Origin of the sequence: Rhodococcus sp. Eu-32, assembly GCF_003336925.1 — a bacterium.
GTDB classification, from domain to species: Bacteria; Actinomycetota; Actinomycetes; order Mycobacteriales; family Mycobacteriaceae; genus Rhodococcoides; species Rhodococcoides kyotonensis_B.
The window spans coordinates 115344-295485 of record NZ_QGNK01000004.1 but is presented as its reverse complement, the minus strand read 5'-3'; the positions used below and the strand labels follow the sequence as shown (position 1 = coordinate 295485).

The following is a 180142-nucleotide window of genomic DNA, read 5'->3' as shown; positions in this document are numbered from 1 at the left end:
CGAGCAGCGCGAGGATGCGCTCGCGGGCGGTCAGCTTGCCTTTGGCGTGCACCTTCTCGATCGCGGCTTCGCCGGACGGTGCCATCGCTGCTTCGCGGCGGCTACGCAGGTCGGCGAGCTTGCCCGCGGTGGTGTGTATGTCGGGCTTGGACAGGCGGGACGGGTGCGTGGTCACTGTGTGTCAATCCTTTTGTATAAGAGCTGCTCTCGATCTCCGAGATAGTGCTGTGCTGATATCGGCGGGTTCACGACGTCGGACGCCAAAAAGGGTAGTTACGCCGCACTGCATCCGTGAGCGCGGATCTACGGTGCTGCGGATCGATCTGGTTCAGAATGTGGCCCAAACGGTCGTAGAATTCATCGATGCGGATTCCGAATTCGGGAAAGATGAATTCGTGTCCGCCGCCGAACGGCGCCCAGCGCTCGGCGAATTCGAGGATCGCGGCGTCGACGGTGTTCAGCGGGGTCCGGGGCGCTCGTCGCTCATCGGCGGTCATGATGCTTCGTGTTTCACGTGAGATCCGCTGCTGTGTAGCCTTTTTCCAGGCGGTCTTTGACGTCCCTGAGGTATCGGGCGGCATCCGCTCCATCGACTATCCGGTGGTCGTAGGACAGCGATAGATGCACGGTGGGTACGACTGCGATCGTCAGATTTCCGGCTGCGTCGTACGCGGGCTTGAGGCGTTCGACGACTGCTCCGGTCCCGAGGATCGCTGATTGGGGCTGATTGATGATCGGTGTGTCGAACAACGCCCCGCGGCTGCCGGTGTTGGTGATGGTGAACGTGCCGCCGGTGAGGTCGTCGGCTCCTACTTTTCCGGCCCGCACCGATTCTGCGGCCGCCGCGATAGCGTGGGCGAGTTCGGTGATCGTCATGTTCTGGGCATTGCGAATGACGGGAACCATCAATCCCTTTTCGCTGTCCACGGCCATCCCGAGATGCACGGCTTGGTAGTAGGTGACCTCCGTGACGTCGGGATTCAGCGAGGAATTGACGACCGGGTTGTCGGCTAGCGCCTCGATGGCTGCCTTGGTCAAGAAGGGCAGGTATGACAGCTTGTGACCGGTCCGTTGCTGGAAATCGTCCTTGTTCTCGCGGCGCAATCCGGCAATTCGCGAGGTGTCGACCTCGACGACGGTGGTCAGTTGCGCAGCCGTCTGCAGAGATTCGACCATTCGTGCAGCAATCGTGCGCCGGATGCGTGGAAGTTTCTCCACGCGATCGGAGCCTGGATCGGCGGGGTTCACCACTGGCTTGGGTGTAGCGGGAGCGGACGCCGTTGGATGCACCGCGGGGTGCGCAGGAGGGGGCGTTGTCGCGGGTGTTGCTTCGACCACAGCGGCGGGCGCGGGATCGGGCTCCGAAACTGCTGCGTCGGCACCACTCGCGGCGATGACGGCGAGCGCAGCTCCGATCTCGATGACGTCGTCTTCACTGGCGATGATCTCGGTCAAGACTCCGGCGACGGGGGAGGGGATCTCGGTGTCGACTTTGTCGGTGGCGACTTCGAGCAACGGCTCGTCGAGGTCGACGGTGTCGCCGATCTGCTTGAGCCATCGCGTCACCGTCCCTTCGGTGACGTTCTCACCGAGACTGGGCATAGGGACGGTGGTCGTCGTTTCTTGCGTGGTCGTCATGGTTCGCTTTCCTGTGGTCTTCGTCAGTGCCCGACGACGTCGAGGGCAGCGCCGACGATGGAGTCGGTGTCGATCCGGTGGTACTTGTAGACCTCGTCGAGGGATCCGACCTGCCCGAAGTTGCTGACTCCCAACGAGGTCGACGCGACTCGGTTGACTGTGGCGAGAAATGCCAGGGTGTGTGGGTGACCGTCGAGGACCGTGACCAACGGGGTGGCGCGGTCGGCCGGTAGCAGTTGGTCGAGAATCCAGGATTCCGCGGTGCCGTGCCCGCGGCGGGCTTGGAGGGCTTTGTACAGCTCGCCGGGACTGGTGATGCACAGAACGTCGGCGACGATGCCGATCTGTTCGAGACGCTGCGCTGCTTCGAGGGCTTCGGTCATCATCGCGCCCATCGCAGCGATGGTCACCACTGCGCCCTCGCGGCGGATCAATGGATAGCCGCCTGCGACGACCTGGCGACGACGCCGCTCGCGGGCCGCCGGATCGGCGGGCACGTCGGCGAGCTTCTGGTCGACGGGGCGGGTCGACAGGCGCAGATACGCCGATGTTCCGTCGGGCCGCCCGAGTCGGTTGATGCTGGCCAGTAGTGTCCATTCGACGTCGATGGCGAATGCCGGTTCGTAGGTGATGCAGCCGGGCTGTTCGAGTCCGATGGACGGTGTCTTGATCGACTGGTGTGCCCCACCTTCGGCTGCGAGCGTCACCCCGGACGGTGTGCCGACAAGAATGGATTGTCCACCTGCATAGATGCCGTACGACCAGGGTTCGAGTGCGCGTTCGACGAACGGGTCGTACATGACGCCGATCGGAAACAGAGGCTGACCCCACCGGCTCCAGGTCGCTCCGAGCTCGCCCATGAGGCCGACGAGGTTTGTTTCGGCGATGCCGAGTTCCATGTGCTGGCCGGTGGGCTTTTCGCGCCAGTGCATGATGGTTTCGGCGTCGTCCGCGAACCAGTTGTGGCGCTCGGCGGTGGACCAGACGCCGACCTTGTTGACCCAGCCACCGAGATTGGTGGTGGAGCTGACGTCGGGGCTGACGGTGATGACGCGCTTGGCTGCTTCCGGTGCTTCGCGGGTCAAGTCGATCAACACCCGACCCAACGCCGCCTGCGTCGTAGCCGTTCCCTTGGGAGTGCGTCCGATGTCGTGGGGGACCGGGGGAGGTGTCGACGCCGGAACAGGCTCACGGCGCAACCGGTCAGCGGTGCTGCGGCACAGTGCGCCTGGGGTGGTGTCGTCTGCGAAACGTCCCCACGGGCTTTCGGGGTCGGTACCGAGCGAGCGCGCAAGCTCGGCATATTCCTCTACGGAGAGCAGTGACGAGTGATTCTGCGGGTGCCCTTGGGTGGGCAGACCGAAGCCCTTGACCGTGTAAGCGATGATGACGGTGGGGCGGGTGTCGTCGATACGGGAGTACGCCTCGCGGAGTGCGTCGAGATCGTGCCCGCCGAGGTTGCGGATCGACTCGACCAACGTGGCGTCGTCGACGCCGGCGATGACCTCGGTAATGGCGGCCGCGTCGGGACCGCCACCGGGAAGACGGTCACGGACTTGGTCCGCGGTGCAGCGCAGGAGCCGCTGGTACTCGGGATTGGGCATGTCCAGGATCCTGCGGCGCAATGCTTCGCCTCCGGAGCGGGCGAAGAGGTCTTCGAGCAAGCGGCCGAATTTGACGGTGATGACTTGCCAGCCGGCGGCGTCGAACATCTTCTCAAGCCTGCGGGCGGCGATATTGGGCACGACACGGTCCAGGGATTGGCGGTTCAGGTCGACGATCCACACGATCTCACCGAGCTCGGCGACACCGGGGTCGATGATGGCCTCCCACACGGCGCCCTCGTCGAGCTCGGCGTCGCCGACCAACGAGTACTGACGGCCCGTACCCGCTCCGCCGAAGCTGGTGTCGACGTAGCGGCGCGACATGGCGCCCCATATCGGTGCTGTCGCACCGATACCGACCGAGCCGGTCGAGTAGTCCACGGTGTCAGGGTCTTTGGATCGGGAGGGGTAGGACTGCAGACCCCCGAAGGAGCGCAGTGTCGTCAAATATTTTTCGTCGAGTTCGCCGAGGAGGTAATTGATCGCGTGCAGTACCGGGGACGCGTGCGGTTTGACCGACACGCGGTCCCCGGGCTGCAGTTGGTCGAACCACAGTGATGTCATGATCGCGACCATCGACGCGCAGGAAGCTTGATGGCCCCCGACTTTGAGCCCGGTTGTGTTGGGTCGGACTCGGTTGGCGTGGTGAATGATCGACGTCGAGAGCCACAGCACCTTCCCGGCGATCTCCTGCACATCGTTCGAGGTATCCCGACCCGAATTGTGTTCGGCGGAAATAGTGCTGGTCATGACATGTTCTCCTGAATCGATGACGTCCGGTGGGTAAGTGTTTGGCTGTACCGAGCCGCAATGATGGGCAGAGGGTATGCCAGGGGCGCCGACGAGAGGGTGTGTGCGGCTACACGGTCCGCGTCCGGGTCGCGGAGCGCGTCGAGTTGCGTCCTGTCAGCAACGAGCATCAGTGCATCAGAGTGAATTCCTCTGCACAAGTGGTGATTCTGCGATTGGGCATTCTGCGTAGTTCATCGCCGCGAAAGGTGTTCGAGGTTGTGTTGCTGCGCAGCGCGGGCGACCGCCGCGCGTGTGGACGCAGTACTGAATCTGATTCGAAAATCCTCCGAGACAGTGTATTCGGCTTCGAAAGGTAAGCGCCTACGGCGCCGTCTCACATGGAGGCAGTGGGTGGTCAGCGGCTCGGAGTCGAACGTGTCATCCTTTGATCCTGATGTCCGATGACGCCCATTCCGCCTCGCGCAGTTCGTTTTTGCGAATCTTTCCGGTCGATGTGCGAGGCAGGCTGGCGACGAACTCGACCGAACTGGGCGCCTTGTAGGATGCAATCTGCGTTTTGACGTGAGCGATGACGGAGGCTTCGTTCAACCCCGCGCCCGCGTAGCTGATGACGAACGCTTTCGGTCGCTCACCCCACTTGTTGTCCGGTGTTCCCACAACAGCCGCATCCTGCACCCCTGGGTGGGAAAGGATTGCTTGCTCGACTTCGATGGTCGAGATGTTTTCGCCGCCGGAGATGATGACGTCTTTGGCGCGGTCGAGCAACTGCACGTAGCCGTCTGGGTGCATCACACCTAAGTCTCCTGAATGGAACCATCCGCCAGCAGTAGCTGCCTGGGTCGCCGCATCATCGTTGTAGTAGCCCTTCGTGACCGTGTTTCCTCGCATCACGATCTCGCCCATCTCCGTGCCGTCCGCGGCGACGTCGATCAACTCTTCGTCGGGGGAGGTCGTCGTTCGAACCACTCTCAGCCGTTCGGAGGTCAACATGCCGACCCCCTGGCGTGCCATCAGCGTCGCCTGGGTATCCGAATCCAGCGCTGCCCATTCGCTTTTCGGTTCGGACAGCGAGTACGGACCGTAGGTCTCGGTAAGCCCGTAGATGTGCACGAGCGTGGCACCCAGTGCCCGGATACGCGCAATAATCGTCGGGCTCGGTGGCGCACCGCCATTACTGATCGTCAGCGGCTTTGAGAGCTGGTGGGCTCGATCGGCGTTGGCGAACAAAGTCAACACCGTGGGCGCCCCGTTCATGTGAGTGATTTCGTGATCGTCGATGAGCGTCCACATGGTGTCCGCGCGCACGGCCCGGTAGCAGATGTGCGTGCCCAATGCCGCGGTCACTGCCCAGGTGGTGCACCATCCGTTGCAATGGAACATCGGAAGCGTCCATAGATATCGGGTGTCACCGTCGAAGCCCGAGTGGTGGATGTTGCCCAGCGAGTTGAGATACGCACCGCGATGGGAGTACATCACCCCCTTCGGGCGACCTGTGGTGCCTGACGTGTAATTGATTGCTATGGTTCGGTTTTCGTCGTCGACGTCCCATGGTAGGTCCTCACCACGTGCATGGGCGAGCGCAGAATCGTAGCGGACCGGCACCCCTTGTTCTTCGTAGCGCCCGGAGGCGTCCGGCAGCTGGACCCAGCGGTCCACTGTCGAGAACGAAAGGCCTGATGCGATCACAGGTCGTAGAAGGTCTGCATCACCGAAAACGGTGCGCGCACCGGAGTGTTCCAAGATGTAGTGGATTTCCTTGGCGGACAGCCGGGTGTTGATAGCGACGAGCACCCCACGCGTCAACGGTACGGCGTAGTGCGCCATCAGTAGTTCCGCTGAGTTGGTCGCGAGGTAGGCGACTCGCTGGCCATCCGAGATTCCCTGCGCACGTAGTGATTTTGCGAGTTTCTGCACCGCTGCTGCAAACTCTTCGTACGTCCATTTGCGGTCACCGTCGATGATGGCCGTCTTGGTGGGCATGACCTCGGCGGCGCGTTCGAGAAATCGAAGCGGCGTCAAGGGAACATCGAGACCGGACACAGTTTCTCCAAGCTGTAGAGCGCTCGAGTCAGAGCGCTGCGGTCAAAGACTGATCGGATCGTTCGAGATTGTGCTGTGGGCAACTACCGGGGCGCCGGCTGCGGAGCACGGGATGCGCCGTTCGTCGTTTGTCGGTTGCGTTCCTCTGCTTGCGTGCGGCGGAGGTTCGCGACGATGGCCGCGGCAGCTCCTTGCATCAGCGCGTCCTGCGACACTGCCCACCGGCGGCGGAGCCACGAGTAGGAGCGCAGGTAGACCACAGTGCCGCCCTCTTCGGCGATCCGTGATATCTGTTGTTCGAAGTCTTGTTGGCTGGGAGCGGCGGAGACGAACGGGTCGTGGTGTGACGATTCGATGATGACGTGCACCGGGTGGGTAGCTGTTGTACCTACGCCGACGCAGGCGAAGTGCGACGCTCCGGTCAGCTCGTCGAGGTAGTCAACGACGTGCACCGTTCCCTCGGGTACATCCACGGTGCGGGTGGACACTGGACGCACTCGTTCGCGGTGGCCGTCGCCGCGGTGTAGACGGTGGTGCGCGACGTCGCGAACGTCGATGATCGGGACGTCGTGTGCGTAGGCGAAGGAGGTTCGCGCGGAAGCGGCGATTTCGGCTCCGTCGTCGTCGAGCAGGGCTGCGGTCAGCGCCACCGGTTCGAGTCGGCCGAGTCGGCACAGATCCACTGCCGCTTCGAATTTCGAGCTCCGTGCGAGTGTTCCGCCGTCGGTCGTTCTGACCGTCAGGACGTGTCCGGGTCGCGTCAGGTCTGTGGGTCGACTGCCGGGACATGCGAGCGTGCGTGCGGTGCGGGCTCGATCGGTGGCGCTGATGCCCGTTCCGACACCCTCGGCTGCATCGACGGCAACACCGAAGGTGGTGGTCTGGGCACGGTACCGAGCATCAGCGGACATCGCCGGCACGTCGAGTTCGTCGGCGCGGGACGCAGGCAGGGCGGCGCATAGCAGGCCCGAGGTGTGCCGGATAGCCCAGGCCGTCCAGTGGGTGTCGGCGAGCTGAGCGGACAGCACCACCTCGGCCCCGTCGTCGTCGATGATGATTACCGGACGGCCGGCTGCGAGGGACTGCAGTGCCGCATCGAGTCGTGTGGTCGTGATCATCGGGGACGTTCCGTGGCTGCGAGAGAGCGAAAGATACTGCCATGGAACACCAATGGCTCGGCCGAGTCGTCGACTGCGGAGTGGTGCACTTCGAGTAGGACCACGTCGTGGTCGCCGGCGGTAACGCTGGTCGAGATGGTGCATTCGAGCCACGCGGCTGCTCCGGTGAGGAACACAGCATCGGAGTCGTCGGTGAACCAGGAGATTCCTGCGAACCTGTCCACATTCTTCGCTGCCAGCTGGCGGCTGGCCGCTTCCTGGTCGGTGGCCAAGACCGACACTCCGAGTGCGGAAGTACCCGCCAGCCGCGGCCACGTCGTAGAGGTGTGCTGGATGCAGATGGACACCAATGCCGGTTGCATCGAAACCGGTGTGAACGAGGTGGCCACGATGCCGACTGGAGAACCGTCTTCGTCGAGTGCGCAGATGGCAGCGACGCCGGTCGGATAGCGTCCGTACAGTCGGCGCAGCCGTGTCAAATCAGTATCCGTGTCGCCGGAGTCGATGGGGGACAAGCGTGTCGAGGGTGCGTGGAGCCCGTTTGTGGTCGTTCGATAGTTCATGTGAGCCGCCTCGAAGGGTTTGTGGATGTCAGGCGCCGTGATGTCGCGCGTATTGGACGATCAGCGAGGTCACGGCATTCAGGCAAGCGACGCCGATGGCGTTCGATGCCCCGTGTGGGTCTCCGAGAATGCCGGAGGGGGACATCGATTCGATGCCGTCTCGGAAGGTGCGCTCGAGAAATTCCGTGTCCACCGTTCCTGTGAATCCGCGGGCATAGCGCTTCGCTCGCACCTTCTCGGGGTGAAGGGCCAGCATCACCGACGTTTCCGCGACGTCGGCATGACCTCCGACGGATGCGCCCAGGGAGGCTATTTCGTCCGCGGTGCGGCGCCAGGCGTCGATGATCGCCTCGCCGTCGTCGAAGACGACGAGCGATAGCGGCGCTAACTTGGCAGCGAGCCGACCGCTGAATTCGCGCATGACCGGATAGTTTCCGATGTGCCCGGAGAACACGATCAGTCGCTCGAATCCGCTGTCGGTCAGGTGCGCCCCGTAGTCCTCGCACAGCGCTTCGAGGGTAGACGCCCGAATTGTCAGTGTTCCTGGAAAGCCCAGGTGATGAGGGGAGTAGCCGACCCGAATGGTGGGTAGCACCAGTGCGTTGCCGAGTTCGTGGGCGATGCGGACCGCCAACGCATCAGCGTGGTCTGCATCCATCGACAAGGGTAGATGAGATCCGTGTTGTTCTGTTGCGCCCAGGGGGAGAATGGCCGTACGGATGCCTCCCGAGATTGCCTCTCGGACTTCTTCGGTTGTCAGGTTTTCGATCCGCAGCTCGGTCACGATGTCACCTACTTGCGGCCCGTCGGCGCATAACGCGCTTGGCGGGCAATCTCGTTCTGCTCGTCACCGTCGTACAGCTCGTCGATGAGTTCGGCGAAGGATTCGAGAATCGCTGCCCGTCTGATTGTCGCTTTAGCTGTCAGTTCTCCTGCAGCGGCGGACAAGGCGCGCGGCAAGATTTTGAACTTCTTCAGCTGCAGCGGCCGCGACAATTCGGTGTTGACTTCGTCGATCCAGTTCGTCAGCGCGGCGTCACGCTCTCGCGGGGCCATCAATTGTGCTTCGTCGCTGACGCTGAGCAGCACGGTCAGATATTTGCGCCCTTCTCCTACGACTATGGCTTCCTCGATCAGCGAGCTCGCTTTGAGTCGTACCTCGATGGGCTGCGGGCTCACACTCTTGCCGCCGCTGGTCTTGAGAACGTCTTTGAGCCGGCCGATTAATCGAACTTCACCGTGGGCGTCGATGTCGACCAAATCGCCTGTGCGATACCAGCCGTCCTCGAAAGCCGACTCGGTCGCGTCCTGATTGTTCCAGTATCCATCGAACAGACACGGGCTGCGCAGCTCGAGTTCGCCCTCCTCGGACACCCGGACGGCCCATCGCGGATCGGGCAATGCTTTGCCGATGGTGCCGGGGGTGGGGAATGCTCTATCCCATTGGGCGATAACCGACCCGCATGTTTCGGTGGTGCCGAACAGTTCGCGCAGATCGAGCCCCCACATATGCCAGAGGGCAGCTACGTCCGGTGTCATGGTTCCAGAGGCGGTCCAGCTGACCGTGATTCGGTCCATTCCGACTTTGGCGCGCAGGGGCATGAATGCATACTTCACCGCGGCATCGTTCAGCGTGTCGAGGTAGCGGGGTATCGGCCGATCAGCCCAACGGAGCGCACTGACTCGGCGGGCGACTTTCATTGCGGCAGCGTGCCGAAGACGGAAGAGGCGGCCGGATTCGGATAGTGCGTCGAGGGTCTCGCTGGCAAGTTTTTCGTGCATGCGCGGTGGCCACAGAACAGTGTTCGGCCTTACTGCACGTAGGACTTCCAGCCGCTGGTCCATGGTGCAGTACGTCATGACCAGTTTGGTCATGATGGGCGCAAATACGCCGAGCAGAGCAGGCGCAACGTGAGAGAGGCCGAGAAATCCGACCATATCGTGCCGGGTGGATCCGATGTCGGGATACGACGCGGCGAACCCCAACACCGAGTACTGCAGGGTTCGGTGCGTGTGCTTGACAGCTTTGGGTGCACCAGTCGAACCCGAGGTGAAGAACAATGCAGCCAAGTCGTCTACATGACCGGCGGCGACGAGCTGTGAAAACAGGGTGGGCTCGGCCATGCTCGACGATCGGCCGCTGTAGAGGAGTTCCACCCATTCGGTGACCTGCACGCCGCTCGCGAATCCATCGGGTGCATCGTCGAATCCGATCACCGATCGCACATCCGGTGTTTCAGTGGCCACGGCGGCGATCTTGGCGCAGTCGTTCGCGCTCTCGGCGAATATAGCCACGGCACCGGTGCTTTCGAGGGCGTGGGAGACTTCGGCAGCTGAGCTGGTCGGGTACACCCCGACAGGTACGGCGCCTATCGCGAGGATGGCCAGAGCGGCGACGACCCATTCCCCTCTGGTCGAAGACATGATCGCCACCCGGTCTCCGTGCACGATGCCCAGTCGATGCAGGCCGAGAGCTGCGTCGGTGACGGCGTCGAGATACTCTTTCCAACTGGTGGAGCGGACAGCTCCGTTCGTCCAGCTGCGGAACGCAACGCCGTCCGGTTCGCGCTCGGCACGAGTGCACAGCATCTGTGCGAACGTGCGGTCGACCGCCTCGAAGTCCGTGACATTGCGCAGTACCGGAACTGTGTCCTGACCGTCGTCCGGTGAATTCGTTGTCACTCTGTTCTCCGTATTCGTATCAAGTCGATCCGTCGGCGCGGTCGCCGCTGCGGATAGTGAGAAGCGTTCTGTTCATAGGATTGTCCGTCGACGTCCCTGTCGCCGCCACACTGTGAGCACGCTGATCGTCGAGCTGTCGGGGTCGGCCGTCATTGCCGGGCAGGGGTGCGTGGGCGGTCACGATTCCAGCTCTGGCGTAGGCGGGCTGCGGTCGGATCGTCGAAATATTCGGTGGAGGCGACGAGGGTTCGCCGAAGAGAATCGTCGTCGTGGTGTGCGTTCGGGTTGTTCACGCTGCGTTTGAGCGCTGCGTACAGCACGGGAGCTTTTCGACCGGCAGCGCGTGCCGCAGCGACGGCCGCGTCGAGCAGTCCATCGGGATCGATCAGTTCGTCGACGATGCCCATCCGATGTGCACGCTCGGCACTGAACAGATCGCCTGACAACACCATCTGCCTGGTCGCGCGTACTCCGAGCAGGCGGGAGGCGCGCTGGATGCCTTTGTCCGCTGGAAGCAACCCGTGGTTGATCTCAGGAAACCCGAAACGTGCAGTGTGGGCGGCGAAGATGACGTCGGCGAAGAGTGCAAGCTCCAATCCGCCCCCCACACAGTGCCCGTTCACCGCGGCGACGACGGGGCGCGGGTACGACTCGAGTGCGACGAGCATCGCGTGGAAGTTGCGCATCCGGGAGTCCATGTCACCGCACTGCGCATAGTCGAGTTCCTTGATGTCGCCTCCTGCGCAGAAGAACCGCTCGCCGCCTCCGGTGAGAACGACCGGAGGCGGGGTCGGCGTGGCTGCGAGATCGGTGAACAATCGACCGATCGCTTCGATGAGTGCGCCATCGAGGGAGTTTGCGGGCGGGCGGTCCAGAATGAGGACGAGAACTCCGTCGTGATCGTCGAGCACGATGCCGTCCGCGTGCTCGATGGCGAGATCAGTCATGGTCAGTTCGCTACGTTATGGGTCGAGGCGACGAGGACGGAATGACTGTTCCCGTGGGCCGAGGGGTAGCGTGCGGGCCGGTTTTCGCGGAAGGCCTGTCGTGCTTCGATGTAGTCGGCGCTGGCGAATCCGATGGTTTCCAGTGCTGCAGACAGTTCCTGCTGGGGCAGTGCGTTGGTCAGCCATCCGGTGTTGAGGGAGCGTTTGGTCCAGCGGATGGCTTGCTGGGAGCCTTGCGCAAGATCGTCGGCAATGGCCAGCGCCCGTTCCAGGACGTCGTCCTTCGGTACCGCCAAGCTCACCAGTCCCATGCGTTCTGCTTCTGCGCCGGTCAAGCTTGCCGAGGTGAGTTGGTAGTACTTGGCTTTGGCCATGCCGACCAGAAGAGGCCAGATGAGGGAGGAGTGGTCTCCGGCTACGACGCCGATGCGGGTGTGTCCATCGCGGAGCAGCGCATCGTCTGCTGCGACGCTGATGTCGGCGAGCAGTGCCATCGACAGGCCCCATCCCACTGCGGGACCGTTGATGGCCGAGATCAGAGGCTTGTCCATGTTCAGCAGGGTCGAGATCCGTCGGCGTTCGTCTTCCATCAGCTCGATTGCGTCGTCGAGAGTAGGGTCTGGCTGACGAACGTCCATTCCCGTACAGAAGCCGCGGCCGGCCCCGGTGACGACGGCAACCCGTGTCTGTGGGTCTCGGTCGACGTCGGCCCAGATGTCGGCCATGGCCTTGAACATCGGCATGGTGAGCGAGTTGAGTCGATCGGGGCGGTTGATCGTGATGAGCAGAACCCCGTGGGGTTTACGCTCGATCGAAATTTCTTCGGGGTACTTGCTGAAAATATCGTCTGCGGGCAGCGTGGTCATCAGAATTCTCCTACTTCGATGGTGCAACGGGTTGGGGTTTGTGGGCGGCCTCGAACGCTTCGACCTCGGCGTAGTGGGCCGGCCGTGCCGCCCGAATGTCGTCGAGAATTTCCCCGGAACTGCGAACGACCGCGCCGGGGTTCTTGAATTTCGGGATCACGTATTTGCCGAAGAGCTCGATCGACTTCATCAATTCTCGATGCGGAAGCCCGTCGATGCGCATGACGAGGGAGTCGACGCCCAGGTCCGCGAACCGCTGCACCTGCGCGATGCAGTCATCGGGGTCACCGACGATGAATCCCGCCGAATCCTCCAGCATGTACCGCTCGTCGTGGAAGTCGAGATCTTTGACTGCGCCCATGTACTGGTAGTCGCTCGACAGCTTCGACAGCCGCTGATACGCGTCGGTTGACAGGGCGACCGACTCGGTCAGCGTCCGCGCGAGGTTTATCGCTTCGTCGCGAGTTTCGGCGCAGTGCATTCCGCCACTGACTACCGCCAGCTTCTCAGCTTGCAGGGGGTAGGTGTGCGTCGCTCCTGCGAGCGCCTCATCGTAAATGTGCAGCATGTTCTCGAGGAACTCGAACCCAAGGTAGAACCCCCCCATGATGGCTCCGACGCCAAGCTCCGCAGCAGCACGGACCGATTCGGGACTTCCGGTGGCCATATGGATCGGCGGACATGGTGCCTGAATTGCTTTCGGTACCAAACTACGTGGCGGAATCTTGTAGTGCTCTCCGACGAAGGAGAAGATGTCGTTGTGCAGGGCGCGGCGGATCACCTCGAGGCCTTCGAGTTGTTGCGCCTTGTTCTCCGACGGTGACACCTCGAAGGCGCGCAACGCAAGTGTCGTGTTACCACGCCCCACACCCAGTTCCACGCGTCCGTTGGAAAGGATGTCCTCGGTGGCGAGCCTCTCCGCCACACGGAGAGCGTGGTTGATACGCGTGGGCAGAAGGGTCACCAGGTGGATGAACCGAATGCGGCTCGTACGCGCCATGAGATACGGGTAGATCACCTCGGGTGCAGAGGTCGTCGCTGTACCGATGGCAACATGCTGCTCGGAAGTGCCGAAAGCGTCGAAGCCCACCTCCTCTGCCAGCAGAACTTCATCGATGAGTTCTCGGTAGCGGTGCTCGTGCGTGTGGCCCGCGGGCGTCTCGCCCTCACTCATGAAAATGAATCGCATCGTCCTCAACCCTTCCGGTCAGTGATGCAGTGATGTGAATGATGATTAACGTAAGCTCAGTCATCGTCCATGTCAACAGATTCGGCGGATTTTCTCCACAGAACGTTTCAACAGCGCAGACTTGCGCGAAAGCTACGCACCTGATGCGAGGCGCGATGCTCGCTTTTCGCATTGCGACATGTATCTAGTTACTAACTGTTAACATTGAAGCCGTCTGCGGCTGTCGATGCGAGATCGCACAGGTGGGGTGGCTTCAGAACCGACGAACGGTGGTTAACGTATGAGCATGACTGACGCACGGGATGCGAAGATGGAACCGGCAGCGCGCCGTACTCGCCGGGAGGCCCTCTTGCGCGTTGCTGCCGACCTGTTTCTACACAACGCCTACGATTCGGTGACCGTGGAAATGGTGTGTGCCCAGGCCGGCATCTCGGGGCCGGGACTGTACCGCCACTTCCAGAACAAGCAGGCATTGCTCATCGCCGTGGTGGAAAACCCTCTCGAATTTCTCCAGAAATATGCGCGTGAGACAGTCGAATCGGTATCAGAACCGCGCGACGCGTTGGAGGCCTTGGTCGATTTTCATATCCGGTCTGTATTGTCCGCTGCGCCGACGACGCTGATCTTTCTCAAGAACGAGCATGCATTTCCTGAAGTGGACCGTCGTCGTATCCGCCGCGCTATGAACCAATACGCCGAGGAGTGGATTTCGATCGTTGCACCGTTGCGTCCGGACTTGTCCGAGCCCGAGGTTCGACTTCTGACGCATTCGGTGTTCTCGATGCTCAATACGCTTCCTACGCTCAACCGAGGGTTGGATCAAGACGCCACTATCGCGACCATGTCGAACGCCGCGCTCCAGGCGTTGACGGCGCCGCGGCCGACTGTTCGAAGCGTTCGAACAGACTCGACCAGCCCATAGCGCAGTGCAACCGCTGACAGATCGACAGGTCGATGAGTCCTCGGCACCTATTTCGAGCGGGCGACGAACGTGCCACGCGTAAACCAAGCAACCGTCGACAGCAGCACGAGTACCACTCCCACGAGAATTGAGATAGCCGTCGAGAGCGCGACGAAGTGTGTCGTAACCCCTACGCTCAATACCGGCAAGCTCAGGCCCAGATAGGACACGAAGAACAGTCCAGCGAGCGCCTCGCTTCGAGCAGCGGGCACTGCCATCGCTGCCACAGTGGCGACCGAGCTCTTGAACAGAATTCCGGCCCCGGCACCCGCGCTGACACCTCCAACGACGAAGACGACAAAGTGCTGGCCCGCACTGCCCGCCATGATGGCCGCCATGCCGGCCATCATGGCGCCCATTCCCGACCGTGCTTTCACATGGGGCGACAGGCGACGCGTCGATGTTCCCGATAGCGCAGCAGCCCCGAACACCAGGAACAGGATCAGACCGCTGAGCATCCGAGACGTTTGGTGCAGGGTTCCCGCAACGAATCCCGTCGCAACAGAGGTGAACAATCCGATCACGGCGAATGACGCAAAGCCGATCGTCGCGGCGGCGATGTAGCGCGGCCGATCACCCTGACCGACACCGATTCGTTGCGGGCGATATGCGATGCGAACGGACGGCGCAACGGTGGTCTCGGGAACGATGACGACCGCAACGGTTACTGCCGCCAGCGCTACCGCAAACACGACGTAAGGTGCCTGCAGGGGCGCGTCGGTCCACTGCGACAGTGCCCCCGCGATCAGCGGGCCGACCCCGAGACCGCCGATATTGGCAAGGGTCGAAACATTGTCGAAGCGGTGGCTCGGCCGATCGGGACGGTGTCGAGCGTGCAGTTCGTACAAATACGCCGTTGCAGTGGCAGTCAGAATCCCGATGCCCAGACCCGTCACGAACCGGGCAATCAGAAGCACAACCAGTGAGCTGCTCGTCATGAACAGGACTGCCGCACCCAACTCCAGTAGCAGTGCCGGAATCAGGATTTTCTTACGCCCCACCAAGTCGGATACGTGGCCGACCAGTAACAGGCTGAACACCACCCCGAGGGCATACACCGCGAAAACGACAGTCACGGTGAATGTCGAAAGCAAGTTGAGCTGTTGATAAATCGGGTAGAGCGGGCTAGGTGCTGTGGAAAATGCCATTGCAGTCAGAAATGCAAGCGCCACGATCCAGAATCCGACGCCGTGGCGGCGATTTTCGCAGCGGTGTGCATGCCGCGCAAAATCTGAGCTGTTTCTATGCGAGATCAATGAATGACTCCGATGCGAGATGTGGAAGAAGGTTCGACGAGAGAATTCTCTCCGTCGACACAGTTCGCAGTCCAACATGAAAAGCAGCTCGAAACTATCGCGAACGGAGATTCTTGTTCAATGGAGCTACGTCATCTCGAGTACTTCGTCGCAGTTGCCGACGAACGGAATTTCACTCGCGCCGCCGGCCGACTGCACATCGTGCAGTCGGCCGTCTCGGCAGCGATCAAAGCGCTGGAGCGCGAGCTCGGAGCGACCCTGCTCGATCGCAACTCCAAGCGCGTTCTACTGACCGATGCTGGTGCGGCAATGTTGCCGCGGGCACGGGCGGTGCTCGAGGCTGCCCGGTCTGCGCGGGAGGTCGTCGATGAGGTCAACGGCGGGTTACGCGGTTCTCTGCGTATCGGAATCATCGGATCGATCACTCTGTACGATCTTCCCAAACTACTCGGCCACTACCACCGTCGTTACCCACGCGTGCGGCTGTTGACCAGGGCCGCCCCGTCAGGGACACAGGGTCTTCTCGAAGCAGTCGCGGACGGCAGTCTCGACCTGGCATTCGTGTCCCAACCGGAAGAACGTCCAGCGGGTGTCGTCCTACGCAGTCTCGCGTTCTCGGTGTTGGATCTGGTGATACCGCACGAGTATGTACTCGACGGCAGCAACGGAGCTTCGATCGCTGACCTGGCCGGGCTCGACTTCATCGACGCCCCAGTCGGATACGGCACCAGGACGGTGATCGATCGCGCCTTCGATCACGCGGGGATACAGCGTCGTGTCAGCATCGAGATAACCGATCTCGCCACCGGCGTCGACTACGTCCGCCATGGCCTCGGAGTCGCGCTGTTGCCGCGCTACATCCTCGACGCCGTCACCGACCTACCTGTCGTCCCCGTAGTCGACGCCGATCTGACTCTCGCCCTGTCCGTAGCTACATCGGCTGTGCGGCCTACCACCACGGCGGTCGAAGCGTTGCTGGAACTCGTCGAAGACACAGAACGCGCCACCTAGCCCATGCAAGCACGAACACCCAAAGGCAGGGCAAGCTCGGCGCACGTCGACGACTGCGTGGTCGGGCGACCGAGACGATTCGAAGCAGTTAAGGATAATTCACGGTATCGTCCACGACACTCTATCGCTGCTCGTCGGTCACGCAACGCGGCCTGTCGATGGCGGCGCGAAATTATGCACTCCACTGTGGATTTGAATCCGACGCTACCGGTACACGACGCGTACTCCAGGTGTTGACAAGATCACACCACCAGATCTATGTTAATTTTGACTCACATTCAAGGAGTTGTGTGGCATGGTCACCATCGCCCTACGTCGCAGCGCAAGTCGCACGCGCTACGTCAAGCTCGGGTCTGGTGTTGCAGAACTGCCGCCCGACGAACAGAACACGGGTGTACCGCAAACGTCGCCTGCTACAGAGCTTTTCGTCCTCGACGTCGTTACTTGACGTGGCAGGCGGCACGCGTCGCGTGCACGAACTCGGGCGATTGCGCGCCACCGAACAGACTCATGGATTATCTCTTCCCACAGCAAACTCTACCGGCGTCCATTCCGACGGCCAGCGCAACGATGCGCGGTCTGCCATCTCCCTCCTCGAAGGAGCGCTCATGCGCTTGAACAGAACTCGCATGTCACACGCACAGGTACGAACCAACGCCACCGCCGTCCTCGCTACGTCGATTGCCTGTGTGGCAGCCTTCAAAGGACTCAACGAGTCGGTAACACCTCCAGCGCTCCCCGTTCTGCAAGAAGAGTTTCAGGCTCCTGCGTCGACCATTGCGTGGGTGCTGACGGGCGTACTGCTGACCGGAACGATCGCTACCCCCATTGTCAGCAGACTCGGGGAGGTTTGGGACAAACGACGGGCACTTCTCGTCGTGCTGACCATCGTGACGCTCGGCACGTTGACGTCTGCCCTGTCGTCGTCGATCAGCATGCTGATCGCCGGCCAACTCCTGCAAGGTATCGGCCTGAGTACCGTGCCCCTGGCGATCGGCATCATCCGCGACACGCAAACCGAGTCCCGCACCAAATCTGCGAACGGTTTCATGGTTGCAGCAATCTTCGCCAGTACCGCGGCCGGGACGATGATTGCCGGACCGATAGCCGACTACCTTTCTTACCGATGGCTTTTCTGGGTGCCGTTCGTTGCCTTGACGTTGTGCTTCGTAGCCGTGTGGGTCTTCGTACCGCGTTCGCCACGACTACGCAGTGGCGAGCGGCCAAGTCTCGATGTCGTCGGTAGCCTCCTCCTGGCGGCGGGGCTCGCATGTGTGTTGCTCGCCTTGACGTTCGCCCCGCAGTGGGGGTGGCTGTCGCCGAAGTTCGTTCTACTGACCGCCGCTGGGCTACTCGGTCTCCTCCTGTTCATCCGTCGAGAACTCACCGTCGATCAACCCCTCGTCGACATTCGCTTGATGGGAAGCCTCACTGTCGTGGCGGCGTCGGGGATGATGTTCCTCGCCGGGTTCTCGATCAATGCCACCCTGATCAGCGTTCCGTTGCAGATGCAGCTCCCGGACTCGGTGTCTCACGGATTGGGCAGGTCCGCGACGGCCACCTCACTTGTGCTCGTGTCGGCTATGTTGATGGGACTGACCGCCCCCCTGATCTCCTTCCTGGACAGGAAGGTCGGACCACGATTCGCGTCAGCCATCGGACCGATCGCGATCATGTTCGGTGCGGCAATCATGATCGGCCTGGGAGAACGCGGCAGCATCGTCACCATCTTGGCGGCGGCGTTGTTCGTCAATTTCGGGATCAGTGTCTCGATGACTCAGTCGCTGAACCTGGTTGTCAGTGGCGTACCGGCTGAAAAGGTGACCGAATTCAACGGGCTGAACTTCGCCATTCAAGCCGTTGCGGGAACGATCGGCGCCCAGGTATGCGGAGCCGTTCTCACGGGAGGCTCGGGCGACGACGGTGCGACGCTGCCCTGGAGCGCATTTTCGACCTCGTGGGCGGTTCAAGCGGTCATTGCAACTATCGCGCTACTGCTGGTTTTGGCCGCTCGAACCAGGCCACGAACAAGTCAGGGCCCGGCCCCGGTGCTTCCCCGGGAGGCCGCGCGGGACGCAACGTCGATCACCCCGTCCGAAAACTAATGCACGAGAACGAGTCACGCAGATCAGTGCACGCGTACCGGGGTTTCGGTCAGCCGCAATACCCGCCGACACGACCCCTGCGCCACGGAGGACCGCGGCACGGCGTCACGGGCATCTCGTCGATAGCGCTCGACCCGAAGGAGAATAAGTGAAAGCCCTGCAGTACCGCGTCTTCGGGCACGTTCCGGAAGTGGTGGACATTCCGACACCCGATCCGCAACCGGGACAAATTCGCCTGAAAGTGACAGCAGCTGGCCTTTGTCATTCGGACCACGTTGTCATGAACACACCCGAATCGGCTTTCCGCTTCGGCCGACTACCGCTGACGCTCGGCCACGAAGGAGCAGGCGTCGTCGATGCTTTGGGCGAGGGAGTCGGCGGTGTCGGAATAGGCGATGCGGTGGCCGTCTACGGACCGTGGGGCTGTGGTCTTTGCGTGAAATGTGCTGTGGGAAAGGAGAATTACTGTATCCATGCACGATCTTTGTCCATCCGCCCTCCCGGGCTGGGTTCTCCCGGGGCAATCGCCGAGTACATGATCGTCGGCGACGTTCGCCATCTCGTCCCTCTCCACGACCTCGACCCTGTAGCGAACGTGTCGCTGACCGACGCCGGCCTGACTCCCTATCACGCAATCAAGAAATCGATTCCCAAACTCACCGCCGGAAGCACAGCTCTGGTTATCGGGGTGGGGGGTCTGGGCCACGTCGCCGTCCAGATACTGCGGCAGCTGACCGGCTCGACGGTCATCGCCACCGATCTGACCGAAGCGAAACTCGAACTGGCCCTTCGACACGGGGCACACCACGCCATCCAGAGCGATCACGAAGCGATAGCGACCATCCGTACGCTGGCCGGGCCCGCAGGGGTTCAGTCGGTTTTCGACTTCGTCGGGAGCCAATCAACCGTCACCACAGCCGCAGCGGTAGTAGGCGCCGAAGGCGACGTCTCCATCATCGGCATCGGCGGGGGAAAGTTGCCGGTGGGATTTCAGACCACAGCGTTCGACGTCGATGTCAGATCACCGTATTGGGGAAGCCGAAGCGAACTGATCGAAGTCTTCGCCATGGCCAGACGCGGCCAGCTGCAGGTCGAAGTCGAAACATTCACGCTCGACGAAGCCGCCGAAGCGTACGACAAGCTCGCGCGTGGACAGATCAATGGACGCGCGGTCGTGATCCCACACACCTGAAATTCGATAGACCTTAGGGGTCGGCCGCCCAACGTCCGAGCGTATCGATGGCCTCGCGGAGGTCGTGTCCGCGGTCGGTGAGTGCGTAGGCCCGCGTGTTGTGCCGCAGGGGTAGACGGGTGAGGACGCCTGCCGCTTCGAGCTCGCGCAGGCGGGTTGCGAGCATGTTCGTCGGCACGCCGAGGTCTCGCTGCAGGTCGCCGTATCGCTGGGGCCCGTCTAGCAGCCGCTCGACGATCAGCAGCGCCCACCGCGCTCCTACGACGTCGAGGGCGGCGGCGAGGTCGCTCATGCAGTCGTGTCGACGTCCGGCTTCATCCAGAACGGCGAGTAGTGGTAGCCGTCAGGGTCGTCGAACTGGCGTTGGTACATGAAGGGATAGTCGTCGGTGTCGCCGATACGCCCGCCCGCAGCGGCGGCACGTTCGACGAGTGCGTCGACTGCCTCGCGGCTGTCGAGATCGAAGGACACTGTGACTTTCGAGGGTGTGGAGGGTCCGCCGATCAGCTCTTCGGTGCCGCCGACGCTCGCGTACATCTCGCGGCTGCCGAGCATGACGTATTGCTCGGGTGCGATCGCGAAGCAGGACACGTTGTGATCGGACATGTCGGCGTTGAGGGTCCAGCCGAGTGCTGTGTAGAACTCGGTCGCGCGTTGGACGTCGTCGACCGGGCAAGTGATGAACAGGCTCATGCGACGACACTTGCAAAATGCAAGTCCGTAGTCAAGGGCAGCGTTGTGCGCCCAACCCTTCTCCGCCTCGACCCGTCAGCGAACGACGTCGTACACGACTTTGACGACCCCGTTCGAGTAGGCCTCGGATTCGCGGAGTTCGAGGCGCTGCTCGGGCCGGCTCTGATGGCTGAACAGATTCTTGCCTGCACCGAGAACGACCGGAAACACCAACAAGTTGTATCGGTCGATCAAGCCGGCGTCGGCGAGGCTGCGGGCAAGTTCGCCGCTGCCATGGACGAAGATTGCTCCACCATCCTGTTCCTTCACCGCGGCGACCTCCTGGGTCGACCGCAGAACAGTGGTGTCACCCCAGCCGTCGATCAGCGCGGAATCCTCGAGTGAGGTCGACACCACGTACTTGGGAAGCTCCTTGTAGGCGGCGTGGTCCTCCGAGTCGACCCAGATCGGAGCGAATGCCTCATAGCTGTTGCGGCCGAACATCAATGCTGTCGTATCGGCGAGTTCCTCGCCCTTGAGGGAGAACGCTTCGGGAACGAACGGCGTGCGGACGACCCAGCCGCCACTGGGGTGGCCCTCCGATTCACCACCGGGGGAGTCGACGACTCCGTCGATCGACATGAAGCCGGTCCACACCAATTCACGCGCCATCTGCTGTATCTCCGATTCGGAATTCTGAACGATGCCGCATCCTGGACGGCATCGAAGGGTGGGATTGGAACACCGGTAAACCCTAGCGGGGCCTGGCTCGAAATGTCCGGTACGTGACGATTGCTTACTCCTCGGGTCGACGCCAGTCATCTCTAGGTGCATTGTCGGACCACAACGGGAGGCGAGAGACGAACGGTGATGTGCGAAAAGATCGATCCGATAGCGAAGCGGGTCGACCGCTCGCAGGTCGTCGGCGTTCGTATGAAGCGCGTTTTCGACCTGGCGAAAGCGAATGCGCACCTCGACCTGGAGACCGTACGCGATCTGCTGCGGTCGAGGTGGTTCGAATCGAGGATGGTCGCCGTGAGCATTCTCGACGCCCGCGCCCGCAGGAAAGCCCCCAGGCGATCCCGAGTGAAAGCATCTGTACGAAGACCCCGCTGCACGTCTTGTCCCGATCAGCGAATCTCCGCCGAGCGACGCACGCAACACCGTCAATCGACCTCATCCCCGTTGATGTACAACGATTTTCGCAGCCTCGGCCGCGGCTGATGCCGGGGCCCCAGTCCTTCCGGGGTGCACGTGGACCGGCCCGCCCGTCCGTCTTCGACGCTGCTCAGGCCGCCCATCTTCAGAGAGCCTGAGTCGTGCGTGCGCAATACCAGAACCCCGCCGATCGTGCACGCTGTGGCGACACTCCGACATGAGGACCCGGACCTTCGGGACTTCGACTTACTCGACACGTTCTACAGCCAAAGGCGCCGGTAGAAGGCCGAATTCGAATCAGGTATTCGGCAGTCCATGGCCGGCGGATGGGCGATCCAACTGTGAGGTAGATCACAGTTGGATCGCGCCGTTTGTTTTCGGGCGTGAGAACCGACTACTTACTGCAACTTTTGATCACGCTCAACGAGAAGGTGGAAGACATGAGCTTTGTCGACAAGGCCAAGAACGCAGCGGAAGACGCCCTCGGAAAGGCCAAGGAAGTCGTCGGCGACATCACCGACAACAAGGACCTCGAAGCCGAGGGCAAGGCCGATCAGGGCAAGGCGGGAGTGAAGAAGGTCGGCGAGAACATCAAGGACACGTTCAAGTAGAACCGCCCTGCCGCAATCACTGCCTGGCGTGTTCGGGGCCGCCGACCTGGTCGGCGGCCCCGAACACGCAACCATTCACTTCTACCGTGAGGACCGAACATGACTACCGCCGATTCCACTCCCATCGCACCCGCCCGCCCGCGCCGCCGCGGCGGATTCGCAGCCAAGCTGTCACTGATCGTGGCTCTGGTGTTCACGATCGCCCTGGTGATCTTCGTGCTGCAGAACACCGTGCACGAGAACGTCAATTTCCTCGGCTGGAACTTCGGCCTTCCTCAGGGAGTGTGGCTGTTGGGCGCTGCCGCAGTCGGATCGATCATCACCCTCGCCGCCGCAGCCTCGCTACGTGTGCGCCGGGCGGTGCGTTAGACAAGCGAGCCGCGCCCGGAGCAGCTGCTCAGTCCTTCAGGAGCCTCTCGAGATAGTCGAGGTCCTGGCGGAGCATGGCAATCGCTCGCTCCGGGCCCTCGGGCGCCGACGGTTCGCCGTCGTTCTTGGCGACGGTTCGGATGGCCATGTCAGCGAGATGCGTTGCTACCGAACGATCGGCGTCGGCATCGCCGCTTTGATGCCACCAGGCAACCCAGTTCAGCATGCCGATGATGCCCAGGGCCGCGGTGCGAGGGTCGACGGGCCGCATCTCGCCGGTCTTGATGCCACGTTCGATGACGAGGACGAACTCTTTCAACACGTGCCGTCTGCTCTGCTGGTACTTCCGTGAAATCTCTTCTGGCAGGTCGGCTTCCGATCGGATGATCAGTTTGAAGCGATCGGAACTCTGCGCCTGGTTGATCGCGATCGCGGTGGCCATCTTGCGCAATTTCTCGGTGGGGCTGAGATCCGTTCTTTCGTTGATGTCGTGCAACACCGCGGCAGGTGTCTCGGTGCTTTCGCTGACGAGCCTCGCGAGAAGTGCGTCCTTGTTCGCGACGTAGTGATACAAAGCAGGCCGCGTGAGTCCGGTGGCGTCGGCGATGTCCTGCAGCGTGGTGCTGGCGAAGCCCTTCTCCGCGAACAGCCGCGTCGCCTGGTCGAGTATTTGATTCTCGACCAGCTCGCGACGCGGGTTGCGCGCGGATCCCCGGGATGCGTCCTCGCGTGTCATTGTCGAAGGATAACCGTCGCGAAACTCACGACTCCACCGACACGAGGTGCGTGCGCGCGCTGACGAGCCCTGCGACAGCGTCCGACGTGCAGGTCGGCGGGACGGCGACGACGACCAGAGCACCGCTGCCACGCATCATCCGCTCGGCCACGTCGAGGCGCGTGAGGACAGCCGTCCGGTCGGGCGGACCCGTCAACCACACGGTGGAGCAAGCGCTAGCCTCGTCGACGAGCGCCGTGGCTTTCTCGTTCCATGCCGATTCGACGTCGACGGACAGCACGGCCGTGGACGGCTCGTCGCGCAAAGACGCTGGGGCGTATCGGGTGTCGAATGTGCCTCGACGGTGTTCGAGTGGACGGTGCAGAACCCAGTCGGAGATTTCCTCGGGTGGCTCGGCATGGCCACCGATGTTCGCGTAGCTCGCAATACCGTTCCACGCGACGTCGGGTGCGGATTCGAGAAATCGTTCCAGGCCGACCTTTCCCGCGCGAGTCATGTAGGCAACCATCAGTTGCTCGACGGGCAGGTCCATGCGCTGGGGGAACGACTCCCACCAGTGTTCGCTGCGACGCGCGATCTCCTGGAGGTGCCGCACATCCGGGCGACGAACACGCTCGTACTCGGTGAGTGCGTCGTCGATGGAGTTCGCAGAGGTCAGAGCGGCGTCGAGCGCGATGGCGTCTTCCATGGCCAGCTTGGTGCCCGAGCCGATCGAGTAGTGCGCGGTGTGGGCGGCGTCGCCGAGAAGGACGACGTTTCCGACGGACCAGCTGCGGCAGGAGACGGTCCGAAATCGCATCCACCGTGTTCGGTTGCCGATGAGGCTATGTCCCTGCAGCGTCTCGCGAAACGCGGCTTCGAGGTACCGTAACGACGCCTCGTCGCTGTCGCCGGACTCGACGGAATCCGCGGCGTCGAATCCTGCTCGACGCCATGTTTCTTCGTCCGTTTCGACGAGGAACGTGCTGCGATCGGACGCATACGGATAAGCGTGTGCGACGAACGTCCCGTGCTCGGTCGTGACCGGGACGAAGATCGCGCTCGGCAGCGCGAAATCCGTTCCACACCAGAGATAGAGCCCGGAACCGGTGGAGATGTCGGCTCCGAAAGCGGGCTCGCCGGAGCGCGTCGCACTGTTGATTCCGTCGGCCGCAATGACGAGGTCGACGTCGAGTTCCTGGGCATGGCGGCGTTCGCCGAACTCCAGACGTACTCCGGCGTCGCTCGCTTGGTTCTGCAGTACGGCCAGTAGGGTCGTGCGTGCAATCGCGAGGAGATCCCCGTGTGCAAGGCGCGCCGTCCGGTCTCCCACCTGCAACGACATCTCGTGCGAATAGGCCTCGGCGACAATGGCATCGAGCGATGCCGCGTCGGCTGCGCGAAGGTTACGCTGAGTTCGCGATGCGAGACCGACGCCGAACCCGAACGTCGAGTCCGGCGCGCTCTGTTCGTAGACGGTGACGTCTGCATCGGGGTTGGACAGTTTGAGCAGTCGTGCTGCGTAGAGGCCGCCTGGCCCCCCGCCGATGACTGCGACGCGGTCGAGTTTCATGGATACTCCAGTGTTCGAAGGTGATACCCGGTCTACGAGGTGGACCCGGGCGTGGTTTCGGTCTGCACCTTCGCAGCGATGTCCATCCGAAGCCGTTTCTTGTCGATCTTGTTCACGTTGGTTCGGGGCAACGAGTCGAGCCATTCGAGGCGCTCGGGCCACTTGAACTTGGCGACGCCGAGCTGGGTCAGATGGTCCTGGACCTCGGTGAGCGTCAACTCCTGTTCTGCCGCAACGAGATATGCGCACGTCTTCTCGCCGAGACGCGGATCGGGCATCGCGACGACGGCCACACCCACGATGCCGGGGTGTCGAAGCAGGAGAACTTCGAGTTCTTCGGCGTTGATCTTCTCTCCGCCGCGGTTGATCAGGTCCTTGATGCGGCCTTCGATCGTGACGAACCGCTGGCCGTCGATCACGGTGACCGATGCGAGGTCGCCGGTGCGGTAGAACCCGTCGGAAGTGAATGCCGTCCGATTGTGTTCTGGCGCTGCGAAATAACCGGCGATGGTGTACGGACCCCTGCAGCTCAGTTCGCCGACCTCCCCGTCCGCGAGTTCGGTCTCGGTGCCAGGGTCGAGAATGCGCACTTCGTCGTCCGGTGAGACCGGTGTGCCGACGGTTGCGATGCGGGCCTCACGTGGTGCGTCGACCGGCGTGACCGTGAACAAGCCCTCCGACATTCCGAACAGCTGTCCGGCCCAGTGGCTTTCACCGTCGTCGACGCGGTCCATCAACGCATTCGACACCTTGGCCCCGGACAGGATGACATGTTTCAGTGCGCCTCGCACCCTCTCGAAGTCCGGATCGAGCACGGTCTGGTAGTGACCGTGGCCGATCAAGACCTCGGTGGCCCGTGCGGACTCCATGAGGTCGAGTGCGGGTTTCGGATCCGCCGTTGCCAGAACGAGGCATGCGCCGACGGCGTGTGATGCATGCAGCCCGCACGAGATACCGGCGTTGTGCACGATCGGAATCAGGTGCGCGACCCGGCTGTCCATCGTCCATTCGAGTCGTTGTGCGTAGAGCAGTGCGTTGTTCCAGTACTCGGCGTGAATGCGCGGAATGACCTTGGGGACACCCGTCGTTCCGCCGGAGAGCTGAAACGCGACGACGTCCTGGGGGTCGGTGTCCGCTTCGATCGCTTCGACGGCCGCCCTGGCGTCACCCGGGTCGATTCCGTGTCCGAGATCTTCGAGACGCATTTCATCGTCACTGTGGCTCCCCACCGTGATCACGCGTCGCACGGTATCGCTGCCCGACGCGTGCTCACGGGCGAACTGCACCAGGTCGAACGACGGCATTCCTGCCTCGACGATGTGCAGTGCAGCGCCGACGGTCTTGCTGACATGGCCGATCTCGTGCATCCGATGCGCGGCCAGCGTCGCAACGGGCACCAAGCCGGCTTTGATGCACCCGTACCAGGCGAGGACGGTCTCGAGGCGGTTGGTGATCTGGAAGAGCACAGGTTCGAGTCGCGTGAATCCCAACTGCATCAGACCTGCGGCGATCGCGTCGGTGCGACGGTCCAGTTCGGCGTAGGTGAGTGAGCCTTGGGCCGTGACGAGAGCCTGCCTGTCGGGGTACCGCAGTGCAACCTCGTGGAACCGCCTGCCCGTAGGGAGGTCACTCCACGAACCGCTGTCGCGGTAGCGACGTGCGCGCTCTTCCGGATAGGGCACCAAGTGCCCACCCCAGTCGAAGTACGTCGGACTCGCTGCCATCGTCATCGTTCTGCCACCGCGGGAAGAAGCCGGGACATCTCGAGCGAGTGATCGGGATGGTCGGCAGGAACGATGCCGGAGTAGATGGCGGTCCAGCATCCCGGGCAGCAGAGCTGACGGAACACGATCGGAGTGTCGACGTACTCGGAGGCGTCGGACGTCACCTGCGGCCCTGCCTCCGAGGAAGGTCCTTCGTAGCGAGCCAACTCCAGTGTGCCGTCGTTCTTCTCGTCGCCGAGGAGGCGTCCGCAATGGGCACACGCGACGACTCGGACGTCGGCGACGGTGATCTCGGCGAGATTGTCGTCGAGACGGCGCGCGAGCGTCAGATCCATCGTGGGGGCGTCGCCGTGCGTCGTGGAACGGTTTCGACGCTGCGCGAACATCTCCCGGCGCCGCTCGGCCGTGGCCGATTCGTCGACGGCACCGGCGTCGACGACGACACCGTAGACGGCCGACGCACCCTCTTCGGTGACCTTGCCTTCGCGGAGGTCGACGACCACCGCAGCTGGGTCGCGACGCAGCGGGTCGCCGTATCCGCCGCCGCCCTGCCAGTGCATGTACAGGACTTCGCCTGGCGCAACGTAGCTTTCGGCGTAGCAGGGGCCGAATTCCTGGCCTCCCGCGACTTCGTCGAGAGTCGACGGAATCCTGCCTGCCGCAAATTGCTCGTTGATGTCGGTGCCGCGCGCCAGGATCTCGAGACCGGTGTTGCCTGGGTAGCCGCCTGCGAGACCGTTGTTCTGTGCCACGGCCTTGCCTGCGGAGGCCAGGACGAGACCCATGGGCAGCGACGTTCCGTAGGGTGTCACCGCGAGCGACGCGCTGACACCGCCTCGGTGGCGTCCCGGGCCGCCGGAGTCGGGCTCTTCGCGACGCCACAGCGTCAGCAGCGGGTACAGGAACTCGGTCATTTCGGTGTCGGGGATGCGGCCCATCGGGATGCAGAAGAGGCCACCGGTATCCATGCCGTCGGCTGTAGGTTGCGCCCCGTACCCGCCCGCCATGGGCTCCATCATGATGTTCAGGAACGGGACCGGTTGTTCGGCTCGCTCGTCCAGGCCGGCGATCACGGCGGTGTCCCATGTGCCGCAGCATGCGGCCTGCACGCTCTTGCCCAGATCGACGGACCTGTCGAGCATCTGTGACAGGCATTCGGCGATGAGATTGCCGGTCAACCAGGCCGGTCCGATGGGGCCTCGGCTGACCGCAGCGGGGAAGCTCGCGTTGTTGATCGTGCCTTCCTCGGACACCAAGTCGAAGCAACGCATCAGCCCGCCTGCCGACCACGGGATGTCACCGGCCAGGATCGGGAGCAGGGCGAGCATGACGCCGCCGCGCATACCTGCGTAGGTGCAGTTGATGACGCCGGTCTGCTGGTCCGTCCCGGTGAAGTCGAACGTCAGGTGATCGGCGGTCTTGGTCATCGCGACGGTGATCTTGTGGACGTCGCGATCACCCACGCTCGACTGGTCCTGGTAGCCGGTCGCCTTCCACGTTCCGTCGGGAAGCGATGAAAGCTTGTAGCGGAGGCGCGATTCGGCGTCGGTCATCATGCGCTTCATGACGGCTTTGACGGTATCGGCGCCGTACTGTTCGATGACGGCGAGCATACGGTTGCGTCCGACGGTGTTGGCGCCGATCTTCGCCCGCAGATCGAGGCCGACGAGCATGGGCACTCGTGACCGCCTGACCCACAGGTCGGCGATGTCACGCTGAAGTTCGTGTCCGCGAACCACTTTGACAGGTGGGGTCGGAAGTGATTCGGAGAAGACGTCTTTCGCCGACGGGTCGAACGATCCGAGGCCGGAGCCACCGAGGTCGGGCTCGTGGCAGATCGCGCTCGTCCACGCGAACAGCTTGCCGTCGTGGAAGATCGGCTGGTAGACGATGACGTCGCTCTGATGCAGTCCACCGCCGACCCACGGGTCGTTGCAGAGGAACATGTCGCCCTCTTCGATGCCGGGATTGGTGGCTCGGTTCTGCAGCGTCCAATAGATCGCCAAGTCCACGGCCCCGACGAGCATCGTGTTGTACAGACCGACCTGAACCTCTTGTCCCACTTCGTCGCTGATGGCGAAGTCGAAGTCGTTCGCATCGGTGACGATGGGGGAGCCGGACATACGCTTGAGTGCCTCGCCCATCTCGTCCGTCACCGACCACAACCTGTGCCGCACGACCTCGTACGTCAAGGGATCGAGATCGTCGATCTGCTCCTGAGTGACGGTATGGATCGGCAAGCTCGGCGGAAGGGAACGGGACAAAGCATCGGGGTCGACGGGTCGACTCGAGAACACTTCCGAGCCGGGAATCGCTGATGTCATGGGAATGCTCCTGGGTGCTTACTGGGCGACGATGTTCAGGTTGCCGAGGCGATCGACGGTGCCTGTGGTGCCATGCGGAACGACGACAGTCGTGGTGGGGACCTCGACGATCGCGGGACCGTTGATGACATGGCCTGCGGCGAGCTTGCTGTAGTCGTAGATGTCGGTGTCCACGTAGCCGATTCGACCGTCGAGGCACACCTGCCGTGATCCGATGCGTGCGTCGGCCGAGTCGGCCGAGTCGGCGGACTTCAGCTCCGGGAGTGTCGGGGAGAAGGGGAGGACACCGGTGGCGCGTACGCGGTAGGTGATGGCTTGAATTCCTGCCTCGCGGAATCCGCTGTCCTTGCCGTACAGGTCCGCGTACCGCATCTCGAACAGGTCCGACGCGTGAGCGATGCTCGCGGCGTCGAGATTGCCTGCGGGTATCGACGTCGCGACCTCGGCGAGCTGCATCGTGTACCGCATGTCGATCTCGCGCTCGATCTCGATGTCGGCGAACTTCAGGCCTTGTCGACCGAGCGCTTCACGGACTCGTGTCTCGAGGCCGTCGAAATTCTGTTCTGCACGGGCGGGATCGAGTGGCATGGCTGCGGGATCGGACAACTCCGCTGCCAGAACGATGTTCGACGACGCCAGGCCGTAGGCCGAGAAGGCCGACGCGACCTGTCCGAGCGGGACGATAACTTCCTTGACTCCGACCTCGGCTGCGTATCCGGCGCAGTGCGCTGGTCCTGCACCGCCGAAGGCGTAGAGAACGAAATCTCGTGGGTCGTGGCCCGCTTCGACGACGGTCTTGCGGAGGAGGTCGCCCGTTTGAGCGTTCTGAACGGCGTAGATCGCGGCGGCGGCCTCCTCGACAGTCAGCCCGAGCGGTTCGGCGATGCGACGCCGGATGGCCTCGCGTGCCTTTTCCTTGTCGAGAGCCTTTCGGCCCCCGAGCAATCCGCGTTCGGGAAGAATCCCGAGGACGAGGTTGGCGTCGGCGTTGGTGGGTTCGGTTCCGCCCTGGCCGTAACATGCGGGGCCCGGTACCGCCTGTGCGCTGTGTGGTCCGATCTGGAGGTTGCCGCCTGCGTCGACCCACGCGATCGCGCCGCCGCCCGATCCGATGGCGTGCACCTCGAGGGTGGGCACGTTGATCGGATGGTGGTTGATGATGGTGCTGGACGCTCGTACCGGCTCTCCGTCGACGACGAGTCCCACGAGGAAAGTGGTGCCGCCGACGTCGGTGGCGATGATGTTCTCGTGCCCGAGTTGCTTGCCGAGCGAGACCGCCCCGACGACACCACCGGTGAGAACGGAACCGACGGTACTGATGGCATTGTTCGGTGCTTCGGCGGCAGCGACGGCGCCGCCGTTGCTCTGCATGACCAACAGAGGACCGGCCAGTTCGAGCGCGCGCAGCTTCTCTTCGAGCGAACCGAGGTAGTCGCGAAGCCCCGGACCGATCTGGGTGCTCATGATCGTGGTTGCGTTGCGGGCGAACTCGCGAATGCGAGGACTTACTTCGGACGACAGCGAAACGAACATGGTCGGATCGATCTCGTGCACGAGTTCACGAATTCGCTGTTCGTGCACCGGGTTCCGGAACGACCACAGCAAGGATACGGCGATGCCCGATACGCCGTCGTCCACGAGCCGGCGGATCGAATCACGCGCGGAGTCCTCGTCGAGGGCGACGACGATGTTGCCGTCGCGGTCGAGGCGTTCGGTGACCTCGAGGGCATGTTTCTTGGGCACGAGGCCGTGAGACTTGCTCTGGCCGAGCACGTTCTGCAGTTGCTCCGGTGACCGGCCGAGGTACCGGCCCTCGACGTTCATGATGTAGATCGAGTCGCGGTGTCCCTTGGTGGTCAGAAAGCCGACCGGGGGAACGTTGCCCATGACCAGCGCATTGAGCGACGACGTGGTGCCGTGCGCGATGTGGTGGGTGTTCGCGAGCATCTCGGCAACCGGTAGGTCGAGCTGAGCGGCCAGAACTTCCAGCACGTCGATGACGCCCTGGGAGTAGTCGGGCGGGGTCGAGGGTGCCTTGGCTGCGACGACGGTACCGGATCCGTCGTCGAGTACTGCGTCTGTGAACGTGCCGCCGACGTCCACTCCGATCACGTAGGTCATGTCGGTGTGCTCCTTAGGTCCGAGTCGAAGACGCCCGAGAGGTGTGAGTGCGTGCTCCAACACCGCTTACGTCTGCGTCGAGTATTCGACGTTGACGAAAACATGTCAAGTAGTAAACGTGAGCGGGATCACCACCTGCGATCTTGCCTGATTGCCCGCCGGGTCGGGATGGCGCAGCTGGGGCGGGCTTGACTGATCGTCGCTGACGTCGAATACTCGTCATTGGCGTAAATTTCTTCGATTCGAAGGGCACACCATGAGTTTTCACCGCATCGGACTCGTCGTACCGAGTTCCAATGTGACCGTCGAGACCGAGATGCCGGAGCTGTTGGCGCGGCACTCGGATGCGCGCTTTTCGTTCCATTCCAGCCGTATGCGCATGCAGGCCGTGTCACCGGAACAGCTGCGTGCGATGAATGCCCAACGTGAGCGGTGCATTCTCGAACTGGGTGATGCCGACGTCGACGCGATCCTGTACGCATGCCTGGTCGCGCTGATGGCTGCCGGTCCCGGCGAACACCAGCGTGTCGAAGGGCTCGTCGCCGAACAACTGGCGACGGGAGGGTCCGACGCGGCCGTCAGGTCCAGTGCCGGCGCGTTGGTGGAAGCATTGAACGCGCTGAAGGCCACCTCCATCGCACTCGTGACGCCGTACATGAAGCCGCTGGCCGAAAAAGTCGTCGAGTACCTCGAAGCCGAAGGCTTTCACATCGTCGACTGGCGCGCACTCGAGGTGTCCGACAATGCAGAGGTCGGTTGCATCCCCGGCGCGCGGGTGATGGATGCCGCGCGGTCGCTGGAGTTGACGGGTGTCGACGCTCTCGTCATTTCCGCCTGCGTGCAGATGCCGTCGCTGCCGCTCGTTCAGGCAGCCGAAGACGAGTTCGGAATTCCGGTTCTGTCGGCAGCAACCGCAGGCGCATACAGCCTGCTTCGTGCACTCGACCTACCCGTCGATCTGCCCGACGCGGGGTCCCTGCTTCGAGCAGACGCGGCAGTAACTCTCTAGAAAGGAGATCAGATGTCCCTCCCACACAAGGTCAAAGGCGTCGACCACGTCGCCTACCCGACGTTCGACCCGGCCGCGACGGTCGAGTTCTACCGCGACGTCCTGGGTTTCCCCGTCGTGCACTCCATCTGCGCAGCAGGCTGGGGCCCGGAGAAGCACCCGGATTTCATTCATTTCTTCTTCGACATCGGAAACGACGACCGACTCGCCTTCTTCTACTACTTCGGACTCGAACCGTTCGACGGTGGGCCACAGGGGGATTCGTACTCGCGGTTCACCGAGGACGTGCCGATCTTCTTCATCCGATCAAGGCACCTCGCGATCCACGTGGACAGCGAGGACGATCTGCTCGAGTATCGGCGCCGTCTCGACGGCAGCGAATGGCCTGTCGAGATGCAGATCCAGCACGAGACGATCGAGTCGATCTACACGCACGATCCCAACGGATACATGATCGAGATCACGAGGGCGATGCGTCCGGTCACCCCGCAGGAAGATCTCGACGCCAACCTGACGATCGACGCTCTCATCGACGTCGTGCGCGGCCCCGACCCCAGCATGGCGAACCTGTTGACGCGCAAAGCTGAGTTGATCGTCGAACGCGCAGCCGATTGGGTTCCCGAAGAGGTCGGTACTCGATGACTACTTTGTTCGTTCTGGATGTTCCCGAGAACACCGCGATCGCCGCTGTCGCAGGCCAGGATTCGGCGGTGGAGATCGATCGCATCGGACCGTACTTTCGTATTCGATCCGCTGGCGAGATCGTGATAGATCGCCGAGCGACCGGCTGCAGACACGCAGTCTGGTACTCCGGTGTCGCCGGTTTGCATCGGTCCCGAATTCTGCAGTGGGACAAGGACGCGATGCGGGTCGACGCGCTATGACCTCGACCAGTTCGAGGCTGGGCGCAGGCCGCTACATCGATGCCGCGGAGGCGCCGCGCTCGACCGTGACGTCGGTACACGAGTTGCGGACGGCCGACGATGCCCGAGTGAGCGGCGTCCTACGAACCGTCCCGGGCGCGCGCATCGTCGTCACGTTGATGCATCCACGGCAGGACCTGACACACCACGTTCTGGTTCCCGAGCTGCTCGCTCGCGGGTACGCGGTGTGGACTCAGGGCACCCGATCGGTCAACAACGATCTGTCCCTGGTACACGAGCAGGCGCTTCTCGACGTCGCCGCGGGGCAGGTCTTCGTGCAGGAGAAATTCGATCACGTTGTCACGTTGGGTCATTCGGGGGGCGGTACGCTCTTCGCGTTCTATCACGAGCAGGCCGGCCTCGCGCCCTCGCAGCGATTGACGACAACCCCGGCGGGACGGCCGATCGACCTTGCGTCGGCCGACATGCCGACCCCCGACGGCGCGCTGTTCATGGCACCGCATCCCGGCCAGGGCGCTCTGCTGCTGCGGTTGATCGACCCGTCGGTCGTCGACGAGTCGGATCCGATGTCGGTGGATTCGGCGCTCGATCCGTTCGATCCGGCGAACGGTTTCGCCGAGGCGCCCGAGAGTTCCTCGTACTCGGCGGAATTCCTCGAACGGTATCGCGCAGCACAGCGACAGCGAATCGAGCGTCTCGACGCGGTCGCGCGTGACCGCGTCGCCGAGGCGACGGACGCTCGTCGACGGTTCAAGACCAGCGGCAACCCCGTCGACCGCCGAACCGCCCTCGCCCCCAGAATCCTCACCGTTCACCGGACGGACGCCGATCCGAGGTTCATGGATCTGTCGTTGAGTCCGAACGACCGGCCGTACGGGTCGTTGTTCGGCCGTCGGCCGGACCTGACCAATTACGGGCTCGTCGGGTTCGGGCGTCTGTCCACTCCGGACGCCTGGCTGTCCACATGGTCGGGACTGTCTACCAACGCGGATTTCGTTCGATGCGCCCCAGGCGTCGTGGTGCCGTCGTTGTTCGTCGAATTGACCGGCGATCAGGCGTGTTTCCCGGAGGACGCCGAAGTCATGTTCGACGCCTTGGGTTCGGTCGACAAGACCACCGTCGCGGTCGCGGGAACCCATTTCGGGGGACCGATCACCCCGGGCGCACCTACCGGTGCTTCGCTGGCCGCCGCCGACATCGGCGCGTGGCTTACCGAGCGCTTCGACCGATGACAACAAGTTTCATCTCGAAGTGGGAGTATCGATGACGAACCGCAGCCTATTTGCTGTGCCCGTGGTCGGCGGACTATGCATGTTCGCGCTGATCCTCGAAGGCTACGACCTCCTCATGTACGGCACCGTCGTCCCGTCGCTTCTCTCCTACGAACCGTGGGACCTCGACGCAACCCAGGTCGGCGTTCTCGGGTCGCTGTCCGGCGTCGGCATGCTCATCGGAGCTCTGTTGGCCGCGGTCGTCACCGACCGGTGGGGACGGCGGGCGAGCTTGCTCGGCGCGGTCACCACGTTCTCGGTTGCAATGGGCGTCTGTGCTGCCGCTCCGAGTCCCGAAGTATTCGGAATCGGCCGTTTTTTCGTCGGCTTGGGTGCAGGGGTCCTCATGCCGACGGCGGCGGCCGTCCTCATCGAGTTCTCACGCCCCGAGAAACGTGCCCGATCGGTCGCACTGGCGTTCGTCGGAACAAGCGTCGGCGGGATCCTCGCGGCACTGCTGTCGCTGTGGTTGGTCCCCGCCTTCGGGTTCCGCGCCATGTTCGTTGCCGGAATCGTTCCCGCAGTGATCTTCTTGCCCGTCATGACGAGATTCCTCCCGGAGTCTCCCGCATTCCTCGTGTCACGGGGCGAACACGAAGTCGCGGCTTCGATTGCCGCACGTTTCGAGCTCCAGGTCGCAGAGCCGGAGCCCGCGGGCGGAGCCACCCGGAACATGGGGCTGCGGGCACTGTTCGGGCCGGGACGAACCAGAGCCACGCTGCTGTTCTGGGGCATGACCCTGGTGTGTCTGTTGGTGTTGTTCGGAGTAGCCACTTGGCTACCGGCCCTGATGAAGTCGGCCGGTTATCCGCTGGGCGCCGCGCTCTCGTTCCTGCTCGTCCTGAACATCGGCGGGATCGTCGGAGGGCTCGGTGGCGGCATCCTGGCCGATCGGTTCGGCATCAAGCCGGTCACCACCGTGCTGTTTCTGTGTGCCGCAGCGTCTCTCATGACGGTCGCGACCACACCTCCGCTCGCCGTGATCTACCTGTTGGTGCTACTCGCCGGAATCGGCACCACCGGCACACAGATCATGCTGAACGCCTACATCGGTAGCTTCTACCCCGCGTCGACCCGTGCGACGGGACTGGGACTGGCGTTGGGCGTGGGACGCATCGGTGCGATCGCCGGGCCGACCTACGGAGGAGTGTTCATCGCCCTGGGGGCCGGAACGACGGTGCAACTGTTCGCTTTTGCCGGACCGGCAGTAGTCGGCGCCATCCTGACCCTTCTCGTGCCCAGCCGTGCGTACGCGTCCGTCGCGGCTCGGAATGCGGGTGGTAAGAACGCAAAGTACGTTGCCTAACAGAGTCGTGCGAAGGAAAAGGGCGGTCGTCTGTCCACGCCTGGGAAACGACTCACCCGGGCGCGGCTGAGATGCCGCGCCCGGATGTCGTTGTCAGAGAGCAGCTTTGGCCTTGTTCAGCGTGTCGACGGCGATCTGGAGGCCTTCGAGAGGACCGTAGGCTGTGTCCTCGTGTTCGATGTTGACGGCCATGTTCGGGTCGACGGCGTTCAGGGCGCGCAGGAAGCGGGTCCAGAACTCGACGTCGTGTCCTTCGCCGACGGCGACGAAGTCCCAGGCGGAGTCCTCGGGCCACTTGTTGACCACGTGCCTGCCGCCGAGACCGGTGGGGTTCTGATCGGCAGGGATGCGCGTGAAGCGGTCGTCGAGGACGCCGTAGATCTCGCAGTTCGGGTTGATACGGGTGTCCTTGGCGGCGGCGTGGAAGACCAGCGGTCCGAGCCATTCGATGGCCTTGACCGGGTCGATGCCCTGCCAGAACAGGTGCGACGGATCCATTTCGGCGCCGACGTTCGTCAGCCCGCCCTTCTCCGCCAGACGCTTCATCGTCGGCGGGTTGAACACGAGGTTCTGCGGGTGCATCTCGATGGCGACCTTGACGCCGTTCTCGCGGGCGAGGGCGTCGATTTCCTTCCAGAACGGGACCGCGACCTGGTCCCACTGGTAGTCCTGGGAGTCGAGGTAGCCCGAATCCCACGTGTTGACGTGCCATGCCGGCCACGTGCCGCCCTCGTGTGCTGCCGGCAGCCCGGACATGGTGACGACGCGGTCGATGCCGAGCAGTCCGGCGACCTTGATGGACTTGCGCAGGTCCTCGGCGTCCTCGGGGCCGACCTCGGGATCGGGATGCAGGGGATTGCCGTTGCAGTTCAGGCCGGCGATGGAGACGCCGGTGCCCTCGAAGTTCTTCAGGTACTCCTCGGGGCTGATCTTTCCGGCGAGGAGGTCGTCGACGGGAAGGTGGTTCGGGGGCAGGAAGCCGCCGGAGTTGATTTCGATGCCTTCGAGCCCGAGGGAAGCGACCGTCGCGATGGCGTCGGGCAGGGTCTTGTCGTGAAGGATTGCGTTGTAGACGCCGAGCTTCATGTTGTCAGTCCTTGTAAGAGTCTGCGGTGGTGGTCGTTTCGGGGCTGCTGGGGACGGACCCCCCGACTGTCAGATCTTGACGGCGATGCCGTTGCCTGCGGCCGACTCGGTGATGGCGGCGACGATCTGCATGCCGCGTAGGCCGTGCGCGAAGTCGGGGAGCTCGGGCAAACCTTGGATTCCAGCAACCTGGTCCAGAAACGCACGCGCCTGATAGGCGAAGAACTCCGCCTTGCCGTGTCCGACGCCGCCGGCATCCATGGGCAGGCCGCCGCGGATGTAGGGGTGCTGGGGTCCGATGATGACCTGACGACGGCCGTTGACCGTGTCGTCGATGTCGGTGGTGGAGATGTGGAACTCCGAGGCGCGCTCGAGTGCCCAGGACGCGGAGCCCTTCGTGCCGAACACGTCGAACGACAGTCCGTCCGGGTTGCAGTGCGAGACACGGGAAGCGGAGAACGTTCCGACGAACCCACCCTCGAACTGCACGGTGAAGGTGGCGACGTCCTCGTTCTCGACGGCAGCCATCTCGCCGGTGGTTTCGGCTTTGGTGTGTCCGTAGGTGACGCCGACGGGGACTGGGCGTTCGGTGATGACGGTGGAGAACTGTGCGCCGCGGACCGAGGTGATGGGTCCGGCAACAAATTCGGCGAGGTCGATCAGGTGGCTACCGACGTCGGCGAGGGCGCCGGTGCCGAGGCCGCCCCTGTAGCGCCAGGTGATCGGTCCGGTGGGATCGAGGGAGTAGTCGGCGCGGTAACGGCCGTCGAAGTGGACGATGTCGCCGAGGCGGCCGGCTTCGAGTTCGTTGGCGATCGCCTGGACCGCGGGGGAGCGGCGGTAGGTGTAGCCGACGGAGGCGATGCCGGTCGCGGACGCTGCTGCGGCGACCACGGACTGAGCGTCGGCGATGGAACCGGCGAGGGGCTTTTCGCAGAGCACGTTCTTGCCCGCGGCGAGGAGTCCTTCGACGATCTCGCGGTGCAGGTGGTTGGCGACGACGACGCTGACGACCTGGATGTCGTCGGCAGCGGCGATGGCCTGCCAGCTGTACTCCGCACGTTCGTAGCCGTAGCGCTTGGCGGTGTCGTCGGCGATGGCCTCGTTCGTGTCGGCGATCGCGACGAGCCGTACGTCGGGACGGTCGGTGTCGAACAGGGTCGATGCCATGCGGTATCCGGCTGCGTGGGCGCGGCCTGCCATTCCGCCGCCGATGACGGCAACGCCGATGGAGTCCTGTCTCATGAGCGTGATGCTTTCTGTCGTGGGGAGTTGCACATTTAGTCCGATCTATTTGACCGGTCTAATACGGCTACTATGAGACACCGGTCACGGCCATGTCAAGGCGGCGTAGGCGGTGATCGGAACCGTCGAAGCAAGGAGGGCGCATGGGTAACGGGCGTTCGGTGACGATGCAGGACATCGCGGATCGGGTGGGTGTCTCGAAGGCGCTCGTCTCGATGATCTTTCGAGGGGTACCGGGCCCGAGCGCCGAGACCAAAGAGCGGGTTTTCGAGGTGGCCGCCGAGCTCGACTATCGCCCGAATCGCACCGCGGCGTTGCTGTCCCTGCGACGCACGCATCTGATCGGCGTCATGACGAACATTCGCAACCCCTTCCACACCGAGATGGTCGAGCACATGGTGGCTGCGGCCGACACGGTCGGGTACGAGATAGTTCTCGGCGCCGTCACGTCGACGCACCCCGAGTCCAAGGTGATCGAGACACTTCTGGATTTCCGATGCGAGGCTGTCGTTCTCCTCGGACCCGAAGCCCCCGCGGAGTCGCTGACCCAGTGGGCCGAGCGGGTGCCCGTTGTATCCGTCGGACGTCGCGTCACCGGGGCCGGTGTCGATGTCGTGCGCGCCGGAGATTCGCCCGGCATGAGTGACGTCGTCGATCATCTCGTCGACTTCGGGCATCGCCGAATCGCTCACTTGACCGGCGGCTCCGGATCGATCGCGAACGATCGATTGGCTGGGTATCGTCGCGCGATGCGCAGGCATGGCCTCGCCGAGTACGAGCGCGTAGTGGACGGTGACTTCACCGAGAACTGCGCGCCGAGCGCCGTCCACGAGTTGTTCGGTTCCCCGGGGTCACGCCCTACCGCAATCGTGGCAGCAAACGATCTCAGCGCCGTCGGTCTTCTGGATGCTTTGCAGCGCAGTGGATTCGCGGTACCCCGCGACGTGTCGGTTACCGGGTACGACGACAGCACCCTCGCCCGGATGGCGCACATCGATCTCACTACGGTCAGCCAGCGGCCTGAAGAGCAGGCTGTCAGGGCGGTGCGCGCAGCTGTCGAACGGCTCGACGACAACCGCGCCGAGGCGGCGTCGACCGTTCTCAGGCCCCGTCTCGTGGTGCGGGCGACCACTGGTCCGGTGCCTGCGACAACCGACCGAGTCGTCTGACCACCCGAGGGGCCGCGACCGTTACGCTGTCTTGCGCTGCGCCCTCAGGTAGTCCGCCCGCTCCGTCTGCGACATTCCGCCCCACACGCCGTACGGCTCACGGGTTTTGAGCGCATAGGAACGACACTGCTCCAGCACCGGGCATCCTGTGCAGATCGCCTTGGCCTCCTGTTCTCTGCGCACCCGCGCGTGCCCACGCTCGTCGTACGGATGAAAGAACTGGGAAGAACTGTGGCCGCGGCATTTTCCGTGGAGTTGCCAGTCCCACTCTTCTGTCACGGCAGGAGGCAGCCATACGGTCTTCGTCGGAACGTCTCGGACTCTCACTGATGTCATTGCTCCTCCTTCAGGTCCTCGGTGAACCACCCTAGAACGACTTCAACCGTGAAACAACCCCACTTATGTTTTTGAAAGTCGTAAGTATGTTGCTCTTGGCCGGTTCAGTTGGTTCAATGGCCTCATGCGAACACCGCGACCCAGCGCGCCTTCTGCCACCGCGGGTGACGTGTTCGCGCTCGTTCGTGACGGTGTTGCGACGACCCGCGCCGATCTGGCCAAGCACACGGGCTTGTCGCGTTCGGCCGTCGTGTCGCGTGTCAATGCGCTGTGTGCGCTCGGACTCGTCGTCGAGTCCGAGGACGATCGGTCGACCGGCGGTCGACCGCCTGCGCGACTGTCGTTCGATGTCGACGCAGGCATCGTGCTCGCTGCCGCGATCGGGCGCAGTCGCTCGCAGCTCGCAGTGTTCACCGTCGGAGGCGAATTCCTGGCGGGGGACACCGTCGACCAGGAGATCGGCGTCGGGCCCGACGAGTTGATGCCGCAGATCACCACACGGTTCGACGCGCTGATCGACGACGCGGGACGTACCGGCCACCGAATCTTCGGAGTCGGACTGGCCATACCCGGTACCGCGGACACGGTACGTGGGTGCAGTCTCGATTCGCCGATCATGCACGGATGGGACGGCGTTCCACTGGCGCCCTACTTCGGCGAACTGACCTCCGCGCCCGTCTTTCTCGACAACGACGCGAATGCGATGATACTGGGCGAACGACGCGGCACCCGAGAACACTTCCAGAACGTTCTGCTGGTGAAGGCGTCGACCGGACTCGGTGCCGGGATCGTTGCGGGCGGAGTGCTACAACGCGGATCGCTGGGCGCTGCAGGAGAATTCGGGCATACCAAGACGGCCGCAGCTGCGGGAGTGGCATGTCGCTGCGGAGACTCGGGCTGTCTCGAGGCGATAGCGGGCGGTTGGGCTCTGGTTCACGCGCTCCAGGATCAAGGGCGTTCCGTCGGACATATCCGAGACGTCGTCGATCTCGCGGTCGGCGGCGATGCCGAAGCTCGACGGCTCATCCGCGACAGCGGACGCCACATCGGCGAAACATTGGCCGGCGCAGTGAACTTGCTCAACCCGGAAATTCTCGTACTGGGCGGAGACATGGCCAAGTCGTACGACATCTTCGTCGCAGGACTGCGGGAAACGGTGTATGGACGTGCGACGGCGCTGGCCACTCGCAACCTGACCATCAGGGCCACCATGCACAGTGGCCAGTCCGGTGTGATCGGCTGCGCTGCTTTGGTTTCCGACCGCGTGTTGAGTTCGGAGGCCATCGATGCCTCGCTGCGTGCGAGTTCGGCCTCGACCTGACCGGTCGCGCGACAGGCGCGGTCTCAATGGTCCAGTGTCGCAGGAAATCCGAGCGCCAACAGAGCCACATCGTCCTGCAGACCGCTACCGAAACTGTCGAGGAGTTCGGCCAGACGGCCGATGATCGACTGTGCACTGGTGGGCGCGGCCTCGGTCGCGAAAGTCTGCAGTGCACCGTCGTCGTCGTACCGAGCCCGACCGGGCCCTACAACAGCTTCGGTGAGACCGTCGGTGTAGAAGGCCAAGACGTCCCCAGGCCGCAGAACCACAGTCGCCGCAACGAAGTGGGCGGACGCGAACGCTCCGACGAGCTGGCCGCCGCGGGTGTGCACGTACTCCGCCGTGCCATCTGCCTGTAGCCGTAGCGCCGGAGGATGTCCTCCGCTGGCCAGATGGACCACGACACCGTTTTCGCCGAGGGTGATCGTTCCGTACACGACTGTGCAGAATCGGGGATCGTCACCCCGAAACTCTTGATGCAGAACGGATTTGAGATTGTGCAGGACGGCGATCGGGTCGCGGTCGAACACCGCTGCTGCGCGCAGCGTATACCTGGTCAGCGATGTGACGGCAGCCGCCCCTGCGCCCTTGCCGCTGACGTCGCCGAGAAAGAACGCCCAGGTGGCGTCGTCCAACGGGAAGACGTCGTAGAAGTCGCCGCCCACCTCGTCGAGCGACGCGGGGTGATAGAAGCCTGCCACTTCCATGCCGGGTGGTGCCACCAGCACGGGAGGAAGCAGTGTTCGCTGCAAGGTCGAAGCGAGAACCTGGACCTGCGTTCGCTCCGCCTCGGCGACTCTCCTGGCGTCCTCGGACTCGTCGAGCGCGATCCGAGTTCGACCCAGAGCTTCTTCGGCGTCGATCTGCGCCGCGTGCGCTGTGTCGCGGTCCGAGATCAAGGCATTTTCTCGTACGACGTGATCGCCCATGGAGTGAACCGAGATGACCACCGCGGCGTCGCCACTCGCCGATATGCGGTGGTTGGCCATGAGCGACACCGGATTACCGCGAGTCGAGTCGGGTGCGGCCAAATCGGCTGCGGCCCCTGTCGACGCGCCGTCGGAGTGCGACGCGACCGCCAGAAGAACCGATAGCGTCTCGACACTGTCGTCGGTGAACAGCCGGGTGAGAGGCAATCCGATCACATCGCTGCGATCGCGTCTCACGAGGCGAAGCAGCGTCGTGTTGATGTACAGAACGGCCTCCGAGTCCGCGTCGACGACGACGATCCCGCAGGGAGCGTCGTCGACGAACTCCGAGATCCCCTCGGCCGAAAGGCTTTCGGGACCGCCCGGGGCGGTCATGACGACGCGGGTTCCGACAGACTCCAGACGATGGTCACCACCGTGCCGTCGTCGGTGTTGTCGACGTCGAGGTTGTCGCTGACTGCTTCGATGAGTGCGAGACCGTGGCTGCGGTCGGGTGTCGGGGTGGGTGGCTGCCAGGTCCCTGTATCGGAGACGGTCACGGTGAGCACGTGCGATTCGTGGGTGGCCGTCAGCGTCATCCCGCCGTTGCTTTCGGAGCGGGCGTAGGCATGTTCGACGACATTCGCCAGTGCCTCGTACGACGCCAGTTCGATGGCGTCGACGACACTGTCAGCGACCTTCAGTCCTGTTGCCCACTTGCGTACACGACGTCGCAACGTGGTGGCGGCGTCCGGCACGGCGGGGCTGGTGTGTGTCCAGCGGTCGGGGTCCAATCCGGGCTCGTCCATTGCGGTGTCGGTCACGACCGAGCCGCCTGAGCTCTGTCCCGGATGTAGTCGACCGCGGCAGGGATGCTCGCGAACGTCGACATGACTCGATCGATACCACTCAGCTGAATCGGCAGCACAACTTGATTGTTCACTGCAACGAGCGCCATCGTCGCAGCGGCCGGCAGATGCTCGTGGGTACGAACGAGTTCGGTGATCGCGCTCGACGCCAAAAATCGCACGTCGGACAGGTCGACGACCAAGCCGGCCTCTGCCGATTCGGCTACCGGCCGCGCCGTGTCTGCCAGATTGCGCACGGTCGATACGTCGAGTTCGCCGCTGACTGTCAAGATCGTCACATGCCCATCGCGGGTCACCTGCGCATGAAATTGCCTGCCCGAAGGCTCGGTCGTCATGGATCGTTCGCCTTTCGGTCAGAGGTCGACGGTGTCATTGCTTCCCACATCCGGTTTCTCGCCGGTGATGCGGGATTTCGCGTAGGCGATGAGTGTGGAGACTTTCGAACCCGGCGCCGACCAATATTCTGCACCTTCCGCGTGAACCTTGATCAGCACGACCTCGGTGGACTCGGGCCCGTTGTCGAACCAAGCGGCCGCAGCTCGGTTCCACAAATCCTTCTTCTTCGCGACATCGTCGACGACGATCTCCGCGGTGCCGGACAAAGACACCCAGGCAGTCCCGGATTGGAATGCGACGTTCACCGAATCGTCGGCACGAATGTCCTCGACCTTGCGTGAACCGTTGCGGGCGAAGAACCACAAGTCGCCGTCGAACTCCGTCTCCTGCAGCGCCATCGGTCGAGACAGCAGATGCCCGTCGCGGCCGATGGTGGTGAACATGCACAGCTTCGAATCGCTCATCAGCTCGGCAACCTTCGTGATTCCGGCTGCGTGGTCGTCGGTGGAAGTCATGCCGCGACAGGTACCCGTCACGAGCTTGAAGGAAACACCACCACGACACCGTCGAGCTCGATTCTTTCGTCCGTGCAGCGTGTCGATCCGACGCAGATTCTTACGGCAACAGCCGATTCCGACTGAATTGATTCAGGATTTCCGGTCGGTCGAACTCCGTGCGAACAGCTTCGACGCCGGAGTATGTTCCGCTCGTACGTTTCGAGGATGCGACGGCGAGGCGAAATCCGGGGAACCTAGGATGTCCTCGTGTCCTCAGTAGAACTCGCCCGTTGGAATGCCCAGGAAGCGATCGCAGAGTCGATGATCCCGATCATCGGTACATTGCATCGCGCGAAGAATGTGACGATCCTTCTGCACAGCAGGTCGCTGGTGAACAAGTCGGTGATCAGCATTCTTCGAACACACCGCTTCGCTCGGCAGATCAGCGGCGAGGAGCTGTCGGTCGACGAGACGTTCCCGTTCCTGCAGGCACTGGCCGACTTGGATCTGAGGCCGTCGAAGATCGATCTCGCTCTGTTGGTGATGGCCTACCACGCCGACGATCGTGGTCTGTCGGTCCCCGAATTCACGGCGGAACAACTGGCCGAGGTCACCGGCGCTGACCCCGACGAGCCGCACGCCGGGCCGCGTGACGTGGTGCTCTACGGATTCGGCCGGATCGGTCGCCTCGTCGCTCGGTTGCTGATCGAGAAGTCGGGATCGGGCGGAGGGCTGAATCTGCGCGCCGTCGTCGTGCGCAAGGGTGGGGAAGGCGACCTGGCCAAGCGTGCGTCGCTCCTCCGACGCGACTCGGTTCACGGCAAGTTCAACGGCACGATCAAGATCGACGTGGAGAACAACGCGCTGATCGCCAACGGCAACGTCATCAAGTTCATCTACAGCAACGACCCGTCGGGTGTGGACTACACCGAACACGGCATCAACGACGCGATTCTGATCGACAACACCGGTAAGTGGCGCGACCGCGACGGGCTGTCCGCGCACTTGCGTCCCGGCATCGCCAAGGTTCTGCTCACTGCTCCCGGCAAGGGTGACGTCCCGAACATCGTGCACGGGGTCAACCATCTGACCCAGAACCCCGACGAACAGATCTTCTCGTGCGCGTCGTGCACCACGAACGCGATCGTCCCGCCGCTGAAAGCGCTCGACGACGCATTCGGCATCGTGCGCGGACACGTCGAGACCGTCCACTCGTTCACGAACGACCAGAACCTGCTGGACAACTTCCACAACGCGGACCGTCGTGGACGTTCGGCGCCGTTCAACCTCGTGCTGACCGAGACCGGTGCAGCGTCGGCCGTCGCGAAGGCGCTGCCCGAGCTGAAGGCCAAGATCACCGGAAATTCGATCCGCGTTCCCACGCCGGACGTCTCCGTCGCGATCCTCAACCTGCAGTTGAAGCGTGAGAGCACCAAGGGTGAGGTGCTCGATTCGCTCCGGCTCGCGTCGCTGACGGGCCCGTTGAGCCGCAACCTCGACTACACGGCCGCAACCGACGCGGTCTCGAGCGACTTCATCGGTTCGAGGGCCGCGTGCATCGTCGACGCGAATGCTGCGATCGTCGACGGTGACACCGCCATCGTCTATGTCTGGTACGACAACGAATTCGGCTACTCCAGCCAGGTCGTGCGTACGGTGCAGTACCTGTCGGGCATCGAGTACCCGATTTATCCGGCAGTCGCGTCGAACAACTGACAGTGCCCGACGCTCCCCGCACGCCCGAACCGGGCGTGCGGGGAGTTCGTCGTTCCGAGAACGGTTCGACTAGGCCTCGTCGGGACAGTCGCGACGACCGAACGTGAGGATGCCTGCACCCGTCCGTGCGACTACGCGCGACTTTTCACGGTGTCCGATGATTTCCGCGATCCCGCCGAGTCGGATCCGTCGACAAGTTCGATGCAACCCACCAACGACGGGACTTCATCATGACGATCTCGGCTTCGCCCACTCGTTCACTGTCGCTTTCTCGGTGGCAGGCAGTTCTCTTCTCGGTGCTCGCCGCGCTCGCGGCCAACCTCGTGCTGTGGCTGATCGGGCTCGCCGCAGGCGGATCGTTCGAACTGACAGAGGCGGGCGAGACCATGGCCGTCGCGCCCGGAGGTGTAGTGATGTTGACGGTCGTGCCGATGGTCGTCGGCATGGGGCTGGCTGCGCTCGTGTCGCTGCGATGGGTCGGTGTCGTGCGGGTGGCTCAGGTCGTCGGCGTGATCGCGCCGCTGGCCACGATCGCAATGACCATCTCGGCCGACTTCGACGCAGCTTCCACCGTCATGCTGTCACTCATGCACGTCGTCATCGCCGGCGTGGTGTTCGTCGGATTGGAGGCGATGCGTCGGGGCCTTCTGGTTTCGACGCGTTGATCGCGCGATCGGCGCAGAGCGCACTGCCCGAACCCGCCCGTACCGAGCGCTTTTCAGCCATACTGCTTCGGTGAACAAGACCGGGGGGTCCCGCCTTTCGATAGGTCTCGTGCTGCTCGCCGTCGTCGCCTTGCTTGTTTCGGGGCAGGGGATCAGTGGCGCCGAACCGCCCGCCTGGCGATACACGATGGTGGCGTTCAGCAACACGAACGACCGAGACATGGACGTGTACGAGTCCGGAGACGGCACGCAGTTCGCGCCCGTCCAGCTCGGTGCGTTCCGGCCGCAGTCGGGGCTGGTGCGTGACCCGAGTATCTTCCGGCACACCGACGGGTCGTACTACCTGACGTACACCACCGGCAGCGGGGCAACCATCGGTTTCGCGCGCAGCGTCGATCGCGTCAGCTGGACGCCGATGGGGAACTACCCGGTTCCGTTCTGCTGTGCCTTCTTGCCGGGCACAGGGGATGGGACTGGTTCCGCGAGTTTGCCAGGGTTCACGGGATCTGCAGGGTCGTCGGACGGCCCGTCGTTGTCGCCGTTCACCACCAAGGCGTGGGCGCCGGAGTGGTTCGTCGACGGCAGCAGCGTGAATGTCATCGTCTCGTTGTCGACCGGAGGCGGGTTCGTGCCCTACCTGATGACGGCGTTGAATCCGTCGCTCACGGCGTGGAGTTTCCCGGTGCCGCTTGCCGGGATCGGGGCGGACCACATCGACACGACTGTCGTCGAGGTCGGAAACACCTATCACGCGTTCACCAAGAACGAAACGACGAAGGTCGTCGAACACGCAGTCTCGTCGTCCCTGGCCGGGCCCTACACGTTCGTGCCGCCCGGAAACTGGGGGTCGTTCGTCGAAGGGCCTGCGGTGGTTCAGCTGCCCAACAGGGATTGGCGGATCTATCTCGACAAGTACACCGAGAACAAGTACCTCTACTCGGACAGCTCGGACGGACTGCGGACCTGGTCACCGGTGAACGAGCTTCCAGGTTTGTCCGGAACGGTCAGGCACGTCGGCGTGCTGAGGGAACCTGCCTGACAGAGACCTTGCGGTTAGAACATGCGTTCGATAGTATTGGTCCATGGGCGGGGATGCTGACACGATCGACGCGAATATCGGTGATGTGACCGGTGATTCGTCGGACGAGACGTGGCGCAGGTCCGAACGTGAACTTCTTCAGGATGCCGTCGCGTTGTCGCAAAGAATTCAGGATTTGGAGATCGAACGGATCCGTCTGGTACGTGCGATCGACGACAGGGTTCCCGCCGAAGTCCTCGGATTCAAGAATGTGCGGCCGTGGCTGGTGGCGTCGACGTTGCTCGACAACTTCGCAGCCGGCCGGATCCTCGCCCTGGCCCGCGGACTGAAACACCACAAGCCGGTCGCCGACGCGTTCTACACCGGATCGATGCCCATCGACCTGGCGGTGATGCTGCTGAACTTCTGCGAGAAGCCGCCTGCGAAGATGCCCGAGGAGGCGATGGAACCGGCGTTGGCTGCCCTGGTCGCCGCAGCGACCGGTCCACGCGCCAACCGGGACGTCGTCCGGGACGGCATAAAGACTATCGACCACATCTTCGACTCCGACGATCCGCCGCCGTCCGAAGACCTCGATCGCAACACCCTGTACGCGTCGACCACGCTGAACGGCCGCGTCGCCGTCAAGGCCGACCTCGACGCAGCCACCGGAGAACAATTCCTTACCGCACTGTCGGCACTGTCGAAACCCGTTCCCGCACACGACGGCACCCCCGACCCACGAACCCCTGCCAAACGCCGCGCCGACGGATTCACCGAACTCGTCGAACGCTATCTCGCGTCGGGCACAGGCCCGACCGAGGGCGGAGAGAAGCCGCACATCAACCTGCACATCCGCGCCGACCACCTCGCCGACATACACCGCACCCGCAACCACGAACCACACGAGCGCTACGACGACGAACCCGCCGACGATGAGTACGCCGACGGACACTGCTGGGACACGGCCTGGGACGACGCGCTGCACCGGCTCCTCGCCGAGGAAGCGATCGCCGGGCTGAATAGCTGCGATGTGCCCGTCGACTGGGATATCACCGGGGGCTGGGACCCGACCGTGTCCGCAGACTTACGCGTCAAGCTGCTGTCCTACGGCGATACCTGGAACGAAGCCGACCACTGGACCGCCTGGGCCCAGCAATTCGATGAGACGCAGCACTTCGATCAGGCACAGCAGTTCGGTGGGGCCGACGATGCTGGGTCGACGCACGAGCGGGTGCGGGACACTTCGTTCTACCGTGACCTGATCGACGACGCCGGTGTCGGCTGGCTGCCGTGGACCGGGCCGGTCACCGTCACGACCGCACGTCGTCTGTCCTGCGACTGCATACTTCACCCGATCTTTCTCGACCAGAATCATGTACCGATCGACCACGGGCATTCCGAACGGACCGCGTCCCGCAAACAGCGTCGAGCACTGGTCGCACGCGATCACGGGTGCGCCTTCCCCGGCTGCACACAACCACCAGCGTGGACGCAAGCGCACCACATCCAGCATTGGATCGATGGCGGACCCACTGTCCTGGACAACCTCGTACTGCTGTGCGGGTACCACCACCGGATGCTGCACCACTCCGATTGGGAAGTGGTGATGGGCACCGACCGGCATCCCGAATTCATCCCACCCGCCAGCGTCGACCCGTTCCGGCGACCCGTGCCATCGAACCGAAGCCCACGCAGCAGACCAGGTGCCCGGAGCAGAACGGGCCCACCGCAACAGAACGACCCGACATAGACCGGTCGCCGCACACAACTACACACCAGCCCTGCATCGGACATACGACCCGGTGCAGGGCCAGACGCGCGTCGCGGTAGTCCGTCGAGGGAGGGCCGCGCCGTGTCTGCTGTACGGGGTGCGTAGAGCGCGGAATCGACGCGCACGCGAAACCCTTCAGGGTTCGGTCTCGGCCTGCCACCGTCGAAGTATTTCGTATTGCTAAGCAGGCCAAGCGATTCCATGACCTACGAATCTCGGGATAATTCGCGCAAAAAAAGCTATCTGTCGGTATACAGCCGAAGAGCAACCAGTCGGTTCCGTACGTCCACCAAGACAAACTCTGTGTCTATTGTTAACTACTGGGGTTCATGATGCCATTGGGGTATTCCTACCGAGGCGGATAGATGAACCGTTTTGCGCTCGTCCCTATCGCAATTCTGTCCCTGGTGGCCGGCGCGGTGATTCGATCGCCGCACGCCGTGGCCCAAGACGCTGTCGCGCTGGCGCCTGCCTTCGTGCTGTCGCCGGCGACGTCCGGCGCGGTGTTCGACGAGAGTGCTGCCCCAGGTGGGCGAACACTGGGAATGTGGTCCCAGTCGACCGCGACGGCTCAGATGACCACCCCGTCGGCGACGGGATTGACGCTACGCGCGCGTGGCGACAGTTGCCTGGGCGCGGCCAAAGTGTCCGTCGCCGTCGACGGCAAAGCGGTGGGCACCGCGACGCTGTCCGGGATCTGGGCGAACTACACCATCAAGACGGCGCTCGCGGCTGGAAATCACTCTGTTGCAATCACATTTACCAACGACTACCGATACGGGTCGTTGTGTGACCGTAACGCATACATCGGTTCCGTGACCGCGATCGCCGCGGCCCCCACGACAACCAAGCCGCCGGTGACCACGACGACGAAGCCGCCAGTGACTACCACGACGAAGCCGCCGGTGACTACCACGACGAAGCCCCCGGTGACCACGACAACCAAGCCACCAGTGACTACCACGACGCCCCCGACCACGACGCCGCCCGTCGACACCGGCAAATGCGGAGTCAACATGTACCTCGCGTCGTATTACAACAATCTGACCGCGACCGGCACGCCGGTGACGAGTCGGTGCGAGTACTCGGTCGGAAACACCTGGGACGCACAGTCTCCCGCCCCGGGCGTCAACGCAGGTAACTTTTCGGTCCTCTACACCGGTTCCATCGATTTCCCGACGTCGGGCACCTACAACGTCAACGCTCAAACCGGGTTCGTCGGAGTGCAGGCGAAGATCGACGGTAAGCCGTTGATCGACTACTGGCCCAACCAGACCTGGGGGCGCTACCACACGACCACGAACGTCACCGCCGGAATTCATACGGTCTCGGTCGCGGTGTCGAACCCGACGAAGAATGGGCATCAGCACTTTTCGATCACTCCGGCGGGAACGAGTCCGGCATCGAACAACGGCAACTACTTCGCTGCCAATTCCTTCTGGAACCAGCCGATTCCATCGAATGCGATCGTGCATCCGAACAGCGAAACGTGGCGGACCATGGTCGCGAACGACTCTCGGAACAATGCCATCAACGTGAACTCGTCGCAGTGGAGCACCGGCATCTACAAGGCGCCCGCAGGCACGCCGACGACCACTGTGCGAGTTACCAATTCGAACAAGACCATCACTGTTCCGTACCTGTCGTCGTACAAGCCGACGCCGGATGCGGACGCGCATCTGTCGATCATCGACGAGAGCAACGGCTGCTTGTACGAATTCCAGGCGTTCAATGCGAGCAACAAGACCGCAATCGCTCAGGCCAGCTACCCGGCATACACGGGATCGGGTGCACACGCGAGCGGGCCGGCGCACTCGGGTGGTGAACTGTCGTACGTCGCCGGCATGATCACCCCTCAGGACGTCAGGGCCGGCGTCATCGACCATGCGCTGCGTTTCGCGATACCCAACAACTCGTCGGAATTCTTTTATCCGGCAACACGTTCGGACGGAACGGTGTCCGGTGGGGTCCCGGAAGGGGTCAGGATTCAGCTCGACCCGAATCTGAATCTCGACACGCTGGGGCTGACGCCGTTCCAGAAGATGGTGGCCAAGGCGTTGCAGACGTACGGCGGTTTCAACGCCGACGGTGCCGCCAACTTCGCGATCTACGCGCAGAGCCCTGACGACGGTTCCACGTATCCGATGTCGCTCGACGCGCTGCCCAAGTCACTGATCGGTAAATTGCGCTACCTCGCACCGACATTCACGTCGACGGATGTCCAGATGGCGACGATGTTCGACAGCGGGTGTCAGCAGCAGCGTTGATCGGAGGCCTATTCGAGCAGTGTGGCGACGATGCGTCCCAAGCTCGCGAGGTCGTCGTCGGACAAGGCCGAGAACGACTCCGGGGGTGTGGCAAGGGCACGGTCGGCGCACGCGGCGATGTGACGTCCCTCGTCGGTGAGTTCCACGAATCGTCGACGGCGATCCTCCGGGTCCTGCGTGCGCACGAGGAAACCGCGGGCTTCCAAGTCACGTAGGGTGATCGAGACGTAGGCAGGATCGGATCCCAGTAATTCCGCGAGCGCACCAGCGGACATCGGGCCGGCCTGAAGCCGCCGCAACAGCTTGCACCGAAAGAAGCTGACGCCCGTTGCGGCAACGACGGCGCCGTGCGGATCGGCTACATCGAACATCAACGTGCGCATGTCGCGCCAGACGTCCTCGGTGCTCACGCCACCTCCTGTGGCACCCGTTCGGCGACGCGTTCCGCCGTGGCTCGCGCCCAGGTTCCCGTCGTCACCACCGCCAATGCCAGCACGACCACACCGGCTCCGAGAAGGACGAACCAGGCGGGGCGGGCCGCGTCGACGAAGCCGTCGGCGAAGCTGCCCACCATCCCGGCGGTGACGATCGAACCGACGACCGCGACACCGAGAGACTGTCCGACCTGACGACTGGTCGACGCGATTGCCGACGCGACGCCTGCTTGGCTGCGCGGCATCCCGGATACCGCTGTGTTAGTGATCGGCGCGTTGACCATTCCGAATCCGATGCCGAACACGATGTACGGCAGCGCAAGCCACACGAACGGTGTGTCGGGACCGAGTCGAGTCAACAGTGCTCCGGACACGATGAATCCGATTCCGGCCACGACCAACGACGTTCGGGGGCCGCGAGATCCGGTGAGCCGTCCGGAGACCGGCGCGAGAATCAGCGTCATCAGCGCCATGGGCAACGTGTACAGCCCGGCGTGCAGCGGCGAATATCCACGTACGTCCTGCAGGTACAGCGTGTTGAGGAACAGGAATCCGCCGAGGGACGCGAACGAGCAGACAGCGATGATCGTGGCACCCGAAAAGGGGACGGATCGGAAGAAGCCCAGTTCGACCAGCGGTTCGTTTTGTCGAGTCTCTACGTACAGGAACCCGATCAGGGACAGTACGACCACCGATGCAGACAGGAGGATGGGTGTCGACGACCATCCTTTGCTCGGGATCTCGATGATCGTGAACACCACGCTCGCGAGCAGAACGATCATGAGAACCTGGCCGACGGGATCGAAACGGCGAGCGTGTGCGGCTTTGGATTCGGGCACGAACTTCCAGGTCGAGAACAGTGCAACGAGCCCGATCGGAACGTTGACCCAGAAGATCGACTGCCACCCGGCCGACGAGACGAGCGCCCCGCCGATCAGTGGACCACCCGCCATCGAGATCCCGACGACGCCACCCCACACGCCGATGGCGCCTGCACGTTCCTTCGGATTCGTGAAGGTGTTGGTGATGATCGACATCGCAACGGGATTCATCATCGAGCCACCGACGGCTTGCACCATGCGGAACGCGACCAGCCAGGCGAGCGACGGCGCGATGCTGCACAACAGCGAACCAGCGACGAACGTCGCGGTGCCGATCATGAAGAATCTCTTGCGTCCGAACCGGTCTGCGCTCGAACCGCCGAGCATCAAGAGCGAAGCGAGGACGAGGGTGTACGCGTCGATGATCCACTGAAGTCCGGACACCGACGCGTTCAAATCGGTGCGGATCGAGGGCAGCGCGACGTTCACGATGGTGTTGTCGATGCTGACGAGGAACAGGCTCATGCAGCAGATCGCCAACACCAGATAACGGTGCCGCTTGGTCAACTCGGTCATATGCGTCCAATACTTGTAGTACTACAACTATTAGCTGAAGTATGAAACTAGTTGGGCTCTACATGCAAGTCTCGGCCCCGGATTTCCCACATGTCGGTACTCTTGGGCGGCGACGGAGGGAGTCGACCATGGTGGACGGCGGGCAGATCTTTCGGACGGTTGCGAATGTGGTGAACAAGGGCGTCGTTCCGTTGCTTCGGCATGGTGGCCCGGTCGGCGCGAAGTTGAAGGAGTCGATGGCCGAGGTCACCTACACCGGGCGCAAGTCCGGCAAGGAGTTCACTCTCGTCGTGGGTTATCGGCGAGAAGGCGACACGGTCACGATCGGGTGCGTCATGCCCGACGCGAAGACCTGGTGGCGCAACTTTCTCGGGGAAGGTGCGCCGATGCGATTGACGTTGGGAGACAGCACTTACGACGCGCACGCGGTGGCGACGCGCGATGCGGACGGCACGGTGACAATTCGCGCGCAGTTGGCGTCTCCGAGGTAGAGCATCCCCACTAGGGGTGAATGTACGACGCTCCGTTGATGTCGACGATAGTTCCGCTGCACCACGCCGCCTCGGGGGAGGCGAGATGAACGATGGTCGACGCGATTTCCTCTGGTGTGCCGACTCGACCGAACGGGCTCTGGCTTCGGATCTCGTCGCCTGCGGGTCCGTTCAGCTTCCCCAGCTGGCGTTCACTGGAAACGAAGCCGGGCGCGACGGCAGTCACCGAAATGCCGTGCGGTGCGAGAGCAACTGCCATCGACTGGCTGAACGCGTGCAGTCCGGCCTTGCCTGCGCCGTATGCGGGGTAGTCCGGCTCGCCACGAAGCGCGCCGCGCGATCCCACCGACACGATGGCCCCGGGGCGGCCGCTGTCGATGAGGTGGCGCGCGAAGGCCCAGGAGAGGTGCGCGGTGCCGATCAGGTTGACCTGCACCATGTCTCGCCAAGCCGCTTCCCACTGCTCGAACGGGTCCTCGGTGATGCGATGACGGTTGTGCTCGGTGGGTCCGACTGCCGCGTTGTTCACGAGCACGTCGAGCCGGCCCAGTCGGTCGACAGCGCCGGAGACGATGCCGGGTCCTGCCGTCGTCGACGCGAGATCGCCGGACACCGCGACGTGCCCTGAGCCGTCGAGCAACCCCAGCGTTTCCTCGGCAGCTGCGGATGCCGAGGAGTAATGCACTGCGACGCGATAGCCTGCTGCGGCGAACGCGACAGCGGTTGCTCTGCCGATGCCCCGAGATGCGCCGGTGATCAGAGCGGTGCGCGTAGCGGTGTCGTCGTCGGGGTGAGGCTGCATGAATTCACTGTATTCACCCGGGGCGCGCGTCCCGAAATGCGGATCTAGGCGAAGCGAAAATCGTCACCGCGGCGGTGCAGTAGCCGGTCGTCCACGAGAACTGCGACGGCGTAGCGCACGGTCTTCTTGCCGACGCCGACCCACGACGCAAGCCGGTGCAGCTGCGGAAGCTGTTCTCCGGCAGCGATGACGCCCTGTTCGTGTAGGTCTCGCAGTTGCGTCGCGAGCTGGAAATAGACAGGAACGGCATGCCAGTGCCGCAGGGCGATCGAATGAACCCAGGTCGGCATCGCGGACGAGTCAGTTCGACTCGCTACGGTGTCGACACCGCCGGTGCCAGATGACTCGGCAGCCATCGGAGACAGTTGTTCGTCCATGGCTGTCGCCTCCCGGATAGCGCTCGTTCGTCGCCGGGGCGAGTTGGCGCCGACAACGAAGTAACTCACATTCTGGGCTACCCGGGGCCGGATTCGACAGCCTCGAATCCATCAAAAACGCATCAGCTTCCGGCGTGTCGTCGACGCCGCCGTCCACGCGATCAGTCCGTGCTGATCCTCGGAACCAACGTGTCGATTGCATACGGGATCGACAGGACCGAGTTGTACGTGATCGCCCCGCGCTGGTCTATCGACGTCGCGATGACGTTGTTCTGTCGTGCCGCACGCAGAGTGCCGAACAGAGGGTTCTCGGCGACGACGTCGACGTTCTCGTCGGTGCCCAAGAACAGGACGACGTCGGCGTCGAGCATCCCGATGTTCTCCGCCGATACCGGGACGAAGAAGCTTTCGCCGGTGTCCTGGCTGGTGATGGCCTCGGGTGTTTCGAGGCCCAGCGAGTTCAGGAATTGCCCGCGTGCGTCTCCGGGTAGGAACGCGCCGTACTGACCGTCGTAGGGGAGTACGGCGACGCCGGTCATGTCTGCGAATTCGGGATGGTCGGACTTGGCCTGGTTCAGCAATTCGGTTGTCTCGCGGTTCAATTCGTCACCGCGTTCGGGGACGCCGAGGGCGGTGGCGATGGTGGATGTCGCGTCCTCCCGGCTGACGGTGTACGCCGCGGTGCCCGCGGGGCGCGCAATCGTCGGCGCGATGTCGGAAAGTTTCGTGTAGACGTCCTCGTCGAAACCGGCGTTGATACCGACGATGAGGTCCGGAGCAAGTTCGGCGATCTGCTCGAGGTTCGGTTCGGAATCCGAGTCGATCAGGGTGAGCGGCGCGTCACCGACCGCCTCGTCGGTCCATGGGCCGAGTCCTGTCTCGTAGAACGAGTAGCCGGTATTGCCGACCGGGACCGTGCCGAGGGCAATGGCTGCGTCGGCATCGGAAACCCCGAGTGTCACAATGCGTTTCGGTGTCTCGTCGATCGTCGTGCTGCCGAAGATGTGCTCGATGGTGATGGATTCGTCGCTCATGGCGTCTCGATCGGTGTCGGAGCTGCACGACACCAGCGCTACCGCCAGCAACCCTATGGTCGTACTCGTCATCCACGTGTGAATCCGCAATTGCTGCCCCTTACCGGTGTCTCAAGTTAGGGCAGCATAACATTACCGTCCGAGTCCGGGTCCGACGACGCTGCCGAACTCCCGGCTGGCATCCAGCTGGCTCACAGGGTTCTTGCAGGAACGGCAAATATCGTCATTCACATGATGATTCGAAGTTCTTCCGCGACACGTCGCACACGAGGCAGAGTTGCCGTGGCCTCGCTGGTCCTCGCCGGCGGCCTCCTTCTCGGCGGCTGCGCGAGCGACGCCACCGACGCCGCGACGACGACGGCCGCAGCACAGCAGGTCTCCACGTCGCAGACGGCCACCACCGCCACTTCCACCGACGCGTCCACGACGGCCGAAACGATCTCCGCCACAACGGAAGCCGCCGAAGCGTTTCTGGCTACACTGTCCGACGAGCAGCGTGAGCAGGTCACGTACGCCTTCGACGACGAGACGAAGACGACGTCGTGGTCCAACTTCCCGGTCACCTTCGTCGATCGCGCTGGGCTGAACCTGGCCGATCTGACGGACGAGCAGAAGGCCGCGGCGCTGAACGTGCTCGAGGCGCTGCTCAGCGACGAGGGGTACGAGACGGTCACCGGCATCATGGGTGGTGACGAGTATCTTCACGAGAACAGCAGTTCGACCGAGGAATCGCTGGGACAGTACTACATCGCGTTCTTCGGCGATCCGTCCGATTCGAGCGCCTGGGAAGTTCAGTTCGGCGGCCACCACCTCGGAGTCAACGCAACCCTCGACGGCACCGAGGACTCCGTGACGTTCGCGCCGACTCACCTGGGCATTCAGCCCGCCGTCTACACCGACGCCGACGGCAACGAGGTGCAGCCGTTCGACGGTATCTACACCGACGCATTCGCGTTCTACGACAGTCTGACCGACGAGCAGAAAGCGACGTTGTATCAGGGAACCAGTGTCGCGAACATGGTGTGCGCACCTGGCAGCACGTGCGACTACCCAACGGGCACAGGGATTTCCGGTGCCGACCTGACGGACGATCAGAAGCAGCTCCTCCTCGAGGTCATCGCCAACTGGGCAGGTCTGGCCGACGAAGAAACGACGTCGGACGCACTCACGGAGATCGAGGCGACGCTCGACACCACCTACGTGAACTGGTCGGGTGCGACGACGTACGACATGAGCCAGGGTGACGGCATCTACTTCCAGATCTCCGGACCCGACGTCTACATCGAGTTCGCAGCCCAGCAGGGTTCGGCGGGTGCCGACGTCTCGGGCGTCACGACGTCGGGATGGGGCCACGTGCACACCATCTACCGCGATCCGACGAACGACTACGCGGGTAGCGCGACGCAGCAGGCAGGATCAGGTCCCGGGAGCGGAGCAGGTGCCCCGGGCAGTGGAGCTGGTGCCCCGAGCGGGGGAATGGGTGCTCCGGGTGGCGGACAGCCTCCGGCAGGTGAGATGGGAGCCCCGCCGGCTGCGGGCTGATCCGAATCTGCCCACCCGGCAGTGGCTTCGATGGTCCGTGGCAGCCAATAGACGGTTGCCACGGACCATCGATGCCTGCCCCGGCTTCGTTCCTACCGCCGAACCTCGGCGACGAACCGCTTGATCAATCGTGCGTCCTTGACTCCGCGCGACGACTCGATCCCGCTGGAGACGTCGACGCCTGCTGCTCCCGTGGCCGCGATGCCTTCACGAACGTTCTCGACGCCGAGCCCGCCCGCGAGGATCCACGGACGATCCGGACGCTCCAGACGGTCCCAGTCCCACGCCTCGCCCGCGCCGGCTGTCGAGCCGTCGATCAACAGATCGTCCTCGCCGATCGAGGTGTAGTCGGCTCCGGCTGTAACTGCGCGGTACACCGTGAGCCCGGCGTCGTGCAGGCGTGAGACATCGTCACTTCCCGCGAGGTCGTGCACCTGCACCGTGTGCAATCCGGCGTCGGACGCCGTCGCGAGTATGTCGGAGACGGTCGCGCCCTTGAATACGCCCACCGGCTCGGCGCGGCCACGCGTCAGCTCGACGAGAGGACGCGCATCCTCGACCGAGATCTGCCGTGGGCTTGGTGCGAAGACGAAGCCGATCGCATCCACGTCCAACGACAGCGCGACGTCGAGGGTCGACCGATCGCGAAACCCGCACAGCTTGATGAACGTCACGGGTCCAGATTACCGAGCTGTCGTCACCGGCTTCCCGACGCGTCTGTCAGCTCCCGTGTGTCCGACGGCTCGGCAGTCAGGTCGGCCCGTCGACGCGGTCCGGGGAACCACCAGTTCGCCGACGCGGCGACCGCCATCGCGGCGGGCACGACGACCATGCGCACCAGGGTGGCGTCGAGAAGCACCGCGATCGCGAGCCCGAAGCCGAACTGTTTGACTTCGAGTACGTCGCCCACGACGAGGGCGCCGAAGACCGCGACCATGATAGTTGCGCCTGCCGTGATCTGAGGACCTCCACGCGAGAGGGCCGTCAGCACGGCATGGTCGTTGTCGTTCGTCTTCTGCCACTCCTCACGCATACGTTCCACGAGGAACACTTCGTAGTCCATCGACAGTCCGAAGAGGAGGACGAACAGCGCGACCGGAATGAACGCCTGCACCGTCCCAGGGCTGTCGAAGCCCAAAATTCCTTGGCCCCAACCCCACTGGAACATCGCGACGGTGGCACCGAGCGCGGATGACGTCGCGAGAACGTTCAACACGACCGCCTTCACCGGAAGGAAGATGCTGCGGAACGCGAAGACGAGATACACCAACGACATCAGTAGCACTACGCCGACGACGAGTGGGAGCGAGTCGACCGTGACGGTCGCCAGGTCTGTGTACTGCGCGGTCACGCCTCCGACGAGGATGTCGAGATCGTTCTCGTCCGCAAGTCCGCGTATTCGTTCCACTGTCGCCGACGCGTCGGACGAGTCGATGGCAACGGAGGTCACCGCCTGGAGGTAGAAGCACGTGCGGTCGGTGTCCACGAGCGCGTCGACGATGGGTGCTGCTGTGGGCGCCGATACGAGGCGGTCCAGATCAGCGGGCGAGTGTCCGCCGAACTGATCGTCGAGCACGGATGTCAACGACACCACCGACGCGACGTCCGGGTCGCTGCCTACGGACTGGGTGAGGGCCGCGAGTGAATTCAGGTCTGCCTCATCGGTCGCACCTCGCCCGCACGCGAGTATCTGGACCGGGCCGACGCTGCCCGCCGAGAACGACTCCTGCAGAACGTGCTGACCGTGGCCGGACGGTGTGTCACGGAGCGAGGACAAACCGAGGTCCATGCCGAGCTCGATCCTGAACACAGGGACGGCCGTCAACGCCAGCAACAGCAAGGCCGGAATTCCGAAGGCCAACGGCCGGCGCAGTACCGCACGGCCCCACGCCTCCCATCGCCTCGATGACCCGTCGGACTTTCTCGGACGCAGCATCGCGGGAAGTGTCCCCTTCGCGACGCGTGTGCCGAGCAGCGCGAGGCCAGCCGGCAATGCAGTCAGGGCAACGACGACCGCGCAGAACACGACGAGGCTTGCCGCCAGTGCTATTTCGCGGAAGACATGTGCGCCGATCATGGCCAGCGAGCCGACGGACACGATGACGATTGCGCCGGATGTCACGACGGTTCGGCCCGACGTCGCGAGTGCACGCCCCACCGCTCCTTCGACGGACTCGGTGGCGAGTTCCTCACGAAAGCGGCTGACGACGAACAGCGCGTAGTCGATGCCGACTCCGAGGCCGAGCACGGTCGCGATGACGAGTACGAACTGACTCAGAGGGAAGATCGATGTCAACGCGGCCAGAACGCCCGTGCACAGAACGACGGCAGCGCCCGCAGCCGCGAGTGGTACCGCGGCGGCAACGAAAGCCCCGAGGACGAACAGCAGTACCACGAGAGCGACGGGAAGGCCGATGATCTCGGCGGTCTGCTGGTCGGCGACCTCGACGTCGGCCAGATCGTTGGACAGAGCCGACGCACCCGTGAGGACTGCGGTGACGCCGGTCCCCGCCCCGTACTTCGACACGGTCTCCTGGAGTTCTCGGCTTGCCCGCGCGCGATCGGGAGGTCCGCCGTCCATGGCGACCGCCACGTAGGCGACGGTACCGCTCGCCGCGACCTGACCCTGGCCGGCCGCATCGTACGGCGTGATAACCGATGCGACGGAAGGGTGCTCACGAACAGGACGTATCACCCGCTCGACGGCAGCGCGAAAGAAGGGATCGTCGACGGTCGTCTCGGGGTCCTCCGCCACGAACACGACTGCCTGTTGTTCGCTACCGAGCGCAGGGAACATGCGTGCGAGGTCTTGCTCGACCGCCGCTGACTGCGATCCTTCGACGGTGTAGTCGGGTGCACCGAGTTTCTGCTCGATCGTCGCTGCCGACACACCCGCCACCGCGAGTACGAGCGCGGCGAGGACCAGAACGAGGCGGGCACGGCGGGCGACCGCGCGGCCCCACCTGTCGAGAAGCGAGACAGGTGGGGCCGCCGTGACCGAAACAGTCGACGTCACATGGTTGTTCACGGATCGCCTGCGATCTAGGTGGCGAAGAAGCCGGCTGCGGACATGTCGGACACGCTGTTTCCGAACGCCTCCGCCACGACCTTCATGTCGGTGTCGGAATGCGCTGCGCTCAGCAACATCGTGTGCAGTTCGGGCATGTACACCCCGTGTCGACGCATGTAGTACGCCAGCGCGATGTTGGCCTTGATGTTGGAGCCCGCCAGCCGATCTCGGACGCGCTTGGGCTTGGCGTAGTCGAACGTCAACGAGAAGATCGACCGAAATCCCCTGACCGACAACGGCACGGACAGTCCCGCTGCGCGATCCCGCAGTTCGTCGGTGAGCCAGTCCGTCCTGCGCTCGAGGTCGTCGTAGATCTCTCGGTTCTCGTCGAGGTACGCCAGCGTCGCCGACCCTGCTGCGGCGGTGATCGAGTTGCCACTCATGGTGCCGCCGAGGAATGCCTGGCGTTCGATGTCGACGAACGGGTCCTCGGTAGTCTTCGCCATGGACACGACGTCGACATCACCGACGACGGCTCCACACGGAAGGCCACCGCCGATGATCTTCCCGAGGCATGTCAGGTGCGGACGAATGCCGGCGAGCGTCTGTACGCCGCCATATGCGACGCGGAATCCGGTGACCACCTCGTCGAAGATCAGAACGATGCGGTGCGTGTCGCATGCGCGACGCAGATCCTCGAGAAATGCACGATCGTACGAAGCCATCGCCGTCGGCATCGGTTCGACGAGAACGCATGCGATGTCGGACGCGGATTCGACGAGCCGGTCGATCGATCCACGTTCTCCGTACTGGAGCACAACGGTTTCCGAGACGGTCGACGCCGCCATGCCTGCAGTTCCCGTCGGCTCCGGGCGGTCGGCGCTACCGCTGTAGCGGAACCACGAACTGACGAGTCCCTGATCGGAGAAACCGTGGTAGTGACCTTCGAACTTGGCCACACGTTGTTTTCCGGTGTACGCACGAGCGAGTCGGACTGCCATCTGGACGGCTTCGGTGCCCGAATTGGACAGAATGACACGGTTGTCGGAGCCGAACGCGTCGGACAACTGCCGTGCCAGTGCGATCTCGGGCTCGTTGCCGAGAGCGTTGATCGAGCCCGCGGTTGCGGCCTCGGCGATTGCCGCAGTCTGCACTGGATGCGCGTAACCGAGGATGTGAGGGCCGTATCCGCACGACAGGTCGATGTAGTCGTTGCCGTCGACGTCGGAGAGAACGCTTCCCTGCGCCGACTTGACGAGAAGTGGGAAAGCGCTCGGCAGTGCGAACCGATCGAGGTGGGTCGGCGCGATCAGGCGACGATCCGGATCGCGCTTCTCGGCCATGGATTTCGGAATCCGGTCGCCGATCTCGCGATCGAACTGCTCGGCGACTTCTTCGCTCATGTACGGCGAGAAGCGATCGGTGAAGGTGCGCCCGTTCGCCCAGATGTCGATGTCGGGATCGATCTGCGAGATGAAACCCTCACCCGTCAGAAAGGCCAAGGCCAGCAATGAGAATCGTGTCGAGACACGAGCGTTGTACTCGCGGAGCAGCCGGGTCGCGTCGTCGAAGAAGGACATCGTCGACCAGCGGGCCGACGTCTCCTCGAAGTGGCGGCGAAGAACGACCTCCAGCTTCGCGTCGTATTCCGCTCGGTGATCGTCCAGAAGGCTGGGGTCGGCGACGAACGCACGTGTGCATCGCTCGACGGCGAGCTCCCACTGACCCTTGACGCACGCGTAGTAGAAGGACGCGAGATTCCATTTGTCGTTCTCGTCGAGGCGGCCGACCAGACCGAAGTCCAGCGCGATGATCTTTCCCTCGTCCGTGAACATCAGATTGCCCGGGTGCGGGTCCACGTGGAAGAAGCCATGAAAGTACGACATCGCATAGAACGCGTCCTGCAGACGGCGGGCGATCTCCGGTCGCGGGAACTTCACGGTTTCGAAGTCCGGGCCCGGCGTCGCGTGCACGAACTCCATGACGAGAACCTTGCGGCCCGTCAGATGATCCACAGTGGCGGGTACGCGCAGATGCGGGTGGCTGCGGAAGTTCTCCGCGAGTTCGTTCTGGCGGGCAGCTTCGGCCACCATGTCGGTCTGACCGGTCAGCAGAGGGCGAAGTTCGGCGAAGTGCCCGGGCAAGTCGTAGCTGCGTGCTCGTGTCGATGCGCGGTGGGCGATGGCAGCGAGGCGCCCGATGACCCACGCACTGGTGCGCAGCCGCAGGTCGACACCCGCCTTGACGACCTTGATCGCGACGTCTTGACCGGTGGCCAGCCGGGCCTTGTGAACCTGGGCGACCGAACCGACGGCGATGGGTGCCCAATCGAATTCGGCGAACACGGCCGTGACCGGACGTCCGAAATGCTCGTCGAGCACTTCACGCAGTTCCGGCGTGCTCATCGGTGGCAGATCGGCGAAGAAGGACCGGAATCGATCGGTCGCATCTTTGGACAGCAGCCCGGACTGCGTTCCGAGCACCTGTCCTGCCTTCATGTACAGCGGACCCATCCGTAGCAGGAATCCTCGGAGTAGACCCGCCATGAACTCGTCGCTTCTGAGTCGTTTCGGGCGCGTGTAGTAGCGGAGCGCGAAAACGGTCGTCCAGACGATGATGCGGATGGCTTCTCGAAACGTTCCGCGAACCAACTCCGGCAACTCCGCCAGGTGGCTCACGCCGAACAGCCGAGACGAATTAGACATGTGTATAACCCCCGTCTACACAATGGACGGACGCGAGAACCGCGTCCGCTGGAGCGGGCAGAAATCTACTGCAGCACTGTGCTGTAGTACAGATGTACGTCGGGGGCGTAAGGCATTTCGTCGGGCTGGTCAGCGAATTGTGCCTGGTCAGGGCGTATCGTCGCCGAATTGTGGTGAGTGCCACAGTTGCGGGCTATGCTGTGGCAATTCACCGAACGTCCACCGAACGACTACGAACAGTGCAGGGCCACATGAGTACGAACTCGGATGCGAACGGAGACAGTTTCGCCGCCCGCCTCGACCATCTCTTCCGTACATTGCCCTCGGCGTCCGGAGGTCGGTGGTCGGTGTCCGAAATCGCGCGTCGCAGCACCGATTTCGGTTATCCGATTTCCGAGGCGTATCTCTACCAACTTCGCAGCGGCGTCAAGGAGAATCCGTCGTTGCGTCATACCGAGGGCCTGGCACGTGCGTTCGGTGTGGACATCAGGTTCTTCACCGACCGTGACGTGTACGAGCGGGGTGTCCGGGAAATCGACTATCTGCGGCTGCAGTCGAGTCCCGGAATACACGCCGCGGCGCACCGTATGGTCGATCTGTCCGAGACGCGTCTGTCCGAAGTGATCGATTTCATCCGATTCATGCGTATCAAGGAGGGGTTGCCCGCGGATCCGGGGGAGGGGGACGAGCAGCGATGAAGCGTCTGCGTCGGCAGCGACTGCTCCGCGGAATGTCGGTTCCGGATCCGTTCTCGATCGATCGCTTGTGCGACGAGGTCACCGACGTGACCGGACGTCCATTGCGAGTCGAGTCAGCAGCGCTGCCGTACGGCGTCGCCGGTGCGTTGTTTCGTTCCGAGACAAGCGATGTCATCGTCCACGATCAGGCCTTGCCGCGGCTCGCGCGATTGAACACGATCCTGCACGAGGTCGGACACGTGATTCTCGGGCACGACAGCGCTCGTGGCGACGACGTCGAACCGATCGAGTTCTCGGTCCTGATGCCCGACGCAGTGGCTAACTTTCGATGCTCGGCGCGTCGTACAGATTTCACGACCGGTCCCGAGCGTGATGCCGAGTTGTTCGCACGAGCGACGCTGCGGCGCATTCTCGAGTCGAACACGGAAGTGACCGCGGCGGGCCGCCTGTGGGCTTCGCTCACTCACCCGGTGCGCACGCACTGGTGAGGGAGCGTATGCGATGACGGTCGTAGCGCTCTTCGTCGTGTCCGCCCTGTGTTACGCCGCACTCGGTGTGGCGTTCGTGTCGTGGGCAGCGAGGCACGGTTCGTCGCGACTGCCGGGTCTTGCCCTGCTGTTCGGTGCAGCGTCGTCGATCTTCGATTCGTACGCAATGGACATGCCGACAGGACCGTGGACGGCCCTTCCCCGAGTGTCGGCCGACGTCTGCACGTTGGCCACGTGTGCTCTTCTGCTGCAGTGGCGGTTGGTCGTCTCGGGTGAGAAAGGCGGGCGCGTGCGTGTGCTGTGGATCTCGTACGTCGCGCTTGCGACGTTCGCAGCTGCGATGTCGCTCGTCGCCGACGCGTCGGGAAGGCCCATCGTGGTGCTCGGAGCCCCGAGTGGATCGGTGGTCGAGGCGGCGTACTGGACCGCGATCGGTCCGGCATTCGCGTTCGGATTCGGCGCGGGCGCAATGCTTCTCGGTCCTCGACTACTGTCTTCCGGTAGCCGAATGCTCTGGTGGTCCGCGGTGCTGGTCAGTGCTGGGAGCTGTGCCGCGGTCGCGTACGGCATCTGGCGTCCGCTGTCGCACTGGTCCTCGGTGATCGGAGTGGGCCGTTCACCGCAGGGCACGACCGACGTGGTTGCACTGGCGTTGCTGATCGTATTTGCGACGTCCGGCCTGGCAGGCCTGGTGGTGCTCGGCGTCGGGGGATGGCTGTACCGGCGCCGGCGCTACCGCGACACGGTCGACATGCTCGGTCGCCTGCATGCGTTCCTCGTCGGGCTCTACCCGGAAATCGACGGTCCGTTACCCAACCGGGGTTCAGCGCACCGATGTACGAAATTGTTGGTCGAGATCGAGGACGGGCTCGCGATCTTGGGGCGGCGCGAACCCGGCGTTGCAGCTGCGCTCGACCTGTACTTCGTCGACTCGGACGGCGACGAGTCCGCCGAACTGACGTACGTCGCACGAGAAGCAGCCAGGCGTTTCAACCGACGATTCACGGGGGTGAGTGCATCATGAACGACAGCCGAGTTCTTGTCATCGGTGCTGGGGTATCCGGTCTGACGTGCGCGTATCGGCTGCAGCAGGCCGGCATCGACGCGTTGGTGCTCGAGGCTTCCGACCGGGTCGGAGGTCGTACTCGCACCGTCCGTTCGCCCGACGGCGTCCTGCTGGAAGGGGGTGGGCAATGGTTCGGTCCGGGACAGAATGCCGTTCTGCAGTTGATCGACGAACTCGGTCTGGAGACCACGCCGACCTACACTCACGGACGCACTGTCTTTCGTCTGCGCGGACGTACGTCCACGAGCCGTGTCGGGGTCCCGTTCGAATGGCCGCTCGTCACGCTCGACCTTTCGATCGCGATCACGAGGCTGCAGATGCTGGCAGCCCGGGTGAACAGGGAACGGCCGTGGACGTCGGCGCGAGCTGCAGGCCTTGACCGGACGACGTTCGACGAATGGTTGACCGAGCACACGCGGACCGTTGCAGCGAGGCACATTTTCGATGCAGTCTCCGCGTTGACGCTGGGCGGCGATCCGCGCGACCTGTCGCTTCTCGGTGTGCTGCAACACATTCGCAGCGCAGGAGGTCTGCTTCGCTTGATCGGGGTGCGTGGGGGTGCCCAGGACCGACGCCTTATCACCGGCGCTCAATCCATTTCGACGTCGCTCGCCGACCGGATGCCCGGTCGTGTCTTGCTCGAGACGCCCGCGAAGCAGATCGAATGGGACGCGAACACCGCGACGGTACGGGCAGCAGGGCACGAATTTCGAGCGTCGGCGGTCGTCGTGGCGATGTGCCCCATCGACCGTGGACACATCGACATGGTGCCCGAACTGCCGCCCATCGAGCGGGACCGAATTGCGCTCAGTGCGCAGTACTCCGGCATCAAGGTGCACGCCGTCTATCCGACGCCGTTCTGGCGTGCGCGCGGGTTCAACGGCCAAGCGGTGTCCGACGTCGGTCCGGCACCGGTGGTGTTCGACAACTCACCCGCCGACGATCGAGTGGGCGTGCTGTCGGCCTTCGTCGCTGGGACGGTGTCCGATCATCCCGCGTCGCCGACGATCGAGCAGATACAGGACCCGGATGTGCGACGCGTCGGCGTCCTCGAATGTTTCGCCGAGCTCTTCGGCGACGAGGCGCGACACCCCACCTACTTCACCGAAGTCGATTGGCGCGCAGAACCTTACATCGAAGGATGCATCCCGAGCGTCGCGCCGGGCGTTCTGACCGCCACCCACGGGCATTCGCACGGAACCGGCAGGCTCGTGTGGGCCGGGACCGAGCAGTCCGACGTGTGGAACGGGTACATCGACGGTGCAGTGCGGGCGGGGGAGAGGGCCGCAGCACACGCACGGCAGTTGCTTCACTGAATGTCGGACAACAGCGCCACGACGTCGCGGGATTCGGGGATTCGTTCGACGACGCGTGCCAGACGATCCGCATCGGTGCCGATCAGCCTGGTGATCTTGCGGTGAATGTCGTCGTAGGTCATCGGAAGATGGTCGACGTCGCCGACAGGGTTGGGCGTCGACGCGCTGATTTCCTCCCCGTCGCGGAGAGTCACCGTCACCTCGGCAGCTCTGAGGTGTGGCAGGAGCGCGTCGAGCTCGTCGGACGTGGTGACCTCCACTCGACTGCTGAACCGTTCCGCGTCGGGAAACACCGAACCGCCCGGGTCGAGTGCATCGGCGTCGATGTCGTCGGTGACGAAGGCAGCGGACACGACGAAAGGGAGGGAGAACATAGCTCCGAGCCGAGTGGTCGGGTGTCGGCGAAACAGAGGCTCCGCAAGTGAATGTGTCTGCACGCGAACCTTTTCGACATCATCGGCGGTCCAGGTTGCACCGGCTTTGATACTCTGCACCGAATCGATCGCGGCGTGCGTGTAGGAGCAACTGGCGTGACGCTTGGCGTAGCCGTGAAGCAGCAGCCAACGGTCGCCGAGATCGGCCGTCAGCACATCGAGATCGAGGCTTCCGACGATGTCGCCGAGGCTATGGGCAACTGCACCGGAATTGCGCACGAGCCCTGCGCTCGACAGACGGGCCGCGTCGAGTCCGGCTCGGACGGCGCCTGCTATCCACAGATTCCGGCTGAAGTTTCCGTCCAGCACGACGCCCCACGGGGCAACGTGGACCAGTGCCGATGCCGAATCGATCGCGCCTGCCACGCACTCGGCGTCCGCGCCCCAGATGGACGCGGCAGCTGCAGCTGCTCCCGTCGCACCCCAGTGACCGTGGGTATGCCACCTGGGGTCGCGGGTCAGTGCGTGGCCGAACCGGGCCGCAACCTCGTACCCGCCGACGACTGCAGCAAGAAACGCCCGCCCGTCGACGGGAGTGTCGGACAGTCTCGCCGCAGCGACGGCCGCCGGGACGACATGCGCGGCCGGGTGCCCTGCGGCGTACTTGTTGCCTTCGTCGAGTTCGAGACAGCAGGACGCGATGGCGTCCAATTCGGCCGCGGTCGCCGCGGTGGTACCGATGGTCGTTCCGAGCGGAAAGACCGAACCCGCTTCGGAGCGCCAGGCCGACGACAACGCGCGTAGCTCGGCCGTGCGCGCTCCTGCGATCGTGACGCCGAACAGATCGAGAAGGATCGAGCGTGCGCGATCGGCGAGTGGCGTCGGCAGGGCCTCGTCTCGAAGTTCGCAGACGGTTCGTGCGAGCGACGCGACGCGGGCGGTGTGTTCCTCTGAGCGGAACGATCTGTGCTCCGGCATGCGTCGCACAGTAGAGACCGCAGCGTGGTTGGTCAACGGGTCACGCCAGGAATGCCTGCAATGATAGTGTGACTCACACCGCAGCCTCGCTTGTCAGATCGTTTCTTTCAGCGGAACGGCACAACTCGGTACAGCATCGCGAAGCAGACGAAGGAGACGTGCAATGTCCGATCAACTCCTCCAGGCCGTGCAGGCCGGGGTGCAGTTCGTCGACCTGGGTAGACAGTTGCGGGTGGGTATGCCGCAGTCGCCCAATCACCCGCAGTTCTGGCACACCTTGCCCAGACGGCACGGCGACATGACGCGGTCGGACGGCGGCAGCGCGGCGAACGACATGATCACCACCGGAACGCACGTCGGCACCCACATCGACGCCCTGGCTCACGTGTCGCACGACGGCAAGCTGCACGGCGGCGCCGACGCGGGGCAGTCCTGCCTGGGCGGCAAGTACGTCGAACACGGTGTGCACACGATCTCGCCGATGATTCGACGCGGTGTATTGCTGGACATCCCCGGGCTTCTCGGCGTCGAACGATGCGACGGCGGATACGAGATCACCGTCGCCGATCTCGACGCGGCATGCGAGGCCGAAGGAGTCGAGATCGCCGAGGGTGACGTCGTACTGATCCGCAGCGGATGGGGCCAGTTGTTCTCCGAAGGTCAGGCGTATGTCGGCGGCCCCTCGGGCGTTCCGGGCGTCAGCGAGGCGGGCGCACGATGGCTGTCGCAGAAGAAGGTGCACGCAGCCGGCGCGGACACCATCGCGTTCGAACGATTGGCGCCCGGTGGTGGGCACGCACTTCTACCCGCGCATCGAGTCCTGTTGGTGGAGAGCGGGATATACATCATCGAAGCACTGGACCTCGAGGAACTGGCAGCGCAGAAGATGTACGAGTTCACCTTTCTGCTCGTTCCGTTGAACATCTTCGGCGCCACCGGGTCGCCCGTTCGCCCCTTGGCGGTGAAGTCGGCATGACCGAACCGACATTGGCGCAGCATCTTGCGCGCTTTGCCGTCGATACGACGTTCGACACCTTGCCGGCCGACGTCGTCGCGAGTGTCGGAATGCGTATCCTCGACACACTCGGAATCGCAATCGCTGCAACCGAACTCGACACCAGCCGCGCTGCGATCGCGTGGGCTGCCGAGCAGGGAGGTGCGGCGACGGCGTATGCGGTCGGTGTCGAAGAGGCGCTTCCAGCACCGTTGGCAGCGTTCGTCAACGGCGTGCTGGCGCACTCTCTCGATTTCGACGACACCCACCTTCCTTCGATTCTGCATCCGAGCGCGAGCGTCGTGCCCGCGGCGCTCGCGGCGGCGCAGCAGCATGGGGCAGATGGCAGGGCTCTGGTGGGCGGCATCGCCATCGGGCTCGAAGTCTGTGTCCGGTTGGGCATGGCCGGCTTCGATCCGGAGACGAAGAACTCGGTCTTCTTCGAACACGGCCAGCATGCGACGTCGATCTGCGGGGCGATGGGAGGAGCCGTCGCGGCCGCGGTGATCGGTGGCGCATCGGAAGGTCGAATTGTCGATGCACTCGGTATCACTGCATCGATGGCGTCGGGAATCATCGAAGCGAACCGTACGGGCGGCACGGTGAAACGATTGCACTGCGGCTGGGCGGCGCACTCCGCAGTGTCGGCGGCCGGACTTGCGCGACATGGCATCACAGGCCCTCCGACCGTCCTCGAGGGCCGGTTCGGGTTCTACCAGGCGTGGCTCCACGAGGCTCCCCGCGCGTCCGAGATCGTCGACGGTTTGGGCGCGCAGTGGGCTGTGCCAGGTATCTTCTTCAAGCCCTACCCGGCGAACCATTTCACGCATGCCGCAGTGGACGCGGGTGCAGCGCTCCGTGAACGCGGTATCACTGCTGACGACATCGACAAACTGGTGCTCGGTGTTCCTGCCGCCAATCTGCGGACGATCGGCGAACCCATCGAGGTCAAGCGAGCTCCGGAAACCGGCTACATGGCGCAGTTCAGCGGACCGTACGCGGTGGCGGTCGGGCTGTTCGGCGGTGGTGGTCTCGGTGCGGCGCTGGAAGACTATTCCGACGACTTGGCCCGGTCGACGGACCGTCGAGCGCTGATGGCCAAGGTGGACGTCGTTCCCGACGAGCGGTGCGACGCGATCTTCCCGCATCAGTTCCCGGCGGTACTCACGGCAACGTTGACCGATGGGTCGACTGTTGTGGAGGAGGTACTCACGACGCGCGGGGGGCCGGAACGTCCGTTGTCCTTCGACGAAGTGTCGGCCAAGTTCAGAGCGAACGCGGGCGCGTTGCTCACCGACGATCGAGTCGACGAGTTGGCCGAACGATGCCACGCAGTGGCCACTCTGAGTGACGTCGGGGAACTGCTGGCCCCTCTGACGAAGCTTCGCTAGAGCCGAGTGCCGGTGATGTGAACGACGGGTTCGTTCACATCACCGGCGGGCCTATACGCGGGCCAGGATCTCCCTGGCCCCGCGCACGACAGCTTCGTCGACGAATCGGCCGTTGTCGTCCACTGTGGGTCCGCCGTCTGCGAGGCGATACAGCTCGAGCAGGCGATGGGCGCGGGTGACATCCTCGTCGGACGGGGTAAGAGCGTCGTTGATGATCGGAATCTGCCTGGGGTGCAGCGCAGTACGGCCACGGAACCCCATCTCCACGAAACGGGTAGTCGTAGCGGCGAACCCATCGAGATCGCGGAAATCCGTCGAGGTCGGCGCGATCGGTGCAGCCAGACCGGCAGCGGCGCAGTCGATCACGACCTGTAGTCGCAGTGCATCGATCACGCCGGTCGTGTCGGCGGTCCGGGTGATGCGGAGATCCGCAAGCAGATCGACCTCGCCTATGCCGAAGGTCCGAACCCGTTGGAACTTCGCCATTCCATCGATGGAGCGCAGCGATGCGGCTGTCTCGATGAGTCCGATCAGTCCCAGCGGGCGCAATCCGCGGGCCGTCTCGAGGTCGTCGAGCAACGTTTCGGCCCGGGCCAGAGCGTCGACGGAGCATTTCGCAATCATGACGCCGTCGACTCCCGCGCTCGCGGCGACATCGAGGTCCTCGTGGAGAAACTCAGGAGTGACACGAACCCACACCTCGGTGCGCGTGGCGATGCGTCCGGCGAGCCAGGCCCGCACATCCCGGCGAGCCGCGTCCTTGAGGCCGAGGGGAACCGCGTCCTCCAGATCGACGATGATCGCGTCAGCGTCGCCGGCGGCCGCTTTGTCGAAGAGTTCGGGCTTCACTGCGGGGACATAGAGAAAAGAACGTGGAACGGCTCTGTTCATCGGGCAGTCCGCGATTCGAGCATCTGGGTGATCTGTTGCGCCGCGGCGATCACCAAACGTGCATGAGCAGTGTGTTCCTCGTCGGCAGACGCCGAGTAGCGAAATGCGGGGCCCGACGAGCTCACCGATCCCAGTACGTGTGCGGCCCCGTCGAAGAACGGCGCGGCTATCGATGCGGCACCGGTCTTCCGTTCGTTGATCGAGGTTGCGTATCCGTCGTCGCGAATTCGTGCGAGACGCGCGTGGAAGGCCTCCACGTCGACATCATGTGTGGCGCCCTGTAATTCCCGCACGGCATCCACTGCGAAATGCTCCGGCAGAAAAGCGAGGATCGCCAGACTCGATGCCCCCGAATGCAGCGGGAATTGGGGACCGATCTCGATCACCATCTTCACTTCCTGCGGACTCTCGTACTGGTCGAGATAGACGCGGCGATGGCCGACGAGGGCGGACAGCGTTGCAGTCTCACGCGTCTCCGCTCGTAGTCTTCGCAGGACCGGCGCGGCGATCGATCGAACGTCGAGTTGGCTCCATGCCTTCGTGCCCAGACCGATCGCTGCGGGCCCGAGCGAATACGTCGATTCACCCGCCATCGGTTGCACGATCGACCGAGACGCCAGGGACTGCAGTATCCGGTGCACAACGGCTTTGCTGAGCTGCAGGCGACGGGCTATCTCGGTGACACCGAGTGCGCGATCGGACTGCGCGAACGCAAGAAGAACGTCTGCGACGCGATCTGCCGATTCGGTGCCCGTCGACGTCTCGACCGGGGGTCTCGATTTGGGCGGCGTGACCATATGGGTCATCCTTCCTGATGTGGGCGGGACTTCGTAGTCGACCGTCTCGAGATGACCATACCGTTCCGCTGGGCGAACCACCTGGTTTACAAGAAAGTCACGAAACGACCTGTTGCATCCACGTGTCCCGTGTCATACTCGTCGTCAGAAGGAATGTTCTTCATTCAACTGGTGCGCTCAGCGGAACGCTAGGAGCGTCGAAAAGAATGATTCGACTCGGTGCCAAGTGGGCGCGAAAGGCAGACTCGACAATGAAGAAGCTCGTAGGCGTGCTGACGGCCGCCGTGGTGATGAGCGCGGCAGCATGCGGCTCGTCCTCCGGTGGCGACGACTCGGGGGCGATCAAGATCGGATCGGTGCACCCCACTACCGGCGCACTCGCCGGTGTCGGTGGTTTGATGAACGACGGTGCCGCTCTTGCTGTTGCGGACATCAACGCTGCGGGCGGCATCGCAGCCCTCGACGGCCGACAGCTCGAACTCGTATCCGGTGACAGCCAGGGCAAGGCCGAGGTCGGTCAGAGTGAGGCGCAGCGTCTCATCGACGACGGTGCAGTCGCATTGATCGGGACGTACCAGAGCGACGTCACGCAGAATGTCGCGTCGGTGGCCGAGCGGTCTCGCGTGCCCTTCGTCATCGACGTCGCTGTCGACGACAAGATTCTCGATCAGGGATACCAGTACACCTTCCGTATCCAGCCGAACGCGTCGAGCATGGGAACCGACGGCGCACGGGCGTTGGCTGCCATCGAGAGTCAGACCGGTCAGCCCATCGACAAGGTGTCCTATCTCCACATCGAAGGTTCGTTCGGAGACAGCGTCTTCGACGCGTTCGAGGCCGAGGCGGCAGCCCAAGGTATCTCGTCGGTGCAGGAAATCACCTATCCTGCAACGAATTTCTCCGATGCGACCACCCAGGTTCGCGAAGCTGCGGTGAGCAACCCCGACGTCATCGTCGCAACTGGCTACTACCCGGATTCGCTGCTGATCGCGCGCGCAGTCGACCAGCTCGGCCTGAATGTCAAAGGCCTGTACGGAATTGCCAACGGCGGATTCGACGACAGTTCGTTCCCGGAAGACGCAGGAGCTGCGGGACAAGGCGTGCTGAGCGCCAACTACCACTACGACGCGACGAGCGAGCGCACCAATGACATCCGTGCCCGCTTCGAGCAGCAGTTCGGCCGCCCGATGGAAACGGCAGCGATGTTGTCCTACCAGGCAGTCGAGGTCATCGCAGAAGGCCTGAACAGCGGCGCCGACAGCGATCCGGAAGCTCTGCGCGAAGCCATTGCCGGAGTGTCGATCGACGATCCGCTGTTGGCGTTCGCCGGTCCCATCGAGTTCGACGAGACCGGGCAGAACAAGAACGCGACCGTCATCGTGACCCAGGTTCGCGATGGCTCTGTTCTGCAGGTGTTCCCCGAGGAATTCGCAACCGACGCACTCCAATTCCCCGCCGGAGCCGGACAGTGACCGCTGCGTCCCAGGCGGTGTCCACGACAAAAGGCCTCCGTGGCATCTCGGGACGTAGCCCGGGGGTTGCGGTAGCAGGCGCGATCGTCGTCATCATGGCCGTCATCTACTCGGTCGGCGGCAAGGACCAAGGACTGGTCACCCAATCCGTCGTGTCGGGACTGCTGTTGGGTGGCGTGTACGCCCTGATCTCGGTCGGTCTGACTCTGATCTTCGGTGTGCTCGGAATCGTCAATTTCGCTCAAGGCGCCATGTTGACCATGGCCATGTACGTCGTCTACGCGCTGTCGACCGCAGGATTGCCCGTCTACCTCGCGACGATCATCGCGGTACCTCTGATGTTCGTGTTCGGCATGATCGTTCAGGCGGCATTGCTGACCAAGCTCACGGTCAGCGGGAGCCACGACGGTCCGCTGCTCGTCACCCTCGGCTTGTCGTTGCTGATCATCAACGTCCTGCTCATGATCTTCGGCGGTCGGCCGCAGTCGGTCCAGGCGCCGGTCGACGGTTCGCTGTCCGTTCTGGGCGCCGTCGCGTCGTGGCCCCGCGTGATCGCATTCGTCGGCGCCGCTCTCGTCGCGTTCGCGTTGACTGCCGTGCTGAGGCGCACGCCGCTCGGCTTGTCGATTCGTGCAGTGGCGTCGAATTCGGAGGGCGCGAAGCTTGTCGGAGTCGACATCGGACGCGTCTACGCGCTCACCTTCGGTATCGGTGCGGCGTGCGTGGCGGTGGCCGGGGGACTGATGACCCCGTTCACCAGCCTCACGCCCTCGGTGGGTGAGCAATTCACGATCCTTGCGTTCGTCATCGTCGTTCTCGGTGGCCTCGGAAGCGTCGTCGGCGCCGTGGTCGGTGGTCTGGTGATCGGACTCGTGCAGACGGTCGGCGCGCTGTACCTACCTGGCACCGGCTCGCTCATTCTCGTGTTCGCTGTGTTCATTCTCGTTCTGTTTCTCAAGCCCGAAGGACTGTACGGAGCTCGCCGATGACCGCAACCGTGACAGCACCGACACCGGTGTCCGAGGATTCGAGACTGAAGGACACGTGGCTGCGCCGCCAACTGCTCACGCTCGCAGTGGTATTCGTTCTCGTCGCGCTTCTTCCTCTCGCACTGGGCGAACAAGCGCAGACAGTCGCTGTGCGCACGCTGATCTTCGGCATCATGGCGGTCGCTTGGAACATCATGAGTGGTTTCGGCGGCATGTTCAGCTTCGGTCACGCCGCGTTCTTCGGAATCGGGGCGTACACCGGCGCCTACCTTCTCGTCGATCACGGCATCTCGCCGTGGATTTCCATGGTGTTGGCGGCGATCATCGCAGCGACCGTCGGCACACTGTTGGCCTATCTGTGCCTCCGATATCGGCTCGCTGGATCGTATTTCGCGTTGGCGACCTTCGCTTTCGCGCAGATGTTCTTGCTCCTGGTGCAGAATTTGGAGGTCTTTCACAAGACCGAGGGCTTCAACGTGCCTATCCTGCCGCGCGATTCGTGGTGGATGCTGCAGTTCGAGAAAGGCAGCCCCAATTACATCTGGATTCCGCTCGTGATTCTGACCCTGGCGGTGCTCGGAACGATCTTCTACGTGCGTTCTCGGCCTGGACAATTCGTCCAGGCGGTGCGTGACGACGCAACAGCTGCAGCATCTCTGGGCATCGACACCATGAAGTACCGATTGATCGCAGTGGCTGCGAGTTGTGCACTCACGGCTGTGGCCGGCGTGTATTACACCCAGTACTACTTCTTCGTCGGGCCGGAGCAGGCATTCGGTTCGGCTGTGTCGGTCGAGGCCATCGTCCCGGCCGTCATCGGTGGAATCGGAACCATCTGGGGCCCCGTCCTCGGGGCGGCCGTCATCGGACCGCTGTCCGAGGTGATCAACGATTTCATGCGGAACCCACCTGCCTTTCTCGACTTCCTCGGAGGCACGATCGGTCTCGACGTCGCGACCTACTCGATCATCCTGATTCTCATCGTCATCTTCCTTCCGAAGGGAATCTTCGGCACGATCCGTGAGAGGTGGTTCCGGTGAGCCTGTTGAGCATCGAGGGACTGAGCAAATCGTTCTCGGGTATTCACGCGGTGCGTGATGTGACGCTCGACGTGGCCGAACACGAATTCCTCGGAATCATCGGACCGAACGGCGCGGGCAAGACGACACTGTTCTCGCTGCTGTCCGGCGAGCAGCGTCCCACTGAGGGCCGCGTGATCTTCGACGGCACCGACATCACCGGGTGGTCCGCCGACAAGATCGCGCGTCATGGCCTCGTGCGCACCTTTCAGCTGATGCGTCCGTTCGAGTCGATGTCGGTACTCGAGAACGTCACCATCGCGGCGCTCACCAAACGTCGCTCGCGGAAGGACGCTCGCGCGCACGCACTCGAGGTGCTCGACCGCGTTCAGCTGTCGGATCAGGTGGGAGGCAAGGTGTCGACGATGTCGACAGCAGGCCTCAAGCGTCTGGAACTTGCGCGCGCATTGGCGATGGAACCGCGTGTCGTTCTGCTCGACGAGGTGCTCGCGGGACTTGTTCCCGCAGAACGCGCACCGATGATCGATCTGCTGCGAACCCTGCACGGTCAAGGGCAGACAGTTCTGTTCGTCGAGCACATCATGGCGGCAGTGATGGCGCTGTCCGAAAGATTGGTCGTCATGCACGAAGGCGCGGTGCTCCTGTCCGGGGAACCGCGGACGGTCATCGAGGACAGTCGTGTCATCGAGGCCTATCTCGGCGAGGAGGCACCCGCATGATGTTGGAGATCGACGACCTGCACGCCGGCTATCGACGGCTCGAGATCCTGCACGGACTGACGATGTCCATCGCACGCAACGAAATCGTCTCGTTGATCGGCGCGAACGGCGCTGGCAAGACGACGACACTGCGTGCGCTGTCCGGGCTGGTTTCGCCCAGTGGTGGACGAATCCTGTTGGACGGTAATCCGATTCAAGGAATGCGTGCGGACCGCATCGTCCGGGAAGGTTTGGTGCACGTCGCGCAGGACCGCGCGCTGTTCGGCAGCCTCCCCGTGTTCGAGAATCTCGAGATGGGTGCCTACACGCAGAAGCGCAGCTCTGTGAAGGAATCCTTGGACCAGGTGTTCGATCTGTTTCCGATTCTCGCGGAGCGACGGGGGCAGCGGGCGGACACGATGTCGGGCGGGCAGCAGCAGATGCTCGCGATCGGACGAGCGATGATGGCGCGGCCGCGCGTGCTCACCCTCGACGAACCGTCCGTCGGTCTTGCACCCAAACTGGCGGCGCAGGTCCTCGAGGCCATCGTGCGCATCCGTGACACCGGCGTCACCGTTCTGATCGTGGAACAGAACGCGGCTCAGGCTCTGGAAATCTCCGACCGCGCCTACGTCATCGAAAGCGGTTCCATCGTGCTGACGGGCAGCGGGACCGAGCTTGCCCACGACGACCGCGTCAAAGCGGCATATCTCGGTATTTAGGAGTTCTGTACATGCATCTTCTGGCTTTCACGCCGATCGACGTCGACGCAGCCGAACTGCGTCGCCGTCAGGAACGGTACGACCACCTGGCGCCGACGTCGGTCACCGTCGAGCTGCGCAACATCGGTTCGGTTGCACCGTCGGCGCTGAACACCGAAGCCGACATCAGGGCGTCGGAAGACGTTCTGACAGAGGCGTTCCGCGCAGTCGATCCGACGGGATTCGACGGGTTCCTTCCCGACTGCGTTCTCGATCCGTGTGCCGAGCAAGCGGAGGACTTCGCTGTGCCGCTCTACGGCTTGTCGCGTCTGACCGCCTCGTTCTACGCGTCTCAGGGACAGCGCCTCGGTGCGCTGGCCCGAAACGCGGCGATCGCCGCCGAGCTCGACCGGCGACTGGCGTTCTACCGCCTGGACGCGGATCCGACCCAGGTACTCGGCTTGGACGTCCACGACATCGCGGATACGGCCGCGTGGGGTGACGCGGTCATCGAGCACGCACGCGGGCTGACCTGCTCGGTGGCGATCAACGCGTGTTCGGCCGTCGAACTCGTCGACCCTCCGCGGCAGCCGCTCGTCGTGGACCCGACGGCGACCGCATTGCGTCTTCTGGGGCTGAGCTCGGAACTCGAGTCGGTCGCATGAGCGAGAACGGACCCGACCTCGTCGTGGCCGGTGCCGGCGGCGGTCTGGTCGCCGCTCTGCGCGCGGCCGAGCGTGGCTTGGATGTTCTGGTCGTCGAAGCGAGCGAACACTTCAAGCGCGGCAACAACACTGCGATGTCGACGGCGATGATCCCGGGTGCAGGCTCGCGTTGGCAACGCGATGCGGGAATCGGCGACACGCCGCAGAATTTCGTCGACGACGTGATGCGGAAGACGAAGGGCACCGCCGACGAGCGACTGACTGCAGCACTGGCCGACGTCAGCGCCCCCTTGGTCGAGTGGCTCGCCGACCATCTACGCATTCCGCTCGAGCTGGTCACCGACTTCGCCTATCCAGGACATTCGAGCTTCCGGTGCCACACGGTGGAGGGGAGGCACGGCAGCATTCTGCTCGACTACCTCGTCCGTGCAGCGAACGCCGAGCCGCGCATCGACATACTCGTGCCTGCGCGGCTCACGGACATTTCCATCGACGTCGACGGCGCGGTGAACGGAGCCAACGTGACCCTTCCCGACGGCACGACGGAATCGATTCCCACGCGAGCAGTTCTGTTGGCCACCAACGGATACGGCGCGAACACCGACATGGTGTCCGAGCACATTCCGGAAATCTCGGCGGCTCGGTACCACGGCAGTGAGTACTCGGCCGGTGATGCGCTGACCATCGGTGCACGCCTCGGCGCGAAATCGAAATACCTCGACGCCTACCAGGGACATGCGGCGTTGTCGAAGAAGGCGAAGACGCTCGTCGGGTGGGCAACCGTGATGCACGGCGGTATCGTTCTCGATCTCGACGGGCGCCGCTTCGGCGACGAGACCACGGGCTACTCCGAGTATGCGGCTCGTCTCGCAGCGCAACGTGAATCCGAGGGCTGGATCGTCATCGACCGCCCCATCTACGACAAGTGTCTGGCGTTCACCGACTTTCGTCAGACCGTGGAGTCCGGCGCGGCGACGTGGGCCGACAGCTCGGCCGAACTCGCCGACGCAACCGGCTTGCCGCGCGATGCCGTCGAACAGGAACTGGCGGCGGTGCGGGGGTACGCGCGCGGAGAAGGGCGGGATCCGTTCGGGCGCACATCGTTCGAGCACGTCCTGGGTGCGCCGTACGCAGCCATCAAGATCGTGCCTGCGCTGTTCCATACGCAAGGTGGGCTCGTGGTCGACGAACACGCACGAGTGCTGCGTGCCGACGACCGGCCGATCGACGGTCTGTTCGCGTCCGGTGGCGCGGCGATCGGCATCTCAGGCCAGGGAGCAGCCGGGTACCTGGCGGGCAACGGACTGCTCCCGGCGCTCGGGCTCGCCTATCTCGCGGCTAGTTTCATCTGATTTTCTCCCATTTCGAAAGGATCTCTCCATGTCCACGTTGATCACCAATGCACGCGTCGTACGCCCGGGCGCGGATGCTCCCGAGGACGGCGAATTCCTCGATCTGCTGATCGAAGACGGCAAGTTCACCCGAATCGAAGCGAACATTCCGGCCGACGCAGCCGACACCGTCATCGATGCGGCGGGGAAGGTGGCATTCCCCGGTGTCGTGGACGCGCACCAGCACTGGGGCATCTACAACTCCCTCGGTGACGATGCCGAAACCGAGTCACGCGCCTGCGTGCAGGGTGGCGTCACGACGTCGCTGTCCTACATGCGCACCGGTCAGTACTACATGAACACGGGTGGTTCCTACGCCGATGTGTTCCCGACGGTACTCGAGGCAACCGAGGGCAGGCCCTACGTCGACTACGCGTACCACCTTGCGCCCATGTCCAAGGAACACATCACCGAAATCCCCTCGCTCATCACCGATCACGGTGTGACGTCGTTCAAGATCTTCATGTTCTACGGCAGCCACGGGCTGCACGGGCGTTCGAGCGACCAGAGCGAATTCCTCATGACGCCGGAAGGGGAGCGCTACGACCTGGCGCACTTCGAGTTCGTCATGCGTGGCATCCAGGCCGCCCGGGAACAGCTGGGCGACAAAGCAGATCACATCTCGCTGTCCCTGCACTGCGAGACGGCCGAGATCATGAGTGCATACACGAAGATCGTCGAAGAAGAAGGCACCCTGCAGGGTCTGGCCGCCTACAGTGCGTCACGTCCGCCGCACTCGGAGGGACTCGCGGTCACGATCGCGTCCTTCCTCGCCGACGAGACCCAGCTTCCCAACATCAATCTGCTGCACCTGTCGTCGCGCAAGGCTTTGACTGCCGCGATGAGGATGGCAAAGGCGTTCCCGCACGTGAACTTCCGTCGTGAGGTCACGATCGGACACCTTCTGGCCGACATCGACACCGCGTACGGTCTCGGTGGGAAGGTCAACCCGCCGCTGCGCCCACGCGAGGACGTCGAGGCGTTGTGGGAGCACCTCATCGCAGGCGACATCGACTGGGTCGTCAGTGACCACGCGTGCTGCAAGGACGAGAAGAAGTTCGCCGAGGATCGTGGAGACATCTTCGCCGCGAAGTCAGGATTCGGCGGCGCCGAATACCTGCTGCCCGGCCTGGTCAGCGAGGGCCGCAAACGAGGCTTGAGCTGGCGACGCATCGCGGAGTTGACGTCGCTCAACCCTGCGTCGCGCTACGGACTTCCTGGCAAGGGCGACATCGCGATCGGTATGGATGCGGACATCGCGCTCGTCGACCCCGACCACACCTGGACGGTGCGTCCCGAAGACTCGGAATCGACGCAGGAGTACACGCCGTTCGAGGGCTTCGAACTGGGAGCCAAGGTCACCGACACATTCGTCCGCGGACAGCGCGTCCTCGCCGACGGTGCCGTGTCCGGTGCGCCCGCCGGCCGCTACCTGCACCGTCCGTACAAGTGACCGGGCCGCTCGAGGGCATCAAGGTCCTCGACATCTCGACGATCCTCGCCGGTCCGCTCGTCGCTCAGATCCTCGGTGACTTCGGTGCCGACGTCATCAAGATCGAACATCCGACCCGGCCCGACGGTATGCGTGGGCACGGGTTGGACAAGGACGGGCATCCGCTCTGGTGGACGATGATCAGTCGCAACAAGCGGACGATGACTTTGAACCTCGGAAGCGAGCAAGGCGCCGAGATCTTCGAATCGCTCGCAGCCGAGGCGGACGTCGTCGTCGAGAACTTCCGGCCGGGAACGCTCGAGCGTTGGGGACTCGGCTACGACGTGCTCTCCGAGAAGAACCCCGGTCTAATCCTGTTGCGCGTCACAGGTTTCGGGCAAACCGGCCCGTACTCGACGCGGCCGGCCTTCGGAACCCTCGTCGAGTCGATGAGCGGATTCGCGCATCTGACCGGGGCCGCGGACGGCCCACCGACGTTGCCTGCCTTCGGTCTGGCGGACTCGCTGGCGGGCATCGCCGGCTCGTCGGCGGTGTCGATGGCACTCCTGCATCGGACGAACAACGGCGGCAAGGGTCAGGTCATCGACCTGGATCTGCTGAGCCCCATCATGGCTGCAGTGGGGCCGGGCATCATCTATGCGGACCAGTTGGGGATCGACCAGGAGCGAACGGGCAACCGTTCGAGCAACAATGCACCGCGAAACCTGTACAAGACGTCCGACGGCCATTGGTTGGCGATATCGACGAGCGCGAACTCGATTGCCGAGCGTGTGCTGACGTTGGTGGGTCATGCCGAAGTGATCGACGAACCGTGGTTCGCGACGGGCCGTCAGCGTGCGGCTCATGCCGATCTGCTCGACGAGTATGTGGGCGGATGGATCGGAGAGCGCACGCGCGAGGAAGTGGTGGCGGAGTTCGAGAAGGCGGGCGCTGCCGTCGCCCCGGTCTACAAGCCGAGCGAGTTGCTCGACGATCCGCAGGTCAACGCGATCGAGATGGTGACCACCGTCGAGGACGACGATCTCGGCCCGGTCCGGATGCAGAACGTGATGTGGCGGATGGGCGATTCGCCCGGAAGTATCCGGCACACCGGGCGAGCCCACGGGGAGGACACCAACGCGGTGCTCGCCGAATTGGGTTGTGACGCCGACTCGATCGAGGAGTTGCACAAGTCCGGCGTCGTGTGACGCGGCCCCGCCCCACGTGCGCGGGAATGTATAGCCCGCTATACATTCCCGCGCACGAGGGCGGAGCCCCTTCGTCGGTGAACATCTGCTGTTGCCATACTGAACTTTCGGGGTCCCGCGGCTCGAGCGAGGGGTCGCAGGGAACGAAAGCGCAGTAGAGGAGCGGAACGAATGTCGACACTGTCGTATGTCATCGCCGGCTCGGAGGCGACCGGAGGAGCAGGTCTGCAGGCAGACCTCAAGACCTTCGAGCGCCTCGGGGTCTACGGTGTCGGAACCGTCACCTGCATCGTGTCGTTCGACCCGAAAGCCGGCTGGGGCCACCGGTTCGTTCCGATCGACGGCTCGGTCATCGCCGACCAGATCGAGGCCGCGACGTCGGCTCACGACCTCGACGTCGTGAAGATCGGCATGCTCGGCACGCCCGAGACCGTGGCGACCGTCGCGAATTCGCTCGAGAAGCAGAGCTGGCGTCACGTCGTCGTCGACCCTGTCCTGATCTGCAAGGGTCAGGAACCGGGCGCCGCACTCGACACCGACAACGCACTGCGGGCCGAGATCCTGCCGCTGGCGACCGTGGTCACCCCGAACCTGTTCGAGGCGCAGACTCTCTCCGGCATGGACACGATCGAATCCGTCGACGACCTGGCCGAGGCGGCCCGTCGCATCGCCGATCTCGGCCCGCAGTACGTCGTCGTCAAGGGTGGCGCGGGACTGCCCGGCGACGAAGCCGTCGACGTGCTGTTCGACGGTCAGGACGTGACGGTGTTGCGCGCACCGAAGATCGGCAACGAACGAGTGTCCGGTGCCGGATGCATCTTCGCCGCGGCCATCACCGCCGAACTGTCGAAGGGCACACCCGTCGGCGACGCCGTGCAGACCGCCAAGGATTTCGCCCACGCCGGCATCGTCGGCCGTATCACGACGAATGCGCCGTTCGCCGCCGTCGGCTGGCAGGGCTGACTGCGGGCAGATCTATCGACGACCGCGTAGAGCTCGGTCGAGAGCGTGTAGATGATCGGTCATCGTCCCCGGGTCGTCGAGGGCGAGAAGGTCGCCGCCGTACGCATCCAATGCGCGACGAGCCCGCTCGTGCACGCCGCGACCGGATCGTGTCGGCTGGACGACGAATTCGTCGCTGCGGTGGCCGCCGAGAGTGCGGGTGACGTGGCCTACGTCGACAAGACCGGCCACGATGCTGCGGACACTGGTGCGGTGCCGGTCCAGCGTGTGGGCGAGGGCCCGGTACGTCATCGGACCCTCGGTGCAGACGAGGTCGAGAACTTCGTATCCGGCCCAGCTGACGCGATGGCCTACGAGGACCTCGTCGAGCCGCGTCCGCATGGTGTTCGCGACGCGGATCAGCGTCGCCGCGAGGTCGAGCGCGACGGTGCCTCGTGGGGGAGCTAGTTCGTGGCCGTACACGTCAACTCCCGACGCTGTGGATCCGCCGGCGTGTGAGGCGCGGCAACCGGGTTCGCCGTCGTTCCGAGGGCGTCAGCCCACCCCAGATGCCGTGCTGTTCACCGTTCAGCATCGCGTGCCGCAGGCATTCCCTCGTGACGGGGCATCGACCACAGACACGCTTGGCATCCTCGATCGACGCCCCGCTGTACTCGTCACCCGACGGGAAGAACATCTCGCCGGCAGAACTCCGGCACGCGGCACTCTCGGACCACGACGTGAGGTCGTCGAAACCCGGGTACAGCGGTTGAACACTGGTCACGAGTGTCAGCTTAGATGGTCGGGCATCCTAGTAGTGGAAGCCCTAGTAGTTGTGAAGAACTTCACGCACCGGGGATGCGTGCGACGATGCGCCGTGCTTGCTGAATCACCGGCGCATCCACCATGAGGCCTTCGAACGTGAACACCCCGCGGTTGTCCTGAACCGCTGCGAGGAGTCGTGTCGCCCACTCGATGTCCTCGTCGGTCGGTGCGTAGGCTTCGCGGATCACCGGAACCTGGCTCGGGTGGATTGCCGCCTTGCCGTCGAAACCGACCGCCACCGCATCGTCGGATTCCTTCCGAAGGCCGTCGAGGTTAGGAATGTCGAGAAACACCGAATCCAGTGCGAAAAGCCCCCGTGCCTTGGTCGCGAGCAATGTCTGCGACCGGACATGCCGTGCGACGTCGCGGTAACCGCCGCCGGCGAATCTGCTCGAATTGCCACCCAGCGCGGCGACCAGATCTTCCGCGCCCCACATCGCGCCGACGGCGTTCTGCGCAGTCAACGAATCGGCTACCGAGATCGCGCCGAGCGGGGACTCGACGAGAACGACGACCTCACGAGGTGCCAACGACGAGACCTGCTCCACCGCTTCGCACTTCGGCAGCATGACGACGCGATACTCGGTCTTGTCCAGTGCTTCGAGGTCGGCTGTCCAGTCTGCGGATCCATGCGCATTGATCCGTACGACGGTGCGTTCGGGATCGAGGGGGGTGGACGTGAGTGCTTCCCGGGCAACGTCTTTGTCCGCGGGCGCGACGGCGTCCTCGAGATCGAGAATCACGACGTCCGCCCGATCCGCAGCCTTGGTGTAGCGTTCGGGCCGGTCCGCGGGGCAGAACAACCACGCAGGTCCCGGCGGTGTCCACGTCACGAGGCGTCCTCCTCGGGTCGCATACGTACCAACGTCTTTCGGACAGCAACCGCGACGACGTCGCCGTGCTGATTCCGTCCGGTGTGCGTGAAGGTCACGATGCCCTCGCCCGGGCGTGACTTCGATTCGCGTTTGTCCGAGATCGATGTTTCCGCGTACAGGGTGTCGCCGTGGAACAGCGGCTTCGGGAACGACACTTCGGAGAAGCCGAGATTCGCCACGATGGTGCCCTGCGTCAGTTGTGCCACCGACAGTCCGACGAGTGTGGACACCGTGAACATCGAATTGACAAGTCGCTCACCGAAACTGGTCGTCTCGGCGTACGCGGCGTCGAGGTGGAGCGCCTGCGTGTTCATCGTCTGGGTGGTGAACAGCGTGTTGTCGGCTTCGGTGATCGTGCGCCCGGGGCGATGTTCGTAGACGGCCCCGAGTTCCATCTCCTCGAACCACAACCCGCGCTGGAGAATGCGCTTCTCGCTCACAGCCCGAGTCCCCGGGCGATGAGCATCAACTGCACTTCGGTGGTGCCCTCACCGATCTCGAGGATCTTGCTGTCGCGGTAGTGCCGCGCAACGGTGTACTCGTTCATGAATCCGTAGCCGCCGTGAATCTGCGTGGCGTCGCGAGCGTTGTCCATCGCGGCCTCGGACGCGACGAGCTTCGCGATCGATGCGGCCTTCTTGAACGGCTTGCCCGCCAACATCAATGCGGCCGCGTCGTAGTACGCCGTCCGCGCGGTGTGGGCACGCGCCTCCATGCGCGCGATCTTGAACGAGATCGCCTGATTGTTCGCGATCGGCTGCCCGAACGCCTCGCGCTCCTTCGCGTACTTGACGCTCTCCTCGACGCATCCCTGTGCTGCGCCGACCGACACCGCCGCGATCGCGATGCGGCCCTCGTCGAGGATGTGCAGGAAGTTCGCGTACCCACGCCCTTCCTCACCGAGCAGGTTCTCCTGTGGGACGCGAACGTCGGTGAAGCTCAACGGGTGCGTGTCCGACGCGTTCCATCCGACCTTGTCGTACGCGGGCTCCGCGACGAAACCCGGAGTGTTCGTCGGGACCAGGATCGACGAGATCTGCTTGCGACCGGTTGCCTCGTCGACCCCGGTGACTGCCGTGACGGTGACCAACTCGGTGATGTCGGTACCGGAGTTGGTGATGAACTGCTTGCTGCCGTTGACGATCCAGTCGCCGCCGTCACGCTTGGCCGTGGTCTTGGTGCCGCCGGCGTCGCTGCCTGCACCTGGTTCCGTGAGCCCGAACGCGGCGAGCGCCGTACCGCTGGTGAGTTTCGGCAGCCATTCCTGCTTCTGGGCGTCGTTGCCGAATCGGAACACCGGCATCGCACCGAGCGACACACCGGCTTCGAGCGTCATCGCGACGCTCTGGTCGACCTTGCCGAGTTCTTCGAGGGCGAGGCAGAGAGCGAAGTAGTCGCCGCCCATACCGCCGTATTCTTCGGGGAACGGCAGTCCGAACAGTCCCATCTCGGCCATCCCCGCAACGACCTCGTACGGAAAGGAGTGCTCTGCATCGTGTTTCGCCGCGACCGGTGCGACGACGGTACGCGCGAAGTCGTTCACCGACTTCGCCAGTTGCTGATACTCGTCGGGCAAATTGGCCGATGACAGGTAGTCGGTCATGATCAACCTTCGTTCTTCTCGGTGGGGACGATACGAGCCAGGAGCTGATCGACTCGAACCTGATCGCCGACGGCGACCTCGAGTTCGACGGTGCCGTCGATCGGGGTGGTCAACGTGTGTTCCATCTTCATCGCTTCGACGACGACGACGGCACTGCCCGCGGTCACCGTATCGCCCGACGCGGCTGCGACGGCGATGACGGAACCGGGCATGGGGCTGAGGATCTCGGCGTCGCCGGAATGCGCGTCGGTTTCGCGCACGCTCGGCTCGTCGACGGGACGCAATGCCCATGTTCCACGTGAATCGGAGATCCACGTCTCGGCGCCGTCGTGGCCGAACCGCATGGTGTCGCGCCGTCCGTCGAGCACGACGGTGACGGTGTTCTGCGACGCCTCGGCGGTCAATGCCATCGGCGGCTGGTCGTCGAGCATCACCTTGGCCGACGTCGGCGTTCCGGTGATGGCGACGTGCACCGAACGGTCACCGGTCTTCAGTCGCACCGTGTACGGCGCATGCGCGCCGACGCGCCAGCCGCTGGGCGCCGACCATAGATCGTCGCCGCGGCTGTCCCACGTCGCCAACCAGGACACCGACGCGGCCGCCACGAGCACTTCGTCCGGTGCCGCCGATGCGGAGAAGTCCGGGGCGCGGCGATCGAGCAGCCCGGTGTCGAGCGCGCCGGCTCGAACGTCGTTGTCGGCGAGCAGGAATCGAGCGAACTCGATGTTGGTGACGACTCCGAGGACCGCGGTGTCGGCCAAGGCACGGTCCAACGTCCGCAGTGCTGCAGCGCGGTCGGGGCCGTACCCGATGACCTTGGACAGCATCGGGTCGTAGTTGCTGCCGACCTCGGTGCCGACCTGCAACCCGGAGTCGACGCGGATGCCGTCGCCGACGGGTTCACGCAGTCCGACGACGGTGCCGCCGGTGGGCAGGAACCCACGGCCCGGATCTTCGGCGTAGACGCGCGCTTCGATGGCGTGTCCGGTGAGCGTGACGTCGTCCTGTGCGAGTGTCAGGTGCTCACCCGCCGCGATACGCACCTGCCATTCGACGAGGTCCTCACCGGTGACCATTTCGGTGACCGGGTGCTCGACCTGCAGACGGGTGTTCATTTCCATGAAGAAGAACTCGTCGGGGCTGTCGGCGGAAACGATGAACTCGACGGTGCCTGCACCCGCATAGTCGACGCTACGGGCCGTGTTGCAGGCTGCTTCACCGATGCGGGCGCGGGTCTCGGCGTCGAGAAGCGGCGACGGCGCTTCCTCGATCACCTTCTGGTGACGGCGCTGCAGGCTGCATTCGCGCTCGCCGAGGTGGATGACGTTGCCGTGTGTGTCGGCCAGGATCTGGACTTCGATGTGCCTGGGCCGCAACACGAAACGCTCGAGGAACAGAGTGTCGTCGCCGAAAGACGACGACGCCTCCCGACGCGCACTCGCCAGCGCAGCAGGCAGGTCTTCGGCGCGCTCGACAAGGCGCATGCCTTTTCCGCCGCCACCCGCGGAGGGTTTGACGAGCACCGGGAAGCCGACGTCGGCGGCACCCGCGATCAGATCCGCGTCGGTCAGGCCCGGCCGCGAGATGCCGGGGACGACGGGGACACCGAACTCGGTGACCGCGGCCTTGGCGGTGATCTTGTCGCCCATCACCTCGATCGCGCGGGCGGAGGGGCCGAGGAACGCGATACCGGCGGCCTCGCATGCGGAGGCGAACTCGGCGTTCTCGGACAGGAAGCCGTATCCGGGGTGGATACCCTGTGCACCGGTCATCCGGGCGGCCTCGATGACCTTCGGCATGGAGAGGTAACTCTCTCGCGCGTTCGCCGGTCCGAGCCGGATCGCCGTGTCGGCTTCGGCGACGTGCCGAGCGTCGGCGTCGGCGTCGCTGTAGACGGCGACGGAGCGAATACCCAAGCGCCGCAACGTGCGTGCGACGCGGACTGCGATCTCGCCACGGTTGGCGATGAGAACGGTGTCGATCTGCGTGGTCATGTGTGTCGTCACATCCTGAAGACGCCGTAGGAAACCGGTTCGAGCGGTGCGTTGGCGCATGCCGACAACGCAAGTCCGAGAACGGTTCTGGTGTCGGCCGGGTCGATGATGCCGTCGTCCCACAGCCGAGCCGTCGAATAGTAGGGGTTGCCCTGGGTTTCGTACTGCTCGCGGATCGGCGCTTTGAACGATTCCTGGTCGTCACTCGTCCACGGGGTGCCTGCCGCGTCGAGTTGTTCGCCGCGGACGGTCGCGAGGACGGAGGCTGCCTGCTCGCCGCCCATGACGGAGATGCGCGCGTTCGGCCACATGAACAGAAAGCGTGGGGAATACGCGCGGCCGCACATCGAGTAGTTACCTGCACCGTAGGACCCGCCGATGACGACGGTCAGCTTCGGCACCCGTGCGCACGCGACTGCGGTCACCATCTTGGCGCCGTGCTTGGCGATGCCGCCCGCTTCGTAGTCGCGGCCGACCATGAATCCGGAAATGTTCTGCAGAAAGACCAGCGGAATGCTGCGTTTGTCGCACAGTTCGATGAAATGCGCGCCCTTCATGGCTGATTCGGCGAACAGCACGCCGTTGTTGGCGATGATCCCGACGGGGTGGCCGTGAATGTGTGCGAAGCCGGTGACGAGTGTCTTGCCGTATTCGGCCTTGAACTCGTCGAACTCGCCCGCGTCGACGACCCGGGTGATGACCTCGCGCACGTCGTACGGAGTTCTGGAGTCGGTGGGGACCACGTCGTAGAGCTCGGTCTGATCTGCAATGGGTTCGCGAACGTCGATCACGTCCCACGGGCGCGGCGTGCGCGGACCGAGTGTGGAGACGATCTTCCGGACGCGGCGTAGCGCGTCGCGATCGTCGTCGGCGAGGTGGTCGGTCACTCCGGAGATCTTCGAATGCAGATCGCCGCCGCCGAGCTCCTCGGCTGTGACGACCTCACCGGTCGCGGCTTTCACCAGTGGCGGGCCGCCGAGGAAGATGGTGCCCTGGTTCCGGACGATGACCGCCTCGTCGCTCATCGCGGGGACGTACGCACCACCTGCCGTGCACGAACCCATGACCGCGGCGATCTGGGCAATTCCCTTGGCGCTCAGGTTGGCCTGGTTGTAGAAGATGCGGCCGAAGTGGTCGCGGTCGGGAAACACCTCGTCCTGACGGGGAAGGAATGCTCCTCCGGAGTCGACGAGGTAGATGCACGGCAGAGTGTTCTGCAGCGCGATCTCCTGCGCGCGTAGGTGCTTCTTGACGGTCATGGGGTAGTAGGTGCCGCCCTTGACCGTTGCGTCGTTCGCCACGACGACGCACTCGCGTCCGGAGACGCGGCCGATGCCGGCGATCATGCCTGCACCGGGGCATTCGTCGTCGTACAGACCGTTGGCGGCCAGTGGAGCGATTTCGAGGAACGGGCTGCCCGGGTCCAGTAGTTCGTCGACGCGGTCACGGGGGAGCAGCTTGCCGCGTGCGACGTGGCGCTCTCGGGATTTCTCGCTCCCGCCGAGTGCCGCCAAGGCGAGCCGCTCGGAGAGCTGGGCAGTCAGCAGCTCGTGGTCTGCCCTGTTGGCAGCGGTGTCGATAGCCATGGTGGTGCGCGTCCTCGGTCTCGTCTGTCGGAACACGATTTCAGTTAACTGGGAATAACTGATTGCAATAGTAAACTACGATTAACTGAGATGTCCAGAGAGGCGACGACAGATGGCGACACCGACCGACCCCGGGCTCGACGACAAGCCCGCGACGTCCCGTGACCAGAAGAAGGCCGAGCGTCGTGAGCAACTCCTGCAGGCAGCGGCGTCGTTGTTCGCCGAGCGCGGTTTCTCGTCGGTGCGCCTCGAGGATCTCGGAGCAGCCGTCGGTATCAGCGGACCAGCGGTCTATCGGCACTTCTCGGGCAAGGAAGCCGTCCTGGTCGAATTGCTCGTCGGAATTTCGCAGTACCTGCTCGACGGTGGCCGCGCCGTCGTCGACGAGCATGCGCCGAGCGACGCCACGGTGGAGCGCCTGATCGATTTCCATCTGGACTTCGCGTTCGCCTCGCCCGCGCTCATCCGAATTCAGGACCGTGATCTGGAGTCTCTGCCCGAGACGCCGCGCCGGTCGGTCCGACGCAAGCAGCGTGAATACGTCGAATTGTGGGTGTCCGCGCTGTGCGACGCGGACGCGACACTCGGCGAGTCGGATGCAAGGACGAAGGCGCACGCGGTGTTCGGACTGATCAACTCGACGCCCTACAGTGCCGGCAGATCCCCGTCGAAGCAGACTCGACCTTTGTTGCGGGACATGGTGTTCGGCGCTCTTCGACTGGACTGACTACGTGTCGGCCGGTTCGAGCAGATCGTGCGGGTCCGATACATCGACGTCGTGGCCCTCCGATCGCAGTCGGTCCATCGCCTCGCGCAGCAGTCGTCTCGCGGCGTCGTCGACGGCGCGCACGTGCTCGAAGTCGAGCCTGATGCGGTGGTGCGACGGTATGCCGTTTCCGAGACGTGCGAGAACCGACTCGGCGCCGGCGAAGCGCAGGTCTCCTTGCAATTCGAGGACCGTCGCGTCGTCGCTCTCGTCGACGGTCCGCAGCGAGGACATTCCCGACGGCGAGACGTGCATCATGTGCAGTTCGAGATCGCGAGAGAGCCGCTCGAAGACAGCGACGCCGCGCACGCTGTTGCCGTGCTCGTTGAGGCGGGGCGACACCACGGCGATGCCGACCTGGCCGGGGAGCACGCCGATGATCGCACCCGAGACTCCGCTCTTGGCCGGAATACCGACCGTGGAGATCCAGCTTCCCGTGCCGTCGTACATGCCGCACGTCGTCATGGTGGACAGGACGTGGCTGTTGACCGAAAGGTCGAGAAGTCGTGTACCGGAACCGGGTTCGAGCCCACCGTTCGCCATCACGGAGGCCATGACGGCGAGGTCGCGGCAGGTGACGGAGATGGCGCACTGCGCCGCGTATCCGTCGACGACCTCATCGGGATCTGCTCCGAGCACACCGACGGCCTTCAGCAGGTGGGTGATTCCGGTGTTGCGGTCGTCGGCATCGAGCTCGGACTCGTACACGGCTGTGTCGATGGACAATTCACGACCCGCGAGTGCACTGTGCAGCGCGCGGATACGTTCGACGCGCTCACGCGCCGAGTCGGCACGCACCATTGCGTGTACTGCGAGTGCACCGGCGTTGATCAGTGCGTTGCGTGGTCTACCGGATCCCGGTTCGAGCGAGATCTCGTTGAACGAGTCGCCGGACGGTTCGACGTCGACGACGTCGGACATCGCATCGAGGCCGTTGTCGGTGATCGCCAGTGCATACGCCAGCGTCTTGGCGATCGATTGAATCGAGAACTCGATGTCGGCGTCACCGGCGGTGTAGACCGTGCCTGCGACGGTGGCGATCGCGACCCCGAACATGTCCGGATCGGCCGCAGCCAGTCGGCGGTTGCCGCTCTCGATCGAACCACCGTCGACCGATCGGCATTCGGCGAGCACGGTGTCCAGATAGTCGGGTATGGGGGATTCCATCTCTCCGACGGTAACGGTTCGACACACGTCGGTGACGGTCGGCACGACCGAGCAGCGGCGATGGTCGAGGTGCCGTGACGCTGCGGTCGACTACGATTCGGGACGAACCACAGACCCGAGGAAGGCAGCCCCACCGTGATCACCGGAAGTATCGTTGCGATCGTCACGCCCATGACCGACAGCGGCGACGTCGACTACCCGTCGCTGGATTCCCTGCTCGAGCGACAGATCAGCGGCGGTACCTCGGCGATCGTGTCGGTCGGAACGACGGGTGAGTCGTCGACCCTGTCGGTGTCCGAACACGAGAACGTCATCCGACGCACCATCGATGTCGTCGCAGGACGGATCCCCGTGATCGCGGGCACCGGCGCGAACTCCACCGACGAGGCCATCCACCTGACGGAGGCAGCCCGCGTCGCAGGCGCCGACGGCGCACTCCTGGTCACCCCGTACTACATCAAGCCCCCTCAGGAAGGCCTGTACCGCCACTTCAAGGCGATCGGTGAGGCAGTCGACCTTCCTCAGTACCTCTACAACGTCCCGTCGCGGACCGGTTGCGACATGCTGCCGTCCACCGTCGCCCGGCTCGCCGAGCTGCCGAACATCGTCGGCATCAAGGAAGCGTCGGGAGACCTGGATCGAACGCGCGACCTCGTGGCTCTCGAACTGCCCGATTTCGGCCTGTACTCGGGCGACGACTCGACCGCACGAGCCAGCATGCTCGCGGGCTTCCACGGCAACATCTCGGTGACGGCCAACGTCGCACCGGACGCGATGGCGAAGATGTGTGCCGCCGCTCTCGCGGGTGACGCGGACACGGCGTCGGACATCGACGCGACCCTTGCAGGTCTGCACAGTGCCCTGTTCGCCGAGCCCAATCCCATCCCGGTCAAGTGGGCCCTCGCCGAGATGGGATTGATGTCCGGAGGTATTCGCCTGCCTCTCGTCGAACTGGACGAATGGCATCACGCCGACGTTCGCGCGGCACTACGCAACGCGGAACTGATCGACTGAACCGTCAGCTGTAGGGCTTGCGGGCGGTTTCCGGATCCCCGTAGGTGATGGCTCGCTCGCGTCTCGAGTTGGTGGCCAGCGTGGCCGCCCAGTTGACGAGAGTCCCGGCGCGATTCCTGGCTCCCGACAGGAACGCGATGTGAATGAACCCCCACGACAGCCACCCGAGGAAACCGGACATGCGCAGCGGTCCGGCCTGCACGAGTGCGTGTCCGCGCGCGATGTAGGCCGCGCTGCCGAGGTCGCGATACTTGAACGGAGCCCGGGCGCTGCCCGGGTGCTCGAGCTCCGCCGCGATGACCGATCCGACGTGGCGTCCGCCCTGCATCGCCACCTCGGCCACGCCCGGCAGGTCGTCCTTCGCCATCATGTCGCCGACCACCCAGACGTTCGGATGTCCGGGGACCGACAGATCGGGCCCGACGGAGATCCGGCCGGACCGGTCAGGATCGACGCCGAGCGCTGTCGCCAACGTGCGCGCGAACGGCACGGCCTCGACACCCGCCGTCCACAACACCGTGCGCGTGTCGTACCGGGTCTTCGTCTTCGGTTCGGCTTTCGTCGTGGTCTCGACATCGGTCTCGGTCACGTCGGTGACGTGCACGCCGAGGTGCGTTTCGACGCCCACGATGTCCAAGGTCTTCTGAGCCGCCGCCGACAGTTTCCTGTCGAACGACGGCAGAACTCGATCGTCGCCGTGGAAGAGCAACACCCTCGCCTCGCGCGGGTCGATCGAACGAAACTCATGCGACAGTGCCCTCGTCGCGAGTTCCCGTATCTGACCGGCCAATTCGACGCCCGTGGGCCCGCCGCCCGCGACCGCGAACGTCAGCCAGGGCTGTCGCTCCTCGGCAGTCGGCAGCGATTCGGCCATCTCGAACGCGGCAATCAACTTCCGTCGGATAGTCAGGGCGTCGTCGAGAGTTTTCATGCCGGGCGCGTACTGGATGTATTCCTCGTGGCCGTGGTAGGCCTGCTGCATCCCGGCGGCGACCACGAGGAAGTCGTACTTCAACTCGTACGTGGACCCGTCGAATCGGCTGGCCGTGACGATGCGCGCTTCGACGTCGATGGCCGAGGCCTCACCGAGAGCGACATGGGCATTGTCCTGATGCCGCAACAGATGTCGCAGTGGGCTCGCGATGGAACCCTCGGACACGAGACCCGTCGCGCACTGGTAGAGCAACGGTTGGAACACGTGGCTGGTGCCTCGTTCGAGCACGGTGACGGCCACGTCGCTGTGGCGCAGTCGCTTCGCCGCGTACAGGCCGCCGAAGCCTCCGCCGATGACGAGGACATGCGGCCTACCGGGTGCGGTCATGAATGAAATCCTCTCGGTGCGTTCGTGACTCAGACTCGACCGCGGAGGATCGAGTGCCAGTAGATCTGGGGTAGACCGTATCTGTCGAATGCGAACGCGGATCGGCGGGGCGTGAGTGGGTCGAGGAACGAGGGCAGCGACGACGACAGTCTTCCGGCGCGGTCGAATTCGGCGGCGACGAGACGACGGTCGTCCATCGGGATCGGGGCGACCGTGTAACCGTCGTACGTCGAGGTGGCCCGACCCTCACGCGTCGCATGGATGTTGTCGACGAGCACCGAAACCTGTTTGCGCAGACCACCACCCGACGGATCGGTGTCGATCGACGCGCCATCGCCGACGGCCCAGATGTTGGGGTGCGTGCGATGCCGGAACGTGTGGGGATCGACGTCGACGAGCCCGTGCATGCCGTCGGCACTCAGGTTCGATTCGGTGATCCATCGAGGTCCACGAAACGGCGGTACGAGATGCAGGAAGTCGTACTCGACGGTGCTCGGCGTCGAGCCTGCGGTGACGGTCTCGATCCGCCGGGACGCCGGTTCGAGCGACACGACGGATGTGTCGACGTGGACGTGAACTCCGAGTTGCTGCAACCGATCCATCAGCACAGCGTCGAGCTCGGGGACTCCGATCAGGCGAGGACGGTCGACGAGCAGAGTGATCTCGATGCCGGAAAGTCGGCCGACGCGGTGCCAGTGCGACGCCGCCAGAAACAGAGGTTTCAGTGTCGTCCCGGTGCAGCTGACCGGCGGCCGTGGCACCGTGAACACGGCGTGCCCGAACGCGGGCATGTTCTCCACCAGTGTCCAGGTCTTGTCGGCGCGGTCGAGATAGTTGCTGGCCACTCCGGGCGAGTCGACGGCCTCGGAAATGCCGGGAAGTTCGTCGTCGTCCGGTACGAGTCCGGGACCGAGCACGAGGTCGTGATAGCGGAACCGGCGTCCTGACGCGCACGTGACCGTGTTGTTCGGTGCGTCGACGACGGTCGCCGAGTCTTCGATCCACGTGCAGCCTCGTGGGATCACGGACCGTTGCGTGCGTTGCGCCTCGTTCAGCGTGGCCTGCCCGGCGCCGACGTAGGACAACAACGGACGGTAGGTGTGTACCTGCTGTGGTTCGATCACCGCGACATCTCGTATGCCCGTTCGGATCGCTCGGGCAGCGGCGCTGATACCGGCGTTCCCGCCTCCGATGACCAGGACGTCGAAAGAGGGAATGTCGGTCGAGGTCGTGATCGGGTCCAGTCTGTTCACCTGTGCCGCATTACCCGTCGGTCGCATCGGGAAACCGCGGGCGCGTGGGGACGACGTACGTGGGTATGCGCCCTCTCGACGCGAGGAGAAGGTGACGGTGACGATGCACTCGGAGTGGCTGCGGCCGGTTCGGCGGAACATGACCACCCGATTGGGTGCGTCGGACCTGTCTCTCGTCGCGGGAGGATTGACCTTCTACGCGGCGATCGCCGTCGTACCCGTGTTGCTGTTGGCCTTGCGCGCAGCGACTGTCGTCACGTCTCCGGAATGGGTGCTGTCCCGCATGGCCGACGTCGCCGAGTTGCTACCCGATGCGCTCGGCGCACGGTCGGCGGTGATCACGCTGGCAGAGGCCGGCGCAACGTTGTCGTTGCTGGGGGTCCTGATCGCGATCTTCCCGGCGACGTTCTACGGAGAAGGGCTTCGGCGCGCGCTCGTGGCGTACCGTCCCGTCGACGAGAATCTGACGGGCTGGCGTGGCCGAGCCCTCGTCCTCCCGTTCGTACTGTTGTCGCCGTTCCTCGTCGTGGTGATGCTGCGTCTCGCGGAGTGGCTGGCCGACGCGACCACCTCGGGAGGCGTGGGCAGTCTGGCGCTGCGGGTGTGGATCGGATTCATCGGAACGTGGCTCGTGCTCGCAGTTGCCGTGAGCTGGGTCTTCGCGGTCGTCGGTCCCGGTCTCCCGCGCGCCACGGTCGTTGCCGCCGGAGCGTTGGTCACCGCGTCGTTCCTGGCCGGGTTCGCGCAAGGGTTCGTGCTGTTCCTGGCGATACCGGTCGATCTCGGTGCTCCCTTCGGGGGGCTGACCGTGATCGGAGCCGTGATCGCAGCAGGACTGTGGATGTTCCTGCTGCACGTGTTACTGCTCGTCGGGTGGGCTCTGACGCTTGCGATCGACGAACTCGGATGGTAGTTCGACGACGCGTCCGCGCAGGGCGCGTCGGACAGCGATCGCCAGGTGAAGTAGCCCGCACGTGGCCAGGACAGCGCCGACCACTGCGCCCAGTGTCGACGTCGTGACTGCGGCGGACGGCACTGCCGCGGCGGTGACAGCGATCAGTATGGACGTGACCACCCGCGACGGCCGTTCCCACACCGTGATCACGAGGACCTCGCGCAGTCCGGCCGCGCCTGCACGTGCACGAAGCGTCTCGTGGATCATGCTGAAAGCCATCATCACCGCGACGAGTGGCCATGGGGCACCGGCGAATCCGACGATCGCCAGAATCAACAGATCGCTGCAGCGATCGGCCACGGTGTCGACGACGAAACCCCACGCGTCGTCCCGCCGCGAGATCACGGCCACTGCGCCGTCGATACCGTCGAGCACGGAGGCGACGAGGACGAGCGCGGCGGCGAGGAACAGCCACGCGCCGCCGGTCCACGCCGCTGCGGCCGCGCCCGCCGCCGTCGCCACGCCCGTGGCCGTGACGATGTCGGGCGGCAGATGTTTCCGTGCGAGCGGCGCCGACAGGCGGTAGACGGCGCTCAGCCACGGCCGCACCAGCGAGGAGGCGTTCTGGTCGTATTGTCCGTGCAGAACGCGCCACCGGTCGAGGTACTGCTCCCTGGTCAGAACCGTTGTAGCCGAGGAGGGTCCGAGGTCGGTCACTCGCCTGGCTCTCGGCGCCACCATCGATCGGTCGGCGAGACCGGGGTCGTGCGCTTGTGCCGGGTCTTCGTGTACCAGCGTTCGATGACGGCGACGGCGTCGTCGTCGACATCTCCGCCGTCGAGATAGGAATCGATCTGTGCGTACGTGACGCCGAGCGCCTGCTCGTCCGGCAGGGCCGGGCGGTCGTCCTCCAGGTCGGCCGTCGGCACCTTCTTCCAGGTGGACTCGGGCGCGTCCATGAACTGAAGAAGTTGTGCTCCTTGCCGTTTGGTCAGGCCCTCGAGCGGTGTCACGTCGGCTCCGCCGTCGCCGTACTTGGTGAAGAACCCGGTGACGGCCTCGGCAGCATGGTCCGTCCCGATGACCAGGAGGTTGTCCTGGCCTGCAATCGCGTACTGCGCGATCATGCGCTCACGTGCCTTGATGTTGCCGCGCACGAAGTCGTCGAGGCGGTCCACGCCCAGGGCTTTCGCAGCCGCGCGCGCCGACGCGTCGACTGCGTCCTTGATGTCGACGGTGACCGTGCGATCGGGGCCGATGAACTCGACGGCGGTGATGGCGTCGTCCTCGTCTGCCTGCACACCGTACGGCAGCCTTACGGCGACGAACTCGGCCTCTCCACCGGACGCCACGACGTCACGCACGGCACGCTGTGCGAGGGCACCCGCCAGAGTGCTGTCCTGTCCACCGCTGATTCCGAGTACGAACCCACGGGTTCCGCTGGCGCGGAGGTAGTCCGCCAGGAACTCGACTCGGTCGCGAATCTCGTTCTCGGGGTCGATCGCCGGCTTCACGGCGAGCTCGTGCTGGATGTGTGAACGCAATGAGGTGTCCATTCGGCGTGTTACCCCTGTCTCGGTCGAAGGATGTGGTGGATCGTTCAGGCGGAGCGTCGGCGAGCATGGCCCACCAAAGATTCGATGGAGAGCGACAACGTCTGTGCCAGAATCTCTTCCGGCTCACCGTCGAACTGCTTGCGTTCGGTGGTGACGACGCCTCGGTCGCACATGCCCACCCATACCGTCCCCGGCGGTTCGTTCTCCTGTGTCTCGGGCCCTGCCTCGCCGGTCACGGCAATGGCCATGTCGGCACCGAGCAGTTCGCACGCAGAACGTGCCATCGTGGCGGCCGAGACCTCACTGACGACCGGACCTTCGGGAACGCGGAGAAGCGAGTGCTTGACATCGGCGTCGTAGGCGACGATTCCGCCTCGGAACCACTCTCCCGAAGACGGGGCCTTGCCGAGCATGGCGGCGAGATTGCCTGCGGTCAGAGACTCGACCGTGGCGACCGCGATCGAATGTTCCAGAGCCAACTCCGACAGTTCTTCGCACAGTTCCGACAGATCGTCGCGGACGTCGATGCGCTCCTCGGGACTTGTCGACATGAAAGAAAACCTCCTACGAGCGTTTCCCCCTGCCCGCCCGATACCCGTGTGCCCGCGGGGTGAAACCCGCTCGTCAGGGTTTGCGGCGCCGTGACACCGGACCTCGGCCGAGAGCCGAGCCGATGCGATCCAGGAACGTCCGTGCGCGCAGAGGCGGGCTGGATGCGGCTGCCCCCTGGCGCATACCGCGGATCGTCTCCGCCAGCACTTCGGGCCCGTCGAGCGTCGGCGCCCACTTCAGTACCGTCTCGGCGTGGCGTGTGTCGAGCAGGGGAGTCTCGTATGCGAGATCGATCCACCCCGGGTGCACGGACTGCAGCCTCGTGGTGAACGTCGCCGCCGCCACGGCGCGCATGGCGACGCGTGGAACGGGAATCGCATGCGCGGACAAGGTGGCTTCGAAATCTGCGGTGCGAACGGGAGTCGGCGCGGACAGGTTGAACGCGTCGCTGCGGGGACAGGTCAACGCAGCGAGAATCGCGTCGGCGACGTCGCTCGTCGACACGGCAGGAATCGTGATCGACCGGTCCATCGGCAGAACCGGAACGCGATCCACGACCCACGACGGCACGAGGTCGGGTAGCGAATACCGAAGCAGCGCACTGCCGAACGCGTACTGGCCGATCAGCCCGGGTCTGAGACGGACGACGGTCGTTCCGGTAGCGCGCGTCTCGAAACGGTCGAGCACCTGTTCCGCGGCCGCCTTGTCGACGCTGTACGTCGACGACGGGACGCCGTCCCGCGGCCAGGTCTCGTCGACGCGGCGGCCGTAGGCGCCGGGCGAGTACACCCCGCTCGACGACATGTGGATCAGTCGGCCGACCTCGGCCCGTCCCACCGCGTTCGCGACCGCCTCGGTTCCCCCTACGTTGGTGCGGCGCAGATAGTCTCGCTCACGCATGGGCTGAAATCCGATCGCGAGATGTATCACCGCGTCGACTCCGGTCAGAATCGGGACGAGTCGGTTCTCCGCATCGGCGTCGGCGAGATCGATTTCGTGCCACTGCACGCCTGCATAGGGATCGGTGTCCGGCGGGCGCCGACGAGCAATTCCGACGACGTCGACGTCCTCGCCCGCAAGTCGCCGCAGGAGCGTCGTCCCGACGTTTCCGGTCGCACCGGTGATGGCCACACGCATCGAGTCACCCTTCGATCAGGTCGAGAACAGCGTCGGTGATCGCTCCCGATGTCTTCACTGCATCGCGTTGGCGACGAGCCCCGTTGCCGTGCAAAACGTTTCGTCGAATTCCCGAGTCGACGAGGTCGCGCTCGCCGGTCGTCTCCAGTGCTCCTGTCACGTAGGACACGAGGGAAGTCAGTGCGCCGGCAGCGGTGCCGAGCCGCCCGGTGGCAGGATCGACCAGTCGGTCCGAGAGGCCGTCCCTGGCTGCACGCCAGTATGCCCAGTGCAGAGCATGTTCCGCCACGCGCGGTGCAGAGGCGCCGCGATCGATCGCGTCGGACGCCGTCATGACCAACGCGCGCACGAGCACCGCCAACAGGACCGTGTCCGACGTGTTCGCCGGTACGTCACTGACTCGAATCTCCAGCGTCGGGAAATTCATCGACGGTCGGACGTCCCAGTAGACCATCCCGTCGTCGAGAATGGCTCCGACGTCGAACATCTGGCGGATCAGCGCGTCGTAGTGGTCGACGGACTCGAAGTACGGGGGAGGGCCTGCACTCGGCCACCGTGACCACAGCACCGATCGCCAGCTGGCGTAACCGGTGTCGCGGCCCGCGTAGAGAGCCGAGTTCGCCGTCAACGCAAGCAGAACCGGCAACCATGGACGCACGTGATTGCTCACTGCGACACCGAATTCCCGGTCGGGAACCGCGACGTGCACGTGGGCTCCGCACACTCCCTGTTCGAGCGCGATCGTGCCGTACTCGTCCGCGATCCGTCGGTACCGTTTCGTGTCGGTGATCGGGCCGAACTCCGGAAGCAGTGGAGGGACCCCGGCGGGAAGTAGCGCGGCACCCGCACGACGCGCAGCCACGGCTGCCGTCGAACGAGACCGGGCCAGCGACTCGGCCAGTTCCGCCGACGTGTGCAGGACGCTCGACGCGGTCTCGATCTGACACGGCGTGAGCTCCAGCTGAAGCGAGAGGCCGAGCTGACGTGCATTTTCCGCAACCACCTCGTTCTGCATCGACGGGATCCCGGTGTTCGGATCGACGAGCAACAACTCCTCCTCCACCCCGAACGTCGGAACGGGTTCCCGGCCCATGTCAGTGAGCTTTCAGCGCGATCGAGAAGTGGTTCAGCGTTGCCGGAAGGGGTGACTCGTCTCCGAGCGACGGTGTCGACTGCTGCCGAAGTTCGGGTAGCGATTCGATCAGGTTCGCGAGCATCATGCTGGTGGTGAACAGAACGAAATTCCGTCCAGGGCACCGGGCTGGACCGGCGCTGAACGGCACCACTGCGCGTTGTGTGCTCATGCGACCGTCGAGCCACGCATCAGGTGTGAAATCGTCGGCGAAATCGATGCTCGTTCGGTCCCGGTGGAAGAACGCCGTCAGGATCAGAAAGGCTGCACCCGACTCGATGTCGAATCGGCGGTCGCCCTCACCCCAGTGCGTCGTGGTCGTCGAATCGCGCAGAATCGCCGGGGTTGTCGGCCACAGACGAACGGATTCCAGAATGCACGCCCGCAGATACGGAAGTACCTGCGGCTGAGACAGATCCATCTCGACGATTTCGTCACGAGCACGCCGCATGTGCTCGGGCTGCGCGGACAGCACGGCAAGTGCGCGCAGCGCGACCATCCCGGCCGCGTCGAACGCGAAGAGCCAGTGCGGAATCTGACCAACCGGATCGACCGTCGAGTCCGGTCGTGCCGCCGCGACGGCGCCTGCAAGGCTCAACGGTTCGGCGTCGTCGACGTACTCGTACAGGCGGTCGAGAAAACGATCGCGCACGCGGCGCCGCAGCGGGCGTAGGTACGACCAGTTGCCGTCGCCCCGCAATGTCCAGAGATCTTCCGTCACGGCATCGTCGTCGCGCGCGCCGTCACCGAGCACGACACGTCGTACCATCCGCCACCACCCCTCGACGAACACACGCGCGTCGAGCAGGCCGCCGTTGCCGCTCGCCTCGCCCACGATGTTGCCTGCTTCTTCGCGGATCGTCGGAGCGAGCGAACCGGCCAGATGGTGCAGTGGCAGATCGCTGTCGAGCACCTGTTCGTTGAACGTCCGTCGTGATTCGCGAGCACGTCCGCGAGAGATCAACACACCGTGGGGTTGGAACGGGCTGAGCGCGGCGCGCTTCTCCCGGTTGGCGGGGGTGAACAACTCGGGGGACTGCGCCAGAACGCGCTCGACGTCGCCCGCCGTCAACGGAACGACGACCGTCCTCCCCGGCAACTCGAGGCGTAGCGGACCGGGTCCGTACTCGCGGCGCAGTTCCAGCATCGTCTCGACGGTGTCGGCATCGCTCTGGCGCTTCTCGAGCAGCGGCATCACCGTTCGCCTTCGTGCGATGACACCGCCTGCCACCAGCGGCCCCGAGAGTTTCGCCAGAAGCCGGGCGGCGGCTACTCCCGTCACGACAGGGCCCGCCGACGCCGTCGGGGCCGCCGACGGCGTCGATACGGTGGATTCGGAGGTAGACATGCACCCTGCCTACCCTGCGCCGAACGGGGCGAAACGGGCCAGGAATGGTCGACCTCGTGACCGGGTATGGCCCACCACGTGAACCAATCGGAAACACCTTTGTTGGATGCTGTCGCCCGCTACCACCGCGACGACCGTTACGGTTTCACGCCGCCCGGACACCGGCAGGGAGTCGGTGTGGACCCACGCGTGACCGACGTACTCGGCGCTGCGAGTTTCAGATCCGATCTGTTGGCGTCGGGCGGCATGGACGACCGGCACTCGTCGAACGAATATCTCACGCGTGCAGAACAATTGATGGCATCGGCCGTCGGCGCGCGCTCGGCGTTCTTCTCGACGTGCGGCAGTTCGCTCTCCGTCAAAGCCGCGATGATGGCGGTGGCGGGCAACGACGACGGTGGTCTGCTCGTCGCCAGGGACAGTCACAAGGCGATCGTCGCAGGCCTGGTGTTCAGCGGTGTCAGACCGCGTTGGATCCCGCCGCGCTGGGATACCGACCACCACATTTCGCATCCACCGTCGCCCGAGCAGGTGCGTCGAGCCTGGGACGACAATCCCGACGCGGCCGGCGCGCTGATCGTCAGCCCGACGCCGTACGGCACGTGCGCCGACATCGCTGCGATCGCCGACATCTGCCACGAACGTGGCAAACCGCTCATCGTCGACGAGGCGTGGGGTGCGCATCTGCCCTTCCACGACGACCTTCCGACGTGGGCGATGGACGCGGGCGCAGATATCTGTGTCGTGAGCGTGCACAAGATGGGTGCGGGATTCGAGCAAGGATCGGTGTATCACGTTCAAGGTGACCTCGTCGACGACCGCCATGTCGCGTTGTGTGCCGACCTGTTGATGACGACCAGTCCGAACGTTCTGGTCTACGCGGCGATGGACGGGTGGCGCCGCCAGATGGTCGAGCAGGGTTCGGAGTTGCTCGGTGCGGCGCTCGCGCTCGCCAGGTCGGCGCGTCGCGAGATCTCGGAGATCGACGGCCTCAGCGTTCTCGAGGACGAATTGATCGGGGCCGAGGCGTCGAAGGATCTCGACCGGCTGCAGGTGATGATCGACGTGTCGTCGATGGGTGTGAGTGGGTATCAGTGCGCGGATTGGCTGCGGGACACGCATCATCTCGACATCGGGATGAGCGATCATCGAAGAATCCTGGCGACGTTCTCGTTCGCCGACAGCGAGGCCACCGCCGAGAGATTGTACGCCGCGTTACGTGAATTATCCTCTGCCGCACCCACTTTCGACGCCCCGCCCGAGATGTACCTGCCCGATCCGAACGATCTGTCTCTGCGTTCGGTGATGTTGCCACGCGACGCATTCTTCGGCGACACGGAAATGGTGGATGCGAAGAACGCCCCGGGACGGATCGTGGCCGAACAACTCACCCCGTACCCGCCGGGCATCCCGGTCGCGGTGCCGGGGGAGGAGCTGACCGGCGGGGTCGTCGACTATCTCACGACCGGTATCGCCGCAGGAATGAACGTCCCCGACGCCACCGACAAGTCACTTCGGACGTTCAAAGTGGTCCGCTGACGTGAAACGGGGGCCGCGAGACGAATCTCGCGGCCCCCGTTCGGTGTCGGCGTCACTCGTCGGCGCCGGTTTCCTCACGCTCGTGTTCGGTGCGGGCGTCCAGCTCCGTGTCGTCGAGGTGCTTCGGTTCCTTCGCGTGCTCGCGATGGTCCGGATGTACTTCCTCGGTCGGAACGATGACGTCGTCGAGGTTCGGTTCGTCGTGGTTGGGTTGGGTCATGAGGGGTGTATTTCCTTTCGGTGGTTGCTCGAAACCTTCAGGACGGGTCTTCGTGCGCGAGTGCGCGGTAGCCGGTGGCACCTGCACGATCCACGGCTGCCTTGACGATTCCGAACACGGCTCCGTGAATTGCCGCTGCCAGCAACACTTCCTGTACCGACCGGTTCAGATCTTTTGGGTCGGGAGCTTCGACGTCGTTGTCGCCCACGTACTTCCAGATCTGTTTGAACACGGCGCCCGCCGCGATACCACCCAGCACGCTGGTTGCCAGGGCGAGTGGTTTGTACATGGCCTTCGATACTGCGCTCATCGGAAAATCCTCCGGGATCGTCGTCTGCGAATGATGATCGTCACGATGGTTCCCGCGACCACCGCACCGATGGCCGCGGCGATCACCTGCGGGTTCTTCTGTGCCGCTGTCTTCGCCCGCTCGGCCTGGAACGACGCCTCGTTGGCGACGCGGGCAGGTACGTCGGCCTTGGCCGCGAGCGCCGCGACGGTCTCGGCTACGTCCGCACGTTGTTCCTCGACGCTGGGTAGGTCGTCGGGTTCCGGTGTCTCGGCGTGCTTTCCACTCATCGGATACCTTTCTTGATCGCAGAGATGTCGTCGTTCACGCTTGCCGCCGTGTCGGCGGGAACCGGTGGGAGAGCGTTCTTCGCGCGGGACGCGCCGACTGCGGCGAGGATGCCGCCGACGACGAGCACCACGACGGCGACGATCAACGCGGCGAGCCACGGTGCGACGACGGTGGCCAGACCGAGCACGGCGGTCGCGATCAGCGTGGCGACGCCGAAGAACAGCAGTAGTGCCCCCGCGCCGGAAATGCCGATACCGACGCCGACGCGTGTGCCCTTGCTCTTGACCTCGTCGAGGCCCGATCGAATTTCGGTCCGGACGAGGGTCGACACCTGGTCGGTCAACCGCTCGACGAGCTGGACCGTCGACAGGTCGCTCACCGGTCGACTCGACGCCGCCCTGGTATCGGGTGGCGGTGCGGAACGGTCGGTCATGACATCTCCTGTTCTCGTACGTGGCCGATCCGCTTGTTCTGCGGTCGGTGCATCGGGGGAGTCGTTCTGTTCGTGTGCCAGACGTAGACGGCGACCCTGCTCGACGGCGTCGGCGTCCTTCTGTTCGTTCTTGTCCGACACGCGGGTATCGCGCGGGGGAAGCTGAAGTCGTTCTTCCGCAACCATTCCCGCCTGCAACTGACGACCACGTTCCAGCTCCGAATCGAGCTCCGCGCCGAACAGCAAGGCCAGGTTGGTGATCCACAACCACAGCAGGAACACGATCGCGCCGGCGAGCGAGCCGTAGGTCTTGTTGTAGCTTCCGAAGTTCGCGACGTAGAACCCGAACAGCACCGATGCCAGGATCCACACCAGAATGGCGAGTGCCGCGCCGGACGAGATCCATCTGAACTTCGGTTGCTGAACATTGGGGGTCGCGTAGTACAGAATGGCCACAGCCAGAACGACTATCACCAGGACGATCGGCCAGCGAGCGATGTTCCAGACGGTCAACGCGGTGTCACCGAGGCCTATCGTGTCCCCCACGGCCGACGCGATCGGACCACTGACGGCCAGCATCACCGCAGCGCACGCGACCAGCAGCAAACCGACGAGCGTGACCAGTAGCATCACCGGCCGAAGCTTCCATACCGGTCGGCCTTCCTCGACTTCGTACATGCGGTTCATCGCACGGCCGAATGCTCCGACGTAGCCCGATGCCGACCACAACGCGCCGGCAACACCGGTGAGGAGAGCGAACCCGGCAGCGGGAGCCTGGACCAACTGCTCGATGGGGCCGCGCAACGTGTCGACCGCCGACGATGGGCCCAGATCGCCGACGATCTGCAACACACCGTCGACGGTGGCTTGACCCTGCCCGAAGACGCCGAGCAGTGACACCACCGCCAGGATTGCCGGAAACAGGGACAACACGGCGTAGTACGTGAGAGCGGCTGCGAGGTCGGTGCACTGATCACGCGAGAACTCGCGGGCAGTTTTCTTCAAGACGAACATCCACGACGGCTTCGTCAGTTCGGTAGGAGAATCCGCTTTTCGTGGGTCGTCGGGATCAGCGTCGACAGGCGCAGTGGACGCGGCATCCTGTTGGTTCATGACGGGTGCGATACCCACCTGTTCCGTCCGGAAACGCTGCGCGGTGCCCGTTTCGCTCGCGCAGGTCACGGGTATCGGGAAGACCATGCCGCACGACGAATCCGTAGACCTGACCGAAAACGAGATCGCCGTTCTCCGTGCCGCATTCGATTGGGCCCGGCAGGGCGAAACAGACTTGCTACGACGGTTTCTCGGTGCGGGCGGCCCGGTGAATCTCACCAACGATCGCGGCGACACCCTGTTGATACTCGCGTCGTATCACACCCATCCGGGCACGGTGGCGCTGCTGCTCGATGCGGGCGCAGACGTCGAACGTGTCAACGACAACGGGCAGACTGCGTTGGGAGCAGCGGCGTTTCGCCGGTCGACCGACATCGTGAGCGCTCTACTGCGTGCTGGGGCGGACCCGTACGCGGGAACCCGGTCCGCAGTGTCGGTCGCCGAGTTCTTCGGTCTCGACGACATGACGGCATTGCTGACCGGGTCCCAAGAGCACTCCTGACCGTCAGTTCGACGGCGGCACTTCCGATCCCATGACCGCGGCGGCGCGGTCCCATGCCCGGTGCAGGCCCATGGCATCGAACAGCGCGTCACTGAAGCTGTCACCGGGCGAATCCTCGGTCACCACACCGGGACCGCCGTCGGTGACGCCTGAGGCCTCGAGCGTTGCCAGTCCGTCGCCCCATGCGCCGACTGCCTTGCAGTGGCGAAAAGCTTCCTGCAGCAACAGAACCAGCTTGATGTCGTTCGAGGGTGCAGTGTCGCCCGCGACGACGAACGCGTCGAACTCGATGGACCGAACCGTCAGGAACGTGCGTTCGACGACTTGACGATCCGGGCCGTCGCCGAGGAAGCCACCGGTCGCTGCGATGACATGCACCGTCACCCCGCGGCTTTCGGCTGCCGTGCGCAACGCGTCGATGCCGGCGAGATCGGAGTCGGCGTCGGCGATCACACCGATCTTGCGTCCGTCGATCGGGCCGGGTGTCGTGACGACCTGCGACAGTGCAGGCGAGGTGATGACATCCGTCGGCGGCGTGCCCGTCGGTGCCGGTAGTCCGAGACCGGCTGCGACGCGACTGCACAAGTCGGCGTCGACGTTCGCGAGAACGGCCAGCTCCCGTTCCTTGATCGCCTGCTCGAACACCTTGCCGAGTTCGAACGTGAAGGCCTCGACGATGTGGTCCTGCTCGATCGGAGTCAGACTCCGGTAGAACATCGCGGACTGGGTGAAATGATCGTCGAACGACGCCGGATTCGCGCGCACGGCCTTGCCCTCGATCGGCCGAGGCGTCTGCACGTAACCACGGTCGGAGGCGTCGGCGTCGACCGGTTCGCCCTCGTCGAGACTGTTGTCCCGGTACGGCGCCACCCCGGTGTGTACGGCCGTCTGATGCATGCCGTCGCGGAACATGTCGTTGACCGGCGCGTGGGGACGGTTGATCGGCAGCTGCGCGAAATTGGGTCCACCGAGCCGGGTGAGTTGAGTGTCGAGGTAGGAGAACAGCCGCGCCTGCATGAGCGGGTCGTTCGTGACCTCGATGCCGGGCACCAGGTGACCGGTGTGGAATGCGACCTGCTCGGTCTCGGCGAAATAGTTCGTCGGATTCGCGTTCAATGTGAGCTTGCCGATCGGCTGCACCGGGGCGAGTTCCTCCGGAACGAGCTTGGTCGGATCCAGGAGGTCGATACCTTCGAACGTGTCGGTTCCGTCGTCGGGCATGACCTGGATCCCGAATTCGTATTCGAGCGGTGCTCCCGCCTTGATTCCGTCGGCCATGTCTCGCCGGTGGAAGTCCGGGTCGACGCCCGCGGCGATCTGGGCCTCCTCCCACACCAACGAGTGAACGCCCGCAACGGGTTTCCAGTGGAACTTGACGAGGCTGGTGTCGCCGTTCTCGGCGACGAGCCGGAACGTGTGGACGCCGAAGCCCTCCATCGTCCGGTACGACCGCGGGATCCCGCGATCGCTCATGTTCCACAGCACGTGGTGCGTGGCCTCGGTGTGCAGAGACACGAAGTCCCAGAACGAGTCGTGCGCCGATTGTGCCTGCGGCAGTTCGATATCCGGCTGCGGTTTACCCGCATGGATGACGTCCGGGAACTTGATGCCGTCCTGGATGAAGAAGACCGGTATGTTGTTGCCGACGAGATCGAACGTGCCTTCGTCCGTGTAGAACTTGACGGCGAAACCCCGTGTGTCTCGGACGGTGTCAGCAGAGCCACGCGATCCCAGAACGGTCGAGAAACGGACGAAAACATCTGTCTTCTTGCCCTTTTCGGCCAGAAAGCCTGCTTTCGTCACCGATTTCGCGGTGCCGTACGACTCGAACGTGCCGTGCGCCGCGGCGCCGCGGGCGTGCACGACGCGTTCCGGGATGCGCTCGTGGTCGAAGTGGGTGATCTTTTCGCGGAGATAGAAGTCCTCGAGGAGGGTCGGGCCGCGATCCCCGGCCTTGAGCGAATGATGAGTGTCCGGCATCCGGACGCCCTGCGCCGTGGTCAGGAACGTGCCGTCCTGTGCGCGGGTGTCGGCGGACCCTGTCGGCCCCACGGGGGCGGGGGAGGACTGGTCGGGACGGGGTGTTGGAGGCATGTATGCATCAGCTTTCGTCGAAGTGGTGAAGGGGCTGTCTTCCGTACGCTCGACGACGCACAGTGTGGTCCTGTCGGCGATTCGACTGCGGTCCGTGGCTCGACCCGCGACGGCAGCTGTACCCCATAACGGCCTGTCCCATACATGGACTCTCGTACCCTGCGTTACGTGTCGGACGCCGGGCACCGGGGTAGCTGTATCGCATGGCGTCGGAGGAAACGAACACTGCATCTCGTACCGTCACGATCGGCATCGTGGCCGACGAAGGTTTTGCGTCGACCATCGCGTCGGCGATCGGAGATGCATTGCCGGAACGGGTTCCCGTGGACGGGCGAGTTCTCGCCATCGAAACGGAACGGCCCTCGATGGCGCTCCCGCCGACCGAGACGGGCTCGGCACAACTGGGGCGTTGGCTCGAGTCGGTGCGCGCACGCAACGACTGCGACGTAGTGCTCTTTCTGTCGGAGATCCCTCGGCGGCAGCGGTCGAGGCCTGTCGTGGCCGAGCTGAGCGAGGACAACACCGCGGCGTTGTACATTCCGTCGTTCGGGACGGCCTCGGTGCGTCGACGCGCTGTCGCGGTGGCACTCGCGATCGTTCACGACTTTCTCGGCACCGACACCACGTCGCGTCCGCACCTTCGCAGGTCCATGGCACGGTGGGCGCCCGGACCCGGTCCAGGCGGAGCGGAGGAGCGAATCCTGTTGACACCCGGCATGTTCGGGCGTCTACGCATGGTTCTGGGAATGATCCGCTGCAACAGGCCATGGCGGCTGGTGCCGACGCTGTCCGGTGCGCTCGGCGCGGCGAGTGCCGCGTCGGCGTTCGGTGTCTTCTACGCTAGCATCTGGCAGATGGCGGCGTTCATGTCGGTGCAGCGCCTCGCCGCGGTCGGGATCACCGCGATCGCCGCGATGAGCGTGTGGTTGATTCTCCCGAACGGAATGTGGGAGACGCGGAAGTTCAGGACGTCCACGACCGATCGATGGATGTACAACGCGGCAACGCTCGGCACGGTGGTGTCCGGTGTGCTGTGCATGTACGCGGTACTGTTCGTCGTCGTTCTCGCGTCTGCGGCCATCGTCATCTCACCCGAATTCCTGGCCCAGCAGATCCATCGATCGGCAAACCTCGGCGACTACATTTCACTCGCGTGGCTCGCGGCGTCGTTGGGCACCGTCGCAGGCGCCGTCGGATCCGCCGTCGCGGACCGGGGCGACATCCTGAACGCGACGTACGGTCACCGCGAACTGATGCGTAGGCAGTCCGCGGACGAGGCCTGATCAGCGCTCGTGGCTTCGCCGCCACGCTCGCGTGGACAGCAACCGCATTCCGTTCAGAGCGACCAGCACCGTCGAGCTTTCGTGTCCGGCCACCCCGACGGGGAGTGGGAGAGTGCCGATCAGATCCCACGTCACGAGCACGACGATGAATGTCGCGGCGATGACGAGGTTGGCGACGACGATGCGGTGAGCGCGCCGCGACAGAGCGATCACGGACGCGAGCGCACCGAGATCGTCGCGCACGAGGACGGCATCGGCGGTGTCGAGAGCGAGGTCTGAACCCTTGCGGCCCATGGCGACTCCGATGTCCGACGCGGCCAGCGCGGGCGCGTCGTTGACGCCGTCGCCGACGAGCAGTACCCGCGCGCCGGATTCGGCCTGTACCGCGCGCACCGCATCGACTTTCTGCTCGGGCAGCAGATCGGCGCGCACGTCGTCGATTCCGGTTCGCCTCGCCACGTCCTGGGCGGCGCGGGTGTTGTCGCCGGTCAACAAGATCGAGGGCCGTCCGGTGAGGGCTTCGAGGTCGGCGACCGCGGCCGCCGCGTCGGCGCGCACGGTGTCGGCTACGCCGATCACAGCCGTCGGCGCACCGTCGACGCGGACGACGACGGCTGTCTTCCCCGCCGACAATACGGCGCGAACGACGCCGAGATCGTTGTCCGGCCCGGCGGGTTTCGTGACGGTGACGAGCCGCCCGTCCACGATTCCGCTGACACCCGAACCCGGACTCGACTCGAATGCCGACACATCGGGCAGCGTCGACCCACGGGCACGGGCGTAGCGGACCACCGCGGCGGCGACGGGATGCTCGCTCGCAGTCTCCACCGCAGCGGCCAGGCGAAGAACGCTGTTCTCGTCGTAGCCCGAACCGGGGAGAAGATCGACGGTGTCGACTCGCGGTGTGCCTTCGGTCAGGGTGCCGGTCTTGTCGAACGCCACGACCGACGTCGTGCGTAGCTGTTCCATCACGACGGCGGACTTGACCAGCACTCCGGATCGACCCGCCGTCGACATCGCCGCGAGCAGCGGGGGCATCGTGGCCAGCACGACCGCGCACGGCGAAGCGACGATCATGAACGTCATGGCCCGGAGCAAGGCGGGCTGGAACTCGCTGCCGAGAAACATCGGGATCGCGAAGATCGCGACGGTGGCCACCACGACGATCGTCGAGTAGTACTGCTCGACCTTGTCGATGAACAGTTGCTTCGTCGCCTTGGTCGCCGACGCGTGCTCGACCATCGTGACTATGCGAGCGATGACGGTCTCGGACGGATCGACGTCGATACGTACCCGCAGCGTTCCCGTGCCGTTGACGGAACCGGCGAAGATGCTGTCCCCGACGCTCTTGTAGACCGGAACCGACTCACCGGTGATCGACGACTGGTCGACGTCGCTGCCACCGTCGACGACGGTTCCTTCGCCGGCGATGCGCGACCCCGGCCGAACGACGACGACGTCGCCCGGTCGAAGGGAAGACGCGGGGACGTTCCGTTCGGTTCCGTCGTCACCGAGAACGTCGGCCGTGTCCGGCGCAAGATCGAGAAGGCTTCGCACCGAATCCGCGGTACGCCTCGTGAGTACGGCCTCGAGAGCTCCCGACGTCGCGAAGATGACGATGAGTAGCGCACCGTCGAAGATTTGCCCGATAGCGGCCGCGCCGACAGCGGCGACGATCATCAGCAGGTCGACGTCGAGCGATTTCTCTCGCAGCGCGCGGAGGCCCTCCAGGGCCGGTTCCCAGCCGCCGCACGCATAGCAGGCGAGGTACAGCGCCCAGGCCAGTGCCGAGGGAGCAGGTGAGAGCTGGAGGGCAAGGCCGGCCAGGAAGAACACGAGCGAAGCCAGCGCCCACCGCACCTCCGGCACGGACAACACGCGCGTTCGGGTGCCGCGAGAGTCGAGCGCAGGAGTTCGGGGTGTGGTGGTCGAGACATGTGTTGCAGTCACGTCCGAGAGCGTACAGGAATATATGAAGACGTTTACATCTGTTCATTGGATATAGTTACGACATGGGACACGGTGTCGACGGACGGACCACACCTCCGGCGCAGCTCGATGCGGATTCTGCAGCCACGGTCGCGGCCACGCTGCAAGCGCTGGCGACCCCGAGCAGGCTGCGAATCCTGACGCAGTTGCGTCAGGGGCCGAGTGGCGTCAACGACCTGGCCGACGCGGTCGAGATGGAACAGTCGGCGGTGTCGCACCAACTCCGGCTGCTGCGCGCGATGGGGCTCGTCGCGGGCGCCCGTTCGGGGCGCAGCGTCATCTATCGGCTGTACGACAATCACGTCGCGATGCTGCTCGACGAGGCTGTCTACCACATCGAGCATCTAGGAATGGCGGCTTCGGACGCTGTCGATGCGGAGTCGCCCGACCGGATCGAGTCAGGCGCACTCGACGCATAGCGGCTGAGTTCGAGTCGCGCTGTGTCGCTACGGTTTTCGATGTTTTGCGTTCTCGGAGGGATCGTCGAACATGCGGGCGAGATGGGCTTTGATGGCCTCGGTGCTCATCGACGTTCCGACGTTCGAGCCGGACGGCAGGTGTCCAGGACGTTCTGGACGTCGTTCCTGAACTGGATGAAGGCTGTCCACGAGATGAAATCCGTTCAGCAGGAAATGGTGGTTACGACAGATCCGTTGGACCGCCGGAGGCGCGACCACGATCTCGAAGGCCGCGATCTCGAAGGAGCTGGGCGAGAGCCAGTTTCGCTATCGGCTCGCGCGCCGATCGCACCAGTTCGTCGACAGCAGCCGTGCGAAAAACGGTCCGGAGCGCGTCGCTCAATTCGGCGTCGGCGGATTCGGTGAATCGCGGGCCGGCCAGTCGCTCGACGGTGGCGGACAATTCGGCGAATCGATTGGGTTGTTCGGGTCGTAATCGGCTGCGTACCAACGCGAACGCTGCCACTGCCTCGGGAGAGTTCAACTCGGACAGAGTTGCCGTTTCCACCAGGTCCATGACCGAATCGCTGTCGTTCGACATGTATACCCCCGTTTTCAACTGATGCCGTCACTCGCTGTGCGTATGTCGTCTGGTGTACGTCGGATGTGCACAGGGCGCGGGGCGAAGTTGCAAACAACCCGCATACGACGCGCGAGGAGACCCCTCGACCCCTCGCGCCGCCCCGCGCCGTTGTGCCGCGGCGAGGCAGTCGAAGAGGAGGGCGGACCGTTCTCTCGATCGCGTCGTCGACGGTGAAACACGATGCGCGCGAATGTGTGTGTGCAACCGTCGATAACAGTTGTCGCGCACGGCACATCGTTCGGAGGACACCGGGGTGCTCGGGTGCCACCAGCAGGCGTGTCGCCGAGGTCAGGGGCGATGTCGTTTGCTTCGAGAATTCTAACCACGATTCGGTCCGATGTTCCAGTGCGGTAGCATGCGATCGACTCGTTCCATCCTCCTCGTGTGGTTGCCGTAGGAGGGACGAAAAATGATCGACCGTCCAGCACGGGGCGTCGGGGATGTACACGCTTACGTCTGCTCGGAGAGAGCCGGAGGTAGGGATGTGTACGACGCCAAGAAATTCGTGAATGTCGTGGACCGGTTGATCACGGTCGCGGAATCGACGTCCGACGACGACGCCGTCTTCACCGAATTGACCACTGCGCTGACTACGGTGTTCGACATCGTCGGCACCAGTGTTCTGGTCTCCGGCGGCGACGACGATCTCCATGTCGCTTCGACCTCGGGGGCGATCGACGCGATCGAACGATGTCAGACCGCCGTGCAACACGGCCCGGCGTACGACGCCTATCGCGGTTCGCGGATCGTTGCAGTCGCCGACATCGCGCGGGCTCGCCACCGTTGGCCGCAATTCGTGGACGTTGCTGCCCACGCGGGAATCGGTGGGGTGGCCGCATTCCCGTTGCAGCGCGGGGACGACGTGATGGGCAGTCTGGTTCTGTATTCGACTGTGCCGCATGCGTGGTCGGCTGGCGACCTGGATGCGACCCGGGTTCTCGCGCGGCTCGCGATCGCTCAGCGCGCCTCTGCGAAACAGCTCCGCACGATGAACGAGGTGTCCGAACAGCTACAGCATGCCCTCGAGTCGCGCATCGTGATCGAGCAAGCGAAGGGCGTTCTCGCTGCGACGAGCAACATCGACACGGACGCAGCTTTCGAGCGAATGCGACATCATGCTCGTCGTCACCGGATGAGCGTGCGAGACGCGGCGCAGGCGGTCGTCGACTACCGAGTTCGACTTTGACGCTGGAGGGGGTTCCCAGTCGGTGGGGTCCGGAGTAGCGTCGAAGTCGTTCCTTGCTGCGGACTTCCACCCCCCTTTGACAAGTCCGGGCCAGAAGAGGGACACGAAGGCCCCGGCAAAACCCCCCCGTTGCCGGGGCCTTCACCTGTTCCCGCCGATCTCGGCTCTGTACTTGTTCTGTCGAACTTTTCGGTCCGTTTTCGCTCTCGTGCCCGAATTTTCGGGAAATATGACCGTTATGCATTCGTCGGTCGCGCGGGTTGCCGGTCCCCGGATGCGCGGTGCCTGACATGTATCTGCATCCGAAGGACGGCGTCGCGATCGTCGTCTGCGTCGAGAGCACTCGAATGGAATGGGTCGCACGGTTGCGTACGTCGATCGACGGCATCGGGCCGTCGCACAGGCCACTGTCGTTGACGGTGTGGTCCGACGCGGCGTACCTCGGACATGCTGTGGTCATCGGGCTCGACCCCGAATTGGGCTGTTCCAGGCTTGCTGTCGACCCCGACGCCGAGAATTCTGTGCGACGCATCGTCGCGTGGCTGTGTCACCCGATAGCTGGCCTCTACGTCGGTACGTGATTGCCGTAACGGCAGGCGGCGGGCACGGTGTCGCGTCGGAACATACCGATCGACGTGTACCATCGTCCGAAACAATCTTGTCGACGGTTTGTCGCTAAAGCAGCCCGAGGACCGAAGACCGTTGTTCGGCCTGACCCTAGCGGCGAGCATGACGGTACGGACAAGACCTATGCGAGGGGGTTCGCATGATCGCCGATGTAAGTGCCTTCGTCGTCACAGGTTCGATCCTCGTCGCGGTCGCCGCGGGTATCGCGGGTATCGGTGTCCTCGGTCGAGGTGCAATCGCGGCCACCGACCGGCTGTTCGCCCCGGCAATCCCCTTGTTGCTGCTCGGATCGCTGCTGTTCGTGGCCGGTGTCTGGACGACGGGCGCGGACGACCCGCGGGCCATCGTGACGAAAACCGCGATCAGTTGGACGACGATCACTGTGGGAATGGTCATCCTGCAGTTCCTGCGGCACTCGACGTCGTTCCCGGGCGTCGACCGATGGACCCCCGGTACGGACGGGTACGACGTCGTCGCATGACGGTCGGGGCGCGGAAAGCTGGATTGCGTAGGTCGATCGAGGTGGGCGCGCGCAGGCGGAGATAACCCGCGAATGGTTGTCGACGCCGGTGACGGATAAGGTGCAGAGCAGTAACGATCGGGACACGGCCTGTTGCAATCGAGGAGCGCGTCAAGGAGACATCCTCGGTCCCAGGCAGAATGGATCCGACCTTCGGCTCAGAAGCAGACCGACCGACACAGCGAGACAAGAGCGATGACTGACTCACTACCCGACGCCACGGCACCGGCGTGGACAGCGAACTCCCTGTTCGCGGGGGACGACATCACGGCGGGTGATCATCGGGCCACCGATTGGGGCAGTACGCCGCTCGGTCCCGTCGAATCCTGGTCGCCGGAGCTGACGGCTGCAGTCGCGACGGTGTTCGATTCGGACGTGGCGATGCTGTTGTGGTGGGGTTCCGACCTGGTTCAGATCTTCAATCACGCGTACACGCCGTTTCTCGGTACGAAATATCCGACGGCGATCGGTCAGCCCGCTGCCGAATGCTGGCCGGACGTATGGCCGGACATGGGTCCTCTTGCCGACGAAGCGCTGAAGGGGCGAACCACGCACGGCACCGAAGTCCGTCTGTTCTTGGACCGGCGTGGCGGGGTTCCGGAAGAAACGTTCTGGACGTTCTCCTACAGCCCGATTCGCAGTGCCGATGGTGGCGTGCTCGGGGTGTTCGTCGCGACCAGTGACGTGACCGGACGGGTCCTCGCCGATCGCCGTATGACTGCGATGCAGCGACTCGGTGCCATATCGACGACACAGGGTCAGCATCCGGTGACGACCTGCCGCGCCGCGTTGACGATGCTGTCGGAGTACGAGTCCGATATGCCCGTGCTGATGCTCTATCTCGATCCGGTGGCCACGTTCGACGTCGACGGTGCGCATCGACTCGGGAGTGCAGACAACGTCGTGCCGCTCGACGACGGCCGAACGCTGGAATTGGTCGCTGTCGGGAAAGGCATCGAGCCCGACGACGCGCACCGATGGATTGCCGACGCCCATGGCACCGGCGGCATCGCCGAAGCCGTCGCCTCCGGTTCGGTCGACTTGGCTGGCGGGCTGCCCACTGTCGACGGCGGGCCTGCAGTCGAGTCAGTGCCCATCAGCGACATCGTTCTGCTTCCGCTGCGAATTTCGGGCAGGACGGAGCCGGTCGGTGTTCTAGTCGTCGGAACCAATCCGCTCCAGGTGGTCGGCGATCAGTACCGCTGGTTCCTGGATGTCGTCGCAAGTCGGCTGTCCACGACGCTCACCGATGTCCTGGCGTTCGAGTATCAACGTCACCGCAACGATGCACTGGCCGAACTGGACGAAGCGAAGACCCGGCTGTTGCAGAACATCAGCCACGAGTTCCGTACACCGCTGACGATGCTGTTGGCTCCACTTCGCGATTTGGTGCAGTCGACCGACGGGTCCGACCGTGCCGCAGCGGACCTCGCACTGCGCAATGCTCAGCGGCTACAACGACTCGTCGATTCCCTTCTCGACGTGGCCCGAGCGGGGGCCGGGGCACTTGCACTCGATCGTGCGCCCACGGACATCGAGGAACTCACCCGAGCCTGCGTCGACCGGTTCGAGGGCGCGGTCGAGGCGGCAGGATTGACACTCGACGTGTCGATCGACGTAAGGCCCTCTGCGATGGTGTCGATGGACCGCGAGAAGTGGACACGTATCACGACCAATCTTGTCGCGAACGCGATCAACTACACGCACGCCGGCAGAATCGGAGTGTCGCTCGGTCGTTCGGCGGGGAATCTCGTTCTGCAGGTGTCGGATACAGGGATCGGTCTGAGCGACGAGGACCGTGCGCGCGTCTTCGACAGGTTCTACCGAGTCGCCGGCGCGGAAGGCCGCAGCGCGGAGGGCTCGGGAATCGGACTTGCACTGGTGACGGAGCTGGTCGCTGCGCTCGACGGCACGGTGGCGGTGGACAGCACACTCGGCGAGGGAAGCACCTTCACCGTCGTGGTGCCCGCAGGCGACGTGTCGGTACTTCCGCCGGTGTCCGCGTCGGCGGTGGCGGCCCTGGAAAGCGCTGTGGTACAGCCGAGTTCGGGCGAGCTGGAAATTCACCGGGGTGTGCGCGGCGATGCCACGCGCTCGGTTCTGCTGGTCGAGGACAACGTCGACATGCGCGAGTACCTCGTAGGACTGTTGACGGCCGAGAACTGGAACGTGCACGCGGCAGGTGACGTCGAGACTGCTCTCGCTTACGCGCGTTCGACACCGCCGTCGCTGGTGCTCACCGACGTCATGTTGCCCGGGCGAAGCGGCCTCGACCTCGTTCGTGAGGTCCGCAGCGATCCAACTCTCGTGCGTCTGCCGGTGGTCGTCCTCACCGCGCGGGCAGGTACCGAATCGTCCGTCGAAGGTCTGGAATCCGGCGCCGACGACTACGTGGTGAAACCGTTCGCGCCCCGCGAGCTGATCGCTCGACTGCGGGTGCATCTCGAATTGGCCGCGTTCCGAGAAGAATTGCTCGAGGCGAGCCAGAACGAGGCGACGACGCTGAAGGAGGCCATGCGGACCCGTAGCACGATCGGTACCGCGATCGGTCTGCTGATGGCGGCGAACAACTGCGGTGCCGACGAAGCCTTCACGAAGCTGACGACCTTCTCCCAACACAGCAACCGTAAGGCGAGAGACGTGGCGGCAGAAATCGTCGCGGACTTCACGCGTTCGTAGACGATCTCCACCGCACGAGTCACATACTGAACGCCCCGCTGAAGTCGAGCGGGGCGGCTTCGATGTGGCGGCCCCGAGGGGTTGGATCGACCAGTTCGCCGTCGCGGACGACGACGCGGCCCCCGACGAGCACCGTCACCGGCTTACCGCGTAGCTGCATGCCTTGGTAGGGCGTGTAATCGGTGGCCATGTGAAGATCCTCGACGTCGACGGTCCACTTCAGGTCGGCATCCCACAGGACGATGTCCGCGTCGGAGCCCGGCATCAGCGACCCCTTGCGTGGATAGAGTCCGTTCGTTCGTGCCGGGTTGGTCGATGTGAGTTCCACGAATCTGCTCGGCGTCAGCCCGAGTTCACCGACGTACTTCGAGAACACGACCGGTAGCCGCGTTTCCACACCGGGCAAGCCATTCGGCATGTGCCTGACGTCGTGACGGTGGCGCTGCTTCTGAGTCAAGTCGTAGCAGCAGTGATCGGAACCGATCGTCGTGATCTGACCGGTGAAGAGATGTTTTCCGAGGCCTTCGACCACGTCGGCGGAGCGCAACGGTGGGCAGCAGACGAACCGTTCCGGTTCGTCGCCGGCGTACCGGGAGTCGTCGAGAACGAGGTGGTGCGCGACGGCCTCGGTGAACGCGACGAGCCCACGTTTGCGAGCATCGGCGACGAGTTCCACTGCGGCGGAACTCGATTGGTGCACGAAGTAGACAGGTGCGCCCTGGGATTCCGCGATGGCGAGTACGGCTGCGACGGAAGCGGATTCGGCCAGCTCCGGACGAGTCCGCGACATGTTCGACGCGTCGATCCCGTCGGTGTGTGCCGCAAGGTTCTGCGCATCCACGACGATCGCGTCGGATTCGCAATGGATGATCACCATGCCGCCCAGATCCCGCGTCGACTGCATCGTGTTGAGAATCGTGTGCTCGTCGGCCATCGTCTCGCCGGCATAGGTGGTGAACATCTTGACCGTGCGTATGCCTGCGTCGGCCATGGTCGCCAGTTGCTCGGCGGTCGTGTCGTCCCACTCGACGACGCACGCGTGCAGCGCCGAATCACACAGTCCCTCGGATGCTTGCGCGCGCTGACCCTCGGCCGCGTCGAGTGGACGCTGCCCGGGCCGCGGAATCGCGAAGTCGACGATGGTGGTCGTTCCCCCGAACACCGCCGCGGCGGTGCACTCGAGGTAGGAATCCAGTGAAGTGAACTGCCCGGATGTGAATCCGACGTGACAGTGCGGATCGACACCGCCCGGCAACACGAGCTTGCCGGTGGCGTCGACGACCTCGGCGGACTCGTCCACGGGCGCACCTGGTGTCAGCACGGCGAGGATCTTGCCGTCGTCGACGAGCAGGTCTGCAGGCCCCATCCAGGTGGCTTCGACGACTGTCCCGCCGCGCACCACCTTCACGACTGCGCCCCGAGGTACGCGCGCCAGCCGCCTGCGTCGCTGATGTCGACGACGCCGTCGGCCGTCAGTGCGTTCTCGCGCATCCGCATCGACAACGAGCCGTTCCCGTCGGCGAGTTCGATGACGCCGAGTTCGAGTTCGACCGGCTCGCGCGGAAGCAATTCGTCGCGCAGCACGTCGTACTCCACCTCGTACAGCTCACCGGGCACCACGCGACCGTCGTCGGTGACGGGGTGCAGTCCGGGGAACTCGTCGCGGACGGAGTAGAAGCGGTACTTGGGTGCGGTGTCGACCTTGCCGACGAACTTCGCGTTCTGCAGGGCGTCGTTGAGGCTACCGCCGGACATCGCCTGTCCGTTGACGAACATCGTGACCAGTGCCATGGAAAGTATCTCCTCTAGAGAGTCGGGGTGGCGACGAGGCGCGCAGGTGAGTACGCGTCGACGTCGACCGGTGGGGTTTTGCCGAGTACGAGCGACGTCAGAACATTCGCCCACAGTGGCGCGAACGTGAACGAGTAGGTGCCGCCGGCAAGGAAAAGGCCGCGTGCGGAATCGATTTCACCGATGACAGGCATCTCGTCCGGAGTGGTGACAACGGGACCCGTCCATGCGTCGAGCAGCGTTGCGTTGCCCAGGGGCGGAAGGATCCTGGACACCTGCGCGCGACTGCCGGTGGTGCTGTCCGTGTTCAACGGAGCTTTCTCCGTCGGATGGAACGGTCCGGCCGGCCAACCGCCACCGAGGACGATTCGGCCGCGTCGATCCTGTTTGACGGACATTCCCTCGCCGACGTGCTGAACCAGGACTTCGAGCGTTCCGGGGGCCGCCTCCAGCGTGTGCATCTGCAACGACGTCGGCCTCAGATCGAGATGCACGCCCGCCAGCGCCGCGACGTCGGCCATCCACGGGCCTGCGGCGTCGATGACGGAGTGTGCGTTCCACGTTCGGTCGAACGAGGTCACGACCCAGCCGTCCGTTCGACGGTCGAGCGCGGTCACGGGGGTGTCCGGGTAGAAGGTTGCGCTTTCGAGAATGGCCTGGCGCAGAAGTGCAGGCGTCGCGAGATCGGGCTCGGCGAAACCGTCCCAGTCGCACCAGGTTGCAGCCAGAACGTCCTGACCGAGGAGGGGCAATGCCTGTCGCGCGTCGGATCCGGTCGATACCTCGGTGGGAATGCCCGCGGCCGTCTCCCATTCGTGCTTCTCGTGCAGAGATGCCACCTGCGCTTCGGTTTCCGCGACCATGAAGCCGCCGCACCGGTTCAGACCCAGACGGGGAACGTTCTCGGCCAGACCGTCCCAGAGAATGCTGGTCGAATACTGCAGTGGAAGAAGCTTTTTCACATCCATCGGCGTTCCCTGCCCCGGGCGTCGGGTGTGGATGCTCTGGATATGCAGGTTGCCTGCGGTGGTTCCGGAACCCTGGGTATTGGCCTGGGACCGGTCCACGATTGCGACCGTGGACCCGGCGCGGACAAGAGCGAGAGCCGTTGCCGCGCCCACGATTCCGGCTCCGATGACGACGACGTCGACCTCAGGCTGCATGGCTTGCTCCGAGAACTCGTGCCGATGCCTCGGCGACGCCGGACTCGTCGACAACGGTCTGCAACGCAGCGAGAGTGTCGGTGTCGGTGACCGGCAGCAGCGGCGGTCGCACGTGTCCGCCGGGCTGGGCGAGAAGATTCATGACGGCTTTGAGCTGGGGGATCGGCGACGCGTACACGCCGCTGTAATCGCCGCCGATGAGACGGGACGAGTACGCGCGGTACTTGTCCGCCCACACACGCGCGCTCTCGGCGTCGCGGTCGGCCACCGCCCGGTAGAACGGGACTGCGAACGGGGCACCGACGCCGCCACCGTCGATGTTGCCGTCCCCTCCCAGATCGAGCAGGGTGGCGAGACCGCGGCGGTGAAGGAAGCTGCCGAATACGCGTACCCGATCGGACACGGCTTCGACGGTGTCGAGCATCTTCAACCAGTCCCCGGTGCTGTCCTTGATGGCCGCCACGTTGCCGATGTCTGCCAGCCGCGAGAACAGACCGGGCGTCGATCCCATGTCGACCGCGACGCCGCGTGGCCAGTTGTAGACCATGAAGGGGAGCTGCGTCGCGCCCGCGACGGCCTCGTAGTACGAGACGATCTCGTCGGGACTCGGGTGGACGTACGGCGGTGGCGTCGCCAGAACTCCGTCGGCACCGGCGGTTTCGGCATGCTTGGCGAGAGCCGACGACTCGCTCTGGGTGTAGGCGCTGACGCCGATCACGACGGGGAAGCGCCCGGCGACCGCGTCGACCGCCACCTCGGTCACGGTACGGCGTTCGTCATCGGTCTGGCTGAACCATTCACCTGTACTTCCGTTCACGAGCACCCCGTCGACGCGCATGTCCGCGTAGAGGTTCATCAGGGCAACGAGGCCGTCGGCGTCGAGTGCGCCGGTGGCAGTGAACGGGGTGGGAGCTGCGGGCCAGTAACCGGACCATGCGACGTCATCGCGATTCATGAGGAGCCTTTCGAGCGGGGTGCGCTGAGATTCGAGAATCCGATCGCGCGCCGGAGGTGCGCGGATTATGGGATCGATTGCATAGACTGCCGTCGGCAAGTCGAGCAGTCAAGCGGGAAACATAGATGTAACGAACGCGCGGTCGAATAGCGCTACGCGACAACCGGGTCCGAGAGCGAGCAGGAGCGAATGACAGTCACCTTGATCGATGTCGCACAGGCAGCGGGGGTGTCGCGGAGTACCGCGTCACGCGCCCTCAGTGGATCACCGTTGATCTCTCCCGAGACCCGCGCAGCGGTGGAACACGCGGCACGCGCCCTGGGTTACCGGCCGAATCGCGCAGCGAGCGCGCTGCGTTCCAACCGGTCCCATCTCATCGGGCTCGTGATGAACAACCTGATCAACGCGACGTTCCACACCGTTGCCGAGGTCGTTCAGAAACGTGCGTCGGCGAGCGGATACCAGGTGTTGCTGTGCATCACCGACGCCGACCCGGACAAGGAGAACGACGTGTTGTCGATGCTCGGCGAACACGGGGTCGACGGCACGATCGTGATCGGCAGCGGTCGCAGCGCCGATGCGTCGAACGCGCTGTTGTCGGCCGGAAGGGGTGTCGTCAATCTGATCCGTTCCGTACGGGGAAGTGGGGCGCCGACGGTTCTCGCCGACGACCTCGAGGGGGCGAAAGAGGCGACCGCGCATCTGCTTTCGCTCGGGCACACCCGCATCGGGTACATCGGCGGTCCGGCCGACGCGACGTCCGGCCGGGAGCGATTCGACGGGTACTGCCGCGCCTTGGCGGACGCAGGTGTCGAGGTGGACGAGGGTCTTGTCCGCACGGGGCCCTTCACCACCGAGTTCGGTGCCGAGGCCGTGAGTTCGCTGCTCGACGACGCGCGATCGATGACGGCTCTGTACGCGGCGAACCACGAGGCGGTGTTCGGCATCCTGCCCACGTTGTCGGCTCGCGGGGTGTCCATCCCTGACTCGTTGTCGCTCGTCTGTCACGAGGACATGCCCTGGTTGAGGATGTGGCAACCGCCCGTCACCGTCGTCGACAACGGGGCCGCACAGTTGGCCAACGTGGCCATGGATCTGCTGTTTCAGCAGATCAACGACGCGGCGGTCCCGGACGGACGTACTTATCGAATCGGCGCACGGCTCGTCGACCGTGATTCGTGCCGGCCCGAGCGCTCGTGACGGACGCGGTGCGTAAACAGTTGGTGTCGTCGATTTCGAACGTGTTAACCGCGTTGACGGTCGTGAATCGGTCTGCGACGCTTTATGCAATCGATCCCATCGGTGAAGATGCCTCGATGTCGATTCCCGCCAAGGCCCTCTGCTGCACTGCAATTCGAACATTGCAGCCCCCTCGAAAGGCTCACCACATGCGCAAGACCACGGTTATTGCGGCGACGTTGCTCGTCGCTGCTGCCGCCGCCGGATGTAGTTCGTCGCCCGACGAAAGCCCCGCACCCGCCGATTGCACACCCACCCTCGGAGCCGCGGACCTTGCAGAGGAGGGCGTGTTGACGATGGCCACCAACGCCACGCTGCCTCCGATGCAGTACGTCGATGCGAACGGCGATGTGATCGGAATGCGCGTCGATCTCGGCAAGGAGGTCGCGAAGCGATTGTGCCTCACGCCCAAATTCGTCAACATCGAATTCGACGCGCAGATACCGGGTGTGCAGAGTGGGCGTTGGGACATGATCGACACCGGCATGTTCTACACACCGGCGCGCGCCGAGACGATCGACCTCGTTCCGTACGAGGTTCAGGCCGTGTCGATCTCGGTGCCGTCGGGCAATCCCGAATCCATCTCCACCGTCGACGATCTGGCGGGCAAGACCATCGGCGTCGAGGCCCCCGGGTACGAGTTCGACACGCTGACTGCGCTGTCCGAGCAGTTCGTCGCGGAGGGCAGGCCCGCGTTGACGGTTCAGACGTTCAAGACCAACGCCGACGCCTACCAGGCGCTGTCGGCCGGGCAACTGGACGGAACCTCGATCGTGGAGTCGGTCACGTCCTTCTACCAGTCCGACGGTCGATTCGAGACCGCGGTCGGCGGCATCAACGAGGCGCCGCTCGCGATGGGGTTCGCGAAGGACAGCAAGGTTGCACCCGAGGTAGCGCGCGTCCTCGACGAGATGCGTACGGACGGATACCTGCCGGACCTCTTCGCCGAATACGACGTCACCGGCTACGACGGAGCCATCGAAGTCAGCACCGGCCCGCTCGACAGCTGACCGACCGAACGAAAGGCATTCCCGATGTGGTCGTGGGACGCATTCTTCTCCATCCTGACGAGTAGACAATTGCTGGAAGGCGCGTGGGTCACCATCTGGCTGACGGTCGTGAGCATGATCCTCGGCCTGGTTCTCGCCGTCGTCGTCGCGGCTGCACGGTCGTCGCGCTTCACGCCGTTGCGTGCTGTGTCCGGGTTCTACGTATGGCTCATGCGCGGAACCCCGCTGCTCGTGCAGTTGGTCATCATCTACACGGGCCTTCCGCAGGTCGGAATCAAGCTGGGCGTGATCGAGGCTGCACTCCTCGGTCTCGTCTTGAACGAAGCGGCCTACTTGTCCGAGATCGTCAGGTCCGGCCTGATGTCGGTTCCCGCCGGTCAGACCGAAGCAGCACGGGCCCTGGGCATGTCGCCGGCGAAAGTATTCCGCGTCGTCGTGCTCCCGCAGGCGTTGCGTGTGATGATCCCGCCCCTGGGAAACAGCTTCAACGGTCTGCTCAAGACCACGACGCTGGTATCGGTCATTTCAGTGCAGGAACTGCTGCGACGCACGCAGTTCCTGGTACAGGTCAACTTTCGTGTGCTCGAGGGTCTGGTTGCGGCGGCGCTCTACTTCCTGGTCCTGACGACCCTGTGGGGTCTGATCCAGAAGATGATCGAGGCGCGGGTCGGTCGCGGTTACGACCGCAACTACAGGCGCAAGGGTCGTGACGACCGAAAACCGTTGGACGACAGCGCGATGGAAGCGGAAGCGGTGAACCGATGACCATCTTGGAGGAAACCGACGTGACGATGATCGACGTGCGCGGTATGACCAAGGCGTACAACGATCTCATAGTGCTCGACGGCACCGACTTCTCGGTGCGCAGGGGCGAAGTCGTGCTGTTGCTCGGGCCGTCGGGAAGCGGCAAGAGTACGTTGCTGCGCACCTTGAACTGCCTGGAGACGATCGACTCGGGCACCGTACGTGTATGCGGCGAGGTGATGGGATTCTCGGACGACGCGACGCGTCGACCGCTGTCGGAATCGCGTCTGGCGAAACAGCGACACCACACCGGCATGGTGTTCCAGAGCTTCAATCTGTTTCCGATGATGACTGCCGTCGAGAACGTGGCAGCAGGACCACGGCACGTACTCGGAACGTCGAAGGAGCAGGCGCGATCCGAGGCGATGGCCTTGCTCGACATGGTCGGTCTCGGCGACAAGGGTGACAACTACCCATCACAGCTGTCCGGTGGTCAGCAGCAGAGAGTGGCCATCGCACGAGCGCTCGCGATGAAGCCGAAGGTGATGCTGTTCGACGAACCCACATCGGCCCTGGATCCCGAGATGGTGAACGAGGTGTTGGACGTCATGATCCGGCTGCGTGACGAAGGGATGACCATGGTCGTGGTCAGCCACGAGATGGGATTCGCGCGCGCGGCCGCCGATCGTGTGGTGTTCATGAGCGACGGCAAAATCGTCGAGGACGCACCACCGAACGAATTCTTCACGAACCCGAAGAACCCTCGGACTCAGCAGTTCTTGAGTCGCATTCTCTGATGCGTCGGCTTCGCGAGGTTTCGGAGAACCGAATTTTCGGGGACACTCGGTAGCGTGACCACCATCGGAACCCGTGTGACAGAAGAAGTAGTCCTTGTCGATTCCGAAGGTAATGCCGTCGGAACGCATCCCAAGTCGTCGGTGCACACGACGAGCACGCCGCTCCATCTCGCGTTCTCGTGCTACGCGTTCGACGGGGACGGCCGAGTGCTCGTCACCGAGCGTGCGCGTCACAAGAACACGTGGCCAGGGGTGAGAACGAACAGTTGTTGCGGTCATCCTGCGCCCGGAGAAGACATGGGAGAGGCGGTGATTCGCCGGCTGAAACAGGAACTCGGAATCACCGTCACCGCCCCGTTCCTGTTGCTCCCGAAGTTCCGCTATCGCGCGGTCATGGAGAACGGCGTGGTCGAGAACGAGATCTGCCCGGTGTTCGGAGTGCGCTACGACGGGCCCGCCCCCGAGCCGAATCCGGACGAGGTGCATCGTGCGGACTGGATTCCGTGGTCGGAGTTCTCCCGGTTCGTTCTCGATGGGGGAGACGTGTCGCCGTGGTGCGAGGAACAAATGCCGCTGCTCGTGCAACTCGGCGACGATCCCGGATCCTGGCGGGCAGGCGAGGAGTCCGACCTGCCGGCGGCAGCGACGTACACGGCGCGCTGACCGACCACGGCGTTTCGTAGCCGGTGTCATTCGAACAACCGACACCCGACCCGATATGGTTGATCGGTGGATCACACACGGAGGTCGTCGGGCGTCATCGAAAGCACACGAGGAGCGGTCGGGGTACATGCAGGAGCGTGCTGAGAACACTCGTCAGGCCGTGCTGGTGGGCGCAGCCGTCAGCTTCGAGAAGTACGGGTACGGAACGGCAAGCCTGTCCACGATCCTCTCGCACGCCGGGGTGACCAAAGGCGCGATGTACTTCCACTTCTCGTCGAAGGAAGATCTCGCCAACGCGGTCATCGACGCTCAACATCAGCTCGCCATGGACGGTCTGCGGACGGTTCTCGATCATGTTCCCACCGCGCTGGACGCGATGATCCTCGCCAGCCAGGAGTTGGCGCGTCAGCTCGTCGTCGAGCCCGTCGCACGTGGTGGAATGCGACTGACGCTCGAGATCGGCAGTATCCAGACGCCGGTGAAACGTCCTTACATCGACTGGATCGAATCGATCGGCAAACTTGCGGCCAGGGCTGCCGCCGAAGGCGACCTCGTAGACGGCGTCGACCCGGAGATGTTGGCCAAGTTCGTGGTCGGTGCCTTCACTGGCGTGCAGACGTTGTCGGAGGTTCTGCACGGTCGCTCGGATCTGTACCAGCGCCTGAGTGAGATGTGGCAAATCCTGCTGCCGGCCGTGGCAGCGGACTCGGCCCTCGATCGGGCGTTGGCGGTCGCGCGCAACGAGCCGCGGGACTGGGCGGCGTTCTAGCGTATATTTCGATTTCAGGACACGACCGTTGTCCGGAACGAGGCTTTTCATGACCGACGTGCTTTCTCGCCGCGACCTCGACTTTCTGCTCTACGAATGGCTCGACGTCGAATCGTTGTTGTCGCGCAAGCGTTTCGCCGAACATTCACGTCAGACGTTCGATGCCGTCATGGACCTGTGTGCGGATCTCGCGCACAAGCACTTCGAACCGCACAACAAGAAGTCCGACGCGCAGGAACCCAGGATGCGCCCCGACGGTTCCGTCGAGATGATCGACGACGTGAAGACGGCTCTCGACGCGTACTCGGCGGCGGGGCTGATCGCGAGCCAGTTCGACGAGAGCGTCGGAGGAATGCAGTTGCCGACGACCGTCGCGCGGGCGGCGATGGCCTGGTTCCAGGCGGCCAATGCGTCGACGGCGTCCTATCCGTTCCTGACGGTGGCGGGCGCGAATCTGATCGCGACGTACGGGACCGCGTCCCAGATCGACGACTACGTCCGGCCGATGCTCGAAGGCAGGTACTTCGGCACGATGTGTCTGTCGGAACCACAGGCAGGATCGTCGCTCGCCGACATCACCACGCGCGCCCTGCGGCAGGACGACGGCAGCTACCGGCTCACCGGCACCAAGATGTGGATCTCGGCAGGTGACCACGAGCTCACCGAGAATATCGTCCATCTCGTCCTGGCCAAGGCGGAGGGTGGTGGACCCGGCGTCAAAGGTATCTCGCTGTTCATCGTTCCGAAGTTCCTCCCGGGCGGCACGCGCAACGACGTGACTCTCGTCGGGCTGAATCACAAGATGGGCAACCGCGGTACCACCAACACGCTGTTGGCGTTCGGTGACGGAACCCATTCGCCCGACGGACAGTCCGGGGCGATCGGCTTCCTCGTCGGCGAGGAGCATCGCGGGTTGTCGTACATGTTCCACATGATGAACGAGGCGCGCATCGGAGTGGGCTTCCTGGCGATCGCGCTCGGGTACGTCGGTTATCTGAAGTCGGTCGACTATGCGAAGGTGCGGACTCAGGGACGTGCTCTCGGCGCGAAAGACCCTCTCTCACCGCCTGTTCCGTTGATCGAACACGCCGACGTCAGGCGCATGCTGCTGGCGCAGAAGTCGTACGTCGAGGGCGCGCTTGCACTGGGTCTGTACTGCTCACGCCTCGTCGACGAGCAGGACACGGCGGACGACGACGAGGTGAAGGCCGAGTCGACTCTGCTGCTGGACGTCCTGACGCCGATCGCGAAGAGTTGGCCGTCGCAGTGGTGTCTCGAGGCCAACAGCCTCGCCATCCAGGTCCACGGTGGGTACGGCTACACCCGGGATTACGACGTCGAACAGTACTACCGCGACAATCGTCTCAATCCCATCCACGAAGGCACGCACGGCATTCAAGGGCTCGACCTGCTCGGTCGGAAGGTCACGATGCAGGGTGGTGCAGGACTGATGCTGCTCGTCGGCCGCATCGCGGCCACCGTCGAGGCTGCACGGAGTGCCGGCCTGTCGGACTACGCGGACCCGCTGAACGCTGCGACTCAGCGAATCGCCGAAGTCACCGCCGGACTCTGGGCGACGGGTGATCCCGCTGTCGCGCTGGCCAACTCGACGATCTACCTGGAAGCGATGGGGCACATCGTCATTGCATGGATGTGGCTCGAACAGCTCCTCGCCGTCGCCGACAAGTCCGGCGATTTCTACGACGGCAAGCGGCACGCTGCTCGCTACTTCTTCCGCTACGAGTTGCCCAAGGTCGGGCCCCAGCTCGATGTGCTTGCCTCGCATGATCGTACGACGCTGGACGCGAATCCCGCCTGGTTCTGACCGCAGACCCGTGCGCGGCAATGTACAGCGGGCTATACATTGCCGCGCACGGGGGCGTCAGCTGCCCAACAAGGTGAACGAATGTTCGCGGATCAGGATCGTCGGACCACCCGTCTCGTAGGCCTGATCCGGGTCGCTCGACAGCACCTGTCGCCAATTGCCCTCGGGCAGAACGAATTCGACGGTCGCGGTGGACGAATTCACCATCCACGCGAAGACGGTGTCGTCGTCCCCGGAGGCCAAACGGACGAGCATCGACAGCGCCGACGCGTCGTCCCAGTCGTCGTCGCCGAAGATCTCACCGTCGGCACGATAGAAGTCGACGGTGTTCTCGCTGCCGCTGTCACTCCCGTGTCGGAACCATCTGGGGCGGAGCGCGGAATGGGCGGCACGCAACCGGATCAGGTCAGTGGTGAAGTGCTTCAGTTCTTCGTCCGCCGATGACCAGTCGAACCACGACAACTCGTTGTCCTGGCAGTAGGCGTTGTTGTTGCCCTGCTGGGTCCGACCGATTTCGTCGCCGCCGAGGATCATCGGCACTCCGGCGGACAACAGCAGTGTCGCCAGATGGTTGCGCTGCTGACGGGCACGCAACGCGTTGACGCCCTCGTCGTCGGTCGGACCCTCGGCGCCGCAGCCCCACGAGCGGTTGTCGGACTCGCCGTCGGCGTTGTCCTCGCCGTTCGCGTCGTTGTGCTTCTCGTCGTAACTGTTCAAGTCCGCGAGAGTGAAGCCATCGTGCGCCGTCACGAAGTTCACCGACGCCAGCGTCGGTCGTCGCGTGCTCTCGTACACATCGGGACTGCCGGTGATGCGCGTTGCGAAGGCACCGAGCGAGCCCGGTTCACCGCGCCAGAAGTCACGCACGTCGTCCCGGAACTTGCCGTTCCATTCCGACCATCGAGCCGGGAATCCGCCGACCTGGTATCCCTGCGTGTCCCACGGCTCGGCGATGAGCTTGACCGAGGCGAGCGTCGGATCCTGGTGCACCAGATCGAGAAACGCGCTGTGCTTGTCCAGGTCCGCGTCCTGACGGGTCAGTGTGCTGGCGAGGTCGAAGCGGAATCCGTCGACGTGCATCTCGGTGACCCAGTAGCGAAGCGAGTCCATGATCAGAGCAAGCGCCGCGGGATGCCCGACGTTCAGGCTGTTTCCGGTGCCGGTGGTGTCGAAGTACGAGCTGCGGTCGTCGTCGACCAGTCGGTAGTACGACGCGTTGTCGATCCCCTTGAGCGACAACGTCGGTCCGAGGTGATTGCCCTCGGCCGTGTGGTTGTAGACGACGTCGAGAATCACTTCGATGCCGGCGGCGTGCAATGCCTTGACCATCGCCTTGAACTCGTCGACCTGGCCGCCGGTGTCGCCGGCGCTGCTGTACTCGTTGTGCGGTGCGAAGAATCCGATCGAGTTGTATCCCCAGTAGTTCCGACGGCCCTCTTCGAGCAGATGAGAGTCCTGTACGAACTGGTGAATCGGCAGAAGTTCGACGGATGTGACGCCGAGATCGACCAACGACTGAACAGCTGCGGGGTGTGCGAAGCCCGCGTAGGTGCCACGAAGGTGCTCGTCGACTTCCGGATGGGTTTCGGTGAAGCCCTTGACGTGGACTTCGTAGACGACGGTGCGGTCCAACGGGATTCGCGGCGGAGTGTCCGAACCCCAGTCGAAATCGGACGCGACGGCCACGGACACGGGCATCGATCCGGCGGAATCGGCGTCGTTCCGTGTCTCCGGCTCGTCATGATGATGAGAGAAGACCGATTCGTTCCAGTCGACGCCACCTGCGACGGCACGGGCGTACGGGTCGAGAAGGATCTTGTTCTGGTTGTGGCGTAACCCTTCCGCGGGGTTCCACGGACCGTCGACGCGCAGTCCGTACCGCGATCCGGCCACCAGGCCGTCGACGATGCCGTGGAAGACGTGCCCGGTGCGTTCGGACAACACCGTCGACGACAACTCGTTTCCGTCCTCGTCGACGAGGACGACGGTCACCGAATCTGCTGTTTCGGAGTACACGGCGACGTCGGCCGCACCGGTGTCCAGCAGGGACACTCCGAGGGGGTACGGCTTGCTGATGGGGGACGAGGCGTCGGTCATTGCAGCCCTGTACCCCGCGCGGGGTGGGGTAAACACGTTTGAGATCGACGCGGCGCCGGGTACGGACAGGCATGGCTGATTACAGAGTTCTGAACCCCAAGGGCGACGTCGTGGCAACCAAGACCATCGAGAGCGCCGACGACGCGCACGCATGGTTCATCGACCAGAAGGCAGACGACACGGAGCTGGGCTGGCGCATCGAGGTCGATCACGACGGGGAGTGGTCCTTCTTCGACGACACCGACGGCAACCGACCCCACTGAGTCGGTCGCACGCTGGTTCCGTCGTTACGGGCGGGTGTCCCGTAGCAACGGAACCAGCGGCACGCCGTTGTCGATGATCTCGTCACCGACCTGAACGAATCCGTGACGCGTGTACATCTCGACGAGGTAGCTCGGTGAATCGATACGGCAGGGCGCTGATCCGACGTCGGCCAGGGCTGCCTGCAGCAACCGCGTGGTATGGCCGTGGCCGCGATCGGAGCGCCGGGTGCACAGGTGCCCAAGGCTGTAGGACTTCTCGTTGCCCGAATTTTCTTCCAACAGGCGCACGGTTCCGATGACGTCCCCGTCCCGCTCGAGCCAGAAGTGCCGAGTGCGCGGAAGCAGATCGTATCCGTCGAGCTCCGGGTAGAAGTAGGCCTGCTCGACGACGAACACCTCGACGCGCAACTTCAGCAGGGCGTAGAGCCGATCCGTTTCGAGGTCGCCCGCCCAGGCTCTCACCAGAGTCGGTGGACGGTCGGTTGTGGGCGATGTACTCATGAGCAGTCAGTCCTCGGTCTGGTCGCGTGGGTCCGGAGGTGGTGGGCCCGACGATGTTTACCCGTTGGTCCGTTGTTCACTCCACGTTCAGTGGATGCGAGAAATAGTACCTGCCTGCGTCCGAGTGATCAGACCTCGGCGCTCGAATTCGGTCAACCATGCTTCCATCGGCCAACGATTCCAGCGCCTGTGGAAGACAGCGGAATTGCGCACGATGTCGTCGAGATGCTCGACGGGCGGCGATGACACCGGGTGGTGTTGGTGATAGGCGTGCGCCCCGCCCACCCAGCCGAGCCCGACGCCCGCCGCTCGTGCCGTGGCGGCGAAATCGGTGTCCTCGCCGCCGTAACCCGAATAGCCCTCGAAGAATCCGCCGATCGACGCCCACGTCGTCGGCGTGACACCGAACGACAGCGACCAGAACAGATCGTAGTTGTCACCTTCCTCGACGATTCCGGGAAGTGGGTCGGGTCGGGCAGTGTGCGGGCGCGTGTTGGCGACGAGTTCGTCGGTGGCCCACGGCCCGTCCTTGGGAGGGAGGTACGTGACCGGGCCGCACAGCAGGTAGTGCCCGTGGCTGCGAGCAGCATCCGCGTAGCGCCTCAGCATGTCCGTGCCGGGGATGCAGTCGACGTCCAGGAACACCAACACGTCGGCTCCCGCCTCGATCGCCGTCGTCGCACCGGTGTTGCGCGCGTGGGCAATCGGCAATCGGGGCCTCGGCGCATCCACCGAGACGACAGTCGCGTCGCTCCCGCTTTCGGCAACCACGTCGGCGATCGCGTCGTCACCCATCGCCACGACGACGTGCAGCCAGGGTGCCGGCGACGACTCTGCGAGGCCACGCAGTTGGCCTGCCAGGTGCTCGTGCCGTCCCGACACGACGGTGACGACGGCGATGTTCACGACGGCACCGCCTGAGAGATCGCGGAGGCCGCACGTTCGGCGGCGCCGTCCTGCCGAACCTGTTTCCACGCAGCGGGATTCAAGGCCAATGCGTCGTCGAGCAGTCGTGGCCAATTCTCCGCCGACGGCCACTGCGCCGCAGTGACGGCCACCGACGAGCCCGCCAACGCGGCTGCGGTCGCGACCTGTTCGTCGTACGGACGATGTTGCGGGATGACGACGGCGCGCGTTCCTGCGCACGCGACATCCGCGATCGCATTCTGACCCGCGTGTGTGACGACGACGGATGCGGAACACAGCAGGGGCCATACGTCGTCGACCCAGGTCGACGCGTCGAGACCCACGGCCGCCCAATCGAATCGAGTGTCGGATGCAGCTGCGTCGTCGATATCGCGTGCGGTGAGCGCGGTTCCGCCCGCGCCGCCCAACACGAGCACGCCTGGGGCGTCGTCGACGGTCTCGTGTGCGCGGCCGGCGAATCTGCTGACGACGCCGACGTAATCGGTTTTGTCGGCGTGCACGCGCAACCATGTCGGGTCGTACACAGACTGCGACCACGGCGCGACGATGCGGGTCGCGGCCTGGTAGGCGAGTCGGTGTGGAGCGTCGTCTCGCTCGCCGGGCATCGCCATGACGACGACCGGAACGCCGAGCAGCCGGACGAACACAGCCACCTCCACCGACACGTCGACGACGAACACCCGCGGACGCATGCGTGCGATCCAGTCGGCGATGGCAACCATCCGGTCCGTCAGACCGCGGACACCCAGCGGAGCCCAGTGCAGTGTTCCGCCCACGGTCGGGTCGATCGGGGAGACGTCCTCGTCGACGTCGAGAGGAAGCGTGACCCATTCGATGTCGCTGTGAGACGGTCGCTTTCGCGACGACAGAACGACGAACTGCTCGTCACTGGCTGCCGCGATCGACGTGGCGCGGGTGACGTGACCGGACCCGTGGTGATGCGCGTAGTAACCGATCATCGCGGTACCGCCACGGACGAGCCGGCGCGGAAGAGTGCGCGACGGTAGATCGATTCGTGCATCTCGGCGATTCGAGCTCGTTCCTGCTCGCGTGCCTGCCGTGACGCGGAGGCGACGCGGTCACGCGCGTCGGACGCGTCGTGTACGGCCGTCGTCAGCGATTCGGGGTCGAACCTGTCCAGGCCGAATCGATACGTGTGACAGGGTTTCTGCTCGGCGTAGTAACCGCAGTCGGGTGCGATCGCCGCCGTGCCGACGTCGTAACACGCCTCGAGCCACCCCGAGTGCGTTCCGAACCTGTACGGCAGCACCGACACATCGATCTCGGTCAGGTAGAGCCATAATTCGTCGTCGTCGAAGCGCCGGTGGATTCGTACGTCGACACCGCGGTTCTCGTACTGTCGCAGCGCGTCACCGACCGGCCTGACGCCGCGTTCGTCGTCGGACGCGAAGACTTGTTCGTCGATGTCGAGCCGGACGACCGCGTCGGGGATCTCGTCGGCCGCTCTCACGACGGCATCCATGACGGCCAGCGGATCGAGGTTGGCGCGCAGGTTCTTGGCATGGACCCCGATGACGAAACGGTCGGAACTCGGGCGCGGGCCACCGATCAGATCGAGCGGAGCAACATGCGGATGAGGCACGACGGTGGCGTCGACGCCCCAGCGCGACACGATCTCGGCGGCAGCGCCGTCGGTCAACGTGACGACCTCGGCCGCGGCGGGCACCAACACATCGAGATGTTCGAGATGCAGAGTGTTGTCCGCGAAGTGCGGATTGTGCAGGTCGTGCACGGTCAGGACGAGGGGCTTGCCGTGGTCACGCAACACGGTGGCGACGTCGACGAGTTGTTCGGGCGGAAGTGCGTCGAAACCGAAGTGCAGGTGAAGTACGTCGAACGTGTGGACGTTCTCCGCCAGCCAATCCGCTTCCAGCCACCGAGGCGGCCACCACGGATCGTTGGTCGTGGCGCCGGACGGAATGGGATCCGGCAGCCGGACGACGGTCGTACCGGTGACGGGTTCGAGATGGGCCACGTACTGGTGTGCGGTGGGCACCGAAGCGACGGTGATCAAATCGGAGGGTTCCTCTGTCTGCAGACGGGATATAGGAGGTAGTGGCGTACCCTGCCCGGCTGCTCGAGAAGGAGTGTTCTTGGTGACGTTGGAGATACTACCGCGACGTGCGGCGACGGCGGCGGCGCTGTGAGACCGCCCCGCGGACGGACCCCGAGTGTCCGAACAGTGCATTACGGGGAGTTCTACGGCGTCAGCGAAGCGGTAGGACGAGACGATCGGCCGGTACTGGTCGTCTGGGGAAACTGCCAGGCAGAGGCCCTTCGTATCGTGCTGTCGAGCTCTCCGGATCTGCCGTACCGGACGGTCCGCATCCCGCCGGTGCACGAGCTGCTGTCCGACGATCTGCCTCACGTCGAACGGCTTCTCGACGGGGCCGCGGTCATCGTGTCCCAGCCCGTGCGCGCCGGGTATCGCGACCTGCCGATCGGGACGGCCGACATCGCGGACGCCGCCGGAGCCGACACGAAGACCATCGTCTGGCCGGTCGTTCGATACGGCGGGCTGTTTCCGTTCCAGGCAATCGTCCGTTCGCCCGACCGACCGTCGGCGGTGCCAGCGGCCGTTCCGTATCACGACCTGCGCACGATTCTCGCCGTGCGTGACGGCAGATTCGCCCGCGAGGAGTGGGACGTCGACGTTACCCCCGATCGTATTCGCGCCGCCGCAGCGTGGAGTGTCGAACAACTGTCACGTCGCGAGGAAAAGCACTGCGACGTAGGGGTTTCCGACGTCCTGCTCGGTCTGGGCGACCGAGCGGCTCACACGATCAATCATCCCGGCAACCCGGTGCTGATGACGCTCGGAACTCGTCTGCTCGACATGCTGGACGCATCGGGCCCCAGTGCGCCGGATCGCGAGCTCCTCGGAAACGTCCGCGCGCCGTTGGAAAGTCGTGTCGTCGAGGCGTTGAGTCTGGCCGCGTCACCACGTGACCGGTGGCTGGTCGACGGCACATCGCTGACCGACGACGAGGTCCGCATCGCCCAGATTGCCTGGTATGCACACCATCCCGAGTTCATCGAGGCGGCGCTGACGCGTTACGCCGAGTTGCTCGACATCCTCGGGCTCGCGTCATGAGCACCGACGTGTGTCACCTCGTCATCGGCCCGCGCAAGCACGGTGTCGTCGAGTACGCGGTGTCGGTTCACGAGGCGCTGGCCGCGGAAGGCGTCGGGCACCGGAGGGTGTTGCTCGACACCCCGTGGTCGCCGTTGCCGTCGGATTTTTCCGCCTGCGGCCTGGTCCACCTGCATGTCACGGACAGGTTGTTCGGCACGTCGCCTGCGCAGGCGACGAAGCACCTGCTGTCCGTGGTCGAAGCCGTCGGCCGTCCTGTGTCGGTCACGCTGCACGACCTGCCGCAGCCGTCGGACGGTTCGTCGATGAACGCTCGGGTCGATTTCTACCGGACCGCGGTCGATGCAGCGGCAGGGGTGGTGGTGTCGAGCGAGCACGAAGCCGGGCTCCTGAAACGGCACGTGGCCCCCGAGGCGGTACCCGAGGTGGTTCCGCTCATGATCGGATCCCGTGTGCAGCATCCGATGTCGCCGATGCCCGCGGTGCCGACCGTCGGCGTTCTCGGATTTCTGTACCCGGGTAAAGGACACATCGAGACGCTGCGCGCCATGGCAGGCCTTCCGCCGACCGTGGGATTCCTGGCGCTCGGTGCGCCGTCGCCGGGCCACGACGATCTCGTCGACGAATTGCGTTCCGTTGCAGCCCAATCGGGGCGCTCGTGCGAGGTCACCGGCTACCTCGACGACGACGAGATGCGCGAAAGGATGCGCGGTGTCACCGTCCCGGTCGCGTACCACCGGCACATGTCCGCATCCGGTTCGATCAACACGTGGATCGCCCAGGGCCGCAGGCCGTTGGTTCCGCAGAGCGACTACATCGACGAACTCGACCGACGGTCGCCGGGCGTGGTGACGATCCACGGCAACGACGACGAGTCCCTGCAGTCCGCGATCTTCGCTGCGGTGGAGGACTCGAGCACGACCTGGCTCGATCCGTCCGTCGAGCCGGTACCGTCGCCGTCCGATGTCGCGAACGCCTACGCCGAGGTGCTGGCGAGGTGGCGTCGGTGACCGACGTGTTCCGCGTCGACGACACACACGTTGCCGTACCGGACAACCGGTGGGATCTCGCCGACGGAACAGGTTCCTGCCCGACGGTCAGCGTGATCGTTCCGTATTACGACCAGCCCGCCCAATTGTCGCTCGTGCTGACGGCATTGGCTGCGCAGCACTATCCCCTGGAACGGGTCGACGTCGTCGTCGCCGACGACGGGTCGGCCGTCGCACCCGACGTCGAGCGGTGGCGAACCGACCTGTCGATTTCGGTGGTGACGCAGGAGGACAACGGGTTTCGGGCCGCCGCCGCCAGGAATCTCGGTGCTCATGCGTCGACGGGGCAGGTTCTGTGTTTCCTCGACGCGGACACCGTGCCGACACCCGACTACATCCGTCACGCGGTTCGTTTGCCGTCGCTCGTACCCGACGCGCTCGTCGTCGGCAGGCGCAAGCATGCGGATCTGTCCGAGATCACCGAGTCTGCGGTGCTGCAGTGGATCACCGCACAGGACGAGTCCGGACACGATCGTGAACCGGCCTGGCTCGTCGACGGATACGCGCGTACGTCGAACCTGTTGGAGCCCGGGTGGGACGGCTACAAGTACGTTCTCAGTGCCGTGATGACGTGCAGCCGGGCACTGTTCGATGCCGTCGGTGGGTTCGACGAGTCGTTCGTACAGTACGGGGGAGAGGACTGGGAATTCGCGAACCGTGCGTTCATGATGGGCGCGGTCCTCGCGTACGAGCCGGCGGCCCTGGCCTGGCACGACGGACCGGATTGGGGTGAGCGGGAAGTATCGGACCGCGTGAGTAGGAAGAATCACGAGGCATTGGCGCTGTCTCGGCTCGTCACGGATCCGGCGGCGAGGACTTCGGGTCTGCGCTATCGCATTCCGGACATCGTCGCGCTGGTCGACACCGACGGACATTCGGCCGCGTCCCTTGCGGTGACGATCGCATCGATAGTCGACGGATACGATTGCGCGGTCTGGCTGAGCGGAACGTCGGCGAGTGAACTCTTCGACGCTCTGGGACTGGAGGATTCGCGTATTCGCCTCGGGGAACCCGAATTCGATACAGTGGCGCGATGCCGATTCGTTCTCGACGTCAGGGGACGTATCGAGTTCTCGTCGTCGACCTTAACCACGCTCACGACCGACGTCCGCCCCGGAGGGTATGGACGGGTGGAGGTCGAATGTGGTTCGGCGTCGGTCACTCTGACGGCGTCCCGTGCGGTGCATCGCGCCCGCCGGTGGGCCGACGGTTCCGAGATCGATCTGCTGGAGCAACTCTTCGGTGTAGCCCGTCTCGACGCGAGCGAGGTGGGCATCACCGTACGTACCGAGGAGCCCTGGCTGGCGTGGTAGCACTCGGGCCTCGGCTGGTCTCGCGCGGAGCGACAGGCCGGGTGTAGAGGATGCTGTTTCGTCAACTGGAGTACCTCGTCGCGCTGTCACGCGAACGGCATTTCACGCGGGCAGCCGAGGCGTGTCACGTGTCGCAGCCTGCTCTGTCCGAGGCGATCCGAAAGCTGGAGATCGAACTCGACCTGCCGTTGATCGTGCGCGGGCGCAGGTTCGAAGGTCTGACGCCGGAGGGCGAGCAGATCGTTCGGTGGGCCAGGCGCATCGTCTCCGACCAGCAATCGTTGAAACACGAAGCCGCCGCCCTGCGGACGGGTGTCACCGGTACGGTTCGGCTCGGAGTCGTTCCGACGGCATCGGCCACCGTCGCAGATCTGACCGGTCCGCTGTGCGGCAGGCATCCACTCGTCTCGGTGAATCTGGCCGAAGATCTGCCGTCTGCCGACATCACCGCACGGATCGACAGATTCGAACTCGACGGTGGCATCACGTATCTCGACGACGACATCACGACGCGATATCGAACGTTCCCGCTCTACCGCGAGTTCTACGACCTGCTCGTGTCCGCCGACTCGACGACAGCAGGCGGTGACAGCATCACGTGGCGGGAAGCGTCGAGCCTGCCGCTGTGTGCTCTCCCGTCGATGATGCGGGGACGTCGGATTCTGGACGAATTCTTCGCGTCCGACGGCGTGACACATGCCCCGCAGGTCGAGACCGACTCGATCGCGTCGCTCTATGCCCATGTCAAGACCGGTCAGTGGGCGGCGGTCGTGCCGCGCGTCTGGCGACGGGTGTTCGGGGAACCGCCAGGGCTGCGCTGCATTCCGCTCGCGGGTGGTTTCGACGCTCCCGTGGTCGGGCTGATCACCGGTAGAGGCGCGCAGGGGTCGGCACTCGTCCGCGCATTGGAGGACACGGCCCGAGACCTCGACCAGTCGTCATCGGTGCCACCTATCGACCAGTAGGCGCTGCGTCTTGGACGCGCGTGGGTGCGGTGATGCACCGTCTGTGCATGACTGTGCGACACGACTACGAGTACGACGAGGACAGCATCGTCGTCACGGACAAGAAGAGTTATGCGGCTGGGGTGCCCGCCGTGCTCGTGTCGTTGCAGCGCGGAGTCGAACAGATGGGTGCCGCCCGAACGGCGTTGTCGCTCGCCTCTCTGAATCAACGCAAGGGTTTCGATTGCCCAGGGTGCGCCTGGCCCGAGACTCCCGGTCACCGTAAGCACGCTGAATTCTGCGAGAACGGCGCCAAAGCCGTCGCCGAAGAGGCCACGAAGCGCACGGTCGGGCCCGCGTTCTTCGCCGAGCATTCGGTCGAGGATCTGCTCGGCCGCACCGAGTACTGGCTCGGGCAGCAAGGGCGCCTGACACATCCGATGGTGCTGCGTCCCGGTGCGACTCACTACGAGCCCATCGGCTGGGACGATGCGAACGCGCTGATCGCCGACGAGCTCCGGTCGCTCACGAGCCCGCACGAGGCGATCTTCTACACCTCCGGACGCACGTCCAACGAGGCTGCGTTCCTGTACCAGCTGCTCATTCGGTCCTACGGCACGAACAACATGCCGGACTGTTCCAACATGTGCCACGAATCGTCTGGCAGCGCATTGTCCGCGTCGATCGGTATCGGCAAGGGTTCGGTCTCCGTGCCGGACATCGAGAATGCGGACCTGATCGTCATCGCCGGCCAGAACCCGGGCACCAATCATCCGCGCATGCTGTCGACGCTGGAGAAGGCCAAGCGCAACGGCGCGAGGGTCATCGCCGTCAACCCGCTCGTCGAGGCAGGCCTGCAGCGCTTCAAGGACCCGCAGCGAGTAGGTGGAGTGATCGGAGACGGTATCGCGATCTCCGACGACTACCTGCAGATCCGCATCGGTGGAGACATGGCCCTGTTCCAGGGGCTCGGCAAGCTGCTCGTCGACGCCGAGGACGCTGCTCCCGGAACGGTTCTCGACCACGACTTCATCGCGCGCCACACCGCGGGCTTCGACGCGTGGATCGAGCACATTCGCCGGGTCGACCTGGACGTCGTCCTCGAAGCAACCGGTCTGACGATGGACCAGCTTCGGGCTACCGCCGACGCGATGATCGCCTCGAATGCCACGATCATCTGCTGGGCGATGGGGCTGACGCAGCAGACGCACGGCGTCGCGACCATCGAGGAAGCGGTGAACCTGCTGCTCGCACGGGGAATGATCGGCAAGCCGGGCGCAGGAGTATGCCCGGTGCGCGGACATTCCAACGTGCAGGGTGACCGCACGATGGGGATCTGGGAGAAGATGCCCGAGGCCTTCCTCGCTGCGCTCGACGCCGAGTTCGGAATTCGGTCGCCGCGCGAACACGGTTTGGACGCAGTCGATTCGATCCGAGCGATGCGCGACGGTCAGGCGTCGTTCTTCATGGGCATGGGCGGGAACTTCGTGTCCGCTACTCCGGACACCCATGTGACCGAGGCAGCGTTGCGTCGGTGTTCGTTGACTGTGCAGGTGTCGACGAAGCTGAACCGCAGCCACCTCGTCCACGGTAGGACCGCTCTGATCCTTCCGTCGCTCGGTCGCACCGACAAGGATGTGCGCGCCACGGGCAAGCAATTCGTCACCGTCGAGGATTCGATGTCGATGGTGCACCGTTCTCGTGGTGGCCTGACTCCGTCGAGTCCCGACATGCGTTCGGAGGTCGCAATTGTCGCGGGTATCGCCGAGGCACTGTTCGGCAGCGAACACTCGGTGCAGTGGTCGAAGCTGGCCGACGACTACGACCTCATCCGTGATTCCATCTCGCGGGTCGTCCCCGGGTTCGAGGATTTCAACCGAAAGGTCAGGCAGAAGGAAGGTTTCGGACTTCCGCATCCGCCGCGCGACAGCCGCACCTTCATGACCTCCACCGGGAAGGCGAACTTCGGCGTCAACGAGCTGACGTGGTTGCCCGTGCCCGAAGGTCGCCTCGTTCTGCAGACGATGCGCAGCCACGACCAGTACAACACCACCATCTACGGGCTCGATGATCGATACCGGGGCGTGAAGGGCGGCCGACGTGTCGTCTTCGTCAACCCGACCGATATCGAATCGCTCGGCTTCCGCGACGGCGATCGGGTCGATCTCGTCTCCGAATGGACTCGTCCCGACGGCAGCGTCGAAGAGCGTCGCGCCGACGCGTTCCGCATCGTCGCTTTCTCCACACCGGTGGGCAATGCAGCCGCCTACTACCCGGAGACGAATCCGCTCGTTCCGCTGGACCATGTTGCCCGCAAGTCCAACACTCCGGTGTCCAAAGCGGTTGTGGTGCGGCTCGTTTCGCATGAGCTACCGCCTTCCTGACAAGCGTCGGCTCGACGTCAGTGGACGCACGGGCCGCGTTCCCCGCGCCGAGCGCCTTCGGGGCTTCGGTCTGCCGACTCTCCGGGGAAGCCGCCGACCATCCGGATCGCCGCGCTGCGGGTCCGCGGGGGTCGGCAGTGCCGGTGCCGTCGAATCGTAAATGTGTCCAGTCGGTGTGGTGATGCGGAACGAATGGCGACCACTCTCGCTGGTCGTCGGATGTGCACTCCATCCAGGCGCCTGCTTCGCGTGATTGCACGCCTCGCACAGGCCAGCGCCGTAGTCTGCGGACGTCGGTCCGCCGTTCCGGTGCTCGACGATGTGGTCACGGTGCCGAATGGGTGCACCGCACCACGGGGTGCGGCACCACCTGTCGCGTAGGTCGATCAAGTGCGCCAACGACTTCGGGAACAGTCGCGCCGAGGACTCCATCGCCGTCAGAGATCCGCTCGATGGGTTCGCATAGATGCGGCGGAGAGAGACGCGGGCGTCGGCACGAGTGCACCGACGACGAGGTCACGCGCGATCGCCGCAGGAATCGGGCCGTACCCCTGAACATGCGCGGGGGCGGCGCCCCCGGCGAGCAGCGATTGATCGGAGATCACCAGGTCGACTGCGACCGGCACCTGATCGGTGCTGCTGATGCCGAGCACACGCTCGGTCAGCAGATCGGCCATGATCTGGTTGCGTGTGCGATCACCGCCCGCGCCATCGGAGATTGCCTGCTGCGCGTCTCGCATCAGGGTCGCGTGAATGCTGATCGCCTGTTTCATCGGTAGGAGTGACGTCAAGTAAGCCATGCTGTCGGGTGCAGGTCTGCTCGTCACCGATCGCTGCTCCGGTGCCTTGCGCGCCCGAGCGACGATGGCGGCCGCGTCTCGCTCCGCCGCGAGTCCGGCCGCCCGTGCACTTACTGCTTTGTCGCTCAGACCCGCCAAAGTAGTGACTGACGAACACAATTCGACATCGATCGCTTGTCTGTCGGCCTTGTCGAGGCACACGATCTCCTTGACTATCAGGTTGACACGCCATTCGTTCAGATCGCCCGCCGCAAGTCGTGCGAGGGTATGAGGCATGTCCTCCAACAGGATTCGCGCCTGCCCGAGATGAGTACCGCCGCGGTGTGGTGAGTCCATCCGGGCAAGGCCGATCTGTGCCGCAATACCGCGCGACCTCCGTGATGCAGGAACGCCGTCGGCGGCTCTCTGTACGCGTGTCGCCGAATCGAGGTCCGCAGTGAGTGTCGCCTGCGCGGCGACGGCTGCAGACTTGATGCGTTCGAGTGCGGTGATCTGTTCGATTCGTGTGGCGTTGTCCAGCGACCGATCGACTTCGCCAACCGATCGATGGAACTCGGCTATCGCATCCGTACTCAACAAATGGTGCCCCGGGCCGAAGTGATAGTCGAACATTAGTTCGACTAACGCCGAAATGCAAGGCGTGGGCCTGAATTGGTCAACATCGAGCTTGGATGTGGAGATTGTTCAGAGGCAGCCGGTCTCACGTCCGTTCATCTATGGATCACCGTCCGGACATGTCATGGTCACCGGCCGGTTTGCGGGCTGGGCGACGGTTGACCCCTCGCACGTTCCCTATTCGAGGAGTTCTCACAGATGCTCACCGCATCGATTCGCCGGGCGGCCACGATGGGTGCACTCGCCCTCGCCGCGGCGACGACCACGCTGGCGACCAACGTCGTCACAGCGGCACCCGCGACGGCAGCTCCGCTGTTGTGCCAGATCGCCGGTGTGCTGCCCACGGGTTCGGCAGGCTCGGCGAATGCAACGCGGTACGGCTGCGCAGAAGCAGGCGAATTGCTCGACATGCGTATCGGCGACGTCCGCGCGACCCAGCCGTCGCTCGGCTACGACGAGGTCTACTACAAGCTCGGCCGCTACAGCCAGGGCAAGGACGAGATCAACAAGAAGTTCGACGACTGGTGCGAGGCGAACGGCCAGCTCGAGGCTGCGTCTGTTCAACCCGATGCCCGTCTCGACAACCCCGCGTCGTTCACCTGCGCACTGCCCGTCGGACAGGAGACCGACGAGAGCATCGCCGCAATGAAGACCGTAGTGATCGGCCCGGGCGGCGTCCCGTATCTGACCGACGGTCATCACACGCTGACGTCGTTCTACGAGACCGCCGACGGTGGACCGAATCTACATGTTCGACTGCGCGTCGTCGCAAACCTGAGCGATCTGAGCCCCGCCGACTTCTGGGCGAAGATGCAGGCCGAGAAATGGGTCTGGAACCGCGACGTCAACGGTTCCGAGGTTCCAGTCGAGCAACTGCCTGCGGGTGTGGGCCTCGCCAACTTCCAGGACGACAAGTACCGCAGCTTGACCTATTTCGCTCGCGACATCGGGTTCACTCCCGGATCGATTGCGTTCCAGGAGTTCTACTGGGGAGCTTGGGTTCGCGACTCCGGCGCCGTCGACATCAGCGGATGGAACAACAACGACCTTGCCAGCTACCTCGCGACCGTCGAGGCTGTCTCGCGTGCACAGGTTGCCGTCCCCAAGGATGCGGTGATCGACACCGGGAGAACCGCAGCGGAACTCGGTGCCCTGGACGCATGGAACGACGGAAAGGCCACGACCAAGGGCGAATTCGGCAAGTTGTCGGCTCCGTACTCGGATGCGAAGCCGGGCAAACTGGCGTACGCGTTGCTGTACAAGTCGGGCGTGGCGAACTGACTCGTGGCGTGAGCAGCTGAATTCGAACCCACATGTCGGATCCCCGTGAGAGTGTGGGCTGCATGACCGACGCGATGAAGGCCGACCTGCAGCGCTATCTCCAAGCCGGTCGCGACGCCATGCTGTGGAAGCTGGATGGGCTGTCCGACTACGACATTCGCCGACCTATGACGCCCACCGGAACCAACCTGCTCGGACTCGTCAAACACCTCACCGCGGTCGAATTGGGCTACTTCGGTTGGACATTCGACCGGCCGTTCGACGGACGAGTTCCGTGGGCGGAGGACGACGCCGAGCTGAATTCCGACATGTGGGCCGGTCCCGACGAATCCACCGAGTACATCGTCGGTCTCTACACGCAGATCTGGGCGCACTCCGACTCGACGATCGCCGAACTGCCACTCGATGCGCCTGGCCGCGTCCCGCATTGGCCCCGGGATCGCGCCACCGTGACGCTGCACCGAATAATCGTGCATGTCATAGCCGACATGGACCGCCATGCGGGCCACGCCGACATCGTTCGAGAACTGATCGATGGGTCGGTGGGACTCAGCCTCGACAACGACAACATGGCGTCCGACGACGCCAGTTACTGGAGTGAGTATCGAGGTCGTGTCGAGCGGGCTGCGCGACGATTCGAGGCGTGAACATGTCGGTCGGCCATGGAACACTGGCCGACATGGTCGACGTCGAAGTACCGGACGCTGTCATCGAGCTCGCTCGCGCAGCGTCCCGGGTCGCAGTCCTGACAGGGGCGGGCATGTCAGCGGAATCGGGCATCGCCACGTTCAGGGACGCGCAGACCGGATTGTGGTCCCACTTCGAGCCCGCGGATCTGGCCAGCCCGGACGGGTGGGCACGGGACATGGACCTTGTGTGGGGCTGGTATCGGTGGCGAGCCGAATTGGTACGGCGCGCCGAACCCAACGCGGGTCACTTCGCGTTGACCGAGTGGCAGAAGCGAATGCATCTCGATATCGCGACGCAGAACGTCGACGACCTACACGAGCGGGCCGGTTCGACCGTGCTCGCGCACGTGCACGGCAGCTTGTTCGATCCGCGGTGTTCCGAATGCGGCGTTCGTTCGCAGCCCGACGAAGAGGTCGTCGACGAGGAAACGGACCGGGTGCCGCCGCCGTCGTGCCCCGAGTGTGGCGGGCCGATGCGTCCCGGTGCGGTGTGGTTCGGCGAACCATTGCCGGAAGATCAGTGGTCCGCGTCAGTCGATGCCGTCGAGCACGCGGACTTGGTGTTGGTCGTCGGAACGTCCGGCGTCGTGTTCCCGTTCGCGGGCTTGCCCGCCATGGCCCGCAGCACCGGGGCGAAGGTGGTCGAGATCAACCCGGTCGAGACCGAGATATCGGACATGGCCGACGTTCGATGGCGCACCACTGCCGCCACCGGTCTGCCGGCACTGGTCGCGCAGCTCTGACGGACTATTCGAACTCGAGGCGCATGGACCGTGCAGCGAAGTGGAGTAACAGCGCGAAGCCCCCGATCGAGACCACGACCGGCGACCAGACGACGATCGCCATCAGCACGGACACGCCCTCGTACATCACGACGTACACGGCGATGACCGTCGCGGCGAGAATGCAGAATACGACGTGAGTTGCGAGCATCCACCGTTCGAAGAAGAAGCCGACGAACATTCCGAGTTCGATCAGGAACGCAGTTTTTCCGAGGGTTATCTCGGGTGGAAAGTCCGCCACCATGGTCGCGGAGAAGATAGCGAGATCGGCGATCATGACGAATGCGAACGCTTGCTTCAGTGTCGGCCACGGGCCGAACATCCAAAAGGCACCCATGATGTACGCGGCGATCATCGACGCCCACTGCACGCCTGAGGGGATCGGCGTCGTCGCCCCGTAACCGAAAGCCATTTCCAACGTGACGACCACCGCCATGGCCAGCGTGGCCAGTGCGACGACCTTCTGCACGATGCCGGTCACCGCCAGTGACGACATCAACGCGACTCCCCACGCGTAATGCTGTTCCGACGATTTCACTGCAACAGTCATGTCGATTCGCCCCTCGGAATTCGTACCGCTTCCCGATTGAAGCACAGACAACCCGGCTCCGAGCCCGTTTGCACTTTCGGTGGTGCGAATTCGACGGGGGCTTTCGGCGCCGCCACCATGGACGGCCCGAGGCCGATTCCGGTTACTCGCAGGTCGATTCGAGGCCGTATCGACTGTGTAATGTGTGCGGTTGTCTTAACAAATGAGTAATGAGTTCAGGAGACCGAGGAGGCGCGGTGCGCATCGGAGTTGTCGGGTACGGAGTCGGTGGTCAGTACTTTCACGTGCCCTTCGTCCAAGCCGCCGAGGGTGTGGAACTCGTCGGCATCGTGACACGGTCGCCGGAGCGTGCTGCCCAGGTACAGAGCGACGTGCCGGGCACTCCTGTGTTCCAGAGTCTCGGTGAACTCATCGATGCGGGTGTCGACGCAGTCACGATCACAACGCCGCCGGAGACGCGTCGCGAGTTGGTCCTCGAAGCACTGTCTCGCGGTGTGCATGTCGTCGCCGACAAGCCGTTCGCGCCGGACCCGCAGGGCGGACTCGATCTCGTCGAGGCTGCCGACAAGGCGGGTTTGCTCCTGAGCGTCTTCCAGAACCGCCGATGGGATGCGGACATCAGGACCCTGCGCGCCGTGATCGATCGCGGAGAACTCGGTCGTGTCTGGCGCATCGAGTCGCGCTTCGATCTGGACGAGCCGTCCACGCTCGAGTTGGGGCCGACCGGCGGCCTGCTTCGAGACCTGGGCTCACACCTCGTCGACCAGGTGCTGTGGCTGTTCGGCAGGGCGACGTCGGTCTATGCGCGGATGGACTGGGTCGGCGACGGTGACCAGCGCACGGACAGTGCATTCGTCGTCGACATCGACCATGCAAGCGGTGTGCACTCCACCGTCTCGGCGACCAAGATCAATCGCTTCCAGGCCCGTCAGCTACGCGTGTACGGAACCGACGGCAGCTTCTACTCCGACGGAACCGACGTCCAGGCACAGTCGATCTTCGCCGGGCGCAGGCCGGTGGACGATCCCGAATCGTGGGGGTACGAGCTCGAAGACCGTTGGGGCACTCTGTATACCGACGCCGGCGCCCGAAAGGTCCCGTCGGAGCAGGGCAGCTACCAGGACTACTACAGTGCGTTCGCCGCAGCGGTGCGTTGCGAAGGACCGCAGCCGGTACCGGCTGCGGAGGCCATTCACACGCTCGAGGTGCTCGACGTGGCGCGACGTGCGGCCTACACCGGACAGGTGATCGAGCTACCGTCCTGACTCACAGCAGCTGCTCGGTCCTGATCAGGACGTCGCGCAGTATCTGTTCCATCTCGTCGAACTCTGCTTGCCCGCACGTCAGCGGTGGCGCCACCTGAATCACGGCGTCGCCGCGGTCGTCGGGACGGCAGTACAAACCGGCGTCGAACAACGCCGACGGCAGGAACTGCTTGACGACGCGTTCTCGCTGGGCCGCGTCGAGTCGGCCTTTGGTTGCCTTGTCGGTGACGAGTTCGACGGCCCAGAAATAGCCGTCGCCGCGCACGTCGCCCACGATGGGAAGGTCGAGCAACTTACCGAGGGTCTTCTCGAACCTGTCCTCGTTGTCGAGTACGTGCTGGTTGAGGTTCTCTCGTTCGAATATGTCGAGATTCGCCAGTGACACCGCCGCCGACACCGGATGTCCCCCGAAGGTGTAGCCGTGCGTGAACGACGTGGTCGTGTCCGCCAGGAACGGTTCGACGACCCGCTCGGACGCAATCATCGCGCCGATGGGTCCATACCCGGACGACATGCCTTTCGCGCACGTGATGATGTCGGGTGTGTAGCCGAACTTGGTGCACGCGAACATGGTTCCGTGACGGCCGAACGCGCAGATCACCTCGTCGGATACCAACAAGACGTCGTACGTGTCGCAGATCTCGCGCAGGCGCCGGAAGTACGAGGCCGGTGCGGTCAGGCATCCACCGGAGTTCTGCACCGGCTCGACGAAGACGGCGGCGACGGTCTCCGGTCCCTCGAACAGAATGGCTTCCTCGACACGGTCTGCGGCCCACAGTGCGTGCGCCTCGCGATCGTCCGAATGTGCTTCCGCCCGATAGAAGTTGGTGTTCGCTGCCCGAAAGCCACCTGGAGCCAACGGTTCGAAGGCCTGTTTCATCGCAGGCACCCCGGTGATGGCCAGAGCTCCGTGCGTCGTGCCGTGGTACGCCGTCGCCCTGCTGATCACCTTGTGCTTCAACGGTTTTCCAACGAGTTTGAAATGCTGCTTGGCGACTTTCCATGCACTCTCGACGGCTTCGCCGCCACCCGTGGTGAAGAAGACGCGATTCAGGTCTCCGGGTGTGTAGGTCGCCAGCCTCTCGGCGAGCTCCAGTGCGGGCGGTGTCGCGTAACCCCACACGGGGAAGTACGCCAGCTCGGCTGCTTGCGCGGCCGCCACCTCGGCGAGTTCTCGGCGTCCGTGACCCACCTGCACGACGAACAACGCGGACAAGCCGTCCAGAATTCTGCGACCACGGGAGTCGTAGATGTAACTGCCCTCGCCCCTGGTGATGACGGGGACGTCCCTGTCCTGGAACGAACCCATGCGGGCGAAATGCATCCACAGGTGATCCGGTGCGTCGGAGTCCAGAGTCATGGGCGGCGTCCTTCGTCGGTTCGTCGACGCCATGGTAGTCCCGCGGTGCGTCGACGTCCTCCGCGAAGGTGAAATAGCATGGCGGTTCGACTCGCATCTCTTCTCGTGACACGGAGACTTTCATGCCCGAACGCTCGATACCGCTGCGCAAGTTGGGATTTCTGACCATCGGGTTGTTCGACGAGCAGGACCCGGGGCGCGGCCACCGCTCGACTTTGGAGATCATCGAGCTGGGGGAGCGGCTCGGCTTCGACAGTGCGTGGCTGAGGCACCGGCACCTGCAGTTCGGCATCTCGTCGCCGATCGCCGTCATGGCCGCCGCGTCGCAACGCACGTCTCGGATCGAGCTCGGTACCGCGGTCACGCCGCTGGGATGGGAGAACCCGATCCGCCTGGCCGAGGACTATGCAACCGTCGACGTTCTGTGCGGCGGCCGACTCAATGCCGGTGTCAGCGTCGGCGTTCCCATGCAGTACGAACGGGTCAAGGCAGCGCTGTATCCGGAGACGGCGGACGTCGAGGATTTCGGGTACGAGCGGGTGAATCGACTGCTGCGAGCCGTCGAGGGGCTGCCGGTCTCGGACTGGAGTGGTACGCAGGGGATCGAGCAGTTCTCGGACCGGGTGCAACCGCACTCGCCCGGTCTGCGACGTCGAATGTGGTACGGAGGCGCGAGCGTACGGTCGGCGCAGTGGGCAGGAGATGCCGCGATGAACCTCCTCGTCAGCAGTGTGGTGAAGGCGGAGGAGTCGACGGATTTCGACGACATCCAGTTCTCGCACATCGCGCGGTTCCGCGAACACCATCCGGATGGTGGCCGTGCCCGGGTGTCGCAGGGGCTCGTCGTCGTTCCGACCGACTCGGCAACGCAGGCGCAGGTCTCGAAGTATCGGGAGTACGCCCGGAGCAGATTCGAGCGAACTCTGCAGCCCCAGGGTCCCGCACGCATGATGTTCGCCCCTGATCTCGTCGGAACGTCCGACGAGATCGCCGACATGCTGTACGCCGGCAAAGCCTTTCGAGAAGTCGACGAGGTGGCCTTTGCCTTGCCGTTCAGCTTCGACCACGATGACTACGTGCAGATCCTGACCGACATCGCCGAGAACCTGGGCCCGAAGCTCGGGTGGTCTCCCGCGCAGAAGTGAAGGCGCACACGAGTATCGGTGTGTGAGGCCATGGCGCAACGGGTAGCCGCGTGCTGGCACCGACTTCCTGCGAAAGGCACTCCATGGTCGAAGTTCGACGAACATTCGTAGTCCGCAAGCCCATCGACATCGTGGTCTCGTACCTGCGAGACTTCGCGCACGCCCAGCACTGGGATCCAGGAACACAGAAGTGCGTGCAGTCGACGCCAGGTCCCATCGGTGTCGGCACCGAATGGCACAACGAATCGAAGTTGTTCGGAATCGGTACCGAACTCACCTATCGAATGATGGAAGACCAGCCGAACCGGGTGGTGTTCCAGGGAACCAACAAGACGGCGCGATCGGTCGACGACCTGTCGTTCGCGACGTCCGGTCCCGATTCGACCGAGATCACGTACATCGCGGACATCACCTTCAACGGCGCAGCGAAGCTTGCCGACCCGCTGGCCAAGCTCGCTTTCGAACGGGTCGGCAATCAGGTGGTGCCGACGATGACCGAGGTGCTCGAAGCGTTGTAGCAGCGCGCATGAAAACGGCCTCGACGCGGAACGCCTCGAGGCCGTTTTCAGTGCCCGAAGGTCAATACCACGTCTTGCGACCGCCGACCGCGCGACCGGCGGTTCCGAGCAACGTGAGGATTGCGCCGACGACGATCAGGACGATGCCGATGATCCAGAGGATCTGTATCGACGCCAAGAAGCCGATGAGTGCGAGGATGATTCCTAGGACGATCACTGTGGTTCCCTCTTTTCGATTGTGGGCCGCTACCAGCGGCCACCAGTTGATCTGCGTCGATCGCCAATCGCTGACAAACCTACCGTGATTCGGCTGAAATCTACGGTGCTGCCGGAGATTTCGGATCCATCACAGTCGCTGCCTTTCCGATAGCCGATCTGAGCCGACCACGAAACGACCTCACGTGCGCCGTTGGGGCAACGCACAGAAGGGTGATCGTTTCCTGCACCGACGCTGACGCCGGTAGTCGCGACTACCCTCCTCCGCTGTGCTTCAAACCACGCGACAAAAATCGCCCCTGTCCCGGTTCGCGAGAACCGGGACAGGGGCGTGACAACCGTTCGGGGCCTGCGGATCAGCCTGCGTCGCTCGCCGCCTGCTTCTCGCTCGTAGCGCCTGCGGTGGAGAGCTGTCCGCCGGAGTTCTCGAGGTGCGCGCGGACGAACCAGTGGAAGAGCTCCAACTGACCGCTCTGACCGATCAACAGGTCCTCGGTGATCGGGTCGACCTTGCCGATCTCCTCGATGGCCTTCCTGGTGTCCTCGATGACGCCGACGTAGACGAGGTCGAGTGCCCCGAGGTGTTCGATCGCCGATGCGCGTCCGATGGAGTAGTCGTCCCACGAACGCTGCTTCACGATCGTTCCCGGAGTGCCCAGCGCCGAGGATCCGAGCGTTGCGATGCGTTCTGCAACCTCGTCGGCGAAACCTCGTACCGCTTCGACCTGTGGATCGAGCATCTCGTGCACTGCGATGAAGTTGGGACCCACCACGTTCCAGTGGATGTGCTTCAGCGTCAGGTGCAGGTCGTTGAACGCGTTGAGGCGATCCTGCAGCAGGGTCGCGACACGGGCGCCGTCGTCGGTGCTCATTCCTGGAACGGTGTACGAGTTCGAATTTGTCATGGGGTTCGACTACCCGTGCTCGAATCGAACAAAACACGCGGCCTCGCAGCCGATGAAGGCTGCGAGGCCGCGTGTGGGGGAGAGAGTGGTCAGTCGTCCTTGGTGAGGGTCGGCTGATCCGGTGCCGCCTGAACCTCGTCGGGCTCCTCCTTCGGCGGCCGCTTCATGCTGAGGATGATCGAACCTGCGAGCACCACCACGATCACCACGAGGCTCACCACCGACGGGATCTCGGGGATGGACGTGCTGATGACCTTGTGGCTCGCCTGCAGGATCAGCTTCACGCCGATGAAGCCGAGGATGATCGCAAGGCCCTTGGACAGGTAGTGGAACTTGTCGAGCAGGCCGGACAACAGGAAGTACAGAGCGCGGAGTCCGAGGATCGCGAACGCGTTCGACGAGTACACGATGAACGGATCGTCGCTGACGGCGAGAACGGCCGGAACACTGTCGACGGCGAACACGAGGTCGGCAGCCTCGATGGCTACGACGACCGCGAGCAGTGGAGTCGCAACGCGCTTGCCTGCTTCCATGACGAAGAACTTCGTACCGGCGTACTCGTCGCGGACGGGAACCACCTTGCGCAGCAGTCGAACTGCGAGCGACGTGCTGGGATCGTAGGAATCCTCCTCGTCCTTCATCAGCTTCCACGCGCTGTACAGCAGGATCGCGGCGAACACGAACAGCACGACGGTGAACTTGGAGACGATCGCGACACCGGCGGCAAGGAAGATGCCGCGGAAGATCAGAGCGCCGACGACGCCGTAGAACAACACCCGGTGCTGGTACTCACGCGGCACCTTGAAGTAGCCGAAGATCAGCGCGAAGACGAACAGGTTGTCGACGGACAGGCTCTTCTCGAGCAACCACGCCGTCGTGTATTCGACGCCCGCTGTCGTACCGAGCGTGGCGAAGACGACTCCGCCGAAGATGAGTGCGACACCGACCCAGACGGCGCTCCACCATGCGGCCTCCTTGAAGCCGATGATGTGGGCGCCGCGGTGAGCGAGGAGGTCGATCGCGAGCATGATGACGACGACGGCGGCAAACGCCGCCCATGCCCAAACGGGAACGTTCATCGGCGAGTGTCCTTACCTGTGATTCGAGAGCCGATGCTTTTCAGCTTGGCCTGGTTCTCGGGCTTGCTTGCGTAGGCCTTGGCCTTGGCGATCAGAGTGCGGCCCTGGGGGCTGCCCGCGAAGTTCTTCAGTCGCTGGGTCAGAGATGCCATGATTGCTGGATTCTCCTTCGATCGTACGATCTGCGACGGTCGTCCCGTCGCGGCTCCTCCAATTCTGCCTGTGCAGGTTACGGAATACACCGTTCGAAGCTGGACATGTTTTGTCCGCTTACCTTGCCTGCATCCGGCAAAAACAGCTCTAGAGCCGACGATTCTCCGGCCAACCGAGCAGCCTTGCCCCGAAGACAGCGGTTTGCAGCGCGAACCGCTCACCCGAATCGGCGACGTCGTGCCCGGTCAGTTCGGCGATCCTGGCCAGTCGATAGGTGACCGCACGCACCGACAGATGCATGGACCGTGCCGTCATGGCGGCGTTGCCACCGGATTCGAAGAATGCGAAGAGTGTCTGCAGCAGCGGTTCTGCACCCCCGCGTGACGAGAGAAGGGGGGTCAGCACCGTGTCGACGAGGTCGGTGATGGCAGGCCGATCGTCGAGCAACACTCGGTAGACCAGGAGTTCCCGCGCGTCGACGACAGGTGCGTCCATGCCCAGTTTGGACGCGAAGTCCAACGCGTCGACCGCTTCCCGATAGGACGACGACACCCCGGCAGCGCTGCTCCCGGTGCGGCCGACGCCGATGCGATGCGACCAGTCGCCGTCCACGCGTACCTGCTTGATCGCTGTTCGAAGGCCGTCGAGCACGTGTGTGACCGCCTGCTGGTCCGGCGCGGAGAAGACGACGACCAGCCTGCCTTCCTTGCTGGCGACGAGAGTGCCCGCGTCGCCCTTGCTGCCTTCGACGGCACGTTCGACGTCGACGATCGCGGATCCCGCGTCCGTGAACGGGTCGTCGGCGGCGACGACAGCGACGCAATGCGGGCCCGTCAGATCTAGACCGAAATTCTCGGCGCGGCCGAGAACACCGGCGACGTCTGCACTCCCGGACAACAGATCGTCGACGAACTCGCGTCGAGCCGACACCTCCGCGCGCACGAGCGACCGTCGCGCGAGCTGGAAACCCTCGGCGAGTTCTGCGACCGCGTCGTCGGACGCGCGCAACATCACCTCGCCCGCGGTGACGACAGCCTGCGGGTCGTGCTCCGCGTCGAGGACCGCCGGGAGGTTGCGCCACAGTCGCCACACCGACGACAGGTACAGGTCGAGCAGCGCACGCAACGGCACGCCCTGACGTGCGGCGGCGTCACCCTTGATGCGCAACGTGCCGAGCTGACGCCTCGTCAACGGTCTACCTGCGGACACGGCTGACGTCAGAACTTCGAGGAAGTCACCGAGCAATTCGGTGGACAGTCCTCCCGCATCGAGGGCGGCGAGCCGCGCAACCTCGAGACGTGCAACCTCGAGACGTGCGTCCTCACTACTCGCGGAATCCGACTCGGCTGCCATCCTGTCGATCGTATGTGGCGGCGTAGCTGCACACCGACCGGGTAATCCACGCGCATGAACCCGCTCGACGAAGAACTGGATCGCCGTCGCAGTGCGACCGGTGAGCATCGGTTGCCTCCCACGGTCGCTGTCGTCGTCGCAGCTGCGACCTATGCCCTGCTGCCGAGTTCCCTGCAGCTCGGACCTCGCCTGATCGTGCCCATCGTCGAACTGGCGCTGTTGCTGGCGCTGATCGCGACGAACCCGAGGCGTATGACGCGCGAGACGAAGTGGTCGCGCATCGTGTCGGTCGTACAGGCCGCAATCGTCATCGTGACGAACCTGGTCGCGCTGGGTCTGCTCATCACGACGCTGATGGACCCGGCCGCCGAAGGTGGGTCGCTGCTGCTGGCCGCGCTGCAAATCTGGTCGACGAACGTCATCGGGTTCGGCTTGCTGTACTGGGAGCTGGATCGAGGGGGGCCGGTGGCCCGCCGCAAGCTGCGTCGAGACGCGATGCCGCCCGCCGACTGGCGGTTCTCTCAGGACGAGAACGACGATGCGGTGCGGGAAGTAGCGGTCGGGGCCAGCAAGTCGTCGGGATGGGTGCCGACGTTCGTCGACTACCTCTATCTGTCGCTCACCAACTCGAGCGCTTTCAGCCCGACGGACACCATGCCGCTGACGTCACGCGCCAAGATGCTCATGGGACTTCAGGCGAGTGCTGCATTGCTGACGTCGCTACTGGTGATCGCGCGCGCGGTCGGATCGCTCGGCGGCGGCTGAGTGGCCAACGACATCGCGGCCGCACAGGAGCTGGGATGGGTTACGGTCGAAACGGGGTCGGCGCTGCGTCGGGGGCGGCGCCGAACCCGACTACCTGTTGGTCGGCGAACTTGCGGCGCGTTCGAGGATGGGCGTCGTACGGTACGGGATCAATTCCCTCATCGCGATCGACATGTTCGTGCGTTCGACGCCGGGGATTTTCAGTATCAGGCCGGCGACGCGATACAGATCGTCGGCGTCCACCGCGGCGATTCGGATGTGCATGTCGGACGCACCCGACAGACCGAACACCTCGAGCACTTCCGGAATCGTGCGGAGGTGATCGGTGACCTCGGCGAGCTTGTGCTGGTCGACGCGGGTGGTCACGAATGCCTGCAATGCGTAGCCGAGACTCCCGGGCCGCACCCGGTGGTCGATCGGAGTGAGAGCGTCCTTCTCTTCCCATCGAGTCAGGCGGGCCTGCACGGTATTTCGAGAGAGCCCTAGCGTCGTCGCCAGTTCGACCCCGGTCGCGCGCGGCTTGTCGCATAGCGCGAGGAGGAGTCGAGCGTCGGTGCGGTCGAGGTCCGTCATGGGTCCACGATATGCGTCTTGGTTACTGTGCATCCATGGCAGATACGAGCGTGCGCGATCAGTTTCGGTTGTCCGGTGCGTGGAATTTCCGCGACGTCGGAGGTGCGCGTACAGCGGACGGTCGTCGGGTTCGATCGGGTGTGCTGCTGCGGTCGTCCGAGCTGACGCGTCTCGACGACGACGGACGCGCCGAGATGAGCCGACTCGGAGTGCGTCACGTGTTCGACCTGCGTGGTGACTCGGAGATCGAGCGCAGCGGACGCGACCTCGTACCCGACGGAGTCGTCGTGCACAACCTGCCGTACCACAACCACCGGGGTGAGCGGGCTCCGCACGAGGCCGGAGCCAGCGTCGACCCCGAGGCCCAGCTGCGCTACATGATGCGTGCGTACACGTCGTTTCCGACGCTGAAGGGCGCGCACGCGGCGATTCGTTCGGTGGTCACGTCGCTGAGCAACGACGAAGGCCCGGTCCTGGTGCACTGCGCGGCGGGAAAGGATCGTGCCGGCTGGACCGTCGCGACCGTCCTGCGCGCAGTCGGGGTCACCGAGTCCGACGTCCTCGCGGACTTTCTGACCAGCAACACCGCCATCGAGCCGCTGCGAGCCCACCTCGAACAGGTGTGGGCTCCGCGAGAAGGTGGAACGCCCGTCGAGTTGACCGACGCGGTTCTCGGCGTCACCGAGGCCTACTACCGTCACGGAATCGAGGTCGCGACCGAAGAACACGGCTCGTTCGACGGTTATCTTCGGGCGATCGGTGTGACCGCAGACGACCTGGAGAAGTTGAAGCGAACACTGCTCGTTGACGAGAACTGAACGTCGGCACGTACCCTGTCGTGCATGCGTACTGGCGAAACCGCGCCGGACTTTCGGCTTCCCGACCATACGGGGAACGTTCGAAGTCTGAGTGACATGGTGGACAGAGGCCCCGTGGTCCTGTTCTTCTACCCGGCGGCGTCGAGTCCGATCTGCACGGCGGAGGCCTGCCACTTTCGCGATCTGGGCCGCGCGTTCGAATCGCTCGGCGCTCAGCGAGTCGGTATCAGTACGGACACCACCGATCGACAGTCGCATTTCGCCTTGCAGAGGTCGTTCGACTATCCGTTGCTGGCCGATTCGGACGGTTCGGTGGCCGAGCAGTTCGGTGTGCGCCGCGGCGGCTGGTTGATGCGGCGGCGTCGGATGAAGGACATCGAACGGCGACGAACCCACACCGTCGAACGCGGGCTGCTGCGTCGGCTGCTGTCGGTGAAACGGACGACGTTCGTCATCGACACGAATCGCGTCGTACGGTTGGTGGTCACGAGCGAACGCGCGAACGTGCACGCGGACAAGTCGTTGGACTATCTACGGTATCTGTCCTGATGTTCCGTCTCCGCTGAACAACGACGTGTAGACGACGGGTTCGGTGTTCTGCGTGGGCGCGTCGTCCTGCACGGAATCCTTGTGGCTGAACAGCGTCTCGATCTTCTTCGGTGATTCCATCGACCGAGCATGCTCCCGATTCGGTGAAAATGCCATCGAGGCGCGCCGAACGCGACCGAAATTGTGCCGCGTGCAACGTGTTTGGCACCTCCGATGCGGGGATGAAACACTGATGGACATGCACGACGTCGAATCCGTCTTGAACGGCCTACGCCGCTATCCCGATGCGGAGGCGCCCAATCTGTTCGCGTCGGATGCTGCCGATCGGCTGATTCTCGACACCGCAGCCGACGCACTGGCCGAGGTCGGTGGACGCGACGTGGTCGTGATCGGCGATCGCTACGGGGCGCTGACATTGGGTGCAGCGGCGATCGTGGAGACGAATGACATTCGTGTACATCAGGATCCGATCACGGGGGAGATCGCACTCGGGCGTAACGCGTCGGCGCTGGGGATGGCCGACACCTACCGGAACCTCCCACTCGGCAGGGATCTTCTGAACGGTGCACGGCTGGTCGTGATGCAGTTGCCTCGAAGTTTGGCCGAATTGACCGAAATCGCCGAGAACATCGCCGCATTCGCGGCTCCCGACGTGCGGGTGTTCGCCGGTGGTCGAGACAAGCACATGACTCCTGCGATGAACGGCGTGCTGGGCGCGAGCTTCGACTCCGTGATCGCGGGCCGCGGGCGTCAGAAGTCTCGGGTGATCACGGCGTCGACCCCGATCCGTCGGGCGCCCGAGAGTTACCCGGTCAGCGAGCGACTCGACGACGTGGGGCTGACCGTCGTCGCGCACGGTGCCGTGTTCGCGGGAGCGAAACTGGACATCGGCACGAGATTCCTCGCGTCGTTCCTGCCGGAGATGAACCCCGATGCGCGTGACATCGTCGACTTGGGTTGCGGGACGGGCATTCTCGCGTGCCTGCTCACTCGGGACAGGACGGCCGCACGAGTGGTGGCGACCGACCGGTCCGCTGCCGCGACGGCGTCCGCTGCGGCCACCGCTGCGACCAACGGACTGGACCTGTCGGTGATTCGCGACGACGCCATGTCCACGTTCGATTCCGCGTCCGTCGATCTGATCGTGTGCAATCCGCCGTTTCACGAGGGCGCGTCGCTTCACACCGGAAGTGCGGAAAAACTGTTCGCTGCGTCGGGCCGCGTGCTGCGACCGGGCGGCGAGCTGTGGACCGTGTACAACTCGCACTTGAACTATCGAGGCGAGCTCCGCGCGGCCGTCGGGCCGACCGAGACGGTGGGCAAGAACGCCAAGTTCACCGTGACTCGATCGACCATCGGCTGAGCCGACGTCCTATTCGACGGGTCCGCCGTCCTCCGGGGTGCCGTCGATCTGCCCGCGGTCGCGGCCACGATCCTCCACCAGCGTGCCCTCGATGATCTCGGCCTGACGCTGACCGTCGGCGTAATCGATGTCGGGATCCTCGTCGGACTCGAGAATCTCCTTGTCGACGAGATCTTCGGTCAGTTCCGCGTCGGGTGTCTCGGACACCGCGCGCTCGTCGTTCTCGAGCGGAACATCCGGTTCTTCTTCGCTGAGCTTCTCGTCGAGGCTCTCGCCCTGGAGAGCTTCCTCGGGCGTCGTGCCGAACTTGTCGGCTTCGCTCCAGTGATCCGGCGGTTCGACCGTCGAGTCGCCGTCGTCGTTGCGCAGTTCGTCGGAATCCAGGCTTTCACTCTGGTCGAGGGTCTGATCCGTTCCGTCATCGTTCATCATCACGCTATCGACAATGCCCACTGATGTCGGACGGGAAACCGGACGTCGCTGTCCGACGAGTCGCTCCAGACGGTAGAGTCCGATTTGTCGGAAGTTCTCGGGTCCGACTGGGAACTTTTGTCCGTATGTGGGAGTTTTACATACAGCTGTCGGCGACGAGTCGACGCAAGGTCCTCCAGCCACGAAGGGCTTGCAACCTCAGAAGGGAAGAAACACGGTGCGCACCTCCAGCAACCCGGTGTTCCGCAACCTGCCCAAGCAGGAGGGCGGCGGATACGCCACTTTCGGCACTGCGACGGCTGGTGCCTCGCAGGCCACTCAGCAGTTCGGACAGCCGCAGACGTACGGCGAGCCCTACCAGGCCGGGCCGACTTCGCGGGCCATGACCATCGACGACGTCGTCACCAAGACCGGAATCACGCTCGGTGTGCTGACCGTCTCGGCGATCATCTCCTATGTCCTCTCCAGCGGTAACCCGTCGCTCGCCCCGATGTTCGTCATCGGCGGCGCCATCGTCGGCCTCGTGCTGGTGCTCGTCGCGACCTTCGGTCGCAAGATGGACAACCCGGCCATCGTCCTGGCGTACGCCGTCGCCGAGGGTCTGTTCCTCGGTGCTCTGTCTCTGATGTTCACGGACGTCATGTTCGGCGGCGTGGGCGGCGCTGCCCTCATCGGCCAGGCCGTTCTCGGTACGTTCGGCGTGTTCTTCGGAATGCTCGTCGTCTACAAGACCGGCGCCATCCGCGTCACGCCTCGGTTCACCCGCATGATCATCGGCGCGCTCATCGGCGTCGTGGTTCTCGCGCTCGGTAACCTGATCGCCAGCTTCTTCGTCGACGGCGGCTTCGGCCTTCGCGACGGTGGTCCGATCGCGATCATCTTCAGCCTCGTCTGCATCGGCATCGCGGCATTCAGCTTCCTGCTGGACTTCGACCAGGCCGACCAGCTCATCCGCGCACAGGCTCCGGAGAAGGCAGCCTGGGGCGTTGCGCTCGGACTGACCATCACGCTCGTCTGGCTGTACGTCGAGATCCTGCGTCTGCTCAGCTACTTCCAGAACGACTAGCACCTACACGAGAAAGGCCCCCGCTGATGCGGGGGCCTTTGTCGTATCCGGGTGTCAGCTGAGGCGCTCGAGCACCATTGCCATGCCCATGCCGCCGCCGACGCACATGGTCTCGACGCCGAACGTCTTGTCGTGCGTGGTCAGGTTGTTCAGCAGTGTCGTGGTGATGCGGGCGCCGGTCATGCCGAACGGGTGTCCGACGGCGATAGCGCCACCGGAGACATTCAGCTTGTCGTGGTCGATGCCGAGGTCACGAGCGGACCCGAGGACCTGCACCGCGAACGCTTCGTTGATCTCGAACAGGTCGATGTCGGAGATCGACATGCCCGCGATCGACAGTGCCTTGCGCGTCGCCTCGATCGGTCCGAGGCCCATGATCTCGGGCGACGTGCCGGTCACGCCGGTCGAGACGATCCGGGCGAGCGGGGTCAGGCCGAGAGCCTTGGCTTTGGTGTCACTCATGATCACCAGTGCCGCGGCGCCGTCGTTGAGCGGGCACGCGTTGCCGGCGGTCACGGTTCCGTTCGGACGGAAGACCGGCTTGAGTTCGCTGATCTTCTCGTACGTCGTGCCGGCGCGCGGGCCGTCGTCGGTGCTGACGACGGTGCCGTCGGGCAGCGTGACCGGGGTGATCTCGCGTTCGAAGAAACCGGACTTGATTGCGTCCTCGGCGCGGTTCTGGCTTCGAACGCCCCAGTGGTCCTGCTCCTCACGGGAGATGCCGGTCAGCAGGGCGACGTTTTCGGCGGTCTGGCCCATGGCGATGTAGGCGTCCGGCAGCTGTCCGCTCTCGCGAGGGTCGGTCCAGCTGTCGGCGCCTTCCTCGGCGACTTTCTTGGTGCGTGCTTCGGCGCTCTCGAACAGTGGGTTGTGGCTCTGCGGAAGCGAATCGGAGCTGCCGTGGACGAAACTGGAGACGCTTTCCACGCCGGCGGAGATGAAGACGTCGCCTTCGCCTGCCTTGATCGCGTGCAGCGCCATGCGGGTGGTCTGCAGCGACGACGAACAGTAGCGGGTGACGGTGGTTCCGGGCAGCGAGTCGTAGCCGAGGAGTACCGCGACGATCCGAGCGAGGTTGTTGCCCTGCATGCCGCCGGGCAGGCCGCATCCGAGCAGGAGGTCGTCGATGTCGGTGGGGTCGAGCTCGGGAACCTTCGCGAGCGCCGCCGACACCATCTGCACGGTCAGGTCGTCGGGACGGACGTCCTTCAGCGAGCCTTTCATCGCGCGGCCGATCGGGGAACGAGCGGTACTGACGATCACTGCTTCTGGCATGAACTCTCCTTCGTTGGGTGATACAGCTTCTGGTTACCGGCGAGTAGCAAGAAATCTAGCGTCAGCCGCCCGCTCCTTGGATTTCGGCACCACGTCTGCGTAGGAAACGATCGAGCGACGCCGCGGCGCGCGGCGCCAACCGACGTGATTCCACGGCCTCGGAGACCTGGGGGAGCTCTGGCAGCGGACCGCCGTTCCACTCGCCGAGCGCGGCGGCGAGGACGGGCAGCAGTTGCTGCGCAGCGAGTTCGTAACCCGCCGCGGACGGATGAAAGCGGTCCGGTGAGAACATCGTGTCGGGGGCGGCCAGAAATTCGGGCGCGAGGAGATCGGCCAGCGCGACCGGGTGGCCGCCGGCGGCGAGCGTCGCAGCGGTCTGAGCGCGCGCAAGGCGAAGGCCCCAATTGCGGACGACGGTGCGCAGTGGCTGCGGAATGGCGGTGACGACGCCCAGATCGGGGCACGTCCCCACGACGACGACCGTGCCCTTCGCGGTCAAGCGCTCGACGGCGGCTCCGAGCCTCGCACCCGACGCGGCGATCGAGAACTTCTTGGTGACGTCGTTGGCGCCGACGAGGATGACTGCGGCGTCGGGTGCGGGACCGGCGACGAACATGGCGTCGACTTGGCCCTCGAGGCCCTTGGACGTCGCACCGCCGATCGCCTTGGTGCTGAGGCGGATCTGTTTTCCCGTTTCGTCGGCAAGGCCACGTGCGACGAGAACGCCCGGAACCTCGTCGGCGATCACGCAGCCGACACCGGCCGCGGTCGAGTCGCCGAAAATCATCAGATGAATATCTGCTGAACTTCCCATTCGCCAGGGCCGCGGCGTCCGATCACCTGGTCCATAGATGCCGTCGGCCTCGGGCGGTTTGGCCGTCGACCGGCCGATCACGCCTCTCGCGGAAGTGGCTTGGGACATCAGATGTCGGTACATCGCCCACGACGCCGTCCCAGCTGACGAGCCTGCGAGGACTGTTGCCGCACCGGCTCTCGCCGCAATGCGCCATCGACTCATGGGCACTGTTGATCTCCTTCGCTGAGCGCCACGATTTCCATCGTATGCATTTCCGGCGCGTCGTCACGGCGGTACCGAAGAGCGCGCTGCGGCGCGTCTGGGAAGATGGCACCATGCGCATCGCACAGCACGTCACCGAACTCATCGGCAACACTCCGTTGGTCAAGCTTTCCTCCGTTGTCGGCGACAACGCGGGGATCGTTGCTGCCAAGATCGAATACCTGAACCCCGGCGGCTCGTCCAAGGACCGCATCGCCGTGAAGATGATCGACGCGGCCGAGGCGTCGGGCGAGTTGAAGCCGGGCGGCACCATCGTCGAGCCCACCTCGGGCAACACCGGCGTCGGCCTTGCGCTCGTCGCTCAGCAGCGTGGATACAAGTGCGTGTTCGTGTGCCCCGACAAGGTCGGCGAGGACAAGCGCAACGTGCTTCGCGCGTACGGCGCCGAGGTCGTCGTTTGCCCGACGGCAGTCGCGCCCGAGGACCCCAACAGTTACTACAGCGTCTCCGACCGTCTCGTTCGTGAGATCGACGGCGCATGGAAGCCCAACCAGTACGCCAACCCGGCGGGACCGCAGAGCCACTACGAAACCACCGGTCCCGAGATCTGGGCGGACACCGACGGCAAGATCACGCACTTCGTGGCAGGCGTCGGCACCGGCGGCACCATCTCCGGCACCGGCAAGTACCTGAAGGAGGTCTCCGGCGGCAAGGTCAAGGTCATCGGCGTCGACCCCGAGGGCTCGGTGTACTCCGGCGGCACCGGACGGCCGTACCTGGTCGAGGGCGTCGGCGAGGACTTCTGGCCGACCGCGTACGACCCGTCGATCCCCGACGAGATCATCGCCGTGTCCGACGCCGACTCGTTCGACATGACGCGTCGCCTCGCCCGTGAAGAGGGTCTTCTCGTCGGCGGCTCGTGCGGTATGGCTGCAGTCGCCGCGATCAAGGTCGCCGAGCGTGAAGGTCCCGACGCCGTCGTGGTCGTGCTGCTGCCCGACGGTGGCCGCGGATACCTCGCGAAGATCTTCAACGACGACTGGATGTCGTCGTACGGCTTCCTGCGTTCACGGCTCGACGGCAAGACGGGCGAGCCGTCGGTCGGCGACGTGCTGCGAGGCAAGTCCGGCGCACTGCCCGACCTCGTGCACACGCACCCGTCCGAGACCGTGCGCGACGCCATCGAGATCCTGCGTGAGTACGGCGTCTCGCAGATGCCGGTCGTCGGTGCCGAGCCGCCCGTCATGGCCGGCGAAGTTGCGGGCAGTGTCACCGAGCGCGACCTGTTGAGCGCAGTGTTCGAGGGGCGCGCGACGCTCGCCGACCCCGTCGCGAAGCACATGAGCCCGCCGTTCCCGCTGATCGGTGCGGGCGAGAACGTCTCCGACGCCACCAAGGCGCTCGGCGAGACCGATGCGCTCATGGTCGTCGAAGAGGGTAAGCCGGCAGGCGTCATCACCCGGCACGATCTCCTCGGGTTCCTCAGCAAGGGGGCATAGCCCCCTGTGAGTGCGAATGTAGAGCCCGCTATACGTTCGCACTCACATGGGAGCGCCTACCGAACCGCGCTGGAACCGGTGAGCGCCTGACCGATGACGAGCTGATGCACCTCGGAGGTGCCCTCGTACGTCAACACCGACTCCAGGTTGTTGGCGTGTCGTAGCACCGGGTACTCGAGCGTGATTCCGTTCGCCGCCAGGATGGTTCGGCATTCGCGAGCAATCTTCAGCGCCTCGCGTACGTTGTTCAGCTTGCCGACCGACACCTGCTCGCCGCGCAGTTCACCCTTGTCCTTCAGTCGGCCGAGGTGCAGTGCGAGTAGCTCGCCCTTCCCGAGTTCGACGGCCATGTTCGCGAGCTTCGCCTGCGTGAGCTGGTAGCCCCCGAGCGGCTTGTCGAACACCTCGCGCGTCTTGGAGTACTCGATCGCCGATTCGAGGCAGTCCCTGGCCGCTCCCATCGCGCCGAACACGATGCCGAATCTGGCTTCGTTCAGGCAGCCCAGCGGGCCGCCGAGTCCGCGTGCCTCGGGCAGCATCGCGCTCTCCGGCAGCCTGACGCCGTCCAGAACGAGCTCACCGGTGATGGACGCCCGCAGCGACAGCTTCTTCTTCACGGTGTTCGCCGTGAAGCCCGGTGCGTCCGTCGGAACGACGAAGCCACGGATCTTGTCGTCGGTCTGCGCCCAGACGATCGCGACGTCGGCGACGGGACCGTTGGTGATCCACATCTTGCTGCCGTCGAGAATCCAGTCGCTGCCGTCTTTCCTCGCGCGCGTCCGCATTCCACCGGGGTTCGAGCCGTAGTCGGCCTCGGTCAGCCCGAAGCAGCCGATCAGGTTTCCCTCGGCCATGCCGGGAAGCCACTGCTGCTTCTGCTCCTCGGACCCGTACTTCCAGATCGCGAACATCGCGAGCGATCCCTGCACCGAGACGAGACTGCGGATACCGGAGTCCATCGCCTCGAGTTCCATGCAGGCGAGTCCGTATGCCGTCGCCGACGTGCCCGCGCAGCCGTACCCTTCGAGATGCATACCGAGCAGACCCAGGGCCCCTAGTTCTTTCGCGAGTTCGCGCGCGGGGACGGTGCCCTCCTCGAACCAGTCGGCGAGGTGCGGGCGAATTCGGTCGTTGCCCAACGCACGCACCGTGGCTCGGATGTCCTTCTCCTCGGTGTCGAGCAGGGTCTCGAAGGCGAAGAGTTCGTCGACGCTCTGCGAGCGTGAAGTCGAATCGGCCACGATGGGTGCCTCTTTCTTCTCGGCGGTGTCTCCCGCAGGCTACTCAGTTCTGCTGCCTATTAGGCTGGAAGGCATGAGTGAGCAGCGCAGCAAGGCAGACAGCACCTCCTGGCAGGGGTTTTCCACCAAGGCGGTTCATGCCGGGTACGAACCCGATCCGCTGACGGGCGCGGTCAACGTGCCGATCTACGCGAGCTCGACGTTCGCTCAGGACGGCGTCGGCGGTATGCGCAGCGGCTTCGAATACGCACGCACCGGTAATCCGACGCGTCGGCCGCTCGAGGCGAACCTCGCGGCGATCGAGTCGGGCACCTACGGGCGCGCGTTCTCGTCGGGCATGGCTGCGACGGACGCGCTGCTGCGCGCGACCTTGCGTCCCGGCGATCACCTCGTCATTCCGAACGACGCGTACGGCGGTACGTTCCGCCTGATCGACAAGGTGTTCACGCAGTGGGGAATCGAGTACTCGGTCGCCGCGGTCTCCGACGTCGACGCCGTGCGTGACGCCATCCGCCCCAACACGAAGCTCGTGTGGGTCGAGACGCCCACCAACCCGCTCCTGAACGTCGGTGACATCGAGGCGCTTGCCGGTGTCGCGCACGAGGGCAATGCGAAGCTCGTCGTCGACAACACGTTCGCGTCGCCCTACCTGCAGCAGCCGCTGCAGCTCGGTGCCGACGTCGCATTGCACTCGACGACCAAGTACATCGGCGGACACTCCGACGTCGTCGGTGGCGCGCTCGTCACCGACGACGAGGAGCTCGACGCGGCGTTCGCGTTCCTGCAGAACGGCGCAGGCGGCGTTCCCGGACCGTTCGACGCGTTCTTGACGCTGCGTGGCATCAAGACTCTCGCCCTGCGCATGGAACGTCACAGCGACAACGCGGAGAAGATCGTGGAGGTGCTCTCCGGCCACTCGGCCATCTCGCAGGTCATCTACCCGGGTCTCGCCGAGCACCCGTCGCACGCGGTCGCCGCCAAGCAGATGCGGCGCTTCGGCGGCATGATCTCGGTGCGGTTGAAGGGCGGCAAGCAGGCTGCGCTGGACTTCTGCGCGCGCACGGAGATCTTCACGCTGGCCGAGTCGCTCGGCGGCGTCGAGTCGCTCATCGAGCACCCCGGTGCGATGACGCACGCGTCGACGGCCGGTTCCTTGCTCGAGGTTCCGGACGACCTGGTGCGTCTGTCGGTCGGTATCGAAGACGGTGCCGATCTCGTCGGCGACATCGAGCAGGCGCTGGGTCAGTAAGGAATGATCGTCGGACTGATCGACTCGGGACTCGGAATGTTGCCGACGTCGGCACATCTTCGAACACTGCGTCCCGAGCTCGATCTGTTCCTCCTCATGGACCCGGACGGGGCTCCGTGGGGACCGAAGGCCGACGAGTGGGTCGTCGATCGTGTACTCGGGACCGCCGATCGGGCCGTTGCGTCCGGCGCGGAGGTGATCGTGTTGCCGTGCAACACGGCAAGCGTCACCGCGTTGACGCACCTGCGTGCTCACCTGGGTACGGCCGTTCCCGTCGTCGGCACGGTTCCCGCGATCAAACCCGCTGCGGCAGAACATGATCGGATTGCCGTCTGGGCAACGGCGGCGACGACGGCGAGTGCCTATCAAGCGCGGTTGATCGAGGATTTCGCACCCGGTCGTACCGTGTCTGCGATCGCCTGCCACGGGCTGGCCGACGCCATCGATCGGGGTGACAGGGACGGCATCTCACGCGCCATCGATGCCGCCGCGGCCGCGACGCCCTCGGATGTCGAGGCCGTCGTGCTCGGGTGTACGCACTACCCGCTCGTCGCCGCCGAGATCGCGGCGGCACTCCCGGACGGTGTCACGCTGTTCGACAGCGCGGAAGCCGTTGCGCGACAGACCCTTCGGCGCATCGACCAGTTGGGTCGGCCTGCGTCGGGATCGGGTGCGGTGACGGTGTCGCTCAGCGGACGTGACGGCAGCCTCCCGGCGAGCGCGCTGGCGCACCACGAAGGACGGTTACTCGCCGGCCTCGTACTGGAACAGTCGATCGACCAGTGAGCGCGCATAGCTGACGTCCGTACCGCCGAGTCCGAACAGGATGCGGAAGTACAACGGCGCGACGACGTGATCCATGACGTCGTCGCGTGTGGGGGCGGGCTCCCCGCGGTCGCGGGCGTGCCCGAGGATGGTGTCGATCTGCAGTTCGCGCTTGTCGAGGCAGTGACTCTTGCCTGTGTCGTCCTTCGTCGATCCCACGACAGTGCGCAGAAACGAGGTGCGTTCGGGTCGTGCTATGTCGGTGACGAGGAATTCGCACCAGATGGCCAGATCGCGATGAAGGTCACCGGTGTCGGGCACCGGGCCGTCGGCCGTCAGGACTTCCATCGCCACCTCGGTGCGTAAGGCGTCGAGGTCGCCCCACCGGCGATACACGGTGGTGGCAGCCACGCCTGCGCGTTCGGCAACCAAGGGAATCGACATGGCGTCGACCTCTTCACCGATCAGCTCGGTGACCGCCCGATGAACATCGGCGCGGACACGGGCGCTGCGCCCGCCCGGGCGGGCCGTACGGCGATCGGTAACGGACATTTGTCCATTATTGCAAACGGATTGGCGTTAGTGCAGCCATCGGTCTATCGTCGTCTAAAGCAATAGAAATTGCGTTAGGCGCTTGGGGAGGTTCCATGACTGAGACGGTTGCGCCCGAAACGGCGAAGCGATCGGCCCGACGGATGCCACCTTCGATCGCGTTCGTCGCGATCGGAGTGACGTATCTCGTCGTCATGGCGTCGTCGGCGGCACCGTCGCCGCTGTACCCGGTCTATCAGCAAGCATGGGGCTTCTCGTCGACCACGCTGACGGTCGTGTTCGCCGTGTACGCGCTCGCTCTGCTCGTGGCGCTGTTGGTTGTCGGAAGCCTGTCCGACCATGTGGGTCGGAAGCCGATCATGTTCGGAGCGCTCGGACTTCTCGTCGTCAGCCTCGTGCTGTTCGTCGTCGCCGACGACGTGCCGACTCTGATCGCGGCGCGCGTCGTGCAGGGACTGGCCGCGGGAACGGCAACGGGGGCTCTGAGCGCAGCCGTGATCGATCTACAGCCGTCGGAGTGGTCAGGCCCGCTGGTGAACAGTGTGGCACCGTCGATCGGATTGGCCACCGGTGCACTGGGTTCCGGGCTGCTGGTTCAACTCGCACCGGCACCGACGGTTCTCGTCTTCGCGCTCCTGATCGCGTCGACGGTCCTCCTGGCGGCAGTGTTGTTGTTCGTGCCGGAGACATCGGCCTTGCACGGCGTGGAATCACGTCGCCACCTTGCACAATTGCTCCGGCCGAAAGTCTCGATCCCGGAAGGTATTCGCGCGCAGTTCCTGTTGATCGTCCCGGTATTGATCGCAACGTGGTCGCTCGGCGGGTTCCACCTGTCGCTCGGGCCGTCGATCATGGGTTCGTTGTTCGGCATCGACAATCACATCGTCGGCGGGCTGGAGATCTTCGCCCTCTTCTTCTCGGGTTCCGCTGCGGCCGCGACGGTTCGGCATCGACCACCTCGAGCTGTGATGATCGGCGGGGCGATCGTGTTGTCCGTCGGTGTCACTGCGTCGTTGATCGCCGTCGCTGCCGGATCGGTAACGCTGTACTTCACAGGTGCGGTCGTCGCCGGGGCAGGGTGGGGTAGTGCCTTCCTGGGTGCGATGCGCACGCTCGGCGCGCTGGTTCCCGCGGCCGAGCGAGGCAGTGCCTTCGCGACCACGTTCGTCATCAGTTACACCGCATTCAGCGTTCCTGCCGTGGTCGGTGGCCTGGCGGTTCACCGTTTCGGTCTGGAGCCGACCGCAGTGGTCTACGGCGGGATGGTGATCGTGCTGGCGCTGGCGTCGTCGGTGGGCAGCATCGTCGCCTCGAGGCGCGAGCGAAGCGCTGTGGCAGTTCAGGTCTGAGCCCTACCCGATCGTCCAGTCTTGCCGGACGACCGGGCGGTAGTCGGTCGTCTCGCTGCCGTCCCTCGTCGTCTGTGGGACTATTTGTTTATCTGAACAAGTGCTCAGATGAACGAAGGAGGGTCGATGGCTCGGTCAGGACTGGCTGTGGGCGCTGCATCCCTGTGCGCTCTCGCACTGGCTGCGTGCAGCGCGCCGACGAACTCGTCGGGCTCGTCGGCCCAGGACGGTCTCGTCCTCGCGGACGGCTACGAACTCGGTGGCTACAACCCGATCGCCGGTTACGGTGCCGCGGGTGAGGCCAAGATGTACGACGGGCTGCTGAAGCTCGACGGCACCGACGGTCTTCCCGGTTTCGAACCGTCCCTCGCGACGGAGCTCCCGACTGCCAATGCCGACGCGACCGTCTGGACGGTTCCGTTGCGCAAGGGTGTCACGTTCTCCGACGGGTCGACGTTCGACGCGGCGGATGTCGTCGCCACCTACGACGCCATCCTGAATCCGGCGTCGGCGTCGGAGGCACGGTCGTCGTTCGACATGATCACCGAGGTGACCGCGCTCGACCCTCGGACCGTCGAATTTCGTCTCGCCTATCCCTATTCGGCGATGCCGACGAAGATGCTGATCGGCATCGTACCGTCGGAATCCGTTGCGACCGAGGGGCTTGCGGCCGAGTCGAGTCTGAACACCGCGCCGATCGGGACCGGCCCGTACACGCTTGTCGACCTGTCTCCCGACCGCGCGGTGTTCGAAGCCAACGAGGACTATTTCGGCGGCGCACCGGAAGTGAAGAAGTTGACTCTACTGTACGTTCCGGATGACAACACCCGAGCCCAGCGTATGGCGGCGGGGGAGATCGACGGAACCAACCTCCCGCCGCTGCTCGCCGAGACTCTCGACGGACGTGACGGAATGTCGTTGACCGCCAACACGTCTGCGGACTGGCGAGGTGTGTCCCTGCCGACCGACAATCCCGTCGCAGGGGACAAGGCGATGCGGATGGCGTTGAACCTCGCCGCGAACCGCCAGTCGATGGTCGACAACATCCTCGGCGGACACGGCCGCCCCGCCGCGACACCCATCCCGGAGGTGTACGGCGCCGCGTACGAGCCATCGGCTGCGTTCCCCTACGATCCCGCTGAGGCGGAACGGCTCCTGACTGCGGCGGGGTGGGTCGTCGGGCCCGACGGCATACGCGCCAGGGACGGGGTGCGTGCCGAGTTCTCGGTGATGTACAACGCGTCGGACACCGTGCGACGGGATCTGGCCCAGGCGTTCGCATCCGATGCGTTGGCGGTCGGCGTCGAAGTGAATCTGGAGGCTTTGTCCTGGGACCGGATCGACCCGCGCATTTCGTACGACGCGACGCTGCTCGGCGGTGGTTCCGAACCGTACGACCCGGATACCCAGGCATATAACGCACTCGATTCCGAGTTCGTGAAACCGGGAGTCGGCAGCATCTACGACAACGCGAGCGACTACTCGAACCCGGCCGTCGATGCTGCGCTCGAGGCCGGACGTCGGAGCCTCGACCCAGCCGAACGTGACGCGGCGTATCGCGACATGCAGCGGGCGTACGTCGACGATCCCGGTTACGTCTATCTGGTGTTCCTCGACCACACGTACGTGTCGGAGGATTCGGACTGGACGAAGTCCGGGCCGATCCTCGAACCGCATGCGCACGGTGTGACATGGGGACCGTGGTGGTCGCTGCAGACGTGGACGAGGCAGTCGTGACGGCCACGATCGCGCGGCCCGACGCGAGGACCACGACGCGTCACGACCCGAGTACGCGTCGCCGAGGGATCCTCGCCATGATCGGCCGCCGGCTGATGTTCGTGATTCCGGTGTGCGCTGCGGTGTCCGCGGGTTTGTTCGCGGCCGCGTCGATTTCGCCGTTCGATCCGCTCGTCGCCTATCTCGGAGTTCGGTACACGACGACGTCGGATGCCGACAAGCAGATGATCGCCGAGCAGCTCGGCTTGGATCAGCCCTGGTACACCACGTACTGGCAGTGGGTGCAGGGTCTGTTCACCGGTGACCTGGGCATGTCGAGGTCCTTCGGGCAACCGGTCGTGGACGTGCTGACCGAGCGCGTGCCGTGGACGTTGCTGCTCGCAGGCGTCGGGCTTGCGCTCGCCGTGACGGTCGCACTGGTTCTCGGCGTCCTCGCAGGAATTCGAAGCGGTGGCATCCTCGACCGCGCAGTCACCGCCCTGTGCATCACGATTCAAGGCCTGCCGCCTTTCGTGCTGTCGCTCGGCGCGATCGCGTTGTTCGCACTCGGGCTCGGCTGGCTGCCGGTCGCCGGGCTGACGGACGCGGGCGCCGACCCGACGTTCGCCGGCGTCCTGACACACATGGCGCTCCCGGTCGCGGTTCTCGCGCTGTCGCAGCTGCCGTGGTTGCTGCTGGCGGTTCGCGAGTCCGTATCGGTCTCGCGCGGAGAGGACTTCGTCGCAGGCGCAGTGGCACGTGGTATTCCGACGTCGACGATCACACGGAAGCACATCGTCCCGACATCGCTCGCCCCGTTCGTCAACGTCGTCGGCGTGCGACTGCCGGAGCTCGTCGTCGGCGCCGTCCTCGTCGAGGAAGTGTTCTCGTGGCCAGGAATCGCCGGAGCCATCGTGCAATCCGCGCGTGATCTGGACATGGCGTTGCTCGCGTTTCTGACGATCGGAACGACGTTGGCGGTACTGCTCGGATCGCTCCTCGCCGATGTGGTTGTCGCACTTCTGGATCCGCGAGTGACGACCGATGGATAGGCGCAGGCTCGCCGTCGCGGGCGCGGTTCTGGCTGTGCTCGCGCTGTATGCGGTGTTCGTGCCGTGGCTGTCGGGAGTGGACGATCGTGTCACCGACTTCGCTGCGGCCAGGCAAGGGCCGTCGACGTCCCACTGGTTCGGTACGGATTCGGCAGGTCGAGACCTGCTCGTCCGCAGCGCGGCAGCGATCCGTACGTCTCTGGTGATCGCCGCCGCGTGTGCGCTGTTGGCGACGGTGATCGGAGCGGCCGTCGGAACGATCGCCGGACTGTGGGGTGGCCCGGTGGACCGCGTCGTCATGCGCAGTACCGACGCGATCAACGCGTTGCCGCACCTGCTGCTCGGGATCGTCATCGTCGCAATGTTCCGCGGTAGCCTCGTCGCGATCGTGCTGTCGATCGCGCTGACGCACTGGACGCAGGTCGCGCGCATCGTGCGGTCGGAGATACTCGGCCTGCGTGGACGGCCTTACATCGACGCGGCGGTCCTTGCAGGCGCGAGTCGCACGCATGTCATCACGCGGCACATGGTGCCGGCGATCCTGCCGCAGGCTCTGGTCGCCGTCGTTCTGCTTCTGCCGCATGCGATCTGGCACGAATCCACCCTGTCCTTCCTGGGCTTCGGACTGCCGCCGCACGAACCCAGTCTCGGAACTCTGCTGTCCGAAGCAAGGAGTTCGTTGCTGCTCGGTGGCTGGTGGACTCTGGTGTTTCCTGCCGGGATCCTCGTCCTGGCCACGGTGTCGGTGGCCGCTGCGGGATCGGCACTACGCGCGGCGACGGTCCCGCCCAAGCCTTCGGAGCTCCGACTGTGACTGCACTGACGATCGACGACCTGACGATTCGTATTCCACTGGGCAACGGCTCGGTCGTGCACGCCGCGACGGGCGTGAATCTGTCCGTCCCGGCAGGCACGGTCACGGCGTTGGTCGGTGAATCCGGCTGCGGCAAATCGATTCTCGCGTCGGCCGTGATGGCGATGTTGCCCGTCGGATCGAGGGTGTCGGGATCGATCGAGGTCACGACTGCGGATCGCACGGTCGATGTCCTCACCGACAGCGGTTTCCGCGGCCGCGACGTCGCGCTGATCCCGCAGTCCGCATCGTCGTATCTGACGCCGGTGCGGACGGCTCGGTCGCAGCTCGACGAGACCATCCGAGTGCTCGGGTCACGCCATCGTGCCGACGAACTCGCGCGCACCGTCGGTCTCGACCCTGCCGACCTGGACCTGTACCCACACGAATTGTCCGGCGGCATGGCCGGGCGCGTCGCCATCGCGGGCGCACTCGTCGGCGACCCCGCGGTGATCGTCGCCGACGAGCCCACGGCGGGCCTCGACGGGGAACTGACCGATCGGGTTCTGCGCCTCCTGCGTCGATGTGCCGACGACGGGGCCGCGGTCCTGCTGATCACTCACGACCTGGCGTCGCTCGTGCGCACGGCCGTCGCCGATCGAGTCGCGGTGATGTACGCGTCGCGCATCATGGAAACGGGTCCCGCCGCACTGGTTCTGGACGAGCCGCTTCACGACTACACGCGGGATCTGGTGAACGCGTTACCGTCGCGAGGGCTCCATCCCATGCCGGGTACCCCGCCACAACTCACCGATCTGCCGGGTGAGTGCGTCTATCACCTGCGCAGACCGGACACCGTCATGTCCGGCGGACCGACCGAACTGGTCACGATCGGCAGCAGGGCATACCGAACGAGGGTGAGTGCATGAGTCTCGACGCAGTCGGAATCACCGCGGGATATACCGGTACGTCGAACGTGCTGCAGGACGCGTCGCTGTCGGTGTCGGCCAGAGAGATCGTAGGTCTCGCCGGACCGTCGGGCTCCGGGAAGTCGACGTTGGCGCGGGTGTTGGCGATGTTGCTCGAACCGCGCGCGGGGACGGTGACCATCGACGGAAGTACAGTCCGAGGAACAGGTTTCGGCGTGCCCGCGGCCATGCGGCGTCAGGTGGCGATGCTGTTCCAGTCGCCACGCGCCGCGACGGATCCACGAATGTCGTTGCGGTCCATCATCGAACAGCCCGCCGCCATCGTAGGGCGGACGATCGTCGCGCACGATCTCGCCGCACGTGTCGGCCTGACGCCGGATCTGCTGACGCGTCGTCCACACCAGGTGAGCGACGGGCAGCTGCAACGAGCATGTGTCGCACGGGCACTGGCGCAGGAGCCGAAGTATCTGATCTGCGACGAGGCGACGGCCATGCTCGACGCGGCTACGACGGCCTCGATCATGCACGTCATCCGGGACGAGGCCGAAGAAACGGGAATGGGTGTCCTGCTCATCAGCCACGACACCGAACTGCTGAATGCGCTGTGCACCCAGGAAGTCCACAGCATGGACGGCGTGGACTTTCAGGGTAGGCGTGCAACCTGAAGAGGTCAGCAATTCACTTCTCCGTAGGAGTCATCGTGCGCAACTCGTTCAAGAAGACCGCCGCAGTTCTCGCCGCCGTCGGATCGTTGTCCCTCGGCGGTGCGTCACTGGCCTCCGCGGCAACGGCCGACACCCTCACGGTTCCCGACGTCACCGGGTATTCGGCTCCGGCAGCGGTTCGTGTACTCGAGGACGCGGGCTTCACCAACGTCGTCGTCTCCGGTCCTTATGCGCACGACTGGGATACGACGGTCACCCGCACGTCGCTCGCCGCGTCGACGACTGCTGCCGAAACCCAGCCGATCACCGTGTTCGTCGATCCGTGGTGAGTCAGAACCGAATCTCGACGCGGTCGCTGACGGGACGTGCCTGGCAACCGAGGATCATCCCGTCGGCGATGTCGTCCTCGTCGAGGACGTCGGTGTTCTCCATCGCGACTTCACCGCCTACCCTGGTGCACGCGCACGACCCGCACTCACCCTCGCGGCACGAGTAGGGGACGTCGATGCCCTCGGCGAGCATGATGTCGACGAGCGTCTTGTCACGCGGCCACGCGAGAGTGTGTGTCAGGCCGTCGAGTTCGACGACGGCGACCGCGTCGTCCGCCTGGACAGGATTTTCGACGACCTCTGCTTCGGCGACAGCGGCGAACGGGTCGCCGACGAGCGAGGTGAAGATCTCCCGTCGTACTCGGTTCCGCGGAAAACCGCTCGACGCAAGTGCTTTGACGGCCGCATCCATGAACGGCCCGGGCCCGCACACGAATGCACAACGGTCACGACACGGCGCCGCGAAAGTGGCCAATTGGTCGACGGTCGGTATGCCCTGCAGCGATTCGAGCCAATGTACGACGGTCAACCGTCGGGGATATTCGGCTGCAAGCGTCCGTAGTTCGTTCGAGAAGATGACGGAGTTCTCGTTGCGATTCGCGTAGAACAGAGTCACCGTTCCGATGCCTTCGCTCAGTGCCGACTTCAGAATCGACATGATCGGCGTGATTCCCGACCCGGCGGCGACGAGCAGGAAATCGTCGTCGAGGTCCTTCGGGGTGAATCGCCCCGACGGGGGGAGCACCTCGATCGTGTCTCCCGGCTCGACGTTGTCGCAGACCCAGTTGGAGCCGTAACCGTCGTACGTGCGTTTGACGGTCACCTTCGGCGGTTCACCGCGGTGCGGTGAACTGGACAGGGAGTAGCAGCGAGCGACTGCGCCCGTTCTCTCGCTCGGAATTCGTACGGTCAGAAACTGGCCTGGTAGATACTCGAACGTGTCGGGTGGGTCGAAGACGAGGGACCGCGCTTCGGGGGTCTCGTCGACGACCTCGGCGACCCTGAGCAGCAGAGATCGGTTACCGCGGCGTGCGTCGGCTGTCGCCATCGGGCGTCCTCTCGTCCATAACTGTAACGTGTTCTAGTTTTGCACGCCGGCTACGGTATGTCGACTGCCGGTCGCTCGTCGCCCTGCCCGATCGGGTAGGTGCCCACCTGCCCGGCCGCTGGTGGGAACTTCGGTCGCCGTCCCGCTAGGGTTGTAACGTGAATCACACGGATCGCGGCACCACGAGCGGCAGGCACAGCAGAGGCGAGTAGGCACATGATCGAGACGGCCGCGACGGGTCGGGCGCTAGCCGATCTGCATTCGCATCGAAACGCGATCGAGGCGCCGCGCGTACTGAAGTTCCACGCGCCCGAGATCGTCTTCGGTCAGAACTCGCTCGGCGAGGTCGCGCACGCCGCGCTGCGACTCGGGGCCCGCCGCCCGATGGTGGTGTCCGACGGCGGTCTCATCGAAGCGGGGTGGGTCGCGCACCTGACCTCGCTGCTGATCGAGGAAGGGCTGGCGCCGACGGTCTGGAGCGACCTGACGCCCAATCCCAAGGACGTCGAGATCGAAGCCGGCCACGTCGTCTACCAGGAATCCGGATGCGACGTACTCGTCGCGATCGGCGGCGGCTCGGTCATGGATGCAGCCAAAGGAATTGCGATCCTGGCCGGAAACGGTGGGTCGATTCTCGATTTCGAGGGGGTCGACCAGGCGACGCGACCGATTCCCCCGCTCGTCATGGTGCCGACGACGTCGGGAACCGGTGCGGACGTCTCGCAGTTCTGTATCGTCACCGACACCACACGATCGACGAAGATCACCATCCTCGGGCGTGCGCTGGTTCCCGACATCACCGTCATCGATCCGAGACTGTTGACGACGATGCCCGAATGGCTCAACGCCGCAACGGGTCTCGACGCGTTGACGCACGGAATCGAAGCGTTCGTGTCGCTGGGGCACAATCAACTCACCGACCACCATGCGCTGCGTGCGGTGACGATGGTGACGTCGCACCTGGCGCACACGATGACCGACCCGTCCGACCTCGCTGCGCGGACGTCGATGGCGCAGGCCGCTCTGGAAGCAGGCCTTGCGTTCACGAACGCGATCCTCGGTGCGACGCATGCGATGAGCCATCAGGTCGGTGGGCTGCTGGACCTGCCACACGGCGTCATCAACGGTGTGCTGCTGCCACACGTCATCCGATTCAACGCTGCGCACGACCCGATGCCCTACGTCGCGGTCGCGACGAGTCTGGGCCTCGCCGAGGCGCGTGGATCCGCGGAGGAGGCCGCACTTGCCGTCGCGGAACGGGTCGAACGACTGGCTCGACAGGTCGGAGTTCCCCAGGGACTGAGGGACATCGGCGTCAGCGACGCCGACATCGACGTGCTCGCCACCAACGCGCTGCGCGACGCATGCATGTCGACCAATCCGCGGTCTGCGACCCATCGAGAGATGGTCGATCTGTTCAGGACCGCGCTGTGACGGCGTCGCAACCGGATCTGTCCCTCCTGACCGGTCTGCGGTCGGGCAAGGCCACGTTCTATCCCCAGTATCGCGGCGCGGCCGAGCGCCTCGAGCGCGTCGTCCATGCGTTGGAGTTGATCTCGCGTGCTCTCGTGCGGACGGTCGACGGCCCCGAGACGTTGATCTGTGCCGTCGCCGAGGCGGCTCGTGCACATCTGAGCGCTCAGTGGGTGGTCTTCGCGCTCGCCGACGGCGCCCTACCGGACGCCGGACCACGCAGACTCGTGCTCGGTCCGGACGCGACGCCGTTCCTGGTCGACAACGTCGAAGGTCCGCCGTTGCCGGGCGACGTCGTCGAATGCCTCGACGCGATTCGGCTCGCCACGATCGGCGACGGCCGAAGTCCCGTCATCGCCGCTCACCACGCATTCGTGCCCATCGCGCTCGACGGAGGTGTCGTCGGGGCGTTCGCGGCGTGGACGCCGAAACATCGGGTTCTCGACGCGACCGACTCGGCGGTCCTCAGCATTCTGGCGAGCCAGACGGCCGTCGCGCTGCAGAACTCCGCGCTGTATCAGAGCAGACGCATTCTGCTCGAGCGCACCGAGAACGCGTACGCGGAGGCACATCGGACTGCGGCGGACCTCGCTGTCCGCAACGCGGAACTCGAAGCGACGCAACGACAACTCGGTGCCGCGCATCGACATCAGGTGCTCGACGAGGAGAGGCATCGCATCGCGCGCGAACTGCACGACAGCGTCACGCAGGCCGTGTTGTCGGCTGGAATGCAGATCGACCTGTGCCGCAACGACATTCCGGCCGACGAACGTATGGAGCGTCTCGACGTTGCAAAAGAACTGACGCGCCGAGCCGTCGAACAGTTTCGGTCGGCCATCTACGCGCTGAATCACGCACAGGACGCGGACCGAACGTCGCTGCCGGAAATGCTCGAGCAGCTGTCGATAGTGCACATGCCGGACGAGCTGAAGGTCTCGCTCCGCGTCGAAGGAACGCCCGTGGAACTGAGCAGCGCATGCGAGCACGATCTGCTGCGCATCGCCGGAGAAGCATTGTTCAACACCGCAGTTCACGCCAAGGCCAGCCGCGCGATACTGCGCCTCGCGTACCGCGAACGACATGTGCAGCTCTCCATCGCCGACGACGGTGCAGGCGACCCGTCGCACCTTCGCCTCATGTGGCGCATGGCCGAGACGGGCGACGTCGACGGTCGTCATCGCGGGCTCGCCAACATGGCTGCGCGGGCGCGAGAACACGGCGGCTCGTTCGAGATCCGCAAGGCACGCATCGGGGGAGTGCGCATATCGGTGCGCATCCCGTCCGAGGGAGAGTGAGCAGTCATGACCGTGACAACCGCTGTAATTCGCATCGTGCTGGTCGACGACCACGCGATCCTTCGGGACGGGCTGAAATCCGTCCTCGAGCGCGAGACCGATCTGACGGTCGTCGGTGAGGCGTCGTCGCGTGGCGAGGGACTCGCCGTCGTCGAGCGGGTGAAGCCCGACATCGTTCTCATGGACCTCAAGCTGTCCGCCAGTTCCGACTACGAGGGACTCGCGCTCTGCGCGCAACTGTCGAGCGCTCATCCCGGGATCGGGTTACTGGTATTGACGACATTTCTCGACGACCGTCTCGTCGTCGAGGCAGTCCACGCCGGAGCCCGCGGGTACGTCGTCAAGGACGTCGACACGACCGAGCTGATTCGCGCGGTGCGTGCGGTATCGCGCGGCGAGAGTGCATTCGACTCGCGCAGCGCCTCAGCGGTCGTTCGATCGCTCAACGGTCAGGGCGCAGCCGCCGAACGGTTGACCGATCGCGAACTGGAAGTGCTGCGTCTGTTGGCAACAGGACTGTCCAACAACAAGATCGGGACGACGCTCTTCATCTCGGCGACGACCGTGAAATTTCACGTCAGCAACATCATGCGCAAGCTCGGTGTCAGTCGCCGGGCCGAAGCGGTCTACGCCGCGAGCAAACAGGGATTGATCTAGACGCCGACTCCGACGCGGCTGGTGTCGAGAACCAACCAGCCGCCGTGGAATTCATCGACCTCGAACGGAAGGCCGCTCTGCTCGCCGATGAAGCGCAGTGCGTCGACGTCGAACGTTCGGATATGGCCGTGACAGGCCGTCGCTTCTTCCTCGAACGGAACCGCGACGATCACTCGCTCACGCGCGATACGAATGGCCTCGCCCAGAATGCGCGCACCCGTGCCGTCGTCGACGTGCTCGAGCAGATGCAATGCTGTCACGGTGTCGGAACTCTTGTCGGGCACCGGGATCCCGGCAGCGTCGCACGTGATGACGTCGAGTGTGGCGCCCAGGTGGGGTGCCACCGTGGCGAGCAACCGCATGGTTCCTGCGGACAGATCCGTTGCCGTGACATGCCGGCCTCGCAGCGCGAGCCGTAGTGGGAAGAATCCGAAGCACGATCCGAGGTCGAGAACCGACCCCGTCACCAGTGCTTCGGCGCGTCGGTGCACGGGCGCGAAGTCGGCGGTGCCCGACAGTAGTTCGTCGAGCGAATTGCGGTAGTACGTGGCCCACGCCGCAACGGGGTCGTCGACGGTCGATCGCACCAGCCCCACCATCACGAGCTCGAATTCGCGTTGCGACAAACCGAAGTCGGTGATTCGGGAGACCAGCCGCTCGCCGATGTGCGCCGACGTCAGGCCGTGGCGGACGACGACCTCGTTCGCCGTGTTTCGGAGTTCGAGAGCTCCGACGGGAATCGATTCCGACCACTGCACCGTCGTGTTCTCGTGGGTCCACAACCGCGGTGTTCCTGGGGCGAGTGCGTCGAGTTCGGTCATATCTGTTCTTTTCTCACTGGGTCGTTCCTGCAGTCTCGCCCACCGCCAGAGGGCCGAGCCCCGAACAGAGGGCGGTCATGCCGTCGGACAGGAGATCGGCGAGGTCGAGTTGTTCGTCGGTGAGCCATTGCTCGTACGCAGACATTGCCACACCGAGCACCATCCAGCCAACGGTTCGCGGGAAATGATTCTCCGGGGACGAATCCGTCCGTGCAGCTACGTATTCGGCGATGACTCCGCGCCAATCCTCGTACATCAGCATCGAATAGCCCTGTAATGCCGAATTGCGCAGGATCAGAGCCATGCGCTGCCTGTGTACGGGTTTCTCGTCGTCGGGAAAGGTGTTGAACTGCAACAGGGCCGAACGGATGCCGTCGGCGAGGGAGATGTCCGACGGCAGCTGGGCGAGCAGAGTGCGCAGCGCGGTGAGTTGTTCGTCGAAATCGCCCCACGGAACCGCGTTCTTGGAAGGGAAATACCGAAAGAACGTACGACGCGCGATGCCCGCGGCGTCGGCGATCTCGTCGACGCTGGTCTCGTCGAAACCTCGTGTGGTGAAGAGCGAGATGCCGATGTCGCTGATCTGCCCTCGCGTCGTGGATGGGCGACGGCCTACCCGGCTGGACGGTTTCGCCTGTCTGCCCACTCTTTTTCTCCCGTATCGCTGTCTTTGTGCACTCGATGCCATTATGGTGGTGAACCAAGTCACTGTCACTGCCGACTGTGACCCACCCGATGATTCTCTCCGATGGAGGTACCGATGTCCCAGAACCCGAAAACCGATGTCGTCAGCACCGGCGTGATCGAGTCCGATCTCGTCGAAGAGTCGCTGGTGGAAGAGGTTTCCATCGACGGAATGTGCGGCGTGTACTGACATGTCGGCACCCGTGAAGGCACTCCAAGCCGTGGACCTCGATGCTCGGTGGGCTCTTCACCCGCAGGTGGCGCTGCGTCCCGAATCTTTCGGGGCGCTGCTCTACCACTTCGGGACACGTAAGCTCTCCTTCCTCAAGAATCGCACGATCGTAGCGATCATCGAGTCCTTCCCGCAGCACCCGAACATGCGCAGCGCGATCGAAGCCGCCGGGATCCCCGAGTCAGGCCGCGCGCCCTACGTGAAAGCGCTTGCGACGCTGGCGGATTCTCACATGATCGCAACAGTTGGGGACTCCGCCCCCAACGACCCCCGATAGAGCCTGCTACGGAAAACAGCCCTTCCGCAGTAACCCCTCAACTTCGAAGAGGACAGCAAAATGACCTCCATGTTGGAGCGGCCGTCTCAGCCGCCCGCCGTCGGTCGCCTGGTCGATCAGTTCGAACTCGGCCTCGACGCCCCCATTTGCCTGACCTGGGAATTGACGTACGCCTGCAATCTGTCGTGCGTGCACTGCCTGTCCTCGTCGGGTCGCCGCGATCCGCGTGAGCTCAGCACCGAGCAGTGCAAGTCGATCATCGACGAACTGCAGAAGATGCAGGTGTTCTACGTCAACATCGGTGGCGGCGAGCCGACCGTGCGTTCGGACTTCTGGGAGCTGGTCGACTACGCCACCGCGCACCAGGTGGGAGTC

The 180142-nt window shown here is 64.4% G+C and carries 177 protein-coding genes and 1 pseudogene (1 of these 178 running past the window's edge); 89 read left to right on the top strand and 89 right to left on the bottom strand.

Going from position 1 to position 180142, the window contains the following annotated elements; all coding sequences use genetic code 11:
- The 12 genes and pseudogenes from DK926_RS07580 to DK926_RS07525 form a co-directional block, all read right to left on the bottom strand.
- A pseudogene (locus DK926_RS07580) lies at positions 1-175 on the bottom strand (methylmalonyl-CoA carboxyltransferase); the annotation flags it as partial.
- Between the two features lie 70 nt (positions 176-245).
- Positions 246-497, bottom strand: coding sequence for a hypothetical protein (locus DK926_RS07575; RefSeq protein WP_114329892.1), 252 nt, complete (start codon positions 495-497; stop codon positions 246-248).
- Positions 498-510: 13 nt separating this feature from the next.
- Complete coding sequence (locus tag DK926_RS07570; protein WP_114329891.1) at positions 511-1638, bottom strand: 2-oxo acid dehydrogenase subunit E2; 1128 nt, start codon at positions 1636-1638, stop codon at positions 511-513.
- Positions 1639-1661: 23 nt separating this feature from the next.
- Positions 1662-3992, bottom strand: coding sequence for a pyruvate dehydrogenase (locus DK926_RS07565; protein ID WP_114329890.1), 2331 nt, complete (start codon positions 3990-3992; stop codon positions 1662-1664).
- A gap of 420 nt (positions 3993-4412) precedes the next feature.
- Positions 4413-6035, bottom strand: a complete 1623-nt coding sequence (locus DK926_RS07560; protein WP_114329889.1) for an AMP-binding protein — start codon at positions 6033-6035, stop codon at positions 4413-4415.
- Between the two features lie 83 nt (positions 6036-6118).
- Positions 6119-7153, bottom strand: a complete 1035-nt coding sequence (locus DK926_RS07555; protein ID WP_114329888.1) for a 3,4-dihydroxy-2-butanone-4-phosphate synthase — start codon at positions 7151-7153, stop codon at positions 6119-6121.
- Positions 7150-7668: a flavin reductase family protein gene (locus DK926_RS07550; protein WP_243636702.1), complete on the bottom strand. Its 519-nt coding sequence runs from the start codon at positions 7666-7668 to the stop codon at positions 7150-7152. Before DK926_RS07550 ends, DK926_RS07555 begins: the two co-directional genes overlap by 4 nt.
- A 76-nt stretch (positions 7669-7744) precedes the next feature.
- Positions 7745-8500, bottom strand: coding sequence for a creatininase family protein (locus DK926_RS07545; RefSeq protein WP_243636701.1), 756 nt, complete (start codon positions 8498-8500; stop codon positions 7745-7747).
- 8 nt (positions 8501-8508) lie between these two features.
- Positions 8509-10398 carry an AMP-binding protein gene (locus DK926_RS07540; protein ID WP_243636700.1) on the bottom strand — a complete coding sequence of 630 codons (1890 nt, stop codon included), beginning with the start codon at positions 10396-10398 and terminating at the stop codon, positions 8509-8511.
- Between the two features lie 149 nt (positions 10399-10547).
- Positions 10548-11345, bottom strand: coding sequence for an enoyl-CoA hydratase/isomerase family protein (locus DK926_RS07535; RefSeq protein ID WP_114329886.1), 798 nt, complete (start codon positions 11343-11345; stop codon positions 10548-10550).
- A gap of 2 nt (positions 11346-11347) precedes the next feature.
- Positions 11348-12211 carry an enoyl-CoA hydratase/isomerase family protein gene (locus tag DK926_RS07530; RefSeq protein WP_114329885.1) on the bottom strand — a complete coding sequence of 288 codons (864 nt, stop codon included), beginning with the start codon at positions 12209-12211 and terminating at the stop codon, positions 11348-11350.
- 10 nt (positions 12212-12221) lie between these two features.
- A complete protein-coding gene (locus tag DK926_RS07525; protein WP_114329884.1) occupies positions 12222-13400 on the bottom strand; it encodes an LLM class flavin-dependent oxidoreductase in 1179 nt (392 codons plus the stop codon).
- A gap of 286 nt (positions 13401-13686) precedes the next feature.
- Between DK926_RS07525 and DK926_RS07520 the strand changes: the two genes are divergently transcribed.
- Entirely contained in the window at positions 13687-14322 is a 636-nt protein-coding gene (locus DK926_RS07520; protein WP_207890769.1) for a TetR/AcrR family transcriptional regulator, read from the top strand.
- Positions 14323-14369: 47 nt separating this feature from the next.
- Here the strand turns inward: DK926_RS07520 and DK926_RS07515 are convergent, their stop codons facing one another.
- Positions 14370-15533, bottom strand: a complete 1164-nt coding sequence (locus tag DK926_RS07515) for an MFS transporter (RefSeq protein ID WP_207890768.1) — start codon at positions 15531-15533, stop codon at positions 14370-14372.
- A gap of 204 nt (positions 15534-15737) precedes the next feature.
- Between DK926_RS07515 and DK926_RS07510 the strand changes: the two genes are divergently transcribed.
- The 4 genes from DK926_RS07510 to DK926_RS07500 all read left to right on the top strand — a co-directional run bounded on the left by DK926_RS07510 (position 15738) and on the right by DK926_RS07500 (position 19925).
- The gene (locus DK926_RS07510; RefSeq protein ID WP_114329882.1) at positions 15738-16628 is read left to right on the top strand and encodes a LysR family transcriptional regulator; all 891 of its coding nucleotides are present in this window, start codon (positions 15738-15740) and stop codon (positions 16626-16628) included.
- Between the two features lie 295 nt (positions 16629-16923).
- Complete coding sequence (locus tag DK926_RS26625; protein ID WP_157105438.1) at positions 16924-17076, top strand: hypothetical protein; 153 nt, start codon at positions 16924-16926, stop codon at positions 17074-17076.
- Between the two features lie 160 nt (positions 17077-17236).
- Positions 17237-18733 (top strand): MFS transporter, encoded by a 1497-nt coding sequence (locus tag DK926_RS07505; protein WP_114329881.1) that lies wholly within the window; start codon positions 17237-17239, stop codon positions 18731-18733.
- Between the two features lie 148 nt (positions 18734-18881).
- Positions 18882-19925: an NAD(P)-dependent alcohol dehydrogenase gene (locus DK926_RS07500; protein WP_068431869.1), complete on the top strand. Its 1044-nt coding sequence runs from the start codon at positions 18882-18884 to the stop codon at positions 19923-19925.
- Positions 19926-19938: 13 nt separating this feature from the next.
- On the opposite strand, the gene DK926_RS07495 is transcribed toward DK926_RS07500, so the two are convergent.
- The 3 genes from DK926_RS07495 to DK926_RS07485 all read right to left on the bottom strand — a co-directional run bounded on the left by DK926_RS07495 (position 19939) and on the right by DK926_RS07485 (position 21269).
- Positions 19939-20217 (bottom strand): helix-turn-helix domain-containing protein, encoded by a 279-nt coding sequence (locus DK926_RS07495; protein ID WP_114329880.1) that lies wholly within the window; start codon positions 20215-20217, stop codon positions 19939-19941.
- Entirely contained in the window at positions 20214-20618 is a 405-nt protein-coding gene (locus tag DK926_RS07490; RefSeq protein WP_114329879.1) for a VOC family protein, read from the bottom strand. The genes DK926_RS07495 and DK926_RS07490 overlap by 4 nt, the downstream gene beginning before the upstream one ends.
- Positions 20619-20693: 75 nt before the next feature.
- Entirely contained in the window at positions 20694-21269 is a 576-nt protein-coding gene (locus DK926_RS07485; protein ID WP_068431860.1) for a dihydrofolate reductase family protein, read from the bottom strand.
- A gap of 198 nt (positions 21270-21467) precedes the next feature.
- On the opposite strand from DK926_RS07485, the gene DK926_RS07480 reads away from it, so the two are divergent.
- The 3 genes from DK926_RS07480 (at position 21468) to DK926_RS07470 (ending at position 22735) form a co-directional block, all read left to right on the top strand.
- Complete coding sequence (locus DK926_RS07480) at positions 21468-21821, top strand: DNA alkylation repair protein (protein ID WP_114329922.1); 354 nt, start codon at positions 21468-21470, stop codon at positions 21819-21821.
- Between the two features lie 374 nt (positions 21822-22195).
- Positions 22196-22366: a CsbD family protein gene (locus tag DK926_RS07475; RefSeq protein WP_068432087.1), complete on the top strand. Its 171-nt coding sequence runs from the start codon at positions 22196-22198 to the stop codon at positions 22364-22366.
- A 99-nt stretch (positions 22367-22465) separates the two neighbouring features.
- Entirely contained in the window at positions 22466-22735 is a 270-nt protein-coding gene (locus DK926_RS07470; protein ID WP_114329878.1) for a DUF1049 domain-containing protein, read from the top strand.
- Positions 22736-22763: 28 nt separating this feature from the next.
- On the opposite strand, the gene DK926_RS07465 is transcribed toward DK926_RS07470, so the two are convergent.
- Genes DK926_RS07465 through DK926_RS07445 form a run of 5 tightly spaced genes read right to left on the bottom strand, consistent with a single transcriptional unit; the run spans position 22764 to position 31192 of the window.
- Positions 22764-23471: a TetR/AcrR family transcriptional regulator gene (locus DK926_RS07465; protein WP_114329877.1), complete on the bottom strand. Its 708-nt coding sequence runs from the start codon at positions 23469-23471 to the stop codon at positions 22764-22766.
- A 25-nt stretch (positions 23472-23496) separates the two neighbouring features.
- A complete protein-coding gene (locus DK926_RS07460) occupies positions 23497-25023 on the bottom strand; it encodes an FAD-dependent monooxygenase (RefSeq protein WP_114329876.1) in 1527 nt (508 codons plus the stop codon).
- A gap of 32 nt (positions 25024-25055) precedes the next feature.
- Positions 25056-26753, bottom strand: coding sequence for an AMP-binding protein (locus tag DK926_RS07455; protein ID WP_243636697.1), 1698 nt, complete (start codon positions 26751-26753; stop codon positions 25056-25058).
- A complete protein-coding gene (locus DK926_RS07450) occupies positions 26750-29071 on the bottom strand; it encodes a hydantoinase B/oxoprolinase family protein (RefSeq protein ID WP_114329875.1) in 2322 nt (773 codons plus the stop codon). Before DK926_RS07450 ends, DK926_RS07455 begins: the two co-directional genes overlap by 4 nt.
- Positions 29072-29089: 18 nt before the next feature.
- Positions 29090-31192, bottom strand: coding sequence for a hydantoinase/oxoprolinase family protein (locus tag DK926_RS07445; protein ID WP_114329920.1), 2103 nt, complete (start codon positions 31190-31192; stop codon positions 29090-29092).
- Between the two features lie 256 nt (positions 31193-31448).
- Between DK926_RS07445 and DK926_RS07440 the strand changes: the two genes are divergently transcribed.
- The 5 genes from DK926_RS07440 to DK926_RS07420 are packed head-to-tail and all read left to right on the top strand — an operon-like array spanning position 31449 to position 35662.
- Positions 31449-32201, top strand: a complete 753-nt coding sequence (locus DK926_RS07440; protein WP_114329874.1) for a maleate cis-trans isomerase — start codon at positions 31449-31451, stop codon at positions 32199-32201.
- 12 nt (positions 32202-32213) lie between these two features.
- Positions 32214-32843 carry a VOC family protein gene (locus tag DK926_RS07435; protein ID WP_114329873.1) on the top strand — a complete coding sequence of 210 codons (630 nt, stop codon included), beginning with the start codon at positions 32214-32216 and terminating at the stop codon, positions 32841-32843.
- The gene (locus tag DK926_RS07430; protein ID WP_114329872.1) at positions 32840-33085 is read left to right on the top strand and encodes a hypothetical protein; all 246 of its coding nucleotides are present in this window, start codon (positions 32840-32842) and stop codon (positions 33083-33085) included. Before DK926_RS07435 ends, DK926_RS07430 begins: the two co-directional genes overlap by 4 nt.
- On the top strand, positions 33082-34317 hold the full coding sequence (locus tag DK926_RS07425) for an alpha/beta hydrolase (protein ID WP_114329871.1): 1236 nt from the start codon (positions 33082-33084) through the stop codon (positions 34315-34317). The genes DK926_RS07430 and DK926_RS07425 overlap by 4 nt, the downstream gene beginning before the upstream one ends.
- A 31-nt stretch (positions 34318-34348) precedes the next feature.
- Complete coding sequence (locus DK926_RS07420) at positions 34349-35662, top strand: aromatic acid/H+ symport family MFS transporter (protein WP_207890767.1); 1314 nt, start codon at positions 34349-34351, stop codon at positions 35660-35662.
- 93 nt (positions 35663-35755) lie between these two features.
- Here the strand turns inward: DK926_RS07420 and DK926_RS07415 are convergent, their stop codons facing one another.
- Positions 35756-36748 (bottom strand): sugar phosphate isomerase/epimerase, encoded by a 993-nt coding sequence (locus DK926_RS07415; RefSeq protein ID WP_114329870.1) that lies wholly within the window; start codon positions 36746-36748, stop codon positions 35756-35758.
- Positions 36749-36817: 69 nt separating this feature from the next.
- Positions 36818-37993: a Gfo/Idh/MocA family oxidoreductase gene (locus DK926_RS07410; RefSeq protein ID WP_114329869.1), complete on the bottom strand. Its 1176-nt coding sequence runs from the start codon at positions 37991-37993 to the stop codon at positions 36818-36820.
- A 143-nt stretch (positions 37994-38136) separates the two neighbouring features.
- On the opposite strand from DK926_RS07410, the gene DK926_RS07405 reads away from it, so the two are divergent.
- Positions 38137-39162 carry a LacI family DNA-binding transcriptional regulator gene (locus DK926_RS07405; protein ID WP_114329868.1) on the top strand — a complete coding sequence of 342 codons (1026 nt, stop codon included), beginning with the start codon at positions 38137-38139 and terminating at the stop codon, positions 39160-39162.
- 21 nt (positions 39163-39183) lie between these two features.
- Here the strand turns inward: DK926_RS07405 and DK926_RS07400 are convergent, their stop codons facing one another.
- A complete protein-coding gene (locus DK926_RS07400; protein ID WP_114329867.1) occupies positions 39184-39498 on the bottom strand; it encodes a WhiB family transcriptional regulator in 315 nt (104 codons plus the stop codon).
- A 124-nt stretch (positions 39499-39622) separates the two neighbouring features.
- Between DK926_RS07400 and DK926_RS07395 the strand changes: the two genes are divergently transcribed.
- Positions 39623-40819 carry an ROK family transcriptional regulator gene (locus tag DK926_RS07395; protein WP_114329866.1) on the top strand — a complete coding sequence of 399 codons (1197 nt, stop codon included), beginning with the start codon at positions 39623-39625 and terminating at the stop codon, positions 40817-40819.
- Between the two features lie 23 nt (positions 40820-40842).
- Here DK926_RS07395 and DK926_RS07390 read toward each other — a convergent pair whose 3' ends face one another.
- The 4 genes from DK926_RS07390 to DK926_RS07375 are packed head-to-tail and all read right to left on the bottom strand — an operon-like array spanning position 40843 to position 43447.
- The gene (locus DK926_RS07390; protein ID WP_114329865.1) at positions 40843-42123 is read right to left on the bottom strand and encodes a SpoIIE family protein phosphatase; all 1281 of its coding nucleotides are present in this window, start codon (positions 42121-42123) and stop codon (positions 40843-40845) included.
- Positions 42120-42551, bottom strand: a complete 432-nt coding sequence (locus tag DK926_RS07385) for an ATP-binding protein (protein WP_243636696.1) — start codon at positions 42549-42551, stop codon at positions 42120-42122. Before DK926_RS07385 ends, DK926_RS07390 begins: the two co-directional genes overlap by 4 nt.
- Positions 42548-42931 (bottom strand): STAS domain-containing protein, encoded by a 384-nt coding sequence (locus DK926_RS07380; RefSeq protein ID WP_114329864.1) that lies wholly within the window; start codon positions 42929-42931, stop codon positions 42548-42550. The genes DK926_RS07385 and DK926_RS07380 overlap by 4 nt, the downstream gene beginning before the upstream one ends.
- Before the next feature lie 18 nt (positions 42932-42949).
- Positions 42950-43447 carry a pyridoxamine 5'-phosphate oxidase family protein gene (locus tag DK926_RS07375; RefSeq protein ID WP_114329863.1) on the bottom strand — a complete coding sequence of 166 codons (498 nt, stop codon included), beginning with the start codon at positions 43445-43447 and terminating at the stop codon, positions 42950-42952.
- 249 nt (positions 43448-43696) lie between these two features.
- Here DK926_RS07375 and DK926_RS07370 point away from each other — a divergent pair, with 249 nt between their 5' ends.
- The 5 genes from DK926_RS07370 (at position 43697) to DK926_RS07345 (ending at position 50869) form a co-directional block, all read left to right on the top strand.
- Positions 43697-45145: a glyceraldehyde-3-phosphate dehydrogenase gene (locus tag DK926_RS07370; protein ID WP_114329862.1), complete on the top strand. Its 1449-nt coding sequence runs from the start codon at positions 43697-43699 to the stop codon at positions 45143-45145.
- Positions 45146-45375: 230 nt separating this feature from the next.
- Entirely contained in the window at positions 45376-45810 is a 435-nt protein-coding gene (locus DK926_RS07365; RefSeq protein WP_114329861.1) for a DUF6069 family protein, read from the top strand.
- A gap of 187 nt (positions 45811-45997) precedes the next feature.
- On the top strand, positions 45998-46849 hold the full coding sequence (locus DK926_RS07360; RefSeq protein ID WP_347812638.1) for an arabinofuranosidase: 852 nt from the start codon (positions 45998-46000) through the stop codon (positions 46847-46849).
- A gap of 43 nt (positions 46850-46892) precedes the next feature.
- Complete coding sequence (locus DK926_RS26620) at positions 46893-48581, top strand: HNH endonuclease signature motif containing protein (protein WP_165839532.1); 1689 nt, start codon at positions 46893-46895, stop codon at positions 48579-48581.
- Positions 48582-48967: 386 nt separating this feature from the next.
- Entirely contained in the window at positions 48968-50869 is a 1902-nt protein-coding gene (locus DK926_RS07345; RefSeq protein ID WP_114329859.1) for a carbohydrate-binding domain-containing protein, read from the top strand.
- Between the two features lie 8 nt (positions 50870-50877).
- Here DK926_RS07345 and DK926_RS07340 read toward each other — a convergent pair whose 3' ends face one another.
- Positions 50878-51279 carry a MarR family transcriptional regulator gene (locus tag DK926_RS07340; protein WP_114329858.1) on the bottom strand — a complete coding sequence of 134 codons (402 nt, stop codon included), beginning with the start codon at positions 51277-51279 and terminating at the stop codon, positions 50878-50880.
- On the bottom strand, positions 51276-52700 hold the full coding sequence (locus DK926_RS07335) for an MFS transporter (protein WP_114329857.1): 1425 nt from the start codon (positions 52698-52700) through the stop codon (positions 51276-51278). The genes DK926_RS07340 and DK926_RS07335 overlap by 4 nt, the downstream gene beginning before the upstream one ends.
- A gap of 128 nt (positions 52701-52828) precedes the next feature.
- Here DK926_RS07335 and DK926_RS07330 point away from each other — a divergent pair, with 128 nt between their 5' ends.
- The gene (locus tag DK926_RS07330; protein ID WP_114329856.1) at positions 52829-53191 is read left to right on the top strand and encodes a hypothetical protein; all 363 of its coding nucleotides are present in this window, start codon (positions 52829-52831) and stop codon (positions 53189-53191) included.
- Between the two features lie 10 nt (positions 53192-53201).
- On the opposite strand, the gene DK926_RS07325 is transcribed toward DK926_RS07330, so the two are convergent.
- The 3 genes from DK926_RS07325 to DK926_RS07315 all read right to left on the bottom strand — a co-directional run bounded on the left by DK926_RS07325 (position 53202) and on the right by DK926_RS07315 (position 55476).
- A complete protein-coding gene (locus DK926_RS07325) occupies positions 53202-53993 on the bottom strand; it encodes an SDR family oxidoreductase (protein WP_114329855.1) in 792 nt (263 codons plus the stop codon).
- A gap of 44 nt (positions 53994-54037) precedes the next feature.
- Positions 54038-54370, bottom strand: a complete 333-nt coding sequence (locus DK926_RS07320; protein ID WP_114329854.1) for a GntR family transcriptional regulator — start codon at positions 54368-54370, stop codon at positions 54038-54040.
- 161 nt (positions 54371-54531) lie between these two features.
- Entirely contained in the window at positions 54532-55476 is a 945-nt protein-coding gene (locus tag DK926_RS07315) for an iron-siderophore ABC transporter substrate-binding protein (protein WP_114329853.1), read from the bottom strand.
- A 210-nt stretch (positions 55477-55686) separates the two neighbouring features.
- Here DK926_RS07315 and DK926_RS07310 point away from each other — a divergent pair, with 210 nt between their 5' ends.
- On the top strand, positions 55687-56946 hold the full coding sequence (locus DK926_RS07310; protein WP_347812636.1) for a DUF3500 domain-containing protein: 1260 nt from the start codon (positions 55687-55689) through the stop codon (positions 56944-56946).
- Between the two features lie 92 nt (positions 56947-57038).
- On the opposite strand, the gene DK926_RS07305 is transcribed toward DK926_RS07310, so the two are convergent.
- Genes DK926_RS07305 through DK926_RS07295 form a run of 3 tightly spaced genes read right to left on the bottom strand, consistent with a single transcriptional unit; the run spans position 57039 to position 62661 of the window.
- Complete coding sequence (locus DK926_RS07305; protein WP_114329852.1) at positions 57039-57620, bottom strand: phosphoribosylanthranilate isomerase; 582 nt, start codon at positions 57618-57620, stop codon at positions 57039-57041.
- A gap of 23 nt (positions 57621-57643) precedes the next feature.
- Positions 57644-59974 carry an MMPL family transporter gene (locus DK926_RS07300; RefSeq protein WP_125833387.1) on the bottom strand — a complete coding sequence of 777 codons (2331 nt, stop codon included), beginning with the start codon at positions 59972-59974 and terminating at the stop codon, positions 57644-57646.
- A 14-nt stretch (positions 59975-59988) separates the two neighbouring features.
- Entirely contained in the window at positions 59989-62661 is a 2673-nt protein-coding gene (locus DK926_RS07295) for an aminotransferase class III-fold pyridoxal phosphate-dependent enzyme (RefSeq protein ID WP_243636695.1), read from the bottom strand.
- A gap of 251 nt (positions 62662-62912) precedes the next feature.
- On the opposite strand from DK926_RS07295, the gene DK926_RS07290 reads away from it, so the two are divergent.
- From DK926_RS07290 to DK926_RS07275, 4 genes are read left to right on the top strand one after another with little or no spacing between them, the layout of a single operon-like run.
- Positions 62913-63359 carry an XRE family transcriptional regulator gene (locus tag DK926_RS07290; RefSeq protein WP_114329850.1) on the top strand — a complete coding sequence of 149 codons (447 nt, stop codon included), beginning with the start codon at positions 62913-62915 and terminating at the stop codon, positions 63357-63359.
- Positions 63356-63847, top strand: coding sequence for a hypothetical protein (locus DK926_RS07285; protein WP_114329849.1), 492 nt, complete (start codon positions 63356-63358; stop codon positions 63845-63847). The genes DK926_RS07290 and DK926_RS07285 overlap by 4 nt, the downstream gene beginning before the upstream one ends.
- 13 nt (positions 63848-63860) lie before the next feature.
- Positions 63861-64871, top strand: coding sequence for a hypothetical protein (locus DK926_RS26615; RefSeq protein WP_165839531.1), 1011 nt, complete (start codon positions 63861-63863; stop codon positions 64869-64871).
- The gene (locus DK926_RS07275) at positions 64868-66229 is read left to right on the top strand and encodes an NAD(P)/FAD-dependent oxidoreductase (RefSeq protein ID WP_165839530.1); all 1362 of its coding nucleotides are present in this window, start codon (positions 64868-64870) and stop codon (positions 66227-66229) included. The genes DK926_RS26615 and DK926_RS07275 overlap by 4 nt, the downstream gene beginning before the upstream one ends.
- Here the strand turns inward: DK926_RS07275 and DK926_RS07270 are convergent.
- Positions 66223-67581, bottom strand: a complete 1359-nt coding sequence (locus tag DK926_RS07270) for an MmgE/PrpD family protein (RefSeq protein ID WP_114329846.1) — start codon at positions 67579-67581, stop codon at positions 66223-66225. The genes DK926_RS07275 and DK926_RS07270 overlap by 7 nt on opposite strands.
- Before the next feature lie 163 nt (positions 67582-67744).
- Here DK926_RS07270 and DK926_RS07265 point away from each other — a divergent pair, with 163 nt between their 5' ends.
- Both DK926_RS07265 and DK926_RS07260 read left to right on the top strand, forming a co-directional pair.
- Positions 67745-68557 carry a cyclase family protein gene (locus DK926_RS07265; protein ID WP_114329845.1) on the top strand — a complete coding sequence of 271 codons (813 nt, stop codon included), beginning with the start codon at positions 67745-67747 and terminating at the stop codon, positions 68555-68557.
- The gene (locus tag DK926_RS07260) at positions 68554-69966 is read left to right on the top strand and encodes an MmgE/PrpD family protein (RefSeq protein WP_114329844.1); all 1413 of its coding nucleotides are present in this window, start codon (positions 68554-68556) and stop codon (positions 69964-69966) included. Before DK926_RS07265 ends, DK926_RS07260 begins: the two co-directional genes overlap by 4 nt.
- 51 nt (positions 69967-70017) lie before the next feature.
- Here the strand turns inward: DK926_RS07260 and DK926_RS07255 are convergent, their stop codons facing one another.
- Positions 70018-70857, bottom strand: coding sequence for a CoA ester lyase (locus DK926_RS07255; protein ID WP_114329843.1), 840 nt, complete (start codon positions 70855-70857; stop codon positions 70018-70020).
- Positions 70854-71654, bottom strand: a complete 801-nt coding sequence (locus DK926_RS07250; protein WP_243636694.1) for an IclR family transcriptional regulator — start codon at positions 71652-71654, stop codon at positions 70854-70856. Before DK926_RS07250 ends, DK926_RS07255 begins: the two co-directional genes overlap by 4 nt.
- 251 nt (positions 71655-71905) lie before the next feature.
- Between DK926_RS07250 and DK926_RS07245 the strand changes: the two genes are divergently transcribed.
- The 10 genes from DK926_RS07245 (at position 71906) to thiD (ending at position 82213) form a co-directional block, all read left to right on the top strand.
- Positions 71906-73126 carry an ABC transporter substrate-binding protein gene (locus DK926_RS07245; protein WP_114329914.1) on the top strand — a complete coding sequence of 407 codons (1221 nt, stop codon included), beginning with the start codon at positions 71906-71908 and terminating at the stop codon, positions 73124-73126.
- Positions 73123-74115: a branched-chain amino acid ABC transporter permease gene (locus DK926_RS07240; protein ID WP_084424067.1), complete on the top strand. Its 993-nt coding sequence runs from the start codon at positions 73123-73125 to the stop codon at positions 74113-74115. Before DK926_RS07245 ends, DK926_RS07240 begins: the two co-directional genes overlap by 4 nt.
- Positions 74112-75155: a branched-chain amino acid ABC transporter permease gene (locus DK926_RS07235; protein WP_068431696.1), complete on the top strand. Its 1044-nt coding sequence runs from the start codon at positions 74112-74114 to the stop codon at positions 75153-75155. Before DK926_RS07240 ends, DK926_RS07235 begins: the two co-directional genes overlap by 4 nt.
- On the top strand, positions 75152-75874 hold the full coding sequence (locus DK926_RS07230; RefSeq protein WP_068432065.1) for an ABC transporter ATP-binding protein: 723 nt from the start codon (positions 75152-75154) through the stop codon (positions 75872-75874). Before DK926_RS07235 ends, DK926_RS07230 begins: the two co-directional genes overlap by 4 nt.
- Positions 75871-76575 carry an ABC transporter ATP-binding protein gene (locus DK926_RS07225; RefSeq protein WP_207890766.1) on the top strand — a complete coding sequence of 235 codons (705 nt, stop codon included), beginning with the start codon at positions 75871-75873 and terminating at the stop codon, positions 76573-76575. Before DK926_RS07230 ends, DK926_RS07225 begins: the two co-directional genes overlap by 4 nt.
- An 11-nt stretch (positions 76576-76586) precedes the next feature.
- Positions 76587-77219, top strand: a complete 633-nt coding sequence (locus DK926_RS07220) for a hydantoin racemase (protein WP_114329840.1) — start codon at positions 76587-76589, stop codon at positions 77217-77219.
- Positions 77216-78571 (top strand): FAD-binding protein, encoded by a 1356-nt coding sequence (locus DK926_RS07215; protein ID WP_114329839.1) that lies wholly within the window; start codon positions 77216-77218, stop codon positions 78569-78571. The genes DK926_RS07220 and DK926_RS07215 overlap by 4 nt, the downstream gene beginning before the upstream one ends.
- 28 nt (positions 78572-78599) lie before the next feature.
- A complete protein-coding gene (locus DK926_RS07210) occupies positions 78600-80063 on the top strand; it encodes a dihydroorotase family protein (protein ID WP_068431688.1) in 1464 nt (487 codons plus the stop codon).
- Positions 80060-81250 (top strand): CoA transferase, encoded by a 1191-nt coding sequence (locus tag DK926_RS07205; protein ID WP_114329838.1) that lies wholly within the window; start codon positions 80060-80062, stop codon positions 81248-81250. The genes DK926_RS07210 and DK926_RS07205 overlap by 4 nt, the downstream gene beginning before the upstream one ends.
- Positions 81251-81421: 171 nt before the next feature.
- Entirely contained in the window at positions 81422-82213 is a 792-nt protein-coding gene (gene thiD, locus DK926_RS07200; protein WP_114329837.1) for a bifunctional hydroxymethylpyrimidine kinase/phosphomethylpyrimidine kinase, read from the top strand.
- A 12-nt stretch (positions 82214-82225) separates the two neighbouring features.
- Here thiD and DK926_RS26435 read toward each other — a convergent pair whose 3' ends face one another.
- From DK926_RS26435 to DK926_RS07165, 7 genes are all read right to left on the bottom strand, one after another.
- On the bottom strand, positions 82226-82675 hold the full coding sequence (locus DK926_RS26435) for a hypothetical protein (RefSeq protein ID WP_125833385.1): 450 nt from the start codon (positions 82673-82675) through the stop codon (positions 82226-82228).
- Position 82676: 1 nt separating this feature from the next.
- Complete coding sequence (locus DK926_RS07190; RefSeq protein ID WP_279387064.1) at positions 82677-82976, bottom strand: WhiB family transcriptional regulator; 300 nt, start codon at positions 82974-82976, stop codon at positions 82677-82679.
- A 61-nt stretch (positions 82977-83037) separates the two neighbouring features.
- Positions 83038-83850, bottom strand: a complete 813-nt coding sequence (locus DK926_RS07185) for a CoA ester lyase (RefSeq protein ID WP_114329835.1) — start codon at positions 83848-83850, stop codon at positions 83038-83040.
- Entirely contained in the window at positions 83847-84332 is a 486-nt protein-coding gene (locus DK926_RS07180) for a MaoC family dehydratase (RefSeq protein ID WP_346764328.1), read from the bottom strand. Before DK926_RS07180 ends, DK926_RS07185 begins: the two co-directional genes overlap by 4 nt.
- Entirely contained in the window at positions 84329-85495 is a 1167-nt protein-coding gene (locus DK926_RS07175) for an acyl-CoA dehydrogenase family protein (RefSeq protein WP_114329834.1), read from the bottom strand. Before DK926_RS07175 ends, DK926_RS07180 begins: the two co-directional genes overlap by 4 nt.
- Positions 85496-85497: 2 nt before the next feature.
- A complete protein-coding gene (locus tag DK926_RS07170) occupies positions 85498-87489 on the bottom strand; it encodes an acetyl/propionyl/methylcrotonyl-CoA carboxylase subunit alpha (RefSeq protein ID WP_114329910.1) in 1992 nt (663 codons plus the stop codon).
- An 8-nt stretch (positions 87490-87497) separates the two neighbouring features.
- Positions 87498-89075: a carboxyl transferase domain-containing protein gene (locus DK926_RS07165; RefSeq protein ID WP_068431670.1), complete on the bottom strand. Its 1578-nt coding sequence runs from the start codon at positions 89073-89075 to the stop codon at positions 87498-87500.
- A 112-nt stretch (positions 89076-89187) separates the two neighbouring features.
- Between DK926_RS07165 and DK926_RS07160 the strand changes: the two genes are divergently transcribed.
- On the top strand, positions 89188-89802 hold the full coding sequence (locus DK926_RS07160) for a TetR/AcrR family transcriptional regulator (protein WP_068431666.1): 615 nt from the start codon (positions 89188-89190) through the stop codon (positions 89800-89802).
- Here DK926_RS07160 and glsA read toward each other — a convergent pair whose 3' ends face one another.
- A complete protein-coding gene (gene glsA / locus DK926_RS07155; RefSeq protein WP_114329909.1) occupies positions 89803-91008 on the bottom strand; it encodes a glutaminase A in 1206 nt (401 codons plus the stop codon).
- A 135-nt stretch (positions 91009-91143) separates the two neighbouring features.
- On the opposite strand from glsA, the gene dapA reads away from it, so the two are divergent.
- Entirely contained in the window at positions 91144-92022 is an 879-nt protein-coding gene (gene dapA / locus DK926_RS07150; RefSeq protein WP_084424065.1) for a 4-hydroxy-tetrahydrodipicolinate synthase, read from the top strand.
- Positions 92023-92026: 4 nt separating this feature from the next.
- Here dapA and DK926_RS07145 read toward each other — a convergent pair whose 3' ends face one another.
- Both DK926_RS07145 and DK926_RS07140 read right to left on the bottom strand, forming a co-directional pair.
- The gene (locus DK926_RS07145; RefSeq protein WP_114329833.1) at positions 92027-93343 is read right to left on the bottom strand and encodes an NAD(P)/FAD-dependent oxidoreductase; all 1317 of its coding nucleotides are present in this window, start codon (positions 93341-93343) and stop codon (positions 92027-92029) included.
- Between the two features lie 29 nt (positions 93344-93372).
- The gene (locus tag DK926_RS07140; protein WP_114329908.1) at positions 93373-94578 is read right to left on the bottom strand and encodes an FAD/NAD(P)-binding oxidoreductase; all 1206 of its coding nucleotides are present in this window, start codon (positions 94576-94578) and stop codon (positions 93373-93375) included.
- On the opposite strand from DK926_RS07140, the gene DK926_RS07135 reads away from it, so the two are divergent.
- Positions 94481-95509, top strand: coding sequence for a YihY/virulence factor BrkB family protein (locus tag DK926_RS07135; RefSeq protein ID WP_243636693.1), 1029 nt, complete (start codon positions 94481-94483; stop codon positions 95507-95509). The two genes, DK926_RS07140 and DK926_RS07135, sit on opposite strands and share 98 nt — an antisense overlap.
- Here the strand turns inward: DK926_RS07135 and DK926_RS07130 are convergent.
- The 6 genes from DK926_RS07130 to DK926_RS07105 form a co-directional block, all read right to left on the bottom strand.
- Complete coding sequence (locus DK926_RS07130) at positions 95456-96208, bottom strand: CDP-alcohol phosphatidyltransferase family protein (protein WP_114329832.1); 753 nt, start codon at positions 96206-96208, stop codon at positions 95456-95458. The genes DK926_RS07135 and DK926_RS07130 overlap by 54 nt on opposite strands.
- Positions 96205-97047 (bottom strand): ammonia-dependent NAD(+) synthetase, encoded by an 843-nt coding sequence (nadE, locus tag DK926_RS07125; protein ID WP_114329831.1) that lies wholly within the window; start codon positions 97045-97047, stop codon positions 96205-96207. The genes DK926_RS07130 and nadE overlap by 4 nt, the downstream gene beginning before the upstream one ends.
- Positions 97048-97091: 44 nt before the next feature.
- Complete coding sequence (locus DK926_RS07120) at positions 97092-97598, bottom strand: CinA family protein (protein ID WP_114329830.1); 507 nt, start codon at positions 97596-97598, stop codon at positions 97092-97094.
- A 73-nt stretch (positions 97599-97671) separates the two neighbouring features.
- Entirely contained in the window at positions 97672-98736 is a 1065-nt protein-coding gene (locus DK926_RS07115; RefSeq protein WP_114329829.1) for an NAD-dependent epimerase/dehydratase family protein, read from the bottom strand.
- A 4-nt stretch (positions 98737-98740) separates the two neighbouring features.
- Entirely contained in the window at positions 98741-99829 is a 1089-nt protein-coding gene (locus DK926_RS07110) for a glutamate--cysteine ligase (protein ID WP_114329828.1), read from the bottom strand.
- 1 nt (position 99830) lies between these two features.
- Entirely contained in the window at positions 99831-101216 is a 1386-nt protein-coding gene (locus DK926_RS07105; RefSeq protein WP_114329827.1) for a cytochrome P450, read from the bottom strand.
- Positions 101217-101294: 78 nt separating this feature from the next.
- Between DK926_RS07105 and DK926_RS07100 the strand changes: the two genes are divergently transcribed.
- Entirely contained in the window at positions 101295-102755 is a 1461-nt protein-coding gene (locus DK926_RS07100; RefSeq protein ID WP_114329906.1) for an ornithine decarboxylase, read from the top strand.
- Positions 102756-102807: 52 nt separating this feature from the next.
- On the opposite strand, the gene DK926_RS26610 is transcribed toward DK926_RS07100, so the two are convergent.
- From DK926_RS26610 to DK926_RS07085, 4 genes are read right to left on the bottom strand one after another with little or no spacing between them, the layout of a single operon-like run.
- Positions 102808-102975 (bottom strand): hypothetical protein, encoded by a 168-nt coding sequence (locus DK926_RS26610; RefSeq protein ID WP_165839527.1) that lies wholly within the window; start codon positions 102973-102975, stop codon positions 102808-102810.
- A gap of 37 nt (positions 102976-103012) precedes the next feature.
- Positions 103013-103285, bottom strand: a complete 273-nt coding sequence (locus DK926_RS07095; protein ID WP_068431638.1) for a DUF4235 domain-containing protein — start codon at positions 103283-103285, stop codon at positions 103013-103015.
- The gene (locus DK926_RS07090) at positions 103282-103554 is read right to left on the bottom strand and encodes a hypothetical protein (RefSeq protein ID WP_068431635.1); all 273 of its coding nucleotides are present in this window, start codon (positions 103552-103554) and stop codon (positions 103282-103284) included. Before DK926_RS07090 ends, DK926_RS07095 begins: the two co-directional genes overlap by 4 nt.
- A complete protein-coding gene (locus DK926_RS07085) occupies positions 103551-105101 on the bottom strand; it encodes a YhjD/YihY/BrkB family envelope integrity protein (RefSeq protein ID WP_114329905.1) in 1551 nt (516 codons plus the stop codon). The genes DK926_RS07090 and DK926_RS07085 overlap by 4 nt, the downstream gene beginning before the upstream one ends.
- 43 nt (positions 105102-105144) lie before the next feature.
- Between DK926_RS07085 and DK926_RS07080 the strand changes: the two genes are divergently transcribed.
- Positions 105145-105603, top strand: coding sequence for an ankyrin repeat domain-containing protein (locus tag DK926_RS07080; RefSeq protein WP_243636692.1), 459 nt, complete (start codon positions 105145-105147; stop codon positions 105601-105603).
- A 3-nt stretch (positions 105604-105606) separates the two neighbouring features.
- Here DK926_RS07080 and DK926_RS07075 read toward each other — a convergent pair whose 3' ends face one another.
- Entirely contained in the window at positions 105607-107697 is a 2091-nt protein-coding gene (locus tag DK926_RS07075) for a catalase (protein ID WP_114329825.1), read from the bottom strand.
- Between the two features lie 203 nt (positions 107698-107900).
- Between DK926_RS07075 and DK926_RS07070 the strand changes: the two genes are divergently transcribed.
- Complete coding sequence (locus tag DK926_RS07070) at positions 107901-108980, top strand: hypothetical protein (protein WP_114329824.1); 1080 nt, start codon at positions 107901-107903, stop codon at positions 108978-108980.
- Here the strand turns inward: DK926_RS07070 and DK926_RS07065 are convergent, their stop codons facing one another.
- On the bottom strand, positions 108981-110858 hold the full coding sequence (locus DK926_RS07065) for a heavy metal translocating P-type ATPase (protein ID WP_114329823.1): 1878 nt from the start codon (positions 110856-110858) through the stop codon (positions 108981-108983).
- Positions 110859-110992: 134 nt separating this feature from the next.
- Between DK926_RS07065 and DK926_RS07060 the strand changes: the two genes are divergently transcribed.
- Positions 110993-111388, top strand: coding sequence for a metalloregulator ArsR/SmtB family transcription factor (locus tag DK926_RS07060; protein WP_114329822.1), 396 nt, complete (start codon positions 110993-110995; stop codon positions 111386-111388).
- A 220-nt stretch (positions 111389-111608) separates the two neighbouring features.
- Here the strand turns inward: DK926_RS07060 and DK926_RS07055 are convergent, their stop codons facing one another.
- On the bottom strand, positions 111609-111968 hold the full coding sequence (locus DK926_RS07055) for a hypothetical protein (RefSeq protein ID WP_114329821.1): 360 nt from the start codon (positions 111966-111968) through the stop codon (positions 111609-111611).
- Positions 111969-112419: 451 nt separating this feature from the next.
- On the opposite strand from DK926_RS07055, the gene DK926_RS07050 reads away from it, so the two are divergent.
- From DK926_RS07050 to DK926_RS07035, 4 genes are all read left to right on the top strand, one after another.
- A complete protein-coding gene (locus DK926_RS07050; RefSeq protein ID WP_114329820.1) occupies positions 112420-113196 on the top strand; it encodes a GAF and ANTAR domain-containing protein in 777 nt (258 codons plus the stop codon).
- Between the two features lie 290 nt (positions 113197-113486).
- The gene (locus tag DK926_RS07045) at positions 113487-113777 is read left to right on the top strand and encodes a hypothetical protein (RefSeq protein WP_125833384.1); all 291 of its coding nucleotides are present in this window, start codon (positions 113487-113489) and stop codon (positions 113775-113777) included.
- A 185-nt stretch (positions 113778-113962) separates the two neighbouring features.
- Positions 113963-114304: a hypothetical protein gene (locus DK926_RS07040; RefSeq protein ID WP_114329818.1), complete on the top strand. Its 342-nt coding sequence runs from the start codon at positions 113963-113965 to the stop codon at positions 114302-114304.
- 234 nt (positions 114305-114538) lie between these two features.
- Complete coding sequence (locus tag DK926_RS07035) at positions 114539-117022, top strand: ATP-binding protein (RefSeq protein WP_114329817.1); 2484 nt, start codon at positions 114539-114541, stop codon at positions 117020-117022.
- Positions 117023-117041: 19 nt separating this feature from the next.
- Here DK926_RS07035 and hydA read toward each other — a convergent pair whose 3' ends face one another.
- Genes hydA through DK926_RS07015 form a run of 4 tightly spaced genes read right to left on the bottom strand, consistent with a single transcriptional unit; the run spans position 117042 to position 120931 of the window.
- On the bottom strand, positions 117042-118430 hold the full coding sequence (gene hydA, locus DK926_RS07030; protein WP_114329816.1) for a dihydropyrimidinase: 1389 nt from the start codon (positions 118428-118430) through the stop codon (positions 117042-117044).
- Positions 118427-118813, bottom strand: coding sequence for a gamma-glutamylcyclotransferase (locus tag DK926_RS07025; RefSeq protein ID WP_114329815.1), 387 nt, complete (start codon positions 118811-118813; stop codon positions 118427-118429). The genes hydA and DK926_RS07025 overlap by 4 nt, the downstream gene beginning before the upstream one ends.
- A gap of 14 nt (positions 118814-118827) precedes the next feature.
- Positions 118828-119976 (bottom strand): FAD-binding oxidoreductase, encoded by a 1149-nt coding sequence (locus DK926_RS07020; RefSeq protein ID WP_114329814.1) that lies wholly within the window; start codon positions 119974-119976, stop codon positions 118828-118830.
- Complete coding sequence (locus tag DK926_RS07015; RefSeq protein ID WP_114329813.1) at positions 119966-120931, bottom strand: dihydrodipicolinate synthase family protein; 966 nt, start codon at positions 120929-120931, stop codon at positions 119966-119968. The genes DK926_RS07020 and DK926_RS07015 overlap by 11 nt, the downstream gene beginning before the upstream one ends.
- Before the next feature lie 189 nt (positions 120932-121120).
- Between DK926_RS07015 and DK926_RS07010 the strand changes: the two genes are divergently transcribed.
- From DK926_RS07010 to DK926_RS06980, 7 genes are all read left to right on the top strand, one after another.
- Positions 121121-122131: a LacI family DNA-binding transcriptional regulator gene (locus DK926_RS07010; RefSeq protein WP_114329812.1), complete on the top strand. Its 1011-nt coding sequence runs from the start codon at positions 121121-121123 to the stop codon at positions 122129-122131.
- A 188-nt stretch (positions 122132-122319) separates the two neighbouring features.
- Entirely contained in the window at positions 122320-123180 is an 861-nt protein-coding gene (locus tag DK926_RS07005) for an ABC transporter substrate-binding protein (protein ID WP_114329904.1), read from the top strand.
- Between the two features lie 24 nt (positions 123181-123204).
- Positions 123205-123945, top strand: a complete 741-nt coding sequence (locus tag DK926_RS07000; RefSeq protein ID WP_114329811.1) for an amino acid ABC transporter permease — start codon at positions 123205-123207, stop codon at positions 123943-123945.
- Complete coding sequence (locus DK926_RS06995) at positions 123942-124721, top strand: amino acid ABC transporter ATP-binding protein (RefSeq protein WP_114329810.1); 780 nt, start codon at positions 123942-123944, stop codon at positions 124719-124721. Before DK926_RS07000 ends, DK926_RS06995 begins: the two co-directional genes overlap by 4 nt.
- Before the next feature lie 54 nt (positions 124722-124775).
- Positions 124776-125384, top strand: a complete 609-nt coding sequence (gene idi / locus DK926_RS06990; RefSeq protein WP_114329809.1) for an isopentenyl-diphosphate Delta-isomerase — start codon at positions 124776-124778, stop codon at positions 125382-125384.
- Between the two features lie 127 nt (positions 125385-125511).
- Entirely contained in the window at positions 125512-126153 is a 642-nt protein-coding gene (locus DK926_RS06985; RefSeq protein ID WP_114329808.1) for a ScbR family autoregulator-binding transcription factor, read from the top strand.
- 49 nt (positions 126154-126202) lie between these two features.
- The gene (locus DK926_RS06980) at positions 126203-127978 is read left to right on the top strand and encodes an acyl-CoA dehydrogenase (protein WP_114329807.1); all 1776 of its coding nucleotides are present in this window, start codon (positions 126203-126205) and stop codon (positions 127976-127978) included.
- A 57-nt stretch (positions 127979-128035) separates the two neighbouring features.
- Here the strand turns inward: DK926_RS06980 and glgX are convergent, their stop codons facing one another.
- Complete coding sequence (glgX, locus tag DK926_RS06975; protein ID WP_114329806.1) at positions 128036-130075, bottom strand: glycogen debranching protein GlgX; 2040 nt, start codon at positions 130073-130075, stop codon at positions 128036-128038.
- Between the two features lie 71 nt (positions 130076-130146).
- Between glgX and DK926_RS06970 the strand changes: the two genes are divergently transcribed.
- Entirely contained in the window at positions 130147-130338 is a 192-nt protein-coding gene (locus tag DK926_RS06970; protein ID WP_068431577.1) for a hypothetical protein, read from the top strand.
- 24 nt (positions 130339-130362) lie between these two features.
- Here the strand turns inward: DK926_RS06970 and DK926_RS06965 are convergent, their stop codons facing one another.
- From DK926_RS06965 to DK926_RS06950, 4 genes are all read right to left on the bottom strand, one after another.
- The gene (locus DK926_RS06965; RefSeq protein WP_114329805.1) at positions 130363-130839 is read right to left on the bottom strand and encodes a GNAT family N-acetyltransferase; all 477 of its coding nucleotides are present in this window, start codon (positions 130837-130839) and stop codon (positions 130363-130365) included.
- 87 nt (positions 130840-130926) lie between these two features.
- On the bottom strand, positions 130927-131745 hold the full coding sequence (locus DK926_RS06960) for a galactosyltransferase-related protein (protein WP_114329804.1): 819 nt from the start codon (positions 131743-131745) through the stop codon (positions 130927-130929).
- The gene (locus DK926_RS06955; RefSeq protein WP_114329803.1) at positions 131742-132725 is read right to left on the bottom strand and encodes a glycosyltransferase; all 984 of its coding nucleotides are present in this window, start codon (positions 132723-132725) and stop codon (positions 131742-131744) included. Before DK926_RS06955 ends, DK926_RS06960 begins: the two co-directional genes overlap by 4 nt.
- Complete coding sequence (locus DK926_RS06950; RefSeq protein WP_114329903.1) at positions 132722-133783, bottom strand: hypothetical protein; 1062 nt, start codon at positions 133781-133783, stop codon at positions 132722-132724. The genes DK926_RS06955 and DK926_RS06950 overlap by 4 nt, the downstream gene beginning before the upstream one ends.
- A 186-nt stretch (positions 133784-133969) precedes the next feature.
- On the opposite strand from DK926_RS06950, the gene DK926_RS06945 reads away from it, so the two are divergent.
- Genes DK926_RS06945 through DK926_RS06925 form a run of 5 tightly spaced genes read left to right on the top strand, consistent with a single transcriptional unit; the run spans position 133970 to position 140571 of the window.
- Positions 133970-134881 carry a WcbI family polysaccharide biosynthesis putative acetyltransferase gene (locus tag DK926_RS06945; protein ID WP_243636691.1) on the top strand — a complete coding sequence of 304 codons (912 nt, stop codon included), beginning with the start codon at positions 133970-133972 and terminating at the stop codon, positions 134879-134881.
- Positions 134878-135891, top strand: coding sequence for a hypothetical protein (locus tag DK926_RS06940; RefSeq protein WP_114329801.1), 1014 nt, complete (start codon positions 134878-134880; stop codon positions 135889-135891). Before DK926_RS06945 ends, DK926_RS06940 begins: the two co-directional genes overlap by 4 nt.
- Positions 135888-137243, top strand: a complete 1356-nt coding sequence (locus DK926_RS06935) for a glycosyltransferase (RefSeq protein ID WP_114329902.1) — start codon at positions 135888-135890, stop codon at positions 137241-137243. The genes DK926_RS06940 and DK926_RS06935 overlap by 4 nt, the downstream gene beginning before the upstream one ends.
- A gap of 50 nt (positions 137244-137293) precedes the next feature.
- Positions 137294-138208 (top strand): LysR family transcriptional regulator, encoded by a 915-nt coding sequence (locus tag DK926_RS06930; protein WP_114329800.1) that lies wholly within the window; start codon positions 137294-137296, stop codon positions 138206-138208.
- 47 nt (positions 138209-138255) lie between these two features.
- A complete protein-coding gene (locus tag DK926_RS06925; RefSeq protein WP_114329901.1) occupies positions 138256-140571 on the top strand; it encodes an FdhF/YdeP family oxidoreductase in 2316 nt (771 codons plus the stop codon).
- 437 nt (positions 140572-141008) lie between these two features.
- Here the strand turns inward: DK926_RS06925 and DK926_RS06920 are convergent, their stop codons facing one another.
- On the bottom strand, positions 141009-141947 hold the full coding sequence (locus DK926_RS06920; RefSeq protein WP_243636690.1) for a DUF222 domain-containing protein: 939 nt from the start codon (positions 141945-141947) through the stop codon (positions 141009-141011).
- A 237-nt stretch (positions 141948-142184) separates the two neighbouring features.
- Here DK926_RS06920 and DK926_RS06915 point away from each other — a divergent pair, with 237 nt between their 5' ends.
- The 3 genes from DK926_RS06915 (at position 142185) to DK926_RS06905 (ending at position 144699) form a co-directional block, all read left to right on the top strand.
- Positions 142185-143267, top strand: a complete 1083-nt coding sequence (locus tag DK926_RS06915) for a ParB/Srx family N-terminal domain-containing protein (RefSeq protein ID WP_243636689.1) — start codon at positions 142185-142187, stop codon at positions 143265-143267.
- Positions 143268-143329: 62 nt separating this feature from the next.
- Positions 143330-143914, top strand: coding sequence for a DinB family protein (locus tag DK926_RS06910; RefSeq protein WP_114329899.1), 585 nt, complete (start codon positions 143330-143332; stop codon positions 143912-143914).
- Between the two features lie 2 nt (positions 143915-143916).
- A complete protein-coding gene (locus tag DK926_RS06905) occupies positions 143917-144699 on the top strand; it encodes an NAD-dependent deacylase (protein ID WP_279387066.1) in 783 nt (260 codons plus the stop codon).
- Positions 144700-144703: 4 nt separating this feature from the next.
- On the opposite strand, the gene DK926_RS06900 is transcribed toward DK926_RS06905, so the two are convergent.
- The gene (locus tag DK926_RS06900; protein WP_114329898.1) at positions 144704-145288 is read right to left on the bottom strand and encodes a giguanylate cyclase; all 585 of its coding nucleotides are present in this window, start codon (positions 145286-145288) and stop codon (positions 144704-144706) included.
- A 209-nt stretch (positions 145289-145497) separates the two neighbouring features.
- Between DK926_RS06900 and DK926_RS06895 the strand changes: the two genes are divergently transcribed.
- Entirely contained in the window at positions 145498-146553 is a 1056-nt protein-coding gene (locus DK926_RS06895) for a Gfo/Idh/MocA family oxidoreductase (RefSeq protein WP_114329799.1), read from the top strand.
- Between the two features lies 1 nt (position 146554).
- Here the strand turns inward: DK926_RS06895 and DK926_RS06890 are convergent, their stop codons facing one another.
- On the bottom strand, positions 146555-147913 hold the full coding sequence (locus tag DK926_RS06890; protein ID WP_114329798.1) for an aspartate aminotransferase family protein: 1359 nt from the start codon (positions 147911-147913) through the stop codon (positions 146555-146557).
- A 122-nt stretch (positions 147914-148035) separates the two neighbouring features.
- Between DK926_RS06890 and DK926_RS06885 the strand changes: the two genes are divergently transcribed.
- Both DK926_RS06885 and DK926_RS06880 read left to right on the top strand, forming a co-directional pair.
- Positions 148036-149058: an LLM class flavin-dependent oxidoreductase gene (locus DK926_RS06885; RefSeq protein WP_114329797.1), complete on the top strand. Its 1023-nt coding sequence runs from the start codon at positions 148036-148038 to the stop codon at positions 149056-149058.
- 83 nt (positions 149059-149141) lie between these two features.
- Positions 149142-149576 carry an SRPBCC family protein gene (locus DK926_RS06880; protein WP_114329796.1) on the top strand — a complete coding sequence of 145 codons (435 nt, stop codon included), beginning with the start codon at positions 149142-149144 and terminating at the stop codon, positions 149574-149576.
- A 61-nt stretch (positions 149577-149637) separates the two neighbouring features.
- Here the strand turns inward: DK926_RS06880 and DK926_RS26605 are convergent, their stop codons facing one another.
- From DK926_RS26605 to DK926_RS06865, 5 genes are all read right to left on the bottom strand, one after another.
- Positions 149638-149793 (bottom strand): DUF6131 family protein, encoded by a 156-nt coding sequence (locus tag DK926_RS26605; RefSeq protein WP_165839526.1) that lies wholly within the window; start codon positions 149791-149793, stop codon positions 149638-149640.
- Between the two features lie 355 nt (positions 149794-150148).
- Positions 150149-150697, bottom strand: a complete 549-nt coding sequence (locus DK926_RS06875) for a DNA starvation/stationary phase protection protein (protein WP_114329795.1) — start codon at positions 150695-150697, stop codon at positions 150149-150151.
- A gap of 89 nt (positions 150698-150786) precedes the next feature.
- Complete coding sequence (locus DK926_RS06870; protein WP_068431544.1) at positions 150787-151776, bottom strand: TerC family protein; 990 nt, start codon at positions 151774-151776, stop codon at positions 150787-150789.
- The gene (locus DK926_RS26600) at positions 151773-151928 is read right to left on the bottom strand and encodes a hypothetical protein (protein ID WP_165839525.1); all 156 of its coding nucleotides are present in this window, start codon (positions 151926-151928) and stop codon (positions 151773-151775) included. Before DK926_RS26600 ends, DK926_RS06870 begins: the two co-directional genes overlap by 4 nt.
- 148 nt (positions 151929-152076) lie before the next feature.
- The gene (locus DK926_RS06865) at positions 152077-153282 is read right to left on the bottom strand and encodes a helix-turn-helix domain-containing protein (RefSeq protein ID WP_114329794.1); all 1206 of its coding nucleotides are present in this window, start codon (positions 153280-153282) and stop codon (positions 152077-152079) included.
- Between the two features lie 54 nt (positions 153283-153336).
- Here DK926_RS06865 and DK926_RS06860 point away from each other — a divergent pair, with 54 nt between their 5' ends.
- Positions 153337-154047, top strand: coding sequence for a hypothetical protein (locus DK926_RS06860; RefSeq protein WP_114329793.1), 711 nt, complete (start codon positions 153337-153339; stop codon positions 154045-154047).
- A gap of 90 nt (positions 154048-154137) precedes the next feature.
- Here the strand turns inward: DK926_RS06860 and DK926_RS06855 are convergent, their stop codons facing one another.
- A complete protein-coding gene (locus DK926_RS06855) occupies positions 154138-154620 on the bottom strand; it encodes an Lrp/AsnC family transcriptional regulator (RefSeq protein ID WP_068431541.1) in 483 nt (160 codons plus the stop codon).
- A gap of 35 nt (positions 154621-154655) precedes the next feature.
- Between DK926_RS06855 and DK926_RS06850 the strand changes: the two genes are divergently transcribed.
- Positions 154656-155438, top strand: a complete 783-nt coding sequence (locus tag DK926_RS06850) for a tyrosine-protein phosphatase (RefSeq protein WP_114329792.1) — start codon at positions 154656-154658, stop codon at positions 155436-155438.
- Between the two features lie 24 nt (positions 155439-155462).
- Positions 155463-155987 (top strand): peroxiredoxin, encoded by a 525-nt coding sequence (locus DK926_RS06845; RefSeq protein ID WP_114329791.1) that lies wholly within the window; start codon positions 155463-155465, stop codon positions 155985-155987.
- Here the strand turns inward: DK926_RS06845 and DK926_RS26595 are convergent.
- Positions 155970-156107 (bottom strand): hypothetical protein, encoded by a 138-nt coding sequence (locus DK926_RS26595; RefSeq protein ID WP_165839524.1) that lies wholly within the window; start codon positions 156105-156107, stop codon positions 155970-155972. The two genes, DK926_RS06845 and DK926_RS26595, sit on opposite strands and share 18 nt — an antisense overlap.
- A gap of 118 nt (positions 156108-156225) precedes the next feature.
- On the opposite strand from DK926_RS26595, the gene DK926_RS06840 reads away from it, so the two are divergent.
- Positions 156226-157350, top strand: a complete 1125-nt coding sequence (locus tag DK926_RS06840) for a methyltransferase (protein WP_114329896.1) — start codon at positions 156226-156228, stop codon at positions 157348-157350.
- A 9-nt stretch (positions 157351-157359) separates the two neighbouring features.
- On the opposite strand, the gene DK926_RS06835 is transcribed toward DK926_RS06840, so the two are convergent.
- Complete coding sequence (locus DK926_RS06835) at positions 157360-157782, bottom strand: hypothetical protein (RefSeq protein ID WP_068431529.1); 423 nt, start codon at positions 157780-157782, stop codon at positions 157360-157362.
- Positions 157783-157999: 217 nt separating this feature from the next.
- Between DK926_RS06835 and DK926_RS06830 the strand changes: the two genes are divergently transcribed.
- Positions 158000-158848 (top strand): Bax inhibitor-1/YccA family protein, encoded by an 849-nt coding sequence (locus DK926_RS06830; RefSeq protein WP_068431527.1) that lies wholly within the window; start codon positions 158000-158002, stop codon positions 158846-158848.
- A gap of 54 nt (positions 158849-158902) precedes the next feature.
- Here the strand turns inward: DK926_RS06830 and DK926_RS06825 are convergent, their stop codons facing one another.
- Both DK926_RS06825 and DK926_RS06820 read right to left on the bottom strand, forming a co-directional pair.
- Positions 158903-160123 (bottom strand): acetyl-CoA C-acetyltransferase, encoded by a 1221-nt coding sequence (locus DK926_RS06825; RefSeq protein WP_114329790.1) that lies wholly within the window; start codon positions 160121-160123, stop codon positions 158903-158905.
- Positions 160124-160184: 61 nt separating this feature from the next.
- Positions 160185-161141, bottom strand: a complete 957-nt coding sequence (locus tag DK926_RS06820) for an SGNH/GDSL hydrolase family protein (RefSeq protein ID WP_207890764.1) — start codon at positions 161139-161141, stop codon at positions 160185-160187.
- 113 nt (positions 161142-161254) lie between these two features.
- Here DK926_RS06820 and DK926_RS06815 point away from each other — a divergent pair, with 113 nt between their 5' ends.
- Entirely contained in the window at positions 161255-162640 is a 1386-nt protein-coding gene (locus tag DK926_RS06815) for a cystathionine beta-synthase (protein WP_114329895.1), read from the top strand.
- A 56-nt stretch (positions 162641-162696) separates the two neighbouring features.
- On the opposite strand, the gene DK926_RS06810 is transcribed toward DK926_RS06815, so the two are convergent.
- Complete coding sequence (locus DK926_RS06810) at positions 162697-163881, bottom strand: acyl-CoA dehydrogenase family protein (protein WP_114329788.1); 1185 nt, start codon at positions 163879-163881, stop codon at positions 162697-162699.
- Between the two features lie 73 nt (positions 163882-163954).
- Between DK926_RS06810 and DK926_RS06805 the strand changes: the two genes are divergently transcribed.
- Both DK926_RS06805 and DK926_RS06800 read left to right on the top strand, forming a co-directional pair.
- Positions 163955-165130: a cystathionine gamma-synthase gene (locus tag DK926_RS06805; protein ID WP_068432487.1), complete on the top strand. Its 1176-nt coding sequence runs from the start codon at positions 163955-163957 to the stop codon at positions 165128-165130.
- A 3-nt stretch (positions 165131-165133) separates the two neighbouring features.
- A complete protein-coding gene (locus tag DK926_RS06800) occupies positions 165134-165916 on the top strand; it encodes an aspartate/glutamate racemase family protein (RefSeq protein ID WP_068432457.1) in 783 nt (260 codons plus the stop codon).
- Here the strand turns inward: DK926_RS06800 and DK926_RS06795 are convergent.
- A complete protein-coding gene (locus DK926_RS06795; RefSeq protein WP_114329787.1) occupies positions 165875-166447 on the bottom strand; it encodes a TetR/AcrR family transcriptional regulator in 573 nt (190 codons plus the stop codon). The genes DK926_RS06800 and DK926_RS06795 overlap by 42 nt on opposite strands.
- A 95-nt stretch (positions 166448-166542) precedes the next feature.
- On the opposite strand from DK926_RS06795, the gene DK926_RS06790 reads away from it, so the two are divergent.
- The 7 genes from DK926_RS06790 (at position 166543) to DK926_RS06760 (ending at position 173280) form a co-directional block, all read left to right on the top strand.
- The gene (locus DK926_RS06790; protein WP_114329786.1) at positions 166543-167796 is read left to right on the top strand and encodes an MFS transporter; all 1254 of its coding nucleotides are present in this window, start codon (positions 166543-166545) and stop codon (positions 167794-167796) included.
- Positions 167797-167922: 126 nt separating this feature from the next.
- Positions 167923-169533 carry an ABC transporter substrate-binding protein gene (locus DK926_RS06785; RefSeq protein ID WP_114329785.1) on the top strand — a complete coding sequence of 537 codons (1611 nt, stop codon included), beginning with the start codon at positions 167923-167925 and terminating at the stop codon, positions 169531-169533.
- Complete coding sequence (locus DK926_RS06780; RefSeq protein WP_114329784.1) at positions 169488-170564, top strand: ABC transporter permease; 1077 nt, start codon at positions 169488-169490, stop codon at positions 170562-170564. Before DK926_RS06785 ends, DK926_RS06780 begins: the two co-directional genes overlap by 46 nt.
- A complete protein-coding gene (locus tag DK926_RS06775) occupies positions 170557-171378 on the top strand; it encodes an ABC transporter permease (RefSeq protein WP_114329783.1) in 822 nt (273 codons plus the stop codon). Before DK926_RS06780 ends, DK926_RS06775 begins: the two co-directional genes overlap by 8 nt.
- Positions 171375-172286, top strand: coding sequence for an ABC transporter ATP-binding protein (locus DK926_RS06770; RefSeq protein WP_114329782.1), 912 nt, complete (start codon positions 171375-171377; stop codon positions 172284-172286). The genes DK926_RS06775 and DK926_RS06770 overlap by 4 nt, the downstream gene beginning before the upstream one ends.
- Positions 172283-172951 (top strand): ATP-binding cassette domain-containing protein, encoded by a 669-nt coding sequence (locus DK926_RS06765; protein ID WP_114329781.1) that lies wholly within the window; start codon positions 172283-172285, stop codon positions 172949-172951. Before DK926_RS06770 ends, DK926_RS06765 begins: the two co-directional genes overlap by 4 nt.
- A 35-nt stretch (positions 172952-172986) precedes the next feature.
- On the top strand, positions 172987-173280 hold the full coding sequence (locus DK926_RS06760) for a PASTA domain-containing protein (RefSeq protein ID WP_068432436.1): 294 nt from the start codon (positions 172987-172989) through the stop codon (positions 173278-173280).
- Between the two features lies 1 nt (position 173281).
- On the opposite strand, the gene DK926_RS06755 is transcribed toward DK926_RS06760, so the two are convergent.
- Positions 173282-174328: a ferredoxin--NADP reductase gene (locus DK926_RS06755; protein WP_114329780.1), complete on the bottom strand. Its 1047-nt coding sequence runs from the start codon at positions 174326-174328 to the stop codon at positions 173282-173284.
- 216 nt (positions 174329-174544) lie between these two features.
- On the opposite strand from DK926_RS06755, the gene DK926_RS06750 reads away from it, so the two are divergent.
- From DK926_RS06750 to DK926_RS06740, 3 genes are read left to right on the top strand one after another with little or no spacing between them, the layout of a single operon-like run.
- Entirely contained in the window at positions 174545-175762 is a 1218-nt protein-coding gene (locus DK926_RS06750) for an iron-containing alcohol dehydrogenase (RefSeq protein ID WP_114329779.1), read from the top strand.
- Positions 175759-177096: a histidine kinase gene (locus tag DK926_RS06745; protein ID WP_114329778.1), complete on the top strand. Its 1338-nt coding sequence runs from the start codon at positions 175759-175761 to the stop codon at positions 177094-177096. The genes DK926_RS06750 and DK926_RS06745 overlap by 4 nt, the downstream gene beginning before the upstream one ends.
- Positions 177097-177102: 6 nt before the next feature.
- On the top strand, positions 177103-177753 hold the full coding sequence (locus DK926_RS06740; protein WP_068432423.1) for a response regulator transcription factor: 651 nt from the start codon (positions 177103-177105) through the stop codon (positions 177751-177753).
- On the opposite strand, the gene mftM is transcribed toward DK926_RS06740, so the two are convergent.
- Both mftM and mftR read right to left on the bottom strand, forming a co-directional pair.
- Positions 177750-178574, bottom strand: coding sequence for a mycofactocin oligosaccharide methyltransferase MftM (mftM, locus tag DK926_RS06735; RefSeq protein ID WP_114329777.1), 825 nt, complete (start codon positions 178572-178574; stop codon positions 177750-177752). The genes DK926_RS06740 and mftM overlap by 4 nt on opposite strands.
- A gap of 13 nt (positions 178575-178587) precedes the next feature.
- On the bottom strand, positions 178588-179220 hold the full coding sequence (gene mftR, locus DK926_RS06730; RefSeq protein ID WP_207890763.1) for a mycofactocin system transcriptional regulator: 633 nt from the start codon (positions 179218-179220) through the stop codon (positions 178588-178590).
- A 114-nt stretch (positions 179221-179334) separates the two neighbouring features.
- On the opposite strand from mftR, the gene mftA reads away from it, so the two are divergent.
- The 3 genes in view from mftA to mftC are tightly spaced (at most 60 nt apart) and all read left to right on the top strand, a layout consistent with a single transcriptional unit that may run on beyond the window.
- Positions 179335-179448 (top strand): mycofactocin precursor MftA, encoded by a 114-nt coding sequence (gene mftA / locus DK926_RS06725; RefSeq protein ID WP_068432484.1) that lies wholly within the window; start codon positions 179335-179337, stop codon positions 179446-179448.
- A gap of 1 nt (position 179449) precedes the next feature.
- Positions 179450-179767, top strand: coding sequence for a mycofactocin biosynthesis chaperone MftB (gene mftB, locus DK926_RS06720; RefSeq protein ID WP_114329775.1), 318 nt, complete (start codon positions 179450-179452; stop codon positions 179765-179767).
- 60 nt (positions 179768-179827) lie between these two features.
- On the top strand, positions 179828-180142 hold the start of the coding sequence (gene mftC / locus DK926_RS06715; RefSeq protein WP_068432415.1) for a mycofactocin radical SAM maturase. It continues 918 nt past the right edge of the window; the window shows 315 of its 1233 coding nt (coding positions 1-315); the start codon lies at positions 179828-179830; the stop codon falls past the right edge of the window.

Coding starts and splice junctions, on each gene's coding strand:
- DK926_RS07440 (WP_114329874.1), top strand. CDS start 31,449: ATGAGTTTTCACCGCATCGGACTCGTCGTACCGAGTTCCAATGTGACC.
- DK926_RS07000 (WP_114329811.1), top strand. CDS start 123,205: ATGTGGTCGTGGGACGCATTCTTCTCCATCCTGACGAGTAGACAATTG.
- DK926_RS06795 (WP_114329787.1), bottom strand. CDS start 166,447: ATGTCCGTTACCGATCGCCGTACGGCCCGCCCGGGCGGGCGCAGCGCC.
- DK926_RS07380 (WP_114329864.1), bottom strand. CDS start 42,931: ATGACGACCGAGCCTTCGGGCAGGCAATTTCATGCGCAGGTGACCCGC.
- DK926_RS07430 (WP_114329872.1), top strand. CDS start 32,840: ATGACTACTTTGTTCGTTCTGGATGTTCCCGAGAACACCGCGATCGCC.
- mftM (WP_114329777.1), bottom strand. CDS start 178,574: ATGACCGAACTCGACGCACTCGCCCCAGGAACACCGCGGTTGTGGACC.
- DK926_RS07045 (WP_125833384.1), top strand. CDS start 113,487: ATGTATCTGCATCCGAAGGACGGCGTCGCGATCGTCGTCTGCGTCGAG.
- DK926_RS07245 (WP_114329914.1), top strand. CDS start 71,906: ATGAAGAAGCTCGTAGGCGTGCTGACGGCCGCCGTGGTGATGAGCGCG.
- DK926_RS07290 (WP_114329850.1), top strand. CDS start 62,913: ATGAGTACGAACTCGGATGCGAACGGAGACAGTTTCGCCGCCCGCCTC.
- DK926_RS06895 (WP_114329799.1), top strand. CDS start 145,498: ATGAGTTCAGGAGACCGAGGAGGCGCGGTGCGCATCGGAGTTGTCGGG.
- DK926_RS06765 (WP_114329781.1), top strand. CDS start 172,283: ATGAGTCTCGACGCAGTCGGAATCACCGCGGGATATACCGGTACGTCG.
- DK926_RS06930 (WP_114329800.1), top strand. CDS start 137,294: ATGCTGTTTCGTCAACTGGAGTACCTCGTCGCGCTGTCACGCGAACGG.
- DK926_RS07145 (WP_114329833.1), bottom strand. CDS start 93,343: ATGACCGCACCCGGTAGGCCGCATGTCCTCGTCATCGGCGGAGGCTTC.
- DK926_RS07095 (WP_068431638.1), bottom strand. CDS start 103,285: ATGAGCGCAGTATCGAAGGCCATGTACAAACCACTCGCCCTGGCAACC.
- DK926_RS06915 (WP_243636689.1), top strand. CDS start 142,185: ATGCTCACCGCATCGATTCGCCGGGCGGCCACGATGGGTGCACTCGCC.
- DK926_RS07415 (WP_114329870.1), bottom strand. CDS start 36,748: ATGAAGCTCGGCGTCTACAACGCAATCCTTCACGACAAGACCCTGCCC.
- DK926_RS07455 (WP_243636697.1), bottom strand. CDS start 26,753: ATGACGATGGCAGCGAGTCCGACGTACTTCGACTGGGGTGGGCACTTG.
- DK926_RS07495 (WP_114329880.1), bottom strand. CDS start 20,217: ATGAGCGACCTCGCCGCCGCCCTCGACGTCGTAGGAGCGCGGTGGGCG.
- DK926_RS06885 (WP_114329797.1), top strand. CDS start 148,036: ATGCCCGAACGCTCGATACCGCTGCGCAAGTTGGGATTTCTGACCATC.
- DK926_RS06925 (WP_114329901.1), top strand. CDS start 138,256: ATGACTGTGCGACACGACTACGAGTACGACGAGGACAGCATCGTCGTC.
- thiD (WP_114329837.1), top strand. CDS start 81,422: ATGTCGACACTGTCGTATGTCATCGCCGGCTCGGAGGCGACCGGAGGA.
- DK926_RS07530 (WP_114329885.1), bottom strand. CDS start 12,211: ATGACCACGCTGCCCGCAGACGATATTTTCAGCAAGTACCCCGAAGAA.
- DK926_RS06970 (WP_068431577.1), top strand. CDS start 130,147: ATGGCTGATTACAGAGTTCTGAACCCCAAGGGCGACGTCGTGGCAACC.
- DK926_RS07160 (WP_068431666.1), top strand. CDS start 89,188: ATGGCGACACCGACCGACCCCGGGCTCGACGACAAGCCCGCGACGTCC.
- DK926_RS07250 (WP_243636694.1), bottom strand. CDS start 71,654: ATGGTCACGCCGCCCAAATCGAGACCCCCGGTCGAGACGTCGACGGGC.
- DK926_RS07335 (WP_114329857.1), bottom strand. CDS start 52,700: ATGACCGAGTTGACCAAGCGGCACCGTTATCTGGTGTTGGCGATCTGC.
- DK926_RS06800 (WP_068432457.1), top strand. CDS start 165,134: ATGATCGTCGGACTGATCGACTCGGGACTCGGAATGTTGCCGACGTCG.
- DK926_RS07480 (WP_114329922.1), top strand. CDS start 21,468: ATGTGCGAAAAGATCGATCCGATAGCGAAGCGGGTCGACCGCTCGCAG.
- DK926_RS26620 (WP_165839532.1), top strand. CDS start 46,893: ATGGGCGGGGATGCTGACACGATCGACGCGAATATCGGTGATGTGACC.
- DK926_RS06905 (WP_279387066.1), top strand. CDS start 143,917: ATGTCGGTCGGCCATGGAACACTGGCCGACATGGTCGACGTCGAAGTA.
- DK926_RS07425 (WP_114329871.1), top strand. CDS start 33,082: ATGACCTCGACCAGTTCGAGGCTGGGCGCAGGCCGCTACATCGATGCC.
- DK926_RS07020 (WP_114329814.1), bottom strand. CDS start 119,976: ATGCAGCCTGAGGTCGACGTCGTCGTCATCGGAGCCGGAATCGTGGGC.
- DK926_RS06875 (WP_114329795.1), bottom strand. CDS start 150,697: ATGACAAATTCGAACTCGTACACCGTTCCAGGAATGAGCACCGACGAC.
- DK926_RS07535 (WP_114329886.1), bottom strand. CDS start 11,345: ATGACTGATCTCGCCATCGAGCACGCGGACGGCATCGTGCTCGACGAT.
- DK926_RS06780 (WP_114329784.1), top strand. CDS start 169,488: ATGGGGACCGTGGTGGTCGCTGCAGACGTGGACGAGGCAGTCGTGACG.
- DK926_RS07520 (WP_207890769.1), top strand. CDS start 13,687: ATGACTGACGCACGGGATGCGAAGATGGAACCGGCAGCGCGCCGTACT.
- DK926_RS07525 (WP_114329884.1), bottom strand. CDS start 13,400: ATGCGATTCATTTTCATGAGTGAGGGCGAGACGCCCGCGGGCCACACG.
- DK926_RS07375 (WP_114329863.1), bottom strand. CDS start 43,447: ATGACTTCCACCGACGACCACGCAGCCGGAATCACGAAGGTTGCCGAG.
- DK926_RS07270 (WP_114329846.1), bottom strand. CDS start 67,581: ATGCCGGAGCACAGATCGTTCCGCTCAGAGGAACACACCGCCCGCGTC.
- DK926_RS06995 (WP_114329810.1), top strand. CDS start 123,942: ATGACCATCTTGGAGGAAACCGACGTGACGATGATCGACGTGCGCGGT.
- DK926_RS07400 (WP_114329867.1), bottom strand. CDS start 39,498: ATGACATCAGTGAGAGTCCGAGACGTTCCGACGAAGACCGTATGGCTG.
- DK926_RS07075 (WP_114329825.1), bottom strand. CDS start 107,697: ATGCCTCCAACACCCCGTCCCGACCAGTCCTCCCCCGCCCCCGTGGGG.
- DK926_RS06900 (WP_114329898.1), bottom strand. CDS start 145,288: ATGACTGTTGCAGTGAAATCGTCGGAACAGCATTACGCGTGGGGAGTC.
- DK926_RS07510 (WP_114329882.1), top strand. CDS start 15,738: ATGGAGCTACGTCATCTCGAGTACTTCGTCGCAGTTGCCGACGAACGG.
- DK926_RS07460 (WP_114329876.1), bottom strand. CDS start 25,023: ATGAAACTCGACCGCGTCGCAGTCATCGGCGGGGGGCCAGGCGGCCTC.
- DK926_RS06845 (WP_114329791.1), top strand. CDS start 155,463: ATGCGTACTGGCGAAACCGCGCCGGACTTTCGGCTTCCCGACCATACG.
- DK926_RS06840 (WP_114329896.1), top strand. CDS start 156,226: ATGCACGACGTCGAATCCGTCTTGAACGGCCTACGCCGCTATCCCGAT.
- DK926_RS07365 (WP_114329861.1), top strand. CDS start 45,376: ATGACGATCTCGGCTTCGCCCACTCGTTCACTGTCGCTTTCTCGGTGG.
- DK926_RS07220 (WP_114329840.1), top strand. CDS start 76,587: ATGCATCTTCTGGCTTTCACGCCGATCGACGTCGACGCAGCCGAACTG.
- DK926_RS06850 (WP_114329792.1), top strand. CDS start 154,656: ATGGCAGATACGAGCGTGCGCGATCAGTTTCGGTTGTCCGGTGCGTGG.
- DK926_RS07110 (WP_114329828.1), bottom strand. CDS start 99,829: ATGGGCCGGGAACCCGTTCCGACGTTCGGGGTGGAGGAGGAGTTGTTG.
- DK926_RS07275 (WP_165839530.1), top strand. CDS start 64,868: ATGAACGACAGCCGAGTTCTTGTCATCGGTGCTGGGGTATCCGGTCTG.
- DK926_RS07255 (WP_114329843.1), bottom strand. CDS start 70,857: ATGAACAGAGCCGTTCCACGTTCTTTTCTCTATGTCCCCGCAGTGAAG.
- DK926_RS06740 (WP_068432423.1), top strand. CDS start 177,103: ATGACCGTGACAACCGCTGTAATTCGCATCGTGCTGGTCGACGACCAC.
- DK926_RS06860 (WP_114329793.1), top strand. CDS start 153,337: ATGAACCCGCTCGACGAAGAACTGGATCGCCGTCGCAGTGCGACCGGT.
- DK926_RS07405 (WP_114329868.1), top strand. CDS start 38,137: ATGGGTAACGGGCGTTCGGTGACGATGCAGGACATCGCGGATCGGGTG.
- DK926_RS07085 (WP_114329905.1), bottom strand. CDS start 105,101: ATGAACCAACAGGATGCCGCGTCCACTGCGCCTGTCGACGCTGATCCC.
- DK926_RS06755 (WP_114329780.1), bottom strand. CDS start 174,328: ATGGCGACAGCCGACGCACGCCGCGGTAACCGATCTCTGCTGCTCAGG.
- DK926_RS07040 (WP_114329818.1), top strand. CDS start 113,963: ATGATCGCCGATGTAAGTGCCTTCGTCGTCACAGGTTCGATCCTCGTC.
- DK926_RS26615 (WP_165839531.1), top strand. CDS start 63,861: ATGACGGTCGTAGCGCTCTTCGTCGTGTCCGCCCTGTGTTACGCCGCA.
- DK926_RS26595 (WP_165839524.1), bottom strand. CDS start 156,107: ATGGAATCACCGAAGAAGATCGAGACGCTGTTCAGCCACAAGGATTCC.
- DK926_RS06910 (WP_114329899.1), top strand. CDS start 143,330: ATGACCGACGCGATGAAGGCCGACCTGCAGCGCTATCTCCAAGCCGGT.
- DK926_RS06835 (WP_068431529.1), bottom strand. CDS start 157,782: ATGATGAACGATGACGGAACGGATCAGACCCTCGACCAGAGTGAAAGC.
- DK926_RS07135 (WP_243636693.1), top strand. CDS start 94,481: ATGCCCGTTCGGATCGCTCGGGCAGCGGCGCTGATACCGGCGTTCCCG.
- DK926_RS07265 (WP_114329845.1), top strand. CDS start 67,745: ATGTCCGATCAACTCCTCCAGGCCGTGCAGGCCGGGGTGCAGTTCGTC.
- DK926_RS07395 (WP_114329866.1), top strand. CDS start 39,623: ATGCGAACACCGCGACCCAGCGCGCCTTCTGCCACCGCGGGTGACGTG.
- DK926_RS06865 (WP_114329794.1), bottom strand. CDS start 153,282: ATGGCAGCCGAGTCGGATTCCGCGAGTAGTGAGGACGCACGTCTCGAG.
- DK926_RS07295 (WP_243636695.1), bottom strand. CDS start 62,661: ATGTCTAATTCGTCTCGGCTGTTCGGCGTGAGCCACCTGGCGGAGTTG.
- DK926_RS26625 (WP_157105438.1), top strand. CDS start 16,924: ATGGTCACCATCGCCCTACGTCGCAGCGCAAGTCGCACGCGCTACGTC.
- DK926_RS07050 (WP_114329820.1), top strand. CDS start 112,420: ATGATCGACCGTCCAGCACGGGGCGTCGGGGATGTACACGCTTACGTC.
- DK926_RS06940 (WP_114329801.1), top strand. CDS start 134,878: ATGAGCACCGACGTGTGTCACCTCGTCATCGGCCCGCGCAAGCACGGT.
- nadE (WP_114329831.1), bottom strand. CDS start 97,047: ATGGACACCTCATTGCGTTCACACATCCAGCACGAGCTCGCCGTGAAG.
- DK926_RS06750 (WP_114329779.1), top strand. CDS start 174,545: ATGATCGAGACGGCCGCGACGGGTCGGGCGCTAGCCGATCTGCATTCG.
- mftA (WP_068432484.1), top strand. CDS start 179,335: ATGTCCCAGAACCCGAAAACCGATGTCGTCAGCACCGGCGTGATCGAG.
- DK926_RS06775 (WP_114329783.1), top strand. CDS start 170,557: ATGGATAGGCGCAGGCTCGCCGTCGCGGGCGCGGTTCTGGCTGTGCTC.
- DK926_RS07345 (WP_114329859.1), top strand. CDS start 48,968: ATGAACCGTTTTGCGCTCGTCCCTATCGCAATTCTGTCCCTGGTGGCC.
- DK926_RS06790 (WP_114329786.1), top strand. CDS start 166,543: ATGACTGAGACGGTTGCGCCCGAAACGGCGAAGCGATCGGCCCGACGG.
- DK926_RS07235 (WP_068431696.1), top strand. CDS start 74,112: ATGACCGCAACCGTGACAGCACCGACACCGGTGTCCGAGGATTCGAGA.
- DK926_RS07260 (WP_114329844.1), top strand. CDS start 68,554: ATGACCGAACCGACATTGGCGCAGCATCTTGCGCGCTTTGCCGTCGAT.
- DK926_RS07565 (WP_114329890.1), bottom strand. CDS start 3,992: ATGACCAGCACTATTTCCGCCGAACACAATTCGGGTCGGGATACCTCG.
- DK926_RS07165 (WP_068431670.1), bottom strand. CDS start 89,075: ATGGCTATCGACACCGCTGCCAACAGGGCAGACCACGAGCTGCTGACT.
- DK926_RS07025 (WP_114329815.1), bottom strand. CDS start 118,813: ATGGCACTGGTCACGATGTTCGTCAACGGACAGGCGATGTCCGGCGGT.
- DK926_RS07410 (WP_114329869.1), bottom strand. CDS start 37,993: ATGAGACAGGACTCCATCGGCGTTGCCGTCATCGGCGGCGGAATGGCA.
- DK926_RS07005 (WP_114329904.1), top strand. CDS start 122,320: ATGCGCAAGACCACGGTTATTGCGGCGACGTTGCTCGTCGCTGCTGCC.
- DK926_RS07475 (WP_068432087.1), top strand. CDS start 22,196: ATGAGCTTTGTCGACAAGGCCAAGAACGCAGCGGAAGACGCCCTCGGA.
- DK926_RS07225 (WP_207890766.1), top strand. CDS start 75,871: ATGATGTTGGAGATCGACGACCTGCACGCCGGCTATCGACGGCTCGAG.
- DK926_RS07465 (WP_114329877.1), bottom strand. CDS start 23,471: ATGACACGCGAGGACGCATCCCGGGGATCCGCGCGCAACCCGCGTCGC.
- DK926_RS07105 (WP_114329827.1), bottom strand. CDS start 101,216: ATGTCTACCTCCGAATCCACCGTATCGACGCCGTCGGCGGCCCCGACG.
- DK926_RS07285 (WP_114329849.1), top strand. CDS start 63,356: ATGAAGCGTCTGCGTCGGCAGCGACTGCTCCGCGGAATGTCGGTTCCG.
- DK926_RS07070 (WP_114329824.1), top strand. CDS start 107,901: ATGGCGTCGGAGGAAACGAACACTGCATCTCGTACCGTCACGATCGGC.
- DK926_RS07325 (WP_114329855.1), bottom strand. CDS start 53,993: ATGCAGCCTCACCCCGACGACGACACCGCTACGCGCACCGCTCTGATC.
- DK926_RS06785 (WP_114329785.1), top strand. CDS start 167,923: ATGGCTCGGTCAGGACTGGCTGTGGGCGCTGCATCCCTGTGCGCTCTC.
- DK926_RS07450 (WP_114329875.1), bottom strand. CDS start 29,071: ATGACATCAGCGATTCCCGGCTCGGAAGTGTTCTCGAGTCGACCCGTC.
- DK926_RS07490 (WP_114329879.1), bottom strand. CDS start 20,618: ATGAGCCTGTTCATCACTTGCCCGGTCGACGACGTCCAACGCGCGACC.
- DK926_RS06820 (WP_207890764.1), bottom strand. CDS start 161,141: ATGAGTCGATGGCGCATTGCGGCGAGAGCCGGTGCGGCAACAGTCCTC.
- DK926_RS06955 (WP_114329803.1), bottom strand. CDS start 132,725: ATGATCGGTTACTACGCGCATCACCACGGGTCCGGTCACGTCACCCGC.
- DK926_RS07055 (WP_114329821.1), bottom strand. CDS start 111,968: ATGTCGAACGACAGCGATTCGGTCATGGACCTGGTGGAAACGGCAACT.
- DK926_RS26600 (WP_165839525.1), bottom strand. CDS start 151,928: ATGGCATCTCTGACCCAGCGACTGAAGAACTTCGCGGGCAGCCCCCAG.
- DK926_RS06825 (WP_114329790.1), bottom strand. CDS start 160,123: ATGCCAGAAGCAGTGATCGTCAGTACCGCTCGTTCCCCGATCGGCCGC.
- DK926_RS07210 (WP_068431688.1), top strand. CDS start 78,600: ATGTCCACGTTGATCACCAATGCACGCGTCGTACGCCCGGGCGCGGAT.
- DK926_RS06815 (WP_114329895.1), top strand. CDS start 161,255: ATGCGCATCGCACAGCACGTCACCGAACTCATCGGCAACACTCCGTTG.
- DK926_RS06890 (WP_114329798.1), bottom strand. CDS start 147,913: ATGACTCTGGACTCCGACGCACCGGATCACCTGTGGATGCATTTCGCC.
- DK926_RS07555 (WP_114329888.1), bottom strand. CDS start 7,153: ATGATCACGACCACACGACTCGATGCGGCACTGCAGTCCCTCGCAGCC.
- DK926_RS06870 (WP_068431544.1), bottom strand. CDS start 151,776: ATGAACGTTCCCGTTTGGGCATGGGCGGCGTTTGCCGCCGTCGTCGTC.
- DK926_RS06985 (WP_114329808.1), top strand. CDS start 125,512: ATGCAGGAGCGTGCTGAGAACACTCGTCAGGCCGTGCTGGTGGGCGCA.
- DK926_RS07215 (WP_114329839.1), top strand. CDS start 77,216: ATGAGCGAGAACGGACCCGACCTCGTCGTGGCCGGTGCCGGCGGCGGT.
- DK926_RS07575 (WP_114329892.1), bottom strand. CDS start 497: ATGACCGCCGATGAGCGACGAGCGCCCCGGACCCCGCTGAACACCGTC.
- mftB (WP_114329775.1), top strand. CDS start 179,450: ATGTCGGCACCCGTGAAGGCACTCCAAGCCGTGGACCTCGATGCTCGG.
- DK926_RS07175 (WP_114329834.1), bottom strand. CDS start 85,495: ATGACCGACTACCTGTCATCGGCCAATTTGCCCGACGAGTATCAGCAA.
- DK926_RS07470 (WP_114329878.1), top strand. CDS start 22,466: ATGACTACCGCCGATTCCACTCCCATCGCACCCGCCCGCCCGCGCCGC.
- DK926_RS06855 (WP_068431541.1), bottom strand. CDS start 154,620: ATGACGGACCTCGACCGCACCGACGCTCGACTCCTCCTCGCGCTATGC.
- DK926_RS07060 (WP_114329822.1), top strand. CDS start 110,993: ATGGGACACGGTGTCGACGGACGGACCACACCTCCGGCGCAGCTCGAT.
- DK926_RS07485 (WP_068431860.1), bottom strand. CDS start 21,269: ATGGCGCGTGAATTGGTGTGGACCGGCTTCATGTCGATCGACGGAGTC.
- DK926_RS07035 (WP_114329817.1), top strand. CDS start 114,539: ATGACTGACTCACTACCCGACGCCACGGCACCGGCGTGGACAGCGAAC.
- DK926_RS06965 (WP_114329805.1), bottom strand. CDS start 130,839: ATGAGTACATCGCCCACAACCGACCGTCCACCGACTCTGGTGAGAGCC.
- DK926_RS07115 (WP_114329829.1), bottom strand. CDS start 98,736: ATGCGTGTGGCCATCACCGGTGCGACCGGAAACGTCGGGACGACGCTC.
- DK926_RS07010 (WP_114329812.1), top strand. CDS start 121,121: ATGACAGTCACCTTGATCGATGTCGCACAGGCAGCGGGGGTGTCGCGG.
- DK926_RS07570 (WP_114329891.1), bottom strand. CDS start 1,638: ATGACGACCACGCAAGAAACGACGACCACCGTCCCTATGCCCAGTCTC.
- DK926_RS07420 (WP_207890767.1), top strand. CDS start 34,349: ATGACGAACCGCAGCCTATTTGCTGTGCCCGTGGTCGGCGGACTATGC.
- DK926_RS07445 (WP_114329920.1), bottom strand. CDS start 31,192: ATGACCTACGTGATCGGAGTGGACGTCGGCGGCACGTTCACAGACGCA.
- DK926_RS07505 (WP_114329881.1), top strand. CDS start 17,237: ATGCGCTTGAACAGAACTCGCATGTCACACGCACAGGTACGAACCAAC.
- DK926_RS07090 (WP_068431635.1), bottom strand. CDS start 103,554: ATGAGTGGAAAGCACGCCGAGACACCGGAACCCGACGACCTACCCAGC.
- DK926_RS07435 (WP_114329873.1), top strand. CDS start 32,214: ATGTCCCTCCCACACAAGGTCAAAGGCGTCGACCACGTCGCCTACCCG.
- DK926_RS07315 (WP_114329853.1), bottom strand. CDS start 55,476: ATGACGAGTACGACCATAGGGTTGCTGGCGGTAGCGCTGGTGTCGTGC.
- DK926_RS07015 (WP_114329813.1), bottom strand. CDS start 120,931: ATGAATCGCGATGACGTCGCATGGTCCGGTTACTGGCCCGCAGCTCCC.
- glgX (WP_114329806.1), bottom strand. CDS start 130,075: ATGACCGACGCCTCGTCCCCCATCAGCAAGCCGTACCCCCTCGGAGTG.
- DK926_RS07120 (WP_114329830.1), bottom strand. CDS start 97,598: ATGTCGACAAGTCCCGAGGAGCGCATCGACGTCCGCGACGATCTGTCG.
- glsA (WP_114329909.1), bottom strand. CDS start 91,008: ATGGAATCCCCCATACCCGACTATCTGGACACCGTGCTCGCCGAATGC.
- DK926_RS06980 (WP_114329807.1), top strand. CDS start 126,203: ATGACCGACGTGCTTTCTCGCCGCGACCTCGACTTTCTGCTCTACGAA.
- DK926_RS26610 (WP_165839527.1), bottom strand. CDS start 102,975: ATGACCCAACCCAACCACGACGAACCGAACCTCGACGACGTCATCGTT.
- DK926_RS07320 (WP_114329854.1), bottom strand. CDS start 54,370: ATGGACGAACAACTGTCTCCGATGGCTGCCGAGTCATCTGGCACCGGC.
- DK926_RS07390 (WP_114329865.1), bottom strand. CDS start 42,123: ATGACCGCCCCGGGCGGTCCCGAAAGCCTTTCGGCCGAGGGGATCTCG.
- DK926_RS07330 (WP_114329856.1), top strand. CDS start 52,829: ATGGTGGACGGCGGGCAGATCTTTCGGACGGTTGCGAATGTGGTGAAC.
- DK926_RS06880 (WP_114329796.1), top strand. CDS start 149,142: ATGGTCGAAGTTCGACGAACATTCGTAGTCCGCAAGCCCATCGACATC.
- DK926_RS06805 (WP_068432487.1), top strand. CDS start 163,955: ATGAGTGAGCAGCGCAGCAAGGCAGACAGCACCTCCTGGCAGGGGTTT.
- DK926_RS07360 (WP_347812638.1), top strand. CDS start 45,998: ATGGTGGCGTTCAGCAACACGAACGACCGAGACATGGACGTGTACGAG.
- DK926_RS07170 (WP_114329910.1), bottom strand. CDS start 87,489: ATGACCACGCAGATCGACACCGTTCTCATCGCCAACCGTGGCGAGATC.